The organism is Sphingopyxis sp. GW821-FHT02C12 (assembly GCF_059421785.1).
This window is the reverse complement of record NZ_JBWKVQ010000001.1, coordinates 2,091,777-2,316,265: the sequence shown is the minus strand read 5'-3', so window position 1 is coordinate 2,316,265 and position 224,489 is coordinate 2,091,777. Positions and strand designations below refer to the sequence as shown.

Below are 224,489 nucleotides of genomic sequence, written 5' to 3'. Positions count from 1 at the left end.
GTCGCGGCGCGGGATGATCTCATGGCCGTGGACCAGCGCCTCGGTCTCGCGGCGGCCGTGGGTCTCGACCACGCCGATCACGACATCGACCCCGGCCTCGCGCCGTTGCCGCCCGTCGGTGAGCATCTCCCACGTCTTGCCGACCCCGGGGGCTGCACCCAGAAAGACTTTCAAACGGCCGCGGCCTTCCTGCGCCGCCTGGCGCAGGAAGGCCTCTGGTGATGGTCGATCCTTCTCTGTCACGCGGCGGGTTTAGCGCCAAAAGCATCGAGTCGTCGATTGAGCTCGAACACATTCACGCGCGGCTCGCCGAGAATGCCGAGGAGAGGCTTGTCGACGCTCTGTTCGACCAGCCCGCGGACGGCATCCGGAGCGAGCCCGCGGGCGCTCGCCACCCGGTCGACCTGATAGAAAGCGGCCTCGGGCGTGATGTCCGGATCGAGGCCCGATCCCGATGCGGTCACCATGTCGGACGGAACGGCTTTGCCGGGTTCGGCGGCCTTCAGCTTCTCGACATCGCCTTTGACCCGGTCGATGAGCGCCTGCGACGTCGGCCCGAGGTTCGACCCCGACGATGCCAGGCCGTCATAGCCGTCACCCGCCGCGGAAGGCCGCGTGTTGAAATAGCGCTCCGATGTGAAGGCCTGGCCGACAACGGTCGAGCCGACCACGCGGCCCTTCTCTTCCACGAGGCTGCCATTCGCCTGATTGGGGAAGAGCGCCTGCCCGATGCCGGTGAGCGCCAGCGGGTAAGCGAGCCCGAGGAGCAGCGCGAACAGCAGCGTCATGACGAGCGCCGGACGCAGCGAGCTGATGAAATCCTTGTTCATTGTCATATCCTCAGACGAGACCCAGGCCGCCGACCGCGAGGTCGATCAGCTTGATGCCGACAAAAGGTGCCACGAGGCCGCCAAGGCCGTAGACGGCGAGGTTGCGGGCGAGCAGCGGGCCCGCCCCCATCGGCTTGTAGGTGACGCCTTTCAGCGCCAGCGGCACAAGCAGCGGGATGATCAGCGCGTTAAAAATGATCGCCGACAGGATCGCACTCTCAGGACTGCTCAGCCCCATCACATTGAGCACGCCCAATCCCGGATAGAGCACGATGAACATCGCCGGGATGATCGCGAAATATTTGGCGACATCGTTCGCGACCGAAAAGGTCGTCAGCGCGCCGCGCGTCATCAGCAATTGCTTGCCGAGGCCGACGACCTCGATCAGCTTGGTCGGATCGCTGTCGAGATCGACCATATTGCCCGCCTCGCGCGCCGCCTGCGTGCCGGTGTTCATCGCGACCCCGACGTCGGCTTGCGCAAGCGCCGGGGCGTCGTTGGTGCCATCGCCGCACATCGCGACGAGCCGCCCGCCGGCCTGTTCCTTGCGGATCAGCTCGAGCTTGTCCTCGGGGGTCGCCTGCGCGAGAAAATCGTCGACCCCGGCCTCGGCGGCGATCGCCGCGGCGGTGAGCGGATTGTCGCCGGTGATCATCACGGTGCGAATGCCCATCGCGCGCAGCTCGCCGAAGCGTTCGCGAATGCCCGCCTTGACGATGTCCTTCAGGAAGATCGCGCCGAGCAACTCGCCGTCCTTCGCCACGGCGAGCGGGGTGCCGCCGGCGCGCGCGATTTCGTCGGTGATGCGGCGCAGCTCGGTCGCAGCGGCGGTTGCCCCTGCACCGGGATTTGCCTTGAGGACCGAATCCACGGCGCCCTTCTGGATCACGCTATCGCCAAGCTTGATCCCCGAGATGCGCGTCTGCGCGGTGAACGGGATGATCTCCGCGCCTTCGGGCAGTTCGGTCACCGCCTGGCCGAATTTCTCGCGCGCGAGTGCGGCGATCGAGCGGCCTTCGGGGGTTTCGTCGGCGAGGCTGGCGAGCAGCGCCGCCTCCGAAAGGACAGCCATCGACTGGCCGCCGACCGGACGGAATTCGGTCGCCTGCCGGTCGCCGACGGTGATCGTGCCGGTCTTGTCGAGCAGCAGCACATCGATGTCGCCCGCCGCCTCGACGGCGCGGCCAGACTTGGCGAGCACGTTGAAGCGCACGAGGCGGTCCATGCCCGCGATGCCGATGGCCGAGAGAAGCGCCGCGATCGTCGTCGGGATAAGGGTGATCAACAGCGCCGCGAGGATTGCGACCGGAATGCTGCCGCCCGCATAGTTCGCAAATGCCGGGATCGTGCCGACCGCGATCAGGAAGATGATCGTGAGGCCGACGAGCAGCAGGGTCAGCGCAATTTCGTTCGGGGTCTTCTGCCGCTCGGCGCCTTCGACGAGCGCGATCATCCGGTCGAGGAAGCCCTGCCCCGGATTGACCGTGACCTGGACGCGGATCTCGTCGGAGATCACGCGGGTGCCGGCGGTGACCGCCGAGCGGTCGCCGCCCGCCTCGCGGATCACCGGCGCGCTTTCGCCGGTGATCGCCGCTTCATTGACCGACGCGACACCGCCGACGACTTCGCCGTCCGACGGGATCAGGTCGCCGGTCTCGACGAGCACGACGTCGCCGACCCGGAGCGCGCTGGCGGGAACGCTTTCATAGGCATTCCCGTCGCCCTTCAGCTTCTTGGCGATCAGGTCCGCCTTGGTGGCGCGGAGCGAGGCGGCCTGCGCCTTGCCGCGCCCTTCGGCGAGCGCTTCGGCAAAGGTGCCGAACAGCACGGTCAGCCAGAGCCAGATCACGAGCTGCAGCTTGAAGCCGGTGGCAAGGCCGTCCTGACCGACGGCGAGGAGAACCGTCAGCAAGGTCGCGACTACGGCCGTCGTGAACATCACCGGATTGCGGATCAGTTCCTTCGGATTGAGTTTGCGGAAGGCGTCGCCGATCGCGGGAACGATCAGGTCTGCCGTGAACAATGATTTTTGTACGGACCGAGCCATTTGCATGGATCCTTAAAAGAGCTGGCCGTTGATCATCGCGAGATGATCGGCGATGGGACCGAGCGCGAGGCTGGGCAGGAAGGTCAGGCCGCCGACGATCAGCACGATGCCGATCAGCAAGCCCGTCCACAGCGGCCCGGTGGTGGGGAAGCTGCCCGCCGATTCGGGCGTATATTTCTTCGCCGCCAGGCCTCCCGCGATAGCCAGCATGGGGATGATGATGAAGAAACGGCCGATCCACATCGCGACGCCCAGCATGCCATTATAGAAAGGCGTGTTGGCGGTGAGGCCCGCAAAGGCCGACCCGTTGTTCGCGACCGCGCTGGTGAAGGCGTAGAGGATCTCCGAGAAACCATGCGCCCCCTTGTTGAGCGGCCCGGCCAGCCCCGCCTCGGTGACCGACGCGATCGCGGTGAAGCCGAGGATGATCAGCGGCAAGACCGCGATCGCGAGCACGGCGAGCTTGACCTCGCGCGCCTCGATCTTCTTGCCGACATATTCGGGGGTACGCCCGACCATCAGACCCGCGACGAAGATCGCGAGGATCGCAAAGAGCAGGAAGCCATAGATGCCCGCGCCAACGCCGCCGATGACGACTTCGCCAAGTTGCATGTTGAACAGCGGGATCATCCCGCCGAGCGCGGTGAAGCTGTCGTGCATCGCATTGACCGCGCCGCACGACGCCGCGGTGGTGACGACCGAAAAGAGCGACGAGGCCGCGATGCCGAAGCGAACCTCCTTGCCTTCCATATTGCCGCCGGCGGCGCCAAGCTGGTGAAGGATCGGGTTGCCGGCGGCTTCCTGCCAATAGGTGATGGCGGTGCCAGCAACGAACAGCGTCATCATCGCGGCGAGGATGGCCCAGCCCTGACGCTGGTTGCCCACGGCGCGGCCGAAGGTCCAGGTCAGCCCGACCCCGATCGCGAAGATCGAGAGCATCTGGACGAGGTTGGTGAGTGCGGTCGGGTTCTCGAACGGATGCGCGCTGTTGGCGTTGAAGAAGCCGCCGCCGTTGGTGCCGAGCATCTTGATCGCTTCCTGGCTGGCGACCGGCCCCAGCGCGAGCGTCTGCTTCGCGCCCTCGAGCGTCGTCACGTCGACCGAACCCGCCAGTGTCTGCGGCACGCCGCTCGCGATGTAGAAGATCGCGATGGCAACGCAGAGCGGCAGCAGCAGGTAGAGCGTCACACGCGTCATATCGGCCCAGAAATTGCCGATCGTTTTCATCTCGCGCCTCGCGAAGCCGCGAAACAACGCGAAAGCGAGCGCAATCCCCGTCGCAGCCGAGAGGAAATTGTGAATGGTAAGGCCAAGTATCTGGCTGAGGTTCGACATCGTCGACTCGCCGCCATAGCTCTGCCAGTTGGTGTTTGCGGTGAAACTGATCGCCGTGTCGAACGCGAGATCCGCGCTCGTGCCGTCATGTCCGAGCGGATTGAGCGGCAGCACGCCCTGCAGGCGCAGGATCGCATAGGTGAAGAGCAGCAGCGTCGCATTGAAGATCAGCATATGGACCGCGTAGCGCCGCCACCCCTGCTCTTCGTTCGGGTCGATACCCGACAGGCGGTAAAAGCCGGTTTCGACCGGCCCGAATATGCGGTGCAGGGGCGTCCGTCGCCCCTCGTAGAGCGCGAAGAGCCATTGGCCCACGGGCTTGCAGAACAGGAGCAGGATCGCGACGAACGCGACGATGAGAAACCATCCCTGAAAGGTCATGGGTGCGCCTCCCTTAGAAGCGTTCGGGCCGTGCGAGCACGGCCACGAGATAGAAAAGAAGACCGAGCGCGGTGGCGCCCGCGAGCCAGAGGTCGAGTGTCATCGCCACCTGTCCTTCACGCGTCGTCGCACAGGCGGGCATAGCCAAGGCTTGCCGCGACCAGACAGAGGATGAGGCCGATCCAGAGAAGGTCCTGCATGGGTTTGCTCCAGCATGGCGCCGGCCACGGTGTGTGGCGCGAGTCGTCTGCGGACCGTCAAATAGGAGAGTCGCACGTTTTAATGCGAGAGACCGAAAGGCCGGCTCGCATAGTATTCTCGTATGATTTCTCCGTTTTTCGGGCTGCGACGCACGCGGGACTCGGTTCGCCGCGTCATCCCCCGTCTCCGGACCACGCGAGTGGCAAGAGCACCGGTTGAAAACCATCGCTTCTTTGTCGTCGATGCCGCGATGAACGATTGCGCACCGCGCGGGCGACCTCTTTTTGACTTCTCGATCCCCGCATTACGCCCTACCGCAACCGCACCGCGGGGCGGCAGGGAGGTTTGAATGGCAGACTGGACGGCATGGATCGGGCGCCGGATCGCGCAGCAGGATGTGCTGACGCCCTCGGCGCTCGCGCGGTTCCGCGCGACGATCGACAGCGACGAGATCGGCGACGTCGCTGCGCAGGCAATCCATTGGTGCCTGTGCCTGCCCGACGCGCCGACCGCGACGCTCGGCCCCGACGGCCATCCGCTGCGCGCGGACAATCCCGACAGCTTCATGCCGCCGATCCCGTTGCCGCGCCGGATGTGGGCGGCGAGCGACGTGCGCTTCCATGCCCCGATCGCGGCCGGCGCCGTGATCGCGCGGACCTCGACGCTCGCCGCGATCAAGGAGAAGAGCGGCGCGACCGGCCAACTCGTCTTTGCCGAGGTCGAGCATGAAACGCGCGCCGATGGCGTGCTCGCGGTAAGCGAGCGCCAGACGATCGTCTTCCGCGCGCCCGCACCGGTCGCGGCCCCCGCGCCAGCCCCAGTATCGACGGACGCGCCCGATCTGTCGGCCTGGACATGGCGGCGCGACCTGGTGCCCAGCGAGGCGATGCTGTTCCGCTATTCGGCGCTGACCTTCAACAGCCACCGCATTCACTACGACCTGCCCTATGCCCGCGAGGGGGAAGGCTATCGCGGCCTCGTCGTCCACGGACCGCTGACCGCGACCTTGCTGCTCGACCTCGCCCAGCGCGAACTGGGTGCCAACGCACTGGCGGCGTTCACGATGCGCGCGCAGGCACCGGCCTTTGTCGGTGAGCCGATGCACCTCGTCGGGCGCGCGAAGGATGGCGGCTGGGAAATGGCGGCGATCGGGTCCGATGGACGAACCATCATGGCGGCGGAGGCGAAGGTATGAACGAACTGGTCTTGCGCGAGGACGGGGACGGCGTCGCGACCCTGACGCTCAACCGCGCGACAAAGCGCAACGCGCTCAACCTTGCGCTGTGGGGCGAGCTCGACGCCCATGCCGACGCGATTGCCGCCGCGGGCGATGCAATCGGCGCGGTGGTGCTGCGCGCCGACGGCCCGGTGTTCTGCGCTGGCAACGACCTCAAGGAGCGCGGGATCGAAGCGCCGCGTCCGCATTATCAGGCATCGATCGTCACCAAGCTCGCCAACCTGCCGCAACCACTGATCGTCGCGGTGCAGGGCGGCTGCTTCACCGGCGGCCTCGAACTCGCGCTTGCCGGCGACATCATCGTCGCGGGCGAAAGCGCGCATTTCGCCGATACGCACGGCAAATTCGGGCTGGTACCGATCTGGGGCATGAGCCAACGCCTCCCCCGCCGCGTCGGCGCGTGGAAGGCACGCGAGATGAGCTTCACCGGCCTGCCGGTGAGTGGCGCCGAGGCGGCGCGCATCGGCCTCGCCAATCATTGCGCCGCCGACGTCGATCTGGAGGCAACGACGCGGACGCTGGCCGAGGCGATTGCCGGCCAATCGCGGCACAGCGTCTTTGCGTACAAGAAGCTCTATCGCGAACAGGCGGATTTGCCGTTGGCTGCCGGACTGGCGCATGAGGTGTTCAACAGCGCCGGGGTGGCGCCCGATTTCGCCGAACGGGTGGCGAAGCAGTTTTAGGATCCTCCCCGGAACGGGGAGGATCGGCATCACCCGATCGCCTTGCCCTCCTCGACGCTCGCCCATTGGCGCCCGTCGTGGCCGAACAGGATTTGCGTCCCCGCTACCCGCTGCTGCTGCAAAAACTCCATCGTCCGCAGCCCCGCCTCGCGGTCGACCACCGCTTTTTGCAGCACCATCAGGTCGAGGTTGCGTTCGGTGTAGCAACAGTCCGCCGCGAGCAGCACCTCGCGCCCACTCGGCAGTTTGACGATCACGCTCTGATGTCCCGGTGTGTGACCATAGGTCGGCACGATCCGCACGCTGCCGTCGCCGAACAAGTCGCACTCGCCGTCGATCGCCTTCACCGGCTGGCCGGTGGCATAATCGAGCGCCTCGTACAGCCCCGCCTCCTCGGTCGCCTGCGCGGCCGCGAGTTCGCGCGACTGCACGATCACCGTCGCATTGGGCAGGCTGGCATTGCCGCCGCAATGGTCGATGTGGAGGTGCGAGTTGATGACATAGTCGATGCTGCCGGGGTCGACGTCGATGCTTTTCAGCCGCGCCGCGATCTCCTGCCCCTCGAAAAATTGCAGCCCGAACTTGTTCGGCGGCAGCGCGGTTTCGAGCGTGCGGCGATAGCGCACCCCCATGCCGCTATCGAACAGCGCGCGGCCCTTCGGATGGTCGATCAGATAGGAGGGCACCGGCCCTTTCAGATAGTCGCCCTCCTCGCCTTCGATGAAATAGCCCGGGCGGCACTGGAACCAGCCAGTGTTGAAGGCATAAAGGGTGAGCGTGCCGGTCACTGTTCGCTATATTCCGGGGGGCGCTTGCCGAGGAAGGCGGCGAGCGCTTCCTTGTGATCCTCGGTCGCCGACAGGATCACCTGCTGCCGGTCCTCGATCGCCATCGCGGCGTCGAGGCTCTGCGCATCGATATTGAGATTGAGCGCCTGCTTCGACAGCCGCAGCCCCCAGGGTGCGGTCGCGAGCATTTCGTCAGCCAGCGCGAGCCCGCGGTCGAGCAGCGCCTCTTCTGCGACGATCTCGCTGATCAGCCCGGCGCGCAAAGCCCGCTCGGCGTCGATGAAGCGCCCGGTCAGGATCATCTCCGACGCCAGACTCGCCCCGACAAGGCGCGGCAGAAAATAGCTCGACGCCATGTCGCAGCCGCCAAGCCCGATACGGATATAGGCGGCGTTGCAACGAAAGCTCGGCGTCCCGTAGCGCACATCGGAGGCGAGCAGCAGCGACAGTCCGCCGCCCGCCGCGGCGCCATGGCCGAGCGCGATGATCGGCTGCGGACAGGCGCGCATCTTGCGATAGATGTTGCCGATGCTCGTCTGGGTGCGCAGCGTGCGCAGCACCGGCGTCTCGTCGGTCGAGCGGTCCTCCTGGATATCGAGCCCGGCGCAGAAACCGCGCCCCGCGCCGCGCAGGATGACGACGCGGATCTCCTTGCGATCGGCCAGCCCGCCGAAATAGGCGTTGAGTTCGTCGACCAGCCCTTCGCTGAGCGCATTGAGCCGATCGGGCCGGTTGAGCGTCGCAATCTCCACCTGCCCACGCGTCTCGATCAGCAGCTCGCTCACAGCGTCTGCCCGTCGTCGACGGTGATCACGCTGCCGGTAATGCCGAGCGCCGCGTCGGAGCAGAGCATGAGCAACGGCGTATGAAGGTCGGTCGCGGGACGCATGCGCTGGCGCGGAAAGCTCTTCACCATCTGCGCGCCGACATCGCTGTCGAACAGTTCGGCGGTCATTTCGGATTCGAAATAGCCCGGTTGGATGACATTGACGCTGATCCCGCGCCGCGCCCATTCGCGCGCCAGCGCCTTGCCGAGGTGGCGCACCGCCGCCTTGGTCGCGCCATAGACCGAGGTCGCAGGGAACACCTTCTCGGCGGTGATCGATCCGATCAGGACGATGCGGCCATGCTGCTTCTCGCGGGCCCCCGCCTTGTCGAGCCGCTTGGCACCCTCGGTCGCGGTCAGGAAAACGCCGCGGACATTGGCCGCGAGCAGGAAATCGACGTCGTCGACCGACAGCCCGAAGGCCATCTTCTCGGTAGCGACCCCGGCGTTGGCGACGATCGTGTCGACCGTGCCGAACGCCGCCTCGGCGGCGTCATAAGCCGCAATCGTGGAGGCCTCGTCGGTGACGTCCATCGACACCGCGATCGCCTGCCCGCCCGCAGCCTCGATCGCCGCGACTTGCTCGGCGAGCTTGTCGGCGCGGCGCGCGGCGAGCACGACCTTCGCGCCCGATGCGGCGAGCACCCTCGCGAAACCCGCACCCAGCCCCGACGAGGCCCCGGTGACGAGCGCGACGCGGCCCGTCAGGTCGAACTTGGGTTGCTCCGCCATCGTCTCTCCCTTTCGTTGAACGATCCGGCCTTGGCGCCAATTGACGTTTACGTCAACCAGTCGAACCAATGGCCGCCGTAACGACAAGGGGAGTTGACAGAGTCTGTTTGTTCCCCTAATGTTCCTCTTGTGCACACACAACCTTTCCCCCGTCGCGGCTGCCAAGCGCGGCGGACGGGGGATAAAGGTTCCTCTTTGCCCCCTTTCACGCCAGAGCATTGATCGCGGCGACAAACGGCGTCAGAAGCGGTGCCGTATCTGGCCAAAAAATGCGGGGGCTCGGCATGACATCTTCTTTCGGCATCGCCGGGCATCGGAGCTGAAACGATGCATGCCGTCGAAGCCTTCGAACTTGTCCTCGCTCTCCTGGCCCTCGTCATCGTACTGCACTGGCTGGCGCTCAAGCTCCGCTGGCCGCCGGCAACGGCGTTGCTTGTGGGCGGCGGTGCGCTGGCCTTCATTCCGGGCTTGCCACATATTTCGCTCGACCCCGAACTCGCGCTCGTGCTGTTCCTGCCGCCGCTGCTGATGGACGGCGCCTATTACACCGCGCTCGGGCGCTTCCGGCGCCATCTGCCCGGCATCCTGTCGCTCGCGGTGGGTGCGGTCGTCTTCACCACCCTCGTCGTCGGCGTGGTCGCGCACTGGATTCTACCCGAACTGCCGTGGGCCGCCTGTTTCGCGCTCGGCGCCATCGTTTCGCCGCCCGATGCCGTGTCGGCGCGCGCGGTGCTCAAGGGCGTCCACCTTCCCCGCCGGCTCGAAGCGCTGCTCGAGGGCGAAAGCCTGCTCAACGACGCGACCGGCCTGATCCTCTTCCGCTTCGCGGTCACGGCAACGCTCAGCGGGGTTTTCGACGCCGACGACGCCGTGCAGAGCTTCGCCTTCGTCGCACTCGGCGGCGTGGTCGTCGGTGCCGTGGTCGCCAAGGGCTGGATCATCCTCGCGAAGCGCTTCAGCGATCCGATGCTGATCATGCTGATCACGATCCTGCTCTGCTGGGCCGCCTATATCGCGGGCGAGACCGTCCATGTCTCGGGCGTGATCGCGACGGTCACCGCGGGGCTCGCCATGGGCTGGTACCAGCATGAGATCCTGCCCGCCGCGGTCCGCCTGCGCGCCAATTCGGGATGGCAGATCATGGTCTTCGTCCTCGAAGCGCTGGTGTTCATCCTGATCGGCTTTTCGCTGCGCGACGCGATCGAGCGGATCGGCGGGATCGGCGCGATCCCGGGCAGCTGGGTGACCATGATGGTCGGCGTCGTCCTGACCGTCACCGTCGCGCGCTTCATCTGGATCTTCGCGTCGGAGGCAGTGCTGGAAGCCGCGCGCCGGGTGGGCCTCGAACGCGCGCGACCGCTCGGCTGGCGGCAGGCGACGGTGCTGAGCTGGGCCGGGATGCGCGGCGTCGTGACGCTGGCGGTGCCGCTGACGCTGCCGATGGCGATGCCGGGCCGCGACCTGATGCTGATCTGCGCCTTCGCGGTGATCTTCGTGACGGTGGTCGTCCAGGGATCGAGCCTCGGGCTGCTGATTCGCCGCGTCAAACCAGTCGATGTCGATCCGCCCGCCAAGATGGCGTTGCCCGCCGCCGAAGCCGCGATGGCACGCGCGCGCTTCGCGGTGATCGAGAAACTCGCCTATGACGAGGACGGCACCCTCATCCATCCGATGATGCTCGAGGAGCATCGCAAACGGTTGAATTTCATGGAGCGCTACGAAGCCGATGCCAGCACGACGATGGACGGCTTGCGCGCGCATTTCGACGTGCTGCTTCAGGCCATCGCGGCGGGCCGCGCCGAGCTGATCCGCATCCACCGCGCCGGACTGATCGAGGACGAGGTCCTCCACGAACTGGAACGCGACCTCGACGTCGAGGAACTGGCGATGACGCTCCAGCGCGGCGACTAGAGTGGGTTAGAAGTCGAAACCGGCCTGGGTGTCGGTCTTGCCCGGCGCGGCCTTTCGGGGCGTTGGGGCCGCTTCGATCGAGCCCCCTTCGAGTGCGAGCATATGCGCTTTCGACGTCGATCCTCCAGGGGCTGAAAAACCCCCGATCTTGCCACCGGCGCCGGTCACACGGTGGCACGGCACGATCAGCGGAACCGGGTTGTTCGCCATCGCCTGGCCGACGTCTCGCGCAAATTCGGGACCTGCACCGAGCGCCTTCGCGACCGCGCCATAAGTCGTCGCCTCCCCCATCCGAGCTTGCGGACGAAGGCGTAGACCTGCTCGAAAAAGAGCGACTGTTCGCCCATGTCGACCGGGACCGCCGCGAAGTCGACCCTTTCGCCCGCAAAATAGCGCACCACGGCATCGACCACCGACCGCACCGCCGGCGGCGGTTCGGTCGGCAGCGCCATCGAAAACCGGCGCACCAGCGAACGCTCCGTCTCGTGCGCACTCGCCGCAGGCAGCCGCAGGCTGGAAATCCCTTTGTCGTTCCAGCCGATCGCGGCGAAGCCCGCCGCGGTCTCGAACAGATGATAGTGAACCCGCTTCGTCATGGCCCGGCCGTATATCACCGGACCGTTTCGCGAATGCAATGGCGGCTTCCCCATCGGAGCCGCACAGCCGGCCAGCGTGTGCCGGCCGGCTGTGCGGCAGGATTCCGCCCTACTTCTGGTCAGCGGCGATGGCCCGCTCGCCGAGCGCCGTGACGTCGGCATAGTCGCCCGCCACATGCGCCCGCGCCCGCCCACGAAGCAGCAAATGGCTGATCGCGGGCAAGACGAACAAGGTCAGCAGCGTCGAGGTAATCAAACCGCCGATCACGACGATCGCGAGCGGCTTCTGGACCTCGGCGCCGGTGCCGGTGGCCAGCGCCATCGGAACGAAGCCGATGGCCGGAACGATCCCGGTCATCAGCACGGCGCGAACCCGCTCCATGACGCCTTCATTGATCGCGACGTCGACGGCTTTGCCTTCATCGATGCGCTGGTTGATGCTCGTCATCACAACGAGGCCGTTCAGCACCGTCACGCCCGAAAGCACGATGAAGCCCACCGCGGCCGATACCGAGAAGGGTAACCCCGTGAGCAGGAGCGCAAACACCCCGCCTGCCAAGGCGAGCGGGATCGCCGAATAGACCGCGACCGCCTGCCGCACGCCGCCCAAGGCCATGAACAATATGCCGAAGATCGCGGCAAAGATGATCGGAATGACGATCGACAGGCGCGCCGACGCGGCTTGCAGATTCTCGAACTGCCCGCCCCATTCGATGAAGCTTCCGGTGGGAAGTTTCACCTGCGCGTTCACCTTGTCCTGCGCCTCCGCAACGAAGGATCCGAGGTCGTTGCCGCGGACGTTGGCCTGTACGACGACGCGCCGTTTGCCGTTTTCGCGGCTGACCTGGTTGAGCCCCTCGGAGAAGCTGAACTTGGCGAGTTCGCCGAGCGGCACCGATGCCCGCGGACCCCCCTCACCCGGCAGCAGCACGGGGAGCGCGCCGACTGCATCGAGATCGTCGCGCGTCGCCCGGTCGAGCCGGACGACGATATCGAAACGCCGGTCACCTTCGAACACGATCCCGGCTTCGCGCCCGCCGAGCGCCGCCGCGACCGTGTCGCTGACGTCCCGAAGTGTCAGACCGTAGCGGGCGATGGCATCGCGGTCGAACTGGACATCGAGCACGGGGAAGCCCGCGGTCTGTTCGACCTTCACGTCCGCGGCGCCCGGCACGGTGTTCAGGATCGCCGCCACCTGCTGCGCCGCGCGGCCCATCTCGTCGAGATCGTCGCCATAGAGCTTGATCGCGATATCGCCGCGCACCCCGGCGATCAGTTCGTTGAAACGCAGCTGGATCGGCTGGCTGATCTCGAAGGCGTTGCCGACCAAAGGTTCGAGCTTCTTCTCGACCCGCTCGATCACATCATCTTTCGTACGGACGCCGTCGGGCCAGTCGCCCCGCGGCTTCAGGATGATGAAGGTATCCGACGCGTTCGGCGGCATCGGATCGCTGGCAACCTCTGCCGTGCCCGTTTTCGAATAGATGAAGGCAACCTCGGGCAATGCCGACACTGCTTTTTCGACCTGAAGCTGCATGTCCTGCGACTTGTTCAAGGATGTCGATGGAATGCGGAGCGCCTGCATCGCAAGATTCCCCTCGCCGAGCACCGGAATGAACTCGCTTCCGAGCGTCCCGAACACAAGGATGGCCGCCGCGAACGTCCCGCCGCCCGCACCGATCCACGGCCAGGGGCGCGCGATGACGCGCCCCAGCACGGGCTCGTAACGCTCCTTGACCCAAGCGATCGCCCGGACTTCCTTCTCCGCGACCTTGCCGCGCAGGAGCAGCGCGACCATCGCCGGAACGAAGGTCAGCGATGCGATGAACGCGCCGCCCAAAGCCAGCAACACCGTGATCGCCATCGGCGAGAAGGTCTTGCCCTCGACCCCGGTAAAGGTGAGCAGCGGCACGAACACGAGGAAGATGATCGCCTGGCCGTAGATCGTCGGCTTCACCATTTCGCGTGAGGCTTCGAACACCTCATGCAACCGCTCGCTCAACGAGAGCAATCGTCCTTCATGATGTTGTCGCTCGGCCAATCGCCTGAGACAATTTTCGATGATGATGATCGAGCCGTCGACGATCAGCCCGAAATCGAGCGCGCCGAGGCTCATGAGATTGCCCGACGTGCCGGTGATGTTCATTCCTGTTCCCATGACCAGGAACGAGATCGGGATGACCAAGGTCGCGATGACCGCGGCGCGGAAGTTTCCGAGCAGCCAGAACAACACCGCCGCGACGAGCAACGCGCCTTCGGCAAGGTTCTTTTCGACCGTACCGATCGTCGCGTCGACGAGTTGCGAGCGGTCGAGCACCGGCTTGACGACGATCCCCGGAGGCATCGACCTGGCAACATCCTCGAGGCGTTCGGCCGCCGCCGAGGCCACGATCCGGCTGTTGCCGCCCGCGAGCATCAGGACGGTGCCGACGACCAGTTCCTTGCCGTTTTCGGATGCCGACCCGGTGCGCAGTTCGCCGCCGATCTGCACGGTCGCGACATCGCGAACCATGACGGGCACCCCGCCGCGGTTCGCGACGGTCGCCCGGGAGATTTCGTCGAGGGTTCGAATGCGGCCGTCGGCGCGGACGAGGAAGGCCTCGCCGCCACGTTCGACGAAGTTCGCGCCGACCGAGATATTGGCGCGTTCGAGGGCCTCAGCGAGTTCCGAGAAGGAAATGCCATAGCTCGCCAATTTGGTCGCATCGGGCTGGACGACGAACTGCTTTTCATAACCGCCGATCGAATCGATACCGGCGACCCCCGATACCGAGCGCAGCTGCGGGCGGATCACCCAGTCCTGGACGGTCCGCAGATACCCAAGCTTGGCGACGTCATCGACGAGGATTTCGCCGGTCGGGGTCCTGTAGGAGCCGTCCGGCTGGAAGCCCGGCTTTCCGGCAATCTTGGGATTTTTCGCATTGGCCGTCGGCGCAAAATCGACGGTGTACATCAGCACTTCGCCGAGACCCGTGGAGACCGGACCCATTTGCGGCTCGGCGCCGTCGGGCAAGGTACCCTTGGCCTGGCCCAGCCGCTCCGCAACCTGCTGGCGGGCGAAATAGAGATCGGTATCGTCCTCGAAGATCACCGTGACCTGGCTGAACCCGTTGCGCGAAATCGAGCGCGAGCTCTGCAGTCCCGGGATGCCCGCCATCGCGGTTTCAATGGGGAAGGTGACGAGGCGTTCGATGTCGAGTGGCCCCAGATTGGGTTCGACGGTGTTGATCTGAACCTGTTTGTTGGTGATGTCGGGGACGGCATCGATCGGCAGCTTGAGCAGCTGCGTCAGGCCGTAGGCCGAGATGATGAGGGTGAGGAGAACCACAGCCCAGCGAAAGCGTATCGACGCATCGAGTAGTTTTTCGATCATCTCAATGCTCCGCCTCGCCCTTGCCGATTTCGGCTTTGAGCAGGAAGGCGCCCCCGGTCGCGATGACCGCGCCCGGCTTCACCCCGTCGACGATTTCGATGCGTCCGCCGCCGCGCTTGCCGGTGACCACCGTCGTCGCCTGGAAGCCCTTGGCCGTTTTGACGAACACGACCTCGCGTCCCTCGACCGTCTGCACGGCTTCTTCGGGCAGCGCGATCAGCATGGCATCCGCTGTGCCTTGCGGCTTGATCCGCGCGCGAAGGCCTTGTCCGGGGGTCAGTCCGCCAATGCCTTCGGGAATGAGGACGATCGTCGCCGTCTTGCTCTCGGCGTCGAGGCTCGGGGTAGCCGAGCGCACCACGGCCTTGACGGTCTCACCGCCGAGCAGTTCGATGACCGCCGTATCGCCAGGCCTGATCCGGCGGGCGTCGGCCGCGAGCACCGAGGCGTTGATCTGGATATGGTTGGGATCGGAGACCCGGAACAACTCGGTTCCGGCGAGCACATAGGCACCGAGCTTGGCGTCCGATTTGGTAATCCGCCCCGAAATCAGGCTCGTCACCGCGAGGGTGCGGCCATCGCCCGACACCTTGGCGGCGGCGGCAGCCGATTGCGACCGCCGCGCCTCGGCTTCGGCTTCGGCCAGCGCTGCGGCGGCGGCCTCAAGGTCCTGCTTTGCGGTGATGCGGGCGTCGAACAGCTTCTTTTCGCGCGCATAGGTCGATCGCGCGAGCGCCAGGCGCGCCGTCGCCGAACTCCGCTCGGACGCGATGGCCGCCGCGTCGCGGCTTTCCATCACCGCCACCGATTCACCGGCGCGAACGACGTCGCCAAGGCGGCGATGGATGCGGGTGATCGCTCCGTCGGCGCGCGCCGTCAGCACCGCCTCGCCATCGGGGGTCGATGCGACGACGCCCTGTGCCAATATCTCGGAGGCCAGACCGCCGGCCTGGATCGTCTCGGTGACGATGCCGGCCCCCTTGGCGCGCGCCTCGTCCATCAGGACCAGCCCTTCGACATGGCCTTCCTCTTCCTCCTCGGCGGGAGTCGCCGCGGGTGCGACGGCCGAAGGTGCGGTCGTCGAGCGGCCGATCAAGATGCCGCCGCCACCCAGAACGAGCGCCCCGGCCGCGACGGCGGCCATCAGGCGATATTTGTTTTCGAAGATTTTCATGGTGTAGTCCCCTATTGCGCGTTCGCGCGGCCCAGCGCGGCAAGCGCGCGGGCGCGATCGAGTTCGGCTTCGATGAGTTTGAGATTCGCGCTGGTCAGCGCCTCCTGGGCATCGATCAGTTCGATGAGCGTGAACTTGCCCTGCTGGTATCCGATCTCGGCGACCCGCGCGGCTTCGCTCGCCTGAAACAGGCCGACCCCCGACAGCGCCGACACCCGTTCGTTGGCGGCCGAGAGCATCAGCTCGGCATCGCGCCGCGAGAAGCGGGTATCGAGGCGGGCCTGTGCGAGCTGGGCCTCCGCGGCCTCGCCTTCGGCGCGCGCCGCATCGATATTGCCACGATTGCGATTGAACACCGGCAGCGGGATCGAAACACCAACGATAAACGCCGTGTCCTTGCTTTCGCGAAAGTTCCGCACCCCGCCCGACGCCGTGATGTCGGGAACGCCCTCGGCCTGCGCCTGCCGGACCCGTGCGGAGGCGGCATCGCGCCCGGCGGCGGCAAGCCGCTCGTCGAGGCTCTGTGCATCGGCTGCCAGAGCGGGGGGCGAAAGGATGTCCTGCCGAACGGCCGACAGCTCGGGATCATCGCTGCCGATGAACAGCGCGAGTTTTTGGCGAGCCGACATCAGCTGCGCCATCGTCTTCAGGCTTTCGGCCTTCGCCTCGGCAAGCAGCGCATCGGCGCGCAGCTTGGTCAGCGGCGGATCGCGCCCGACATCGACGAGGGTTTCCGCGATCCGAGCCAGTTCGACCGCCCGCGCGAGAACGCTTTGCGACAGCACCGCCCGGTCTTCCGCCGCGCGGAGTTCGGCATGCGCCACGATGATGTCGTAGGACAGGTCCGCCTCGGCGCTGCGCAGTGAGATTCGGGCCAATTCGCGCTCGGCGGCGGCGACCGCTTTGCGGGCACGCCTTTTGCCGCCAAGCTCGAAGGGCTGCGAGACCGCAACCGTAGTTTCGGTCTGGCCAAAGGCCCGATAGGGTCCGGTGCCGCTGAAATTCTCGACTTCGGCGGATATGGTGGGGTTTGGACGCACGCCAGCCTGCGTCGCGCGGCCTTCGGCCGCCTTCAGCTCGGCCTTGGCTCTGGCAATCCGCGGTGAGGCCTCTTGTCCGCGCACCAAGGCGTCGGACAGCGAGACAGGTTCGGCCAATGCCGGTTGAACCGACATAGCCAGCATCCCTGCAAACAGCAGGATGCCCGATGATTTCGACATAAATACTCCCGATCAATGCGTGGAGCGCAGGCGAAATGCCCGCGCGAAGCAGTGATCAGGCGGCGGGAGGTTGGGTTGGTGGCGCGATGCTGCGCGATGCGAGCGCCACGGCGAGGCGCGGCAGATGCACCTCGCGTGCGTGCGGCCCCGACGCGGACGCCAGGCCTTCGTCCGCGACAAGGCCGGTCGGACAATGATGATGATGCACCACTTCGCCGCCGCTTTCGGTCGGCGAATTGTCGTCGCGAACCGCGTCATCCGACGGTTCCACAAAGTCATGGTGATGGCCGACGATGCCCGACGCCGCCACATTGTCATCCGCCATGGCACGCGTGTCCATGCCCGCCATCAGCGCCGCGATGAGCAACAGGAACTGGATCAGGGCCTTCCGCATCGCCCGCCAACTAACAGTCGAGTAAGAGACAGGCAAGCTGGCGATCATCGCGCCCCCGGTCGCACATAGGGCTGCAAATCGTCGGGCACCGTCATCGGCACGAACGCGCTGACAAGGGCGCGGCCGGTGTTGCCGACGGGCAGCCGGCCCGTGAGCGCGCCGAGCGGGACCAGCATGATGCGCAGCAACTGCCCGAATATCTCGCGCGTGTCGCCCCGCGAGACTGCGAAGCTCAGCATTTCGAAATGCGAGGAGATATGCAACCGAAACAGGGGCCGGGCGATGATATGGGCACGCTCGAGATACCGCCAGCAGGCGGCCCAATCGCGATCCCGGCGTGCGCGCCGAAAATGATCGATCTCGTGGCGATATGCGCCGTGCCGCTCCTCCGCGGTACGGGTCGCACGCGAGGCCCCTGAGCCTCCTGCGGAGCGATGGTCTGGCATCATATTGCACCGATGTTGTTCGAGTCGGCGCCTTCCCTACACCCTGTAGCTGCTACAGGGTCAAGCCGGATCGAACGACCAGCTTGGCGGCGGCGTGATGCAACGGATGCCGTCCCGGCCTATATTTTCCCCGAAACGGTCGCGACCCGCAGCGCGAGCCCGACGCGACACACTGGCGCTTCGACGTCGTGCTGCTCGGTTGAACAGATTTGGGGGTAAGCGACGATCCGTGGAACAGCGGCGCGCGCATCAGAACCAGGCCTTGATCCCCATCACGAAACTGACGCCGCTCGCATCCTCGCCTGCGGCGCGGGCGAAGCGGGCGCTGTCGCCGACCTTGCGCGCCCATTCGACGCCGACATAGGGGGCGAATTCCTTGACCACCTCATAGCGGAGCCGCAGGCCGAGTTCGACGTCGGAGAGCCCCGAACCGATCCCGCTTTCGGGCACGTCCTGCGCCGCGAAATTGACCTCGGCCATCGGCTGGAGGATCAGCTTCTGGGTCAGGCGCTGGTCGTAACTCGCTTCGAGGCGGGCGAGCAGGTCGCCCTTGTTCGACAGGAACAGCGCCCCCTCAACCTCGAACCAATAGGGCGCAAGCCCCTCGAAGCCGATCGTGGCATAGGTCCGGTCGGGGCCGTGGCCAAAGTCCTGGCGAACCCCCGCCTGCGCGTTGAAATAGGGGCCGATCGCGCGGCTGTAGAGCGCCTGGACCTCGCCGCTTTCGATGCCTTCGCCGAACACCGCCTCGCCTTCGCTCTTCACCGTCAGGCGGTGGATGTCGCCGCCGTACCAGCCCTCGCCCTCCCAGCGAAAGCCGTCGCGCCCCTTGCGCGCCTGATATTCGGCAAGGTTCAGGCTGACGAAGGCGATCGTCTGGTCGCCGCCCTCCTTCATCATCTCGTGGCGCGAATGCTCCATCGCGCCGCCCGGAAAGATGCGATCGGCGTACCAGTCGGTCGGTGGCGGGGGCGCCGGCGCGTCGCCGGGCGGCAGGTCGGTGCCGCTGGCACCGCCCGCCGCATCGGGCGCCGGCGCCTTCGGCGTGCAGTGCCCCATGCTCGCATGCTCGGGCGGGCAGTCGGGATCGGACGGCGCCGGCAAGCCATGATCCATCGCTTCCATGCCCGGCATTTCCGCATCGGGCGTGCAATGACCCATCGCGGCATGGTCGGGCGGGCAGGCTGGCGCCTTGGCGGCGGGTTTGGTCGCCGGTGCGGGCGCCGCCGACCCATGCATCGAATGATCCATCGACTGCGCCGCCGCCGGAACCGCGAAAACCAGCGGCGCGATGCCCGAAAGCAGCAGGGCGAGCCGGGTCATGCGGCCTCTCCCTTCGGGCGGACGCTGACGACGCGCATCATGCCGGCGTGCATATGGTAAAGGAGGTGGCAGTGGAACGCCCAGTCGCCGAGCGCGTCGGCGGTGAAATCGAAACTCGCCGTCCCGCCCGGCTGAACCAGCACCGTATGCTTGCGCGGCGAGCGATCGCCCTTCCCCGTCACCAGCTCGAAGAAATGGCCGTGCAGGTGGATCGGGTGGCTCATCATCGAATCGTTGATCAGGTTGATCCGCACCCGCTCGCCCTCGATGAAGGGGATCGGCTCATGATGGTCGGACATCTTCACCCCGTCGAACGACCACATGAAGCGTTCCATGTTGCCGGTCAGGTGGATGTCGAGCGAGCGCGAGGCCGCGCGAATGTCAGGGTTCCGCTCCAGCGCGATCAGGTCGTGATAGGTCAAAACCTGATGCCCGACATCCTCCAGCCCCTGCCCCGGCTCGCCCATGCGATCGACGGGCATCGGCGAGATCGACTGGACGCTCGGGTCGCGCCTGACCTGCGGCGCGACGTCGAAGTCGCGCATGCTGTGCTTCATGCCGCCGGCGCCATGTCCCATGGCGGCATGGTCCGGCGCCGCGCCGTCGGCGGGCGCGGGAGTACAATGGCCCATCGCGGCATGTTCGGGTGCGCACGCCGCATCGCGGCCGGTGGCGCCGCCCCCGCCCATGTCCATGCCCATGTCCTTCATCGTGGCAAGCGGACGGGCGCGCAGCGGCGGCACCTCGGCGACCATGCCCGCACGCGGCGCCAGGGTGGCGCGGCCCAGGCCCGACCGGTCGTTGGCCTCGGCCACCAGCGTATAGGCGCGGTCCTCGACCGGGGTGACGATCACATCATAGGTTTCGGCGACGGCAATCTGGAATTCGTCGATCTCGACCGGCACGATATTGAGGCCGTCGGCCTGGACGACGGTCATCCTGAGGCCCGGAATCCGGATATTGAAGATCGACATCGCCGAGGCGTTGATGATGCGCAGCCGCACGCGCTCGCCCGGGTTGAACAATGCGGTCCAGTTGTCGCGCGGCCCGTGGCCGTTGACGAGGAAGCTGTAGGTCGAGCCGTTGACGTCGGCAATGTCGGTCGGGTCCATTCGCATCGCGCCCCACGCGATCCGGTCCTTGAGCGGCTGGTCCTTGCCTTCCAGCAGCCCGCCCAGCGTCTGGCGCTGGTGGTTGAAGTGGCCGGGATTGACCTTGAGCTTGCGATAGATCGCCTCGGGCGACAGCGGACTGTGGTCCGACAGGACGATGACATGCTCGCGGTCGGATGCGATGGGGTCGGCGCCCGCCGGATCGATGACGATCGGTCCATAATGACCGATCTGTTCCTGAAGACCCGAATGGCTGTGATACCAATAGGTCCCCGACTGGACGACCGGGAATTCATAGACGAAGGTCGATTTGGGCTTGATGCCCGGAAAGCTGACCCCCGGCACACCGTCCATGTGAAAGGGCAGGATCAGCCCGTGCCAGTGGATCGAGCTGTCCTCATCGAGGTCGTTGACCACGGTCAGGCGCGCCTGCTGCCCCTCCTTCAGGCGGACGAGCGGCGCGGGAACGGTGCCGTTGATGCCGATCGCGCGGCTGACCTTGCCGTCGACCCGCATCGTCTGGCGCGCGATGCGCAGCGTGATATCGCTGCCCGACACGGTGGGCAGTGTCGACGCGATGCCGGGCGAGACCGGCTGCGCCCAGGCCGGAAACCACGATGCGAGCGCGGCCGCGGTTCCGCCACCCAATGCTCCGCTCACGAAACGACGCCTGTTAATCTGCATGATCTTCCTGATGGTTGCCGACTGTCTGCAATATCATACGCAGGGGATGCCGACGCCCCTTGTCGCTGCCGGCTTTTTGCGGACCGGCGGCGCGCTTGTCCACGCAAGCCTAGCCCTCGCCCCCTTCGAGCAACGCGCGGAGCCTGCCGCGCGCGCGGTAAAGCCGCGTTTCGACCGTCTTTTCGCTGACCGCCAGCAGCACCGCGGTCTCCGCCTGGCTGAGGTCCTCGACCCCGCGCAGCACCAGCACCTCGCGCAGATTGTGGGGCAGCGCCGCCATCGCGGCGCGGACGCGCGCGAGTTCGGCCCGGTTTTCCGCCTCGACATCGGGGGCGGGCGCGTCGATCGCCACGTCATGCGCGCTGTCGAGCGGCAGCGCGCGCGCGAAAAAGGCCCGCACCGCGCGCCGCCGCGCCCAGTCGCGGCACTTGTTGAGCGCGATCCGCGAAATCCACAGGCGAAAGGGCCGCTCGCGATCGTAACGCGACAGCGCGGCAAAGCCCGCGACGAAGCTTTCCTGGGTCAGGTCCATCGCCTCGTCGGCATCGCCGACATGGCCGCGGATCAGGCGAAAGACCGGCGCCTTGTAGCGGGCCAGAAATTCGCGATAGACATCCTGCCGCCCGGCGTCGGCGAGCGCGGCGAGTTCGCCATCGCTACATTGCGACAGGTCGAGCGTCACCGCGCATCGGCGGTCAGCGCCTTGGCCACGCGCTTGTCGAACATTGCCGCCTGCTCGCGGTCGAGCACCTGGCGCATCGCGAACAGGTGCTGGAGCGTTTCCTTTTGCAGGTCGCCCATCACCTCATGCGTCTCGTCGATCGCCTGGGTAACCTGCGGTCCATAGCCATGCTCGGCGTCGATCGCCTGCGCCAGCCGGATGTTGGCGGCGCGCATCTCAAGCTCGAGCGCATCGCGCCGCGCGGCGAACCGGGCCTCGATCAGGTGGATCTTCTTTTCCTGATCGGCGGACAGTTTCAGTTCGCGGTGCAGCAACGCGTGCAATTCGGTCTCGTTCGCGCGCGGCGCATCGACGAGTATCCGGCCGACGAACACACCCGCCATCGCCGCCAGAAAGGCGATCAGGCCAATGATGAGCAACCGGCGCGAAGCCATCGTCAACGCACGTCCAGCAAGGTCGACGGCGCCAGCGGACTCGCCGGAACCAGCGGCGTCAGCGGGCTGGCGGCAACCGCGGGCGGCACGAACAGGCTGCCCGCGGCGATGCCGCCGCCGAGCGAGACGAACGCCGCGAGCGCGATCGTCCGCCGCATCGCGGCGGTCTCGCGGCGGCGCGCGGCCAGCATCTGCAGCACGCGGTCGTCGAGCGCGTCCAGCGCGGCGGGCATCGCCGCCGCATTCAATATCCGAAGTTCGTCGTCCATCGGCTTTCCGCCAATCCTTTCAAAAGGACTATACGCGCGCCCGCGCCCTACCCCTCAACCGCCGCCCACCGCGAAAACTCTATTTTCCCGAGGGGGAACCCAACCGGGCTGCGTAATAGCCAAGACGAACATGCAATTGGAGTTTTTTATGACCAAGTGGTTCCCCCTTCACCTCGCCGCCGCGATCGCGCTGCTGTCGGCGCCCGGTGCCGCGCTGGCGCACACCAAGCTCGTCGGTTCGACGCCGAGCGCGAACAGCACCGTGTCGAAGGTGACTTCGGTCCAACTGAAGTTCAGCGAAAAACTGATCGCCTCGACCGTGAAGGCCGAACTGGTGATGACGGGCATGTCCGGCATGAAGGATCATCCGCCGATGAAAATCGCCTTCACCTCGGCGATCGGCAAGGACGGCAAGTCGATGACGCTGCAGCCGAAACGCGCGCTCGTTCCCGGCACCTATACGGTCAAATGGTCGGCGGCCGGTGCCGACACGCACCGCATGGGCAGCGAATTCAGCTTCACGGTGAAATAGGCGATGGGCGACCTCCTCGTGCCGGGTGTCAGGTTCGCGCTTTACGCCGACCTCATGCTCCTGACGGGGCTGGCCGCCTTCCCGCTCCATGCCTTCGACCGCGCGGAACGCCATATTCCCGCGCTACTCACGCTATTCCGGCGCCCGCAACCCTGGCTCTGCGTGTTCGGGCTGCTGGTCTCGGCAGCTGGCATGGTCATCCTGACCGCCGATATGCAGGGTGTTCAGCCGGACGCGGTCGATCCCGCGATGCTGCTGGGCATCATCGGGGAAACCGGCGTCGGCGCCGCATGGACCTGTCGCATGGTGGCGCTGCTCCTCGCGGCCGCCGCGCTCTGGCGCCTCGCCAGCCATCCGGTGATCGCGGCGTGGACCGTCGCAGTCACCGGCGCGATCGCGCTTGCGACGCTGGCATGGTCCGGCCACGCGGCGGCAAGCGAGGGTTTGGCGGGCACCATCCACCGCGCGAGCGACGCGCTGCACCTCGCCGCCGCCGCCATCTGGATCGGCGCGATCGCGGCCTTCCTGCTGTTGCTGCGTCCACGCCACGGCGCCGTACCGCCCGAATATGCAACGCTGGCGGCGCGCGGTCTCGACCGTTTCGCCCGGACCGGAACGATCTGCGTCCTCGTCATCGCGGCGACGGGGCTGATCAACGCGCAGGCGATCGTCGGGATCGCGAATGCCGGACAGGCGCTGGCATCGCCCTATGGGCAATGGATGCTGGCCAAGCTCCTGCTCTTCGCCGCGATGCTGGGACTTGCGGCCGCGAACCGCTGGCGGCTGACGCCCGCGCTCAGGACTGCGCTCGTCGAAGGCGAAGCCGCGCCCGCCATCGGTGCGATACGGCGGAGCCTTGCGGCCGAAATCCTCGCCGGCCTGGCGATCCTCGCCCTTGTCGGCTGGCTCGGGTTGCTCGATCCGTTGCCCTGACCGGCGCCTATTGGCGCGGCGGGGGCGGATCGGGCGGCGGTGTCTCGGGCGGGCGACCGCTGTCGATCGGCAGCCGCAGGTCGATGCGCGTACCGTTGATCTCGGTCGTCACCACGGCATTGCCGCCTTCGACCCCGATGCGTGTCGCCTCGCCGACCGGGATGGTGCCGATATCGGGAACGTCCTGCGGCTGGACCGGGCCGCGCGGATTGCTGGGCGCCGGCGCCGGCGCGGCCTTCCTGCCCGCCGCTTCGCCCATGAAGTCGCGCCAGATGCGGGCGGGCAAACCGCCGCCGTTGATCCCGGCCAGCGGGCTATTGTCGTCGTTACCGATCCACACCCCGACGACGAGGCCGTTCGCATAACCGACGAACAGCGCGTCGCGATTGTCCTGGCTGGTCCCGGTCTTGCCGAAATTCGCCGTGGGTAGCCGCGCCGCGCGGCCGGTACCGCGATTCACCGCGGCGCGCAGCAATTGCTCGATCGCGTCATGATCGCCCGACGAGAAGCTGTCGGGACCCGAAAACAGGCTTTCGAACCAGCCCGGCTTCTCGGTCTCGAAGGCGTGCGGAACGACCGGATAGCTGTTCGCCGCGACCCCGGCATAGGCGGCAGTGAGTTCGAGCAGGGTCATGCTCGACGTGCCGAGCGCGAGGCTGGGGTCGCCCTCCGCCATCGGCGAGGTGACGCCAAGGTCGCGCGCGAGCGCGATGACCTTTTCACTGCCCACCGCGTTGAACAGCCGCACCGCGGCGACATTGCTCGACGTCGCGAAGGCGTCTTCGAGGCTGATCGTGTCCGAATAGGCGCCGCCGGCATTTTTGGGGCGGTAGGATCCGGTCTCGATCGGCGTGTTGGCGATGGTGTCGTCGGGGTCCCAGCCGTCGCGCAGCGCGGCGAGATAGACGAACAGCTTGAAGGTCGAACCCGGCTGGCGGCGCGCCTGCGTCACCCGGTTGAAGGGGGAGTCGGCATAATCCTTGCCGCCGACCATCGCGACGACCTCGCCATTGGGGCGCATCGCGACCATCGCGACCTGCGCCTTGCCGACGCCCGCCCGGTTCACCGCGCGCCGCGCCGCCGCCTGCAATCGCGAATCGAGCGTCGTCGTGATCGTCTGGCGCGCATAGCCGACGTCGCTCAGCTTGCGCGCCTCGGGAAGCGCCCAGTCGGCGAAATAGGTGCCGGTGGGCAGCGTGTTGCGGGTGCGCACATCGATGCGCGGGGTGCGGATCGCCTTGGCCTCGGCCTCGGTCATATAGCCGGTGTCGGCCATCGCGCCGAGCACAAGGCGCATCCGCGCTTCGGCAAGCTCCGGGTTCTTCGTCGGCGCGAGGCGCGACGGCGCCTGTACCAGCCCGGCGAGCATCGCCGCCTGCGCCGGGGTCAGTTTTTCGGGCTGGCGATAGAAATAATGCATCGACGCGGCGCGCAAGCCATAAGTGTTATCGCCGAAATAGGCGTTCGACAGATAGCGTTCGAGGATCTCGTCCTTGCTCAGCCAGGCTTCGAGCCAGAAGGCGATCAGCGCCTCGCGCGCCTTGCGCCCCAGCGTCTTCTTGGGGGTCAGGAAGGTGAATTTCGCCAGCTGCTGGGTGATCGTGCTGCCACCCTGCGTCGAACCGCCGGTGACATTGCTCCACACCGCGCGTGCGACGCTGCGCGGGTCGACGCCCCAATGGCTGTAGAAACGCCGGTCCTCGATCGCGAGGAAGGCGCCGGTGACATGTTTGGGCAACGCGCTGGCCTTCACCGGTTCGTCGACGATAGCCCCCATGCGCGCGATCGGAGTACCGTCGGACGCCAGCAGGGTGAGTTGCGGCGGTGCAATCGGTTCGAGCGATTTCGACAAGGGCGCGGTGATCGCGAGCCAGCCGACGAGCAGGATGAAGATGATCGCGAAGATGGCGAAGCCGCGCGAAATACGGCGCAGCCATTTGCGGCGACGCGACAGCGGAACCGCAACGGGCGGAGTGCCGCCATCGGGCAACGGGGCACCACCGACGGGCGCGAGCTCGGCTGGAGGCGTGGCGGGGCGACGGAAAGCGAACATGCCTGACGGCCGTATTAGACGGGCAATACGGCCTTGGCAAATGGCTTGGCGAGGGTCGGCTCGGAGCGGTTTTGCGGCCACCGGCAACAAGTTAGTCGATCTTCCACCTTTCCGTTGTTAGAAGACGGAGAATTTTGGGGGATCGCATTTGGCTGGCTTCTTTGCATTTGTCGCGATTGTCATACTTTTCCTCCTGCTGATCGACACGCGCGGCCGGCTCAAGCGCGCCGAGGCGACGTTGCAGGAAGCCGCGAAGCGGATCGGTGCGCTGCAACGACACGCCGGCCTGCTGCCGCCTAAGCCGGGCGAAAGTCCCGAACAGGCACGCGCAGCCGCCACCGCCCCGCTTTCATCGCAACCGGTCGGTACGCCCAGCCCGGCACCGGCCGCGCCGCCGCCCTCTCGCTCGCCCTGGGCGCCGCCAACGCCGGAAACGCTCGACCGCTGGAAGCCCAAAATCGACGAACCGGTCCCCGCGCAACAAGAGGCGGCGCCGGAACCGGTCGCTCCGCCGCAGGATGAGGCGCCCGCACCCATACCCGTACCCGAGGAAGAGATCGTTCCGGCCGCCGCCCCGGTTGCCGCCGCGAGCGCGCCGCTTCCGGCGGTGTCGGAGCCGGTGCCCGACGAAGAACTGACGGAAGAGGAAGAAGCCAGGGAAACGGCCGCCCCGGCACCCGCCGACGCCGAGACCGAAGCGGATGTTCCGAAACCCGAAGCGGAGCCGGTCGCGGCACGCGCCGCCACGCCGCCGCCAAAACCGCCCGCACCACCCGCGCCTCCCGCCAGCATGGCGCAGCGTTTCGAAAATCTGTTCGGCAAGACGCTGCCGATCTGGGCCGGCGGGATCACGCTGGCGATCGCCGGGGTCCTCATCGTCCGTTATGCGATCGACGCGGGTTTCTTCGCGCGCGTCTTCACGCCGGGGGTACAGGTCATCGCGGGCGTTCTTTTCGGCCTCGGGCTGATCGGCGGCGCCGAATATGCCTGGCGCAACGAGGACAAGGTGCGCGACCTGCGCGTGCCACAGGCGCTGTCGGGCGCGGGCATCGCGACGCTTTATGCCGCCATATTGGTCGCGGCCAACGTCTATGGCCTGATCGGGCCACTCGCCGCCTTCGTCGGGCTGGCCGCGGTCACCGCCGCCGCGCTCGGCCTGTCCTTGCGTTTCGGGCCACCGAGCGCGCTGCTCGGGCTCGCGGGGGGTCTTGCCGCGCCGGCGCTGGTCGGCGCGATGCAGCCCAATGTGCCGCTGCTGGCGGTCTATCTCGGCCTCACCATCGCGGGCCTCACGGGCGTGTCGCGGATGAAGCGCTGGCCCTGGCTCGCGCTCGCCGCACTTGTCGGCGGCGTGGGGTGGAGCCTGTGGATGGTCCTCGCGACCAGCGCACTCGACACGCTCGGGTCGCTCTCGATCGGCGGCTTCGTGCTGCTGCTCGCGCTCGCGCTGCCGATGCTGGCGTTCGACGGCCCGCGCGCGGCGGTGCTCCGCGCCGGGTCGGCGATCGTCGGCGCGCTGCAACTCGCGCTGCTCGTCGGCTATGGCGGCTTCGCGCCGCTCCACTGGGGGCTGTTCGCGCTGCTCGCGGCGGCAGGCCAGTGGCTCGCCTGGCGTGAAAAGGACTTCGCGATCGTGCCGTCGATCAGCCTCGCGCTGTCGGTGATGCTGCTCGCCGTGTGGCCCGATCCGAGCGCCTACTGGTTCACGCTGATCGGGCTGGCGCTCGCGGCGATCCATGCGCTGCCGCTGCTCGCTCGGCTGTGGAGCGTGCCAAAGACGCTGCGCCGCACGCTCGAACTGTGCGGGCTGCTACTCGCGGCGGTGCCGCTCACCAAATATCATTTCTGGGATATCGCCGACGCGACGCTGGCACTCGTCGCGCTCGGCGGCGTGCTGCTCGCCGGCGCGGGCATTGCGCGCGGGTGGAAGGTCGAGGATCGCGCCGCGGACACCCGCTTCGCCTGGCTGACCGCGACCAGCGGTATCCTGCTCGCGCTCGCGATCCTGCTCGTCCTGCCGCACTGGATGGCGCCCTTCGCCATCGGCGGCGTCGCAGCGGCGCTGCTCTTTTTCGGCAAGGCGGCGAAGGATCGGCGGATCGAACCGATCGCCGCCGCCTTCGTCGGGGCCGCGCTGGTGTCGCTGGTCGCGACCCCGCTCGCGCTCGTCGAACTGCCGCGCCTCGTCATCGGCGCGGGTGACGGGTTCGCCACGCAGGCGCTGCTGCGCTGGGCTGGCCTCGCCGCCTTGCTCGCGTTGTTCGCGGGCAAGGCCGAGGATCGCTTTTTCCGCGCGGCGTCGCTCGCGATCGCGGGCGGGCTGGCCTACGGCATGCTCGCACAGATCGTCCCGGGCTGGAGCCTGACGCTGGCGATGGGTGCGGTGACGGTCGGGCTGTTCCTGCTCGCGCGGCGCGGGGCGTCGCTGCCGGTCGAACTCCTGTCGGCGGGCTTCGGTCTGCTCGCGCTGATGCTGCTCGCAGCGACCGGTCCCAATCTGGTCGCGCAGTGGAGCCGCCTGTTCGGCAGCGACGCCGTCGTCGGGGCCACCGATGTGATCCGCTGGGCGGGCATGACTGCGCTGCTGGCGCTGTTCACGGCGAAGGCCGGGAATCGCGCCCTGCGCTTCGCCGCACTGGCGGTGGCCGGCGCGCTCACTTACGGCACGCTCGCGCAAGTCGTTCCGGGGTGGAGCCTGCCGCTCGCGATGGGCGCAGTGGCGATGACGCTGTTCGCCATCGCGCGGCGGCGTGCATCGCACCCGATCGAATTGCTCTCGCTCATCTATGCCCAGCTCGCGGTGTTGCTGCTCGCCGGAACCGGGCCGCATCTGGTCGCGCAATGGACGCGTCTCTACGGCAGCGACGCAGCGGTCGGCGCGACCGAGGTCTTGCGCTGGGCCGGACTCGCCTTCGCCGGCCTCGCCTATGCCCGATGGTCGGACAGGCCGATCATCCGGCGCGCGGGTCAGGTCGCGGCGGCGCTGCTCGCTTATGGCGCCTTCGCGCAGGTCATCCCCGGCGCGTATCTGATGCTCGTGCCCGCAATCGGCGGCGCGGCGGTGTTGCTCGCAGCACGGCGCATCGCCTTGCCGCGCGTCGATGGAGCGGCGGCGAGCCTTGCCGCGCTCAGCCTCGTCTGGGCGGCGCTACCGGTCGCGGCGTGGGCGGTCGAGGCGCTGATGTCGATCGCCGGCCAGCCGATGTTGCTCGAAAGCCCCATGCTCGCGGTCGACCAGTTGCTGCTGCGCCTGCTGGTTCCCGCCGCGCTGTTCGCCGCGCCGCTATGGCTGATCCGCGCGCACTTGCCGCGCTGGCTGTTGCTCGCGGGACTGGCGACCGCCGGCGTCGTCGGCGGAATCGCGGTCCATTGTCTCTATCGTCTCGGTTTCGCAGCGGCGTTCGGGGGCGATTTCGTCGCCACCGGGGTCGGCCAGCGGCTCGTCTGGGAAGCGTTGCTGATCGGCGGCGGCTGGCTCGCGATGACGCGCGGCTGGACCGGTCTCGCCCGCCCGCTCGTCCTTGCCGGGACCGCGCATGCGGTCTGGTACGGGCTGATGCTCCACAATCCCTTGTGGGCCGAGCAGGCGGTCGGCGGCTGGCCGGTCGCCAATTGGCTGGTCCCGTTGTTCCTGCTGCCCTGGCTCGGGCTGACGCTCATCGGCCGGCTGTTCCCCGGAGCGCCAGCGATATACGGGCGTGTGGTCCAACTCGTCACGATGCTGTTCGTCGCGGGCTTCGCCTGGGCGACGTTGCGCCAGCTGTTCCACGGCACGCTGCTCGTCGAACCGGGGGTCACCGCGACCGAGAATATCCTGCGATCGATCCTGATCCTCGGACTCGCGATCGGTTTCCTGCTCTGGGGCATTCGCAAGGGTCGCCACGACTGGCGCATCGCGTCGCTGATCCTGATGCTCGGCGCGGTGGGCAAGGTGTTCCTGTTCGACGCCTCGGGGCTCGAAGGGTTGCTGCGTATCGGGTCGTTCGTCGTGCTGGGTTTCAGCCTGATCGGCATCGGCTGGCTGTACAGCCGCCAGCTTGCGCGCCCGGCGGCGGAGGATGACGGGAAGACGGCGTGACGACCCTCCTTTGGCTGGTCGCCGCGATCGGCCTGCTGCCCCTGGTCATCGGCATGGCGCGGCTCGACGGCGGCGGGCCGCGCATCGACGCCCGCGGTTTCGTCGCCTCGGTGCTGCTCTGTGCGTTGGCGTTCAGCCTGACCTTCCTCGTGCAGGAACTCGGACTCGTCCTGCCCAAGGCACTGGTGCCGGGACTCGACCCGATCCTCTATCACAACGACCATGACTGGTCCGGCGACGCGCCGGTTGCCGAACTGCTGCAGGGCGGCGGCGCGGTCGCGACCTTGCTCAGCGGATTGCTCTTCCTGTGGCTCGCGGGGCGAATTTCGCCCACGCGCCCGACGTGGCGGCTCTTCGCCTTCTGGATGGCGTTTCAGGGTCTATTCCAGTCGCTCAGCCAATGGGCCGTGGGCAGTTGGCTGCCCGGCAACGACGTCGGGCGCGCGCTGGCCTATCTTGGCGCCGGATCGCCCGAGAAAGGGCCGCTGTTCATGTCGGCGGTGAGTGCGATGTTCGCGGCGGGACTTCTGCTCGCGCGACGCTATCCCGCCGCCAAAGCAGGCCGGAACACGCTATGGCAACTGCTGGCGACACTGGCGCTGGCGACCATCCTGATCATCCCGTTCCGCGTGCCGCGCGAGCCGGTCGAAGTGGTGTTGATCCCGCTCGTCGTCCACATCATCGGCTTGGGCTGGCTGACGATCGGGCTGGGTTTTCGGCGCGAAGCCACGCCTTTGCTTGCCGCACCGACCATCGCCGGGCCACTGGCGGCGCTGGTCGCACTGCTCGCCATCTTCCAGCTCGTCCTGAGGCCCGGCATCGCGTTCTAATATGTAGGGAAAGGTGGGACGATTCTGTTGCCCGGCTCGTCCCCAGCCGCTGGTATCCGATTCTGTTGCCCGGTTCGGTCCGAACCGCGTTCTATTTGAATAACCTTAGGCCGTGAGGCTTATCGGTTACGCAGCCAGAGCGAGTGCTTCGTTATCGTTAGCACCTATTGGTTTTGAGCCTTGAACGGGTTACTCAGCCCGGGCAAAAACACCGTCTTTGAACACACGTCGATCCTAGTTCGGCCCCGTCAGAAACCCGATCTTCCTTGCGGATCGTCGGGTTTGTGGTGGAGCCGCCGGGTACTGCCCCCGGGTCCGCTGTGTCTATTACACGGTACCATTTATCACCATAGTCGGCCGAAACCGACAGCGTGCATATAGGAAGCCCGCCCGCGCTTGGAAAGGGCGCGGACGGGCGAAGCCTTGAAAAACGGTGGAAAATTATTTCTTGCGCAGCTCGTCACGAATTTCGGTGAGGATATCGACCTCGGTCGGCCCCGCCGGTGCATCGGGGCCGCGGCGCAACACCTTGTTCACCCATTTGACGAGCAGAAAGATGATGAACGCCAGGATCAGGAAATTGATCACCGCGGTGATGAAGGCGCCATAGCCGATCATCGCGACGCCGGCCTTTTTGAGCGCGGCATAGTCGGTCGCGGCGATGCCATCAGGAATGCTGCCAAGCAGGATGAACTTGCTCGAAAAATCGACCCCGCCGAATATCCAGCCGACCAGCGGCATGATGAGGTCCGCGGTCAGCGATCCGGTGATCGTGGCGAAGGCGCCGCCAATGATGACACCCACCGCAAGGTCCATGACATTGCCCTTGGCGATAAATTCCCTGAATTCTCCCAACATCTTGCTGCTCCCCGAGTGGTTGGTCCCGAGCGCCGAACCTGCCGCGCGGATTGCACAAAGGCAAGCGCCATCCTATGTACTGTATTGTTGCGGCAAAACGCCGCCGGAGGGAGCTTGTTACCATGTCCTATCGTTCTGCCCGTTGGTTGATCGTGCCGGTTGCGGCGATGTCGCTGTCCGCCTGCGGCATCAACAGCGTTCCGACCAAGGAAGAGGCCGCCAAGGCGAAGTGGGCGAATGTCGAAGCGGCCTATCAGCGCCGCGCCGACCTGATCCCCAATCTCGTCGAAACCGCCAAGGGTGCATCGAAAATCGAACAATCGACGCTCGAGGGCGTGATCCAGGCGCGTGCCTCGGCAACGCAGGTCAAGCTGTCGACCGACGACCTCAATGACCCCGCGAAGGTGCAGGCCTTCCAGCAGGCGCAGGGCAATGTGTCGAGCACGCTCGGCCGCCTGCTCGCGACCGTCGAAGCCTATCCCGACCTCAAGAGCCAGGCGCGCTTCGCCGACCTGATGACCCAGCTCGAGGGCACCGAGAACCGCATCAACGTCACGGTCCAGGATTACAACGCCGCGGTGCAGGACTATAATACGACGATCCGCACCTTCCCCGACATCATCGGCGCCAAGATCGTCCATGGCGCGCAGCCGATGACGCCGTACAAGGCGATCACCCCCAACGCGAACGTCGCGCCAAAGGTCGATTTCGGGCAATAATATGCGCCGCCCTCTCCTTGCCGGCCCGCTCGCGATCCTGTTGGTCGCGAGCGGCTGCAAGGAGGCGCCGCCACCCGAAGCCGCCACTTGCGACCAGGTTCCGCAGATGGCGTTGCAGGGACGGGTGAACGACGCGGCGACCGTTCTGAGCGACGAGGAGGAGGTCCGCTTGACCCAGCGTCTCGCCCGATACGAAGCGCGAACACGGCATCCGATGGTTGTCGCAACCGTCGCAAGCCTCAACGGCGCCACAGTCGAGGATTTCGCGACCTGCCTCGGCAATCGCTGGGGCATCGGCCGAAAGGGTGAGAATGACGGAATTCTTATTTTGGTCGCGCCCAACGAACGCCGTGTTCGCGTCGCGACGGGAACCGGAATCGAAAAGCTGCTCTCCGATGAAAAGGCGAAGGCCGTGATCGACCAGATGACCCCCGGCTTCAAAAGCGGCGATTATGCGGCCGGCCTGACGACAGGCATCGAGGCCATCGCCGCCCAGACGGGAGACGCATCGTGAAGTCCATCCTGCTCGGCTGGGCGCTGGGCCTCTCGCTGCTCGCCGCACCCGCGAGCGCGCAGACCTTCCCCAAGCTCACCGGCCGCGTCGTCGACCAGGCCGACATCATCCCGCCCGCCGAGGAAGCCGCGCTCAACACCCAGCTCGAAGCGCTGGAGACCAAGACCGGGCACCAGTTCGTCGTCGCGACGGTCAAGGACCTCGAAGGCAATGATATCGCCGATTACGGCTACAAGCTTGGCCGCGACTGGAAGATCGGCGACGAGGCGAAGGACGACGGGGTCGTCTTCCTGATCGCACCGAACGAGCGGCGGATGAACATTTCGGTCGGTTACGGCCTCGAACCCGTGTTGACCGACGCGATGTCGGGGCGGATCATCCGCGATACCGTGACCCCGCTGTTCAAGGCGGGCGACATGCCCGGCGGCATCCAGGCCGGCGTCAACGCGATCGCCGAGCAGATCCAGTTGACCCCCGAGGAAGCCGCGGCGCGCGCTGCCGCGGCCGACGCCGCCGAGCGCGACCGCGCCGACGACGGCGACATCGGCGGGCTGATCTTCGTCGGCTTCATCGTCTTTTTCTTCTTCATCCTGCCAATGCTGTCGAGCCTCGGTCGGCGCGGCAAGAAACGGCGGCGCAAGAACAGCCCGTGGGGCGCCCCGATCATCATCTGGGGCGACAATGACTGGGGCGGCGGCAGCGGCGGATCGTCGTGGGGCGGTGGCGGCGGTTCGAGCTGGGGCGGTGGCGGCGGCTTTTCGGGCGGCGGCGGCAGCTTCGGCGGCGGCGGCGCCTCGGGCGGCTGGTAGGAGCAGGGACAATGCCACGCAAAGTCAGCCATGTGAGCGAAGCCGACCACGACATCGTCACGACCGCGGTCGCCGCGGCGGAGGCGCATACCAGTGGCGAGATCGTCACCGTCATCGCGGCGCAGTCGAACGATTATGACGATGTCGCGCTCGTCTGGGCGAGCATCATCGCCTTCGTCGCGATGTCGGTGATCGCGCTGTTCCCCGATTTCTATCGCACCCTCTATGACCGGCTGACCGGCGGCTGGGGCTATGAGCTCACCGCCAATCAATGGCTTGGTACGGTGATCGCGATCGGCGTGCTCAAATGGATCGGTATGTGGCTGATTTTGCTGTGGCGCCCGCTGCGCCTGTGGCTGACCCCGCGCGCGATTCTGGCCGCGCGGGTGCGCGCGCGCGCGATCGACCTGTTCAAGGTCGGCACCGAGGCCAAGACATTGGGCCGCACCGGCATCCTGCTTTACGTCAGCCTGAAAGAACATCGCGCCGACATCGTCGCCGACGAGGCGATTGCGGCGAAGGTTTCGCCCGATGTCTGGGGCGATGCGATGGCGGCGCTGATCGAGCATGTTCGCGCCGGCCGCCCCGGTGAAGGCATGGCCGAGGCGGTGCGCCAGATGGGCGTGGTGCTCGCCGAGCATTTCCCGCGCGGCAGCGAGAACCCGAACGAACTGCCCGATCGACTGATCGAACTTTAAGAAGGACAGACAATGGCCCGCCCCGCCCCCGACACCCCCATCGAAACACAGTGGGAGGGCCGCTTCGTCACGGTCAAGCAGCAGGGGACATGGGAATATGTCTCGCGCTCGCGCGGCATCCACGCCGCGGTGATCCTCGCGATCGACGACGGCGCCGACGGACGGCACATCATCCTCGTCGAGCAATATCGGGTGCCGATGGGCAGGAATTGCATCGAACTGCCCGCGGGGCTCGTCGGCGACGATACCGCCGGCGAGGCCGCCGAACTGGCGGGCGAGCGCGAGCTGGAGGAAGAGACGGGTTATGCCGCCGCGCACTGGCGCAATGTCGGCGAATTCTACTCGTCGCCCGGCATGGTCAGCGAAAGCTTCACCCTGCTCGTCGCGAGCGGGCTCACCAAGGTCGGCGAAGGCGGCGGGGTCGACAGCGAGGACATCATTGTCCACCGCGTGCCCCTGGACGCAATCGAAGATTTCGTCGCGACGAAGCGTGCCGAAGGCTGCGGGATCGACGTGCGGGTGGCGATGCTGCTGGTCAGAGGACTACTTGCGGCGCTCTAGCGCCCCTTGAACCGCCACCGCAACAACGGCCGCGCCAGCAGCAGCCCGGCGATGAAACCGCCGACATGCGCCCAGATCGCGATATTGCCCAGCCCCGCGCCGCCAGCGAAACCGATGAGCAGTTGCAGCCCGATCCACGCCGCGGCGAGCCACAAAGCGCGCACCCAATGGCCGGGGATCGGCCCGATCGCCGCGGTGCGCGTGCGGCTGAAGATCAGCGCATAGACCGCGACCAGCGCCGAAATCGCCCCGCTCGCGCCGATCACGACAACGAGCGATCCGGGGTCGGCGATCCATTGCGCCAGCGCGCCGGCATAGGCCCCGGCGACGAGCAGGAACGCCGTCGCCGACGACCCGAGCGGCGCCTCGAGCTGGCGGCCGATGAAGATCAGCATGATCATGTTGAAGACGAGGTGCATCACCCCGCCGTGCAGGAACGCCGACGACAGCGGCGTCAGCGCAAAGGGCAGCATCGTCCCCGGCGGCGCGATCAGCTCGCTGCCGAACCGCCCGGGGATGAAGCCCGCGCCGATGAAAGCCTGATGCTCATAGCCGGTGATCGCGAGCAGGACGAAGACGATGACGCACGCCGCCGCATAGCCGGTGATCACGGGGGTGCGGGCGGCGTTCATCGACGCTGCGCCGGTCAGACGAATTCGATCTTGGTCACCACATAATATTTATCGCCGGCGGGAACCGTCACCTCGATTTCGTCCTCGACGCGGCGGCCGATCAGCGCGCGGCCGAGCGGCGAATTATAGCTGATCTTGCCATCCTTGGCGTCGGCTTCGGCCTGGCCGACGATCTGGTAACGCAGCGGCTTGTCGTCCTCGTCGGCGAGGGTGACGGTCGCACCGAACACGATCCGGTCGCCCGACAGCGTCGTCGGGTCGATCACCTGCGCGCGCGAAAGCTTGTCTTCGAGATCGCCGATCGTCGCTTCGACCTGGCCCTGACGCTCTTTCGCGGCGTGATATTCGGCATTTTCCGAAAGGTCGCCATGCGCGCGCGCTTCCTCGATCGCGTCGACGATCAGCGGTCGCTCGGCTTTGAGCGCAGTGAGCTGCGTGCTCAGCTTCTCATAGCCTTCTGCCAGCATCGGCACCTTTTCAACGCTTGCCATTATCCCATTGTCCTTCGTCAATAATCCGCCGCCAGCGAAACTTCGCCGGGCGGCTGCGCCGCTGTTTCCGTCAATGTCGGGGGGTGGAGCGGTCTCTCAATAATAGTCCTGAAGCGGCTTCACTTCAAGACTGTGCGCGCGCAATGCGCCGATCGCGTGGGTCGCGGCGTCGCTGCCCGCCGCCGTCGTGTAATAAGCGACGTCGGCCGCGAGCGCCGAGGCGCGGATCGACTGCGAGTCCTGCAGGCTCTGCCAGCCCTCGGTGGTGTTGAAGATCAGCTGCACATCGCCGTCCTTGATCCGGTCGACGATATGCGGGCGGCCTTCGGCGACCTTGTTGACGCGTTCGACGTCGATCCCCTGCCCCGCCAGATAGTCGGCGGTGCCCCCCGTCGCGATCACCTTCCAACCCCAGCCCGCCAGGCGGCGGACCGATTCCAGGATGCGCGGCTTGTCGCTGTCCTTGACCGACACGAACACCCGGCCGTCGGTGGGCAGGCGGTCGCCCGCGCCGAGCTGTGCCTTGGCAAAGGCGAGGTTGAAATCGCTGTCGATTCCCATGACTTCGCCGGTGGACTTCATTTCGGGCGACAGCACCGGGTCGGTCCCGGGGAAGCGTGCGAAGGGGAAGACCGCTTCCTTCACCGCGACATGCTTGATGTCGCGGTTGATCTTCGGCAGGTCGGCAAGCTTCTCGCCCGCCATCACCCGCGCGGCGATCTTGGCGATCGGCGACCCGACGGCTTTCGCAACGAAGGGCACGGTGCGGCTGGCGCGCGGGTTGACCTCGATCAGATAGACTTCGTCGCCCTTGACCGCGAACTGGATGTTCATCAGCCCCAGCACGCCGAGCGCGCGGGCGAGCGCCTCGGTCTGGCGCTCGATTTCGGCGACGGTCTCGGCGGGCAGGCTGTACGGCGGGATCGAGCAGGCGCTGTCGCCCGAATGGACCCCGGCTTCCTCGATATGCTGGAGCACGCCCGCGACGACCACGTCGGTGCCGTCGCAGAGCGCATCGACATCGACCTCGATCGCATCGCGCAGGTAACGGTCGATCAGCACTGGCGAGTCGCCCGACACCTGCACCGCGGTCTCGATGTAATTTTCGAGCTGCGCCTGGTCGTCGACGATTTCCATCGCGCGGCCGCCGAGCACGTAGGACGGCCGCGTCAGCACCGGGTAACCGATGCGGGTCGCGACCGCGATCGCTTCCTCGCGGCTGCGCGCGATACCGTTTTCGGGTTGCTTGAGACCCAGCTTGTTGACGAGCGCCGCAAAACGTTCGCGGTCCTCGGCCAGGTCGATCGCGTCGGGCGAGGTGCCGAGGATCGGGATGCCGGCATCCTCCAGCGCCTGCGCGAGCTTGAGCGGAGTCTGGCCGCCGAACTGAACGATGACGCCGACGAGCGTGCCCTTGGTCATTTCGACCGCGAGGATTTCAAGCACATCCTCGGCGGTCAGCGGTTCGAAATAGAGGCGGTCCGACGTGTCATAATCGGTGCTCACCGTCTCCGGGTTGCAGTTGATCATGATCGTCTCATAGCCGGCCTCTTCGAGCGCGAAGCAGGCGTGGCAACAGCAATAATCGAACTCGATCCCCTGCCCGATGCGGTTCGGACCGCCGCCGAGGATGACGATCTTCTTGGCGTCCGACGGATTGGCCTCGCACTCGGGTTCGCCGAAGGTCGGGGCTTCATAGGTCGAATAGAGATAGGGCGTCTTGGCCGCGAATTCGGCGGCGCAGGTGTCGATCGTCTTGAAGACAGGCCGCACGCCGAGCTTGTGCCGCAGCGCGCGCACTTCCATTTCGGTGACGCCACCGGTCATCGCCTTCACGGCTTCGTGGATCAGCCCGCTGCCGCGCGCGGTCGCGCGGGCGGCGCCGGGGCGCAGATGCGCCGACTTGAGCGCCAGATAGGCAAGGCGCTTGTCGGAGAAGCCCATGGCCTTGAGCGCGCGCAGCCCTTCGGCGTCGCGCGGCAGGCCGTTTTCCATCACCGCATTTTCGGCGGCGACGATTTCGGCGATGCGCTCGAGGAACCACATATCGTAACCCGCGACGCGGTTGATCTCGGCAAGCGGCAGCCCCTCGCGGATCGCCTGCGCGGCGTTGAGCAGCCGATCGGGGGTGCGCTGGGCGAGTTCGCTGCGCAACTGGTCGTGGCTCGCGCCGACGAGACGATCGACGAAGTTGAAGCCGCTGAGGCCGGTCTCCAGCCCGCGCAGCGCTTTCTGCATCGACTCATGGATCGTGCGGCCGATCGCCATCACCTCGCCGACCGACTTCATCGCGGTCGACAAAGTCGCCTCGGCGCCCTTGAATTTTTCGAAGGCAAAGCGCGGAATCTTGGTGACGACATAGTCGATCGTCGGTTCGAACGACGCCGGGGTCACCCCGGTGATGTCGTTCATGATCTCGTCGAGCGTGTAGCCGACCGCGAGCTTCGCCGCGACCTTGGCGATCGGGAAGCCCGTCGCCTTTGACGCGAGCGCCGACGAGCGCGACACGCGCGGGTTCATTTCGATCACGATCAGGCGGCCGTCCTTGGGATTCACCGCGAACTGGACGTTCGACCCGCCGGTCTCGACCCCGATCTCGCGCAGGCACGCGATGCTCGCGTTGCGCATGATCTGATATTCCTTGTCGGTCAGCGTCAGCGCCGGCGCGACGGTGATGCTGTCGCCGGTGTGCACGCCCATCGGATCGACATTCTCGATCGAACAGATGATGATGCAATTGTCCTTGCGGTCGCGCACCACCTCCATCTCATATTCTTTCCAGCCGAGGAGCGATTCCTCGATCAGGACCTCGGTGGTCGGCGAGGCGATCAGGCCGCCGCGCACGATATGCTCGAACTCCTCGCGGTTATACGCGATGCCGCCGCCGGTGCCGCCGAGGGTGAAGCTCGGGCGGATGATCGAGGGGAGACCGGTGCGTTCGAGCACCGCGAACGCCTCGTCGAGCGTGTGCGCGATGCCGCTGCGCGCGCTTTCGAGGCCGATCTTGGTCATCGCGTCGCGAAACTTGATCCGGTCCTCGGCCTTGTCGATCGCCTCGGCATCGGCGCCGATCATCTCGACGCCATATTTGGTCAGCGTGCCGTCATTGAACAGCGCCAGCGCGGTGTTGAGCGCGGTCTGCCCGCCCATCGTCGGCAGCACGGCGTCGGGACGCTCCTTGGCGACGATCTTCGCGACGATCTCGGGCGTGATCGGCTCCACGTAAGTCGCGTCGGCGAGGTCGGGATCGGTCATGATCGTCGCGGGGTTGGAGTTGACGAGGACGATGCGATAGCCCTCCTCCTTCAACGCCTTGATCGCCTGCGTCCCCGAATAGTCGAACTCGCACGCCTGACCGATAACGATCGGGCCCGCGCCGATGACGAGGATGGATTTTATGTCGGTTCTTTTGGGCATCAGAATTCTTTGTCCGATATGGTAACGGTGATGTTGGTTCCGCTTGCAGCCTTGATGGCGCAATCGATGGTCTTGAAATTCTTGGGTTCGATCGGGATAGCGACCCCAACGCTATGTGTAAGCGTGGTGACGAAATCGCGCCCGCCGCAGGCCCAAACGGCCTTCATCGCCGACGAGTCGGATTTCGGATCCAACTCGTCACCGTCCAGCCTGACATAGGCGACATTATCGGCGTCGGACGCCGACAGCATGGCAGGCAGCGTCGCCGCGACCAACCCAACCACGATACCGATCGCAAGCCAGACAAGGCGCGTTCGCCTCACTGCACATTCCGATCGACGCCGATCTGCGGGTCGGTCCCACCGACCTCGGCGATGAAATCGAGGACCGGCCGCGCCGTCGCCGCGACCCATGCCGCGTCGGGCACGACATCCTCATATTCGAAGATCAGATGATGCCGCCCGACCCCGCGCGCTTCGCCGAACCCGCGCGCCTCGGCAAGCTGCACGGCCTCGTACGGCAAACGCCGCGCGCAGGTGATGTTGAGCCGCACCCCCGCGCCCCAACGCTCGGGATGCATCGCAGCATCGGCGGCCAGCGCGTCGAGCTGGTCGGCAAAGCTCATTTGAGCCCGCCCACGAACTTCTCGAACAGGTAAAAGCTGTCCTGCGGCCCCGGGCTCGCCTCGGGGTGATATTGCACGCTGAACGCGTTCTTGCCGGTGATCGCGATGCCGCAGTTCGACCCGTCGAACAGGCTCTTGTGCGTCTCGACCACGCCGCCCGGCAGCGTCGATGCGTCGACCGCGAAGCCGTGGTTCATGCTGGTGATCTCGACCACGCCGTCGCCATCATCGCCGCCGACGCGCTGCACCGGATGGTTCGCGCCGCGATGCCCCTGGTGCATCTTCACCGTCTTCGCCCCCGCGGCAAGCGCGAGCAGCTGGTGACCGAGGCAGATGCCGAAGATCGGGACATTGCGCTCGAGCAGCCCCTTGATCACCGGCACCGCATAGTCGCCCGTCGCAGCGGGATCGCCCGGGCCGTTCGACAGGAATACACCGGCGGGGCGCAGCGCGACGATCTCGTCGAGGCTGGTCTTCGCGGGCACCACCGTTACCCGCGCTCCGGCCTTCACCAGGTTGCGGAAGATATTGTCCTTCGCGCCATAATCGACCGCGACGACATGCGGCGCGGCGTCGCCTGCCCGCTTGTGGTCCGAGACGTCATAGCCCGACCCCAGATGCCAAACGCCCGCATCCCACGCGCCCTGGCGTTCGCGGGTCACCGTCTTGGCGAGGTCCATCCCCTCCAACCCCGGCCAGCCCTGCGCGAGCAGCAGCAGCCGGTCGATGTCGAACTGGCCGTCGGGGCTGTGCGCGACGACGCCGGTCGGCGCGCCGCCATCGCGGATGCGGCGGGTCAGCGCGCGGGTGTCGATGCCGGCAAGGCCGATCAGCCCCTGCGCCTTCATCCAGTCGGGCAGCGTCTGGACGCTGCGAAAGCTGCTCGGCGCGGTCGGCAGTTCGCGGGTGATGCACCCGATCGCGGCGCGCTTGTCGCGCTCCATATCCTCGGGGTTCGCGCCGACATTGCCGATATGCGGAAAGGTGAAGGTAATGATCTGCCCCGCATAGCTCGGGTCGGTCAGGATTTCCTGATAGCCCGTCATCGCGGTGTTGAAACAAATCTCGCCCACACCCGCGCCCGCGGCGCCATATCCGATCCCCCACAGGATCGTCCCGTCGGCAAGGACGAGAACGCCGGTCGCGCCGGCAGGCTGGCTTTTGGGCGCGGCAGAGGGGTTGGCTGGTGCCATTCAACATGCTCCGGACGATGGGCTAAACGGCCGATCAACTAGGCAGCAAAAATGTGATTCACAAGCTATCGAATTTCAAAAATTGCCGTTAGAGAGGGCCTTTCCGAAATTTGCAGCGCATGGGAACACGTAATGATTCGTGACGACATCAAGGCTGCGCAGGTCGCCGCGATGAAAGCCGGCGACAAGGCGCGGCTCGGCACCATCCGGCTGATGCTGGCCAAGATCAAGGACAAGGACATCGAACTGCGCACCGGCACCGCGCCGGCCGACGACGATGTGCTGGTCACCGACGTGCTCCAGAAAATGGTCAAGCAGCGCCGCGAGTCGATCGCCATGTACGAACAGGGCGGCCGCCAGGAACTCGCCGACATCGAGGCCGCCGAGGTCGTGGTGATCGAGGATTTCCTGCCCGCACAGCTTTCGGACGACGAAGCGCAGGCGGCGATCAAGGCGATCGCGGCCGAACTGGGCGCGGCGAGCCTGAAAGACATGGGCCGCGTGATGGCGGCAGTGAAGGAACGGCACGGGTCCGAGCTCGACATGAGCAAGGCGAGTGGTTGGGTGAAGGCGGCTTTGAGCTGAATCTCGAACACGGCCTTTCCTTTCCGTTCGTCCCGAGCGAAGTCGAGGGACGTGCTGCGTTGCGCCAAACCAACGTGTCTCGACTTCGCTCGACACGAACGGGTATGGGGAAGAATGGCGTTCTGGACCTATATCCTGCTCTGTTCTGACGGCCGCTATTACACCGGACACACCGACGATTTGGAACGCCGTATTACCCAGCACCAACATGGCGGATTTTGCGACTTCACGTCGCGCCGAAGGCCGGTGACTTTGGTCTGGTCGCAAGATTTTGGGACCCGCGTCGAAGCGCTAGAGGCCGAGCGTCGGATCAAACCTTGGTCGCGCGCCAAAAAGGAAGCGTTGATACGCGGCGATTGGGCGATGGTAGGCCATTTCGCCAAGCCCCCGCACGAACGCCCTTCCCTCCCGTTCGTCCCGCAGGAAACCGCCCCCTCTCCGTTCGTCCCGAGCGAAGTCGAGGGACGCGAGGCCGGGCACCAACGTGTCTCGACTTCGCTCGACACAAACGGAGGTGGGCGCATGGCCGAGCGGGAGGGGAACCCATGACCCTCACCCCGCAATGGCTCGACGAACTCCGCTCGCGCGTCACCCTGTCGACCCTCATCGGCCGCACGGTGAAGGTCACCCGCGCCGGCCGCGAGTATAAGGCCTGCTGCCCCTTCCATAACGAAAAGACCCCTAGCTTCACGATCAACGACGAAAAGGGTTTCTACCACTGCTTCGGTTGCTCGGCGCACGGCGACGCGATCCGCTGGATGACCGACCAGCGCGGGCTGTCGTTCATGGACGCGGTCAAGGAACTCGCCGGCGAGGCCGGCATGGAGGTCCCCGCCGCCGATCCGCGCGCCGCGAAAAAGGCCGAGGAGGCGGCGAGCCTGCGCGACGTCGTGCAGGGCGCCGCCGACTGGTTCATCCAGCAACTCGGCAGCAGCAACGGCGCCCCGGCGCGCGAATATCTCAAGAAGCGTGGCATTTCGGACACAACGCGCCAGGCCTTCGGTTTCGGCCTCGCCCCCGACAGCCGCAGCGCGCTGAAAGAAGCGCTCAAGAAATTCCCGACCGCGATGCTCGTCGAATCGGGCATGCTGATTTCGGTCGACGACAAGGACCCCTACGATCGGTTCCGCGGGCGCCTGATGATCCCGATCCGCGACGCGCGCGGGCGGGTGATCGCGTTCGGCGGCCGCATATTGGGCGATGGCGAGCCCAAATATCTCAATTCGCCCGACACGCCTTTGTTCGACAAGGGCCGCACGCTCTACAATCTCGACAAGGCGTCGCCCGCCTCGCGGCAGACGAACCGGATCATCGTCGTCGAAGGCTATATGGACGTCATCGCGCTCGCCGAGGCGGGGATCGGCGACGCCGTCGCGCCGCTCGGCACCGCGCTGACCGAGGCGCAGCTCGGGCTGATCTGGCGGATGGTCCCCGTCCCCATTCTCTGCTTCGACGGCGACGCGGCCGGACAGAAAGCCGCGATGCGCGCCGCGATGCGCGCGTTGCCGCTGCTGCGCCCCGGCTTCAGCCTCGCCTTCGCGACCCTGCCCGCCGGGCAGGACCCCGACGACATCGTCCGCGCCCGCGGCGCCGAGGGCTTCGGCGCGCTGCTCGACGAGGCGCAGCCGCTCGTCGAGCGCCTCTGGGCGCATGAGGTCGCGGCGGGGCCGCTCGCGACCCCCGAGGAACGCGCCGCGCTCAAGACCCGCCTGCTCGCGCACGCCGACGGCATCGAGGACGCCGACGTCCGCCACCATTATCGCGAGGCGTTCCGCGAACGGCTCGACGGGCTGTTCGCGCGCAAGCAGCCCGAGCGCGGGCCGCGGGTTCCCTGGGCACCGCAGGCTCCACGCGGCGGCAACCGCCGCTTCGCCCCCGATCCGCGATTGCAGCCCCCGGGCGACGAAACGCGCAGCATCGGGCAGGCGGGTATCGCGGGCCACCTGCTCGCCGCGCTGCTCGGCGGATTGCTGCGCTATCCGGCGATGCTGCGCCGTCACGAGGAAGCGCTGAGCCGGCTCCCGGTGGCCGATCCCGGCGACGCCGAACTGCTCGGCGCAATGCTTGACACGGTAATGCGGCAAGAAGGGCTTGATACTGAGGGCTTGCTTGCCATATTGGAGCCAATGAAAGTGTATAATAGGGCGACGACATTGCTCAGAGCCGATGGAATGCACTTCTCGTTCAATCGCATGCTGGACAGCAAGGATGGGGCCGATACGGCACGGGAAACCGCGCTTCGCGACCTCGACGAATATATCGGCGTGCTCGTGACGCAGCCCGAAATCCGCGCCCGACTCGCCGAGGCGACCGCGGATTTCCAGCGCACGATGGACGACGAAGGCCTGGCGCGGCAGCAGAAACTGCGCGCGATGGACGAGGATTTGACCCGCCGCTTGGCCGCGCTGTCCGAAAACAGCCACCAAGTCTGAAATTTAGAGCCCTTTAGGCAGGAACCACGAATGGCCACCAAGAACACCGCCGCCGAGACCGAAGCCGATACCGACGGCCCGCTGATCGACCTCAACGAGGCCGATGTCAAAAAGCTGATCGCGCGTGGCAAGAAGCGCGGTTACCTGACCTATGACGAGCTGAACGCGGCGCTGCCGCAGGACGAAATGTCGTCCGAGCAGATCGAGGACATCATGTCGGCGATTTCCGACATGGGCATCAACATCGTCGAAAGCGACGAGGATGTGCAGGAAGAGGCCGACGCCGAACCCGACGACGAAGTCGATGTCAGCGCCGGTTCGGGTTCGGTATCGAACCCCGCGATCGAAAAGAAGAAGGAAGTCGTCGACCGCACCGACGACCCGGTTCGCATGTACCTGCGCGAAATGGGCGCGGTCGAACTGCTGAGCCGCGAGGGCGAAATCGCGATCGCCAAGCGTATCGAGGCCGGCCGCGACACGATGATCCTCGGCCTGTGCGAAAGCCCGCTGACCTTCAACGCGATCATCGAATGGTCGAACGCGCTGAACAACGGCGATATGCAGCTGCGCGAGATCGTCGATCTCGAAGCGATGCTGTCGAAGGACCCCGCGCCCGAGAATCTCGAGAACGCCGAAGAAGCCGACGACGGCGAGATCAGCGAGAAGACCGCCGGCGTCTCGTTCAAGGACGAAGACGAGGTCGAGGACGAGCCCGCCGCAGACGGCGACGACGAGGACGGCGAAGGCTCGTCGGGCAAGCGCGAGAACTTCGAAGAGGATGAGGAAGACAATACCCTCAGCCTCGCGGCGATGGAGGAATTGCTCAAGCCCGACGCGCTCGAGAAATTCGCCAACATCACCAAGAGCTTCAAGGCCTTCTCGAAGCTGCAGGAAACCCGGCTCGACGCCTTGTCGGGCATCGGCGAATTCCCCGCGGCGTCGGAAAAGAAATATCACAAGCTGCGCGAGGACCTCACCGCGCAGGTCGAAGGCGTGCAGTTCCACAACACCAAGATCGAATATCTCGTCGATCAGCTCTACAGCTACAACCGCCGACTGACCGCACTCGGCGGCCAGATGCTGCGCCTCGCCGAGCGCCACAAGGTGCCGCGCAAGGCGTTCCTCGACAATTATGTCGGGCGCGAGCTTGAGGAAACCTGGCTCGAAGCCGTGGGTTCGATCGACAAGAAATGGGCGGCGTTCGCCGAGAACGAAGCCGGCGCGGTCGACCGCATCCGCATCGAGATTTCGGAAATCGCGCAAGCCGCTGGCATGAGCCTGACCGAATTCCGCCGCGTCGTGAACATGGTCCAGAAGGGCGAACGCGAAGCCCGCATCGCCAAGAAGGAAATGGTCGAGGCGAACCTGCGCCTCGTGATCTCGATCGCCAAGAAATACACGAACCGCGGCCTGCAGTTCCTCGATCTCATCCAGGAGGGCAATATCGGCCTGATGAAGGCGGTGGACAAGTTCGAATATCGCCGCGGCTACAAGTTCTCGACCTATGCGACCTGGTGGATCCGTCAGGCGATCACCCGCTCGATCGCCGACCAGGCGCGCACGATCCGCATCCCGGTCCATATGATCGAGACGATCAACAAGCTGGTGCGCTGCAGCCGCCAGTTCCTCCACGAAAGCGGCCGCGAGCCGACCCCGGAGGAAATGGCCGAGCGTCTGTCGATGCCGCTCGAAAAGGTCCGCAAGGTGATGAAGATCGCCAAGGAGCCGATCTCCCTCGAAACGCCGATCGGCGACGAGGAAGACAGCCACCTCGGCGATTTCATCGAGGACAAGAACGCCGTCATCCCGGTCGATGCCGCGGTGCAGTCGAACCTCAAGGAAACGGTCACCCGCGTCCTGGCATCGCTGACCCCGCGTGAGGAGCGCGTGCTGCGCATGCGCTTCGGCATCGGCATGAACACCGACCATACGCTCGAGGAAGTCGGCCAGCAGTTCAGCGTGACCCGCGAACGTATCCGCCAGATCGAGGCGAAGGCGCTCCGCAAGCTGAAGCACCCGAGCCGCAGCCGCAAGATGCGCTCGTTCCTCGATCAATAAGCCGGCTTCGCTCTCGGGCGACGGGACACGAAGGTTAAAAAAAGGCGCGGGCGTGATGCCCGCGCCTTTTCTTTTGCGCGTTCGATACGGGGTGAGCGACGCCCACCCAGCGCGTCCTAAATGCCGTCCAGACCCTTGCTGACCAGGATATTCACCGCAACACGGCGGTTCTGGGCCTTGCCCTCGACCGTGGAATTGTCCGCCGCCGGGTCCGCTTCGGCCATCCCGGTCGGGGTCAGCATGCGATAGGGTTTCCAGCCGCAGGACTGCTGGAGATAGTTGACGACGCGCGCCGCGCGCTTTTCGCTAAGCTCCTGGTTGAACTCCTGGCTTCCGGTCGCATCGGTATAGCCGACGACCAGCAGCAGCGCGTTATCCATCCCCTCGGCTTGCGAGGCGGCGGCGCAGAGATCGGATTGTGCCTGCGCCGACAGCACCGCCTTGCCGGTGTCGAAGTTCACGTTCGTCGTGCTTTTGACATTATATTGGTCGATGTCGCCGACACGGCCGCGGAGCGCTTCGGTCGCCGCCGCCTGTTCGCCAAAGCGCTGGTCGGTGCCGGTATGGATCATCGACGCGGTCCTGAGGTCCTTGGTCTTGAGCGCGATCTGGTTCGCCACCAGGCCGCCGTCCCACTGCAAGGTCTCGACGGCGACCGGCAGGCCGTTGAGCAGCGAACCGGCCGCGAGCTTGCTGCGACCAAGACCCAGGAACCCGCCCTTGCCCTTGATCTTCGTATAGTCGGCGATCGCGATCGTCGTGTTGCTGCCGTCGGCGGTCGTGACCTGCATCCGGCCGTCGCTGCGCGCCGAAATGATGCCTTCGACCTTGGGTCCTTCGGTCATCTCCTCGGGCGAAGGCAGCGTGCCATAGACGGTGGTCATGACCTCGCCCTCGGACGGGTCCTGCGGCTGCGCCGCCACGCTGATCGTCGCTGTCCCGGCCAGCATCGCCGCCAACAGCAAAATTCTCGGACTTTTGGAAACGGCACTCATACGCTACTCCTGCAAAGCCGCCCCCGCGTGTCGCCTCGCCCTTTCCGGCACATCAATATTTCCGGCAAGACCGATGGGGATAATTGGAGCGCATCGTGCGGCGAACCGATGCAAACGGTCCCGTACCGGCGCCATTTCATGCGCGCGTCGATCGAAGCACCGCGACAAATACTTTGTGCCCCCGCCGATGATTTGCCATTGGCGTGACGATGCGCGACCCAACCACCTTCGCCGAAACCGCCGCCGAAGCCTGGGCGCCCGTCAGCGGCTGGCGCGCCAAAGCGCGCGGCGCGGCGCGCGCAGCGCGGATCCGTCTGGAGGCGCTGCGGCAAGGGCCGGCAACGACGCCCTTCGTGCGCTGCCTCTACGCCCATGCGGTGTTTTCCGACACGGTGCCGACCTTTCGTGCCTTCCTGCGCGCCGCGAAGCAGGAGGGCGAGTTCGTCGATACCGCAACGCTGCGCACGATCATCGCCGACGGCAGGCCATCCGACGGCCGCTTCTTCCACCTCAGCTTCGACGATGGCTTCGCCAGCGTCTATGAGGACGGCGGGCCGGTGATGGAGGACGAGCGCGTCCCCTATACCATGTTCGTCGCGACCGACCTGATCGACGCCGACCCCGACACGCTGAACCGCTATTTCGCGCATATGCCCGCCTATCGCGCGCGCGTCCGCACCCTCGACTGGCCGCAGGCGAAAGCCGCTGCCGAGGGGATCGGCGAGATCGGCTGCCACACCCGCACCCATGCACGGCTGTCGAAGATATCGGGCGACGGCGCCAGGCTCGCCGACGAAATCACCGGCGCCAGGGCGATCATCGAAGGCCATGTCGGCCAGCCGTGCGACAGCTTCGCCTGGCCATATGGCACCGCGACCGACATCGACGACGCCGGACGCAAAGCGATCGCAGACGCAGGATTCACCAGCAATTTCAGTGCGGTGCGCGGCGCGGTGCGGCCCGGCGCGACCGACGTCATGGACATCCCGCGCCACCAGCTCGAATTCCACTGGCCGCTCCACGAACTGATGGTCTGGGCGCGGGGGTTTCGCGAGGCATGACCCTGCGCGTCGCTTTGATGACCAGCGGCCCGATCGGCGGCTCGGGCGTCGTGCTCGACCGGCTCACCCGCGTGCCCGAGATCGAACTCGTCTGCCTGATCGTCTCCGAAACCGTCGTCGCCAAACGCAGCCGCAAGAAGATGCTGCAAAAGATGTGGAAGATCGGCCTGCTCGGCGCGCTCAACGGCATCCGAATCCGCAAATGGTTCGGCCATGACATGCGCACCGACGCGCGCGAGGTCGCGAAGGCGCATGGCATTCCCGTCGTCACCGTGCCGCGGGTCAATTGCGACGAAACGGTCGCGGCGCTGAAGCAATATGCCCCCGATGTCGGCCTGTCGGTCGGCAACAGCTACATCGCCTCGCGCGTCTTCACCGTGCCGCATCAGGGCTTCGTCAATTTCCACGGCGAACTGCTCCCCGAATATCCGGGCGCGCAGAGCGTGATCTGGCCGATCTATTTCGGGCGCACCCGGACCGGCTATACGATCCACCGCATCGACAAGGGCATCGACACCGGCGAGATCCTTTACAAACGCGCGGTCGACATCGACTTCCAGCCGAAACTCGCCGACACGATCCGCCGCACCAACGACAAGGTGCGTGAGCAATTGCCCGAGGCCTTTGCCGCGCTGCTCGCCGACTGGGACGCCCACGCCGCGGCGGCGACGGCGCAAAAGGCCGATCGGCACTTCACCACCCCGACCTTCGGCCAATATCTGCGTATCGAACGCAACAACAAGCGGCTGTGGCGCGAAAGCCGGCAAGGCTGACCACCAGATTTTGTGCGCTGCACAATTATTTTTCTTGCCGGTCTTATAATCTTCACCTTCGCCTCCCAAATAGCGGCCCGGCCGATGCGACGACGCGGCGCCGCGACAGCGATAGGAGCTGCCGCACGCACGCTCCGAACAAATGGCCGATATTCCCACTCGGTGGGAAATCACCCGGACCCAGGCGGTCATCGCCGCGCCAGCGCGACGAAAAAGCCTCGGAAATTCGGGAAAGAGTAAAATTGGCACGCCCGTTGCTTAGCTATGGGCATGAACGCGGGGCGGCCCCCGCGGCCCCAGGAAAGACGAAAAAATGGAAACCGAAACCAACCTCTTCCGCCGCCGCGACACGATGTTCGGGATCTGCGAGGCCCTCGGCCAGGATTTCGGGATCAACCCGACATGGTTCCGGGTCGCCTTCATCGCCCCGCTCTTCTTCTTCCCGGTTCAGACCTTCGCCGTCTATTTCGGCCTCGGCCTGATCGTCCTCGCCTCGCGCCTGATCTTCCCCGCGAAGAAGGCCGCTGCCGCCGCACAGCCGGCGCTCACCGCGGTCGCGACGCGCGAACGCGCCGAGGAACAAGGCAAGGAATTCGCCCTCGCGGCTTGACCGGCGCCCGGGTGGGCCCTCCCTCTCCCCCGCGCCCGCCCGCGCACCGATCCGCACCGCCCCATAACGGGCCGGTGCAGCACCAGGGACCGGCAAGCATCCCCCGCTTGCCGGTCTCTTGTGTCTCTGACTGACACAAGGATTCGTCGATTGGCGTGCCGCCTATAAACGTGGTGTTTACGACGTTGCTTTATGGCTGGTGGTTGAAGTTCGGCAGCCGATGCTGCCCGAAGCCAAGGATGAAGCGTTGAGCCAATCGCCCCAGTTCCAGCCGCAGACGCGCAGCGTCGCCGAAATGCTCGATACGCTGGTCGCCAGCGACGGCACCGGCGCGCACCGCCACGTCCGCAGCGGCGGACTGTCGAACGGCCCCGACGCGATGCGCAACCTCGCCGACGCCGTGCATTTCCTGTGCCTGCTCCATGGCCGCCATCCGGGCGTGATCGACAGCGCGGCGCGCAAGGCGGTCGACCCCGTTTCACGCGTATGGATGGACGAGGCCGCCGAAGCCTTTGTCGAGGAACGCGCCTTCCTGTCGAAAATCGCCGCCGCGGTCGGCCCGGTACCGAGCACCCAGGGGCAGGACCAGTGCGAAGCGGCCGTCGCGGCGCAGCGCAAGGCGCTCGACATGCTCGCCGAATCGGACCGCCACGGCTGCGCTGTCGGCGCAGCGATCGCATTGACGCTCGACTGGCGCACGATCCGCGTCCTGCTCGACATCAGCGCCCAGCGGCTCGACATGGCGCCGCCGCGCTGCACCCTGCCCGACCTGCGCGATACCGCGCGGCTCGCCGGCGCGGTCGCCGACACCCCTGCCGCCGAACGCGCCATGCTGTTCGGCGCGCAGCAACTGGTCGCGCAGCACAGCGGCCTGTGGGACCTGCTCGAAGCCCGCGCCGCGAGCCGCGCGATTAGCTGACGCTTCGTCAGGCGCGCTTGCGCGCTCCCGACACCCTCGCTATGCCCCTTGACGTTCACGTTAAGGGAAAGGCTCTCCGGCCATGCGTTTCGAAGGTACCAGCGCTTATATCGCCACCGACGACCTCAAGGTCGCGGTCAACGCCGCGACGCTGCTGCGCCGCCCGCTGCTCGTGAAGGGCGAACCCGGCACGGGCAAGACCGTGCTGGCCGAGGAAATCGCGAAAGCGTTCGACGCGCCGCTGATCACCTGGAACATCAAATCGACCACCAAGGCGCAGCAGGGCCTGTATGAATATGACGCGGTTGCACGGCTGCGCGACGGCCAGCTCGGCGAAGAGCGCGTCCACGACATCCGCAACTATATCCGCAAGGGCAAATTGTGGGAGGCGTTCACCGCCCCCAAGCTGCCCGTGCTGCTGATCGACGAAATCGACAAGGCCGACATCGAATTCCCGAACGACCTGCTTCAGGAACTCGATCGCATGGCGTTCCACGTCTATGAGACCGACGAGACGATCGTCGCGAAGGAACGCCCGATCGTCGTCATCACCTCGAACAATGAAAAGGAACTGCCCGACGCCTTCCTGCGCCGCTGTTTCTTCCATTATATCAAATTCCCCGACCGCGACACGATGGCATCGATCGTCGAGGTTCACTTCCCGGGCATCCAGAAGACGCTGGTCAGCCGCGCGATGGACATCTTCTACGAAGTCCGCGACGTCCCCGGCCTCAAGAAAAAGCCCTCGACCAGCGAACTGATCGATTGGCTGAAATTGCTCCTCAACGAGGATATGCCGATCGAAGTCCTCCAGAACCGTGACGTCGGCAAGGCGATCCCGCCGCTCCACGGCGCGCTGCTCAAGAACGAGCAGGACGTGATGCTGTTCGAAAAGCTCGCCTTCATGGCGCGCCGTCAGGGCAACTGAAGGCCTACACCACCCCTACTGCCGTTTGTGTCGAGCGAAGTCGAGACACGCGAACGCAGCGCCGGACGTATCTCGACTTCGCTCGATACGAACGGGCGTGGGGTATAGGCTACAAAGCTGGTTAGAGCTGGTACGCCACCTCAACGTCGCCCCAGCGGCGCCCGTTGATCACCACCGGCATGTAAACGTTGCGCACCGTGACATAATTGGTGCCGTCGCCTTCCTGGCGATAGACCGCCATGAAATAGGGCGCCTGGCTCTTTTTCGCCGCCTTGTCGGTGTCGTCGAACAGGATGCGGCCGTTGCGGCAGTGCGCGGTGTCATGGACGACGTCGCCGGTCGGCGCGCGCGAGCAGTCCGTGATGTGCGTCGGCAGGAATCCGTTCATGTCGCCCGCCGACGACATCTTCACCTCGGGATGGTTGCTCACGATATGGTCGAACAACGGCCGCCAGTTGGTGTCGGCCCAATCGCACAGGCTGGTGCGGAACCGCTCGGGGTTCGACCCCGGCACGCGGACATAATTCTGGTCGAACAATTGCTCCATCGACAGCTCGCCCTTGGCGACCGCCAGCTCGGCGATAGCGACGAACTGGTCGCGCACCCGCGCGGCGAGGTCGACCACGGCCGAATCGCGCGGGCTGACCCCGGCCGAAATCACCGCGTTGAACATGCGGTTCGACACATTTTCCATCTTGAGGATCGAATCGCGGGTACCGCCCAAAGTGGCACTATTGTCGCGCACCGAGGTGACGACGCGGTCGACCGCGTCGCGAACCTTCGCACCATTGGCATGAACCATCGCGCTCGACTGCGCGATGCGGTCGCTCTGGTCGTCGAGCAGCGCGACGAGATGCGTCGCATCGTGCAGCGCGTCGGTGATCGTCTCGAACTGCGCTTCGGCACGGCTCGACTGTTCGACCCCCGACTGGATTTCGGTGACCAGCCCGCCCGCTTCGGCGGCGAGACTGCCGATGCTGCGGCGGATTTCGTCGGTCGCGCTGCGCGTATTCTGCGCCAGCTTCTTCACCTCGGCGGCGACCACCGCGAAGGTCCGCCCGGCGTCGCCGGCGCGCTCGGCCTCGATCGCCGCGTTGAGCGCCAGCATGTTGGTGGTCTTGGCGATCTGTTCGATCGACTGGCTGACCTGCTGCACCTGCGCCATCACCGCGGCGAAATTGGTGACGTGGGTGCCGAGGCGCGCGACGAGGTCGATGACCGACCGGAATTCGGTGACCGCGGTGTTGACGCGCTCGGCGCCGGTATCGAGTTGTTCGCAGGCGCGCGCCGACAGCAATTTCGCCTCGTCGGTCGAATCGGCGATCTGGCGCTGGTCGGCCTCGAGGCTGACGACGAACTCCTCGAGCCGCCCGAGTTCGACGATCTGGCGATCCATCTGGTCGGTCGAGCGCTTGATCCGCCCCGCCGCCTCGCTGCACCCGACGGCAAGCTCGCCGCAGTCGCCCGCGACCGACTGGTCGAGGATCGGAGCCGCCGGATTTATGGACTCGAATTTCATTGCGCCACCCACCTTTGGATTAATCCGCAGGTGATGACCGATAATGGTTAACGCGGGGTCAATGGGGCGGAGAGCGTCAAAGGTCGGCTTTGGGGTGGAAAGCCGTCATCAAGATTATCTGGGTTTATGCCCTAAGAAGCGCCGAAAATTTCGTTCAAGGTGCGATCCAGCTTATTAGCTTCGTCGCTCCAGCATTGTAACTTTTCGGGAGCGGCCAACGTATAGGCTCCGCTGGTCAGGGCAAGAATGGGCGTGCCGCCATTGCTAACAATGATTGATTCAGGGATGAAATCGTCGATGCAGATATCCAACCCCGCAGACTGCGCGTTCAGATACGCTCGCCTAACTTCTTCAAGCCGTGCCGTATCTAGGCGCCCGCTCTTAGAAGACCTTTCTAAACCCGCATTTTGGCAGACCTCCCGCGGCGCTCTCGGGGTGAGCGCAAATTCGCCAGTGACCAAGTCTATTCGCACATTGCCAGCGGGGCACCACTCAGAATGCTCAATGGTCGAAAAGATAATGGCGGTCCTACCGGGCTCGAAAATATCATACCCCGGAGTTTGAGCGGTAACCGCCAAAGATAACAAGAACGAGAACACAACTTTCTTCTGCCACGACAGGGCAACGTCCACAATCGGTCGTTAGCTGCCATTTGCGCCAACCCGATCAAAAACCGCTTTCCTAATAAATCCCGCCATGATCTACCCTGTTGGATGACCCGGCCTCGCAACCCGACCCCCATTTCCCGGATCTCCCGGCACCCCCGCCTTAGCGCGACAAAGGAGACATTCCGGACGCGCACGACCGTATCCTTTGTCGCCTTAAGGCCACAAAGGCCTCACTTGGAGCGCGTTCATGCGGGGCTTTTGTGGCTTTATGCGAGCAGCCAATCCACGTCGCCACCGCAATTCGCGAATGAAGTTGCGCAGTTTTCCGCCATTTCCTCTTCCCGACGCGACGCCCTTTCCGTTTACGTAAAGCAGTTGCGCCCGCCCCCGCGACACGATAGGCCATAGCCATGCTGTTCGGCTTCCTCGAAGAACTCCGCACCGCGGGCATTCCCGTGAGCATGAAGGAGCATCTGCTCCTGCTGGAGGCGCTCGACCGCGAGGCGATCGACCGCAGCCCCGAGCAATTCTATTACCTCAGCCGCGCGATCTATGTGAAGGACGAGGGCCTCCTCGACCGCTTCGACCAGGTGTTCAACAAGGTCTTCAAGGGCCTGCTCACCGATTATGGCCAGAACCCCGTCGACGTCCCCGCCGACTGGCTGAAAGCCGTCGCCGAGAAGTTCCTGACGCCTGAGGAAATGGCCGCGATCGAGTCGCTCGGCGACTGGGACAAGATCATGGAGACGCTGAAGGAGCGGCTCGAGGAACAGCAAAAGCGCCACGAGGGCGGCAGCAAATGGATCGGCACCGGCGGCACCTCGCCCTTCGGCAATTCGGGCTATAACCCCGAGGGCGTGCGCATCGGCGGCGAAAGCAAGCACAAGCGCGCGCTGAAGGTCTGGGAAAAGCGCGAGTTCGCCAATCTCGACAACACCAAGGAACTCGGCACCCGCAACATCAAGATCGCGCTCCGCCGTCTGCGCAAATTCGCGCGCGAGGGCGCCGCCGACGAACTCGACATCCCGGGCACGATCGACGGCACAGCACGCCAGGGCTGGCTCGACATCCAGATGCGTCCCGAACGGCGCAATGCGGTCAAACTGCTGCTGTTCCTCGACGTCGGCGGGTCGATGGATCCGTTCATCAAGCTGTGCGAGGAATTGTTCAGCGCCGCGACGACCGAGTTCAAGAATCTCGAATTCTTCTACTTCCACAATTGCCCGTATGAAGGCGTGTGGAAGGACAACAAGCGCCGCTGGTCCGAACGCCACCAGATGTGGGACATTCTCCACAAATATGGTCATGATTACAAAGTGATATTCGTCGGCGACGCGTCGATGAGCGCTTATGAAATCACCCACCCGGGCGGCAGCGTCGAACATTTCAACGAGGAATCGGGCGCGGTCTGGCTCCAGCGGATCACCCATGTCTATCCCGCCGCGGTGTGGCTGAACCCGGTGCCCGAACAGCATTGGGGCTACACCCAGTCGGTCAAGCTGATCAAACAGCTGATGAACGACCGCATGTATGGGCTGACCCTCGAAGGCCTCGACAAGGCGACGCGCGAACTGACGCGAAAGCATTGACGGCGGCGGCCAAAATTGGCCGTGACGATTTCTTCCGAACCTCCTAATCCCGTTCGTGTCGAGCGAAGTCGAGACACCCCGATGCCGTGCGCTGTCGACGGGTGTCCCGACTTCGCTCGACACGAACGGTTTTTTCCTGCCCCGCTGCGCTAGGCCCCCATGTTCGACCTCCCCCTCCTGACCATCCTCTTGCTCACCGGCTTCATCAACCTGATCGGCGCGCTCGCCTATGCCGCGCGCATCGCCGGCGTCCGCACGCGGCGGATCGCGATGTCGTTCGCGTTGTTCAACATCCTCGTGCTCTTTTCGCGCACCTCGAACAGCTTCCTCGGCCCCTTCCTTGCCAAGCGGATCGAGACCCGCATCCACGACGGCAGCGGCGTCTCGCTCTTCATCGACATGCAATTCGTCCTCGCCGCGGCGAGTGTCGCGACGCTCGTCGGCATCCTGCTCGTGCCCACCGGCCAGCGCATGTTCGCCGCAGCGATCGGCTGGTACCAGAGCAACCGCTCGACCACGAAGCTCGCGCTGAAGGCCATGAGTCCGAGCGGGCTGCGCACCTTGCGCCAGTCGCTCACCCTCCCCAGCCTGTCGCACCTCAAGACGTGGAAGATGCCCAAGGGCATCGGCTGGGGTGTGCTGATCGCCAATTGCCTCGCGCAGTCGCTGCTCGCCGTCGGCGTCGTCGCCTCGCTCTACGCCGGCTATCTCGCCCCCGAATTCCGCGTCACCGCGTCGCAGCTGTCGGCACTGATCAACGGCTTCGCGACCATCCTGCTCTTCGCCTTCATCGACCCGCAATTGTCGGTGATGACCGACGACGCGGTCGAAGGCAAAGTCGACGAGGCCGATTTCCGCCGCGCGATCACCTTCATCTCGCTGAGCCGCCTCGCCGGCACGATCCTCGCTCAGGCCTTGCTGCTGCCCGCCGCCATGCTGATCGCCTACGTCGCGGTCCATGTCTGAACCGGGCTTGGATGGCGGCAGCCATAGCCGCTTCCACACCGTCCGTTCCCGGTTGGAGGCGATGGCGGTCGAACCGGGACCGCGCGGCTGGTTCCTCGAATTTCTCGTCTTCGGCTTCAAACAGGGTTGGGCGTGCCTGTTTGGCGCGCTGATGCTGGCGTTGTTGCTCGGCACCCATCTCTTCTGGCCCGAGAATGCCGCGATCCACCGCTACGACGCGATCACCATTGGCGCGATCCTGATCCAGTTCGCCATGCTCGCCTTCCGGCTCGAAACGCCAAAGGAAGCGCTCGTCATCCTGATCTTCCACATCGTCGGCACGGTGATGGAATTGTTCAAGACCGCGGCGGGCTCATGGCAATATCCCGAGGCGAGCCTGCTCCACATCGGCGCGGTGCCACTCTTCTCGGGCTTCATGTACGCCGCGGTCGGCAGCTTCATCGCCCGCGTCTGGCGCATCTTCGACTTCCGCTACACCGGCTATCCGCAAATCTGGGCGACCTATGTGCTGGCTGCGGCGATCTATATCAATTTCTTCGCACATCACTGGCTGCCCGACATCCGCTGGCTGCTGTTCGCGGCGACCGCCTTGCTTTTCTGGCGCTGTCAGGTGTGGTTCCGCCCGCTCCACATCCACCGCCGCATGCCGCTGCTCGTCGGCTGGGGCCTCGTCGCGCTGTTCATCTGGTTCGCCGAGAATATCGGGACCTTCGCCCGCGCTTGGACCTATCCAAGTCAGGACGATGGCTGGCATATGGTCGGCGTCGAAAAGCTCGGCAGCTGGTATCTGCTGATGATCATCTCGTTCGTGCTGGTCAGCTTGGTGCAACGACCGAAGGCGCCGGATACCGCTGGATAACCGTCGCCCCCGCGAAGGCGGGGGCCGTTGTCGGCCTTGCTCGGCATCGACGCGTAAACCGCTGGCGGCCCCCACCTTCACGGGGGCGACGGGTTAGTCGAACGGCCGGTCGATCGACGGCGGCGGTTCGCTGAACCATTTCGGTCCGCTCTCGGTCATGAAAAAGCAATCCTCGAGCCTGATCCCGAACTCGCCGGGAATGTAGATTCCCGGTTCGTTCGAGAAACACATGCCCGGCGCCAACGGCGTCGTTTCGCCATGCACCAGATTGACCGGCTCGTGCCCGTCGAGCCCGATGCCGTGGCCGGTGCGATGCGATGTTCCAGGGAGCTTGTATCCCGGCCCCCAGCCCAGCCCCTGATAATAAGCGCGCACCGCGTCATCGACCTGCCCCGCTGGCGTGCCCAGCTTCGCCGCGGCGAAGGCGACATCCTGCCCCTTGCGCATCTGGTCCCACACCTGCCGCTGGCGGGGGCTTGCCTTGCCATTGACGAAGGTCCGCGAGATGTCGGACTGATAGCCATGAACGGTCGCGCCGCAATCCATCAGCACGACCTCGCCGTCCTTCACCGCCTGCGGCTTGCCGGACCCATGCGGATAGGCGCTCGCCTCACCAAGCAGGATCAGCTCGAACTCGCTCTGCCCGCCCAGCGCCTGCGTCGCGGCCTTCATGAGTCCGCCGATATCGGCCGGGGTCATCCCCACCTCGACCCGCGGCGCGGTGTGGCGATAAGCAGCGAGCGTGATGTCAGCGGCGACCTGCATCAGCGCGATCTCAGCCGCCGATTTGTGCATCCGGCACCCGCGCACCACGGGGGCACCGTTGACCACCGTCGCATCCGGCATCGCCTTTTTGAGTCCATCGACCGCAAAATAGCGCACCGTTTCCTCGACCCCGATCCGTCCCTTGGCCAGCCCGCGCTTGCCAAGCCAGGCAGCAACCGCAGCGAGCGGGTTCTCATCCTCGTTCCACGTCAGCACTTCGGCCTCGATGCCCAGGCTCTCGCGCACCGACGGTTCCTCAAAGAACGGCGTGACGATGGCCACCTCGCCTTCGCGCGTCAGCACCGCGGCGGTCAGCCGCTCACTCCGCCACCATTGCACGCCGGTGAAATAGATGAGGCTCGACCCCGGCTCGATCAGCAGCGCGCCGATATCGTTCGCCGCCATCAGTTCCTTCGCCTTGGCGATCCGCGCCTGCCGCTCGGCCTTGCCGATCGGCACCGCCTTCGCCGCGAGGTTGGACAGACCCGCCGTGTCGACCGCGAGCACAGACGCCGGCAACGTCGTCGCCAGCCCGGTCAGCGCCGCAGTCCCCAGAAAGTGCCGCCGCTGCATCGTCATCCCCTCATACATAGATCAGCAGGTCGGCGATCTCTTCGCGCCATGCCGCCTCGTCGGGCCCGGCCAGCGCATCGAGATCGCCCGCCACCGCCCCGGCATCGTCGACCCACGTGCGCAAGCCGCTGCCGCCGTTGATCACGTCGATCGCCAGCACATCGTCGGTATATTCATATTTGAAGTCGGTGCCGCGCCAGATCGGATAGTCGGGGTACAGCGAGCGGATCGCCTTAAACCCCAGCGCCTGCACCCGCCAGGGCCGGAACGCGGCATGGTCGTACCACGCCCCCTCGGCATGGATGAACACTCCGCTGTTCAGCACCTTCATATGCTTGTGGAAGGTCGGCTCGAACCAGATGTCGCGCAGCTTGCATCCCGCGAGCCATTCGGGCGCCAGCCGCTGCATCTCGGCGATCACCGCCTTGGCGTCGATATCGGGCGCCCCGAACAGTTCGAGCGGGCGCGTCGTGCCCCTGCCCTCGCTAAGCGTCGCACCCTCGATCATCACCGTCCCCGCATAGGCGCGCGCCATGTTGAGGTTCGCGGCATTGGGGCTGGGGTTGATCCACACGCGGTCGGCCGGCCAGCCAAAGCCCGGTCCATCGGGCTGCCACCCCTCCATCCCGATCACGCGATAATCGACGTCGAGGTTGAAGTGCCGGATGAACCAGCGCCCCATCTCGCCCATCGTCAGCCCGTGGCGCATCGCCATCGGTCCCGCGCCGACGAAGCTCTCCCAGCCCGGCTGCAGCAACGTCCCCTCGACCGGACGCCCCGCCGGGTTCGGCCGGTCGAGCACCCACACGGCTTTGCCATGCTCCGCCGCGGCTTCGAGGATATAGAGCAAGGTCGTCACATAGGTGTAGATGCGGCACCCCAGATCCTGCAAGTCGACCAGCATCACGTCGAACGTGTGCATCGACTGCCCCGACGGGCGGCGTACTTCGCCATAGAGGCTGAACACCGGCATGCCGTAAGTCGGGTCGGTGAAGTCGGGCGACTCCATCATATTGTCCTGCAGGTCGCCGCGCACGCCATGCTGCGGCCCGAATACCGCGGTGACGTTGATCTCGGCTGCGACCAAGGCATCGAGGCTGTGCGTCAGGTCGGCGGTGACCGACGCCGGATGCGCGAGCAACGCGACGCGCTGGCCCTCGAGCGGTTTGCGAAGCGCGGGGTCGGCGAGCAGGCGGTCGATACCGAATTGGACAGTCATGCCGAATCGGGTGCCCCAAGCGTCAGCGCAAAGCAATCGGGATGATGGAAGTCGGGTTTGCCGGGGGCGTGAGCCAGCGCCCAATAGCTTTTGGTGCCGGTCTTCTCCTCGATCACCACCGACAGGCCGACCTGCCAGTCGGCATCGTCGAGGCCGGGCTGGCCCGAAAAGTCGAACAGCGCCTGAATTATGCCGCCGACGCGGTCGAAATCGGGGACCACATCGGCCTCGCGCATCCCGGCGCGATAATCGTCGAACCGATAGGACGCCCAGCCGGTCGAGGGCGACAGGTTGAATTCCAGATAGTCGCTGCGCCCCGCAGGCTTCACGAACGCCTCGCAGCAGGTCGTCTGCCACAGCCCGTCGGTGCGCCCGAGAGCGCGGCGCGGCGGCATGACGATCCTGTCCATCTCGCCGTCGATGATGAAGCGCAGGTAAAGCGATCCCGGCTGGTTGCGGACCGCATCGACCGAAAGGAACAGGTCGGCCGAGCAAGGCGTGTCGGGGTGGCAAGTCAACAGCATGCCCTATCCCTACGCCAATCGCACGAACGCGGGAATGACGGGTTTGAGGAATTTCGCGCGCATGCTAAGCGCCCGCCCGCTATGACCTACAAATCCGATCTTCTGCGCGTGCTCGACGAGCGCGGCTACATCCACCAGACCACCGATGCCGATGGTCTCGACGCCCTCGCCGCGCAGCAGATCATTCCCGCCTATATCGGCTTCGATGCGACCGCACCCTCGTTGCATGTCGGCAGCCTAGTGCAGATCATGATGCTGCGCCGGCTGCAGCAGACGGGGCACAAGCCGATCGTGCTGATGGGCGGCGGGACGACGCGGATCGGCGATCCGACCGGGCGCGACGAGAGCCGCAAGATGCTGTCGGATGAGACGATCGCCGCGAACATCGCGTCGATCTTCAGCATCTTCCAGCAATATCTGACCTTCGGCGACGGCCCGACCGACGCGGTGATGGTCGACAACCAGGACTGGCTCGGCCAGCTCGGCTATATCGAACTGCTGCAGGAAGTCGGCACCCACTTCACGATCAACCGCATGATGACCTTCGATTCGGTCAAGCTGCGGCTCGAGCGCGAACAGCCGATGACCTTCCTCGAATTCAACTACATGATCCTGCAAGGCTATGACTTCCGCCACCTGTCGAAGCAAATGGGCGTGCGGTTGCAGATGGGCGGCTCCGACCAGTGGGGCAATATCGTCAACGGCATGGAACTCGGCCGCCGCATGGACGGCGCCGACCTGTTCGGGCTAACGACTCCGCTGCTGACCACCGCCGCAGGTACCAAGATGGGCAAAACCGCCGCCGGCGCGGTGTGGCTCAATCCCGCGCAACTGTCCCATTTTGACTATTGGCAGTTCTGGCGCAACACCGACGACCGCGACGTCGGCAAGTTCCTGCGCCTGTTCACCGACCTGCCGATCGACGAGATCTCGCGCCTCGAAACGCTCGAGGGCGCCGCGATCAACGACGCGAAGAAAATCCTCGCCGATGCCGCGACCGCGCTGTGCCGCGGCGAAGAAGCCGCGCGGACCGCATCGGAAACCGCCGCGCAAACCTTTGAAAAGGGCCAGATCGGCGGCGACTTGCCACAGGTCGCGGCGCCCGCCGAGGGGATTCGCATCCTCGACGCGCTGCGCGAACTCGGCTTTGCGGCATCGAACAAGGAAGCGCGGCGCAAGCTCGACGAGGGCGCGGTGAAGGTGGGCGGTGTCGTGCTCCGCGACGCGAATCATGTCATCCTGCCCGCCGCCGAGCCGGTCCCGGTGAGCCTCGGCGCCAAGAAGCACGGCCTCGTCACCGGCTAACACCTTGCCGCAGCGTTTACCTATTCTTAGCGAAATCTGTCCGATGCTCCCGGCCTGACCAGCAAAGGCATCGTCATGCGTAAGATCGACACCAACAAGGCCCATTATGTCGGCCTCGACCAGCGCCTCGCGGCGCGTAGCGACGTCTATTGCCGCCTGCCCTTCATCCTGCCCGACGGCGGCCAGGAAATGTGCACTTGCGTCAATATCAGCGCCGACGGCCTGTTGATGCGTTACGAGCGCGGTCTGGAGATCGGCGACATGATCGTGTTCCGCATGCCGATCATCGGCCGCATCGCGGCCAGCGTGATCTGGTCGCTCGGCGGCAAGACAGGGGTGCAGTTCGAAAAGATGATCGCGGTCGAGGATTACCTGCCGATGATCCGCGCGATGGGCGCCCGCGGCGACGCCTAACCGCTTCGCAGCAACGGCACCGCCGCGTCGCGTTCGAACAGATAGAGACAGAGCCGCACCGCCTCGCCGCGGGCGCCTTCGATGCCGCCGTCACGCTCGACGAACAGGCGCGCGTCGTCATGGGCAATCGGCAACAAGCGCACCAGTTGCTCTGGGCTAGCAACGCGATAATCGGCATCGCCCGACTGCTTGAGGCCGAGCAGTTCGCCGCCGCCGCGCAGTTCCAGATCCTTCTCGGCGATCACGAACCCGTCATTGGTGTCGCGCATCAGCGCCAGCCGCTCGCGCGCGGTTTCCGACGGGGCCTGCGAGCGCAACAACAGGCACACCGATTTCGCGGTACCGCGCCCCACGCGGCCGCGCAGCTGATGCAGCTGGGCGAGGCCGAAATTCTCTGCATGCTCGATCACCATCAGGCTCGCCGCCGGCACGTCGACCCCGACCTCGATCACCGTGGTCGCGACCAGCACGCCGATCTCGCCTGCCTGGAAGCGCGCCATCACCGCATCCTTGTCGGGTCCCTTCATCCGGCCATGCACCAGCCCGACCCGATCGGCGCCGAGCCGCAGGCGCAGCAGCGCGGCGCGCTCCTCGGCCGCCGCCAATTCGCTGGCCTCGCTTTCGGCGACGAGCGGGCACACCCAATAAGCCTGCGCGCCGCCCGCCAGATGCCGTTCCAGCCCGCTGACCACTTCGTCGAGTCGATCGATCGAGACGACGCGCGTGTCGACCGGGGTGCGGCCCGGCGGCATTTCGTCGATCCGCGACACGTCCATCTCGCCATGGTTGGCGAGCAGCAGTGTGCGCGGGATCGGGGTCGCGGTCATCACCAACAGGTGCGGGGGACGCGCCGCCTTGCCGGTGAGCATCAGCCGCTGCGCGACGCCGAAACGATGCTGTTCGTCGACCACGACGAGCGCGAGGTCGCGATAGGTCACCGCCTCCTGGAAAATCGCGTGGGTGCCGACAAGGATGTCGATGCTGCCGTCGGCGAGGCCCATCAGCGTCGATTCGCGCACCCGCCCCTTGTCGCGCCCGGTCAGGATCGCGATGGTGACCGGCAGCCCCGCGAGCATCGCCTGCAAGGTCGCGAAATGCTGGCGCGCCAAGATCTCGGTCGGCGCAAGCAGCGCCGCCTGCGTTCCCGCCTCGACCGCCGCCAGCATCGCGCGCAGCGCGACGAGCGTCTTGCCCGACCCGACATCGCCCTGCAGCATCCGCAGCATCGGCGTATCGCGCGCCATGTCGGCCGCGATCTCGCGCCCCACCCGCTCCTGCGCGCCGGTGAGGCCGAACGGCAGTCGCAGCGCGCCGGTCAATCGCCCGTCGCCGACAATCGCGCGCCCCTTGCGGTTGCGCAGCCCCTGCCGGATCAGCATCAGCGCAACCTGGCTCGCGAAAATCTCGTCATAGGCAAGCCGGTCGTGCGCCGCCGCGTCGTGCGGGCTGGCATGCGCGCGGGTCAGCGCCTCGTTCCACGCCGGCCATTCACGCAGCGCCAGCAGCGGCCCGTCGATCCATTCGGCGAGGTCCGGCCGCCGTTCGAGCGCGATCTCGACCAGTTGCCTGAGCCGGGCATTGGTCAGCCCCTCGCTCAGCGGATAGACCGCTTCGCTCGTCGCGATCACCTCGGCACTGTCGGGCTCGGCGACATGGTCGGGATGGACGATCTGGCGCATGTCGCCATAGGCATCGAGCCGCCCCGACACCTGCCGCGCCTCCCCCAGCGGGAAGAGTTTTTTGGCGAGCCCCCCGGTGCGCCCGAAATAGACGAGCCGGACATGGTCGCCCGCACTGTCGAACGCCTCGACCCCGAACGGCGCGCGCGGGCTGCGGCCCGAGCGATAATCCTGCGCGGTCAGCGTGACGATGATCTGCCGCCCGACCTGCGCATCGTCGAGCCGATCGATCGGATAGCGTTGCACCAGTCCGGTCGGCAGGTGGAACAGCACGTCGACGACGCGTTCCAGCCCCAGCCGCGTCAGCGGCTTGGCAAGCTGCGGTCCGACGCCCTTGAGGTCGGTCAGCGCGGCAAAGAGCGGATTGAGTATCTCGGGTCGCATGGCTACTGCGTCCCATCTATCGCTTGCTTGCCCCGTGCGCCACTCCCGGCGACATGGGCTATCGGGATTCGCGCCATGTCCGCCACCGACCGCCTCAAACGCCTGAAATTCCGTGCCTGGCACCGCGGCACGCGCGAGGCCGACTATATGATCGGCGGCTTTTTCGACCGCTATTCGGCCAAATGGAGCGAAGACGAGATCGCCTGGTACGAAATCGTCGTCGAGGAGGACGATGTCGACATCATGAGCTGGGCGCTCGGGACCGGCGAACCGCCCGCGCATCTCGACCGCCCCGAGATGATCGCCGCGATGCGTCGGCTGGACTATATCCCGCTGCCATGACGCGAAGCGCCGCCGACATATTTGCCGCCATCGCGTCGGCCCCCGCACCGCTGACACTGGCGCGCGCCGCCGACGGGTTCCTGCCGCTGCTGCTCGCCGACCTCGCGCGCGCCAGCGACAAAAGGCTGGTCTATGTCGCGACCGACGATACCGCGATGCAGGCGATCGCCGATGCTGCGCCCTTCTTTGCGCCCGACCTCGCCGTCCATCGCTTCCCGGCGTGGGATTGCCTGCCCTATGATCGCGCCGGACCGTCGATGCGGGTCAGCGCCGACCGGCTGGCGACGCTGTCCGCGCTGCAACAGCCCGCCAAACGCGGCGAACTGATCCTGACCACCGTCGCCGCGATCACCCAGCGCACGCTGACCCCGTTCCGCATCCGCCAGCTCGCGACGACGCTGGCGGCAGGTCAGCGGATCGACCGCGACGCGCTGGCCGAGCTGCTCGTCGCCAACGGCTTCAGCCGCGCCGACACCGTCGCCGACCAGGGCGAGTTCGCGGTGCGCGGCGGTATCCTCGACCTGTTCCCCGCCGGCGAGGAAAACGGGCTGCGGGTCGATTTCTTCGGCGACGAGATCGAAAGCATCCGCCGCTTCGATCCCGCCGACCAGCGCAGCCTCGGCCCCGCCAAGGCGCTGCAATTGCTGCCCGCGTCCGAAACCCTGCTCGACGAGGCGACGATCAAGCGCTTCCGCTCGGCCTATCGCGACCTGTTTGGCGGGCAGTCGACTGGCGATCCGCTGTATCAGGCGGTCAGCGAGGGCCGGCGACAGGCGGGCATGGACCATTGGTTGCCGCTGTTCGAGGAACGGCTCGCCACCCTGTTCGACCATATCGACCCCGCGACCCCCGTGCTGCGTGGGCACCGCACCGAGGCGACCGCCGAGACGCGCTTCGCCGCGATCGCCGACTATCACGCCAACCGCGTCGCCGCCGAACGCGAATCGCCGGGCAGCTACCGCCCGCTGACGCCCGAAACGCTCTACCTGACCGAGACGGATTGGGCTGCGGCCGCCGCCAGCCGCCCGATCCACATTGTCACGCCCTTCGATGTTCCGCCCGCGGCGACGATCATCGACCTCGAAACCTTCGCCGCGCGCGATTTCACCCCCGAACGCGCCGCCGACCTCAACGTCTATCACAAGGTCGCCGATCATCTGTCGGACGAACGCCGCAAGGGGCGCCGGACGATCATCGCCAGCTATTCGGTCGGCGCGCGCGATCGCCTGTCGGGGCTGCTGCGCGATCATGGCGTGACCTCGCTCGCCCCCGCCGACGGCTGGCAGGACGCGCTCGGCACCGCCTCGGCCGAAACCGGCGGCGCCACCGCGATGGTCGTGCTGCCGCTCGACCATGGCTTCGCGTCCGACGCGATCAGCCTGCTCACCGAGCAGGACATCCTCGGCGAGCGCCTTGTCCGGCGGCAAAAGCGCCGCAAGAGCGCCGATGCCTTCCTTGCCGAACTTGCGACGCTCAGCGTCGGCGACCTCGTCGTCCATCTCGACCATGGCATCGGGCGCTATGAGGGGCTGACCTCGATCCCGGTGGGCAACAGCCCGCATGATTGCGTCGCTCTCACTTATTCGGGCGGCGACAAGCTCTATGTCCCGGTCGAAAACCTCGACGTCCTGTCGCGCTACGGCGGCGAGAGCGACGGCGTCGGTCTCGACAAGCTGGGCGGCGAAGCCTGGCAGCGCCGCAAGGCGCGGATGAAGGAGCGTATTCGCGAGATCGCGGGCGAACTGCTTGCGACCGCGGCGCAGCGCGCGTTGCGCTCGGGCGAATTGCTCACCGCCGACGCCGCCTACCCCGCCTTCGCCGACCGCTTCCCCTATCAGGAAACCGACGATCAGGACCGCGCGATCGGCGACGTGCTCGCCGACATGGCGTCGGGGCGCCCGATGGACCGGCTGGTGTGCGGCGACGTCGGTTTCGGCAAGACCGAAGTCGCGCTGCGCGCCGCCTTCGTCGCGGCGATGGCGGGGGTGCAGGTCGCACTCGTCTGTCCGACCACGCTTCTGGCGCGCCAGCATTTCACCAACTTCGTCGAGCGCTTCAAAGGCTTTCCGATCAACGTCGGCCGCCTGTCGCGCCTTGTCCCGGGCGCCGAGGCGCAGAAGACGCGCGACGGCCTGGCGAGCGGGCAGATCGACATCGTCATCGGCACTCATGCGGTGATCGCGAAATCGGTCGAGTTCAAGAACCTCGGCCTAGTCATCGTCGACGAGGAACAACGGTTCGGCGTCGTCCACAAGGAGCGGTTGAAGCAGCTCAAGACCGACGTCCACGTCCTGACGCTCACCGCAACCCCGATCCCCCGCACCTTGCAGATGGCCATGTCCGGCCTGCGCGAACTCAGCGTGATCCAGACGCCGCCGGTCGATCGCCTGGCGGTCCGTACTTACGTGGCGCCGTGGGATGCGGTCGTGCTGCGCGAAGCGTTGCTGCGCGAGCATGATCGTGGCGGGCAGAGCTTCTTCGTCGTGCCGCGGATCAAGGACCTGCCCGATATCGAGGAATTCCTGCGCAACCGCGTTCCCGAAATCAAATATGTCGTCGCGCACGGCCAGATGACCCCGACCGAGGTCGAGGACCGGATGAGCGCCTTCTACGACCGCAAATATGACGTGCTGTTGTCGACCACCATCGTCGAGAGCGGTCTCGACATTCCGAGTGCCAATACCCTGATCATCCACCGCGCCGACCGTTTCGGCCTCGCCCAGCTGTATCAGCTGCGCGGCCGCGTCGGGCGCGCGAAAACGCGTGCTTACGCCTATCTCACCACCCCCGAACATGGCGCGATTACCGACACCGCCGAAAAGCGGCTGAAATTGCTCGGCGACCTCGACACATTGGGCGCGGGTTTCCAGCTCGCGAGCCACGACCTCGACATTCGCGGTGCGGGCAACCTCGTCGGTGACGAGCAGTCGGGGCATATCCGCGAGGTCGGTTTCGAACTTTACCAGTCGATGCTCGAAGAAGCGATTTTGGTTGCCAAGGCCGAGGGCGCCGGAAAGCTACCACCGCGCGAAGCCTTGTCGCCGACGATCACCGTCGACGCGCCGATCCTGATTCCAGAGGATTATGTCCCCGACCTGCCGCTGCGCATGGCGCTGTATCGCCGCCTCAACGACGCGCAGGATCGTCCCGCGCTCGACGCCTTCGCGGCCGAGATGATCGACCGTTTCGGCCCGTTGCCGCCCGAAACGGCGAACCTCGTCCAGCTGATGGAGATCAAGGCCAATGCCAAGGCCGCCGGCATCGCCAAGCTCGACGTCGGCACGAAGGGCGCCCTCGTCAGCTTCCACGGCGACCAGTTCGCCAACGTTCCCGGTCTGATTGCCTATGTCGAAAGGCTGAAGGGCCGCGCGCGCATTCGCCCCGACAACAAGCTGTCGATCAGCGGCGATTGGGTGAGCACGGGGGCGCGGCTGAACGGCGCGCTGCAGTTGTCGAAGGGGTTGGGGAAACTGGCGAAGCAGGCGGGCTAGCGTCGCCCCCGCGAAGGCGGGGCCGCCAGCCACCTTGCGGGCCCCCGCCTTCGCGGGGGCGACGAGGGTTATTCCATCAGCGCCAGCAACTGATCCCACGGCACCGGCCCCGATTTCAAAAACCCCTGCCAGGTGGCAACCCCCAGTTCGCCCAGCCGGACGAGCTGGGCCTCATTCTCGATCCCCTCGGCCACCACCAGCAGCCCCAGCGCGCGCGCAAGGTCGACGATCGCCCGCACGACGATGCGGTCGCGGTCGCTGCCGTCGATGGTGCGGGTGAAGCCGCTGTCGATCTTGAGATAATCGATCGGCAGCCGCGCGAGCAGCGACAGGCTGGAATAGCCGGTGCCGAAATCGTCGATCGCGATCGCGCTACCCAGCGCGCGGATCTGCGCGAGTTGTTCGGCGGCGCTCGCGGGATCGCTGAGCATCGCCTGTTCGGTGAGTTCGAGGGTCAGCCGGTCGGGATCGACCCGCGCGCTTTTTGCCATCGCGGCGAACCGATCGGCGAAATCGGGATCGCCAAGGTCGGCGGCGGTGATGTTGAGCGACACGCGCAGCTTCGACAGCGGCTTGGGCCATTTCGCCATCTCGGCCATCGCGACCCTGTGCGCCTGTTCGGTCAGTTCGCATTCCATCCGCGCCGCGCGCGCCGCGGTGACCAGCGCCCCGGCACCGAGCAGCCCGAGTTCGGGATGCTGCCAGCGCAGCAGCGCCTCGACCCCGGTCATTTCGCCGGTCGCGACGTCATATTGCGGTTGGTAGAAGATGACGACCTCGTCGCGCTCGAGCGCCGCCTTGACCATCGCGCCGTCGCGCGCCGACGCGGGGCGGGCAAGCTGGTCGCTCGCGGTGCGCAACTGTTCGGCCACCGATTCCTCGCGGACGATCTGCGCGGCTGCGATGCGAATCGCCAGCCGGCCGTTGGGATCGCCGACCATAGGTTCGGCGAGCGCGACATGCAGCGCACGCTCCTGCGCCCTCAGCGCGCCGAGCGACAGCGCGGCGGCGGGGACGATCAGGAAGCGCGGGCCGTCGAGCCGGTCGACATGCGATCCCCGTCCGAACTCGTCACCGGCGAAATTTTCAAGCCGCCGTCCGATCTCTTCGAGCACCGCATCGCCCGCCGCGGTGCCGGCACTGTTGTTGATCCGCGCCAGCTGGTCGACCTGGACCAGGATGACGCCGACATCGGCATCGTGCCGCAAATGAAGCGATTCAAGGTGGCCGACGGCGGCGGAGAAGGTGTCAACTGCGCGATTCATCGGCGCTCCCATAGCAGGCATTGCTTGCCAATCCCCTGCATTTTGCAGCAAGGTTTACAAAGATGGCTCCGTTGTCACCCTCGTCCCCGGTTCCCCTTACCGACGGCCATGGCCGCCGGATCGATTATCTGCGCCTGTCGGTGACCGACCGCTGCGACCTCCGCTGTCGTTACTGCATGGCGGAGGACATGATTTTTCTGCCGAAATCGGCAGTTCTCAGCATCGAGGAAATGGCCGAGCTCGCCGAGCGCTTCGTCGCGCGCGGTATCCGCCGTATCCGCCTGACCGGTGGCGAACCGCTGGTCCGGCGCGGCATCGACACGCTCGCGGAGCGACTCGGCGCGCTGATCGGCGAGGGACTCGACGAACTGACACTGACCACCAACGCTATGCGGCTCGCCGAATATGCGCCGATACTCGCCGCCGCGGGCGTGCGCCGAATCAACGTCAGCCTCGACACGCTCGACCCGGCCGCCTTCCGCCACATCACGCGCGTCGGCGACCTCGACGTCGCGCTGAAGGGCGTCGCCGCGGCGCGGCATGCGGGCCTTGCCGTCAAGATCAACATGGTCGCGCTCGCGGGACTCAACGAGGATCAGTTGCTGCCGATGCTGGCCTGGTGCGCCGCCAACGGCTGCGACCTGACGCTGATCGAAACCATGCCGCTCGGCGACATCGCCGACGACCGCAGCGACCATTATATCCCGCTCCACGCGTTCGTCGCGCCGCTGCGGGCCGAACGCGCGATCTTCCCGATCGACAAAAAGACCGGCGGCCCGGCGCGCTATTTCGCGGTCGAGGACAGTCCGGTGACCCTCGGCCTGATCACCCCGCTCAGCGACAATTTCTGCACGACCTGCAACCGCATCCGCCTGACCGTCGAGGGGCGCATCTATATGTGCCTCGGCCAGGAGGATCATGTCGACCTGCGCGCCGCGTTGCGCGACGGCGGGGCGCATGCAGTCGATGGCTTGATTGACGGCGCATTGGCTGGCAAACCCCGCGCCCATGACTTTCATATAGACCGAAAGTCCAAACCGGCGGTCGCGCGTCATATGAGTGCAACGGGCGGCTGACACCCCGCCCCAGTTTAAAGGCACGGGGACCTGACCAATATGCAACGCAAGATCGCGCTCGTCGCGTCGAATTCGCCCGTCGCGATGGAGGCCGAGGCCGAATTGCGCCCGCTATACGATTTCGTCGAGCTCAACGACGCCGATCTGTTGATCGTGCTCGGCGGCGACGGTTTCCTGCTCCACATGCTGCACCAGCTGCTCGACCAGCGGCGCAGCTTGCCGGTGTTCGGGATGAACCGCGGCACCATCGGCTTCCTGATGAACGAATTCCGCGTCGAAGGGCTGCTCGACCGGCTCGCGGCGGCCCGGCCCTTCCTCATCCATCCGCTGTCGGGCGACATCACCACGATCAGCGGCGAGCGCCATATATTGCCCGCGATCAACGAAATCTCGCTGCTCCGCGAAACGCGCCAGGCGGCGAAGCTCGAGGTGATGATCAACGAAAAGACGATGCTCGAGGAACTGGCATGCGACGGCGTGCTGGTATCGACCCCGGCGGGATCGACCGCGTACAACCTCAGCGCCAATGGGCCGATCCTGCCGCTCGAATCGCAAATGCTGGCGCTGACCCCGATCAGCCCCTTTCGCCCGCGACGCTGGCGCGGCGCGCTCGTCCCCGAATCGACAAGCATCCGCTTCAACGTCCGCGAGGCCGCCAAACGCCCGGTCAGCGCGGTCGCCGACCAGCGCGAAATCCGCGATGTGAAGACGGTTTTGGTGACCACCGACCGCAGTCGCCCGCTGACTTTGCTGTTCGATCCCGACCAGGGGCTCGACGAACGCATCGCGATGGAACAATTTATCGTTTGAGGTCTTGCAAAATGCCGCGCGCGGCGGCAAAGGGGCCGCCTTGTCCGGCTCGCCGGCATGTTCCTCGGTAGCTCAGCGGTAGAGCTCTCGACTGTTAATCGAGCGGCCGTAGGTTCGAATCCTACCCGGGGAGCCATTTCTTTCCTACAGCGCGAAACTCCACGCCTCAGTACGACTGGCTTCGCGTAGCACCCCTATTTTGGGTCCGCGCTACTTCGCGTGGGCGAAGAAGAAGCGCTGAGTTTTGCTCTCCGAAGTAAGAAATCGTAGTCAGCCGATAGCTCGACACCTATCACGCGGTGCAGATTAGCGTGGAAATGCGATTAGGAGCGCGAACGAGCATACCGGCGGAAAATTCTGAAACGGCGAGGTTGGTCGCCTTATTGGCCGTAAAGAGCAGCTAACCCGCTCGCGAGATCGGCGGCATTTTTTTTAAATTTGCCAAGGCAAGCAATGGCCGCTTGGCGACAATCCGCTTCTGAGCGCAAATCGTGAGAACCGGACCATCGGTCGCCCGACCTTTCAAGGCCGCAAACGAGAGAGACCCCGAAGGTGACCATGCGCCATGGCATTCGTCACCCAACGGCAATTGCAACGACGCCATTTCAATACGACCTTCTCTCAGAGCTCGCCGAATGTCGCATAATCCTTGTGAAAGTCGTTCGGACCCTGGAAATTTGTCAGCGTCAGGCTGGCAGACACATCGAGGGCCTCGACATGATGCCACCAGCCGATCGGCAGGAAAATGAGCTCACCGGGGGCTAGGTCGCAGTGCAAAAGATGCGGCCGCGCCCCGTCGTCGGCTACCCGGCAGGTGGCATCCTGGCCGAACTCGCTGTAGCAATGGTAATGATTGCGCATCAGCGGCGTCTGCGCGGGGGAAGCTAACGTCAGACGCTTGTGACCCATGATCTGAACGAGGAGATTGTTCGTCAGATCATGGTGCCAGGGCGTGATCGTTCCGGATGGCCCAAGCCACAGAAAACCCTGCTCCCGCGAATGCCCCGACAGGATGCCGTCGATGGGTCCGAAATCTTCCCATAGGGGGGCCAGCACGTCTCGATTTGCCGCACCATTGTTGGCGGTCAGGTAGAAGTCATTGCTTCGTTTGCCGTCGCGAAGCGCGGCCACAAAGGATTGCCAGGGCACGTTGCGCTTATGTTGGGCGGAATTCTGCTCATAGAGACGATCGGCGCCTCGTCCTGCCTGAAGTTCCACAACGACAGGACCGACCGCCGCCTCGATATAATCGAGCGACCAAGCCGAAAAGGCGCGCCACGACCCAACAGCCCGGGTCAGGATCAGTGGCCGGTTGCGCGCGTAGAATTCCTCGAAAAATGTACCGAAATCGATGCTTTCGCGCCGCTCGATCGTCCTCGATCCGAATTGTTCGAGCCGTCCGAGCGCCGATGTGATCCAGCGATGCTTGTCCAGCCGCGCCTGAAGGCGCCGCGCCGCGATCAGATAGGGATGATGCTCCGCGAGACGCAGTTCCCGCTCGATCAGGCTGCGATCGAAACCGGCCCGCCGCATCGCATCGATCAACTGCCTTTTGTCGGTATGGAGAAGCAGGTTCTCGGCGATCCAGCGGCGCCAATCCCCATCCAGTTCGGCTTCGCCGGGTTGCGTTGTTTCCTGCGTATTCGAATGCATTGTCTGCCTCGTTTCGGGAAATCGAAGACTCCCGGCCCTGGGGGTGGGGCCGGGAGTCTTCCTTCTACCAGCGGAAGGTCAGTCCGCCGGAGACACTGTGGGCTTCCATGCGCTCGCGCAACTCGAGGCCGTAGCCGATCCGGAACTGCGCGGTGCCCAGATTCCCGGTAATGCCGACGCTTGCGATGCCGGCGGTCCGGCCCGGTCGCACCCCGGTGATCCGGAACGCGCTTCCTCCGCCGATCAGCCGGTTGGTCACGGCCCAGCCTTCGCGGTCGAAATCATGCGCGATCACAACGTCGGCGAACGGATGGATGCGACCGTCGGACCCGAGATTGCCCTGGAGCTCGAACCCGAGGCTCCCGGTCAGGGCCTCGAACCGGGACTTGCCGACCTGGAGCCCCGCGTCCCCCGCATCGCGCTCGGTGAGCGCATGCTGTTGGACCCGGGCATAGCCGAGGCTCGCGAACGGTCGGAAGTCCAGGTCCTTCGTCCCGGCATTCGCGCCAAGCTTGAGCGACCCGCGAACTTCATTTGCCGACGCGTCGCCGTTCGCGGTGCGGCTCGACATGCCCGTGACCAGCGTTCGGGTCACGTCCAGATCGTGGTGCGCGTAGCTCGCCTGCGCATCGAGGAAAGCCGTTCCGAAGTCGACCGTCGCATAGGCGCCCACATGGTAGCTGTCGCCCTCGGCCCGCGAACGGGTTCGATGCTGCTTGGCCTCGCTCGTCGACCAGCCCGCAGCAATGCCCACCCGGGACTGAGCGTTGGGCGTCGCGTCGATGCCCATCGCCAGCCCGCTGACCTGATGGTCATAGCCGGCTGCGGCGGCCGTGTTCTCGACATCGCCGAAGCTGCCGATCGCCTGTGCCCAGACATTCATGCCGTGCCAGCGCTCGCCCGACTCCAGGCGATCCGAGCGGGCGTCGGTCATGCGATTGCCGACGAGCCGCGCAAACTCGCTTCCGGCGCGGGCCGCGATGGCGGGTGTGTCGGCATAGATTTCGCCCGAGAAGGTCCCAAGCGCAGCACCTGCCTGCGAGGGGGCGATCCAGTTGAGCTCCGCCCGCACTTCCGCAAGATCCCGGGTGAACACGCCGCTCGACCCAAAGGCGTCGAAGACGGCCTGCTGGTTGGGGGTGAGGTCCAATTCCAGGGGCGGTGTCGGTGTCGGCGTGGGAGTGGGAGTGGGAGTGGGAGTGGGAGTGGGAGTGGGCGTCGGCGTCGGCGTCGGCGTCGGCGTTGGTGTCGGCGTAGGCGTAGGCGTAGGCGTAGGCGTAGGCGTTGTTTGCGTCCGCGTGACGTTCACCGAGACCTGATTGGCCGCGCTATAGTCGACGGCGTAGGTGAAGAAGATGCCCTGCTGCGCCAGCTGCTCGTCCGGATTGATCCTGGCGAACTGGCCGGTCACCCCGCCCGTCGCCTTCAGGAAGGTATAGGCGCCCAGAACACCCGCATCGAGCGGCACGAACTGGACCGCGCCGTCGAGCGCGGCGGCGCCGCGCACGTCCAGAAGATCGCTGGTGCCGGGAACGCCAAGCTCGATCTGGAGTTCGCCGGCGGCGCTCTGCCGATAGTCGCCGAACACGGTCAGCGTTCCAAACTCGCTCCCCGCGAGCAGGCCGCCCGGCGCGACGATGCCGGCATTCACGAGGTTGGCCTTGCGGCCGCCCGCAAGGTCCGCCGCCGTCCCGATCGAACCGCTACCGCCGACGATGCCGCCCGCCTCGGTGATGGTGACACCGTTCCGCACTACGCCGTTCACAAGGAAGGTCCCGCGCGCCGCCACCTCGACAGCGGTCGACAATTCCGCGCCGGCGGCAAGCTCGAGGATGCCCGAATCCACGACGCTGGTCGCGCCCTGACCGAGCATCCAGTTGCCGGTAATCACCGAAGTCCCACCGCCCTGTTTGCCGAGCGCTTCGATGTCCGAAAAGCGCGACGCATCCCAGGTGCCCGTGTTGCCGGCGAATATGATCGTATCGAGGCCGGAGCCGCCGTCGATCCCCGCACTCGCCGCGAGTTCGGCTGCGCCAAAAATGCCAAGCGCGTCATCGCCCGCGCCGAGCGCGATGCTCCCGCCGATCGAGCCGCCGAACTCGACGAGGTCATCGCCTTCGCCCGTATCGAGCGCGCCGTCGAGGCGGCCAGCTTCCTGCGAATAGACGTCCTCGCCATCGCCAAGGCGGATATCGCCGCCGATGACCCCGCCCGGATAGTTCATGACGATGTCATCGCCCGCGCCGGTTTCGATGCTGCCGGTGATCGTTCCGTTGTTGCGCATCTCGTCGTTTCCGGCGCCGGTCCTGACGCTGCCATCGATCAGGCGCTGGCCCGACGTCTGTGTCGCGCTGTCGATCACGAAACCGTTGTCGATCAGCGCCCTTGCCGCGTGGATGAGATCGAGGTCGCCATAGATGGAACCGTCATTCTCGATCGCGATGTCGCCCGGCGCGCCGCCGATGAGGGCGTCGGCATAGATCGCCGTGACGGGTGCTCCGGGGCCTGCATGACCGATCCGCGCTCCGTCGGCGTTGCGGAGATAGGCGCGCGTGCCTTCGTCGGGCGCCAGCACGACCACTGCCGCGGGATCGGGGCCGCCGACGGCGTCGATAATGCCCTGATTGAGGAGCTGGAGGTTCGCTCCGCTCAGATCGATCGCTCCGCTATTCTCGCGGCTGTTCACGATGCCCGCACCGGCCAGTATCTTGACAGTTGCGTTGTCGCCCCGCGTGCCGATCAGCGTGCCGTCGGTTGCGGCTTCGAGCAGACCTTCGACGCTGACGGTAAGGTCGTCGGCCGCGAAGACATAGCGGCCGTTGATCGGCGGCTTGCAGATCACCGTCGTTCCCGGCGCCGGATCGGCCGGCGAGCAACCTGTCGGGGTCGGGGTCGGCGTGGGCGTCGATTTGACGACGTTCACGACCGCCCGGTCGCCGAGATAGTCTACGGCATAGCTGAAGAAGAGGCCGCTGCCACCGACCCGGTCGAACTGACCAGCGCGCGACCCGTAGGTCAGGAAGGTATAGGTGCCGGTGTCCGCAAGATCGAGCGGGATGAAATTGACTCCGCCCGCGAGATTGGCGGCTCCACGAACCTCGAGCAGGTCGGATATACCGGGCGCGCCAAGCTCGATGTCGAGCCGACCGGCGGCCGTTTGGGTATAGTCGCTCATGACGGTAAGCGTTCCGATGCTTCCCGCGCCCTGGCCCGGCGCGACGATCCCCGCGTTGGTCAGCACCTGCTCGGCGAAGCGGCCGTCACCGACGCGGCCCGTTCCGAGCAGGGTTCCGCCAGCAGCGATATCGATCGCGCCGAGATGCGTTCCGTCGAGGCGGTAGACGCCGCTGCTGCCAATCGACGCATTGCCGACGATCTCGTCGGCGGCGCGGTCGGTTCCGAACACGAGGGTTCCGTCGGCGATGGTGACGCCGCCCAGGAAAGTCGCACCTTCGGATCCAAGGATGGTGGTGCCCCCGCCGTCTTTGATTAGCTTCTCGGCGTTGATGCGCCAGGCGTCGACCGCGCCGGTTTCGCCACGATAGATCACCGTGTCGCCGCCGCCGCCTGCGACGTTGATGCTGTTCTCGCCCGTGATCGTGAGCGGGCCGTTGACGATCACGGTGTCGTCGTTGCCGCCGAGCACAATCGAACCGTTGAGCACGCCCGAAACCTCAAGGGTCGTGGTGCCCTGGAAGCTGCCATCGCCGTTCAGCGTCCCGGCGAGAACGATATGATTGGCGGCGTCCCCGATGTCCGAAATGTTCCCGTTGATGGTCCCGCTGTTGTAGAGTTCGTTGACGCCTTCGCCGAAATAAATGTCGCCGACGATCGTACCGCGGTTGCGGACGCGAACCGTGTCGTCGCTGCCATTGAAGTAGAGGTCGCCCTCGATACGACTGGGCCCGTCGACAGCGTTGCCTGCCAGATCATAGCCGTTGAGCACGGTCCTCGGCGCGCCTCCTCCGTTCAGAGAAATATCCGCATGGATCAGCCCGGCGTTGGCGATAGATAGCGCGCCGCCGGACCCGAGGATGGCGTCGTCGCCCGAATCCTGACCCGGATGGCCGATAACGCCGGTCGCCGTGTTGACGAGCGTGCTCGACTTGTCCGTGCTTGCACGCAGAATGACGACAGTGGCCGCGCTGCCGAACGACGTGCCCGTCGTGTCGATGCGGCCCGCGTTGAGAATCGTGTTCGATCCGGACTGAAGCGCCACGGCCGCCCCAATGCCGGTCCCGATCAGCTGGCCGCCCTCGCGGTTGATGACCGTGCCATCCGAAGCGATGGCGATGGCGTTCGAACTGCCGGTGATGGTTCCGCTGTTATCGACCCGCGATCCGTTGCCGAGAAGCGCGCCGTTGGCGCCCGAGATGGTTCCGGCGTTGACGAGCCTGGTCCGGTCGGACGTGCGGATTCCGGCGAAGCCGCCGCGGATTTCGCCGCCCGCGAGGTTCGCGATATCGCCGCCTCCTTCGATCGCCAGTCCGATGGAATTGCCGCTTCCGGGCAAGGTAACGATCGAGCCGCTGTTGCGGACGGTCGCGATGCCGCCGATCGCGATCGCCGCCGCGCCATTGCTTCCGGTCGAAATGGTTCCGCTGTTGGAAAGGACGGCCCCCTCGCGAAATCCGTCGATCCTGACCGAAAATATCTGATTGGAGGTCGACGTGATGGTGCCGCTATTCGTGAAATCGCCGGTGTTCGTACCGGCTGTAACCGCGAGGCCGAGCGATACCGCAATATTGCCGTCGTTGTTGAAGCGGTCGACATCGGCGCCGATCGTTACCGTCGATGCCGTATCGCCGGTACAGGCGACGGTTTTCTGCCCGTCGGTGGATGTCGTGCAGGCCGCCTGGGCTGGCTGCACGAGAATAAGGCTTCCGCAAAGCGCCGAGGCGCACAAAAGGGTACGTTTCATGAGTCAAAATCTCCCTGCCCGGCAAAAGCCGGTTCATTGAACCTGGTGGTGAGGATGGTTGTGCGCCCGCCGCTTTCAGCGCGGGCGAATAAGGCTGTAAGAGCCGCGGTTATCGATCAGGTGAGGTCAGCGGTTTCGGCCTCCCTGAACTGTTCCAGCATCTCGTCGGCAGCCGCGATCGCGTGCGCCAGTCTTGCCGCTCGCCTGCGTTGCCAGATCCAGAGCGCGGCTGCGGTCGCGGTACAGACGGCAGCCCTCGGCGCGTCGAGCGTTCATGCCGGCGCACTCCTTCCGCAAGGTCGGTCGCCGGAGAACCGAGCGATTGCCGGCCGGCGGGCGGTTCGTCGAGGTCGAAGCTTTTCATGGGCCAATTCTGTTCTCTGCATAGACTTTGCGTGGTTGAGGCGAACACCGACATTGGCGACGCTGATTTCGTGTCGGCCCGTTGGCGGATGGTGATGCCGGTCGGCAACGGGGAAAGTCGTGAACGGCTTCCGCAATTTCGTGATCGGCAGACCGATGCAGTTGGCGATGCGTGAATGGCAGATAGAGACGAAGCGACGCGACCTTGCGCCGGGTCGACAGCAAGGACGATGCCATGATCGCCTTTGGAGTGACGGAGTGGATCGCGATGATCGTCAATCGCGTGGCGCATATGATACCGCCCATCGCGGCAACGATTTTCGTCGTGTGCGGGCTTTGTTGGCTGATCGCGTGGGCGATTGCGCCGCTGTGCGCAAAACGGCTGCGACGCGCGGAACAGCTTTCAATATAAAGCGCTCTGGAGCAGCCGGACCGTTCGCCCCGGCAAATCCCGCCGGATCGCTCGGGCTAGTCCTTCAAAACCGTTCGCGCCGCCGGCAAATATGTCCTGCTGATGGGGACTGCTGTGTCATCCAGAAGCCGCGCAATCGCTCGTCCGGGGGTTCTTTCCAGTTGCCGGACACCGTCTTTGGCCACCCACCAGCTGCGGTGCACGCGAAGGCCTAGCCGCGGATCGATGATCGCCGCCGCATCCGCCAGCCGCATCAAGATCAGTGCCGAGCCATGAAGCGTGTGGACGCGCACATAGTGATCCTCGGCTTCCAGTGCGAGTATGTCGCTGCGCAGGGCGGCCGGAAGCTTCGACAGGAATTCGGGCGGATATTCTGGAGCCGCGGCGGGCTGTCCCGCGGGTGCAACCATCGCAACCGGGTCGTCCGGAGCCATGATGCGGGCGATCAGCAGCTGGACCAGCGCCACATAAGGAAACAAGCCGAGCAGTTGGACGGGACCGAATGTCCTTCCTGGTCTGACCACCCCCATAGCCCATGCCACAAAGAAGGTCATGGGTACCGCCGATACTGCTGCCACCGCGAAGTACCGTGCGAACGTCCGCTTGCGCGGCGAAATGGACGGAAGGATCCGCTCCGCGGCCGCAGCGGTCCCAAAGCCGGCGACGGCGATGATCATCCAGAAAGGATATCGAACCGCTGGCCCGAGCACAGATTGCGATCCGAATGGCCCCGTTACGCCAAGCATCGCGCCGAACGCGACAGCACTCAGCGGCACCCGCCACTTCCTCAACATCCGCCATTCACGCATCGCCAACCGCATCCGCCCACCCGTCACGAAACGGCGGACGCTATTCACGATTTTGCCCCTTGTCGACAGGGATCATGACCCGCCAACCGGTCGGCACGAAATGTCGAAATGGAGAAAGCAATGAAGCGATTTATCACTGGCGCAGCATTGGCATTTGCAGTCGTTCCAGCAGCGGCAAGCGAGCCCGTAAACATGCGCTTTGAGTGCGACGCCGGAGCCGCTACGGCGGGCGGCGAGGCCCCGAACCTCCACGGCAACTGGGATTTCCTGATGGATGCCGGGGGAGAGCCCAGTTTCGGGCTGATGTCGATCGGCTTCGTCGGCGACACCTATGGCGGATCGCTAACCCCGGTCAGGACCGCGCCCGTCGTTGTGCGCACAATCACCTTGACCGGCTACAGCATCCACATAGTTGTCGCGTCCCGCGAAGGCGATGTCCTGTTCGACGGCACGCTCTCGGCCAACGGCAACAGGATGTGCGGAACCATTACATATCATGGCGGCCGCACCCTCGCGATGGTAGCTCAGAAGCGGCCTTCAACCTATCAGTCGCAGTCTCAGGCTCAGCGGGCGCGGTAATCGGCCGAACGGGCGAGTGGCAGCAAGCGAGGCCGATCGACATATTTACGGCTTCGGCGAAGCGCCAGATCACTGAAACTGGCCCGCAACACCCAACCCTCTGCACGCTGCTCGATGGTTCGATGCAAAGTTGTGCAGACGCCTCAAAATTCCGTGGCGTCCACAATCGCTACCGCCGCTCGACCATCGAGATCCTTCTTCTTCACTGATTTCGGCGTCCAGGGAAAGTCGCCAAGTTGATGGCCGCGCGAGCCGTGAGCGGCGCCATCCTCCACATGATGCTCCAGCACATCAGGGCCCATCCGCCGCCAAAAGCCCAACCGGCGAGGACGTCGCTCGGCCAATGAACGCCGAGATACACGCGCGAGATGCCGATCAACATCACGAGCAACCCCGCGGCCCCGGCGACATAGATGCGGCTCGACCGGCTCGGCGCCAATCCGGCGACGAGAATGGCGATGGACAAGTAGACGATGGCGGAATTCGCTGCGTGGCCGCTCGGGAAGCTCGCACTCCCATAAGAGGCCCAATGCTCGACGACCGTCGGCCGTGCCCTTCCAAACCACACCTTCAGCAAGCTCATCACAAGCGCTCCCGATACGCATTGGGCGACGAGGAACAATGCGAATTGTCCCCGCTTGAGCGTCATGAGCAAGCCCGCGGAAAAAACGACGACCAGCGTCAAGGTGGTGACGTCGCCCAATGCGGTCAGATCGAGCATCGCCGCGCGCATGCCACTGCTCTCGCCGAATATGGCCCGCACCCAATGCAGCCCGGGGGTATCATAGGCATTGAGTTCACCCTCGGCGATTTCGGACGCCAGCTTGAAGATACCGAGCGCGACGAGCGCCGTGAGCGCCATCGCCGCCGTAAGGAGAATATCCGGCCGACGCGCCAGCAATCGCTCCGAGTTCAGCAGTTTCAGGATCTTCTTCAATTTCGTATCTCTCGCGGCATGGGTCGTTCAAACATCGGCCTGTCCTTTGACACGGGGTGCGCACGTCAGAAGCCGGCTCGAATGCCCAATCGGATCGTGAGCGGTCGCAGCGGCGTGATCTGCTTGCCGTCGGCGACAGTAAAAGGGTTGCCGTAGGAGAAGGTGTTACCGCTGGCGTTGAGCAGGTTCGTGGCGTCGAGCGAGATGGCCCAGCCTTGCGATGCGACGAGCGATGCGGACAGGTCGACCTGGGTCGTTTCGCCATGCTCGAGGATGAGCGGTGCCGTCGTGCCCAGGCTCGACGCGCCGATCAGGCGGACCGTACCGTCGAGCTTGAACGTCAGGCTGGAGGACAATGGCCTCTCCCAGGCCGCCGTAAAACGCGCCCCGGTCCGCGCAATATTCGGCAGCGGCCGTTCGTCGGCTTCTTCGAGTCCTTCGGCGGGATTGGTCAGCGCGCTGCGATTGACGAACAGCGCTCCGTCGAAGAACAGGTGATCGCTAGCGCGCCAGCGCGCATTGATCTCAGCGCCATAAATCCTCCCGCGTCCGATATTTTCGGTGAAGGGCAGTCCGTCGGATCCGATGAGGTCTGCCTGAATGTCGGTCCAGATCGAATAGAAGGTTGTGACGCCCCCAGAGAAGCGGGGGCTGGCGGTATCGCTTTCGCTGCCAAGCCTGATCCCGAGTTCGACGGTGTGGATTGAATCCGAATCGAAGCGCTGTGCAGCATTGGTTTGGCCAGCGGTGATGGCGATCCCCCCACTCCGGAATCCGCTCTGATAGCGAAGGAAGGTCAGAAGATCCGAATTGGGTTTCCAGGACAGCGCTGCGGTTGGCAGGAAACGGACCTGCCGCCGCTTCGGTTCGAAATCCTCGCCCGATCCGCCCATCAGTTCGCCGATCGTCTCGGCAAAGACGACACGTGCGCCGAGCGTTCCCGACAGGCGCGAGGCAATGCGCTGTGTCGCCTCACCGAAGACAGCGATCTCGGTCTTCTGGTTGCGCAGCCGTGCAAGCGCTGCAGGTGCGTCAAGCGGCCCGAGGCGGCGATCGATGCGATCGATGTTGCGGACGAGACCGAAACCCGCGACCCAGCTGTTACCTGACGGTCCGCGGTGCGAGAGGCGCGTCTCGTGGGTCAGCAGGCGGATGGCCTCATGGCCCTCGAAGATCTGGATCTCGGAATTGCCGCCATAGCCTGTCGCATCGAAGACTTCCGACAGATCATGGTCGACGATGCCCGTCGACGAGATGAGTTTGAGGTCGCCCCAGTCCTTCGCCACTTCGACTCCCGCCGCCTTGAAGTCATTGTCGTGCGGCTGGGCGATGTTGGCGGCATGCGTGCGACGCGGCTGATCGGTTTCGGCATATTGGCCGTCGCGCGTGTCGATATTCTGGAGCAACGCATTGACGTCGATGGTCCAGTTGTCGCCCGGCTCGATCCGCAGGTTCGCGCGTGCGCCGTCGAGACGCGTCCGGTTGGTGTTCTCGGTACCAAGGGTGCTGTTGTCGATATAGCCCCCTTCGACCTGCTTGTAGCCGACAACGCGGATCGCCACTCGATCGGTCAGGATCGGGATATTGACCATCCCTCCAAGATCATAGCCCGGTGCAGCACCGCGCGTTGCGGATCGACCTGCGGTCGCCGAAGCGTGAAAGGCGCCCGCGTCGGCCATTTTCGGAACGATCCGGATAATCCCGCCGAGCGCCCCGGCGCCATAGAGCGTCCCCTGCGGCCCCTCGATCACTTCGATGCGATCGATGTCATAGAGGCGTAGATCAGGCTCGGGCGCATTATAGGTGAGCCGAAGGTCGCCGAGATAGATGCCGACGGTCGACTGGGTCGGTCCGGAGAAGCTGCTGTCGGCGATCCCGCGCACGAACAATTTGTTGCGGCCCGGCCCCAGATTGGTCGAGGTCAAGGTCGGGATGCGCGCGACGAACGCGGCGGTGCCTTGGCTCTCTCCGAGACCGGGGCTCCCTATCGATTCGATATGCGCGGTGCCTGGATAGCTGTCGAGCGGCTGGCCTTGCTTCGTCGCGGTGACGACGATTTCGACGGGAGGCGGTATCGGCGCTTCGATACGCGGCGCGGCTGGCGGCGGCCTGGGCGTCGGGGCGGGCTTCAGCCGTGCGCGGGGTTTCAGCACCGGAACGATGCGAACCGTCTCGGCATCGACGATCTGATAGGTGAAGCCGGTGCCCCGGAGCATCGTCGTGAGCGCCTGTGCGATCGTCATGCGGCCGCGAACCGGCTTGCTGCGCGCGCCCGCCAGACGCTGGTCGATGCCGCCGATCGAAATCTGCGTCTCGTTGCCAAGCGCGATCAAAGCATTGTCGAGGCGCTGGGCCGGAATATTGAAGTTGCGGCTTTCCGCGGCCGCCGCCGGGCTAGCGGCAACGATCGCGATTACCGCGGCAGCGAGAAACTGGTTCGAGGTCACCGGATCAGCGCGTCAATTGCCATCCTTTCGCACTATGGCGCGCATGGACGCCAAGCAAGGACTCCAGTTGCCGGAAGAGCTTCGCTTCGTCGCGATCGACGCGGATGACGCCCGAAAAGCGCCGGCTTGCGAGGTCCGGCGACACGGTCACCGGTGTGCCGAGCGAACGCGAGAGATCGAGCGCGATCGTAGCGAGCGACGCATCGCGATAGCTCAGCCTTCCCTGCCGCCACCCCCCGACCGAGGCCGGGTCGATGGTCGTCACGACCGCCCTGGACTTGCCGCGCTGGACGCGGAGCTGCTTGCCTGCCGTTACCGTGACCGCCGCGGCGCCCGGATCATATTGGACGCTGCCCTCGGACACGCCGACCTCGAGGCCGCTTGCCGATTGGCGCACGTTGAAGATCGTGCCGAGGTCGCGGAGCGTTCCGTCTCCCGTCTCGACGACGAACGGCCGCGCGCTGTCATGCTTGATCGTGAAGATCGCCTCGCCGCTGTCGAGGCGCGCGAAGCGTTCGGCCTTGCGATCGAGGTGAATGGTGGTGCCGCCGTTGAGGGCGATCGTCGATCCATCGCCAAGGGCGATTTCGCGCGTTTCGCCCGGTTGGGTCGTGATCGCCTCCGTCCCCGGCGACCGCAGCAGCATCGGCGACAGGAAGAGCGCAAGGATGAGACTGGCTGCGATCGAGAGAAATGCGGTGCGGCGATACCAGGGGCGGACACCGGGCTCATTATCATTGGTCGCGAGCGGCGCATCCTTCTCGGGAGCCTTGGTCTCGGCCAGTTCGTCCGAAAGACGGTCATCGGCGAGAGCGACGGCATCATAAGCATCGGCGTGCGCCGGATCGGCTTCCATCCATGCCGTGAACTCGGCCCACAGAACGCCGTCGGCTGCCGGGCCCTGCAACCGCACATGCCATGCGATGGCCTCGTCCATGATGCTACCGGTCCCCATCATCAATTCCTTCGGCCACCTGACGTTGCGGCGCGTCGATATCCACATCCAGCTGTTGCTTGAGCTCCAGAACCGCGCGGTATCCCCGTTGCAAATGCTTCTCGACCGCGCTCACGCTGATCCCCATTTGGGCGGCGAGCTGCTTCTGCGGCATGCCGTCGATCCGCACCGCCCGGAAGGCGAAGGCGGTACGCTCGGGCAAGGCGTCGAGCACCGCATCGACCCGCCTGAGCTGGTCACGCGCCACGAGCGTGCGTTCGGCCGATGGCTGGGCATCGCGCGGCGCGGCCATGCTGCCGTCGATATGCCCCTTCGTCCATTCCTGCTCGCGCGCGGCACGACGCTGCGCCGAACGGCGCCGGTCGAGGACCAGATTTTCGGCGGTTCGATAGAGATAGGCCAGCGGCTCGGCGATCAAGCTCGCGTCGATATCGGCGAGCTTCAGCCACAGTTCCTGCAGGATGTCCTCGCCGTCGCCATCGCCGCGGAGACGAACGCGTAGATAGCGCGACAAAGCCAGCCGATTGGCCATGAAAATCGCTTCGAGCCCGCCGACTTTGGTCATCAAACGCTGCGCTCTTCCGTCTTCGCCCTTGCGGCAAGGCATAGTGTCTGCCTCATATGGCCCGAATATGAAAGGCGTGAGGCGGCGCGAAGCGGCCAGGGCGAGCGGCGCGCTCATTGCGGACGATCCGTAACCCGCCATAGAGCGAAGCCGAGCAGGCCGGCGGCGACCACCGCCTGCAGCAAGGCGTGATAGCCGGCGCCCACGAGCCCGGCGAAGCGGGTAAACAGAGGCAGCAGCGGCATGAGGCCAAGCCCGGCGATCATATTGGCCGTCACCGACAGGCCGGGTCGCCCGATGGCGATCAGCGCTGCACTTGTCGGTGGTCCCGTCATCGCGACCACGCGGGCAAGCGTCAGCCAGAGCATGACCGAGGCAGCGCCGGCGAAGGCTTGCCCGCCGATCAGCACCGCTATCTCGCGCGAGAAGAAAGCCAGGATGACGAGAAGGGGCAGCGCCGTGGCGAGCGCGATGCCGAGACAGCGACCAAGCGCTTGCCGGATGGCCCGCCCGGCTCCGCCACCGGCTGCAAGGCGCGCGAGCTCGGCATAGGCGGCTTGCCCCAGCATTTGCGCCGGCTGCGAAATGACGATCGTCGCGCGGTGGGCGATCGAATAAAGGCCCGCCGCCGCCGGACCGAGCATCGCCCCGACAATGAGCGGCGTCAGCCGGCCGGTGAGATCGCCGAGCATGATATCGGCGTTGGCGGTGAGCATGAAGCGGCCGAGGCCCTCATGCTCGCGCCGCGCGTCCGCGACAGCGCCCAGCAACGGCTCATCGAGCATATGCCGTCGGGCGAGATAGGCGGCAGCGATCCACAGCGACGCCCCCTCGACGAGCGCGGCAACGAGCCAGGCGACGAGAAAGGCGGTGAGCCCCAGATCGAAGAATATGATGATCAGGGTGCCGAGCAGCCGCATCACCGGGGTGACCAGATTGTGAAGCGCGAGGAGGTCGAAGCGCCGCAATATCTGCAAATACCCGCCCGGCGTCGCGCGCACTGTCGCGAGAACGGCAAAGCAATAGGGGACCGCGAGCGCCTGCGCGTCCGCCGACCATCCGAGCAGCGGACCGACGAGCGGCACAGCCAGTGCCGCGACAACGACGGCAGCGCCCCCCGCCGCCAGCTCGATAACGCCGGCAAAGCGAAGCAGACGGATGAGCTTGGCATGATCGGTCTCGGCGGGCTGGACCCCGTAGCGAACGATCGCGTGCCAGCCCGGAAAGGCGATCAGGCCGCCGACCAGCATCGCGAAATAATTGACGAGCACCAGCACGCCATATTGTTCGGGGCCAAGGATACGCGCGGCGGCGACGACATAGACGAGACTGATCAGGCCGGCGGCGGCCTTGCCGCCAAGCAGGAGCCCGAGATTTTCGTAGATGCGGCGAACGGGCCCCGACGGCGCCTTTGCGGCCTCAGTGAGCAAGGCGGCCATCGGCGGACCTGCCGTCGGGTAAATCGCCGCGGGCAAGGCAAGCGATCGCGCGAGCGGCGCGCGCCGACGATGGCTCGGCGGTGAGGTCGAATGTATGATCGAAGAGCCGGCGCTGCACCGATCGATAGCGGCCCGGATGATCCGCCACGGCCTCCTCCAGACCGCGATCGAGATCGCCTGCTTCCGCGATCACCGGCCCCGACTGCCAGTGCGCAAAATTGGGATCCCGGTCGGGATCGATGCCTTGGCTGTTGAGGAAAAGGCAGGGCCGCGGCGATTTCAGAAACTCGTAGATCTGGCTGCTCACGTCGCCGAGGTAGATGTCCGCGCCATTGGTGTAGCTCATGTCGGTAAGCGCCGCGCTGCCGAGATCGATATGGATATTCGGCGCCGACGCGTAGCGGGCGTGCAGCTTTCCCGGCAGCCCGAAACGGAGCTTGTCGATCGTCACCGCCATCCGCCTTTCGAACATCATGATGTGCGGTGCGAAGATCAGATTGTAGCGGTCGGACCCGAGAAAATAGTCGAGCACCGCCCGGCCTTGTGTGTACCAGGATGAGAGATGGGGCGAGACGTGGGGATTGTAGAGCACGATCGGCCGATTGCTGCCACGAAACTTGATCGGTCGCCCCTGCCCCGCCGCGATATCGAACTTGGGATAGCCGGTGATCGTCAGGCGATCCGGACACACCCCCGCCTCCCGGGTCAGCCGGTCGCGGATCTTCGGACCCGCCGCCAATATATGGTCGAACAGCGCCGCGGACTTGCCGAAACCGATGGCCCGGTCACCGGCGCCATGATCGGTCAGCACCATGCGGAGCGATGAGAGGCCATAGCGCGTCTTGAGGATGAGCGACGTCCGCTCGGTCACGACAAGCAAATCGAGCGACCGGAAGAAATCGAGATTGTCGCGGTAGACCAGCAATTTGGCGGCCGGGAGAATCGATCCGAGCACCGCGTTGAGGCCCCGCGACGCGGGCGAGCGCAACCCTAGCGCAATAAGGCGGATGCCAGCCGGCACGGCACCGCCCATCAACCGGATCGCCTCGTGCGCCAGCAGGTCGTTGGTGGTTGCGACGATGATCTCGGCGCCTGTGTCCGCACGCGCGAGCGCCATCGCAACCGGCAAGCTGTGCGCCATCTGGTGAATCTGGTCGTGATTGAAGAGAAAGCCGATCCGCATGGGGGGAACGACGCCGCGGCGGCGCGATATCCGCAGCAAGTGCGGAAAATAATTCCGGCGGCGTCCTACCTTGCGGAGGAAATCGCCCATGACATCATCGCGTCCGCTCTCGATCTTCGATCTCGACCGCACTTTGACCATCCACGGCACCTGGTCACCGTTCCTGCTTTTCGCGGCGCGGAGGCGTGCGCCATGGAGGCTTGTCTTCGCGCCGCTCGTCGTCGCCTTGATGGCAGCGTACAAGGCACGCTTGCTTTCGCGCAAACAGCTCAAACAGGCGATGCAGCGCCTGATGCTCGGAAGCGCCGTCGATCGCGACGCCGTGACCGACCTTGCGCGGGCTTATGCAGAGCAAAGCCTCGCGCACAATATTCACTCCGACGCTATCGCGAGTATCGCAGCCGAGCGGGCGGCCGGACGGCGCGTCGTCATCGCCTCGGCCGCTCATTTTTTCTATCTCGAGGCCATCGCCGAACGGCTCGGCGTCACCGATGTGGTGGGTACCGCATCGATCTGGCGCGGGCGCGACCTCACCACGCGGATCGCCGGCGCGAATTGCTATGGCGCGGACAAACGCCGGATGCTCGAACATTGGCTTGCGGGACAGGATATCGATCGCGCGGACGTCCATATCCGCTTCTTTTCGGACGATCTCTCGGACCTTCCTAGCTTCGAATGGGCCGATGAAGCGGTGGCGGTCAATCCGTCGCGGCGGTTGCTCCATCTGGCACTGCGGCGTGGATGGACGGTCTATGATTGGCGCCAGCCAAAGACAGCGCCCGCAAGACGCCTACGCGAGCGGCGTGCGATAAGCGGCTGACGAACGGCCGTCAGTTCCGGCAGTTGCGTGTCGCGAAGCGCAGCAGGTTCCACCAGGCGGGCGCATGTGGCAGCCAATGGAAGGCGTTCACATCGCATGAGCCGCCATCAAGCCGCGCGGACGAACATGGCAGAGGACGGCGCTGCGGGTCCGCCCCCGTCATCGGCCTGTCGACAATAGCGGCCTCCGGTCGGTAGGGAGCCGCATCATCAAGCGGTCCAGCCGGAACCAGTGCGTCAGATGGCGCGCGGGTAGGCTCGCCGACACCAGCATCGCCTCGATGGCCCCGGGCCCGCGATTGGTCTGGGCGCGCAGCATCGCGAGGGCGAGACAGGCAAAGCCGAGGAGGACCGCGACTTGATAAAGGGGAGCGAGCGCGTGAGCGCCATCCTCGATCGCGACGATCGTCTGGACGAAGCCGACGATCAGCAGGATGCCGAGGCCCAGCCCAAGCGCCGACGTCGATCGCTTGGGCGGAACGCCGAGGGCAAAACCGAAGAGCGGGACAAGAGCGATAAAGGCGGCGGTCACAAAGCGATTGCCGAGCGCCGCGCGTGCCGCCGCGCGTTCGGAGCCCGTCCGGGCGTCAAATGCGGCGCGCCACAGATCACCGGACATGAGCCGGTCGTTCCGATGGCGCGGCGTCACATGGACGGGCTTGGCGGCCATCAACGCTATGGGCATCGCCATCGCTTGAAAAGACGTGGCTTCGAGACGGCCGCTAGGACGCGTCGCGACCACATGGCCATCGAACAGGCGCAGCAAGACGCCCTCGTGTCCGCCGTTGATCACCCGCCCTTCGCGCGCGGCAACCGTCAGGCTGCGGCTCTGCACAAGAAGCCCGCGAAAAACGCCCGTGGCCCGGTCGACGGCATCGACATGAAACATCGTCCCAGGCCTAGGACCCAGAAACTCGCCCGGGGCGATGGAAAGGCCGAGATTGCCGAGCGCGATCGACGTGCCAAGCGCATCGAGCCGCTGCTCGCCGGCCGGTTCTATATAAGCGCGAAGGCCGGCATGAAGCAGCGCTACCGCCAGCCCGAACATCAATGGCACGCGCAGCAAGCGGCCGGGAGAGAGACCGATCGACGCAAATATGTCGAGCTCGCCCTGAAGAGCGAAGCCGCGAAAAACGACCGCGACCGATACGAACACGGCAATCAGCAGGCCGATCCCGAGATATTCGGGGATGAGGTAGAGCATCAACTTGATCAGCACGGCCACGGGTTGCTCGACATTGCCGAGCAGGGTCATCAGCCGGCGGCTGTTCTCGAGTGTCAGCAGCAGGACGATGATCACGCTGACCGCGAGAAAGGGTCGTGCGAGCCGCCGCGCGATATAGCGATCGATTGCGGACATCAGGCGGCCCGGCGGAGCGACGCCAACGAACGGTAACGGCCGAACAGCGCGCCGAAATGATCGTCGATGAGGGGGATGTCCGCGGCGCGCCGGGCGGCGGCCGCCGCAAGCGCCGCCGGATCGCGCGCAAGGAGCCGGCCAATCGCACGCGCCGCCGCGCCCGCATCGCCCGCTTCGTAGAGTTCGCCATTGTCGCCGCGGACAAAGTCCGAAGCGCCGCCTTCGTCGGGGACGATCAACGGCAGACCCGATGCCGCGGCCTCCGCCGCGACAAGGCCGAAGGTTTCGGCTTCGCAGCCGTGGATCATCGCGTCGGCGCTGGCCATTACGCGCGCCAGCAACGCACGATCGGCGACCGGCGCCAGGAGATGGACGTGCGGATTGTCCCCGATCTGGCGGACAAGCCGCGCACGATCGCGACCGTCGCCGACGAGAACCAGTCCGATCGGACGATGCTGCGACGCCGCGAGGCAGGCATCGATCACCAGCGGCCAGCGCTTTTCGCCGCTGTGGCGGCCGACCCCGATCAACAGGGTCGCGCTTTCGGGCAGCGCGCAGCGCGCGAGCAGATCGCGCCTGAGGCCGGGATCGCGGTGTATCGGCGAGAAGATATCCGGATCGACCCCCATCGGAATCGTCTCCACGCCGGCCACGCCCCCAGCCTGCAATCGCGCCGAAAGATGACGGTTGGCACTGACGACGCAGTCGAACCGTGCGCCGAGCCGCCGCAAATGGCGCCAGAAGAGGTCGAAGCCCTTGTCGATCGTCTCGCGGCTGCCGAAACGACCGAACCAGCGATAGGCATAGGCCGCCAGCGGATCGGCATGCATGATCAGGGCTCTGGGCGCGTCGCCCTGCCAGTCGGCGACGATATTGGCGGTCCGCCAGGGCGATGACGCCTCGACCATATCGGGGCGCTCGGCATCGAGCCGGGCATGGACGGCGCCCGCGTCTTCGAAATAGCGATAGCGCCGGTCGACGAGCAGCTGCGGGCTCGCAACATAGACGATTGTACCGCCGCCTGCCCGCCGCTCGACATGGTCGTGCGAGCCGGGCGCGATGACCACGATCTCATGCCCCATCGCCGCGCCGATCGCGAGCTTGCGGTCGATATAGGTTTTTACCCCGCCGCCGTGCAGCGTGTAAAAGGCGCAGACGTCGACGATCTTCATTTGCGCTCCAGTGGCTTATATTTCAGCCCGCTCAGATAATTCATGACGACCTCGGTACGTGTCGGCCCCGCGCCCACCGCGACCGACGCGGCCAATGCCTTGGGTTTCGACCAGCCGAGCTTCGGATTGCCGCCGAACCCGAGCCCGTCGGACAATTTGTCCCATTTGAGATTGCGGTTGCGGTCGTGGAGGACCGACAGGCTGTAGCGCCCCGGCCCCGGGACGCGGAGGCAGAGCGTGACCGGACCCGATGCCGGCAGGTTCTGATCGACCCGGCGAAAGGTCTTTTGCGCGTTGATCAGGACCGCGTCGTCGGCGAGGAAATCGCTGTCGTTAGCCGGATAGAGTTCGGCGCGTATGAGGCCCTTGCGATCCTTGAGCCCGGTCACCGAAACGAGCACCGCGGGCGCTGTTTCATGTGTCCGGCAAGCGGCCTCGGCCTTGCCGAGCGATGGGTCGGGTTTGACGGGCGCCGCAGCGACGAGCAGCAGCGCCACGGGTGCAATCGCCGCCTTCACGACCGATGCGCCGTCGCAAGCTCGGCCAAGGTCAGAATCGCACCGAGAACAATATGCACGAGCAGGATCAACCCGGCGATCATCGCTATCAGCGGCCCGATCGCACCATCATGGCCGATCAGGAAGAGCGCAACGCTGGCGAAGACAAGATCCTTGTTCGGCACGAATGGCAGGCGCGTCACGAGCAGTTGCAGTGTGGCGAGGATGACGAGCCAGCCCATGGACACGGCAGGCAGCGCGCTGTGCCACATCACACCCGACAGCAAGGTGGTCAGCATCAGCCGTCCTATGTGCACGCCGAAGATCATGTGCAGTTCCGGGCGCGACAGCGAGAAGATGCGGTGCCTGAAAGCGAGCAGCGCCAGTGAGAGACCGATGATGACCGCTGCGGACAGCGCCACGGTTCGGCCGTGGAACTCGGGAGCGACCTGTCCAACAACCGGCCAGGCAAGCGCAAGCATCACGAGCGTCACGAGATTGCCTGCGACCGCCGACAGGATGCTGACATCCTTGATCGCGCCGAAAGGCGCCGCCGCCATCTTTCCATGGCGCCGCGCCCAGCCGTAGAAATAGGCCTCGCCGCTATAGCCGAACAATATCTCGTTGCTGACAAGCTTGCGCAGCAGCGCCGCGAAACCGGCGCGCGGAATGTTCCACAGGCGCCTGAATATCAGCCATTCGGAGGCCGGAAGCGCGAGATAGTAAGCGGCAAAGGCTATCCAGAAGACCGGCGACGCGGGGACACCCCGCACAAGTCCGGCCAAGCCGATACTCGAAAGCTTCGAACCGAGCGCCGTAAGGAGCGCGAGCGACAGGCCGAGAGAAAGATATTTTTGCCAGGGATGTTGCTCTTGGAGGAGAGGGCGAAGCCGCTCTGCCCATCTATTTGGCGTTGCACCCAATGCTTGAGAAGCCATCGATCACCTTTTGGCAGGGGTAACTGAGGGACTGACGTCAAGCGCCCGGCAAATCCGCACCAGCGATTCAGGAATATCGGCCGGACGCCAGATCGGCGTAGGCGGCCGGCTGGTGCGAACGCGCAAAAGCACCGAGCGCGCGCGCAATTTCGCGCATCAACCGGGGCGAATCGACGTCGTGCGGATGGACGGCGAGACGCACCGTCGCTGTCCGCGCGAGCAGCGTCGTCGCGAGGCGCGACCACAGGATCGAGCTCGCGACGCGCATGCGTGACCGGCTGGCGTAGGTCACGACCGGCCCGCGCGCAAAAACGGTCGAATTTTGAGGATTCCAGACGCGAAAATGATCTTCGATCAAGCGGATATTCTGCGCCGCGAGCGCAGCCAGACTATCCTCGCCGTAAAGCCACGCGGGCGCGACAAAGCCGGCGATCGGCCGGCCGATCAGTTGTTCGATCATGTCGCGGCCTTCCACTATTCGCGTCTCGGCCTCGTGCGTCGAGAGGCCGAGAAATTCACCCTCCCCCGCCGTCATGCGCGAAGCTTTCCACCGCGCCGCGACACCTGCGTGGCGACTCTCGTCGACATGGGTGAAGCCATGCAGGAATATTTCGCAGCCCGCGTCGGCCCAGCCGCGCAGGCGGCGGGCGAACTTCGGATCGCCTGTCAGCAGCCCCTGCCGATGAAAATCGGGAACGACGAGGAGAGCGTAGCGTCCCGGACCCACGATCGCTTCGACGATGGGAACGAGTCGATCGAGCCGCTCGGCGTGAACCGGGGTGACATCATGGATCGAAGCAAGAAGGCGGCGCGCGGTCACAGGACCAACCGGTCGAAGAGCGCGAGATAGTCGGCCGCCGAAGCACCGAGCTTGTGGCGATCGGTGACCTTGCGCGCGGCATTTGGTGAGGGCGGCGATCGGCGAAGCTGCGCGACGATAGCTGCCGCGATGGCTTCGGGCTGACGCTGGCGGACGATGGCCCCCAGTTCGGGCGACGGGAAGATTTCGGGCAAGGCGAGCGAACAATCGGTCGTCACGATCGGGACCCCCGCTGCGATCGCTTCGACGAGGACTGCGGGATAGCCTTCATAATGCGAACTCATCAGATAGAGGTCGGCGCGCGCAAGATAGGGCGCGATATCGGGAACATGGCCCGGCATCTCGACCCGCGCCGCGACGCCCAGTCTTTCGGCTTCGCGTTCGAGCCGGCCGCGCAGCGGCCCTTCGCCAAGGATCAGCAACCGTGCCTTCAGCGCCGGAGGGAGTTCGGCGAAGGCACGGATGGCGGTGATCAGGTCCTTCTGCGGGGCGAGGCGCGCCGCGCAGAGAATGAGCGGTGCCGGCTCGAGGCCGGCGCGGCTATGCGCCGCGGCGATATCATCCTCGAGGATGGGTTCGGCGATTTCGGTAACGGCGTGGCCCGGGAACACCGACCGGGCTTCCGCGAACAGCGACGGCGACATCGCGACCAGCATATCGGTCGGCGCGGCGGCGAGCCGGATCGCCGCATCGGCGAGTCCGCGCATGAGGCGCCGAAGCCCGCCACGGCGGATCGGGTTGCTGAGCTTGCTCACGAAGATCGGCCGTTTGGCGAAGCGCTGGCGCGCCAGGAAGGCGAGAATGATGAGGTGGAAATTGCCCGGCGAAAAGACGATATCGGGTGCCTCAGCCCGCACGATCCGCGCCATGCGCCACCCGAGCTGTACGCGCGACCAGGGGCTGCGCCATGTTTCGGGCGAGCAGGTCTTGACCGCGACGCCGGGGCCGACGAGCGCGCGTGCCGCGCCCATCTGCGTTCCGCAAATGATCGTCACCCGCCGGCCCCGTTCCGCCCAGCGATTGGCGAGGCGAATGGCGATCCGTTCGCTGCCTCCGGTCGAGAAATCATGGAGGATGATCGCGATATGCCCGGCATGGGTCATGGTCAGAATTTCTTCCTCAGGAATATCTGGACGCGCGCGTCCCGGTGCCCGATGTCGCGGTCCTGCTGGTCGCGAAAATCGATGCCGACCGACAAGCGGTCGGGTTCGCCCGTGGGGTAAAGGCTGGCCGTCAGTCCCCAGCCGCGAACCGCGCGCGGCGCGCCGCCGGCAAGATCGGCGAAGCGCTCGGCTGCCGTCCGCGGTTTCGCAGGGCCGGTGTCGAACAGGGTACCAGCCAGATCGAGGCGATCATCGCGGGTCCAGTGAAGGACGGCGGCGCGCTCGTCGGTACGATAATAGCGGTGCGGGCCGACGATGAACGCCGGGCGCCGCCGCTCGGCAGCATAGGTGCCGGCAAGCGTCAGCGTGTCGCGATCGGAGATATCCTGGGACACGTCGGCACCGATCGCCATCATCGCGAAGCGCTGATAATCGAAACTTTGCGCTGCCGTTCTCGCGGACTCCGACCGTCCTCGCATGGCGGCGAGATGGAAGGCACCGCCTTCCCATTCGCGGCCGACCGCGTGACTTTTGACGATCCCGAGGGCGGCCACGCCGCCGCTCGTCGTCATGGCCTCGGACGTGCTTGTTGCCAAATGTTCAGTCGGCAGGATCGCAAGCGGCACCCGCGCCCCCGAGCGCGCGGGATTGGGAAGCGCCACATGGGTGACGGCAATATTTGGCGCTGCCTCCCGCGCCATCAAGGAGCCGGTAAACAGCAGGGCGCTCATCGCAGCGGCACCAGTCGCCAAAACCCTCATGACATATCCCCCGGGTTCGCAGGGCGCCTGCCAGCCAGGCGCTCGAGGGATCAGACGCCATCGACCTCGCTTTTCCACACCTCCCCCGACGAAGTGCGGATCGGGGAGCCCCGCGGCGTCAATCAGCCGATCTCGAACCGACAGGAGCAGTGCGAGTGAGCAAGAAGATGGCCGGTACGGGCGTGCTGATGGCGATGATGCCGATGCTATTGGGCAGCGTCGCGCTGCCGGCCGTTTCCAAGCCGGAACCGCAGGCGCCGATGAAGGCGCCGCCGGCCGGCCTCTCGATTATGGCCTATAATGTCAAAGGCCTGCCCTGGCCGCTGGCCGCCGACCGAAGCGCCGACTTCGCGCGTATCGAAGCCCGGCTTCTCGCCATGCGAGCGCAGGACGCGCAGCCGCACGTCATCATCCTGCAGGAAGCGTTCACCGAGCCCGCCAAAGCGATCGCGCGGCATAGCGGCTATCGCTTTGTTGTCGAGGGACCTTCTCGCGATCTCACAAGCCCGGTCAAGCCGCAGGAGAGCGACAGAGATTTCATCGAAGGCGCGAGCTTTTTCAAGGGCGAGCGGTCGGGCAAGCAGGTCTCGTCAGGACTGGTCCTCGCGTCGGACTATCCGATCCTCTCGGTGCGCCGCGAGGCCTTTCCCGCCTTTGCCTGCGCGGGTTATGACTGCCTCGCCAACAAGGGCATATTGATGGTCACGATCGCCGTTCCCGGAAGTACGACCCCGGTGACAGTGGTCACCACCCATATGAACAGCAAAAAGGCGTCCGGCGTCAGTCAGGCACGCTCGCTTTATGCCTATCGGCGGCAGGTCGAGGTGATCGACCATTTTCTGGCGCGATACCGCGACCCCGATCTGCCGGTCATCCTGGCGGGTGATTTCAACGCGAGTTCGGCGGAACGACGAACTTACCTCACCGCCCACAGCGCGGCGAACTGGACCACGAAACGCCGGCTTCCGATCGACAATGCGCTCCAGCATTGCCTCAAATCGGATGCACCTTGCGGGCGAACGATCCCAACCATCGCGGCGACGGTGTTTCAGAAGGGTCGTGACTGGCAGTTCTTTTCGCCGGGCTATGACTCCTCGATCCAGGCGATCGCGATGGCGGTGCCGTTCGGCCGCGAGCGCGACGGCACGATGCTGTCCGATCATGTCGGCTATGGCGTGACCTATCGCCTGACTAAGGCGCTCATCCCCCATGCACCGCGGCGTCGCTCGATCGCCTGATCGGGCGAACGGCCGGCCTCAGGCCGCGGGCGCCGGTTCGCGCCGCGTGAGCGCGAGCAGCATCGCGGGCAAGAAGAAGAGAACCAGCGGCACCGCGGCAATCAGGCCGAAGATGATCGCGGTCGCCAGCGGCTGCTGAAGGCCGGCGCCCCGGCTGAGGCCGAGCGCGAGCGGCGCGAGGGTCAGCACCGCGATCAGCGCGGACATCAGAATGGGGCGCAGCCTCTTCCGGCCCGCCTCTGACAGCACCGCCGACGTCATCGGCTTGTCGCGGTCGATTTCGGCGAGAAAGAAGATGACGAGTTCGGCGACCATGCCGACGACCATGGTGAGCCCCATCAGCGCCGAGATATTGAGCTCGATCCCCATGATCCACAGCCCGATCATCACCGCCGCCGCGGTCAGCAGCACCGTCGCGATCGCGGCCACCGTCCAGCCGGCGCGCTCGAACAACAGGGTGATGAGCAACGCGCTGAGCAGCAAAGCAGCCCCGAAGACCAGCGAGAGATCGGCGAAGCTCTTCTGCTGCTCCGCATAAAGCCCGCCATAGTCGACGCGGACCGAGGCGGGCAGCTTGAGCTGGCCGACCGCGCCCTTGATCTCCGCCATCGCCGAGCCGAGATCGCGGGCATCGAGCCGCGCCGTCACGGCGATATAAGGCGCGAGATTCTCGCGCGTTAGCTGCTTTTGTCCGCTCTGCACCGACACGGTCGCGACCGCGGCAAGCCGGATGCTGCTCCCGTCGGGTGCGATAAGCGGCAGGTTTTCGATCCGCGCGACATCGCTGCGCAAATCCTGCGGCGCGCGCACGCGCACGTCGATGAGCTGGGCGCCGATGCGGACCTGTGTCGCCGGGGTGCCGCCGACCGCGGTCTCGAGCTGCGAGGCGATGCTGTCGGGGTCGAGGCCATATTGGGCCGCGGCGCCGGGATCGACCGATATGCTGATCGCATCGCCAGCGACGCGCAGGCCATCGACGACCTCGACGACGCCCGATATCTTGCCGATGCGCTCGCCGATCGCCTTCGCCGCCGCTTCGAGCGCCGCTGTGTCGTCGCCGAACAATTTGACCTCGATCGGTTGCGGGACGGCGGTCAGGTCGCCGATCAGATCCTCCATGAGCTGGATCAGCTCGACCTCGAGCCCCGGCACGTCGGCGGCGATCTTCTCGCGCATGTCGGTCATCACCGCTTCGATATCGCGCCGCGAGCCGGCCTTGAGGCGAATGAAATAATCGCCCTCGTCGGCCTCGGTGAGACCGCCGCCAAGCTGAAGCCCGGTCCGCCGCGAATAGCTGGCAACCTCGGGCGTCGCGCGAATGATCGTCTCGACTCGTTGCAGCAGCGCGTCGGTGTCTTCGAGCGAAGCGCCCGACTGCGCCTTATAATCGAGCACGAACCCGCCCTCGTCCATCTTGGGCATGAACCCCGACGGCACGCTCCGCCAGGCCATATAGCCGCTGACCGCAAGCAGCGCCGCGACGAGCGCCGCGAACAGGACCGGCCGTCCAAAGGCACGCGTGCTCGCGCGCCCATAACGGTCGAGCAGCGGATCGAGGACCTTGTTGGCACGATCGGCGGACTCGGCATCCTTCTCGCGGAGCCAATGGGCCGCCACGAGCGGGATGACGAAGCGGGCGAAAAGCAAGGATATGATGAGCGCTGCCACCATTGTGATCGCCAGCGCCTTGAAAAATCCGCCGGTCACGCCGCTGATAAAGGCAAGTGGCAGGAAGACGACGATCGTCGCCGTGGTCGAGCCGAGCAGCGGCATGCCCATTTCGGCAGCCGCAGCGAGGAGCGGCCCGGGTTCGGTCAACCGCTGCTCCTGCATGCGCCGCATCATATGCTCGAGCATCACGACCGCATCGTCGACCACGAGCCCGACCGCAGCCGCCATGCCGCCAAGCGTCATCATGTTGAAGCTCATGCCGAAGGCGAAAAGCAGCAGGCAGGTGGCGGCGAGCACCGCGGGCAGCATCAGGCCGGTGATGACCATCAATCGCCCCGACCGCAGGAAGACGAAGAGCACGATCCCCGCCAGCAACGCGCCCATCAGGATCGCATCACGCACGGCGTTCGCCGCGCCGACGACGAGCTCGGACTGGTCGTAGAAGGTGGTGACCTTGACCGACGGCGGCAGATGCAGCTCGGCGAGCCGCGCGTCGACCGCTTTTACGATCGCCACGGTGTCGCCCTTCAGCGCCTGGCGAACGTTGACGAGAACCGCCTGCTTGCCGTCGGACGTCACGCGACTGAACGCCGGAGCGGTCGAAGGCGAGATCGCCGCGATCTGGCCGAGCGTTACCACCCCTGCCCCGCCCGCCGCCGCCTTGATCGGGACCGCGCCCAGATCGTCCGCATTGGCGACGCGGTTCTCGATCAGCACCAGATAGAGACGGTGCCGGTCCTCGATCTTGCCGAGACCGCGGACCATATTGGCCTTGCCGAGCGCAGTGACGACATCGGTGAGGCTGATGCCGAGCGATTGCAGCCGCGCCGGATCGACATCGACCGCGAACTCACGGGGGCTGCTCCCCAATATGTCGACGCCGGCGACACCCTCGACCGAGGTCAATGCGGGCAATATCTTGAGATCTGCGATCGTACGAAGCGCCTCGGGGCTGAGGCTGTCCGAGGTCAAGGCAAAGCCGGTGACGGGAAAGATCGTCGGATCGGAGCGCCGCACGTTGAAGCTCGTGCCGGCCGGCAAGGTCGGAAGCAGGGTCGCGAGCGCGCCCTGCGTCGACTGGGCGGCGGCGACCATATCGTCGCCCCACTGGAAATTGAGCGCGACCTCGGCGCTGCCGCGGCTCGTGACCGAACGGACATTGGTCACCCCCGGCACCGCGCGCAGCCCGATCTCGATCGGGCGCGTGATTTCGGCTTCCATCTGCGCGGCGTCGCGGTCGCCGGCATCGACCGACACGACGACCCGCGGATAATCGATGTTGGGAAACAGTCCGACCGGCACGCGCGTCGCCGATACCACGCCCGCGAGCGCAAGCAGGATCACCGCGAGCCAGATCGACCGCGCATGTTTGCTGATGATGTCGGTCACTTTTTCGCGCCCTGAATGCGGGTCTTCATCCCGTCCTCAAGCGCGGTTACGCCAACCGTGGCGACGCGTTCGCCGGCCTTCAGCCCCGACGTGACGCTGATCCGGTCGCCGGTGCGCGGCCCGACGACGATATCGCGCCGCTTGGCGATCGTGTTCGCGATGACGAAGACGAAAGGCTGGCCGCCGTCGTCGAGCAGCGCGGCATAAGGAATGGTGATGCCGCCGGCGATATTGGCAAGCAGCACCCGCCCGGTCAGGCTTTCGCCCGCGCCGACCCCGCGCTCATTCGGTATCTGGACGTAGACCGACGCCAGCTTCGTCACCGGATCGACGACGCTGTCTACCGACAGTACGGGGACGTTGAAGGCCAGCTTGCTGCCGGCCGCGGTAACCTCGACATAGCTCCCCTTGGGAATGCGCCGCGCGATCGCGGGATCGACCCCGAAGCGCGCGCGCAAATCCCCTTCCTTGACCAGCGACACGATCGTCGCCCCGGCGGCGACGAGTTCGCCCGCACTTGCCCCGATCACCTCGACCGTGCCGCTTGCCGGCGCTCGGAGCACCAAAGCCCCGTTGCGGGTCGCGAGGCTCGCGCGCGATGCGTCGGCCGCCTGTTTCGCGGCGCGCGCCGTTTCGACCTCGGCATCGCTCACCAGCCCGTCGGCGCGAAGTCGCCGCGCCCGCGCGTGCGCGAGATCGGCGGCGTTGGCATTCGCCGAGGCGGTGGCGAGATCGAGGCGCGCCGTTGGACTGGGCCTCAGCCGCACCAATATCTGGCCGCGCGCCACGCGGCTACCGACCGGCGTGTCGACCGCCTGGACGATCGCTTCCATCGGGGCGGACAGCGTATATTTGCCCGCACCATTGGCCTCTGTCGCGCCGTAGAGCGTGATCTTCTCATCGATATCGCCGGTGGTGACGGCCGCGACGTCGATCGTCGCGACCGGATCGGCGGTCGCGGCAGAGTCGGTCGAGGCTTGGCAACCGCCCAGCAGACAGGCGAAGGCGAGCGGCAGAACGAGGGATGTCCGGCTGATCATAGGGTCCAGGATTCCTGCGGGGCGCCGACGAGCAGTTCGAGCGCAATGGTTTGTTCGGCGATCGCCTGTTCGGACTGGAGAAGCAGCAATTGCCGGTCACGAAGGCTCTGCTCGGCAACTTCCGCGGTCGCCAGCGCGAGGTCGCCGCGCTGCGCGGCGCGGCGGCTCGCTTTCGCAAAGTTTTCGATAGCGGGCATGCCAGCGCGCAGGATCTCATATTGCTGGCGCGCGATCGCGAGGCCCGACACCGCGGCGGCGATATCGGCGCGGGTCTGGAACAGGCGCGCATCATATTCCTGATGGAGCGCTTCGCGCGTGGCCTCGGCGACCGCGATACCGCCGCGATTGCGGTTCCATAGCGGAAGCGTGAAGCCGATAGACGGACCGAGCAGTTTGTTTCCGCCGGTATCGCGCGCACCGCTGATCGTGAGATCAAGGCTCGGAAACTGTTCAAGGATCGCGCGGCGCACGGCAGCTTCCTGCGCATCATAGCCAGCACGCAGCGCCTCAAGGTCGCTGCGACCGGTAAGCGCCATCGCGAGGAGGCGATTCGCGTCAGGCACTGCCGCCGGTATCGGCGCCGGGGCCAGCCGCAGCGCATAGTCCGGCGGCAAGCCAAGCAGACGGTGAAGCTCGGAGCGTGCGGCCTGAAGATTGGTCTGGGCACTGCGAAAATTGCTCTGGGCGTCAAGCGCGGCGATGCGCGAGGACTGGACCTGGTCGGGCGAAATGTCGCCGCGGCCCGCCGCCTTCAGATAGCGGCCGAGAAGCGCTTCGCTTGCGTCGGCGCTGGTCGCCGCATTGGCAAGCGCCTGCTCGAGCGCGAGAACGCGCACCGCCTGCAGCCGTGCATTGCACGCGGTCTGCCACTCGGCCCAGGCGAGATCGAGCCGCACCTGCCGCGCCTCGGCGACCGCCTGCGCGCGCTGGACCTTTTGCGCACGCAGCGCATTCAGGCTGAACCCCAGCGTGCCCGCGATATTGTCGAGCGGGTCCGGTCCCGAAAGAATATGGTCGACGCCGAAGCTGAAGGTCGGGTCGGGCAGCAGTCCCGCGGCAAAGACCTGCGCATCGCCAACACCGGCGCGCGCGCGCTGCGCCTTGAGATCGGGATTGGCGATCACAGCGAGGATCGCGATGCCATTGGGATCGAGCGGCGCCGAAAGGTCGAGCGCGACGGGCTTCAGATAGGGCCGGTCGATCGTCGCAGCGTCGCGCGACAGGATATCGTTCAGCGGGGCCTGAAGCGACGGCGCGGCACCGGCATCGACGAGAAGCGGCTTTGGCTCGTAGTGAGCGCATGCTGCCAGCGGGAAGAGCAGCAACGCTGTAGAGAAGGTGCAGAACCGCGTGGTCATTCTCGAACGATAGCCCTTTCGCGTCCGGACGCACGCCATTAACACCTCGACATCATTCACAATATTGGAATCGCGCGGAATCGACATTGGGCTGTTGACGCCGCTGCGGGACAGAATCCGCACCGCAGGACGAAAAATCGGTCGACGCTCCGGCGCAGCCACGCTCAAGCCGGCCGGAATGCGAGCGGCAAGGTCGCGGGCGACTGGAAGCCGCCGGTCACAAGCAATGGCGCGGCGATGAAGATCGCGATCACGAGCGTGCGGATGAACGTGGCATAATGGGGGTCGATCTTCTCGACCCCGAGTTTGGCAAAAACGGCCATGAGCGCGGCGAAGCAAGCCGAAAGCAGGGCCCAGGGAAGCCAGTTGTTCAGCATGGCATCGCCATTGCGCGACAATGAGCGCGGTGAACCCGCCGTGCAAGCTTTCAGGCAGTCGCAAATTTCGTCATGCGTCACCCGCAGCGACCTTGGCCGGCGCGCTCACTCGGCCATGGCCGAACATGTTCGGCGATGCGCACCGGGCAGCGGTGATGGGGGAGTGAGACGCGGGCGCTTACCGGCCTTCGTCGGCCATCCTCCGGCAGGTTGTCGGCACGTTACTTTCCGACACTCTGCCACACGCCGCCCCAATCGGCGGCCGGTGGGGCCGTGCGAAAGGCTCTGACCCGATCCGCGAAAACCTGCGCCGGCCCGTCGCCGGGTGCGATTTCCAGACACCGGGCAAAGGCGCTCCCGGCTCGGTCCCAGTCACCCGCCCGGTAGTCGGCGAGACCATTTTCGAACGTCTCGCGCAAATCGAGCATCGCATCGCCGACCTCGCCGACCTCGCCCAGCAACTCATAGACCCGCACCGCCTCGCTTTTGCCCACTGCCGCCAACAGGTCGATCTCGCGCGTTTCGATCCGGTGCGAAACCTGCCGCACCGTCGCTTCGTCGGCGAGGATCATCGTGCCATAGGCCTTGTTCGCTCCTTCCAGCCGCGACGCGATGTTCACCGTGTCGCCCATGATGGTGAAGTTGCGCGATGCCGTCGATCCGATCGACCCGACGACGACATCGCCCGACGCGAGCCCGATCCGGACCGCGATCCGCGGAGCGCCGCGGCGCAGCCCCATCAACTCAGGCAGTTCCAGTTCGAGCCGATCGATTTGCGCACGCTGTTCCAGCGCGGCCCGAACGGCCGAAAGCGCGGGGTCGTCGGGGGTGAACGGAGGCCCCCAATAGGCCATGATCGCATCGCCGATATATTTGTCGATCACCCCGCGATGAAGCTGGATCGGCTCGGCCGCCAACGACAGATACCGGTTGATCAGCTTGACCAAAGCCGTCGGAGTCAGGGTTTCCGAAATCGCGCTAAAACCCTGAAGGTCGGAGAAGAATACCGTCATCTCTCGCTTTTCGCCCGCTTCCAGTTCGGCGCGGCGCTCACCCAGCAGGCGGTCGACGACGCGCGGATCGAGGTAGCTGGAAAATGTATCCTTCATCGCGGCCTTGGTCCTCAGCTCGCCGACCATCGACGAAAAGGCATGGGCCAACTGGCCGATCTCGTCGCGCGACTGGGATTTCAGCGAGACGTCGAGATTGCCGCGACCGACTTCTTCGGCGCCATCGATCAGGCTTTGCACCGGGACCATCATCCGGCGGGTGATCATCAGCGACAGGATAATGCCGATCAGGAACGCGAGAATCGCGAGCAACAGGCTTTCGACCGATATGATGAAACTGCGATGTTCCATCGCCGCCAGACGCTCCTCATGCGCCCGGGCCAGCGCGTCGGACTCGGTTCCCATGCGTTCGAGCGACGCAAGCACGCGCTTTTCATCGCCGGTCGCGGCGGCCTCGCGTTCGATATTGCCGTTCAGCATCGCGGGCGCGGCCGGGTCGATATAGGCGCCGACGCTGCGCCGATAGGCGGCATGGTCGCGCTGTACCGACTCGCTTTCCAACTGCAGCCGGCCGAGGATGATTGCCACCTCGACGGGAATTTCGGTGCCCTGGTATCGCCGGATCGCCTTTTGCAGCATGGTCAGTCGGCGATCGACATCGTCATTGAGCTCTTCAAACCGCGCCAGTTCCGCGGCGTGGCGCGCCGGATCGCGCAGTTGCGGGCCGCCGTAACGCAGCGCCCTTTCGGTCGCGAGTTCCTCATTCGCGGTTTCCTGTTCGATCGCCGCGATTTCCTGGCGGAGCGGTTCAAGGACCTGTTCGAGCAATATCGTCTCGCGATTGACGCGCGCCGCCTGCGTGAACGACCACAGCGCCGCGACCAACATGATCGACAACAATACCACGGACAAGCCGACGAACTTGCGTCCGATCGTCCAGCGACCAAGCCTCATGGGCGCATCGTCGGCCGGACCGACTCGTTCCTCGGCTGTCATGTCCATCGCGTTCCCCTCGCGCGGCGGGACTATAGCAGGCGGGTTAATCTTTTGAGGCCGAATGTCCGCGTCGGTGCCGATCGTCGGCGTTTGGATGGTCCTGTTTCGGGTGCTAACGCCCCCTCATCGGGTCGCTTATGCTTGAACGTCCTTCGTCTTGCCAAAGCCGATCAAGATGCGATTTGGACCATTGCATCTGTCCATCGCTTACTGGGTGCGCCGATTGTGGTCGTCGGGCGTTCGGACGATCTACGCACCACTGGAATCCCCCTTCGCCTTGGTAACGAAGATGCTGGCTCCATCGGGCAATGCGGCGCTCGGCTGACGAATGCTCACGATGACTTCGAAAGTCCCACCATTCCAATATTTGCGTATATTCGAGGCTGCCCGGCCCCTCGGCCGGCCACCGAGGACGATGGAGAAGCACCGTCTCGATGGAACCGGCCCGCGGTACGAAAACTCAAGACCAGCCTGTATCTCAAGCGCGCAGCTAAGGGAGATAACGGCCCGGCATGCCGATCGCTGCAAACTCCTTCATTCGGACTGCCAATTTTGATTCGGCACGTTCGGGATGGCGGCTGACGGGTCCGCGTTGCTGCGACGTCATCGACCAAATCGTCTTTGACCAGGGTGTCGGTACCGCGATCCGCGGTTCGTTCCGGACATGCCGAACCGACCAGTTCCGGAGGATTTCGGGAACTGGTCGGACAGCGGGCCGGCTCAAGCTGGCGAGTGCCGGGGTTCAGCCCTTGCAGGCCTGCTTGTTCTTGTTGCCCGCGAGGCGGCAGTCATAGGTGACCTTCTTGCCGTTGCTCAGCGTCGCCTTGGCGAGATGGGTAGTCTGCCGGGTCGACGCGACCCGCTTGGGCGCCGCAACCTTGGTGGCCTTGGCGGCCTTGGGCGCCACGGTCTGTTTCGCCAGGGTGTGCGTCGCTGCCGGTTTGGCGGTGGTCGTCGAAGCGGACGGTGCCGATGCGAAGACCGGAGCGGCGATCATCATCGTCGACGCAAGGCCGAAGCCGATGAGGGTACGAAAGCGTGCCATATTCTTCTCTCCATAGAAATCCGCATGGGTGCGGACGGGACGATCCGGGGTGTCCAGGCGGGACCGGGGCCAGAGGGAGTCAGGGGGGGGGGATGGTCCCGCCTTGGACACCCTCTTTCTAGGCCGGCCGATCCAACCGGGGCATGGCCGCGACATGACAATATCGTAATCCTCGCGCCAGCTTCCGGACGAACCCGCGCGCCTATTGTCGCCCCATCAACCGACGGGAGCCAAGCGCGATGACCATTCCGATTGCGAAGGACCTCCCATGAAAAAATGGCTTTTTGCTTTGTTCCTCACCTTCGCCATCGCGTCGGCGGCCTATCTCCATGCCGGCTATTATAACGGTCCGCTGTTCCACGACATGCCGGCCGCCGATGCCGGCCCCGCCAAACCCGCGATCGTCATGCTCTCGGGCGACATGGGCAACCGGGTCGGGATGACGCCCAGGGTTGCGGCGCGGCTGGGCGCGCGCGGCTATGCGATCGTCACCGTCAACTCGCTGACCTATTTCTCGCCGCGCCGGACGCCCGAGGAAACCGCCGAACTGATCAAGACGGCGATGGTCCGGGCGATGAAGCTGGGAAAGACCGATCATGTCGTGCTGATCGGCCAGTCCTTTGGCGCCGATATGCTGCACGCCGGCCTCGCGCAATTCTCCGCCGTGGCGCGCCAGCCGATCCGGGCGGTGGTGCTGATCGTGCCCGGCGAGGACATCATCTTCCGCGCCTCGCCGATCGAGCTCGCCGGCCTCGAAACCCCCGACCAGCGCGCCTATCCGACCGCATCGCGGCTCCGCTGGGTGCCCGTGACCTGCATCCACGGTGCCGACGAAGCGGGCAGCCTGTGCCCCGAACTTCAGTTGCCGAACGTCCGTCGCATCACCCTGCCCGGCGGGCACAAGCTTAATTCGGACGCCCGCGCGCTCGAAGCGGCGATCCTGCCCGCGATCCGGGGTGCACAGTCAGCAAGGAGCATATGACATGAGAGTTTTGGCCATGGCGCTGCTTCTGGCGCTATCTGGCGGCGCCCACGCCGCAACCACCGCGACACCGTTCGGCCTGTGGCAGAATCCCAAGGGGACGCTGCTGGTGCGGACGCACAGCTGCGGCCCGCTGCTCTGCGGCAATATCGTCTGGGCCGGTCCAAAGGCGATCGCCGACGCGCGCGAGGCCGGGGTGACGTCGCTGGTCGGCACCGAATTGCTCAGCGACTATCGCGCAAACGGTCGCGGCCGCTGGACCGGACAGGTCTACGTCCCCGATCAGGGACGTCGCTTTTATTCGACGATCGAATTAGAAAGCGCAAACAGCTTGCGGATATCCGGCTGTATTCTCGGCGGACTGATCTGCAAGCATCAGGAGTGGACGCGGCGGTGACCGCATTCGACAATGGCATGGTGTGGGTCCGGCACAACAAGCGGATCCTGTCGATCGGTGCCGCGCTGCTCGTCGCGGCGCTCGGCCTCGCCGCGCTGTTCCGGCTGCTCCATTCGGTCCGGCCGCACGAGGTCCGCCATGCCTTCGATGCCTTGTCGGCGGGTCAGATCGGTGCAGCATTGCTGCTGACGGTCGCGAGCTATCTGATGCTGACGCTCTACGACCGGTTCGCGCTGCGGGTCATCGATCGGACATTGCCCTGGCGAACCTATGCGCTCGCGTCGTTCACCAGCTATACGCTCAGCCACAATCTGGGGCTGGCGCTGCTCACCGGCGGGTCGGCGCGCTACCGCGTCTATCGCGCGGCGGGGCTGAGCGGGGGCGAGATCGGCAGCGTGATCGCGCTGGCCAGCCTCAGCTTCTGGAACGGTGTGATCCTGCTGGCCGGGCTCGCCGCCGTGACAAGCACGCATATCCTGCCCTTCTTCGATTGGGGGCTGTCGCTCCACTGGCTGCATCTCGCCGGGCTGGTCGTGCTGACCCTCTGCCTCATCCCGTTGCTGCTGCGCCATTTCGGGTTGAAGGTCGTCGACATCGGCGGCTGGCGCACCCCGCTGCCGAACCTGACGCGCAGCGCGGGGATGACCGCGGTCGCCGCGCTCGACCTCGCCGCCGCCAGTGCGGCGCTCTATGTCCTGCTCCCTGCCCCCGACCCCGCCGCCTATCCCGCCTTTTTCCTGGGCTATGCGCTCGCGATCATCGCCGCGCTGATCAGCCATGTGCCCGGCGGGCTGGGGGTGTTCGAGGCGGTGGTGATCGCGACGGTACCCGGCGACAAGGCGCAGTTGCTCGCCGCCCTGCTCGCCTACCGTGTCCTCTATTACCTGCTGCCCTTGCTGGTCGCGGCGCTGCTGCTCGCCTGGCACGAAAGCAAGGCCTGGCGGCCGCCGGCGAGGGAGATTGCGCAAGCGGGCCAGTCGCTGCTCCGCGAGCTCGCGCCGCCGCTGCTGGCCGCGCTCGTGTTCGCGGGCGGGCTGATCCTGCTGCTGTCGGGTGCAACCCCTGCCGAGGTCAGCCGCATGCACGACCTCAAGCCTATCCTGCCGCTGCCCTTTGTCGAGGCGTCGCATATCGCCGCCAGCCTGTCGGGGACGCTGCTGCTCTTCCTCGCCCCCGGATTGCTCCGCCGCCTCGACGGCGCCTTTGTCGCGACCCGTGCGCTGCTGCTCGCCGCCATCGTCTTTTCGCTCGCCAAGGGCTTCGACTATGAAGAAGCGCTGATTCTGTCGGCGATCTGCGCCGCGCTCCAATGGAGCCGGCCCGCCTTCTACCGCACGACATCGTTGCTCGATGCACCGCTGTCGAGCGGCTGGATCGTTGCCGCGATGACCGCCGTCATGGCGTCGGCCTTCGCGGGCTTTTTTGCCTATAAACATGTCGCCTACACCAGCAGCCTGTGGTGGCAGTTCAGCCTGAACGGCGATGCACCACGCTTTTTGCGCACGCTGTTCGGTGTCGCGGTGCTGGTCTCCGGTCTCGCGCTGTGGAGGCTGCTCGCGCCATCGTCGCGGGCGATGGGCGACACGACGATCGGCTTCGATCGGCTCCAACCCGCGCTGGCCGTCGCCGACCATAGCGACGCCTTCCTTGCCTTCACCGGCGACAAAAATTTCCTGCTCGCCGAAGAGGGCGACGCCTTCCTGATGTACCGGGTGCAGGACGCAAACTGGATCGTGATGGGCGACCCCGTCGGGCGCGAGGAGCGCTGGGCCGACCTGCTGTGGAAATTGCGCGAACGCGCCGACGCCGCGCAGGGCCGCATCCTGCTCTATCAGATCAGCGCCGCGTGCCTGCCGCCCGCGATCGATCTGGGTCTGTCGATCGTCAAATATGGCGAGGAGGCGCGGGTCGACCTCGCCGCCTTTTCGCTGGCCGGTCCGCAGGCCAAATCGCTGCGCCATTCGGAACGTCGCGCGATCCAGGAAGGCGCCACCTTCGCCATCATCCCGGCGGCCGAAGTTCCACAACATCTGACCGAACTCAAGGCCGTGTCGGACGATTGGCTCGATGCGAAAAAACAGCGCGAAAAGGCGTTCAGCCTCGGCAGCTTCGACCCCGCCTATCTGACGCACTTCCCCTGCGCCGTCGTGCGCGTCGGCGGGCGCATCGTCGCTTTTGCCAACATCCTTGCGACCCCGAACCGAGCGGAAATGTCGGTCGACCTGATGCGCCATGCGCGCGATGTTCCTTATGGCGCGATGGATTATCTTTTCGTTCGCCTGATCCAATATGCGCAGGCGGAGGGCTATCGATGGTTCACGCTGGGAATCGCGCCATTGTCGGGAATCGACGGGCGCAAACTGGCGCCGGCGTGGGCGCGCGGCGCCGCTTTCCTGTTCCGGCACGGCGAGATGCTTTATGGCTTCGAGGGGCTGCGAAGCTACAAGGCCAAGTTCGCGACGCATTGGGAACCACGCTATATCGCCGGGTCGCGCGGCATGGCGTTCGCCCGCGGCATGACCGCGGTGCATCACATCGTCTCGCGCCCCGCCCGCACGAAGGAGGAGCGCGCGGCCGCCAGGCCAGCGGCGCGCGACCCCGCCCCTGTGGCTTCATCTTCGCCATGACGATGCAAGCGCGTATAGACGCCTGTCGGACACACCGCTCCGGGTTGGAAAGTTTCGCGATGTCGCAAAAGATATTGGTGATCGAGGACGATAGGACGACGGCGGATTTCATCTGCAAAAGCCTGATCGAACAAGGCTTTCTGGTCGACCATGCCAGCGACGGGCGCGACGGCCTGTTCCATGCGACCGACGGCAGTTACGACGCGATCGTCCTCGACCGCATGCTGCCCGGCATGGACGGCATGGCGGTGCTGGCCGCGATGCGCGCCGCGCACATCGCCACCCCCGTCATCATTCTCTCGTCGCTCGGCGCGGTCGATGCGCGGGTCGAAGGGCTGACGTCGGGCGCAAGTGACTATCTCACCAAGCCGTTCGCCTTTTCGGAACTGCTCGCCCGGTTGCAACTGCTGATGGCCAGGCCATCGGGCGCGACGACCGCCGAAACAATTCTCGCGTGCCAGGATCTGGAGATGAACCTGCTCAATCGCCGCGTCACCCGTGCCGGCAAGCGCGTCGACCTGCAACCGCGCGAGTTCCGCTTGCTCGAATATCTGCTGCGACACAAGGATCGGGTCGTGACCCGGACGATGATGCTCGAGGGCGTCTGGGAATATCATTTCGACCCCGGCACCAACGTCGTCGACGTCCATGTCAGCCGGCTGCGCCGCAAGGTCGACGATGGGTTCGACAAGCCGCTCGTCCACACCATTCGCGGCGCCGGCTATATGCTCGGCGATCCGGACTAGGCCGTATGCGTTGGGGCAACAGCACGATCGTCCGCCTGACGTTGATGCTCGTGCTCGCGCAGGTCGCGGCGCTGGCGCTGGGGCTGACCGTCATCCACCGATTCACCTCGGCGACGATCCTGTCCGACGCGCGCATCGCCGCCGAAGTCGCGCGCGACGACCTGATCGACGATTATCGCCAGCTCGGCCTGCCCGGCCTGATCGAGGCGATCGATTACCGGTTGAAGGCGCGCGACGATCGCAATTTCATCGTCCTGCTGAAAGCGCCGGACGGAAAGCGCCTGGCGGGCAATCTGCGCGAATGGCCGGCGACCGTCGCCGACACCGCGCACTGGCGACAAAGGTCGCTCACCCGCGAAGGCGCCACCGCCGCCGAACCGATGGGCGTGGTCACCGCGCGCCTGCCCGGCGGCTATGCCCTGCTGACCGGCGAGACATTGGAAGCGCAGCGCCAACTGGCCGAGGCCAGCGAGACGGCCTTTTTCTACGCGCTCGCCGTCGGGCTTTTGATCGCTGCGCTGATGGCCGCGCTCGTGGCGTGGATATTGGCGCGCCGGATCGATGTCTTCTCGCGCGCGGCCAACGCGTTTGTCGGCGGCAAGCTCGACACCCGCGTCGAACGCGACGAAACCGGCGATGCCTTCGACCGGCTGGCGCTCTCGATCAACGCGATGTTCGGCCGCATCGCAGGGCTGGTGCGCGAATTGCGCATGGTGACCGATTCGATGGCGCATGATCTGCGTTCGCCGGTATCGCGGATGAAGGCGCGCCTCGAACAGGCGCTCGGGCGGACAAAGGATGCGGAGGCGCAGGCCGCGATTGCCGGCGCGATCGAGGAAGCCGACAGCCTGCACCGCCTGCTCGACACCGCGCTCGAGATCAGCCGGGCCGAGGCCGGTATCGGCCGCGACCAGTTCGCACGCTTTGCCCTGCGTCCGATGCTCGATGACATGGCGGAGGTCTATGGCCCGCTGGCCGAGGATCGCGGCTTTGCGATGGTCGTCGATGCGCCCGCCCAACTCGAGATATTCGCCCACCGCGAATTGCTGGTGCGCGCGCTGTCGAACCTTGTCGACAATGCGCTCAAATATGCGGCGGGTGGATCGGCGATCCGGATCGGCGCGCACCCGATGGACGGCAACAGCATCGACCTGACGGTGGACGACGACGGTCCGGGCCTGACCAGCGAGCAGATGGCCGAAGCGGCGCAGCGCTTTGTCCGCCTCGACCCGGCGCGCGGCGGCACCGGCGCGGGGCTTGGCCTGTCGCTCGTCGAAACCATCGCGCACCTGCACGGCGGCACGATGCGACTCGAATCCCATTCTCCGCACGGGCTGCTGGTGCGGCTGGCCTTGCCGATCGCCGCCGAGCGTCACCTATCCTAGATATGCACGGCATAGGTGATGACGAAGCAGGCGACCGTCATCAACAGCATGGCGGCGATGAAGCTGGCATCCGCGAGTTGCTCGAGCCGGTGCAGCCGCCGCGACGAATTCAGCCGCAGGGCGAAATAGGATGACAGCATCGCGGTGAGGAACAGCAGCGCGTCGATCGCCAGCAGGTCGTCGGCAGCCGTCGTGCGCCGGGCGACGCTGATGCTGACCTGCAAGATCCCGATCCCGGTCAGGCACACCCCGACCATCGCCGCCGCGATCGGGCAGATCAGCCGACAGGTGCGCTCGTCGAGCTCGGCGCTGGAAACGGGCAAGGCCATGTCATCCTCCGCAGGACACGCAACCGAGGGAGCCGCGGATATCCTTCCCGCGCAGGCCCGCCATAGCGGCGTCGCCGCTGCCGGTGCATGGCCAATAAATTACGCGGCGGTAATGTCGTTGCTCGGTGCGCTCGCCCGGCCCGTCGCCCTGTTTCGGATTTGTCGGCGCCCTCACACCCAGGCGCCGCTCGCTTTCGATCGGTAACCAAGCGCGCGATAGGCGGCGTCGATGAGCAGTTGCGCCCGATCGCCGACCATCACGCCCGCGCCCATCCGGTTCATCGTGTAGCCGAACCCCATGCGCGCCGCGGGATCCGCGAAGCCGACCGAACCGCCAAAACCGACATGGCCGAACGCGTCCTCGGAGAGGAGGAGCGTACAATCGACCAGATGCGAAGCCGACCGATTGTCGGTCGTCTTCATGAAACCCAGCCCGAACCGCATCGGCATCAGCAGCGTCGCATCAAGATGGCTCGCGCTGGCTGTCCGCCCCATGCGGGCGACCGTATCGGTGGTGAGTAGATCGCCATTGGCGAGTGCCGAATAGAGGGTGGCCAGCCCCCGCGCATTGGTCATGCCGTTGAGCGATCCGATCTCGACCGGCCAATAGGCCGGGTCGTTGCAGTCATAGGCGCCGTCGTTGGTCATCATCAGCGTGAAGGGCGCGCCGGGTTCATTCTCGATCGCATGGTTGGCGCGCGACCGGCCACCGAACAGCGGATCGGTCGGATAGACCATCGGCGCCACCCGCCGATGTTCGCTGGCCGGCAGGCCGAGCCAGAAATCGACGCCCAGAGGCACCGCCAGCTCGCTGCGGATATAATCGCCGAGCGGCACGCCGACGGCGCGGCGAAAAAGCCCACCGAGCGTCCAGGCGTATGTGTGACCGTGATAGCCGTGGCGCGTTCCCGGAACCCAGAACGGACGTTCGGCGGCGACCCGGTCGCACATATAGTCGAAATCCGCGAAGCCCCTCGGTTTCACCGGATCGCGCAGCGCGGGAACCCCGACCGAATGATCGAGGATCATCGCGACGGTGGCATCTTCCTTCCCCTCGCGGGCGAATTCGGGCCAATAGCGGGCGATCGGCGCGTCGAGGTCGATATGGCCCCTCTCGACCGCGTGATGCGCGGCGATCGCCGCGATGCCCTTGGTGCTCGACCACACGATCGAGATCGTGTCTTCGTCCCACGCGTCGCCGCCCACGGCCTTGCGACCGCCCCACAAATCAACCGCAAGCCGCCCTTCGTGAAAGAGCGAGAGGCTCGCGCCGATCTCGCCCCGTGCCTCGAAGTTCGCGGTGAAGATATCCGCCAGTTCGGCGAAAGCCGAATCCACATGCCCGTATACGGTGCCGGCAATCGTCGAACGCTCGATCCGGTCGAATGTCATCAGCCTCTCCTGTCGATTTCCAGATAGCGCCGCGCGATCACCGGAGCGTCGCGCCGGCAAAGCCCTGATGCTCGCGCCAGTCGGTGACCATCTCGACCCAGGCGAAAAGACCGCCGGGGTAAACGGCGTCGGTGAGCCCCTTGCCGCGCTTCACTGGCATGCCCTCATTGTTGAAATAGCCCGGCGTGCAGGCCGAGTGAAAGGCGACATCGGCCTCGCGGGCTTCCACGATCGCTTCGACATAATCATCCTCGGCCTGCGCGCTCGCTTCGATCTCGTCGAAGCCGCGTTCGCGCACCAGCTCGATCGTCCGGGCAAGATGGCGCCCCTGGCGCAGCATCATCTCGGTATAATTGATCGTGAGCCCGACATGCACCGTTCCCATCAGGAACAGGTTGGGAAAGCCGTGGATCAGCGACCCGTGGAGCGACCGCGCGCCGTCGCGCCAATGCTCGCGCAGGGTCACCCCGCCGCGCCCGGCGATCTCATAACCCTTGCGGGAGGACAGGTCGCTGGCAAAGCCCGAGGCGAAGATGATCGCATCGACGGGATATTCGGTCCCGTCGACGACGAACCCCGCCTCGGTGAGCCGTTCCAGGCCGGCGGCTCCGCTCACGTCGACAAGCTCGACATTGTCCCGGTTGAAGGTGGGCAGATAGAGGTCGTTGAAAGTGGGTCGCTTGCAGAAATAGCGGTACCATGGTTTCAGCAGCGCGGCGGCCGCGTCCTTGTGGACCACGCGGTCGATACGGCCGCGAAGTTTCGCCATATAACGAAGGTCGGCGCGCTCGGCGGCTTCCGCGGCCGCCTCGGCCGAAACATCGCTTTCCTTCCGGTCGCCGCCATAGACGCTCGCAAGCTCCGCGGTCGCGTGCGTCCAGCCATCGTCGACCAGATCCTCGTCCTGCTGGCCGCCGAGCACGAGCGTCGAATAGTTGAGCATCCGGCGATCCTGCCAGCCCGGCTCGAGCGTCGCCGCCCAGGCGGGATCGGTCGGTCTGTTCAGTCGCTCGCCCACAACGACCGGGGTGCGCTGAAGGACGTAAAGATGCGCAGCCGACGGCGCGATATAGGGGACGACCTGCACCGCCGAAGCACCGGTCCCGACGACCGCCACCCGCTTGCCCTCCAGCCCGGTACAATTGCCCGACGCGTCGCCGCCGGTATAATCATAGTCCCATCGGCAACTGTGGAAGATGCGGCCGCGAAAGGCGTCGAGGCCCGGAAGATCGGGAAGCCGCGGCTGGTCCTGGCCGCCGCCCGCCATGACGACGAAATTGGACCGGATCGTGTCGCCGCGGTCGGTGCGCACCGTCCAGCGCTCCGCGTCGGACCAGCGCACATCGGTCACGCCGGTATGAAACAGCGCATCCTTATAAAGGTCGAAATGCTGCCCCAACCGCCGGGCATGCGCGAGGATTTCGGGCTGGTGCGAATATTTCTCCCTGGGAATATAGTCGGTTTCCTCAAGGTACGGCAGATAGATGTAGGATTCGACGTCGCACTGGGCGCCAGGGTAGCGGTTCCAGTACCACACTCCGCCAAAGTCCCCCGCCGTATCGAGAATGCGGATCGGTCCGATGCCGCATCGGTGCATCTCGATCGCCGCGATCAGCCCGGCAAAGCCCGCGCCGATGACAAGCGCCCCGACCTGCTCGTCGCGTACTTCGCGCTCGATACGCGGGATATAGGTGTCGGCAAGGTCGATCGCCATCCCGGTATCGAGCGTGCGATACGCGGTCCGACCGTGGCGTCCCGCACGTTTGTCGCGTTCGGCACCATATTTGGCGCGTGCCCATTCGAGATCGTCCTCGGCGGCGGGCATCACATCGTCAAGCATCGGGGAGGCCTTTCTGCGGGGGACGGCGGACAGCGGGCGCCATGATCAGGCGTCCCCGCCAAAGTGGCGCGAGAGGAAGCCGCAGGCGCGCGCAAGCGCTTCGGCGCCCTCGGGGATCGCGGGAAAGAACCAGGGCCAGACATGGACCATGTCCGCGCGCAGTTCGACATCGACGTCGACGTCGGCATCCCCCAGCGACTTCGCGAGGTTGAGCGCGTCGTCCATCAGCACCTCGGCGGTCCCCGCCTGGATGAAGACCGGGGGGCAACCGCGAAAATCGGCGAAGGCGGGAGAAACACGCGGATCGCTGACCGCGATGTCGCCAGCGTAAAAGCCGGCCATCCGCGCGAGCAGGTCGGCGTTGGCGAGCGGATCGACGTCGCGCTTCAAGGTTCGCGATGTCGCGGTGTCCGAAAGGTCGGCCCAGGGCGACATGCAATAGATGCTTGCCGGCAGCGGGCGCTGTTCGCGCAGCAGTTCGGCCACCAGGGCCATTACCAGCCCCGCGCCGGCGCTGTCGCCGACAAGGGCGATCTTCTCGCCGTCCGCCCCTGCCAGCAGGTCGGAATAGGCGCGCTTCAGATCCTCGAGCCCGGCGGGATAGGCGTGTTCGGGCGCGAGGCGATAATCGATCACCGCCACCCGGCTGCCCGTCTGCCGCGCGATCTCGCCGCCGAGGTGGCGGTGCGAGTCCAGCCCGCCGATGCAATAGCCGCCGCCGTGGACGAGCAGGATCGCGTGGCTGGGCGCGTTCGCCACGCTAAGCCATTCGGCAGGCCGGCCGCCGAGCGTCGCCCTTTCGACCAGGACATCGGGCGGGAGCGGGAAGGCGTCGCCCATGGCGCGGTACGCCTCGCGCATTTCCATAATGTCGGTCGGCATGGGCGAAGCGAACAATTGTTCGACGAGGGATTGGAAGGCGTCGCTGGGCATGGTCCTCTCCTTTGCGGGCGTTCAGGCGGCCGAACGCGCGGGCGCCATGTCGAAGCCGCGATAATCTTGCTCGACCGTCTCGCGGCAGACCTGCAGGAAAAATTGCTGCCCCAGCGTGTAGAGGAGCATCTTCCGTTCGTTTCGCCCGGCGATGTTGTGATTGATCCCGGTGAACCAGCTGTTGGTCTTGCCGGCGAGCAGGAGGTCGGCCTGGTCGAGAACCTGTTTTGTCCAGTCCTGCTCGGCCGCCACCGTCGCCTCGCATCGTGCCAGGCCGCGGCGCTCCATATGCCCGACAAGGTCGGCGATGAATTCGACATTCTGCTCGGCGCAGCGCGGTACGTTGCAGAAGGTCGCGCCGCTGTGCGGGCCGACGATCATGAAGAAGTTCGGAAAGCCGTGGCTCTGCAGCCCGAGGAAGGTGACGGGACCGTCGTCCCACTTCTCCCGCAGCGTGAGGCCGCCCTGCCCCACGATCTCGATGCGGTCGAACGCTCCGCGTACCGCGTCGAAGCCGGTTGCATAGATGATGACATCGAGCGGCACGAACCCGCTGTCGAATGTCATGCCGCCCGGCGTGATCGCGCGCAGCGGGTCGGCGTTGACGTCGACGAGGTCGACATTGGGCTGGTTGAACACCTCGTAATAGCCGGTCTCCATCGGCACCCGCCGGGTGCCGAAGAGATGGTCGGTGGGAATCAGTTTCTCGGCCGTTTTGGGGTCCGTCACGCGCTCGCGGATCTTGCGCGCCAGAAAGTCGCTCGCGAGCCGCGCGGCCTTTTCATCGACCGACAGGTCGGCGAAATTGCTCAGCCAGAAGGCGAAGCCGCGCTCGCCATATTTTTGTTCGTAGAACGCCTCGCGTTCCGCATCGCTGACGTCCGACGTCGAACGCGGGTCCCAATTGTGGAGAAAGCCCGCGTCGCTGCTCCGGCAGGACTCGAAAATATCGGCATAGCGCGCCTTGATGTCCGCCATTTCATCGGGCGTGATCGGCGCGTTGCAGAGCGGCTTGCTCCAATTGGGTTCCTTTTGCACCACGGTAAGGTGGCCCGCGATCTTGGCCACCTCCTGGATGACCTGGATCCCGGTCGCGCCGGTACCGACCACGGCGACCCGCTTTCCGGCCAGATCGATGCCGCCGCGCGGCCAGTCGGACGTGTGGAAAGACGCTCCTGCGAAACTGCCGCGTCCCGGAAAATCGGGAATGACCGGGATCGACAATATTCCGATGGCGGTCACCAGATATTTGGCGCGCACCGCATAGCCGTCGTCGCATCGTACCACCCAGCGACCGTCCGCCTCGTCCCAGTGCGCCGACACCACTCGCGTCGCGAAGCGGATATCCTTTCGCAGGTCGAGCTTGTCGGCGACGCGCCGAAGATAGGCGAACGTCTCGGGCTGCGGCGCGAAATGCTCGCTCCAGTCCCACTCCTGCAGCATCTCCTCGTCGAACGAGAAGCAATAGCTGTAGCTTTCGGAATCGAAGCGGCAGCCGGGATAGCGGTTCCAGTACCAGGTACCGCCCACTTCGCTGCCCGCCTCCAGCGCCTGGACGGTGAGTCCCAGGCCGCGCAGAAGATGAAGCTGGTACATGCCCGACATGCCGGCACCGATGACGATCGCATCGAGTTCGATCATGGATTTCACTCCGGGGGAAAGACGTCCCGGCCAGGCGCTGGCCGGGACAGGGGGGAGGAGTCAGAAGCGGAAGCTGACGTCGACGCCATAGGTGCGCGGTTCGCCCGGCACGGCGAGATTGTATCCGCCCGCAGTGCCGAGCCCGATGCCACCCACGAAATATTCCTTGTCGAAGATGTTCTTGGCAAAAAGGGCTGCCGAGACCCCCGACCCGCCGATATTGTCGAGCCCGATCCGCGCGTTCACCAACTCATAGGAAGGAAGCAGCGTCCCCGGCGCGCCGCTCTTGCCATAGTTCGAGAAATAGAGGCTCGACTGGGCATAGACATCGAGGCGCGCGCGCAGTTCGCCCGTGTTCCCCCCGAGCGGCGCGGTCACGTCGATGTAGCCGCTGCCCGAATATCTGGTCACATCGGCGAAGGTCGTGAAATCGATGAAGGTGCCGAACAGCGTCTGCTGCGTGTCGCCGCGATATTTGGGATCGGTGTGGTTGAACGAACCGCCGATCACCACGCCGGGTGCCAGCGTGACCTCGGCATCGAACTCGACCCCCTGGAATATGGCACCGTCGGCGTTGACGGTCGCACCGCCAGGCCCGACATCGGGGAAGGTCAGATAGGCGATGCGCTGGATGCCATCGACCCAGCTTTTGTAGACAGCGAGATTGGCGCGCGTGCGCACCGTGCCGAGATGGCCGTTGAACTTCGCGCCGAATTCGACATCCTCGATCTTCTCGGGGTTGAAGGTGTTGCCGCCGAGTTCGGCGATCGCGTTGACCGGCGGTGCGTTGTAGTTGAAGCCGCCGCCGCGCCAGCTGCCGCGATAGGTGCCGTAGAAGAAGAGCGAGGGCGTCGCCTGATATTCGAGGCCAAGCGTCCAGCTCGGTTCGCTGTCCTTGCGTTTTTCAACGATCCCCGCCGGATAGAAGGGCGCGAAACCCGACACCTCGGTGAACTTGTTTCGCTCCTGCGTGTAGCGGATGCCGCCCGTCGCGCTCAACTCGTCGGTCAGCTTGAACGACAGCTGCGCGAACGCGCCGATGCTCGAGATGTCAAAATCACCCTCGAGACGATTGCCGAGCGGCAGGCTGCCGCCGAAGACCGGGCCGAGGATCGGATTGGCGACGGGGCCGAGATCGAAATAGTTGAAGTCCTGCCCGCTCGTCCGTTTCTCGTTCGAATAATAGATGCCGACGATATAGTTCAGCCGGTTGTCGATCGCCTCGCCCGACAGCTGCAATTCCTCGGACAGCGATTCGACGCGATTGAGCGTCTGCACGCGCCCGTAAAAGGGAAGCGGGCTGCCGTCCTGGTCGAACAGCGAGACGTTGCGGTTGTACGAATAGCCGGCGATATTCTTGATCTCGGCGCTGTCCGAGATCGCGATCGTGGTCGTGTTGATGATGAAGGCGCTTTTGGCATCAAGCCCCGTCTCGGCGTCGAGATAGGTCGCGCGATTGCCCAGCGCGCGCTGGATCGAGACATATTCGCCGTAACCGCCCGCCGGGCTTCCCGGATAGGCGGCCCGCAGCGCCGCATAGGCGCCCGGTCCGGCCAGCGTGTCGAGTATCGGACTGTAGAAAGTGGTCAGCGTCGCGGGAAGCACCTGCCCATTCGGCCCGACCGACCCGGGTTCGTTCGCGGAGAAGGCCAGAAGCGGATCGCCATTGCCCTTCGTGCGCCCATATTGCGCGACGAACTTCGACTCGATCTTATCGCCGATCTCGAAACTGAGCGAGGCGCGCACCGACCAGCGATCGATATCGTTGAGACGTTCGCCATTGACGAGATTGCGCACGAAGCCGTCGCGCTGGTCGATCATGCCCGCCACGCGGAGGCCGGCGCTGTCGCCGAGCGGGACGTTCAGCATCCCCTCGGCCTGCCAAGCTCCCAGATTGCCGACACGGCCGCGCGCAAAGCCGCGGACCGCATCGAATTCGGGGTCCGCCGTCGAAAAGAGCACCGCACCGCCGGTCGTGTTGCGTCCGAACAGGGTCCCCTGCGGCCCCTTGAGCACCTGTACCGAGGCGAGGTCGTACAGCGATCCCGCGCTCAGCGCGTTGGTCTGGAACTCGTTCACATAGGTCAACACGCCGGGCTGGGACACGCTGAACGCATCGATCGACTGGCCGCGGATCGCATAGCTGAACTGGCTGCTACCCTGCGTCGAGCGAACGATCAGGCCGGGAGTCGCGGTCTGCAGGTCGGCTTCCGAATTGATGCTGCGCGACTGCAACGCATCGCTGGTCAGCACCGAAACCGCGACCGGCGTGCGGCTCAACCCTTCCTCGCGCCGGCGCGCGGTGACGACGATGTCGCCGTCGGTGGCGTCGGTCGACGTGTCGGCCGCTTCCGCGGGTGTCGCAGCATCCTGCGCCTCGGCGGCCAGCGGATATGCCAGGGCCAGCGGCAGCAGGCTCCTCGCCAGCAAAAAGCGGACTTGGTGCACGGATTTCGGATTCATGGCTTTCCCTCTCCCATCGACCGCCGCGCTACGGCGGCTGTGTCAGCCGCTCCCATCGCGGCCACTGCTCATTGTCGAGCTTTTGTCGAGGCTCATGTTCTTCGATGTATGCGAACCTGTCAAATGGTTTTTGGAACGCATTATTCGTACATTTGGTACCATATGCGATAATCGCAGAATTTTCTTGAGTTACGGGCAGCTTGGTATCATGCCCGCCTCAGGCGATCCGGCTCGCGGTGACGTCGAGGGAGGCATATGGGTTCGAACAAACGTCTGGATTCGGTCGACCGGCAAATCATCGCGATTCTCGCGCACGCGCCCCAGACGTCCAACCGTGACCTGGCGGTAAAACTCGGCGTGGCCGAGAGTACCATATCGGTCCGCATCGACACGTTGATCCGCGAGAAGGTGATCAAGCTTTCGGTTCAGCAAAATATCGTCAAGGCCGGCTATGGCGTATTGGGCTGGATCGATGTGAGCTGCGCGTTCGGGGATGCCGAAAGGATTGCGGCAGACGTCGGCAAGATCGAGAATGTCTTTTCGATCTCGCTCTTTTTCGAGAATCCCTTCCTTCAGGTGATGGTGTTCGTGCAGAGCGCCGCCGACCTTCGCGACCTGATCGAGAACAGGATCGGCACCATAGCCGGGGTCAGTGGAATCGCCGCGGACGTTTCGATCGGCGAAGCGTGCATCAAGCAGGGCATCGCATCACTGTGAGCGGATCGTTCATCCCCGACGCGATCGACCGGCGCATCATGGCCTTGCTTCATGACGATGGGCGAACGAGCAATCGCGCGATCGGCCGGCAGCTCGAGCTGTCGGAAGCCGCCATTCGCAAGCGGCTGAAACGCCTCACCGACTCCGGGCTGATTACATATGGGCTGCTGATCGACGTCGCCGCCACGAACATGCGGATATTCGGCTGGATGTATATCGAGGTGCATCCCCTGCATCTGAGCGCGGCGTACAAGGCAATCGCCGGCATGGATCGCTGCTCGGGCTGCGCGATGAAGACCGGGGCGTATAATCTGCTCGCGCATATGTATGCCAAGGATCAGCGCGCGATGACCGCCACGATCGAAAACATCTATCGTATCGAAGGCGTGACACGCGTCACTTTTCGGCAGGTCAACAAATATCCGACGCACCGGCACGAGTTCATCGTCGACACACGCGAGCATGAGTTCCGCAGTTGGCACGGCAACGTGGTTCATGCCGACCCGCCCCAATAGACTGTTGAGCGAGACAATGCCGAAGCGCCGATATTCGATTGTTGGTCGAAAATAGCCACTCTCGGGAGCCGCCTTACACGGGCGCAAACAGCGCAGATGGAGCGCAAGGCACGCCTGTGAAAAGCCGCGTGGCCTGGTCACACCGGCTGGCTGGGGCGGCAGGATTCGAACCTGCGAATGGCGGCATCAAAAGCCGCTGCCTTACCACTTGGCGACGCCCCAACGGGCCGGTGCGAGGGCGCTCTATAGCGCCGGGTGCATGAATGGCAAGGCGGGCTTAGAGCCGCGTCACCCAGCCATGCGGGTCGGCCGAACGGCCGCGCTGGATGTCGACGAGCTTGTCCTTGAGCATCGCGGTCACCTGTCCGGGGCCGCCCGCACCGATCGTGAAGCTGCTCTCGCCGCGCGTCACCTTGCCCACCGGGGTCACCACCGCGGCGGTACCGCAGGCGAAGCTTTCGGTCAGCTTGCCGCTTTCCGCATCGGCCTGCCACTGGTCGATCGCATAGGGTTCCTCGCGCACCGTCAGCCCGGCGTCGCGCGCCAGCGTGATGATCGCGTCGCGCGTGATCCCCGGCAGGATCGTGCCGGTCAGCGGCGGGGTGACGATGCTGCCGTCGTCGAACACGAAGAACATGTTCATGCCGCCCAGTTCCTCGATCCAGCGATGCTCGGCGGCGTCGAGGAAGACGACCTGATCGTGACCCTTGGCGATCGCCTCGCGCTGCGCGACAAGGCTCGATGCATAATTGCCGCCGCATTTGGCGGCACCCGTGCCGCCGGGCGCGGCGCGGGTGTAATCCTCCGACACCCAGAGCGAGATCGCCGGGGCGCCCGAGCGGAAATAATTGCCGACCGGCGAAATGATGACGAGGAACTGATATTCGGCGGCCGGCTTGACGCCGAGGAACACCTCGCTCGCGAACATGAAGGGGCGCAGGTACAGCGCGCCGCCGTCGACCGGCGGAAACCAGCGGGCGTCGGCGGCCACGGCTTCCTTGACCGCGGCGATGAACAGTTCCTCGGGCAGTTCGGCCATCGCCATGCGCCGCGCACTGGCATTGAAGCGCGCGGCATTGGCCTCGACGCGGAACAGCGCCATCGACCCGTCGTCGAGCCGATAGGCTTTCAGCCCCTCGAAGATTTCCTGCGCATAATGGAGCACCGCGGTCGCGGGGTCGAGCGTCAGCGGGCCGCGCGGCATCACCTGCGCGTCGTGCCAGCCCTGCCCCTCGGTATAACGAATCGACACCATATGATCGGTGAAGACACGCCCGAACACCGGATCGGCGATCGCCGCCGCGCGGTCGTCGTCCGCGACGGGATTGGGGTGCGGCAGACGGGCGAAGGCGGGAGCGGACATGGATCAACCTTGAAGCTAGGGGGTCAATGGAGCGCGCCTCTTGCCAAAGCGCGGCCCTTCGCGCAACGCTAGTGACTATGCCCGACGACAATTTTCTTTCACAAGTACCCAGCGCTTCGGCTCTTTTCTTGCGCGAGGAAGAGGTTCGCCGCGGCATCGAGTTTCTGTTTTTCGCCCATGCGTCGCTGTGGCGCACGATCGACGCGCGGCTGGCCGAGCAGGAATTGGGCCGCGCCCATTACCGCGCGCTCTATTTTATCGCGCGCCAGCCCGGCCTCGCGATTTCGGACCTGCTCGCCCTGCTCGGCATCACCAAACAGTCGCTGGGACGTGTGGTGAAGGACCTCGAGGCGCGCGAACTGCTGACGACGCGTCCCGGCGGCCGCGACCGGCGGCAAAAGGAGCTGCGGCTGACCGACGAAGGCCGCGCGATCGAGGCGGCGATCTTCGCGCTGCTGCGCGACGCGATGAGCCGCGCCTATACCCATGCGGGACAACAGGCGGTGACGGGCTTCTGGCAGGTCAGCGAGGCGTTGCTTCCGGCCCGCGAGCGCGAACGGGTCGGCAAATTGGGGAGCGAAAACTGAGCGTCGTCCCCGCGTAGGCGGGGGCCGCTAGAAGTTCGACACGGCGAGGCTGAGATATGCCGACAACGGCCCCGCCTTCGCGGAGGGCGTCGTCAGCCTTCCCCGCGCGCCAGATCCGCGAGTTCGCGGCCACGATCGCGCGCGGCGCGCAGCACATTGGTCATCAGCGCGACGAGCTGGCCACCCTCGTCGAGGATGTCGAGCCCCGCCTGCGTCGTGCCGCCCTTGCTCGCGACCTGTGCGACGAGCACCCCCGGCTTTTCCCCGCTGTCGGCGAGCAGCGCGGTCGAGCCGCCGAAGGTCGCCAGCGCCAGCGCCAGCGCGTCCTCGCTCGACAGGCCAAGCCGTTCGCCGGCCGCAGCATAGGCTTCGATCAGGCGAAAGACGAAAGCCGGGCCGCTGCCGGTGAAGGCGGTGACCAGATCCATCGTCGAATCGTCGGCGAGCGGCACGACCTGGCCGAGGGGTTTCAGCAGCGCGGTGACCGCCTTATCGTCGGTCCGGCCAAGGCTGGCGACCGCCGACACCCCGGCGCCGATCCGCGCTGCGAGGTTCGGCAGGATGCGCACCTGTGCGCGGGCATTTGGAAAACGCGCGACAAGATCGGTCAACGACACCCCGGCGAGGATCGAGAGCAGATGGACGTCGTCGGTCACCTGCGGCGCGAGTTCGCCCGCGACTTCGCCGAGTTGCTGCGGCTTCATGCCGAGCATGATCCAGTCGGCATCGCCGCCCGCCGCCTGCCATTCGGCGAGTGCGGCATATTGGACGATGCCTTCGCGCGGGGCCGCCGCCGGATCGACGATCGCGACCTGCGCGGGATCGAGCCCCGCGGCCAGCCAGCGGTCGAGCATCGCACCAGCCATGTTGCCGCAGCCGACCAGCAACAGCTGGCCGGAAAAAGTCCGCAATGTCTTGGTCATGGTCTTTTCTTTTCGTTGTTACCGACAGCTGCTGTCCGGACCCGAAAGCAGGTCGAGGCAGCGGCCGTCGATCTTGGTGGCGTCCACCGGCAGGTCGATCAGCCCGGCCAGCGTGGGGAGAATATCGACCGTCATCACCGCATTGGGCTGTTCAAAACCGGCCAGCCCCTTGCGCCAGAACAGCATCGGTACGCGCCGGTCATAATCCCACACCGATCCGTGCGTCGCGACATAGCCAAGGCCGGATTCGGGGATCGGGGTCACGCGCGGTTTGAGCACGACGATGAAATCGCCCGAACGCTGCGGATTGTAGGACGCCCGCAGCTTGTCCATCATCGACCAGACGTCGGGCGCGCGTTTCGAGATCGGATATTTCGCCAGCTCCTCGCCGGTCACCACCGCCTCGACCTGCGGATGCGCGCGCCAGCGGGCGAGCAGTTCGGCCGACGCCGCCTTGCGCTGCGCCGGGGTCAGCGCCTTCGACAGATACATGTCGCCGAACGGGCCGTCGCTATAGAGCAAAGGTTGCGGCAGGCCGAGCTTTTCGGCGACCGCCTTGCCCAGCTGGTCGGCGTCGAGTCCGCGGTCGACGCGCTCGGCGGCGGGCCAGGCATTCTGGCGGTTGCGCTCGGGCAGGTCGTGGCCGCCATGGTCGGCGGTCAGCGCGACCGCATAGTCGATGCCGCTTGCATCGAGCCGCGCGAAGAAATCGCCGAGTTCGCGGTCGAGACCCGCCATCTGCAGGCACATTTCACTGCCCTCGGTGCCATAAGTGTGGCCGACATAGTCGGTCGCCGACAGCCCGACGATGAGCAGGTCGGTGGTGTCGCCCTCGCCCATCTTGCGCGTCTGTCGCAGCGCGGCGGCGGTCGCGAGGACCGCGCCATCGGCTTCGGGCGAGGCCATGAAGCCGCGGAAATTATTGGCGTCTCGCGCCAGACGGCCGGTGCCGACGGTGCCACCCTTGTCGATGGGGATCGCGATGTCCTTGGCGGCGCAATCGGCAGGCAGCGTGAGGCCGGGACGCGGCTGCGCCATCGCGGCGGCGATCGCTGCGCCGGCCTGCGTCGCGACCGGCGACAGCGCGGTGCCGCGATAGCTGGTGAGGCCGGTGGGAACGAGCCACATCAGTTCGTCGGCCTGGTGCCCGCCCATCATGATCGCGGCGCGGTCCTTGCCCGCAACCGACACGACCTGTGTCCGGGGATCGCGCGCCTTCATCAGGTCGCCGAGCGTCGGGACGAGCAGATGCTTGACCGAGGCGGCATATTTGCCGCTGCCCGACGTCGTCCCCGCGACGCTCTCATCCTCGGCGCAATAGACGCGCTTGTCGTCGCGCGGCGTCGACAGGTCGAAATAATTGTTCGCGATGATCCCGGTGTGCGCGGGGTGGTTGCCGGTCAGGATCGTCGAATGGCCCGGGCAGGTTTCGGTCGCGCCATGCGACTGATAGCCGGCGGGGAAGACGACGCCCGAGGCAAGCCGCGCGAGGCCCCAAGTGAATTTACCACGATATTCGGCGAAGATGTCGGCCGAAAACTGATCGACCGCGACCATGACGATCAGCTTGGGCGGCGGCGTCTGCGCGGTGACCTTCTGTACAGGCGCGGCCGCATCCTGCGCGAAGCTGGCACCGGTTCCGGCGACACAAAGCGCGGCGGCGAGGGCGGTGTTGAGATATTTCATCTTCACGGGCGGCTTCTCCGATACAGGGGGTGTCAGCGCGGGCTGTCCTCTCGACGAAAGCCGCCTATATGGCAAGCCTCGAACGATGGATGGACATAGGACGGGCATGGATCGCAGCAGGGACGCTTTTGTGACAGGGGCTTGGCGCACGCTGCTCGCCATGCTGGCGCTGGCGATGCTCGCCCTCGCCCCCGCCCGCGCGCAGCCGGTGAACATCACGCCCGAACTGATCGCCGAGTCGCCGGCGCCCGCGCCGGGCACGACATCGACGCTGGCGCTGAGCATGACGCCCGCCAAGGGCTGGCACGGCTATTGGCTCAACGGCGGCGATGCCGGGTTCGGCATGTCGGTCGACTGGAACCTGCCCGACGGCGTGACCGTCGCCCCCTTCCGCTACCCGGTGCCCGAGGCGCTGATGCTGTTCGGCATGATGAACCATGTCTATGAGCATCCCTATGCGCTGCTCGCCGACGTCCGCATCGACAAGAGCGTCGCGCCGGGCACCGACCTGACCCTGTCGGGCATCGCCAACTGGCTTGCCTGCACCGACAAGGTGTGCGTCCCCGAAAAGGCAGTGATTTCGGTCAAGCTGACCGCGGGCGACGGGACAATCCCGGCCGTATCGCGCACGCGCTTCGACGCCTGGCGCGCGCGGCTGCCGCAGCCGCTCGACCGCCCGGGGACGTGGGAGCGCCGCGGCCAGACCTTGCGCTTCGGCATCCCGCTGCCCGAGGGCACGGCAATCGACGCGCCGCACCTGTTCCTCGAGACGCAGAATCTGATCGACTATCCCGCCCCGCAAAATTTCAGCCGCAACGGCGACTGGATCATCGTCGAAACCCGCGCCAATGGCGACGCCACCGGGCAGGTGCAGGGGCTGGTCAAGCTCGCCGACGGGCGCGGGCTGACGGTGGTGTTCGAACCGGCAGCCGTGCGTGCAGTCGGCGAACCGATCGCGGTCGCCAAGCCGGGTATCGACATGGGGCTGTTTTGGGCCGCGCTCGGCGGTGCGATCCTTGGCGGACTGATCCTCAACCTGATGCCGTGCGTCTTCCCGATCCTCAGCCTCAAGGCGCTCAGCCTCGCGCGCTCGGGCGGCGACGCGCGCGAAGCGAAGGTCGAGGCGCTCGCCTACACCGCGGGCGCGGTGCTGGTCAGCCTCGCGCTCGGCGGCCTACTGCTCGCGCTGCGCGCGGCAGGCGAGCAGGTCGGCTGGGCGTTCCAATTGCAGCATCCGCTGAGCGTGTTCATCCTGCTGCTGCTCGCGATCGCGATCACGCTCAACCTGCTCGGCACCTACGAACTGCCGTCCTTCGGCGGCGGGCAAAAGCTCGCGGACCGGGGCGGCGCGGCGGGCGGCTTCTGGACCGGCGCGCTCGCGGCTTTCGTTGCGACCCCGTGCAGCGGGCCGCTGCTCGGTGCCGCGCTTGGCGCGACGCTGGTGCTTCCGGCCTGGGCCGCGCTGCCGATCTTCGGCGGGCTCGGGCTCGGGCTGGCCCTCCCCTTCCTCGCTATCGGTTTCCTTCCCGCGCTACGCCGCCGCCTGCCCAAGCCGGGACCGTGGATGGCGACCTTCCGCAAATGGATGGCGCTGCCGATGGGGCTGACGGCACTGGCGCTCGCGTGGCTGCTGTGGCGACAGGCCGGTAACGCAGGATGGCAGTCGGCGCTCGCCGCCATCATCTGGTCCATCGTGTTCTTTAACGCGCTCGGACGGCAACAGCGCGGACAGGCGGGTCGGCGGGCTGTTCTCTTTTTCCTCTTCGTCGCGGTCGCCATCACGGCGATCAGCGGAAGAGGGCTGGTCCATGCCGCTCGGAACGATGCCGAATCGACCATCGCTGGCGACCGTTTTTCCCCCGAAGCCCTCACCACTGCCCGCGCCTCGGGCAAGCCCGTCTTCGTCTATTTCACCGCTGACTGGTGCCTGTCGTGCAAGGCGAACGAGGCGGGCGCGATCAACCGCGAGGCGGTGCAGGAGGCTTTCAAGGCGAAGGGCGTCGTCACCCTCGTCGGCGACTGGACCAATGGCGACCCCGTCATCACCCGCACATTGGCCGAGCATGGCCGCAACAGCGTGCCGCTCTATCTCTGGTACGCCCCCGGCGCCGACAAGCCCGAGATCCTGCCGCAAATCCTGACGCCCGGCACGCTTACCGGTCTGGCCGAGCGCTGATGGCCAAGGTTCGCGCCGACCAGTTGCTTGTCGACTTAGGCCTCGCCGAAAGCCGGACGCGGGCGCAGGCGCTGATCCTCGCCGGCCTCGCCTTTATCGGCGATCGCAAGGTCGACAAGGCGGGGCAGCAGGTCGCCGCCGATGCCGACGTCAGCGTCAAGGGCCGCGACCATCCCTGGGTGTCGCGCGGCGGGGTCAAGCTCGACCATGCGCTGGCGCATCTCGGCTGGGACGTGGCGGGCGCGGTCGCGATCGATGTCGGATCCTCGACCGGCGGCTTCACCGACGTGCTGCTCGGCCGCGGCGCCGCCCGCGTCTATGCCGTCGATTCGGGGACCAACCAGCTCGCCTGGAAGCTGCGGCAGGACGACCGTGTCATCGTCCATGAACAGACGAGCGCGCGCATCCTGACGGCGACGCATATCCCCGAGACGATCGACCTGATCGTCTGCGACGCGAGCTTCATCGCCTTGGCAAAGGTGCTGCCGGTGCCGATGTCCTTCGCGAAGGACGGCGCGCGCTTGGTCGCGCTGATCAAGCCGCAGTTCGAGGCCGAACGCGGCGAGATCGGCAAGAAGGGCGTCGTCCGCGATGCCGCGGTGCATGCGCGCGTGTGCACCGAGGTGCGGAGCTGGCTGGAGGGCGAAGGCTGGGCGGTCGTCGATCTGGTCGAAAGCCCGATCACCGGACCCGAGGGCAATGTCGAATTCCTGATCGCCGCCGTCAAAGGTCCCGCTTGACGCTGCGCCGCGCAATCGCGACACCGCTGCAACGGAATCGCAAGCGAGGGGTATTGCGGGGATGACGGAAATCGCCACGCCGGGTCAGCTACGCATGTCCTATCTGCGCTGGGCGCTGGTGACGGTTCCGGCAGTCGTCCTGCTCGGCAGCCTGTCGGGCCTGCTGTCCAACAGCGGCTATGCCAATCGCTGGTTCGCCGCGCTCGACCTCCCCGCGATCACACCGCCGGGCTGGGTGTTCGCCACGGTGTGGCCCGCGCTCTACATCTGCCTCGGCCTCTCGCTCGCGATGGTGCTCCACGCGCGCGGCGCCAGGGGGCGCGGGCTCGCGCTGCTGCTTTTCTTCGTTCAACTGATCGCCAATTTCGCCTGGTCGCCGCTGTTCTTCGGCGCGCACGAGGTGACCAAGGCCTTTTACCTGATCGTCTTCATCCTGCTGATGACGATCGCCACCGCCTTCGCCTTCGCCCCGATCCGCAAGGCGGCGGCGTGGCTGCTCGTCCCCTATATGATCTGGCTGAGCTTTGCCGCGATCCTCAATTTCCAGATCGATCAGCGCAATCCCGACGCCGAAGCCCTTGTTCCGCACGCGGCAAGCACCCAGATATAGTCCGGCAAGGGGTCTCTCCCCCGACGAAGGAAGTAAGACATGCAGAGCGAAAACCGCTTTTTCGACGATCTGGCCAAGATGGTGAATGGCGTTGCCGGAACCGTCGCCGGCGCCGGCCGCGAGGCCGAATCCGCGATGCGCGAGCGCGCCAAGGAATGGATCGGCCGCATGGATTTCGTCAGCCGCGAGGAATTCGAGGCGGTGAAACAGATGGCCGCCACCGCGCGCGCCGAGGCCGAGGCGCTGAAGGCACGGCTCGACAAGCTGGAAGGCGTGAGCAAGGCCGATACCGTCAGGACGCCCCCGGGCAAACCGGCGGCCAAGCCCGCCGCGGCGCGCAAGCCCAAGGCCTGACGCAGCGACTCGCCACCTTGCGCGTTTGTCGCTAAAGGCGCGCGCATGAGTGACGATATCTACGACGAAGACGACGGCCATGACGCGGCGCCGATGGAAATGCTGGCGTCCTATTTCGCCGCGCACGACTGGCCGCACGAAATGGTCGGCGAGGACGAGATCGTCGCGACCGCGCAGGGCAGCTGGACGACCTATGAACTGCGCGCCGTTTGGCGCGCCGACGACGGCGTCATCCAGCTGCTCGCCTTTCCCGACATCCGCGTCGTCGAGGACAAGCGGGCCGTCGCGCACGAAGCGCTGGCGCTGATCAACGAACAACTCTGGCTCGGCCATTTCGAACTGTGGTCGAACAGCGGCACGATCCTGTTCCGCCACGGCCTGTTGCTCGGCAGCGAGGCCTCGCTGCCGCTCGACCTGACCGAGACGCTGATCGAAAGCGCGATCGACGAATGCGAGCGCTTTTACCCGGTATTCCAGTTCGTGCTGTGGGGCGGCAAAAGCCCGGCGGAAGCGCTGGCGGCATCGCTGATCGAAACGCGCGGCGAGGCCTGACGCCCACCCCTATTCCGTTTGTGTCGAGCGAAGTCGAGACAGGTGAAGGCGCGCACGATATCGGCGTGTCTCGACTTCGCTCGACACAAACGGGTTGAGAGCTTCGTTCAGCGCTTCTCGAACCGCGTCAGCCCCGCACCCAGCTCATTCTGCCCGATCGCCAGCGCCTCGCCGCTCCAGTCGGCGACGAACACCGATTTGCGGTCCATGCCCGCGGGCAGGGTCGCACGATTGCCTTCGATCACCAGCCCGCGCGACGGGTTCTTACGCTCCTCGGCGGCAATCGCGATCAGCGCCGAATAATTTTCCTTGTCGCGGCCCTGGATCAGCATGTTGTTCGCGATCCGGCCGACCGATCCCGACGGCAGGTCGATCATATAGTTGGTCGCTGTGCCCTGCGTGTCGTCGAAGCTGTTGTCGCGCACATCGACCTGGATGCCGCGCGACTTGAAATAATGGCCGCCGCTGCCCTTTTCGAAACGCGTGCGGGTGACGACGACACGGCCGTAAATGCCGGTGTAGACGCTGTGCGCGCAGCTCAGCCCGCGGTCGCAGCGGCCGAGGCGAGAAAAGGTCGACCGGTCGATGGTCAGCGTCGCCTCGGGATCGTCAGCGGTAAGGATGCCTTCCTCGCTGTTGCGGAACAGGCTGTTGGCGATTTCGAGGTCGCTTTTCTCCAGCCGGATGCCCGCGCCATTGCCGTCGGGCACGCGCATGTTCTGGAACACGATCCCGTCGACCTTCGCGCCCGCGCCGCGCAGTACCAGCGCCGCCTTGCCCTCGCAGGTCACACCGTCGAAGATCGCACGGCCCGGTTCGGCGGCGACGAAGGCGATGCGCCCTGCGGTCTGGATCGCGCAGTCGCGATGATAGCCCGGCGCGATGGTAATCGTCCCCTGTCCCTCGCCGATCGCGTCGACCGCATCCTGCAGGCGCGAGAAGCCCCGGCCGTCGATGCTGTAGGGGGCACCGCCACCGGTTTGCGCGGGCGCGGGGGCGGCAATAACCGCAGCGGCGATGAGCAGCGCGGTGACGAGGCTGGGACGAATGCGGATCATCGCGCACCTATAGGCGACGGGGACGGGGCAGTCGTTTGCAAGGCTGGTTAATATCGGCGCCGTCCCGAAAGCGGACGGTTGACGTAACACGGGTTAAGGGCAGGTTTGGGGTGGGAAGCGGACCTAACCGCTTCTGGTTTTGGACGTCTGGGGGTCCGTCCTTAGCCTGATTCAGCGACGCCATGGTGCCGAAGCATCTCAATCACTTCGGTGTCTCCTTGGCGATATTTACTGCCACTACGTGGAACGATTACCACCGAATCGAAAAGCGACCCGGTTTCGAACCAGCTAATGGCGATGTCGATTGCGCTCTGGCTGTAGTCCAATTCCCTCCAGTCTGTTGCGCCAAGAGCTTCGCGCCGGATATGGGATTCGACTTTCTCGCGGCTAAGCGGCATCCTTATATGCAGGGGGAAAACATGCAGCCGACTATCACGGATTGGATCCAGGCGAGCGCAGCGGTCGTTACCATGCTTGCGGCGGCACTAGCAGTATACATCGCTGCGAAGGCGCCTCGATGGGCGGCTGAATTTGCAGACAGGTATCGCCGGGATAGTGAAAGCGCCGAAGAAAGAGAGCGAATCCGAAGGCACGTGATGATGATGCTCGTAAAGGGCCGTTCGCAGATAATTCACCCTGACACGGTCTCAGCAATAAACACGGTTGATGTCGCTTTTTTTGACGTGCCCGCCGTTCGGAGCGCGCATCGCGTTTTTTTCAATACTTCGCTGGCCAACGATCCAGAGGCCACAGTCAGGGCCTATCACGATCTGGTGAATGCCGTTGTGGCTGCGAATGGTATGGGAGATCACATCACACCCGCCGACATGCAAATGGGCTACTATCCCGCCGGTTGGGGAAAATTGGATGAGGCCGCCTTAGCCGACGCAGAAACCAAAATTGCGAAAAGAGCGCGGAGCACCTCAGAGAAGCAAGCGAGATAATCTCTGCAAAGTACGACCCTTTGGGAGGTTGGAGCGAAGTATCATGTTCCCAAACGAGAATCATAAACTGGACTTCCGCTTCGTCCTGACCGTCCTGATAGCCTTTCTCGGCGTCACTCTTTACTGGGCAATGTTTTATGATGCCGGGTACGGTTCAGGATTCAACGACAGAAAGGCAAAAGTAGAGGCCGCACATTACGCGAGCGATACACCAGAACAGATTGAACGAGAATGCGGCGCTAAAACTGGTCAAGCGGCCCGTGAATGCATCGCAACGATTATAGAAACCGAACGCGAGAGCGAACGCAACGAAAGCGATCTTGCCGCGCAATGGAAAGCTGCGGATTGGGTTATGATCGCGGGAGCCATTGCCGGGGCGCAATTGCTCGCTACTATCGTCGGTCTTTACTACATCAAAGGAACGTTGGACCAGACGGTCAAAGCTGTCGAGGAAACGACCAAGGCCACCCGCGTAATGGCGCGGCAGAATGATATCGCCGTCGCACAAGCGCGTCCATATTTGGTTATCACGAACGAGTACATTAACTGGTCGTATGACTATCTCCCCCAATATCGCCTCGCATTTAACCTAAATATTGAAAATGTCGGCGCAACGGTGGCAATGGAATTTCAACTTAGTGGCGACCTGTCGATAGAGCTGGATAATACCCCAATTCATTGTGCCGAACTTCGTTCGCACCGCTTACCCGGCACATTTGAGCCGCGTAAGCCCATTCCAGTCGAGCTGGCGGCGTATATCGACCTTCCCAAAGAGGTTTTGGAAAGGGTCCGCGGCAACAGTGTTCAGGTGGAAATAAAAGGTGTGTACTCATTTACGGGGGTCGTCATCGATCGAGAGGTATACGCGTTCAAGTGCAAGGGGGGTGGTAGGCCCATTGGACAAGATCTCATGTCCACAGGTGGAGGACTGAGCGCCGCGAGTTTCGAATCGTGGCGAGTCCCCAAGCAGCAGGCTGTAGGCTAGCAAATAGAACAAACCCGATATCTTCTGAAGAAGGTAATGGCGCTCAGAATGTCCATCACCGGTCGTTAGCGGTCAGCCAATGTCCGCAACCGCCCAAAATCACCCTCTTCACCGCCAGGGTCGGATCGTCATATTGGGCGAATAATAGGTCAGATATTGCGCCAGCCGCGGCTTGTCCGAGCGGTTCGGGCTTGCCGCATGGGGCAGGTCCTGGCGCCAGATGATCAGGTCGCCCGCCTTGCCCGCGATATGCTTCACGTCAGCCGAGAGGTCGGCCTCGCGCGGGTTGGCGCCGTCGAGGCCCGCCAGCCAGCCATCGATGCGCTTGTGAAAACCGGGCACGCAGCGGAATGCGCCCTGATCCTCGGCAGTGTCGCTGAGATAGAGGACCGCCTGCGTTCCGAACGGGATCGGCTGGACCAGGCTGGCATCCCAATGCACGTCCGATCCCGCGAACGGCCGGTCGGCGCGCTCGGGCGGGTTGAAACCCATGCGGTCGATCGTCACCCACAGATTTTCGCTGCCCCATAATTGGGCGAAGGCCTTATGGACGCGCGGGCTGCGCCGCGCGGCCTCAAGCGCGGGATGCTGGAAATGCGGCACCATGATGCCGTTGGTCTTCGCCGTGAACCAGCTTTCGACATCGTCGGGCGACGCGTCGATCACTCCCCAGAGCAGCGCCTTGACCGCCGCAATCTCGTCCGCACCGATCGCGTCGGACAGGATCACATAGCCATGCGCGTCCCAATGGGCGAGCGCGGCGGCGTCGAGCACGTCGGGCATCGCAGCGATCGCATCGAGTTGCGCTTGCGCGTCCCCGCCCGGCGGCATTTCATAGAGCCAGGCGTGATAGCGATCGACGAGGCGCGGGTCGGGCGGACCGGCGGTTTCGAGGATCCACGCCTGGAAACCCGCATAGTCGGGTTTCACCTGATAAAGCTGTTCGAACACCTGCTGGTTGCCGAGGCCCAGCGTGTCGAGCAGCAGCTTGCCCACCATCTCGTCAAGCGGCGGTCCCTTGCCGCTGTGCGACGCCCAAAATTCCTCGAGACAGGCGATTTCAAGCACTTCGGACATGGACAGCCTTCGTCAGTCGAGGTTGGGGCGCAGCCAGCGCGTCGCGGTCTCGATATCGACCCCGCGCCGCTCTGCATAGTCCGCAAGCTGATCGCTGCCGATCCGCGCCACCCCGAAATACTGGCTCTCGGGATGGCCGAAATAGAAACCGCTGACCGCAGCGGTGGGCAGCATCGCATAGCTTTCGGTGAGCACCAGCCCGGCCGTGTCACCCGCCTGCAACAGGTCGAACAGGATCGGTTTCAGGCTGTGGTCGGGGCACGCCGGATAGCCGGGCGCCGGACGGATGCCGCGATATTCCTCCTTGATCAGCGCCTCGTTGGTCAGTTGCTCACCGGGCGCATAACCCCACAAGGTCGTGCGAACATGCTGGTGCAGCCGCTCGGCAAAGGCCTCGGCGAAGCGGTCGGCGAGCGCCTTCAGCAAGATGTCCGAATAATCGTCCTTGTCGGCGCGAAAGCGCTCCGAATGCGGCTCGATGCCGTGGATGCCGACCGCGAAACCGCCCATCCAGTCGCCCGCCGGGTCGATGAAGTCGGCAAGGCACATATTGGCGCGGTCGCGGCTCTTCTTGATCTGCTGGCGCAGGAAGGGGAGCGTCACATGGCGCTCTTCTTCGGCGAGGTGGATAGTGACGCTGTCGCCGTCGCGCGCGCAGGGCCAGAAGGCGCAGACGCCGCGTGCGGTCAGCCATTTCTCCGCGATCAACTGGTCGAGCATCGCATCGGCGTCGGCCTTGAGCGCCCGCGCGGTTTCGCCGACGATCTCGTCGTTCATGATCGACGGCCAGGTGCCGTGCAATTCCCACGCCCGGAAGAAGGGCGTCCAGTCGATGCAATCGCGCAGATCCTCGAGCGACCAGTCGTCGAAGCGGTGCAGCCCGGGCTGGAGCGGCGGCGGCGGTTTGTCGCTGAGATAGGCGTCGTAATAATTGGCGCGCGCCTCTTCGAGCGTATGCAGCACGCTCTGTCCCTTGCCCGCGCGCACGTCGCGAACATGGGCATAGTCGTCCTTGAAGCCCTGCACATAAGCGTCGCGCCCGGTGTCGCTGACCAGCGCGGTCGCAACGCCGACCGCGCGGCTCGCGTCGAGCACATGGAGCACCGGCCCCTTGTACGCGACGTCGATGCGCAGCGCGGTGTGGACCTTCGACGTCGTCGCGCCGCCGATCAGCAGCGGCATCGTCATGCCGGCGCGCTGCATCTCCTCGGCCACCGTCACCATTTCGTCGAGCGAGGGGGTGATCAGCCCCGACAGGCCGATGATGTCGGCGTCATTCTCGTTCGCCGCCTCGAGGATCTTCGACCAGGGTACCATAACGCCGAGATCGACGATCTCGAAGCCGTTGCACTGGAGCACGACGCCGACGATATTCTTGCCGATGTCGTGGACGTCGCCCTTGACGGTCGCCATCACGACCTTGCCCTTGCCCTTCGCGCCCGGTTCCTTCGAGGCCTCGATGAAGGGCAGCAGGTGCGCGACCGCCTTCTTCATCACGCGCGCCGATTTCACCACCTGCGGCAGGAACATCTTGCCCGATCCGAACAGGTCGCCGACGACGTTCATGCCGTCCATCAGCGGCCCCTCGATCACCTCGATCGGCCGCGGCAGCAGCAGGCGCATTTCCTCGGTATCGTCGACGACATGGGCGTCGATGCCCTTGACCAGCGCATGTTCGAGCCGCTTGGCGACCGGCCAGCCGCGCCATTCCTCGGCCGCCTTTTCCTGCGCCGGATTGCTGCCCTTGTAACGTTCGGCGAGCGCGATCAGCCGCTCGGTCGGCGATTCCACCTCTCCTTCAACCTTGCGGTTGAGCACAACATCCTCGCACGCCTGGCGCAGTTCGGGGTCGATCGTGTCATAGACGTCGAGCTGCCCCGCGTTGACGATCGCCATGTCGAGCCCGGCGGGGATCGCATAATAAAGAAAGACGCTGTGCATCGCGCGGCGCACGGTCTCGTTGCCGCGGAAGCCGAACGACAGGTTGGAAAGCCCGCCCGAAAAATGGACGTGCGGGCAACGGACGCGGATCACCTTGACCGCCTCGATGAAATCGACGGCATAATTGTCATGTTCTTCCAATCCCGTCGCAACCGCGAAGACATTGGGATCGAAGATGATATCCTCGGGCGGGAAACCGATTGTCATCAGCAGCTTGTAGGCGCGCTCGCAGATTTCGATCTTGCGCTCCATCGTGTCGGCCTGCCCGACCTCGTCGAACGCCATGACGACGACCGCGGCGCCATAGGCCATGCATTTGCGCGCATGTTCCAGGAAGGGTTCTTCGCCCTCCTTCATGCTGATCGAATTGACGATCGGCTTGCCGGGGACGCATTTCAGCCCCGCCTCGATCACGCTCCATTTCGAGCTGTCGATCATCACCGGGACCCGCGCGATATCGGGTTCGGCGGCGATGAGCTTGAGGAAGGTCGTCATCGCATATTCGGCGTCGAGCAGCCCTTCGTCCATGTTGACGTCGATGATCTGCGCGCCATTTTCGACCTGCTGCCGCGCGACCTCGACCGCCGCGGTATAGTCGTCCGCGAGGATCAGCTTCTTGAACGCCGCCGAGCCGGTGACGTTGGTGCGCTCGCCGATATTGACGAAATTGGTGGCGGAGGAGGAAGCGGTTTCGGTCATCTGATCCATCTTCTCCCCTCCCGCTTGCGGGAGGGGTCGGGGGAGGGCTTGTTCAATCATCGTCGGTCGGTGCGGGGTGAGACAGGCCCTCCCCTAACCCCCTCCCGCAAGCGGGAGGGGGACTATGCCGCCATCGTGAAGGGTTCGAGGCCGGCGAGGCGCGTGCGCACCGGCACCTGTGGCAATGCGCGCGGTGTGAGGCCGGTCACCGCCTTTGCCATCGCCGCGATATGCGCCGGGGTCGAACCGCAGCAGCCGCCGAGAATATTGACCTGGCCGTGCTCGGCCCATTCGCCGACAAGGCCCGCGGTGGTGTCGGGCATCTCGTCATATTCGCCGAGTTCGTTGGGCAGGCCGGCGTTCGGATAGACCATCACCAGCGCGTCGGCGATTTCCGACAACACCTTCACATGCGGCCGCAGCTGCGCCGCGCCGAACGAGCAGTTGAGCCCGATCGTCAACGGCTTGGCGTGGCGCACCGCGTACCAGAAGGCCTCGACCGTATGCCCCGACAGGTTGCGCCCCGAGAGGTCGGTGAGCGTCATCGAGATCATCAGCGGCAGCTCGCGTCCGACCTGCGCCTCGGCCTCGATCACCGCGGCGATGCCCGCCTTGGCGTTGAGCGTGTCGAAGATCGTCTCGATCAGGATGAAGTCGGCGCCGCCCTCGGCCAGAGCGATCGTTTGCTCAAGATAGACGGTCTTGAGATGGTCGAAGTCGATCTCGCGAAAACCGGGATCGTTGACGTCAGGCGACAGCGACAAGGTCTTGTTGGTCGGCCCGATCGCTCCGGCGACAAAGCGCGGGCGCCCGTCCCTCGCGGCATATTCGTCGGCGAGCCGCCGCGCGATCTTCGCACTCTCGACGTTGATCGCGCGGACAAGATGCTCGGCCCCGTAATCCGCCTGGCTGATCATATTGGCCGAGAAGGTGTTGGTCGAGACAATGTCCGATCCGGCGTCGAGATAGGCGCGCGTGATCGTCTCCGGCACCTCGGGCCTGGTGATCGCGAGGATGTCGTTGTTGCCCTTCTGGTCGTGGCTCAGCCCGAGCGACCCGGCATAATCCGCCTCGGCCAGCTTCCAATTCTGAATCTCGGTCCCGAACGCACCATCGGTGAGCAGGATGCGTTCCTTGGCGGCAGCGATCAGGGCTTCGCGGGCGGTGGTCGTCATGCGGCTTTCTCCGTCGCGGGCGCCGCCGGACGAACCCCCAGCATATGGCAGATCGCATAGCTGAGTTCGGCGCGATTGAGCGTGTAGAAATGGAAATCGCGAACCCCGCCCGCATAAAGCCGGCGGCACAGTTCGGCGGCGGTCGTCGCGGCGACGAGCTGGCGCGCCGCGGGGAGGTCGTCGAGTCCCTCGAACAACGAAGCCAGCCAGCGCGGCACGTCGGTGCCGCACATCGCCGACATGCGCTGGATCGCGGCGAAATTGCTGACCGGCATGATGCCGGGCAGGATCGGCGCGGTGATCCCCGCCGCCGCCGCAGCATCGCGGAAGCGGAAGAAAGTGTCGGGTTCGAAGAAGAATTGCGTCATCGCGCGGGTCGCCCCGGCGTCGAGCTTGCGCTTGAGATTGTCGAGATCGGCCTGCGGACTCAGCGCCTCGGGGTGCATCTCGGGATTGGCGGCGACCGAGATTTCGAACGGCGCAATCTCAAGCAGGCCCGATACCAGATCGGCGGCGCAGCCATAACCATCGGGGTGGGCGCGGAAGCTCTCGCCCTTCACCGGCGGGTCGCCGCGCAGCGCGACGATGTGGCGGATGCCGGCATCCCAATAGGCCTGCGCGACCTCGGCGATCTCGTCGCGGCTGGCATCGACGCAGGTCAGGTGCGCGGCGGCGGGGATGCCCGTTTCCTGAACGATGCGCGCGACGGTCGCATGGGTGCGCTCGCGCGTCGAGCCGCCGGCACCATAGGTCACCGACACAAAGCGCGGACCGAGCGGTTCGAGCGTGCGGATCGAGTCCCACAAAGTCTCGCCCATCTTCTCGGTCTTGGGCGGGAAAAATTCGAAGCTGATGCCGATGTCGCCGGCGAGTCCGGCAAACAGGGGCGACGCGGCGGCGCGATGCGCCTCCGCCAGCGAGTTGAGATTGGTCGTCATGCCGCAAGCCTTTTGCGCTGCCCGTCCTCGCGAACGGGGGATTGATCTTCGTCCGAGCGGCGGCGGCCGAGCCAGAGCTTGACCGCCAGATCGCCGCCTTCGAGCGTTTGCGAATTTTCGAGCACCATGCCCGCCGAGGCGAACCAGCCGCGCATCTGCGCGTCCGAAAAGCCGAGGCGCGCGTGCGCGGCGACGTTGCGCATTTCCTCATCCTCGTGCGGCGCGAAATCGACGATCAACAGATGCCCGCCGCCCCGCAGCACCCGGCTGGCCTCGGCGATCACGCGGTCGGGTTCGTGCGCGAAGTGCAGCGCCTGATGGATCACGATGCTGTCGATCGTCGCGTCGTCGAGCGGCAGGTTCAGGAAATCGCCCTGCACCAAGTCGATCGGCACCGGCTGATCGGCGAGCTTGGCGCGTGCGATGCGCAGCATTTCGGGGCTGCGGTCGAGCGCGGTGATACGGCGCACGCTCGGCGCAAAAATCTCCGCCATCCGGCCCGTCCCGGTGCCGATATCGAGCAGATGGCCGAGCCGGCGGCCCGCCACCAGCGCGAGCATCGCCGCCTCGACTTCGCTTTCGGGAATATGGCGCGAACGGATCGCGTCCCATTCGGCGGCATGATCGGCAAAATAGCGTTCGGCAACCGCGGCGCGTTCGGTGCGCACCGCAGCAAGCCGCTGCGCGTCATAGCCGATGATCAGCGCCTCGCGCGGCGAGAAGGGCCAGAGTTCGGCGCGCGCCAGGATTTCGCCGACCGGCCCACCCTCTGCGATGCGCAGGAACACCCAGCTCCCCTCGCGGCGGCGCTCGATGATCCCGGCGTCGGCAAGGATACGGACGTGGCGCGACACACGCGGCTGGCTTTGCTCAAGGACGACCGCAAGCTCGCCGATCGCCAGTTCCATCTCGCGCAGCAAGGCGACGACTCGCAGGCGGGTCGGGTCGGCCAAGGCACGGAAAATGTCGATAAGCTCGGTCACATACGCACATATAAAGATTTCTTTATATCCAGTCAACCGAGCGCGGCGCCGCATTTCCGGCGCCTTTCCCAAAGATGAACGACCGCCTCGTCTCATTTGCGCCAGACCACGCAAAAAGCCCGTTGCACCGGATTCTGCGAAATTGTAGCGGTAAGGGCGGTTGGCAACTCGCCGGGTTCGGAATGGACCGTCTCCGGAATGCTACCGATCAGTTCAATCGAGAGGGGTATTCCCATATGAAAAAGTCGATCACTCTGTCGCTCGTCCTCGCCGCCTCGCTGGGCCTCGCCGCTTGCGGCGAAAAGAAGGCTGACGAAGCCGCAACCCCCGAAGCGACGACCGAAGCCACCACCGAAGGTGCTGCCGACGGTGCGATGGACGCCGCTGCCGGTGCCGCCGACGCGACCGCCGCTGCCGCTGGCGAAGCTGCCGACGCCGCGACCGGCGCCGCCGACAAGGCTGGTGAAGCTGCCGACAAGGCCGGCGAAGCTGCCAAGGCCGCTACCGAAGCGACCGACGCTGCCAAGGCTGCTGTCGACGCTGCCAAGAAGTAAGCGTTCCGCCAGCCTTTCGGCTGAAGGAATAAGGGGTCGCCGGTGCAAGCCGGCGGCCCTTTTCCGTTTTGGAACAAGGTCCAGCGCCCCGCACCGCTGCTCTACGGTTGCCAAGCGCGCGGCGGGGGGTTAGTCCTTGCCGTCAGGGACCGGATGCCGGTCACCTTGGCATTCGAAAGGAATTACCATGCGTAAACTCATCATCGCGTCGATCGCCGCTGCGGCTTTCAGCCTGACCGCCTGCTCGGAAAAGGCGAAGGAAGAAACCTCGGAAGCCGGCGCCGCCGTCGCCGATGACGCCGCCGCTGCCGGCGATGCCGTTGCCGCCGGTGCAGCCGATGCCGCCGACGCGACCGCCGCTGCCGCCGACAAGGCCGGCAACGCCGTCGAAGGCACCGTGAACGCCGCCGGCGACGCCGCTGCCGCCGCTGGCGACAAGATCAAGGACGAAACCGCCAAGGCCGAAGCCAACGACAAGAAGTAAGTCGTTGGCGCGCTGACGCGTGCATAAAAAAGGGGCTCCATTCCAAAGCGGATGGAGCCCTTTTTTGCGGGAGAGAGACGATGCCGAACCGCAGGACCGCCACGCTGGCCCCCGTTGCCGCGGCGCTGATGCTGATGACCGGGTGCGGCGGCACCGACAATGAACCCGGCCCGGGCGGCGTGACCGTCGGCGAAGCCAAGGCGCTCGACGATGCCGCCGAGATGCTCGAAAGCCGCGATGGCACGGCTCCCCCCGACGCGACCGCCGCCGATCGGGATCAGGCGAAGAAATAACCGCCTTCCGTCCGCGCCGGCGCGGCGCTAGAATGGAGGCGTCCCGCGACTGGCGCTGAAGATGGAGTCCCATCGGGAAGCGGGACGGACCGATTGGTCCTGCGAGCCGCGCGCCTGGGTGATCCATCGCCAGCGCAAGGACACGCCCATGACCGATATCCGGCCGACCACCATCGTCTTCCTGCTGTTCCCCGGCATCACCCAACTCGATTTCACCGCGCCCGCTCAGGCCTTGAGCCGCATGCCCGGGGCCACACTCGTCGGTGCGGCGGCGAACCTCGATCCGATCGTCACCGACAGTGGCTTTTCAATCCTGCCGACGCATGATTTCGCCTCGGCGCCGCAAGCCGACATTCTCTGCGTTCCCGGCGGCCACGGCGTGGTCGACGCTTTGGGCGATCAGGCAACGATCGCTTTCATCGCGCGGCAGGCGGCGGGCGCCGCATGGGTGACGAGCGTGTGCACCGGTGCCTTCCTGCTCGGCCGCGCCGGATTGCTCGCGGGCAAGCGCGCGACGACGCATTGGGGCTACACCCATCTTTTGCCGCGCGTCGGCGCCGAACCGGTGAAGACACGCGTCGTCGAACATGGCAATATCGTCACCTGCGGCGGCGTGACCTCGGGCCTCGATTTCGCGCTCACCCTGATTGCGCGGCTCAAGGGCGAGGCGGTCGCACAAGCGATCCAGCTTGCGATCGAATATGACCCCGCGCCGCCCTTCGCCGGCGGCCATCCCGACCGGACGCCCGCCGCGATTACCGCCGACCTGAAGACGCGGGTCTATGACGCGGCGGCGGCGCGGATGGAGGCGGCGCTGACGCCCCCCTAGCGGCAGTCGGTCAGCGCGATCTCGAACAGCTTCGACCAATATTTTCCGGTGACGAACAAGCGCTTCTTGTTCGCGTCCCACGCGATGCCGTTGAGCACCGCGTCGGGATCGCCAACGCCTGCGGTCGCGCTCAATCCCGTCAGGTCGACATATGATTTGACGGTTCCCGTTGCGGGGTCGATGCGCACGATCGCGTCGGTCATCCAGACATTGGCCCAGATTTCGCCCTTGATCGTTTCGAGCTCGTTGAGCATCGCCAGCGGCCGGCCGGCGAAGCGCACCGTAACCTTGCCCTTTTCGGTCATTGTCGCGGGATCGAAAAAGCGCAGGTCGGGCGTGCCATCGCTGAGAACGAGATCGTCGCCGACCATCGTGACCCCCCAGCCCTCGCCCTTGTAGCGGAAATCGCCGATCGGCTTCAGGTCCTGGAGCCGCCAGCGATGGCCAACGCCGCCCTGCCAGGTGACGCCGATGATCTGGTCGCGCCAGCGCGTGATGCCCTCACCGAACTCGTCGACGGGCAGCTTCGTTTCGGCGAGCGCCTTGGCCGTCGCAAGGTCGAGCCGCGCGAGGCGCGAGCGGCCATATTGGCCGGTACCTTCGTAAAGATAGCCATCGTGCCAGAAGAGCCCCTGGGTGAAGCTGTCCTTGTCGTGCGGATAGGTCTCGACGATGCGATAGCCGCAGCGCGGCACCGTCGGCAGTGCCGGCTCGGCCACGGCGGGCGCGGGGGCCGGCGCGGGCGGGGTGGCGACGGCGGGCAGCGCGAGCGCCGCCGCAGCGATCAGGAGCACGCGCGACGCGATCATGCCACCGGCTCCGACGGCGTCTTGGCCGCGAGCCGCTGTTCCTCGAGCCGCGCATAGGTCGCGAGCAGCGGCGCTGCGGCGGCGCGCAGCGCGGGCGATGCCTCGCGCTGCTTGGCCTCGGAATCGCCGGTGAAGGCCTGACCTGGCGCCTTCGAATAGCGCCCGCCCGCCGCGACGATCTTGTCGATCGAGGCCGCATCGGGGGCGACCCCGAAATGCGGCAGGAGCGCGTCGATCAATGCGGCGGGAAGCTGGTCATAGTTGAGCAGCAGGCAATCGCCGTCGACCGCATCCGCCGCGGCCGAGCAGATGCGCCCAAGAATCCACGCGGGATAATCCTCCGCCGCCGCGCCTTCCGCCGGATCGACACCATAGGCCTCGAGCGGCAGCACGCCGGGCCGGCAATGCATGCCGGGACGGCGCTGCTGCGATACCAGCACCTCGACGGGATCGCGGTAGAGAAAGGTCCAGGGCGTGTCGGGCCATATGCCGCGGAGCAGCGGCAGCACGAGAGAGTGCCAGGCGTCCAGCTTGATGAAGCGATGCCGGGCATCGCCGCCGCGGTCGCGGGTCAGCGCGCCGGCCATCGCGCGGATCGCGGCGGGCGACACCTGCCCCAATCCGACAAGCTGGATCACCGTGTCGAGGACCGGCGGTTCGGCGACGACGATATGGTCGGGCGCCGCGCCGAGCATCTGGCCGACGAGCGTCGAACCGCAGCGCGACATATGGAAGACGAGCCCGTCAGGCGGCGGCGCCTCGACGAAAGGCTCGATCACCGACAGCGGCGTCGCGGTGCGCATCAGCCGGTTGAACGGCAGCAGCCGGACCTTGCGCCATGTTTCCTCGAAAAAGGGATCGGTCAGCGGCAGGCCGGCGAAATGCAGCCATTCGATGACGATCGCACCCTGATAGGGTTTGAGTTCGACCGGCAACCAGTGGCGCGGCGGCGCCTCGGCCAGCCGCAGCGCGGGCAGTTCCTGCTCCATCTGCGGCGTCGCGGCGCGGGCAAGGCCGGCGGCAAAGGCATCGCGTGTGATCGGCAGGCCGAGCTCGGCAGCATAAGCCGTGATCGCGTCGAGAAAGGTCGCCGTATCGGCAAGCGGAGCAAGCCGGAGCTGCGCCGCCTCATCGGCCAGCAGCGCGGCGCGGAGGCGGTCGATGGGCGTGGCGGGAGTCATGCCGCCTCCATGCCCTTCCCTCGCTTGTCCCGCAAGCGCGAGGGACAAAAGGAAAGGGCCGGAGAGTTTCCTCCCCGGCCCTTCCTGTCAGCTTGCGCCGAGCGATGGGTGCAACAAGGACTTTAGAAGTCCATGCCGCCCATGCCGCCCATGCCGCCGCCGCCCATGGGCATGGCGGGCTTGTCGTCGGGCGTTTCGGCGATGCCGGCTTCGGTGGTGATCAGCAGACCGGCAACCGAGGCGGCATCCTGAAGCGCGATGCGGACGACCTTGGTCGGGTCGATGACACCGGCCTTGACCAGGTCTTCATAGACGTCGGTCGAGGCGTTGAAGCCGAAGCTCGTGTCCTTCTGGTCGAACAGCTTGCCCGCGACGACACCGCCGTCGAAGCCCGCGTTTTCGGCGATCTGGCGAACCGGAGCCTGCAACGCGCGACGGATGATGTCGATGCCGCGGGTCTGGTCTTCGTTGATGCCCGACAGGCCTTCGAGGGCCTTGGTCGCGTACAGCAGCGCCGTACCGCCGCCGGGGACGATGCCTTCTTCGACCGCAGCGCGGGTCGCATGCAGCGCGTCGTCGACGCGATCCTTGCGTTCCTTCACTTCGACTTCCGAAGCGCCGCCGACCTTGATCACCGCAACACCGCCGGCGAGCTTCGCCAGACGTTCCTGCAGCTTTTCCTTGTCGTAGTCGCTGGTCGTCGTTTCGATCTGCGCGCGAATCTGTTCGACGCGGCCCTTGATCGTCGCGGCTTCACCGGCACCGTCGACGATGGTGGTGTTGTCCTTGTCGATGGTGACGCGCTTGGCCTGGCCGAGCATGGCGAGCGTGACGGTTTCGAGCTTGATGCCCAGGTCTTCGCTGATCATTTCACCGGCGGTGAGGATCGCGATGTCCTGCAGCATCGCCTTGCGGCGATCGCCGAAGCCCGGTGCCTTGACGGCCGCGACCTTCAGGCCGCCGCGCAGGCGGTTGACCACCAGCGTCGCGAGCGCTTCGCCTTCGATGTCTTCGGCGATGATCAGCAGCGGGCGACCCGACTGAACCACGGCTTCGAGGATCGGCAGCATCGCCTGCAGGTTCGAAAGCTTCTTTTCGAAGATCAGGATGTACGGATCGGCCAGCTCGACGAGCATCTTTTCCGGGTTGGTGATGAAGTAGGGCGACAGGTAACCGCGGTCGAACTGCATGCCTTCGACGACGTCGAGTTCGAAATCGAGGCCCTTGGCTTCCTCGACGGTGATCACGCCTTCCTTGCCGACCTTTTCCATCGCTTCGGCGATCTTCTCGCCGACTTCGGTGTCGCCATTGGCCGAGATGATGCCGACCTGGGCGATTTCAGCGGTGCCCGAAACGGGCTTCGACTGTGCCTTGATCGTTTCGACAACCTTGGTGACCGCGAGGTCGATGCCGCGCTTCAGGTCCATCGGGTTCATGCCGGCGGCAACCGACTTCATGCCTTCGCGCACGATCGCCTGGGCGAGAACGGTCGCGGTGGTGGTGCCGTCGCCGGCCTTGTCGTTCGCCTTCGATGCGACTTCGCGCAGCATCTGGGCGCCCATGTTTTCGAACTTGTCCTTGAGTTCGATTTCCTTGGCGACGGTGACGCCGTCCTTGGTGATGCGGGGCGCGCCGAAGCTCTTGTCGATCACGACGTTGCGGCCCTTGGGACCGAGGGTGACCTTCACCGCGTCGGCGAGGGTGTCGACACCGCGCAGGATGCGTTCGCGCGCGTCGCGCGAGAATTTGACGTCTTTAGCAGCCATGGGCTTGTTCCTTTGAAATGCACAGAAAACCGCGCAACTTTACACTGAAATCGCATCCGCAAGGGACGCGGGGACGGTTCAGGCGATGACGCCCAGAATGTCCGATTCCTTCATGATCAGCAGCTCTTCGCCGTCGACCTTGACTTCGGTGCCCGACCATTTGCCGAACAGGATGCGGTCGCCCGCCTTGACGTCGAGCGGGGTCACCTTGCCATCATCGGCGCGGGTGCCGGTGCCGACCGAGACGACTTCGCCTTCCTGCGGCTTTTCCTTGGCGGTGTCGGGGATGATGATGCCGCCGGCCGTCTTTTCTTCGGCTTCGATACGGCGGACAAGCACGCGGTCGTGCAGCGGACGAAATTGAGCCATGGGACTCCCTCCAAATGATACGAACTATAGTCCTTTAGCACTCGCCACGGGGGAGTGCTAACAGGCGGGCATATGGGTGGGAGTCAGATAGGCGTCAAGGCGACTCCCACAAGATTCTTGCGAAGTTTTTGCGTCAGGCCGGTAACAGGCCGAGCCGGGCGCGCATCCGCCACCGCAGCAGCAGCAGCCCGGCAACGAGCACCAGCCCGACCGCCAACCCGATCCACACCCCGACTCCGGCCCATGGCGTCCAGAAGCCGAGGTAGATCGCGGTGCCATAACCGCCGATCCAGTAACCGCAGATCGCGATGATCATCGGGGTGCGCGTGTCCTGCAGCCCGCGCAGCGCTCCCGCCGCGACCGCCTGCGCACCGTCGAACAGCTGGAAGGCGGCGGCGACCACCAGGAACTGCATCGCGAAGCCGACGAGCGCGGCGTTCTTCGCGGCGTCGACGTCGACATAGATCGAGAGGACGAGCGACGGGAACAGCCACATCGTCAGCGCGGTGACGCCCATGAAGCCGATGCCGAGTATCATCGCAGCGGTCCCGGCATAGGAAATGCCGCGATGGTCGCCCGCGCCATAAGCCAGGCCGACACGGATCGTCGCCGCCTGCGCGACGCCGAAGGGGATCTGGAAAGCCAGCGCCGCGACCTGCAGCGCGATCGTGTGGCCGGCAAGCTGCGCCTCGCCGATGCGGCCCATCAGGAAAGCGGCGCCGGTGAACAGCCCCGCCTCCGCCAAAATGGTCAGTGCGATCGGCGCGCCGATGCGCAACATTTCGAAAAAGCGCGTCCATTCGCTGCGCCACCAATTGCCGAACAGGTGATAGCGCCGCAGCCGCCGGTCGGACTGGATGATGACGACATAAGCGAGCAGCATCAGCGTGCTGGTGATCACACTGGAGATCGCCGAGCCATGAAGGCCGAGCGCGGGCATGCCGAGATTGCCGAACACCAGCATCCAGTTGCCGAGCGCGTTGACCCCGAGCGCACCAAAGGTGATCGCGGTCGCGATCGTCGGCCGGCCGAGCGCCGACACGAAGATCCGAAGCACGCTCGCCGCGATCATCGGGAACATGCCCCACATCAAGATGAGCAGGAACCCGGCGGCGCGCGTCGACATGTCGGCGCCCTGCCCTGTCGCGATCATGATCGGCCCGCCCGCGGCACAGATACCCATGAAGACCGTGGCAACGAGCGCGCTGAGCCACAGCGCCATGCGCACCGTGCGCCGCACCTCGCGCACCGCATGTTTGCGGCGGCCGAGTTCGGCGGCGATCAGCGGCGCCGACGCCCCGACCAGCCCCGAGCCGGTCCACAACAGCAGACCGAAGATCGAAACGCCGAGCGACGAGGCGGCCAGCGCCGCATCGCCGAGCCGCGCCACGAAGATCACGTCGATCGCATGGACGAGCATCTGCAACAGGTTCGCGGCCGCCAGCGGCCAGGCGAGCGCCAGCGTCGCCCGAAATTCGGTGCGAAGACCCGACGGAACATCCGCGGTCAGGGGGGTGGCGGTCTGCAACACAGCCGGCCCGAATAGGCGCGGCCGCAGGGGGTTTCAATCGAGCGTTGGTGCCGGGCCCAAGATTGTCGGCGATGGTGGCATATTGGCCACATTCAGCGATCAGCGCAGGCCGGGGTGATAGGGCTCCGTCAGATAGATTTCGACGCGCCGGTTCGCCGCATCGCCTGGGTCGCGGCCTGGCAGCGGTGTCTCCGCGCCTTTGCCGGTCCAGGTCAATGTTCCTTCCGGAATCCCCTTCAGCGCGAGTTGTTCCGCCATTTTAATGGCCATGTTCGATGCGTCGCGGCTGTTACCGCCCTTTTCCACATGACCCTCGACAACGACCAGACCCGGACAATTCCGCCATGCGAGCCAGGCGCTGTCGGCCGCCTGCTTCCATTGCGGTTGCAGATCGGTACGCCCGGGCAAGGCGGCGATGCGAAAGGGATTGGTTCCGGGGCACCGCGCGGGTTTGTCCTTTCCCGCCACCCCGGTCGCGGTCGGGGCGGCGGCGGGATTGTTCGGCACAGGCACGCCTTGCGACGGACGTTCGGACAGCGCGCCGTCGATTGCCGCATTCTGTGCCTTGTCGCTGGTCGTGAAACGATCGAAAAGCGCGATCGTACCGAACAACAGCAGCACGACGATTGCGACGGTCCAGCCGTGACGACCTATCCATGATAGCGGGGATACGGCGGCGGATTCGGCTGGTGCCGGTGTCGGGATGGAGGTCGCCGGCGGCGCGATATCGGCTGCGGGCGCCGTGGCTTGCGCCAGGGATAGGGCGGACTCGGGCCGGATCAGCAGCGCCAGCCGCTGCTTCGCCTTGTCGACCAGCGGGTCATCGGGGTTGGCGGCGATCCAGCCGCGCCAGCGATCGGCGTCGGCATCCTGTTCGCAGCGAACATAGTCACCAAGTCCCGACCGCCCGGCAAGCCGTCCGATCCGCGTCACGATCTGCCGCCAGCCCTCACCCGACTGGAAGTCGGGCGCGTCGAACAGGTCGATCGCCTGCACCGACGCGAATTCGAGCGGCGGCAGGCAATCGTCGAGCCGGATCGCGACCAATCGGTTCGTCTGCCGCCCGGTCCGCGCCTCGGCGCGGATCCAGTCGCTGTCGGCGGCGCGTTCGGACCAGAGCACAAGCACCGCGCTGGCGCCGCGCACCTCGCGCTCGATCTCGCGGTCAAAATCGGTGCCGGGTTCGATATGCGCGTCGAACCACACCGATAGTTTCAGGTCGATAAGTGCGTTGTAGATCGCAACGCAGCGCGCCCGCTCCTCGCGCTTGTAGCTGATGAAGACGTCGGTCATTGATCGCCTAATGCATCACGCCGTCATTTGCTCCACAGCATCGCCATTTCGACCGCAAAGGCGATGAAGGTCGCGGTCAGCCCGACAACGAACAGCCGGTATGCATAGGCCAGATAGCGATATTTGCGCCGCGCGAGCACGATGCCGTTCTGATAGGTGTCGCGCAGCATCGTTTCGTAAATATCTTCCTCGGTGCGCAGCCGCGTCTTCACCGCGTCGATAAACTCATCCTCCTCCATCTGCGAAAAGCGCCCGAAGAACAGGATATTGCTGTGGTCCTTGCCGTCCTTGTAGACGATCGGCGGCGCCCTGCCGACGCGCGGCAGGACGGCGGAGATCGCGAGCAGCGCCGACAGGAAGGAAAAGGTCGCGAGGATCGCCAGCGGTATGGCGAGCGCCCCCGCCCCGGCGCGCGCCTGGCCGATCGCGAGGGTGAAGACGACGAAGGTCGCCCCCATCAGGATCGACGCCTTTTGATCGGCCATCTGGGACAGCGTCAGCGTGATCTGCTGGTTGGTGCGCACCAGATGGACCGCGTTCGGCGGAAAGCTGATCACGGGCGGCGGCGCTGCCGCCCCGGTCGGGTTCCTGGTCTCGCTGGCCTTGTCGTCCATCGGCTTGCCCCTGCCATGCCTGTGCGGTGCGACCCGCAGCAGCGATGGCACGTCCGTCCGGCGCGGGCAAGATGCTGCCCGAATCCCGCCGCATTCGCTTGCCAAGCAGGGGACAGCGCGGCATGCCCGCGCGCAACATTCTTTCTTTACGGGACGCACCCCTATGAGCACCGCCCTCACCGACCAGATTCACGGCCTGATCGCACCGTTCAACAAGAAAGGCGTCGAGCTGACCGACGCCACCACCTTTGCCGGCGATCTCGAATGGGACAGCCTGACGGTGATGGACTTCGTCGCCGAGGTCGAGGACACCTTCGACATCATCATCAGCATGAACATGCAGGCCGAGATCGAAACCGTCGGCCAGCTGATCGCCGCGGTCGAAAAGCTGCAGGGCTGACTGCCGTATGTTCCCCGGCGCAAGCCGGGACCCATGCGATATCGCGCCACTCATCTGGACCCCGGCTTTCGCCGGGGAACACGGAAGACCAAAAATGACCGACCTTTTTTCGAAATTCGATCCGCTGATCCAGCAGCGCGAGGATCTGCTCGCGACCGGCGTCACCGATCCGTATAATCTGGTGATGGAGAAAGTCGTCTCGCCGACCGTCGCGATCTGCAACGGGCGCGAGACGATCCTGCTCGGCACCTATAATTATATGGGCATGACCTTCGACGAGGACGTCATCGCCGCGGGCAAGGATGCGCTCGACAAGTTCGGCAGCGGCACCACCGGCAGCCGCGTCCTCAACGGCACCTATCAGGGCCACAAGGAGTGCGAAGAGGCGCTCAAGGAATTTTACGCCATGGATCATGCCATGGTGTTCTCGACCGGGTACCAGGCGAATCTCGGCATCATTTCGACGATCGCGGGCAAGGGCGACTATGTCATCCTCGACATCGACAGCCATGCGTCGATCTATGACGGGTGCGCGATGGGCAATGCCGAAATCGTCGCGTTCCGCCACAACGACGTCGAAGCGCTTGAAAAGCGCCTGAAGCGCCTGCCTCCCGAGGCAGGCAAGCTTGTCGTGCTCGAGGGCGTCTATTCGATGCTCGGCGACATCGCGCCGCTGAAGGAAATGATCCGCGTCTCGAAGGAGGCCGGCGCGATGGTGCTCGTCGACGAGGCGCATTCGATGGGCTTCATCGGCGAACATGGCCGCGGCGTCGCCGAGGCGCAGGGCGTGCTCGACGACGTCGACTTCGTCATCGGCACGTTCAGCAAGAGCGTCGGCACCGTCGGCGGCTTCTGCGTTTCGAACCACCCGAAGTTCGAAATCCTGCGGCTCGTCTGCCGTCCTTATGTGTTCACCGCCTCGCTGCCGCCGAGCGTCGTCGCGACGGCAGCGACGAGCATCCGCAAGCTGATGCACGGGTCGAACAAGCGCGCCCATCTGTGGGAAAATTCGAAGCTGCTGCATAAGGGTCTGCGCGATCTCGGCTTCACGCTCGGCACCGAAGAGCCGCAGTCGGCGATTATCGCGGTCATCATGCCCGACCTCGAACAGGGCGCGATGATGTGGGAAGCGCTGCTCGAAGAGGGGCTCTACGTCAATCTCGCGCGTCCGCCCGCGACCCCCGCCGGGATGACCCTGCTGCGCTGTTCGCTATGTGCCGAGCATAGCAGCGAACAAGTCGGCGAGATTCTGGGCCGCTTCGAACGCGCCGGCAAACGCGTCGGCATTATCGGCCAGTGACTTATAAGTTTAGCCCGCTTGGCCCCTACGCTCTGCCACTAGAACGGGGCCAGCGTGCTTTGGATTTCGATTTGATAGAGGATGTTTTGTCAGCGGCCACGCTTGACGCCGAACGGCTACTGGGAATCGATTTGGAGGACGCGATTGGACTTTATGTCTTTTCGATCAGGACGTCTGGCGGGGGCCATTACCCATATTATGTAGGCCAAACGTGCAACCAGTCGCTTCCTCAACGGTCCATACGCAACAAGGACAAAAAGGGATTTTACGACACAATTCTGCAGAAATGCGGTTTTGTCAGAGGGACGCCATGCATCACCTTCCTCCCCTTGCTTACGCCCTCGGGACGCACGGCAGGCATAGGCACCAATGATGGGATAATATCTGATGCCGAAGTAATGCTAATAGGTGCCTGCAAATCTGCAAACAACGATCTCTGGAACCTTCAGCACAATAGTGAACCCAAGTTCGAGGTTCATGGCTTTACTAAAATCGACCGGAGGATACCCACCGAAAAGGCGTTTGCCGAATTACTGCATGCATCCCCCGCCAACGCGTGATCCGACCAGCCGACTCATTTTCGGGGCGAATTGACGGAGCCAAGGCCCGGCGACCCGTTCGCGGCTTTTCCACGCGGCGCTTGTCCGGTACAAGCGCCGGGTGTTCGAGCGGGAATATGACAGCGAAAGCGACAGCCGGCAGGAGCGTCTCCGCTTCTGGCTGACGATCGGCGTCGGCGCGATACTCGTCGGGGTCGTCGTCGCGCTCGTCCTGCTCGTGACCCGCGCCAACGACAATTACGACCGCTCGCTCGGCTGGCAGGCGCACAGCCTCGAAGTCATATCGCAAACGCGCAGCCTCGACGCCGCGCTCGCGCGGTCGGAGGCGGCGCTCGGGCGTTTCGCGGTTGGGCTACAAAAAGAGGATGGCCGCGTCTATCAGCAGCAATGGGGCCTCGCGCGCCAATATCTGACCATGCTGCGACGCAACGTCCGCGACAGTCCCAAGGCGGCGGAGTTGGTCAGGCAGCTGACGACCGAACTCGACCGCCGCGGCGCGCAGCTCGGCGACGCGGCGCTCAGCGCCAATTACCGGCAGACGATCGCGGCGATCTCCAAATATAATGCCGCGGGCCACGACGTCGCACTGGTCCGCATCGACCGCCTGCTGACCCAGTTGATCCAGAACGAACGCACCCTGCTCGCCGAGCGCAACCGCGTCGCGGCCGCCGACCGCGACAGCCTCTACCAGGCGATCCTGCTCTTTTCGCTGCTCGGTGCCGCCGCCGCGATCATCGCCATCGCCGCGACCTTCTCGCTGATCCGCGCCGAAGGCGACCGGCGACTGGCGCGGCGCGAACAGCTTGAGGAGGCCGACCGCGCGACCCAGCTCGAAACCGCGGTCGCCGACCGCACCGCCGAACTGGCACAGGCGAACCGCGCACTGCGCAACGAGATGGCCGAGCGCGCGGTGGCCGAGGACCAGCTGCGCCAAGCCCAGAAGATGGAGGCGGTCGGCCAGCTGACCGGCGGTATCGCGCACGACTTCAACAATATGCTCGCAGTCGTCGTGGGCGGACTCGAACTCGCGCAGCGCTGGCTCGCCGATGCGCCCGACAAGGCGCAGCGGCACATCCACAACGCGCTCGACGGCGCCAACCGCGCCGCCGACCTGACCCGCCGCCTGCTCGCCTTCGCGCGATCGGAACCGGCGCGACCCGAAATGATGGTGGTCGACGACAGCATCGCCGCCTTTGCCGAGCTGATCGGGCGCACGATCGGCGACCGCATCGCGCTGACGCTCGACCTGCAGGCGCCGGGGCTTGCGGCGTGGCTCGACCGCCAGCAGTTCGAAAACGCCCTGCTCAACCTCGCGGTCAATGCGCGCGACGCGATGGAGGGCCATGGGGCGCTGACGATCCGGACGCTGGGCGACGGCGAGGACGAGCCCGCAGCGCTCGCGGTGCAGGTGATCGACACCGGCTGCGGCATGTCACCCGACGTGCTCGAACGCGTCTTCGACCCCTTCTACACCACCAAGCCCGCGGGACAGGGCACCGGCCTCGGCATGAGCCAGGTCTTCGCTTTCTGCCGCCAGTCCGACGGCGAGGTGCAGATCCAGTCGACCGAGGGCGAAGGCACCAGCGTCGCGATGCTGCTGCCGGTGATCAAGCGGCCCGAGGCCATGCCGACCGAAATCGCAGCATCGCCGGTGGCAGCGACCGAGGCCGCAAGCGAAGCGCTGCATATATTGGTCGTCGAGGACGATCCGCGCGTGCTCACCGCGACGGTCGAGGCCGTCGAGGAACTGGGGCACCGCGCGGTCGCGTGCAACGACCCACGCGCGGCCGAGGCGTTGGTCGAGGCGCACGGCTTCGACCTGATCCTGTCCGACGTGCTGATGCCCGACCTCACCGGCCCCGAGCTGGTCGCCGAGCTGAAACAGCGCTGGCCCGACCTCGCGGTGCTGTTCGTGACCGGCTTCGCCGGCGACGCGAGCGAGGTCGCCGCGTTCGGCGACCATGACGTGCTGCGCAAGCCCTTCACCCTGACCCAGCTCGATCAGGCGATCCGGCGGAGCGGTGAACCGCGTCCAACGGAAAAGATCGCGGCATTCGGCTGAGGTTGGGTCGCTGGTCGGCGGTGGGAAGCGGACCTTGGCCGATCCTCCCTGTCGCGGAGCGATGGGGAGGTGGCAGCCCGTAGGGCTGACGGAGGGGCCGACGCCGTCAGGCGTCGGTGCGGCGCCGCGGCCCCTCCACCACCGCTCCGCGGCGGTCCCCCTCCCCACGGCTTCGCCGCAGGGAGGATCTACGCCCGCTAGCGGCCGTTACCGTATCGCCCCGCTCCGCATCAATCGCGGCACCAGCGTCAGCGCCGCGACCAGCGGCCATCGCCGCTGCCAGGGCTTGATCTCGATCTTGGTCCCCGCGTGGCGGTTGATCTTCCACGCCAGATAATCGATCCCGCCGGCATAGGTCAGGCTCGCCTTGGCGAGGCGGACGATGCTGAGCGCCTTGCCTTCGGCGCGGCGGCGCATCCAGCCGCCGGCGCGCGCATTCGCCGGGATCGCGGCCATCGCCGCGACGCTGAAGCGCGCATAGCGTTCGGGGGTCGCGTCGACCACCGACTGCGCCCGGCTGGTGCGTTCGGCGCGCAGCTCGGCCGAGTAAGTGAGCGCGAAGGCGCGGCGCCACCAGTCGAGCGGTTGCTCGCCATCGACCGCGCCGGCGGCGGCAAGCAACGTCGGCGCGGCGCGCGACACTGCGGCGATCGCGCGGTCGCGCGCGGTGTCGTCGACCGCCCACACCAGCCGAGACGGCTGGGCGAAGCGCGCCCAGACCGACACGTTGCGCGTCTCGGACCCGTTCAGGCGGTGGAAGTCGGCTTCGCTCAGCACCGCATATTTGGCGATCAGCCCGTCGTGCTGGAACGGAAAGACGTTCGGCGGGATCAGCCGGTTCGCCGCCGCCATCCAGCGCCGGCCATAGGCGTCGCCATAGTCGGACACGATCAGGTAGAAATCGAGCATCAGCCCGTCGAGCTGGGTTTCGCGCAGGCAGCTGCCGTAAAACAGCACCGCGCGCGCCGAGCCGGGATATTGCGCCGCGATCGCCGCGGCCATCATGCGCGCGCGCGGATCGACGGGGGTGGCGAGTTCGGCGCGGACCAGATCGGTCAGGCTGTCGTGCATGACGAGGCTCAGGCGGCGAGCCGCAGGAAGGGAACCGGCTGGGTCGAGGTCAGGACGATCGGGCGCCCCGACTTGGCGATGAAAATCTCGCCGTCGAGGATGACGTTCGACCGCTCGCCCTCGATCCGGATTTCGTCGCCCTGCTGGAAATGCACGCCTTCGAGCGGATTTTGCCCGAGCGTTCCGCGCAAGGTCGCGCCGAGCATGCGGAACAGCGCGCCGGCGCCGCGCTCGACCGCGAGCAGCTTCATCTGGCCGCGCGGGCCGGGACTGTCGTTGGTGCGGATGCTGAGCAGCAGCTTTTCGAGCGTGGTGACGATCAACAGCGAGAATTTGCCGTGCAGTTCGCCCTGGCGGATCAACGACACGATCATCGGCTGCGGCTTGGGCGGCAGCCGCCCGCCGCCGATCCCCAGCAGCATGGCGAACAGCCCGAGGACCGCCGCCAGCACGTGCGACAGCCCGTTGGGCAGGCCGAGCGGATAGATGCGGTTGCGGCAATAGAGCATCACATCGGCGAGATAGGCGCCGCCGAGGAACATGCCGAGCACCGGCCGCGCTTCGCCGCCGCTGTCGAGCGAGATCAGCTGGCGCTGGATCACATGATCCTCGATCCGGCCGGTCTCGACCAGTTCGATCACGCGTTCGAGCGCCTTCAGCGGATCGCCCTCGGCGCCCAGGTCGAGCGCGATCAAATTGGTCTTGCCGTTGGGCAGCACCGCGACCGGCGGCGGCGAACCGCCGAAATAATCGCCCGAATAGAGTTCGGTCAGCGCCGCCTGGACGGTGCCGTCGCCGCCGTTGACGACGATGATGCGCGGGGACACCATCGCGATGGTGCGGATCGCCTCGCCGATCTGGTCGACGTCCTCGACCTCATAATGGAATATGTCGGGATGCGCCGCGCAGATTTCCCGCACCCGCGGCAACAGAGCACGGTTGCCGGTCGAGCGTGGATTGGAAAGGAGCGCGACGCTGGCCATAGTTCCTTACATATATTTCATGGTGATCGAGATCGTCTTTGGCGCATCGCCCACCGCGAACGCCGTCTTCTTGTAGCTCGGCTTGCCGAGGTTGAAGATGTTGATGCTCGGGTTGTTCGACATGCCGCCGCCATCCGATGACAGGTCGGTCTTGCCGTTGCCATTGACGTCGTGGCGCACCGCGATGCCATAGCTGCCGGCGGCCGGCAGCGGCACGCACACGGTCATCGACGCGGCGCGCACGGGCACCTCGATCCGGTTGATCCAGCGGCCCTTGGCCAGCCAGTCGGCCGATGTGGCGCGATAGGCCTGAACGCGCACCCGGCCCGTTCCGGCCTTGAGGCCGCTGATCTGGACAAGGGTGGACGGACCGCTCCGGCATTTCGACAGGTCGTTCGACAGGACCTGCCCCTCTGCATGTGCCGGTCCCGTGACCGCCAGCAGAATGATGCAGAGTGACGTCGATACAAATTTCGACATGACGCATTAGCTCCCAGTGGCTATAGCCATGCCAGCCAAAGCCGGCACGGGTCCCTGTCGCCCTTGAATCGGCATATCGGAATCATTTGCGGCCAAATCATGGTGATGGGGCGACGAAAGCTTGAATAGATTGCCCGCCATCGACCGCTACATCGCGCGGCTCATCTTCTTCCCCATGCTCGGCACGCTGGTTTTGTCCGCGATGCTGCTCGTGCTGGAAAAGATGCTGCGGCTGTTCGACTTCGTCGCCAACGAAGGCGGCCCGGTCAGCGTCGTCTGGCGCATGCTCGCCAATCTGATCCCCGAATATCTGTCGCTCGGCATCCCGATCGGGCTGATGCTCGGCATTTTGCTGGCTTTTCGCCGCCTCGCGACGTCGAGCGAACTCGATGTGCTGAAGGGCGTCGGCATGAGTTTCGGGCGGCTGATGCGCGTGCCCTATGCCTTCGCGCTGGCGCTGGCGCTGCTCAATCTCGCGATCGTCGGCTTCATCCAGCCGCTCGCCCGCTACGCCTATGAAGGACTGCAGTTCGAACTGCGTTCGGGGGCACTCGGCGCGTCGATCAAGGTCGGCGAGTTCAATAAGCTGGGCGAACGCATGACGCTGCGGATCGAGGAAAGCTCGAACGAAGGCCGCAGCTTGCGCGGCATCTTCGTGCGCGGCGAGCAGAAAGACGGGCAAAGCGTGTCGGCAACCGCGGCGCAGGGCCAGTTCCTCGCCACTGACGATCCCGACACAATCATCCTGCGGCTGACCCGGGGCGTACTGATCCATGAATCGCCCAAATTCGCGGTGCCGCGCGTCCTGACCTTCGACAATCATGACCTGCCGATCCCGCTGCCCAAGATCGACGCCTTTCGCACCCGCGGCGGCGCCGACCGCGAAAAGACGATCCCCGAACTGTTCGTCGCCGGCAAGGATCAGCGCGAACCGTTGAAGACCCGCCTCGAATCGCGCGCGAATTTCCATTTTCGCATCGTCGAGGTGGTGTCGATGTTCCTGATTCCGCTGATCGCGATCGCGCTCGCCATCCCGCCGAAACGATCGACGTCGTCGCTCGGAATCTTCCTGTCGATCGTGCTGCTGGTGACCCAGCACAAGATCAACGAATATGCAGAGGATATGGGCGCGCGCGGCACCGTCGATCCGCTGATCGCGCTATGGGTGCCCTTCCTGCTCTTCGCGGGCCTCGCGATCTGGATGTATTATACCGTCGCGCATGTGCCTGGCGGCCAGCCGATCGGCGCGCTCGAACGCGTCGCCGCCAAGGCCGGCCAGCGCATCCGCGGGCTGATCACGCTGTTCCAGCGCAAGCCGCGCGCGGTTCAGGCGGCCGACTGATGCACCAGCTCTCCTTCTTCCCCTCGCGCACCATGGCGCTTTACGTCGGGCGCCTGTTCCTCGTCCGCACCTTCGCGATCCTGTTCGCGCTCGTGCTGATCCTGCAGACGCTCGACCTGCTCGGCGAAAGCGGCAAGATCCTGGCGGTCGCGGGCAATGGCGATGCCGAGGTCTGGCGCTATGTCGGCATGCGTATTCCGCAGATCATCGAGACCTTCCTGCCCTTTTCGGTGCTGCTCGGCACGATCCTGACCCTCGCGACGCTGAACCAAAACAGCGAGGTCATCGCGATGAAGGGTGCCGGCATGTCGGCGCATCAGGTTCTCGCGCCGCTGTTCCTCGCCGCCTTCCTCGTCGCCGGGATCAGCTTCGCCTTCAACGAACGCATCGTCGCACGCTCGACCGGGGCGCTCGCCGCCTGGCAAAAGGTTCAATATGCAAAGGTGCCGATCGACAATGGCGTGCGCAGCAACATCTGGGTGCGCGCCGGCAACGACCTGATCAACGCGGGCACGGTGCAGACCGGCGGTCCGGTGGTCATATTGAACAAGGTCACCATCTATGAACGCACCGGCGGGGTGCTGTCGTCGATCCTGTCGGCGGACAGCGCGCGCGCGGTCGATGGCGGCTGGGAACTCACCAATGCCAAGCGCTTCGTGCGCCGCTCGGGAACGATCCAGCCGCTCGGCACGATCGTCGCGGCCAAGGGTGTCGCCCCCGACCAGTTCACGCTGGCGCAGGTCAAGGGCGACCAGATGCCCTTCCTCCAGCTCAAGAGCGCGATCGCCGACCTTGAGGCCGCGGGCCGCCCGGTCGATGCGCTGAAGGGCGTGCTGTGGCACAAGATTTCGGGGCCGCTGTCGGCGATCCTGATGCCGCTGCTCGGCGCCGTCGCGGCGTTCGGCCTCGCGCGCTCGGGCAAGCTTTTCGTGCGCGCCATCCTCGGCATGGCATTGGGCTTCGCCTATTTCGTCGCCGACAATTTCGCCCTCGCGATGGGCGACCTCGGCGCCTACACGCCCTTTCTGGCCGCGTGGGGACCGTTCATATTGTTCGCCCTGATCGGCGAGATGATCCTGATACGCACCGAAGAATAGCATGGACGACGATTTCCGCTGCGACGACTGCGGGTCGTCGAAGTTCGAGACGATCGTTCATTACGGCAGCTATATTAGCGCCTGCGCGACTTGCCGGCAGGGGCCGACAACAAGTTTCATGGCCGTCGCACCGGCGCTCACCGGAATCTATCGCGCCACATTGATCGACGACGACTGGCGCCATCTCGAACAAATATATGAAGGCCAAGGCGTCGGCTTCGTCGAAGCGGTTCGTATCGCGGCGCAGTCCGGAAGTCGCGTGCTAATACGCCCGATTGCGGACGGCGACCGCCGCCACGATTAGCCGCAGGGATTCAGACCGCAGCCCCGCCCCGCGCCGACCCCTGCACCAGCCGCGCCACCAACCCCGGCAGGCCGTCGTAATTGGCGCCATGATATTGCGAATCCGCGGGCAGCGCGTCCTTCAGGCGGCGGTGCGCCTCGGCCAGCGCATGATAGGGCACGCCCGGCAGCAGATGGTGCAGCGCGTGATAGCGCAGCCCGACCGGCGCCCAGAGTTCGGGCAGCAGCCCCGGCGGCGGCACATTGACGCTGTCGAGGAACTGCGCGGTGACGGTCAGCTCGCCGCCGTCATTTTCCCACAGATGCGCGACGAGCGTGCGGATCTGGTTGAACACCAGGGTCGTCGAGGCGATCGCGCCGAAGATGAGCAGCGCACGCAGCGGGATCCAGCCGAGCACACCCGCGGCGATCAGCAAGGTCGACCAGGCCCAGGCGCCGCCCTCCTGCCACGCCCATTGGCGGCGGAACTCGCCCTCGGGCGGACGGCGACGGAACAGCGGGTTGATGATGAGGCCCGAATAGCGTTCCATCACCGGCTTGCGCAGCGGCGGGATCAGGAAGGACAGCGGGGTCAGCACCGCGAAACGGAACAGCAGCGCGAGCGGCGCGAACGCCGCGACGACCACGAACAAGGGCACCGTCCACGGCTTCATCAGCGCGAGCGGCAGATATTCGGGATCCTCGACCGTGCCATATTTGGTGCGGTTGTGATGCAGGCTGTGGATGCCTTCATACAGGAAGGAGGGGATCAGCATCGGCACGCCGACAAGCGCATTCCATGCGAGGCGAAAGCCCGGCAGCGCCTGTTTGCGGATATGGGTGAGTTCGTGAATGAAACTGCCCGCGCGATAGAGCGCCAGCACCGCGACCAGCGCGGCGGCGAGCATCCAGCCCGTCGACGGCGCGAGGATCGCCGCAGCGACGCCGCCATAGCCGAGCAGGGTCGAGACGAGGAAGTCGGTCCAATAGATGCGCGCGCTGGGATTCAGCAGGTCGCGCGTCAGTTCGGACGCCGCGCGCAGCATCGCCTTGTCGTCGGCAATCGCCGACTTCCGATTCTTGTCGGCGTCCGCCGACGTGGGCGTCTTGGCCGCACCGGACACGAAGGGAGTCGCGAGCCGATCGGCGGGGGGATTGATCGTCGTCATAAGCGTTCACAAACCAGAATTTCGTGGCAGCAAAATGGCCGAATGCGGGTCGCCAGCGCCACAGCTATGCCCTAATGCCTCGCCACAGATATAGGACACATCGTTCAGGAAACCAGCCATGGCCGCACATCATCAGGGCCCCGTCACCATCCACCCCGTCAAGACCAAGGCCGACACGCGCGAATTCGTCGAACTCGCCTATCGCCTCAATCGCGGCGATCCGGCGTGGGTGCCGCCGCTGAAGGGCGAAGTTTTCGACCTGCTGACCCCGGGCAAAAACCCCTGGTACGAACATGGCAAGGCGCAATTCTTCACCGCGCGCCGCGACGGCCGGACGGTCGGGCGCATCTCCGCCCATATAGACACGCTCGCGCTCGAACAACCGACCGAACAGGGCATGGGTCCGGGCACCGGCAATTGGGGCCTGCTCGAGGCCGAGGATGAAGAGGTGGCGCGCGCGCTGCTCGTCACCGCCGAGGACTGGCTGCGCGGCCAGGGCATGACACGATCGCTGGGCCCGCTGTCGATTTCGATCTGGGACGAACCCGGGCTGCTGATCGAGGGTTTCGACGATGTGCCGACGATCATGATGGGCCACAACAGCCCGCTCTATCGCGGCTGGATCGAGGGCGCGGGCTACAACCCGGTCAAGCAATTGCTCAACTATGGCGTGCGCGTCGACGACGGCTTCCCGCCGCTGGTCAACCGCATCGTCGCGGCGGGCGAAAAGAACGAACGCATCCGCATCCGCAAGGTGAACAAGAAAAGGTTCGACGCCGAGGCGAAGCTCATCATGGGGCTGCTCAACGACGCCTGGTCGGACAATTGGGGCTTCGTCCCGCTCACCGACAGCGAGATCGCCTTCATCGGCAAGAAATTGAAGGACATCGTCTTCGAGGATCTGATCCGCGTCGCCGAACTCGACGGCGAACCCGTCGCCTTCATGATCGTGCTGCCCAATATCAACGAGCTGCTGATCGACATGGAGGGTTCGCTATGGCCCTTCAACTGGGCGCGGCTGCTCTGGTGGCTGCGCAAGCCCAAGAGCCGGACGCTGCGCGTGCCGCTGATGGGCGTCGCCACGAAATTGCAGAACAGCCGCATGGCGAGCACGCTCGCCTTCATGATGATCGAATTCATCCGCCGCGACGCGGTGCGCGACTATGGCACGCAGTTCGGCGACATCGGCTGGGTGCTCGACGACAATCAGGGCATGAATGCGGTCGCCGGGGCGATCGAGGCCAAGGTCAACCGCGTGTACCAGATCTACGACAAGCCCCTGGCCTGAGACGAACCGTGTCGCACGCCGCTCGGCCGGTACAGCTTTGCGACATCTTGCCGCGATTATAGGCGGTGGCGAGAGGGGCTGGAAAGGTGCCGCATGGCGATCGACTATCTTGCCGCCAACCGCTTCGGGCTCGGCCACCGTCCCGATGACGCGGCGTCGACCTCGGCGCGCGCGGCACAGGCGGCGCTGGAGCGGCAGCTGGGCGCCTTCGAGCCGTCGCCGCAAGCCATCGCGGCACTCCCCGGCCCCCGCGAGATCGCCGAGACCTACATCCTCTTTCGCGAGCAGGGCGACGCGATGGCCGGCAAGACCGGCGCGGCGACCACCGCCGACGAGCGCGGCAGGGAGCCCGCCGCCCGGCGCGAGGCGCGCGAGGCGATCCGCCTCTTCTACATCGACGCCGCAGCCGCCCGCTTCGCCGCCGCGGTCGCCTCACCGACCCCCTTCGCCGAACGCCTCGTCCATTTCTGGGCCAATCATTTCGCCGTCTCGACCGAAAAGCAGTTCGTGTCAGGCCTGGCGGGTAATTATGAGTTCAGCGCGATCCGCCCGCACATCATGGGCCGCTTTTCGGACCTGCTGATCGCCGCGATCCGCCATCCCGCGATGCAGCTCTACCTGGACCAGGTGCTCAGCGTCGGGCCCGACAGCCCCTTCGCCGTCCGCCAGAGCCGTCCGCGCGGCCGGCCGGGGCTCAACGAAAATCTCGCACGCGAAATCCTCGAACTCCACACGCTCGGCGTGCGCAGCGGCTATACGCAGGCCGACGTCACCGCTTTCGCCCGCGCGCTCACCGGCCTGTCGGTCGCCGGCCTCGGTCGCGGTGCGCTGCGCCAGCTGGTCCCCGACGGCTCGCAGCCCGGCGACAGCATCTATATCGCCGAGCGGCACCAGCCCGGCGACCAGATGATCCTCGGCAAGCGCTACCCCGACACCGGCCCGCAACAGGCCGAAGCGGTGCTGCGCGACCTCGCGGCGCATCCCGCGACCGCGCGCCACATCGCGACCAGGCTCGCGCGCCATTTCACCGCCGACGACCCGCCACCGCCTTTGGTCGACCGCCTCGCCGCCGACTTCCTGCGCAGCGGCGGCGATCTCCCGTCGCTCTACCGCACCCTCATCGCTTCGCCCGAACCCTGGCAGGGCGGCCCTGCGATGTTCAAGTCGCCGTGGGACTGGGCGGTGTCGATGGCTCGCGGACTGCCCGTGCCGATGTTCGGCGAACGCCAGAATGTCCCGGACCTCCTCGGCCAGCTCGGCCAGCAGATATGGCGGCCCGAATCGCCCGCCGGCTTTGGCGATACCGTCGCGACATGGGCCGGATCGGGCGGGCTGATGCAGCGCGTCGACCTCGCCAGCCGCATCACGGCCCGGATCGGCGATCGAGTCGACGCGCGCACGCTCGCGCCGCAAATCCTCGGCGACGCGCTCACCGCCGATCTGGCCGGGGCGATCGCAGGCGCCGACAGCCCGGCACAGGGTCTCGCGATGCTCTTCGCCAGCCCTGCCTTCTTGCGGAGATAGACGATGATCCTGACCCGCCGCACCGTCATCGCCGCCGGCATCGGCGCCGCCGTCTTCCCGGCAATGGCGTTCGCCGCCGCGCCCACCGACCGGCGGCTGATCTTCGTCATCCAGCGCGGCGCCGCCGACGGGCTGGCGATCGCGGCGCCGACCGGCGACCCGGCCTTCGCCGGGGTCCGCGCCGCGCTGGTCGAGGAAGCCGCGACCGGCGCGCGACTCGACGGCCTGTTCACGCTGCATCCCGCGCTCGAAAGCGCCGCCGCACTGTTCGCGGCGCGCGAAGCGCATGTCGCGCATGCGGTCGCGACCGTCTATCGCGACCGGTCGCATTTCGACGGACAGAATATGCTCGAAAGCGGCGGCACGCGCCCCTATGGCCGCGCGGACGGCTGGATGAACCGGATGCTGTCGCTGCTGCCGGCGGACGGGCGCAGCGCGCTCGCGGTGGCCCCGTCGGTCCCGCTCGCCCTGCGCGGCGCCCTGCCCGTCGCCACCTACGTCCCCAGCCGCCTGCCGCAGGCCAATGCCGACCTGATCGCGCGGCTGTCGGCGCTCTACGAAAAGGACGCGCTGCTGCACCCCTTGTGGGAAAGCGCGATCCGCACGCAGGAGCTGGCGGGCGAGATCGGCGGCAACAACGGCCGCAACGGCGCCGACCTCGGCCGGCTCGCCGCCTCGCTGATGCTGCCCGCCGACGGCGCGCGAGTGATGATGGTCGAAACCGGCGCCTGGGACACGCACAGCGCCCAGCGCAGCCGCATCACGGCGCAGTTGCGCGGGCTCGATCAGCTGGTCGGCGCGCTGAAGGCGGGGCTGGGGCCGGCGTGGAAGGACACGCTGGTCATTGTCGCGACCGAATTCGGCCGCACCGTCGCGATCAACGGCAGCGGCGGCACCGACCATGGCACCGGATCGGCAGCCTTGCTCTTCGGCGGCCGGCTGGCGAAGGGCGGCACGGTCGCGGCCGACTGGCCCGGGCTGGGCACGGCGGCGCTGCTCGACGGGCGCGACCTCAAACCGACGCGCGGCCTCGAAAGCATGATCGCCGACGCCGTCGCGCATCATTATGCGCTCGACCCGGTCGAGGTGAAACGGACGCTCTATCCGGGGGTGCTGGCCTGAACGAGGCCCTCTCGCCAGGTCCTCTGCCCTCGTGTAGCATCCCTCCCGGTGGGGCAAGGGGATAGCCGATGTGCCGCGCGATGATGTATCTGGGCGAGCGGGTCACGCTCGACGACCTGCTGTTCAAGCCCGATAGCAGCCTCGTCAATCAGGCCTATATGCCCAAGATGCTGCACATGCTGAACCTCGCGGGGTTCGGGATGATGGCGTGGGACGCGGCGTCGCACGCCCCGCACGAGCCGCACCGCTACCGCTCGCCGTCGCTGCCGGTGTTCGACGGCAACCTCAAATCGCTGGCGATCAAGACGCGCGCCGAATGCGTGATCGCGCATGTCCGCGGCGTCGCTTACTCGACGACGGTCAAGGTCAGCGAGCAGAACACCCACCCCTTCCACTTCCCCGGCGCCGCGGTCGCGATGGCGCATAATGGCGACATCTATCGCATCGGCGAGATGAAGGGGGTACTGATGTCCGACATCGCCCCCGAACTGCTCGCGCAGATATCGGGATCGACCGACAGCGAATGGGTTTATGCGCTCTTGCTCTCGCAGCTTCCCGACTGGCGCGTCGAGCCCGAGGGCGACACGCTGATCGCCGCGGTTCAGGCGACCGTCGATATCCTCGAACGCGCGCGGCGCCACCATGGCATCGCCATCTCGTCAAGCTGCAACCTGTTCCTGACCACCGGGCGCCAGATCCTCGGGCTGCGCCATTGCTTCGACTTCGGCCATTATCGCACCGGGTCGCCCGACCAGGTGCACGAGGCGAACATGAATTTCCTGTCGATGTGGTTCACCACCGGCCGCGACTACGGCCTCCACGACGGCGAGTGGCAGATGGTCGGCGGCGAAGAGGAGCCGCGCGCAATCATCGTCGCGTCCGAGCCGCTGTCGTCGAACAGCGCGACATGGATGCCGGTGCCCGAATATGCGATGGTTTACGCCGAAATGCACGGCGACCGGCCGAAGTTCCGCGTGGTGCCGCTGGCACGGTAGGGCGAATATGACCGACAGCGTCGGAAGCGATTTCGCGTAAAGCGGAGCATCGCACGTCGCAGCGATTAGCGAACGTTTTCATCCCAGCATTGTTGAAACACCAAGTCTGAGATGGCCTCCGGATCGAACTCGGGGTTTGCGGCAATTTCATCGAGCAACGGAATTGCATCCTTTCCTAACCTCGTTCCCCCAATTTCCAGATTTTCCAACGCATACCCAACACGTCCGTCCGCCCAGATCTCGATTTTCCTTATCTCTTCGCGCCGTTCGTTGAGTTCGCTCCACAATTCCGCTGGATAGTCGGGAGAAGAATGAAGCCACCGCACGCGGATGAAGCGAGGTCCGCCGTCCATGAAAAAGCTCTGCGGCCTTGGGGTGCCATCGGGGCCGCGCCAGCCCCATTTTATCTCCTTCGCTACGAAATCGATGGAGATATTCGAGCTGGGGTCGCCACCCGCCTCGGCTTCGATCAGCCCGATGCAACCCCAACAATCGCCTCCGCAGTCGCCAGACAGCGGGTCGATTTCGATCAACAGAGCCCGGCCACAGATGTGACAACGCAATGGGTGTTGGGCTTGCTCGTCTGAAGCTGAGATTGAGCGCATCACAAATGAATGTCGTTACCAGTGGCTGTAAGCAGGCACCTTTGCACGGCCTACGCTGATCTCCTAAAAATGAAAATCCGGCAATTCCGCCAGCGCGATCCCCAATGCCTCGGCCCAGCCGTCGGCGACGCTCTGGAAATAGGCGTCGTTGCGCTCGAAGCGGCGCTCGTGGACCCCGACATAATCGTCGCGTTCGTGGATCTTGAGGTCGATCGGCAGGTCGACCCCGGCGTTGGCGCGGATCGTGGAATCGAACGAGACGCACAGCAGCTTCACCGCATCCTCGAACGACATCGCGGGGTCATAGGAGCGCACGATGATCGGGCGGCCATATTTCGTCTCGCCGATCTGGAAGAAGGGATTGTCCTCGCCCGCCTCGATGAAATTGCCCTCGGGATAGATCAGGAACAGCCGCGGTTCGGCCCCCTTGATCTGGCCGCCGACGATGAGCGAGGCGCGGAACAGCGATTCGGCGGCGGGCCCGGCGGGATTGTGGCGGGTGACGATCTGGCGCAGCGTTTCGCCGACGATCGTCGCGACCGCGAACATCGACGGCGCGGCGAGGATCGACGGATGCCGTTCCTCGGGCGCCTTGGTGCGTTCGTCGAGCAGGCTGACCACCGCCTGCGTCGTCGCGAGATTCCCCGCCGACATCAAGGTGATGACGCGCTCGCCGGGCAGGTGCCAGCTGCGCATCTTGCGGACCTGCGCGATGTCGTCGACGCCCGCGTTCGTGCGGGTGTCCGACATGAACACCAGCCCCTTGTTCAAACGCATGCCGACGCAATAGGTCATATAATTTTCGGTCCCCCAATCCTGCTCAGGCTATCGCTTATTGCTGCACCTGCAATTGGACAACCATATTTTCTTGCGCTGCACCATAGCGCATGCCGCGAACCGGGGCGGCGTCGTGATAATCGAGCCCCGTCGCGACGCGGATATAGCGCTGATCGGGCGAATGACCGTTCGACACGTCGAAGCCGACCCAGCCGATCGCGTCGAAATGCGCCTCGGCCCATCCGTGGGTCGCATCCTGGTGCGTGCGGTCGTTCATCATCAGATAGCCCGACACATAACGCGCCGGATGCCCAAGGTGGCGCATCGCCGCGATGAAGATATGGGCATGGTCCTGGCACACCCCGCCGGCCCCGCCGAGCGCCTGTTCGGCGGTGGTGTCGGCGCCGGTGACCCCGATGCTGTACGGCAATTTTTCCAGGATCAGCGCCGACAAGGCGTGCGCGCGCTCGATGTCCGATCCGAAATCCCGCCGCAGTTCGGCCGTCAGCGCGCGGACATGGCGTCCGGCGCGGGTCAGCGGGGTCGGGCGCAGGAAGGTCCACAGCGGCATCGCACCGCGATGGACCCCGATCACCCCGTCCCAGGTGATCAGCTCGACCTCGCCGACGCAGTGGATGACAAGCTCGCGCGCGCCGGCATCGACCGCGACCAGATCGACGCCGTTGCCGTGATGGTCGGTGTAGTGAAGCTGGTTGGTGCCGCCCGCGATCTCGATCGCCCAATGGTGGATCAACTGCTGCCCCGGCCGCTCCTTCGGCGTCAGTTTCAGCTGCTGCAAGGCATAGCTGACGGGGCCATCATATTCATAACGGGTGGTGTGTTCGACGCGCAGGCGCATAAAAAACCCTAAACCACAAAGCGATAGTCGCGCTCGATCTGCTGCGCGAGCGCGGCATTGGCGCGGAGGAAGTCGGTGATATATTCGTGCAGGCCGCCGTCGAAGATCGCCTGGATCGGACCCGCGAGTTTTTTGTGGAGCAGCGCGTCGGCCATCCGTCCCGCCTCGGTCTCCTCGCCATAGCCGCGTTGCAACCAGCCGATATTGTCCTGCATCTTCTGCGCACAGAAGGCGAGGCTGCGCGGCATCTGTTTATAGAGGATCAGGAATTCGGCGATCTTGAGCGCGCTGATCTCCGCCCCATAGAGCCAGTGATAGGCGCGGTGCGCCGACACCGAGCGCAGGATCGTTTCCCACTGCACATTGTCGATCGAGCTGCCGATGTGCGCGACCGACGGCAGCAGGAGGTAATATTTGACGTCGAGGATGCGCGCGGTGTTGTCGGCGCGTTCGAGGAAGGTGCCGAGGCGCGCGAAATTATAGCCGTCGTTGCGCAGCATCGTGCCAGTCCAGGCGCCGCGCACCTGCGCGCTCTGCTGGCGGATCGCCGAGAGGACATCGGGCAGATCATCGTCGCGCACCTGCCGCTTGAGCAGCGCGCCCAGCGTCATCCAGCTGGTGTTGACCGCCTCCCACACCTCGCGGGTGAGATAGGTACGCGCGGTACGCGCATTGTCGCGCGCCTGCTTGACGACCGAAATGATGCTCGACGGATTGTGCGGATCGCGGAGCATGAAGTCGACGACCTTCGCCGAGCTATATTCATGCCCCGTCGCGGCATAGGCCTGGTTCGACCCCGCAGTGATCAGGATCGATTTCCACTCGGCCTTGGCGGTGCTCGACCGGGTCAGCGCGATGCGGAACCCCGCGTCGATCAGCCGCGCATTATTCTCGCTGCGTTCGAGATAGCGTGCCATCCAGAAGAGGCTGCCTGCGGTTTTTCCCAGCATCAGTCTTCCAGCACCCAGGTGTCCTTGGTCCCGCCGCCCTGGCTCGAATTCACCACCAGCGATCCCTTGGTCATCGCGACGCGGGTCAGCCCGCCGGGGGTGATGGTGATGCCTTGAGGCGACATCAGGACGAAGGGGCGCAGGTCGACGTGGCGCGGCGCGAGCCCGCTCTTGGTGAAGATCGGGACCGTCGACAGCGACAGCGTCGGCTGCGCGATATAGTTGCGCGGGTTCGCCTCCAGCTTGGCACGAAAGGCGGCGATCTCTTTCTTGCTCGCGGCGGGGCCGACGAGCATGCCGTAACCGCCCGATCCATGGACTTCCTTGACCACCAGCTCGGGCAATTTGTCGAGCACCTCGCGCAGATGCTCGGGCTCGCTGCAGCGCCAGGTCGGCACATTGGGCAGCAGCGCGCGCTCGCCGGTGTAGAATTCGATGATGTCGGGCATGTAGCTGTACAGCGCCTTATCGTCGGCGATGCCGGTGCCCGGCGCATTGGCGATGGTGATGCCGCCGGCGCGATAGACGTCCCAGATCCCCGGCACCCCGAGCACCGAGTCGGGCCGGAAATTCAGCGGGTCGAGGAAGTCATCGTCGACGCGGCGATAGAGGACGTCGATCGCCTTATAGCCCTGCGTCGTCCGCATCGCGACGCGGCCGCCGACGACGCGCAGATCATGCCCCTCGACCAGCTCGGCGCCCATCTGGTCGGCGAGGAAGCTGTGTTCGAAATAGGCGCTGTTGTGGATGCCTGGGGTCAAGACCGCGACCGTCGGCGTCCCCCCGCACATCGGCGGCGCGCAGGCGGCAAGCGAGCGCAAGAGGTTGATCGGATAGTCGCTGACCTCGCGCACCGGCACCTTCGCGAACAGCTCGGGAAACATCTGGAGCATCGTCTCGCGATTCTCGAGCATATAGGACACACCCGACGGGGTGCGCGCATTGTCCTCGAGCACATAGAATTCGTTCGCCCCGGTGCGCACGATGTCGGTGCCGCTGATATGGGTATAGACGCCGCCCGGCGGGTCCATGCCCATCATCATCGGCAGGAACGCCTCATTGCGCGAGATCAGCTCGATCGGGACGCGGCCGGCCCGCAGAATCTCCTGCCGGTGATAGATGTCGTGAAGGAAGGCGTTGAGCGCGCGCACGCGCTGTTCGATGCCGCGCGACAGCCGGCGCCATTCGCTCGCCGAAATGATCCGCGGCACGACGTCGAAGGGGATGAGACGCTCGTCGGCGTCGTCCTGGCCATAGACGTTGAAGGTGATTCCGGTGGTTCGGAAAAAAGCCTCGGCCTGCTGCGCCTTGCGGTGGATGCGCGCGGGTTCCTCGGCATCGAACCACTCGCAAAATTCGCTGTAGGGCGTCCGGACGTCGCCCCCCTGGCCCTGCATCTCGTCAAAGAAATTAATGGAGCCGGCCCTTTCCACGCAACACGCCTTCGCTCACCGCAACGGGTGCGGCGCCCTCGAGTTCCAGCTGCTGCGCGCCTGTCGGCTACATGGCCGCCAAGCTTGTAGGCGCAATGCTAGCACTCCGGCGCGGGAAGGCAAGATGGGTAAAAGGCGTCAGAAACCAAAGAGCAGGCGGACCGCCACAAACCCGACCAGCAGCGCGGTCAAGCGCCGGATCAGCACCGCGGGTCCGGTCTTCACCGCGATCTGGGTGCCGATCGCGCCGCCGATAAGCACCGCTACCAGCAACGGCCAATGATCGGCCACGGCATGCAGCATCTCGCCGCCCTTGCCCTTTATCAGCTGGCCGGTCAGCCCGAACAGGCTGTTGACGAGGATGAACAGGCTCGCGGTCGCCGCGACCTGCCGCGCCTCGGCCCAGCGCACGAGGTGCAGGATCGGCGCGAGGAAGATACCGCCGCCGATGCCGACGACGCCCGCGAGATAGCCGAGCCCCGCCGCGATCGGCAGCAGCAGTTTCGGCGAGAGCTTGACCGGCTTTGCCGTCTGCGGCTGGACGAGCAGCGCGATCGCCGAGGCCAGCAACGAGACGCCGAGCAGGATCACCAGCACGCCCTGCTTGACCGGGGTCAGCCCGCCGAGGAACGCCAGCGGCGCCGCCACGGCGATGAGGGGAAGCGCCTTGGCCCAAGGCATCGCCCCCGAGCGCGCGAAGCGGATCGTGCCGCCGGTGACGACGATGACATTACACGCGAGGCTGATCGCGGGGACGAGCCCCACCGCGACCCCGCCGAGCAGGAGCAGTGCGGTATAGGTCGACCCGCCGCCAAACCCGACCGCGGCATAGAGCAGCGCGGTCACCCCGAATGCAAATGCCAGCCAGCCCATGAAATCCCCTTTGCCTGTAGCGCTAAGCCATATACATCGAAATATAGATTTGCCAGACCGAAGGACCCCGCCCTCATGTACCGCGCCGCGCTTCTCGCCCTGTTGCTATCCACCGCCGCGCCCGCGCTCGCAGCGGACCCCGCGTCCTGCGCCGCCCCCGCCGACCTCGGCGAGACGCCCTACGCCGCCTGGGCGACTGCCGACGGCGATGCGGCGGCGCTCGCGATCGGGACGCCGGTGACCCTGCCGCTCGCCGATGGCGCCGCGTCGCGGCCGCTGACGATCGCGACCGCCGGCCGCTACGGCCTCGCGGCGGGCAGCAAGGTTTGGATCGACCTCGTCGCGGGCGGCACCACGCAGACATCGGTCGAGCATGGCCACGGCCCCGCCTGTTCGGGCATCCGCAAGGTGGTGTGGTTCGACCTCAAGCCCGGGACCTATGAGCTGGCGCTGTCGAAGGGCGAAGCCGCCAGCGTGCGCGTGCTGGTGGTGCGGGCGCCGTAGCGGCTTTGCAGGCCCGGGCCGGTTGACCGGTCGGGGGTGGAAACGAGACCGCCCTCTCTTTCGGTTCGTGTCGAGCGAAGTCGAGACACCCATCGGAAGCACTTGCCTTCGGGGTGTCTCGACTTCGCTCGACACGAACGGGAGATGGTGCGATTTTTTCGCCTCCTACCCCCAATCCCGTCGTCACTCCGGCTTGAGCAACTCGCCGACCGCCGCCAGCTCGCGCTCAGCCGCCTCGACCGCCGCCGCCTCGGCCCGCCGATATGCAGCCAGCACAGCCCGTGCGCCCTCGCTCACCTGCGCGCCCGCGCCCGGCCGCGTTTCGACCAATGGCGCCGCGAAGCAGGCGTTCATTTCCTCGACGAGCAGCCAGGCGCGACGATAGCTCATGCCGATCGCGCGCGCCGCGGCCGAGATCGATCCGTGCGCGTCGATCGCGCCCAGCAGGTCGGCCTTGCCCGGCCCCATCGCGATGGCGTCGCCGAGCCGGATGCGCAGCCGAAGCTCGATCCGGCCGGCGTCCGCCATCACAGTGCGCCGTGGCAGTGCTTGTACTTGCGGCCCGATCCGCAAGGACATGGCGAATTGCGGCTGATTTCCAGTTCCGCATAGGGGTTTTCCCCCTGCGGCAGGTCGGGGCGCGGGATCTGCATCGGCGGCAGCGTATTGGCGATCGCCCCGAACGACCCGCCGTCGATATCGGCGCTGTTGTCGTCGCCGGTGAACGGGTCGATGTGCGTCGTCAGGAAATCGGGCAGGTCGGGCAGCGGCATCGGTTCGGGTTCTTCGAAGCGCAGGTCGATCCGCGCGATCGTGCGCGTCACATCCTCGCGGATCGTCGACAGCATGCGTTCGAACAATGCGAACGCCTCCTGCTTATATTCGTTGATCGGCTGTTTCTGCGCATAGGCGCGCAGGAAGACGACCTGGCGCAGCGCGTCGAGGGTCGCCAGATGCTCTTTCCATTGATGGTCGAGGGTCTGCAGCAGCACCGATTTCTCGATGCTCTTCCAGGTGTCGGCATCGACCAGCGCCGCCTTTTCGGCCGCGGTGGCGTCGGCGCGTTCCTGGATGCGTTCCTCGAACACCTCGGGGTCGACCGCATCTTCCTCCATCCACGCCTCGATCGGCAGGTCGAGGTCGAGCACGTTCAGCGCGCGCTCCTTCATCCCCTCGACATTCCACTGTTCGGGATAGCTGCCCGGCGGGCACGCGTCGGCGACGATCGCGTTCACCGTCTCTGCGCGCATCGCGTACATCACTTCGTCGACGGTCTCGCTGTCGATGATCTCGCCGCGCTGCTCGTAGATGACCTTGCGCTGGTCGTTCATGACGTTGTCATATTCGACGACCTGTTTGCGAATGTCGTAGTTGCGCGCCTCGACCTTCTTCTGCGCGGTCTCGATCGCCTTCGACAGCCATTTCGACCCGATCGCTTCGCCATCCTCGAGATTCTTGTTCATCATCTTCGAAAAGAGCGTGTCGGGACCGAAGATGCGCAGCAGATCGTCGTCGAGGCAGAGATAGAATTTCGACAGGCCCGGGTCGCCCTGGCGCCCCGAACGGCCGCGCAGCTGGTTATCGATGCGGCGGCTTTCGTGGCGTTCGGTCGCGAGCACGAACAGCCCGCCCGCGGCCTTCACCGCCTCGCGTTCGGCGGCGACCTCGGCCTGGATGCGCGCGATGCCGGCCTCGCGCTCGGGACCCTCGGGCAGATCCTTGAGCTCGTCGTCGATGCGGAATTCTTCGTTACCGCCCAGTTTGATGTCGGTGCCGCGGCCCGCCATGTTGGTCGCGATGGTCACCGCGCCGGTGCGGCCCGCCTGCGCGACGATATGCGCCTCGCTCTCATGGAAACGCGCGTTGAGCACGCTGTGCGGCACGCCTTCCTTTTCGAGATAGGAGGACAGCAGCTCGGACTTTTCGATCGACACAGTGCCGACCAGCACCGGCTGGCCGCGCTCGTTCGCTTCGCGGATCGTCTTGGCGATGGCGCCGAACTTGTCGGTGATATTCTTGTAGAACTCGTCCTCGTCGTCCTGCCGCGCGATCGGGCGATTGGTCGGGATGGTGACGCAGTTCATCTTGTAGATGTCGAAGAATTCGGCGGCTTCGGTCGATGCGGTGCCGGTCATGCCGCTGAGCTTCGGATACATGCGGAAATAATTCTGGAAGGTGATCGACGCGAGCGTCTGGTTCTCGGGCTCGATCTGCACCCCTTCCTTCGCCTCGACCGCCTGGTGCAGGCCGTCGGACCAGCGGCGTCCGTCCATCATGCGGCCGGTGAATTCGTCGATGATCACGACCTTGCCGTCCTTGACGATATAGTCGGTGTCGATGCGGAACATGATGATCGCCTTCAGCGCCTGATTGACGTGATGGACGACCTGGGTGTTTTCGATGTCGTAGAGGTTGCTGCCCTGCAGCAGGCCCGCGGCCTCGAGCAGGCGCTCGACATGCTCGGTGCCGTCCTCGGTCAGGCTGATCGACTTGGACTTTTCGTCCTTTTCATAGTCGTCCTCGACGAGCTGGTGGACCACCTCGTTGACGCGGATATAGAGTTCGGACTTGTCGTCGGTCGGGCCCGAGATGATCAGCGGCGTGCGCGCCTCGTCGATCAGGATCGAATCGACCTCGTCGACGATGCCGAAGTTGAAGGTGCGGTGGACCATCTGCTGACGGTCGAACTTCATATTGTCGCGCAGATAATCGAAACCGAGTTCGTTGTTCGTCGCATAGGTGATGTCGCTGTTATAGGCGTCGCGGCGCTGCATCTCGTTGAGGTTGGGGACGATGATCCCGGTGGTCAGGCCGAGGAAGCTGTAGACGGTGCCCATCCATTCGGCATCGCGCGTCGCCAGATAGTCGTTGACGGTCACGACGTGGACGCCCTTGCCCTCGAGCGCGTTGAGATAGCAGGGCAGCGTCGCCATCAGCGTCTTGCCTTCGCCGGTCGCCATTTCGGCGATCTCGCCGCGGTGGAGGACGACGCCGCCGACCAACTGGACGTCGAAGTGGCGCATGCCGAGCGTGCGGACCGCCGCCTCGCGCACCGTGGCGAAAGCTTCGGGCAGGATGTCGTCGAGCGTCTCGCCGGCTTCGAGCCGGTCGCGGAATTTCTGGGTCTGTGCCTGCAGCGTGGCATCGTCGAACGACTGCATCGTCGGTTCGAAGGCATTGACCTTGTCGACGATCTTGCGGATCGAATTGACATAACGGTCGTTGGACGAGCCGAACAGGCTCTTGGCAATGCTGCCGAACATAGCGGATTTCCTTGGGATATGATGAAGGGGCGGACCGCAGTTGCGGTCGTCCGGCCGCGCGTCAAACGCTCGGCCGCAATAGGCGTCGGGCGCCGAAGCGCCCGGAGGTCAGACGCTATTCGAGCGCGCGGTCGCTGCCGATGAGCAGGCCGGGAAGGTGCGGCGGCGCGGTCTTGCGCGGCTTGCGTCCCGAGGTGACGGTCCGCCGGGGCGGCGTCGTGGTGACGGGGCGGCGGTCATTGTCGGTCGTTTCGCTCTGTTGCCCGCTTTCGGCAAGCAACAGCATCGACCCCATCGCAGCCGGCGTCGCGGGCGCCGCCATGGCGCGATCGGCGCCGGCGAGTCCGGTAAGCAAAGCCAACAGGGTCAGCAACAAACGCAAAGAAATAAGCCCCTTTTTCGTCCAGTGCGCGGTTTATAGCACGCTGGATGCTGAACATAGGGTGAAAGGCCCGCGACGTCTAGGGGTTAGCCGGTGTCACTTCGTCGTCGCCTCGACCGTCGGCACGTCGCCGATACTAAGGTCGGTGGTCAGGACGATGCGCCGCGCGACCGGCTTGCCCGCAGCGTCGAGGAACGGCGCATAGCGATTCTTGCCGCCCAGCAGGTCGCAAAGATTGGCGCCCTGCGGCATCGCCGCATTGGCGCCCTTCACCGCAAAATCGCAGGCGCCGACGCTGCCGTCGGCGTTGATCACGATCGAGAATGAGCCCGTGGCGGGTTCGCTCATCGGGAATTGCGGGACCCGCTTCCTGGGCAGTTCACCCAGCGCGTCGGCCAGTTCGGCCTCGTCCGGCGTCGCGACGACAGGCAGCTTCCACTGGTAATCCATGACGAAGCGGCCGGCCGTCGGCTTTCCATTGCCGTCCAGCGCCGGCACGAACTTCGCCTCGCGCCGCATCAGCGCGCAGGCCGCATTGTCGAGATCGTCCGACCCGCTGCCGCCGGTGACCATGCAATCGGTGACCGCCCCGCCCGCATCGACCGACAGCATCATGCGCACCTCGCCCTCTTCACCCGCGGCGAGCGCGGCTGCCGGATAATGGTCGGCGGGCCTGATCGTCGTCGTCTCGGGCGTCGGCAACGCCGGTCGCGGCCAGCCCTCGAGCATCGCGTTCAGCCCGACCCCGCCGCCGTCGGGAAAATGGCGATGCCCGGCGGGAATCTGCCAGCGGATGCGGTTGCTATAGGTACCGCCCACCGGCTTGCCGCGCGCGTCGGCACCCGGCTTGAAGCGCGCCCGTTCGAGGACGAGCCGGCACGTCGCCGCATCGAGGTCGGCATGACCGCTCGGGCTGACGATCTCGCAGGCCGTCGGCTTGCCGCTGCTGTCGATCGTCAGGCGGAACCCGCTCGTCCCTTCGCGCCCCTCCAGCATCGCGCCGGTCGGATAATCGTCGTTGGTGGCCCAGCTTCCGGGGTTGCCCGCAGGAGCCAGCGGCTCCGACAGGTCGGTGATCCGCGCGAGCGGCGGCGCATCGCCCGGTGCCGCGATCGCGGCGGCACCGCCGGCCAACATGGTCAAAACCCCCAGGAAAATTCGCACGCCATACCCCCATTTGCCCTAGGCACCGGATTGCCAGTCCCGCCCCGCCTTGCCAAGCCCGCGATTGCCGCTTGACCTCGCCGCCGGCATCGCATCATCTGTCGCTGACAAGAATGTAAGGAGAGGGCGCGGATGAGCAGGAAGGCGATTTTCATCACCGGCGGCGGATCGGGCATCGGCCGCGCGACCGCGCGCCATTTCGCCGCGCAGGGCTGGTTCGTCGGGATCGCCGACGTCAATGCGCAAGGGATCGACGAGACCGCCGCGCTGCTCCCCGTAGGCGCGTCGTCGCGCCATATCATGGACGTGCGCGACCGCGACCAGTGGGCGGCGGCGCTCGCCGACTTCGCCAGGGCCAGCGGCGATCGCCTCGACGTGCTGTTCAACAATGCCGGCATCGGCACCGGCGGCCAGTTCGTCGACATGCCGCCGGCCGAGGCCGACCGGCTGATCGCGATCAACTTCGGCGGCGTCGTCAACGGCATCTACAGCGCCTTGCCGCTGCTCCGCGCGACGCCGGGATCGACGATCCTCAACACCGGATCGGCCTCGGGCTTCTATGGCGTCGCGGGCCTCGCCATCTATTCGGCGACCAAATTCGCGGTGCGCGGATTGACCGAAGCGCTCGAGATCGAGTTCGCCAAATATGGCATCAAGGTGCGTTCGCTGATGCCCGGCTTCATCGACACACCCCTGCTCGACCAGGTCAGCGCCGACAGCAACGAACCCGCACGCGACCGCCTGTCGTCGAGCGGGTTCGAGATCGTCCCCGTCGAACGCGTCGGCGAAGCGGCGTGGGAAGCGGTGCATGGCGACAAGGTCCATGTCACCGTCGGCAAGATGGCCAAGCGCCTGTCGCGCCTCGCGCGCTGGTTCCCCGGGCTGATCGCGAAGCAGTCGAAGAAGATCGACGGGCTGGGGACGGCGGGGCAATAGCGTCTCTCCTCCCGCAAGCGGGAGGGGAACCGTTTATTTCTTGACCCCGCACCGCACCGTCCCGGTCCCGGCATTGCGCACGGTGCAAACCGGCTTGCCGAGGACCACCGTGCTGCCGACCCCGCGCGTCGTGATCGCGGCGCTCTTCACGGCGCTGAAGACATGGTCGCCGGTGCCTTCGCTGTCGGTGATCAGTTCGTCGACCGTCAGCGCGCCCGCGTCGACCACACCCGCCCCCGACAGCGACATCTGCGCCGTTTTGGCAGCGCCGCCCAGCGTCATCGTGCCGTTGCCGACCATCGCGACCGCCAGCCGGTCGCTGGTCACCGCGCCGACGATGAGCCGCCCCGGCCCGCGCAGCCCGATCGTCACCCTTGTACCTTTGAGCTTGTCGATCTGCAGCGACCCCGCGCCAACGAGCGTCGCCGACCGCAGGTTGGCGGCGTTGATGCGCAGCGTCAGCGGGCCGAGCGGCTGGCGCCGATTCTCGTCGCCGGCATAGATTTTCTGCCCGACCACCAGCCTGCCGTCGCGCGCCTCGACGGTCAGCCGGTCGAGCGCGTCGGGCGATCCGCTCGCCACCGCGCCCACCGGCGCGCGCGTCACCACCTCGACGACGACGTCGGCATTGACCTCGATCGCCTCGAAGCTGGTCAGGCCGAAACGCTTCTCCGCCGCCGATGCGGAGGCGACGGCGAGCAGGGCGGAAGCCGCGAGCGCGGCGCATCGGATCATCGAAGCCATGGCGCCGTCCTACCCCGTCCGGGCGGGCGGCGCCAGCGGCCGATCATTTGCAGGTCGCGGTGCCCGATCCCATGGTCTTGGTCGAACAGGTCGCGCCGCCCGTCAGGTCGACGTCGCCCGAACCGAGGATGCGGATATCGGCCTTGCCGGTCGCCTGCGCGCCGACGTTACCCGAACCGGTGACCGAAATGTCGAGAGTCTGCGCGACCAGCCCGCCCGCGTCGACGTCGCCCGATCCGGTGACGCCGATCTCACCCGAGGCGATGGCGCCGCCCGCGATCCCGATGTCGCCCGACCCCGATACGGTCAGGTCGGCGCTCTTTCCGGTGAGCTTCGCGATCTTGAGGTCACCCGATCCGGTCAGCGCCGCCTCGACCTTGTCGCCGTCCACGGCATCGGCATCGACCGAACCCGATCCGGTCAGCCGCACCTTGTTCAGCCGGGGCATGGTGATCGCGATCTGGACCCCGTCATGGTCGCCGCGGCGGAAACTGAACCCCTCGCGCTTGCGCCCGACCGACAGCGTCGGGCCGTCGAGCTTGATCTCGAGCTCCTCGACCTCGGCCTTCGGCCCCTTGGCGGTGATCGAAAAGGCGTCGCCCTGGCGGATGGTGACATCATCGGGACCGGTCACCTCGACCTCGGTGAAACCGGTGAGCGCATAGCTTTGCGTCGTCGGCGGACCGGCGTCGCCCGAACGCTTCTCGACCTTGTCGCTGTTCTCGGTCGTCACCGTGCCGCTGCACGCCGTCACTGTCATCGACAGGGTCAGGGCCAAAGCCAGCGCCGTCATCGTCGAGTTCCGCATCGTCCAATCTCCTTTGTGTATTGCATGAATAACACACAAGTTCGGACCTGTCCAGATGCTACCAGCGCAGCAGCGGCGCCAGCAGGATGCGCCCGGCGACCCCCGACAGCGCGACCGCAAGCCCGTGCCAGAGCGCGATATGCATCATGTCGTTCGACGCGCAGTGGAGCGCGACGATCGTCGCGCCGGCGGCCCCGGCGGCGATGCCGATCGCCCAGCCCGCACGCGTCGGTGAGGTCGGCGCGGCGCGCTTCAGCCAGGCGAACAGCGCCACGCCGACGCCCAACCCCGACACCACGCCCTCGATCATGCAGCGCATGCCGTTTTCGGGCCGCGCCGCCTCCATCGCGGCGTGATGGTCGCCGAAACCGATAACGATCGCGGTGACCGGCAGCGCCAGCGCGGCGAGCCCGGCCCAGTGCCAGCCGCTGTAATCGCGGCCGACCCCGGGCAACCCCATGCGCAGCGCACTCCACGCCGCCGCGACACCGAGCGCGACGATCGTCCAAAAGGCGAGCAGCGACAACGCGGGCATCATCGTGCCCGCCGCAAGGTCGTGGCGCATCCCGGTCAGCCACAACAAGGCGGCGGCCCCGACCAGCCAGCCCGCGGCAACCCAGAGCGAGCCGCGCACGATCCGGCGCGGTTTCACCGGCCGCAGGTCGCCGGCCAGGCCGTCGATCAGCTCGTCGATCGATGCGTCGGTCATCTCATTCACTTTCAATCAGGAGCGCCAGCTTCTTGAGCCCGCGATGGATATTCACTTTGACCAGCGATTCGCTCTGGCCGCAAATCTGCGCGGCCTCGGCGATCGAGGCGCCTTCGATCTTGACCAAAGTGATCGCCTGCGCCTGCCCCGCGGGCAGCTGCGTCAGCATGCGGTCGAGGCTGAGCCGCGCGTGGACCGCCTCGTCCTCGGCGTCGACAAAGGCGTCGTCGTCGTGGAGTTCGGCGGCATCGCGCTGGCGGCGCAGCGCATCGATCCAGCGATAGCGCGCGATCGCCGCGAGCCAGGGCAGGAAGGCGCGGCGGCTGTCCCAAGTATCGAGCTTGCGGTGCATCGACACCAAGGTTTCCTGCACCAGATCGTCGATCTGATGCGGCGCGATGCGGCGCGCGAAATAGCGCGACAGCCAGCGCCGGCAATCGGTCAGCAGCGCGCGATAGGCGGCGCGGTCGCCGCGCTGCGACGCCGCCATCAACCGCGCCAGCGACGGTTCGTCGATACTCACCGGCCGCGCAGCTTCAGCGCCAGCGCGTCGAGCGACAACAGCCCGCCGCCGCGCACGATCAATACCGCCGCCATCGCCGCCCACAGGCTGTGCACCGGCCACCAGGCATCGGGAAAGACGAAAATCTGGATCACCAGCGTCATCACCAACAGCGCGCCCGCGGATAAGCGCGTCGCCAGCCCTAACAGCAACAGCATCGGAAAGACATGTTCGGCAAAGCCGGTCAACGGCACCGCGATCGACGGGTCGAGCGGCAGGCCGGAAAATTCGGTGCGGAAAAGGTCATAGGTGTCGGGGTTGATCCGAAACCAGCTGCCCTCGACCACCTTGGTCCGGCCCGAACGCCAGAACACCCCGGCCAGCGCGACGCGCAACAGCAACAGCGCCAGGCCCTCCGGGACGCGCGCGCCCGCGATGCTCACCGCGCGGTCGTACAGCGTCATCATTTTCGCCATCGTCGGACCCTCTCCAATGCACCCGCCGCGATCAGCGGCACGACGGCAGCGCCGTCTCCGTCCTGATGTTCGGTGAGGCGTTCGATCAGGTTACCGAGAGGTGTGATCTTTTGTGCAACCGCAAGCGTGGCGAGGGTCGCGAGCGTCGTGGGCAACAGCCGCACCTCTGCCTCTGGCCGGGTGATCAGCAGCGCGGCGGTGCTGCCGGGCAGGTCGGGATCGAGGATCGGTGCGGCGTCGCTCGCCAGTGTCACGGTCATGGCAGCGGGATGAAGCCGCACCGGCAGCGCCAGCAGGCTCGCCTCGTCCTGCCCGGCGAGGTCGGCGAGCGTCAGCGCTGGGGCGTCGGCGGCGTGATAGGCGGTAAGCCAAGCCCATTCGACGCGCGCCAGATCCGCCGCGAGCGCGCCGCTTTCGCGCGTCAGGAAATCGGGAAAGCCCGCCCCGATCTGCGCAGGCGCCCATCCCTTCGCTCCGCCACGCTCGACGAAATCGCGCGACAGCCGGTTGAATTCGGGCTCGCCCAGCCAGGCGCGGGTACGCGGGAATGTGTCTTCGAGCGCGACGAGTCGCGCGTGCGAAATCGTGTTGGCGTGCACCGTCATCGCGCGCAGCACATGCGCCCATTCGCCCGCGAACAGGTCGGGCGGCAAATGTGCGGGTCCTGCAACCAACGCCGCCGCAATCGCCGCCTGGTCGCGTTCAAGCACCGACACGCATTTCGGTCAGCAACGTGTCGGCGGTCGCGACTTCGGCCATCAGCGTCGCGAAATCGGGGACGTTGCTGTCCCATTCGACGAGCACCGGTTTCGGCCCGGCGCGGCGCAGGAAGCTGGCGAGCCGGTCCCGGCAGCTGGCGCGTACCGCCGAGCCATGATCGTCGATCGCGATAAGGCCGCCCCAGCCGTCGTCCTTCACCGCATGGCCCGCGACATGGATTTCGCCGACCAGTGCGGGATCGACGACGGCGAGCCATGCGTCGGGATCGAGCCCGAGATTGTGCGCCGACACCTCGACATTGTTGATGTCGAGGATCAGCCCGCAACCGCTGCGGCGGCAGAGTTCGTGAAGGAAATCGACCTCCGACCAGTCGTCAGCCGTATAGGCGACATAGCGCGAGGGATTTTCGATCAGCATCGGCCGGCGCAGCCGCTGTTGCACACGGCCCACCTGCACGGCGAAATGGTCCAGCGCGGCGTGGCTGTAAGGAACTGGCAAAAGGTCGGGGAATTTGTCATCGCCGCCGTTGCTCCAGCTCAGATGGTCCGACACCATCGCCGGTTGATAGCGGTCGCACAGCAACGCAAGCGCTTCGAGTTCGTCCGCATCGACCCCGGCCGCCGAGCCGAGCGACAGCCCGACCGAATGGAAACTCAGCGGCAGATGCGCGGCAATCGCGGTCAGCCAGCGATGCGGAGGCCCACCTGTGCCGAAATAATTTTGGGGGTGGATTTCGGCCCAGGCGGGCAGGGTCGACCGCTCCGCCGCCGCCAGCACGTCGGCATAATGCTCGGGCTTGAGCCCGAAGCCGGCGCGTCGCGGCAAGTCACGGAACGAGCGGGGGGGTGTCATGATCGGACCGGTCAGCCCTTGCTGGCGACCGGTTTGGCGTTGCCCTTGTGCGCGGTCAGCGTGCCGCCCATCTTCACGCAACTGCCCTTGGGGACATTTTTCCAGGCATTGCCCTGATAATCGACGGTCGAGGTGCCGGCGCAGCTCGTGCCCGGGCCGGCAGCGCAGTCGTTCTTGCCCTTCAGCGCGACGCCATAGCATTTTTCCTTGGCGCCATCGGCGGCGAAGGCGGGGCCGGAAAGCGTGGCACCGGCGGCCATGGCAAGGACCGCCGAGGCAGCGAGCGAGAGTTTGAGGCTGTTCGACATGCGGGATACTCCGTTTGAACCCTTGATGCGGGGGATGGCATCATGCTGCTGTTCGCAAGACCACCGCGCCCGGTTACGCCCGCGCCAGAATTTCGCGCCATCTTGTCGCCACCTTCGTGGGGCAAAGGCGCCCTTCCCCCTGGACCAGAGAGACTGACGATGAGCGTCGCATTCCGTCGCGAAAGCGATGACGAGCATATGGAACCCGCGTTCGAATGGCCGATCCCGGTCGGCCCGAACCTGGTCACGCCGCGCGGCTTGCGGCTGCTCGGCGAGGAAGCGGCGCGGCTCGCGGATGCGATCGCGGGCGCGACCGAAGAGGAAGCGCGCAAGAAATTGCTGCGTCGGCAACGCTATGTCCACACCCGCCAGTCGACCGCCGAGGTGCAGCCCGCGCCCGCCGCCGATGTCGTAGGCATCGGCAGCAGGGTGATTTTCGCGCTGAACGGCAACGAACGCACGCTGACCATCGTCGGCCATGACGAGGCCGATCCGGCGCAGGGCACCATCGCCTTTTCAGCGCCCCTCGCGCGCGCGCTGATGGGCGCCGAAGTTGGCGAAACGCTCGAATATCAGGGCCGCGAGGACGCATTGACGATCATCGCCGCCGCGACCGATCCGGAGACATGGGCATGAAAGACAAGTTCGAACGCCACAAACAGCCGTGGACCGCAGCCGAGATCGACAAGCTGCACACGCTGGCAAAGAAGGGCATAGCGCTCAAAGCCATCGCCAAGGCGCTGACCCGCAGCGAGGAATCGGTGAAGACCCGCGCCAAGGCCGACGGCCTGCCGATCGCCAAGCTGCACTGATCCGCCATGTCCGCCGCCAACTATGATGCCGTCGTGCTGGGCGCCGGCGCGGCCGGGCTGATGTGCGCCGCGGTCGCGGGGCAGCGCGGCAAGCGCGTGCTGCTGCTCGACCATGCCGATGCGGTCGGCAAGAAAATCCTCATTTCGGGCGGCGGGCGGTGTAACTTCACCAACATCCACACCAGCGCCGACCGCTATATCTCGGCGAACCCGCATTTCGCCAAATCGGCGCTCGCGCGCTACACCCCCGCCGATTTCATCGCGCTGGTCGATGCCTATGGCATTGCTTATCATGAAAAAACCCTCGGCCAGCTGTTCTGCGACGGCTCGGCGAAACAGATCGTCGCGATGCTGCTGGCGGAGTGCGCCAAGGGCGGCGTCGACATCCGCTGCGGCGAACCTGTAAGACGGGTCGAGCATAGCGACGGCATTTTCCGCGGCACTTTCGGCAACTTCCACTTCTCCGCGCCCGCCCTCGTCATCGCCACCGGCGGCCCCTCGATCCCCAAGATGGGCGCCACCGGCTTCGCCTACGACCTCGCGCGCCAGTTCGGCCTGAAAGTCGTCGAGCCGCGTCCCGCGCTCGTCCCGCTGACGCTCGGCGGCGGCGATGTGCTGTTCCGCACCCTCTCGGGCATCGCCGCCCCGGTCGAGGCGCGCGCGGGCAAAGCGGCGTTCCGCGAGGCGGCGCTGTTCACCCACAAGGGCCTCTCCGGCCCCGCAATCCTGCAGGTCAGCAGCTATTGGCGGCACGGCGAGCCGGTGACGATCGACTTCCTGCCGGGCGCCCCGCAAGGCTGGCTCACCGACGCCAAACGCAGCCGCCCGCGCGCCACCTTACGCGCAGCGCTCGGCGCCCACCTTCCTGACCGTCTCGCCGAAACCCTCGCCGACCGGCTGGCGCTGCCCGGCGAACTCGGCGCCTTGACCGATCGCAAACTGGCCGACGCCGAGACGCGTCTGGCAAGCTGGGCATTCCGCCCCAACGGCACCGAAGGTTTCGCCAAAGCGGAGGTCACGATCGGCGGAATCGCAACCGCCGGGCTGTCGTCGCAAACAATGATGGCCAAAAGCACCCAAAACCTCTATGCGATCGGCGAAGCCGTTGACGTCACCGGGTGGCTGGGCGGCTATAATTTTCAATGGGCCTGGGCCAGCGGACACGCTGCCGGACAGGCGCTTTAGGAAAAAACCAAGAATATTCCTCGGGATGCTGGCTGGGCGATGGCCCGGCCGCTTTGCATCAATTGCCTGATGGCGGCGAGGATACCCAAGAAAACGGCATATCGCCGCACAGGATAAGAAGAACAATAATGCCTTTCGAAACGATGTCTCCCGTCCTTGCGGACGCTCTGACCGCGCGCGGTTACGAAAATCTCACCCCCGTCCAGACCCACGTCGTCGAACCCGAAGCGGTTGGCCGCGACCTGCTGGTCTCGGCGCAGACCGGCTCCGGCAAGACCGTCGCCTTCGGCCTCGCGATGGCCGACCAGCTGATCGAGGACGGTCGCCTGCCCTTCGCGACCTCGCCGCTTGCGCTGATCATCGCCCCGACCCGCGAACTCGCGATGCAGGTCAGCCGTGAACTCAGCTGGCTCTATGCCAAGGCCGGCGCGCGCATCGCGACCTGCGTCGGCGGCATGGACGCCAGCAAGGAACGCCGCACACTGAACCAGGGTGTGCAGATCGTCGTCGGGACCCCCGGCCGCCTGCGCGACCATCTCGAACGCGGCGCGCTCGACCTCACCGCGCTGCGCGTCGCGGTGCTCGATGAGGCCGACGAAATGCTCGATATGGGCTTTCGCGAAGACCTGGAAGAAATCCTCGACGCGACCCCCGAGACGCGCCGCACCCTGATGTTCTCGGCGACCATCCCCAAGCCGATCGCGAACATGGCGAAGCGTTACCAACGCGACGCGCTGCGCATCTCGACCGTCGGCGAAGATCGCGGTCACGGCGACATCAGCTATCAGGCGGTGACCGTCGCCCCCGCCGATATCGAGGGCGCGGTGATCAACCTGCTGCGCCTCCACGACGCCGAAACCGCGATGCTGTTCTGCGCCACGCGCGACAATGTCCGCCGCCTCCACGCCAGCCTGACCGATCGCGGTTTCGCCGCCGTCGCGCTGTCGGGCGAGCATAGCCAGAACGAACGCAACGCCGCGCTGCAGGCGCTGCGCGATCGCCGCGCCAAGGTCTGCGTCGCGACCGACGTCGCCGCACGCGGGATCGACTTGCCCAGCCTGTCGCTGGTGATCCACGTCGAAATCCCGCGCGACGCCGAAACCCTCCAGCACCGCTCCGGCCGCACCGGCCGCGCGGGCAAAAAGGGCACCGCGGTCATCATCGTTCCCTATCCGCGTCGTCGCCGCGTCGACGGCATGCTGCGCGGCGCGCGGATCAACGCCGAGTGGATGGAAGCGCCGACCGCCGCCGATGTCCGCCTGAAGGATCAGGAACGGCTGATCGAGAAATTGCTCGCCCCGGTCGAGCATGAGCCCGAGGATATCGAACTCGCGCAGCGCCTGATGGCCGAACGCTCGCCCGAGGACATCGCCGCGTCGCTCGTCCGCGCCCACCGCGCGCTGATGCCGGCGCCCGAGGATCTGATCGACAACAGCGCGCGCGGCCGCGACAGCGCCGGCCGCCCCGAACGCGGCGAGCGGTTCGAGCGTCCCGATCGCGGCGAAGGAGGCGGCGACCGCCGCGAAGGGTTCGAGGATAGCGTCTGGTTCCGCCTCAACATCGGCCGCCACCAGAACGCCGACCCGCGCTGGATCCTGCCGTTGCTATGCCGCCGCGGTCATGTGACCAAGGGCGAGATCGGCGCGATCCGTATCGGGCCGAAGGAAACGATGTTCAACATCCCCCGCGCGATCGCCGACCGCTTCGCCGAAGCGGTGGTGCGCAGCGCCAACGAGGATGGCGAGGACGACAGCGGCGTCGCGATCACCCCCGCACCCGACGGCCCGACCTACCCGCCACGCCGCGACAAGGGATCGGGCGACCGGGCACCGCGCGCGACGCTTGGTCGTGCCCCCGGCGGTGATCGATCGGGTCCCCGCGGACCGCGTGGTCCGGGCGGCCCCGGCGGCAACACCGAACGCTACAAGCCCAAGCCCTTCGGCCAGCGCAGCCCGCGCCGCCCGTCGAAGTAAGCGGCAGGCTATGATCTAGAACATCGTCCTTTCGAGCGTAGCGAAGCAATCCAGGGGCGGCCCTGTACCGCTCTGGATTGCCGCGTCGCCTTCGGCTCCTCGCAATGACGATGGCAATGAACGACTGCCCTTGCACTCCCCAGCCCGCCCCACCAGATGGGCGGGACAGCAGGAGCGCGATCATGCAAGCAGTCCAGGCCTTCATCGAAACGCAGGGCGGCCCCGAAGTCATCGACTGGCGCGAGGTGACGCTCGGCGCACCCGGGCCTGGCCAGGTGCTGCTGCGCCAGACCGCGGTCGGGCTCAACTATCTCGACACCTATCACCGCGACGGCACCTATCCGATCGCGCTACCCAGCGGTCTCGGCGTCGAATCGGCGGGTGAAATCATCGCCGTCGGCGAAGGCGTGCTCGGCCTCCAGCCCGGCGACCGCGTCGCGACCTTCGGCCCCGATCGCAATGCTTATTCCAGCGCCCGCCTCCTCCCCGCTGCGTCGTTGTTCAAGCTGCCGCCGGGCATCGACGACGAAACCGCCGCAGCGGGCCTGCTCAAGGCCTGCACCGTCGAGATGCTGATCGAACGCTGCGCCAAGGTCGAGGCGGGCTGGCCGGTGCTCGTCCACGCCGCTGCGGGCGGGGTCGGGCTGATCCTCGTCCAATGGCTGAAGGCGGTCGGCGCGACGGTGATCGGTACCGTCAGCACCGAGGCCAAGGCGCAGGCGGCACGCGAGGCGGGCGCCGACCATGTCCTGCTGTACAAATCCGACGATGTCGCGGCGCATGTCCGCGAACTGACCGACGGCCAGGGCGTACCGGTGACCTTCGACGGCATCGGCATGGCGACGTGGGAGGTATCGCTCAAGGCCACCGCGCGGCGCGGACTGATCGTCAGCTATGGCAATGCCGGCGGTCCGGTGACCGGCGTCAACCTCGGCATCCTTGCGCAGCATGGCTCGCAATTCGTGACCCGACCGACCCTGTTCGACTATTACCTCCACCCCGGCGAACGCGCCGCGGGTGCCGCTCGGGTGTTCGAGATGATCGAAAGCGGTGCGGTGAAGATCAGCATCGGCCAGCGCTACGGGTTGCAGGACGCGGCGCGCGCGCATGCGGACTTGCAGGCCGGGCGGACGACGGGGTCGACGGTGCTGATTCCGTGACGTCGCCCCCGCGAAGGCGGGGGCCGCTGGCGGCCTTGCCCAGCGCGGCTGCGTAAATGGCTAGCGGCCCCCGCCTTCGCAGGGGCGACGGTTACCCCTTCAACCGCTCCGCATGCCAGGCGACATGCTCGGCCAGAAAGGTCGAGATGAAATAATAGCTGTGGTCATACCCCGGCTGCATCCGGATCTCGGCCTTTTGCCCGTTGCGCTCGCAGGCATCGACCAGCAATTCGGTCTTGAGCTGTTCGACGAGAAAATTGTCGGCATCGCCCTGATCCACCAGCAGGTCGGGGACGCGCAGCCCCTGATCGAGCAGCGCACAGGCGTCATAGGCGTGCCAGTCCTCGCGCGCGTCGCCGAGATAGTTCGACAGCGCCTTTTCGCCCCACGGGCATTGCAGCGGCGCGACGATCGGCGAGAAGGCCGAGACCGAGCGGAACCGGTCCTGATTGCGCAGCCCGATGGTCAGCGCGCCATGCCCGCCCATCGAATGGCCGGTGATCGCCTGCCGCGTCAGGTCGGCGGCCGGAAAATTGCGCAGCACCAGCGAAGGCAGTTCGTCCTCGATGTACGAGCGCATCCGATAGTGTTGCGCCCAGGGCTCCTCGGTCGCATCGACATAGAAGCCCGCACCGAGCCCGAAGTCCCACGCTCCCTCGGGATCGTCGGGCACGACGTTTCCGTTCGAATCGGGCCCGCGCGGGCTGGTATCGGGGGCGATGAAGATCACGCCATGTTCGGCGCAGGCGGCGCGATATTCGCCCTTTTCCATCACATTGGCGTGGGTGCAGGTCAGCCCGGACAGATACCAGAGCACCGGCAGCTTCGCGCCCTCGGCATGATCGGGAATGAAGACCGCGAAGGCCATGTCGGTGCCCGTCGTGGTGCTGGCATGTTTGTACACACCCTGCGTGCCGCCATGGCTGCGGACAGAGGAGAGGGTTTCGATGGTCATATCTTTGTCCTGCTTGTCTTTTCGCGAGCCTAGTTCATGCTGGCCCGAAATCAAAAGGGGGAGAGCGCCGAGTGTTCGATAATAGCATTCACGGAACGTGTCAGGACCGCTTTGCTGCCGTCCGCCTCGCCATGGCCGCCAGCCTTGCGGCGGGAAGCGACGTCGGCCTGTCCTTTTGCGCGACGATCGAGGGCGAAACGGTGGTCGATCTGTGGGGCGGCCACGCCGACGCGGCGAAGACGCGGCCGTGGCAAGCCGACACGATCGTCAACGTCTATTCGACCACCAAGACGATGACCGCGCTGACCGCTCTGCTGCTTGCCGATCGCGGCGACCTCGATTTCGCGGCGCCGGTCGCGCGCTACTGGCCCGAATTCGCCGCCAACGGCAAGGACGGCGTCACCGTCGCGCATCTGATGAGCCACAGTGCCGGCCTGTCGGGCTGGGAAACCCCCATCACGACCGAGGATTTCTACGACTGGGACAAGGTTACCTCGCTGCTCGCGGCGCAAGCACCGTGGTGGCAGCCCGGCGGCGCGCCCGGCTATCATGCGATCACCCAAGGCTATCTGGTCGGCGAAGTCGTTCGCCGCATCACCGGCAAGTCGCTCGGAACCGTCTTCCGCGAGGAGATCGCCGAGCCGCTTGGCGCCGACTTCCACATCGGCCTGCCCGTGTCGGAGGATCACCGCGTCGCCGACCTGATCCCGCCGCCCGAAATGACCATCGATTTCACCGGCGACGTCCATCGCAAGACTCTCGTCAATCCCGGCATCGACGTGTCGGCAACCCGCACCCGCGCCTGGCGCGGCGCCGAAATTCCGGCGGCGGGCGGCACAGGCAACGCGCGCAGCGTCGCCGAAATCCACGCGCTGCTTGCCAACGGCGGCGTCGCCAAGGGCAAGCGTCTGCTGTCCGAAGCGGGGTGCCGCAAGGCGCTCGAGCTCCAGATCGCGGGCACCGACATGATCCTCGGCGTCCCGATCCGCTATGGCATGGGTTTCGGCCTGCCGAGCGAACTGGTGCCGCTGCCCAATCCGAACACGATCTTCTGGGGCGGTTATGGCGGCTCGCTGATCATCATCGACATGGATGCCCGCGCGACCTTCAGTTACGTGATGAACAGGATGGAGGTGGGACTGACCGGCGACCCGCGCTCCTTCGCGCTGATCGGTGCGATGTGGATGGCGATGGCGGCGGGCTGAAATCCGCGGACCACCGGCCGAACCGTTGCGGGACGGCTCGGCTCGCCCCGCGTTCGAGTGCGTTCGTCCTGCGAACGGACATTTTGCGGCGAAGCGAGCAACTTTCGAATGATGCCAAGGCTTTGCCCTATGCCACAGTCTGCGGGAAACGGCGGGCATGGTCATTGCGGGCCGGTCGTTCGGCCCCTTCCATCATTCCACGATAGGGGAATTTATGCGTAAGATTTCGATTGTGACCGCTGCGGCGGCAAGCCTGTTCATCGCGCCGCTGGCGAGTGCCCAGGAACCCGACGCGCCGGCACCGAAGGAAGAACCGGCACCGGCACCGGCCCCCGCACCCAGCGAAGAGCCGACCGCCGACCCGGCCCCGGCCCCGACCGACGAACCCGCGCCGGGCGACGAACCGGCCCCCAGCGAAGAGCCGGCGCCCGAACCCCAGGCTTAACAACGCCGCCGGGACTTCCCGGATGAAAAAGCCGTCGAAGCCCAAGCGCTTCGGCGGCTTTTCACTGTCCGTCTTGCATGGGAATCCCGGCAACCAATGGCTGGTGCCCCCAATGGCGCAGCAAATCCAGGATCGCGGCGCCCGACAGCCCCAACGTGCCGGTGTTGCGCAGGGGATGGACGTTGACCGTCTCCGCATCCGCCAACCCGGCGTCGATCACGACGGTTATGCTGCCCGGCGACGCGTTGATCGCCGCGAGCGGCGTGACCGACCCCGGCGCGATGCCGAGCAGCCGTCCCATATCCTCGGCTTTGCCGAAGCTGACGCGCTTGCTGCCGATCGCGTCGGGCAGCGCCTTCAGATCGACGCGCGCCTCCCCCGGCACGGTGACGAGCCAATATGCCCCGCCATTGTCCTTCAGGAATAGATTCTTGGTGTGCGCCCCCGGTATCGCGGCGTTGACCTCGTCGCTCTCGGCGACGGTGAACACCGCAACATGCTCGAACGAGGCGAAGGGAATGGCAAGCGCATCCAGATCCGCCAGCAATCCCGCTTCGCCCCGCATGACTCCTTCTCAGACGACGCGATGCAGCGCGCAGAGCTTGTTGCCCGACGGATCGCGCAGATAAGCGAGATAGAGCTGGCCGAAGCCGCCTTCGCGAACGCCCGGCGGGTCTTCGATCGAGGTGCCGCCGTTGGCGACGCCGGCATCGTGCCACGCCTTTGCCTGTTCGGGGCCTTCCATCGCGAAACCGATGGTGCAGCCGTTGCCGACCGTCGCCGCTTCGCCGTCGATCGGCGCCCCGACGAGGAACAGCCCGCCATTGTGCATATAGATCAGGCGGCCCTTGTCGTCCTGGATCGCCGGCTTGCCGCCGATCGCCTGAAAGGTCGCGTCATAGAATTTCCGGGCGGCCTCAAGGTCGTTCGACCCGACCATGTTGTGACTGTACATGTCTCTCTCCTCTTCGTTGATTTTGTGGGGCGCTACGGCGTGCTACAGCCGCCGGCGCGCACCGGGTCCCACACGCGGATGCCGCCGCTCCAGCCGAGATCGGCGCTCTCGCGGTTCGCCATCGAGTGGGTGACTCCGATGATCTTGAAATACCATTCGCCGGGTTTCAGATAATGCGCCTTGTTCGCGCCCCATTCGATCAGCTGGCCGGGGCGCACCTCGTCCATCCGCATGTCGAGCATGAAGCACACCGGCTTTTTGCTCAGGTTGCGCGCGTGATAGAGCAGGCCCGGCAGTTGCGCCGGCGTCACGCACTCGGGGCAGATCAGCGTGGCGATATTGTCCTGCTGCACCGCGACGCGCCCGTCCTTCGATTCGAAGCGGGCGGCGCTGTGCTTGGTCGTCACATAGCTGGTGTCGGGTGCCGGGCCCGCGTCGAGCTTTTCGGCGGCGAACGCCGGCCCGGCGAGCAACAGCGCGAGGGCGGTGCCCAGCAATCTCTCGGTCATCGCGTGAAGTCCCGTTATGCGTTGCGAATCCAGACGGACATGCTGCCCGCTTTGTCAGCGAAATACCACCGTCTTGCGGCCGTCGATCAGCACCCGCTGCTCGGCGACCCAGCGTACCGCGCGTGCCAGCACCTGTGCCTCAACGTCGCGGCCGATGCGGATCAGGTCGTCGATCCCGTCGCGATGGTCGACGCGCTCGACCGCCTGTTCGATGATCGGCCCCTCGTCGAGGTCGCCGGTGACAAAATGCGCGGTCGCGCCGATCAGCTTGACCCCGCGCTCGTGCGCGCGGTGATAGGGTTTGGCGCCCTTGAAGCCCGGCAGAAAGCTGTGGTGGATGTTGATGCAGCGCCCCGCGAGCTTTGCCGACAAGTCGCCCGACAGGACCTGCATATAGCGCGCGAGCACCAGATATTCGGCGCCCGCATCGGCCATCACCTGCAGGATCGCGGCTTCCTGGCTTGCGCGATTGGCGTCGCTCACCGGCAGATGATGGAACGGCACACCGTGCCATTCGGTCAGCCGTCGCTGATGCTCGTGGTTCGACACCACCGCCGCGATATCGATCGCCAGATTGCCGGTCGACCAGCGGTGGAGCAGGTCGTTGAGGCAATGGCTGCCCTGCGACACCGCGATGACGAAGCGCGGCTTGACCGCGCTGTCGCTGATCCGCGCATCCATCGCGAAGCGCTCGACCACCGGGGCGAACGCCGCCTGCACCTCGGCAAGCCCATCGGGAAAGCGCGGTCCAGCACCGCGAAAGGCGACGCGCATGAAAAAGCGCCCGGTGTCGAGGTCGGCATATTGCTGGCTGTCGAGGATGAAGCCGTCACGCTCCGCGAGCAGCCCCGTCACCGCCGCGACGATGCCGACCGCGTCGCCGCAGCTGAAGGTCAGGACATAGGGTCCGGTCATGCCCGGATCAGAACACCACGACGCTGCGGATGCTCTCACCCGCGTGCATCAGGTCGAACCCCTTGTTGATGTCTTCGAGGCCCATGACGTGGGTGATCATCGGGTCGATCTCGATCTTGCCGGTCATATACATGTCGACGATCTTGGGCACGTCGGTGCGGCCTTTGGCGCCGCCGAACGCGGTGCCGCGCCAGTTGCGCCCGGTGACCAACTGAAAGGGCCGCGTCGCGATTTCCTTGCCCGCCTCGGCGACACCGATGATGATCGAGGTGCCCCAACCGCGATGGCAGGCTTCGAGCGCGGTGCGCATCACGTCGGTGTTGCCGGTGGCGTCGAAGGTATAGTCGGCGCCGCCGTCGGTCAGCTGGACGATCGCCGCGACCGTGTCTTCGCGGCTCATGCCCTTGGTGTTGAGGAAGTCGGTCATGCCGAACTTGCGGCCCCATGCCTCGCGGTCGGGGTTGATGTCGACGCCGATGATCTTGTCGGCCCCCGCGAGGCGCGCGCCCTGGATCACGTTGAGGCCGATGCCGCCAAGCCCGAAGACGACGACATTGTCGCCGACCTGGACCTTGGCGGTGTTGATCACCGCGCCGACCCCGGTGGTGACGCCGCAGCCGATGTAGCAGCTCGACTGGAACGGCGCGTCCTCGCGGATCTTCGCGACCGCGATCTCGGGCAGCACGGTGAAGTTCGAGAAGGTCGAGCAGCCCATATAATGGAAGATCGGCTGGCCCTTGTAGCTGAACCGCGTCGTGCCGTCGGGCATCAGCCCCTTGCCCTGCGTCGCGCGGATCGCGGTGCAGAGATTGGTCTTGCCCGACAGGCAGCTTTTGCACTGGCGGCATTCGGGGGTGTAGAGCGGGATCACATGGTCGCCGGGCTTCACGCTGGTGACGCCCGCGCCGACCTCGCGCACGACGCCCGCGCCCTCATGGCCCAGCACGCTCGGGAAGATGCCCTCGCTGTCGAAGCCGTCGAGCGTATAGGCGTCGGTGTGGCAGATGCCCGTCGCCATGATCTCGACCAGCACCTCGCCCGCCTTCGGGCCTTCGAGGTCGAGTTCGACGATTTCGAGCGGCTTCTTCGCTTCGAACGCAACGGCGGCGCGGGTCTTCATGGGCGGGTCTCCTTCTCGGCGGCTCCAATCAGGCAAATGCGGCGGCAATGCAAGATGCGAGGAAGCTTAGGTGGCGGAGATTACCCGAAGTGAGCGGGGGGCACTCCCATATCCGTCACCCGGACTGGAGGCCCGATCGCTGATCGACAAGCTGTGCGAGCAATTGCCGGGGGCATTGCGGCGGAGCGAGGTAGTGTAACACGAAGAAAATATCGGTCGAACGATCCTCAATATCCGCTTTGCCAGCGCTCTTTCTCAAGGTCGTCGAGATTTCCGGAAGCCAGATTCTCCATCAAGCTAATCAGTTTCTCGCGAGATAAGCCCTTCATGTGTCGGGGTTCATCGTCGCTTTCGACGTTCTCGAAGGCGACATATCCCCCGTGGGAGATACTAAGGCCCCACTCACTTGCGTGCACTACAGAGACGGCGCCATGCTCTTCATCGTCAAGCCGCTCTTCCAACTCATCAAGCAATTCGGGGAAAATGGACGGAGACGGATCGCGCTGCGATGCCCCGTAACGATGATAGACGAAGAAGCTCATTCGACGAGGCTAGTGCGTTTCAGCACCAGTTCAACCGAGGCTCTCACTGACAATAAAGGGAACGTACTGCTCAACACTCCACAACACTAACCGCCAGCCCGCCCTTCGAGGTCTCCTTATATTTATCCCGCATGTCGCGCCCCGTTTGCAGCATCGTCGCGATCACCGTGTCCAAACTCACCACATGCGTGCCGTCGCCAATCATCGCGATGCGGCTGGCGTCGATCGCCTTGATCGACCCCATCGCGTTGCGTTCGATGCACGGGATCTGCACCAGACCGCCGATCGGATCACAAGTGAGGCCGAGATTATGTTCCATGCCGATCTCGGCGGCATTTTCGACCTGCGCGTTCGTCCCGCCGAGCGCCGCGGTCAGCCCCGCCGCCGCCATCGAGCAGGCGACGCCGACCTCGCCCTGGCAGCCGACCTCGGCGCCCGAGATGCTGGCGTTGCGCTTATAGAGCGCGCCGACCGCGCCCGCGGCGAGCAGGAAGGTCCGCACCCCCGCATCATCGCCGCGATAACCGCGTCGATAGAAGCGGATCACCGCGGGAATGATCCCCGCCGCGCCGTTGGTCGGCGCGGTGACGACCTTGCCGCCCGCGGCATTTTCCTCATTCACCGCCATCGCCCACAGGTTGATCCAGTCCATCATCGCGAGCGGATCGGTCAGATTCTGTTCGTGGCGGTTGCGGATGTCGGCGGCGATCTGCGGCGCGCGGCGCTTGACCTTGAGCCCGCCGGGCAGGATTCCGGTGCTGCAGCAGCCCGCGTCGATCGAGGCGTCCATCGCGCCGGCGATCGCGTCGAGCCCGGCGTTCACCTCGTCGAGGCTGCGGTGCACCAGCTCATTCTCGAGCATCATTTCGGCGAAGCTCTTGCCCGCCGCGGCGCCCATGCTCAGCAAATCGGCGCCCGAGGTGAAAGCGAAGGGCAGGCTCACCTCGTCCTCGGCGCCGCGGCTGTTGCGCCCCGCTTCGTCCTCGTCGACGACGAAACCGCCGCCGATCGAGAAATACATGCGCTTCGCCAAAATCTCTCCGCCCGCGTCGCGCGCGGTGAAGCTCAGCGCATTGCTGTGGAACGGCTGGCGCTGGCGCATCTGGAAATGCAGGTCGCGCGCCGGCTGGAACCGCACGCGCTGGCGGCCGAGCAGATAGAGGAAACCCTCGCCCTCGGCGCGGTCCCAATGCGCCTTGATCGCGGCGAGGCTGGTCGAGGCCGGGATTTCGCCCGCCAATCCCGCGACGATCGCGGTGTCGGCGGCATGCCCCTTTCCGGTCAGCGCGAGCGAGCCATAAAGGTCGGCTTCGACATGCGCGGTCTTCGTCAGCAGCCCCTGCTCGTCGAGCCACACGGTAAAGCGCCGCGCCGCGACCATCGGGCCGACGGTATGCGAACTCGACGGGCCGACGCCGATCTTGAACAATTCGAACAGGCTGATGGTCATGGTTTTGCCGGGGCAATCGCTTCGAGGGGGAATTTCGCGACGATCTCGCGCGAGGCCTGCAGCGTATAATGGCCGTAGTCGAAATGGAAAGGCGAACCGTCCGACGCGAACAGCGGGCAGACGGTTTTCGGACATTCCAGATCCTGCAAGGACACGTAGGTCGCACCCGCCGCCCCGACGCGCCGCGCCATCTCGCGATCGAGCGCCATCCGTTCGGGGTCGCGGCCGCTGCGGACCAGCGCGAAATCGTCGCGGGCGATCGCGCGCGCGAGCAGGCGCGGCATCGGCTCGTCATATTCGACCGTCGGACCGATGACGGTGACCGGCACGCCCTTGGCGCGAACATGCGCGATGGCGCGAAGCAGGCCGTCCATCTCATCGGCGCGCCAGCGGCCCGAGAGGATCACCCGGTCGAGCCGGCCCGTACCCGGAAGCGTGCCGAAGCCGATCTCCATCACTTCGGTGCAGCGCTTGTCGCCCGCCGTCGGCCAGACCGGGCGGCACCCCGAAGCGGTCACCTGCATCACATTCATATCCGCGAGGCGCTCGCCCAGCGCGCGCGCCAGATGCCCGGCGTGACTGTCGCCGAGGATCATGATGTTCGGCCGGTCGGGACGCAGCGTCGCACACCGCGCAACGTCGAAATGCGGCGTGTCGCTGTTCGCCATGCAGATGCCGTTGCGGAACTGCAAAATTCCTTCGGGCGCATAGTCATAGTCGAGATAGGTCAGCACGCGCGCGATGCGCGGATCGGCGATCCGCTCCTTCGCCGCCTGCACCGCGAGCAGTGCCGCGGCGCCCGCGACGAGCAGCATCGCGGCGAGCGCGGCCCACAACACGCGCGGCGTCGCCCACGCCCTGCCGCGCCGAAGGAAGGGCTGTTCGATCAGGCGATAGCTGAGGATGGCGAGCGCAAAGGAAATCGCGATCGTCGCGGCCATTTCGCCCGCGTCGAGCGTCAGCCCGCGCTCGAAGCGCCAGAAGGCCATCACCGGCCAGTGCCACAGGTAAAGCGAATAGCTGATATCGCCGACGAAGCGCATCGGCGCGAGCGACAGCAGCTTCGCGGTGCCGCCGGTCTCGCCATAGGCGATGAGCAGCGCAGTGCCGATGCACGGCAGCAACGCCCAGGGCACCGGGAACGCCATCTCTTCCTCGATCACGAACAGCGCCGCGACGACCATCGCAAGGCCCGTCCAGGTCGCGACGGCGCGCAGCCGCGGGCCAAGCGTGGGGAAGCCGCCGGTGGCGACCAGCCCGCCGAGCGCCAGTTCCCAGGCGCGCGACGGCAGGAGATAGAAACTCGCCTGCGCCTTGTTGATGTGGATCAGCCCATAGCCGATCGCCAGCGACACCGCGGCGATTACCCATAGTGCCGCGACGATATGACGCGGCAGCCAGCGGCGCAGCGCGATCAGCAGCAGCGGGTAGAAGATATAGAATTGCTCCTCGACCCCCAGCGACCAGGTGTGGAGCAAGGGGGTGAGTTCGGCGTCCCCGAAATAATTGACCGTGCGCCAGAACCAGATGTTCGACCCCGACAGCGCGGTGGCCGCGGCGCTCCACGACAGGTCGCGCATATCCTGCGGGAACAGGCGCCACCAGCCGACCGCGAGCACGACCGCCAGCATGACGAGCAGCGCGGGCAGGATGCGCAGCGCACGGCGGCGATAGAAACCGGTCAGGGTGAAGCGATCGGCGTCCATCTCCTTCAGGATGATGCGGCTGATCAGATAGCCCGAGATGACGAAAAAGATGTCGACGCCGACGAACCCGCCGGGGATCGCGGTGAGCCCGGCGTGGACGAGCAGGATCGGCAGGACGGCCAGGGCGCGCAGTCCGGCGATGTCGTTGCGATACTGCATGATCCCCCAAATAGGCTGGCCGGCGCGCGCGCCGCGCGGCGGCCCGGACCTAGCCGCTTGGCGTCATTTGGGAAAGGGGGGATGGGCGGACGGCATGCGCCGCCCGCCCGATCGGATCAGGGATAGGTCCAAGTGCCTTCGCGTGCGAAATTCTCCGCCGCGAAATCCCAGTTCAGCAGATTGTCGACGGTCGCATTGACATAGTCGGGGCGGACATTCTTGCGATCGATATAATAGGCATGTTCCCATACATCGACGACGAGCAGCGGCTTGATGCCCGCGGTCAGTTCGGTGCCCGCGTCGTGGGTGTCGGTGACCGACAGCGTGCCGTCGCGCGAGACGAGCCACGCCCAGCCCGACGCGAAATGGTTGATCGCGGTTTCCTTGAGCTTCTTCTTCAGATCGTCGAGCGACCCGAAATCGCGGTCGATCGCGGCGGCGAGGTCGCCCTCGGGCGCGGTCGCATTCGGGGTCAGGCTGTTCCAGTAGAAACCGTGGTTCCACGACTGGGCGGCGTTGTTGAACATGCCCTTGTTGCCCGACCCTTCGGCATGGTGGATGATTTCCTCGAGGCTCTTGTCGGCGAGTTCGGTGCCCTCGATCGCGGCGTTGAGCTTGTCGACATAGGTCTTGTGATGCTTGCCATGGTGCGTCTGCAGCGTTTCGGCTGAAATATGCGGCGCGAGCGCGTCCTCGGCATAGGGCAGGACGGTGAGAGCGATCGTCATGGCAGTCTTCCTTTTTTATCGGGGAGTATGGGCCCCTTAACTCGGGATAGCGCGCCGCGGTTGCAAGGTTTGAGGGGCAAATTTTCAGAACCTTGGCGCCCAAAACCTCGTCATTGCGAGCGAAGCGAAGCAATCCAGAGCGGGTTTACGCACGCTCTGGATTGCCGCGTCGCCTCCGGCTCCTCGCAATGACGATGTGAATCAGGTCGCCATCGCCAGCAATGTCGCCACCCGGTCCGCCTCCTCCGCCGGCTTGTCGCGCCGGATCCGCGATATCCGCGGGAAACGCATCGCCAGCCCCGACTTGTGGCGCTTCGACACGTGGATCGAATCGAACGCCACCTCGAGCACCAGCGACTTTTCGACCTCGCGCACCGGGCCGAAGCGGTTCAGCGTGTGATCGCGCACGAACTTGTCGAGCCATTTCAGCTCCTCGTCGGTGAAGCCCGAATAGGCCTTGCCGACCGGCAGCAATTCGCCCGCGTCGGACCAGCAGCCGAAGGTGTAATCCGAATAGAAGCTCGCGCGGCGGCCGTTGCCGCGCTGCGCGTACATCATCACGCAATCGGCGGTGAGCGGGTCGCGTTTCCATTTGTACCACAGCCCGGCGCGGCGCCCCGCGACATAGGGCGCGTCGCGGCGCTTGAGCATCACCCCCTCGATCGCCGCATCGCGCGCGCCGGCGCGGCGCTCGGCAAGGTCGTCGAAGTCGGCGGCGTCAATGACCTGCGACAGGTCGAAATGGCTGTCGGCGAGTCGCGGCACAAAGGCCTCGAGTTGCCGCCGCCGCTCGGTCCACGGCAGGGCGCGCAAATCGGTGCCATCGACCGCGAGCAGGTCGTAGACGCGCACGAAGGCCGGATAATCGGCGAGCATCTTTTTCGACACCGTCTTGCGTCCGAGCCGTTGCTGCAACGCATTGAAGCTTGCCGCCTCACCCCCCTGCGCATCACCCCGCACGAGCAATTCGCCGTCGATCACCGCATCCTGGTCGAACGCCGCGACCAGTTCGGGAAAGGCGGCGCTGATCTCCTCGCCGCCGCGGCTGTAGATGCGCGTCTCGCCGCCGCCATGGACGATCTGGACGCGAATGCCGTCCCATTTCCACTCGGCGGCATAGTCGGCGAGATCGACACTTTCTTCCTCTAGCGGATGCGCGAGCATGAAGGGGCGGAAAAAGGCGACGTCGGCGAGATCGGGCCGCTCGGCGCGGCCTTCGCCCCAGGCGAAGAGCGGTGCATAGGGTGGCGGGATCGCGTGCCACAGTTCCTCGACGTCATCGACCGGCACATCGAACGCCAAAGCGAACGCCTGTTTCGCGAGCCGCGCCGACACCCCGACGCGCATGCCGCCGAGCGCCAGCTTGAGCAGCGCATAGCGTCCGTCAGCGTCGAGCCGGTCGAGCAGCGATGCGACGACGGCGGGCGCATCGCTGCGGCTGGCGCCCGCGAGCGCATCGACCACTTGCGACACGCTGAGATCACCCTCCACCCCCGGCGCATCGGGCCACAGCAACGCCGCCGTCTCCGCGGTATCGCCGACGAAATGCCGCGACAACCGGAACAATTCCTCGTCGACCCGCGTCGCCAGCAATGTCCGCACCATCGCCGACTTCACCGCCGGAAAATCAAGGCTCTCGGTCAGCGCGGCGATTGCCCAGCCGCGATCGGGGTCGGCGGTGTGTTTCAGATAATCGGCGATCAGCGCCAGCTTGCTGTTGCGCGAGCGGGTGTAGATCAACCGGTCGATCAGCGCCGCGAAGCGCTTCACCCCTCCTCCTCCAGATCACGGCCCACCAGATGCAGCGCGCGCGCTTTCCGCTGATGCAGCTCGCACCAGCGCAGCAGCCCGTCCTCGCTGCCATGGGTGATCCACGTCTCGCGGGGGTTTACCTCCGCGATCGTCGTCGTCAGTTCGTCCCAGTCGGCATGGTCCGAAATCACCAGCGGCAGTTCGACCATCCGCTGCCGCGCGCGCTGGCGCACCCGCATCCAGCCCGACGCCATCGCGGTGACCGGATCGGGCAATCGCCGCGACCAGCGGTCGTTGAGCGCCGACGGCGGCGCGACGATGATCTGTCCCGCCATTTCGGTCTTGTCGGTTTCGCTGACCAGCCGCAGTTCCCCAAGATCGACACCGTGCATCGCATAAAGCTGGCACATCTTTTCGAGCGCGCCGTGGATATAGATCGGCGCGTCCCAGCCCGCGCCGCGCAGTTCGGCAATCACCCGCTGCGCCTTGCCGAGGGCATAAGCACCGACGAGTACCGAGCGATCAGGCTCGGCACGCACCGCGCCGATCAGCTTGGCGATCTCGTCGGTCGTCGGCGGATGGCGGAACACCGGCAGGCCGAAGGTCGCCTCGGTGACGAAGATGTCGCACGGCACCACCTCGAACGGCGCGCAAGTTGGATCGGCGCGGCGCTTGTAGTCACCGGTGACGACGATGCGCTCGCCGGCATATTCCATCAGGATTTGCGCACTGCCCAGCACATGCCCCGCCGGATGAAAGCTGAAGCGCACCCCGCCGCGCTCGAATCCGTCGCCGTAGGGAAAAGCCGCATTGTGGCTCGCCTCGACATCGACGCCATAGCGCAGCGCCATGATCGCCAGCGTCTCGGGGGTCGCATAGACCGAAGCGTGGCCGCTGCGCGCATGGTCGGCGTGGCCGTGGGTGACCGCGGCGCGTTCGACCGGACGCGACGGGTCGATCCACACATCGGCGGGCTTGACGTAGATGCCGCTCGGGTGCGGCTCGATCCAGGTCCTGGCCTTCGCCATCAGGCAGCGAGCTTTCGCGCCCGGGCCAGATCGGCCACGAACGCCGTCCGCTCCTCGGCCGCGCGATCGTGGTCGGGCAGGCGCAGCAAGAAGGAGGGGTGGATCGTCGCGATCAATTTCGTGCCCCCTGCCAGTTCGTGCACCGTGCCGCGCATCGATGTGATGCTCGCACTCTTCCCCGTCACCCCGCGCAGCGCGCTGCCACCCAAGGTGACGATCAGGTCGGGCTGCACCAGCGCGCGCTCCTTGTCGAGCCACCAGCGGCAGATGTCGATCTCGCCCGTCGTCGGATTCTGGTGCAGCCGGCGTTTGCCGCGCGGTTCGAACTTGAAATGCTTGACCGCGTTGGTGAGGAAAACCGACGTGCGGTCGAGCCCCGCCTCTTCAAGTACCTCGTTCAGCAATTGCCCCGCCGGGCCGACGAAAGGCCGCCCTTCGAGGTCCTCGCGATCGCCCGGCTGTTCGCCGACGAGCATGATCCGCGCCGCGCCGGGACCCTCGCCCGTCACCGCCTGCGTCGCGTTGCAATGAAGCGGGCAGCGTGTGCAGCCGCCGATGGCGCGCGCGAGGTCGGCGAGCGTATCGATATCGTCGGTCAGGGCCAAGTCGTCGATCACGCGGGTTCGCCATTTGTCGGTTTGCGGGTTTGCTAGCGAAACGGCGGTCTCACGCATCCGTTCCACCCGCGCCCCGGCCCCGGCAAGCAAGGACGCGATATCCTGCGCCTCGGGCAGATTGTGCCAATATTTCTTCGGCATCTCGGCGCGCATCGCGGCGATCTTGACGCGCGCCGGGTTGAAGATCGCGCCATAATAAGTGCGCCACTGATCCTCGACGACGTCGCTGCCCGGCACCTCGTCCTTCGTCCCGCCATCGCCATAGCGCAGTATCTCAGCCTGCCAGATCGCGCGCGCGTCGGGGGTAACGATCGCCCAATCCATCCCGGTGAAGCGGCGCTGAAAGAAGGGTGCGGTCAGCCGCAGGATGCGATGATCGGGCTCGAACCATGCGGCGAAGCTTTCGCGACCGCCTTCCTCGCCGAGCCGCCGGAAACGTACAAAGGCGTGCATCTTGTGAATGTCGCGGCGGATCGCCTTGTCGGTCTTGCGGAGCCAATCAACATCGGCGTCGGTCGTCCGCGCCAGCAATTGTCGCTCGCGCGCCGTGCGCCAGACGAGGCGATACAGCCGCGCCGGGACTTGCGGGTCGCGGTGACAGATCACCCGGTCGGCCATTTCGAGCAGTTCGCGCGGCAGCGACACCGTACCCGCCGATGCGTGCACCTCGTCACCACCGAACAGCGAAGCCCCCTCCTTCGCGCCGCGCCAGTTCACATCCTCAGGCGCGATGCCGCCCGCCAGCAACCCGCGGGCCACCGCGCGCCATTCGGCGAAATCGCCGGGGGTCCGCAGCACCGCCTCCCTCACAGCGCTAGCGCCAGCTGCTCCGCGGGCGGCGCGAAACGCGCGCGCAAATCGGCGCTGTCGGTGAGCTTCCCCGGCCGCCAGTCGAGCGTGACGATGAAAGGCAAGAGCTTCTTCACCGACGACGTCAGCTTCGCCAGATCGCCGAGCCGCAGCGCGCCGGTACGCCGCACGGCGACGATGCGCTCGACCGCGCGCGTCCCCAGCCCCGGCACGCGCAGCAGCAATTCGCGCGGCGCGCGGTTGATATCGACGGGGAAAATCTCACGCCGCATCAGCGCCCAGGCAAGCTTCGGATCGATGCTCAGGTCGAGCATGCCCTCGCTCGCCCCCTCCATGATCTCGCTGCGCGCAAAACCATAGAATCGCAGCAGCCAGTCGGCCTGATACAGCCGATGCTCGCGCATCAAGGGCGGGCGCACCGGCGGCAGCGCGCTGCTCGCGTCGGGGATCGGGCTGTACGCCGAATAATAGACGCGGCGCAGGTGATAGCCCGAATAGAGATTGTCCGCCGCCGCGAGGATATCGTCGTCGCGCGCCGCGTCGGCGCCGACGATCATCTGCGTCGATTGCCCCGCCGGCGCGAAGCGCGGCGGCTTCGCCTTGCCAATCAACCGGCCCTTCGCTGCCTCCATCGCATCGTCGGCACCGACGCGCACCGACGCCATCGTCTTGCGGATCGTCGCGGGCTTCTTCTCGGGCGCGAAGCTTTCCAGCCCCGCCTCGGTCGGCAGCTCGACATTGGTCGAGAGGCGGTCGGCGTAAAGCCCGGCGAGCGCCACCAGCGCAGGATCGGCACCCGCGATCGTCTTCAAATGGATATAGCCCTGAAAGCGATGCTCCTCGCGCAATATGCGCGCCACCTCGACCAGTTGCTCCATCGTATAATCTTCGGAACGGATAATGCCCGAGGAGAGGAACAGCCCCTCGATATAATTGCGCTTGTAGAAATCGAGGGTCAGCGTGACGACCTCTTGCGGCGAAAACCGCGCGCGCTCGACATTGCTCGACGCGCGGTTGATGCAGAAGCGGCAGTCGTAAACGCAGAAATTGGTGAGCAGGATTTTCAGCAGCGAGATGCAGCGCCCGTCGGGGGCATAGCTGTGACAGATGCCCATGCCCTCGGTCGACCCGATGCCTTTGGTAGCCGTCGAGTCGCGCTTCACCGTCCCCGACGACGCGCAGGACGCGTCATATTTGGCGGCGTCCGCGAGTAGCGCGAGCTTCTGGAGAATCGTCTTGCGGCTCATGCGGACCGGCATAGCATATGGAACAAAGAAGGAACAAACTTGGGTTAAGGATGATCGGCAGGCCGTGCTTGTCGGTTTGCCCCGCCTGCGGCATGATGCCCGCAACGACAATTTTTCGGGCGGAGCAGGGGCTTTGGCGTCGAAGGTGAGACGATATATTCTGGTCCCGTTGCTGCTGATGGGGTTCATGGCGTTCTGGAGCCTGATCACCGGACGAACCCCGGATCTATCGCTGGTGCTGTTCGTGTTGATCGTCAGCTGGACATCGACCTATTTCGGCAATCGCGATCCAATCGATGGCGATATCGATTTCGATGCACCGCCGACACGCAACGAAATGATCCGGGCTGTCGCCTGCGCGCCGTTGGGTCTCCTAGGGCTTGGCGTCTTCATCTATGAGCTGGTCACAGGGTTAGATCGAGGGATTATCGAGATCTCATCGGCGCGCGATTGGACGGTGTCGTGGGCCGACTATCCCTTCGGCTTTGTCTTCACCATCGCCATGTATCTGGTCTTCACCGCGCTGATGCTCGCAATGCTCTATTATTCCTGGTTCACGATCCGCGAGTGGATCGACGAGCGCCGCGTCGCGACGGATCGCCGCTAAGCACCGGTCACCCCCGCCCCAGCCGCATCCGGAACGCGTCGAGGTGAAAATAGCTCGGGTCGAAATCGCACATCGCCGCCAGCGCATCGGGATCGAGGAAGCGGATCCACTGCCGGCTCATCTCGATATAGCCCTCGCGTACCAGCCGCCGCAGCACGCGGTTGGTGTGGATCGGGGTCAGCCCCAACGTGTCGGCGATCTGCGTCTGGGTCATCGGCAGGCGCAGCGTATCGTCGCCCGCCAGCTTGACGATCTGCGCGCGGCGATGGAGTTCGAGCAGCAGATGGCCGATCCGCTCCTGCGCGCTCTGGCGCCCGTTGCGGACGATCTGTTCGCGCAGGAACGCTTCCTCTTGCACCTGCGTCCACCAGAAGGCCATGGTCAGAGCACCCGACCCCGACATCAGGTCGCGCACCGCTTGCGGCGCGATCGCATAGGCCGATCCCTGGGTGATCGCGAGCACGCTGTGGTCGGCCTCGGCCGCTACCAGCACCTGCAGGTCGAAGATGTCGCCGGGGAGCAGGATGTTGAGGATCTGGCGCCGACCGTCCTCGAGCTCCTTGTAGCGCGCTGCCCAGCCTTCGCGCATCACCAGCACCGCGTCCATCGGCTGGCCGGCGGTCACGATCTCGCTGTTCGCGGCAAAGCTGCGCACCTTGCCGCCGAGCGCGAGCATCTGCTCGCGCTCGTGCGCGCCGAGGTCACTGTAAAACTGCAAGCGCGCCACCAGCGCTTCCAACGTCATAAAGCCCCCGCCTCGATCGTTAAGCTTCGCGCCACCGCGCGGGCAATGTGATGGTACAGACCAGGCCGCCGGGTTCCCAGCGTCGCTCGATCGTCCCACCAAGGTTATTACGCACACTGCGCTCCATCAACAAGGTGCCAAAGCTGGTCCGCTGCGGCGGACCGGCGATCGGCGTGCCGCCGCTCTCGGTCCAGATCAGGCGGAACTGCCGGTCGGCGTCGCCCTCGGCATCCTGCGACCAGGCGACGTCGACACTCCCGGTCTCGCTGGCGAGCGCGCCGTGCTTGACCGCATTGGTCGCCAGTTCGTTGAACAACAGCGCCATCGCGACCACCGCATTTTCGGGCAGCTCGAGGTCGGGGCCCGACCAGGTAATGCGCGGAAAGGCCGCCTCGACCTCGCGCAGCAGCGCGTGCATCGACCCGGTCAGGAAATTGGCGCCGAGCAGGACATTCTGTGCGCGGTTGAGCGCATCGAGCCGGCTGCTGATCCGCTCGACATAATCGTCGACATCGACGGCGGCATGGCGGGTCAGCGAAATGATCGCGCCGACGGTCGCGAACAGATTGCGCATCCGGTGGTGCAACTCGCGCATCAAGATCGTGTCGTTGTCGCGCCGGTTGCGCTGTTCGGTGATATCGATGCTGACCCCCGTCAGCATCGCGTCGTTCGACCGCACGTCCCAGTCGCCGCGGATCGACAGCCAGCGAATGCCGTGTTCGGGGTGCAGGATGCGATGCTCGACCGAATAGGGGGTGCCGTTCGCGATCGAATCGTCGAGCACCGCGTGCACCAGCGCATGATCTTCGGGGTGGATGCGCTCGAAGGCCAGCGCGGCGGTGGCGAGCGCCGTGTCATGATCGGCGCCCCACAATTCCGCGACCGCACCGTGCCATTGCAAAACATCGGTGCGCGGGTCGAGCTGCCAGGTCGCGACCCCCGAAAAATCGAGCGCGCGCTCGAGCATGTGGCGCGCGGCGTCGCGCTCCATGCCGATCCGCCGCAGATCGGCCTCGGCCATGATGATCGAGGCGAAATCCGCGAGCCGTTCGAGCTCCTTGGGCGTCAGCGCCGAGCGCGGCTTGCGGTCGATGATGCACAGCGTTCCGAGTATGGCCCCGTTATAGGCGTAGAGCGGCACCCCGGCATAGAATCGGATGTCAGGCGCCCCGGTGACCAGCGGATTGTCGCGAAAGCGCGGATCGGTCGAGGCGTCGGTGACCACCACCGGCCGGCCCTCGGCGACGACGAACTGACAGAAGCTGATGTCGCGCGGCGTTTCAGGCACGTCGAGGCCGAAGGCCGATTTGAACCATTGGCGGCAGTCGTCGATCAGCGACACGAGCACGATCGGCGCGTCGAACAGGTCGGCGACGAGTTTGGTCACCCGGTCGAATGCCGGTTCGGGCGCCGTGTCCAGGATGCGATATTCGCGCAGCGTCCGCAGCCGCCGACTTTCATCGTGCGCGAGGTCCCTGTCCTCACCGTCCGCCAAATTTGCCCCCCTGTCGTCCCCTGGCGTCATCGCGCCGTGCCCTGGGGTCGCTGTGCCATGAAACCGGTCCTCAAAAAAGCATGGTGGCCACCCGGATCGAAGAAAGGCGGAAATCCGCCCCTTCGCGCCGCAGCCTGATAGCGTCCCGCGGTGTCTTACGCATTGCGCGCCAACAAGTTGCGCAGATTTAGCACAGCAATCGGAACCCGATCGCGCGGCGCGGCGTATGACGTCATTGAGTGGGAGGTCTTTGCATGAGCCTGGGTGATGAAATTCGCGGCCATCTGCCGTTTCTGCGCCGCTACGCGCGCGCGCTGACCGGTACCCAGCAGCATGGCGACAATTTCGTCCATACGATGCTCGAAGTCATCGTCGCCGCTCCCGACGAGTTCCGGTCCGAAAACGGCATCCGCATCGACCTCTACCGCACCTTTCACCGCATTTGGGAAAGCGCCTTCATCGACGATGGCGAGGGGAGCGACGATGCGGAAGACCCCATCGTCCGCGCCGCCAACCGCCGCCTCGCGCGCATCACCCCGCTCGGCCGCCAGATATTGCTGCTCACCGCGCTCGAAGGCTTTTCGACCGAGGAAGCGGCGATCATCACCGGCACCGACGGACCGACCGTCGAAAGCCTGCTCGCCGAAGCGGTCGGCGACCTCGACCGCGAATCGCGCACCTCGGTGCTGATCATCGAGGACGAACCGCTGATCGCGATGGAGCTCGAAGCGATCGTCCGTGCCCTCGGTCACGAGGTCGCCGGCATCGCGACCACCCACGACGACGCCGTCGCGGCGTTCGAGGCGACCGACGCCGGGCTTGTGCTCGCCGATATCCAGCTCGCCGACGGATCGTCGGGGATCGACGCAGTGCAGGACATATTGGCTCTGGCGCCGGTGCCGGTGATCTTCATCACCGCCTTCCCCGAACGGCTGCTCACCGGCAACCGCGTCGAGCCGACCTTCCTGATCTCGAAGCCGTTTCGCGAGAATACGGTGCGCGCCGCGATCAGCCAGAGCCTGTTGTTCACCCCGCAACTGGCGATTTAAGCACGGACGCCGCTTCTCCTCTCCCGCGAGGGGGGAAATCCTTACCCCGCGCTCGGTCCCTCGCTGGTCAATTTGTCGACGCCGTCCATAATATCGCGAAAGGCGTCGCTCGCCGCCGTGGTGTCGGCGCTGCGCAGCGGCATCTGCCCACCCTCCAATATCTCCTGCAGCGCGGTGCGGGCGCGCGACACGCGGCTCTTCATCGTCCCCACCGCGCACTCGCAGATCGCTGCCGCTTCCTCATAGGATAATTGTCCCGCGCCGATCAGCACCAGCGCCTCGCGCTGGTCGACCGGCAGCATCAGCAACCCGCGCTGGACGTCGGCGAGATGCAGGCTGTCGTCCTGGTCGTCGGGCGCGACGAGCAGCCGCTCGGCGGCGAGTTCGTCATAGTCGGCGGTGAATTTCTTGCGCCGCATCTGCGACAGGAAACAGTTGCGCAGGATGACGAAGGCCCAGCTCTTCATGCTCGACGGCCCGGGAATATATTGCGCGCGCGCCTTCCATGCCTTCAGCATCGTTTCCTGCACCAGGTCGTCGGCGAGGTCGGCGTTGCCGCACAGGCTGCGGCCGAAGGCGCGAAGATGCGGGAGCATCGCGGCGAGTTCACGCTTGAAGGTCGCGTCGTCGAGCGGCTGGGCGGTGTCGCTGATCATCCGGCGCGTCGTTCCCGACGCTTGGGCATTGCCTTGAAGAATAACATCATCTTGTCCCGGCTTACCCCGTTCGGTGACCGATGCAAACCCATATGGCGCACGGGCGGCGCGGGCGGCGCATCCCGACCGGGTGCGATCACCCCGCCCCGCTGCGCCGGCCGAGCGCAAGGAAGTTCGCCATCAGCCGCTCATCCTGCGGGTCGAGCACGCCGCGCGCCGCCAGCCGAGCCAGATCCTGGTCGTGGTTGCGGAACAAGGGACTGTACAGCATCGAAAAGTCGGCGAACTCGCGCTCCTCGATCCGGCGGCGGCGGATCTCGATCATGCCATTGTGGCGCAGGTCGGCGCGAATCCGCGCGAGGCAGGCCTCGACCTTCGGTACCGGTCCTTCGAGCAGCTGCATGAAGTTCTGGCCGTTGTATATCAACGCGCCGGTCAGCGCGTCGCGGGCATTGTTCGCCTGCGCCCCGCCCACCATCGCGGTGATATCGCCGGGCGCCAGGCCGGGGTCAGCCACGCTGACGTAAATCACAGAAAGCAAGAAACGACCCTCCCACGTGCCGGGGCGATGCCCCGCTGCATCGCCGACCCCTACACGCCCGCCGGTTGGCTTATGCTAACTTGCGTTAATGGCGCGAATCTTTTGTCGCTGCTGCGATCCGTCGCAAAAAACGACCTTACCCGGGAACTTGGGGCCTTCTTCTTCGTTCCTCGGGCATGGCAACGCACGGCGAACATAGGACAAAAGGCGACGGCGCCCCGCAGCGTGTTCCGATGGAGCGCCGGTCGGGTCCGGGCAGTTTTCCCGGAACCGGCAGCGAACAATGGTATCGCGCGCTCACCGGGCGGCAGGCGCCCGAACCGGTCAGCAATAAATTGCGCATCATCTACGGCAATATCGTCGCCGAACCACTGCCCGACGGCATGCTCGACCTTCTCTCGCAGATCGATCAGAAAGCGCCCGATCAGGAATGACCCAGGCCAGTGCCGTTTCATCGCGGGAGGGGGGAAGCCTGTCCGACCGCGAGTTCAAGACTCTGCTCGCCGGGGTCATCCCCCATTTGCGCGCCTATGGCCGCAGCCTGTCGGGCAATCCCGACCTCGCCGACGACCTGACGCAGGACACGATGGTCAAGGCCTGGGCGTCGCGCGAACGGTTCGAGGCGGGAACCTCGATCAAGGCCTGGACCTTCGTCATCCTGCGCAACACTTTCCTGTCGCAGATGCGCCGCAACAAATTCGTCGGCGACTATGACGAGACCGCTGTCGAACGCACGCTGTCGACCCCCGCCAGCCAGGAAGAATCGGGCGAAATGGCCGATCTCCAGCGCGGGCTGATGGAATTGCCGCAGGACCAGCGCGAGGCGCTGATCCTCGTCGGCGCCGGCGGCATGTCGTACGAGGAGGCGGCGAGCATCTGCGGCTGCGCGCTCGGCACGATGAAGAGCCGCGTGTCGCGCGCGCGCCACGCGCTCGAGGAAATCATGAACAGCGGCCATTTCTCGCAAAAGCGCGCCGAAGCGGCCCCCGCGAGCGAGGCAATCGACGCGATCATGGACAGCGTCGAAACGATCGCCGCGCGCCACGAAGCGCTGGGCCGCTGACCCCTCGACTTTGCGGGCCGGGCGCGCCAGATTGTCCGCCCCTCCCCCCAGCCAAGCGAGCTCAGCCATGAAAACCGCCTCTCATTTCGTCCTTGCCGCCGCAATGCTGGTCGGTGCTTGCACCTCGGGCGCAACGCCTAGCGACGCCGCCGCTGCGACCGACACGGCCACGATCGACGCCAATGGCACGCAGCCCGCGACCCCGCTCGCCGATGCCCCCTTCACGGTGCAGGAGGTCGCGAGCTTCAACGAACCCTGGGCGATGACCTTCCTGCCCGGCACCCCCTTCGCGCTCGTCACCGAAAAGTCAGGCAAGCTGAAATTATGGAGCGAGCGCGGCGCGCCCATCGACGTCGCGGGCGTACCGACCGTGGCCTATGGCGGCCAGGGCGGCTTCGGCGATGTGATCGCCGCGCCCGATTTCGCGACCAGCGGCACCATCTATCTCAGTTGGGTCGAGGAAGGCAGCGGCGGCACCTATGGCGCAGTCGTCGGCAAGGCCCGGTTCGACCAGAGCGGCGCCCCTGCCCTGAAGGACCTGCAGATCATCTGGAAACAGGATCCGAAGGTCAGCGGCCGCGGCCATTTCTCGCACCGCCTCGCCTTTTCGCCCGACGGCAAATATCTGTTCATCGGGTCGGGCGAGCGGCAGAAATTCGACCCCGCGCAAGACATGAAGGCCAATCTCGGCAAAATCCTGCGCCTCAATCCCGACGGCAGCGTCCCCGCCGACAATCCCTTCGCGTCCGAAGGTGGCGTCACCGCACAAATCTGGTCGCTCGGCCACCGCAACGTCCTCGGCCTCGCCTTCGACGGGTCGGGCAAACTCTGGAACCAGGAAATGGGGCCAAAGGGCGGCGACGAGGTCAATCTGGTCGCGGCGAAGTCCAATTACGGCTATCCGATCGTCTCGAACGGCGACCATTATGACGGCAAGGATATCCCCGATCACCCGACGCGTCCCGAATTCGCGGCGCCGAAACTGTGGTGGAACCCCTCGGTCTCGCCCGCCGGACTCGTCTGGTACGACGGCGACCTCTATCCGGGCTGGAAGAACAGCCTGCTGATGGGCGCGCTGTCGGGCGAAGGGTTGATTCGCATGGGCGTAGACGGCGACAAACTGCACAAATCCGACCGCTGGGACTTCGGCAAGCGCATTCGCGAGGTCGAGGTGCGTGGCGACGGATCGGTCTGGCTGCTCACCGACGGCAGCGACGGCAAGCTGGTGAAGCTCGTCCCCAAGGGTTGAATGTTCCCCGGCGAACGCCGGGGCCCAGGAAAGTTTGCGCAATCCTGCTGGACCGCGTCCGGAGTCCCGTGCCTCCGGACGCCTTTCGCCGGGTAACAGTAATGACTATATCGCCCGCATGCTCCGCGACCTCCTCGCCCGGCGCGCCGAATGGCCGGCGCGCATCGCCGATCCCGACGCGCCGCCGTCGCTCGGGCTGCTGTGGCGCGAGGCGACGTCGCTGCTGCGCGCGCTGTGGGGCCGCATCCGCGCGATGCCGCCCGAACCCAATCCCGACAGCGAGCATCCGCCGGTGATGGTGCTGCCGGGTTTCCTGTCGGGCGACTGGGCGACCAAGGCGCTGCGCGGCGACCTCCGCCGCTCGGGGTTTCGCTGTTACGGCTGGGGTCTGGGCTTCAACCGCGGCGCGACGGCGGACATCATCGAGCGCATCGACACGCGGGTGCAATGGATCATCGATCGCACCGGCCATGCGCCCGCGCTGGTGGGGTGGAGCCTTGGCGGCATTTACGCGCGCGAATATGCCAAACATCATCCCGGCAAGGTCGCGCGCGTCGTCACCCTCGGCTCGCCCTTTTCGGGTAGCCGCCGCGCCAACCGCGCCTGGCGGCTCTATCATCTGATCGCGCGCCACCCGGTCGACAATCCGCCGATCGACTTCCATCCCGCGCCGCGCCCCGAAATGCCGACCTTCGCCCTGTGGTCGGCGCACGACGGCGTCGTCGCGGTCAACAGCGCGCGCGGCGCCCCGCACGAAAGCGACCGCCAGGTCGAGGTCGACTGCGGCCATATGGGCTTCGCTTACGCCCCGACCTCGGTCGCGGCGATCGTCAAGGCGCTGAAGGAAGAGGTAGCATGAGGCGGCCGCTTCGCGCTTGTCTATGTGCATTGATCCTTTCGGCGCCGCTGGCCACGCAGCCCGCCGCCGCGACAGAAACCATGTGTTCCGATCCGGCGAGAGCCGGGCCAAAGGCATCGGGTATCCTTACTCTCGACCCGGAGGCCTTTGCGAAACTCCAGAGCGTGTTCGAGCGCGCCGAGCCTGATCTCGGGATGAGCACGGCCAGCGTCGTTGGCGACACAATCGAAATCTACATCCTGCAAAGTGCGCGGGTCAGCGTGATGATCCAGACGATCCGCAAACCTGGGTCCGACAGCGCTTTTGTCAGCGTCGAACGGACCTGTATCACGGACGCACTGGAGGATTGGCAGCCCTATTGGGATCGCTTCCTCTCGGCGCTTTCCGCGCGAGGCTTGCGACTGGAAGCAGATCCCCAGCCACGCTCGGGGGACGACATTCTTGAGACATCGCTGGACTGAGACGCCAATTCGCTAGTCGAAGTCGTATCGTCCTTCACCTGATCAGCACACGTCGATCCCCGATCCCGGGCGCCATTTCATCAGCACCCGGCCCGGCCGCCGTCCGATCTGCCCCGTCGCGAGGAAACCGACGCGCCGCAGCAGCGCGCGCGACCGTTCATTGTCCGGATGGCATTCGGCGACGATCGCCGCCCCCGGGCGCGAGCCGGCGATTTCGCGCACCACCGCATTGACCGCCTCGGTTGCCAAACCCCGACCGCGCGCCGCGGCCGCGAACCAGTAACCGACCTCGACCTCGCGCGCGTCGCGGCGGTGGACGCCGATCACGCCCTGCAGCCGTCCCTCGCCGCGGTCGCGCACCGCATGGAACACATCGCCGCCGCCCGACCCGGCGATCAGCGCGCGGGCATCGGCCTCGGTGAAGGGCGTTGGCAGGAAATGTACCTGCGCCGTCACCGACGCATCGGTGATCGCGGCGAGCGCGGCGGCATCGTCGGCGTGGAGCGGTGCGATACGGCACCGGTCGGTCGAGAGGGCAAGCAATGTATCGGTCATGTCGCGTCTTCCAGAATGCGCGCACCGTGACCGGATGGGGGAAAAGATGGATAACCATTCGCCTGTCCGAACACGGCGGCGATGGTCAAAGGTGATGCCATGCCGCTCCTATGTAAAGGAGCGCCAATATGCCTTGAATCGGGGTTGCAGGGCGTCGGTCATCGCGGGCGTGGCTAACCGCTTTGCCCGCCCCGGTCAATCGCCAAGCAAGTCCGCGATCACCGGCGCCGCATCGGGCATCCCTGCGCGCAGCGTTTCGATCCGCGCGATCTGTTCGGACGACACCCCGAATTTGCGCGCGGCGGTCAGCCACTCCTGTGCGGTCAGCTTGCCGTCCTTGTCGGTGGCGATCAGGGTGCGCACGAAATCGGCGAAGCCCTTGCCGCGCGGCCGTCCCGCCGCCTCGACCGCCGCCGCGAACAGCGAACCGCACGCATAATAGGCGCGCTGGTCGCTCCGCCGCCGGGCATCGGCGAGCGGCCCCTTGGCCAACGCGGCCGCACAGTCGCTGCGCGCCTTGGCCAGGAAGTCGACCGCATCGAACCCGGCATCGGCGCGCAACGCGGCGCCCATCGCCAGATAATCGGCACCGCCCTCGGTGATCCAAGCCTCATCCGGGGTCGCGTAGCCGACCGTCTGCCCCAGCCAGAAATGCGCCGCCTCATGCGCGATGAACCAGCGCATCCGGTGAAGCGCGCCCGGCGTCTCCTTCAAGAGCTGCGTGCCTTCGAGCCGCATCGTGATCAGCCCGGGCGACACGCTGCCACCGGTGCTGGCCCCGCGAAACTCCGAGCCCGCCCAGCTCGCGATCACCATCGGCCGGCTGCTCTTGTGCGCGCCCATCATCGCCTCGAAATCGCGGAACACCGACGGGGTAAAATCGCGCAGCTGTCCCGAAATCCAGCCCGGCAGGCCCGGATCGAGGATCGTCGCGACCGGGTCGCCCGGCGCCAGCGCGACGTCGCCGACATAGACATAACGATCGCCCACCGCCTCGGCGCGCGTCACCCGCTGGCCGTCGAACAGCAAGGGCGCGCCCGCCGCGGTCAGCGCAATCTGCGTCGGATATTCCTTCGGCTCGCGCAGCGCCGCGACCGCCTCGCGGCTGTCCATCGGAAAAGCGTTGAAATGCCCGCCGTAGATAGCGAGCGAACCGTCCGACAGGACGATCGCCGGATCATAATCGGCGATGATATCCTCGGCGAGCGGGCGGAAGCGGATCACCGCCTCGCGCGGGACGGTCCCCGTGTCGGCGACCAGCGCGTCGAAGTCGCCGATCCGGACCAGCGACACCCCCGGAGTCGCCACCTCCCAGCTTTTCGGGCGCCAGGGCGTCTCTTCGCGGCGCAGCAGCGCCGACCGCTCGAAGGCCCAGAGCGGGGCATCTTCGGCGAAACGAAAACGCGCCTGCCACCCCGCATCGTCGCGCGTGATCTCGACTTCGGTGCCAGCGGGCGCCGCGACCGAAACAGAAGCCGGAACGGCGGGATTTGCGGCGCAAGCCGACAGCGCGGCGAGCATCGTCAATATCGCAGGAATCTTCATCGCATCATCGCCCCAATGAAAATCCCCGGGCGGGAGCATCTATGCGATTCAGCCCGTGCCGGTCAACAACTGTATTATTCTAACAACTCAGCTTGGTTGACATTGCTCAATCATGCACTATTTAAAGTTACATGAAACGAGACAGCCGCCTCTCGGGCGTCCTGCACGTCCTGCTCCACATGGCGGAGCATCAGACGCCGATGACGTCGGAACAGCTCGCCAGAGCGATGCAGACCAACCCGGTCGTCATCCGCCGCATCCTCGGCGGGCTGCGCGACGCGGGGTTCGTGCATAGCGAAAAAGGCCATGGCGGCGGCTGGACGATCGCGCGCGACCTGTCAGCCATCACGATGCGCGACGTCTATGATGCGATCGGCCGCCCCGGGCTGATGGCAATGGGCAATCGCAGCGAGGCGCCCGGCTGCCTCGTCGAACAAGCGGTCAACGCCGCGCTCGACAGCGGCTTCCGCGAGGCAGAGGCGCTGCTGCTCGATCGTTTCGCCGACGTCACGCTCGCGCAGCTCAGCACCGATTTCCACGCGCGCATGGCGGAGCGATCCCACCTTGCACAGGAGCATAGTCATGGCTGAAGGCGCGCAACATTTCCTCGACAGCTTCAAGGATCCGGCCGCGGTCGCGCACTACACCGAAGGGCCGCGGCGCTTCGTCCCCGGCCTCGACGCGCTGCACCGCATGACCGGCCTGCTGCTCGCCGAGCGCGTGCCCGCTGATGCGCATATTCTCGTGCTCGGCGCGGGCGGCGGACTTGAGCTGAAGGCGCTGGCCGACGCCTATCCCGGCTGGACCTTCACCGGCGTCGATCCCGCCGGCGCGATGCTGCACCTGGCCGCGCAGACGCTTGGCGCGAACGCCGATCGCGCAGAGCTGGTCGAGGGCGTGATCGACGACGCCCCCGCCGGCCCCTTCGACGGCGCGGTGTGCCTGCTCACGCTCCACTTCCTCGCAACCGATGAACGCATCCGCACCGTGTCGGAAATCCGCCGCCGCCTGAAACCCGGCGCGCCGTTTGTCGCCGCGCATGGCAGCTTCCCGCAAGGCGCGGGCGAGCGCGACCGCTGGCTCGACCGCTATGCCGCCTTCGCCGTCGCGTCGGGCGGCGATCCCGATCAGGTTGCCAAGGGCCGCGAGGCGGTCGCCACCCATGTCGCGATGCTCAGCCCCGAGGCCGACGAGGCGGTGCTGCGCGCGGCGGGCTTCACCGGCGTCGAGCAATTCTACGCCGCCTTCACCTGGCGCGGCTGGGTGGGATATGCGTGATGCCGGACTGAACCCGACGATCAATCGACGGGTTGGCGCGGCGGCGGGCTCAGTTCATGCGGCGTGATGCCGTCGGGAAGGGTTAGCCAGCGATGCTTGTCGCGTGTCCAGACCGATTGTTCGGGTGCCGGAAAGTCGGGGTCGGCGAAGGCCCCGGCGGCGACACCGACCAACGCCGGCATGCGCTCCGGCTCCCAGAACATATTCGATCCGCAGCGCGGGCAGAAATGGAATTTCACCGATTTTCCGCTCGCCGATGGCCGCTCGAAACTCGCCGCTTCGCCGCGTTCGACGCGAACCATGTCGCGCGCGTAAAATACCGCGATGCTGAACGCGCTCCCCGTTCGGCGCTGGCATTCGAGGCAATGGCACATCGAAACCTTGCGCGGCTCGCCGCTGCAAACCAGTTGAAGCCGCCCGCAATGGCAGGTCGCGGTGCGTGACGTCATGGCAATGCTCCGCCCTGGAGCCGTTTGCCCAGGCTCACCCGTTCTTCGATGGCATAGCCCAGCCGTTCGTAGAAGCGGACGACCGCGGCATTCGTCGCCCGGACCTGCAGATTGACCTTCGCGCATCCCAGCGCTTGCAAGGCCTGCTCGGCGTGCCGCACCAGCGCCGTTCCCACGCCGCCGCGCCGGACGCCCTGCCCCACCGCAACCGAATAAAGCCAGCCGCGATGGCCGTCATACCCGGCCATGACCGACCCGACCACCCCGCCGTCCTCGACCGCCACGAACAGCAGATCGGGTTGGAAAGCGAGCTTTTCCGGGATCGCGATTTCGGCGTGATTCCATGGCGGATCGTTCGGGAACGCCTCGTCCCACAGCGCTGACACCCCGTCGAAATCGGACGTTTCATAGGGTCGAATGTCCACCGCACGATCGCCTTTTGCTGCCAGGGCCATTCGGCATAGTGCCGCCGAAAGCGGCCCACGGCAAATATCCATCGGCAGCTCTTGTCGGGCGACGGCAGCCGGCAAAGCTCCACCCGGACAGCCGACCTCCACCGACGGCGCACAACGCCGCTGTCGATCGCCCCCGCCCTTGCTGCCGCTTACCGCCCTTCAAACCCCTTGCCTGATGCTATTATACAATATATTGCGCAATATATTGTACGAATCACATCGCAGGTGAAGAACGAGATGAAAAAGAAGCGCTGGACGATCCTTTTGGCCGCCACGACCGCATGGCTCGTCACGCCGGCCATGGCCGACGAAGCCCCGCTGACCGCCGCCGACAAACGCACGATCGTCGAACAGCTCGGCCAGACGCTGGAGGCGAATTATGTCTTTCCCGACAAGGCGAAGACGATCGCCGCGACGCTGCGTCGCAATCTCGACGCCGGCGCCTATGATGCGGCGGCCGACCGGCGCAAGCTGGCGAGCGAGCTCACCGACGACCTGATCGCCGCCAGCAACGACCTGCATTTTTCGGTCGGGGTCGATCCCGAATGGGTCGCCGACTATGCCGCAAAGCAGGACCCGGCGCGCGCCGCCGCGCTGCGCGAACAGGACCGCCGCGACGAGGCGCGAACCAATTTCGGCTTCACCGGACTGCGCTACCTCGACGGCAATATCGCCTATGTCGACCTGTTGCATTTCGCCGACCCCGAACTCGGCTACGACGCCGCCGCGGCGGCAATGCGTTTCGTCGAGAATGGCGACGCGGTGATCTATGACCTGCGCTACAACAATGGCGGTTATCTGGAGATGGCGCAGTTGCTCGCGAGCCAGCTGTTCCCCGGCGACAAGGACCAGGAGCTGTTCGATTATGATTACAACCTCGACGGTCGCCGCGTCGCGCGCGGCCAATGGGTGCTCCCCGCGCTGCCCGCCAAGCGGCTGACCGGCAAACCCGTCTATGTCCTCACCGGTTCGACCAGCTTCTCCGCCGCCGAATGGTTCGCCTATACGCTCAAGAAGCTCGGCCGCGCGACGCTGGTGGGCGAGCGCACCGCGGGCGGCGCGCATCCGGTCGACCGCAAGCCCGTCGGCACCGACTTCTTCCTGCAGGTCCCGATCGGCCAGATCCGCGACCCCGTCGATCGCGGCGATTTCGAAGGGCAGGGCGTGACCCCCGACCATCTTGTCCCCTCCGCCGACGCGCTCGCCGTCGCGCACCGCCTCGCGCTCGCCGACCTCGCCAAAGCCGATCCGGCGAAACAGGCCGACGCCGACTGGCTCGCGCCGATGCTCGCCCCGCGCCCCGCGCCGACCGCCGCAGCGCTGAAAGCGATCGCCGGCCGTTATGAAGGCCGGCGCATCGACCTGGTCGATGGTAAATTGCTCTATACCTGGCGCGAACGGCTCCGCCTCACGCTCGAACCGCTGGGCGGCGACCTGCTGGCGATCGAGGGGGTGCGCGACTTCCGCTTTCGCATCGCGCGCAAAGGCGGCAAGATCGTCGCGCTCACCCGCATCGACCGCGACGGAACGACGACCGACTATGCCCGCCTCCCCTGATACCGCGTCCGATCTCGACGACATCTCGTTCCTCGGCCGCCTCAGCGAAGCGCTGAGCACGCGCATCGAGGAACAGACGCGTCCGCTGTTCGACGCCGCCGGCATCACCGTCCCGGTGCGCTCCTGCTCGCTGCTCACCGCGCTCGGCGAGGCGGGCGAGGCGTCTGCAGCTGAACTCGCACGCACGCTTGGGCAGTCGCACCAGCTGGTGATGCAGAAATGCCCGGCGCTGCTACGCCTCGGGCTGATCACCCAGCACCCCGACCCCGGCGACGCGCGGCGCAAGATGTTTCGGCTCACCGACGCGGGCCGCGACCAGCTTGCGCGCATCGACGCCTATAGCGAGCGGATCGGCGACGTGTATCGCACGCTCTTCGAAGAGGTTGGCGATGTTCATGGCGCGATATTGAGAGCGCTGAACGCGCTCGAGGCAAGGCCGCTCAGCGAACGCGCCAAGGAATAATCACAGCGCCCGAAACATCACCAGCGCATCGACAAAGCCCAGCGCCGGATGGTCGAACGCCCCCGGCAACCGCCCGACGATGTCGAACCCCAAAGATTGCCACAGCCCGACCGCGCGGGTGTTGCTCGCGACGACGAAGTTGAACTGCATCGCACCAAAGCGCCGCGCCTTTGCCTGCTCGAACGAATGCAACGCCATCGCCCGCGCCACCCCGCGCCCGGTCGCGGCCGCGCCGGTCATATAGCCGCAATTGCAGACATGCGCCCCGCCGCCGGCCTGGTTGGCGCGGAGATAATAGGTGCCGAGGATGACGCCGTCCGCCTCGGCGACGAACACCGCCTTGTCCGCCGCGAACCAGTAAGCGAGCGCTTCGGCCTCAGGCATGTCGCGGTCGAGCGTATAGGTCTCGCCCGCGCGGATCACCGGTTCGATAATCGCCCAGATCGCCGCGGCATCGTCGGACGTGGCGGGGCGGATCGAAAGCGTCACGCTTCCGGACCGAGGAACGGCGCCACCACCTCCGCCGTCACGCGCAACGGCCGGCCGCTCGCCTTGTCGAGCAGCGCCCACACGGTGCGCGCGCGGACATGCACTTTGCCGTCGGCGCCGGTGAACTCCATATAGCGGTCGAACTTCGCGCCCTGCGGCTTGTCGGCGACCCAGGTCCGCGCGGTCACCGTCTCGCCGGGGCCGAGCGCGCGGAGGTAATCGATCTCGTGGCGCACCACGACCCAGATATAGGCGTCCTTGTGCGATTGCGGTGCCGCGGCGTCCCAATGACCCGTCGCGACCTGCTGGATCCACTGGACCCAGACGGCATTGTTGACATGGCCGAGCTCGTCGATGCTGTCGGGGGTGGCGGTGAGGGAGAGGGTGAAGGATTTCATTGGACGTGCTTAGCCTCGGCGCCTGGCGACAAAAAGCCTCGTCATTGCGAGGAGCGAAGCGACGCGGCAATCCAGAGCCTGCGTAAATCGCTCTGGATTGCTTCCCCCGGCTTTCGCCGGGGTCGCAATGACGATGGGACTGGCGGTTAAGCCAGCTCGACCGTCGTCACCATATAACCCGCATCGCGGAGCGCGGTCACCAGGCTGTCGAGATGCTCGCGGTCGCGTGCTTCGCATTCGATGTCGGTGATCAGGCCCTTCGCTGGCAAGGTGGTAAAGATGCGCTGGTGATAGATTTCGATGATGTTGACCTGCTTCTCGTCGAACAGCTTCATCACCTTGAACAGCGCGCCCGGACGGTCCTGCAAGCGAATGCGCAGCCGCGCGATCCGCCCCGAGCGCGCGAGATCGCGCAGCAGCACATTGGCGAGCAGCCGCGTGTCGATATTGCCGCCGGTCAGCACGAGGCCAACCTTGCGGCCCTTGAACTCCTCGGGATGCGCGAGCATCGCCGCGAGCCCCGCCGCGCCCGCGCCCTCGACCACCGTCTTCTCGATCTGCAGCAGCAAGCTCACCGCGCGCTCCAGATGGCGTTCCGCCACCAGCACGATATCGTCGTTGAGTTCGGCGACGAGCTTGCGCGTGTACGACCCCGGCTCCTTCACCGCGATACCCTCGGCCAGCGTGTCGCCCTCGCACGCCATGTCGACGCCGTTCAACTCGGCGTACATCGACGGATAAAGCTCCGCCTGCACGCCCACCAGGCGCATGTCGTTCTTGATCCCGCGCGCCGCGGTGCCCATGCCCGCAAGCAGCCCGCCGCCGCCGATCGGCACGATCAGCGTGTCGAGCTCGGGCACATCCTCGAGCATTTCGAGCGCGACCGTCCCCTGCCCGGCCGCGACATGCGGATGGTCGAAGGGATGGACGAAGGTCAGCCCGCGTTCCTTTTCGAGCACGCGCGCATGGGCATAAGCATCGTCGAACTTTTCGCCGTGGAGGACGATCGTCGCGCCATGGCTCGCGGTCTGCGACACCTTCACCTGCGGCGTCGTGCTCGGCATCACGATCGTCACCGGCACGCCGAGACGCTTGCCATGATAGGCTAGGCCCTGCGCATGATTGCCCGCCGACGCCGCGATCACGCCGCGCGCGCGCGCCTCGTCGTCGAGCAGCAGCAGCGCGTTGAGCGCGCCGCGCTCCTTGTAGGCCGCGGTGAATTGCAGATTTTCGAACTTCAGCCACACCTCGGCGCCGACCATTTCGGACAGCGTCTGCGAATGAAGCGTCGGCGTGCGCACGACCGCGCCGTTAATTCGCTCCGCCGCCGCGCGCACATCGTCCAATGTGATCGCCGGATAATCGGCGGCGGAGGTCAGGGTGAGTTGCTCTGTCATAACGCGGCTGGCCCTAGCCTATCTGGCGCGCCGCGCAAACCGCCGTTATGACCCCTCGCCATGAGCGAAGAAACATTGCGCATCAGCTTCATCGGGACCGGCGTCATGGGCGGACCGATGGCGGGCCATCTGGCGAAAGCCGGCCACGCCCTCACCGTCTACAACCGCACCCGCGCCAAGGCCGACGCCTGGGTCGCGCTATATGGCGGAGCGGCGGCGGCGACCCCCGCCGAAGCCGCCGAAGGCGCCGACGTCGTGCTGACCTGCGTCGGCAACGACGACGATCTGGCGCAGGTGACGCTCGGCCGCGACGGCGCCTTCCGCGCGATGCGGCGCGGGGCGCTGTTCATCGACCACACCACCGTCTCCGCCCGCATAGCGCGGCAATTGTCGGTCGAGGCCGAGGAACCCGGTCTGCTCGTCGTCGACGCGCCGGTCTCGGGCGGTGAAGCCGGCGCGCAAAACGGCACGCTGTCGATCATGTGCGGCGGCAGGAAGGCGGCGTTCGAGGCCGCGGCGCCGATCATGCAGGCTTATGCCGCGCGCATGGTCCATATCGGCGGCCCCGGCGCGGGGCAGACGACCAAGATGGTCAACCAGATCGCGATCGCCGGCGCGCTGCAGGGCGTGTCCGAAGCCTTGCGTTTCGCGCAAGCCTCGAAGCTCGACACCGACAAGGTGTTCGAGGCGGTGTCGGGCGGCGCCGCGGCGAGCTGGCAGATGCTCAACCGCTGGGGCACGATGGCGAAGGACGAATTCGACTTCGGCTTCGCCGTCGACTGGATGCGCAAGGATCTGGGGCTGGCGCTTGAGGAAGCACGCTCGAACGGCGCGACGATCCCGGTCGCAGCGATCGTCGACCAATTTTACGCCGATGTCCAAAAGGCGGGCAATGGCCGCCGCGATACCAGTTCGCTCGTGACGAGGCTGCCGAAATGAAGCGCTTCCTCCTCGCATCGCTCGCCCTCCTCCTCGCCGCCCCGGCCCACGCCGATACACTGGTCGACAATGTCAACGGCATCACGCTCGACAAGGACGGCAAGCTCGTCCGGTTCACCGGGCTCGTCATCGACAGCCAAGGCAAGGTCAAGCAGCTGCTCGACCGCAAGGACAAGCGCCCCGAACGCCCCGATTTCAAGGAAGACGGCAAGGGCAAAACGCTCATCCCCGGGCTGATCGACGCGCACGGCCATGTCATCGGCATGGGGTTCCAGCTGATGCTGCTGGACCTCAGCGAGACGAAATCGCTCGCCGAGGCGCAGACGGCGATCCGCAAATATGCCGCCGACAATCCCGAAATGCCGTGGATCATCGGATCGGGGTGGAATCAGGAGAAATGGGGCCTCGGCCGCTTCCCGACCGCCGCCGACCTCGACGCCGCGGTGCCCGACCGCGCGGTCTGGCTTTCGCGTGTCGACGGCCATGCCGGTTGGGCCAACACCGCCGCGATGAATGCGGCGAAGATCACTGCGACCAGCAAATCGCCCGCGGGCGGGCGGATCGAGATGGAGGGCGGCAAGCCCAGCGGGGTCTTCGTCGACGCCGCGATGGCGCTGGTCGACAATGCCAAGCCGAAACCGCTGGCCCGCGACGTCGACCGCGCACTCTATCTCGCGCAGCAGAAACTGCTCGAACAGGGGATCACCGCGATCGCCGACATGGGCACGACGATTGAGGAATGGCAGGCCTATCGCCGTGCCGGCGACAAGAAACAGCTCGCGGTGCGGATCATGAGCTATGGCGGCGACATCGACAATATGACGCTGATCGCGGGCGGCGAACCGACGCCCTGGCTCTATGACGACCGGCTGCGCATGGTCGGAGTGAAGCTCTATCTCGACGGTGCGCTCGGCTCGCGCGGTGCCTGGCTCAAGGCGCCCTATAGCGACGCCCCGGGGCAGAAGGGCCTGCCCCTGCTCACCCCGGCGCAGCTGCGCAACAAGATGGTGCGTGCCTCGATGGACAAGTTCCAGGTCGCGATCCACGCGATCGGCGATGCCGCCAATGCCGAAGCGCTCGACGCGATCGCCGACCTCAACGCCGATCTGCCCGGCGAGCGGCGCTGGCGCATCGAACATGCGCAGATCATCGACCCGGTCGACATTCCGCGCTTCGCGCAATTGAAGGTCATCGCCTCGATGCAGCCGGTCCACCAGACCAGCGACCGCCTGATGGCCGAGGCGCGTCTGGGTCCCGACCGGCTGAAGGGCGCCTATGCCTGGCGCAGCCTGCAGACCGCGGGCGCCCGCCTCGCCTTCGGGTCGGACGTCCCTGTCGAAAGCGCCAACCCCTTCCCCGGCATCGCCGCCGCGATCTCGCGCACCGACGCGAGCGGCCAGCCCTTCGGCGGCTGGCGCCCCGAGGAGGCGGTCAACCGCGAAACCGCGCTCGACGGCTTCACCCGCACCGCCGCTTATGCGGGCTTTGCCGAGGACCGCATCGGCACGCTGATGCCCGGCATGCGCGCCGACTTCCTGATCGTCGACAGCGACCCGATGCTCGCCAGCCCCGACGAGATCCGCCGCATGACGCCGCTCGAAACCTGGATCGGCGGCTATCGTTATTACAAGAAGGGCAACTGACGGCGTGCCAGCGACCCGCCTGATCCCGCGCCGCGTCGCCAAGCCATGGGGCCGCGACGACATCGGCCCGCTGTTCGATGCAGGCGGCGAGCGGATCGGCGAAATCTGGTTCGAACTGCCCGCGGGCTCGCCCGAACCCGCGCTGCTCGTCAAATATCTCTTCACCTCCGAAGCGCTGTCGGTGCAGGTCCACCCCGACGACGCGCAAGCGCGCGCCGCCGGCGCGCCGCAGGGCAAGGAGGAGGCATGGGTGATCCTGGACGCCGAGGATAACGCGGTGATCGGGCTCGGCCTCGAACAGCGTGTGTCACCCGATCGGCTCCGCGCTGCCGCGCTCGACGGCAGCATCGAAGACCTCATCGACTGGAAAGCCATCGCGCCGGGCGATCATTTCCACGTCACCCCCGGCACGATCCACGCGATCGGCGGCGGGCTGACGCTGATCGAGGTCCAGCAATATGCCGACATCACCTATCGCCTCTACGACTATGGCCGCCCGCGCGATCTGCATCTCGACGAAGCGATGACCTGTGCCAACGCCGGTCCCTATCTCGCCGCGAACCTGCGCACGCCGATCGCGGTCGGCATCGACCGCCTTGTCGACGGCCCGAAGTTCGTGCTGATCGATGCGCATAGCGAGGATTTCGGCGCGCTGCCCCAACTCGGCGCCCATGGCCCTATCTGGTTCATCCCCATCGACGGCGGCGGCACGGTCGGCGCCGGTCCATGGCAGCCCGGCGAATGCTGGTTGCTCGACGACATCGCCGATCTGGCGACGCTCGGCGGCGCCGGCCGCGCGCTGATCGCCTGGGCGACGCGATGACGACGCGCCGCGCCCTCCTCACCGGCCTCGCCGCGCTGCCCGTGGCGACCGCCGCGGCGGCGGCCGAGCGCAAGGAGCGCCGTTCGAAAAAGCGGAAGGACGCCAAACCGACCGTCCAGCATGTCGATGTCGCGGTGATCGGGGCCGGGGTGTTCGGCGCCTGGACCGCCTGGCACCTGCTGCGCGCGGGCAAGTCGGTGCGGCTGTTCGACGCCTATGGCGCCGCCAATGCGCGCGCCTCGTCGGCGGGCG

At 65.8% G+C, this 224,489-nt stretch carries 215 protein-coding genes, 2 tRNA genes, 1 other RNA gene and 1 riboswitch (2 of these 219 cut by a window edge); of the genes, 89 read left to right on the top strand and 129 right to left on the bottom strand.

Translation table 11 applies throughout. From position 1 onward, the window contains the following. The 5 genes in view from AC07U1_RS11130 to AC07U1_RS11110 are tightly spaced (at most 13 nt apart) and all read right to left on the bottom strand, a layout consistent with a single transcriptional unit that may run on beyond the window. A protein-coding gene (locus AC07U1_RS11130; RefSeq protein WP_495176477.1) for a DUF4118 domain-containing protein crosses the window boundary here: on the bottom strand, positions 1-243 show its 5' end (the start). Its footprint begins 2,430 nt before the window's first position; 243 of the gene's 2,673 nt are visible here — the first part of the coding sequence; it begins with the start codon at positions 241-243; its stop codon lies beyond the left edge, outside the window. After that, positions 240-830 carry a potassium-transporting ATPase subunit KdpC gene (kdpC, locus tag AC07U1_RS11125; RefSeq protein WP_495176478.1) on the bottom strand — a complete coding sequence of 197 codons (591 nt, stop codon included), beginning with the start codon at positions 828-830 and terminating at the stop codon, positions 240-242. Before kdpC ends, AC07U1_RS11130 begins: the two co-directional genes overlap by 4 nt. Before the next feature lie 10 nt (positions 831-840). After that, complete coding sequence (gene kdpB, locus AC07U1_RS11120) at positions 841-2,877, bottom strand: potassium-transporting ATPase subunit KdpB (RefSeq protein WP_495176479.1); 2,037 nt, start codon at positions 2,875-2,877, stop codon at positions 841-843. 12 nt (positions 2,878-2,889) lie between these two features. Continuing rightward, positions 2,890-4,593, bottom strand: coding sequence for a potassium-transporting ATPase subunit KdpA (kdpA, locus tag AC07U1_RS11115; protein WP_495176480.1), 1,704 nt, complete (start codon positions 4,591-4,593; stop codon positions 2,890-2,892). A gap of 13 nt (positions 4,594-4,606) precedes the next feature. Then, on the bottom strand, positions 4,607-4,696 hold the full coding sequence (locus AC07U1_RS11110) for a potassium-transporting ATPase subunit F (RefSeq protein WP_056347272.1): 90 nt from the start codon (positions 4,694-4,696) through the stop codon (positions 4,607-4,609). A gap of 447 nt (positions 4,697-5,143) precedes the next feature. On the opposite strand from AC07U1_RS11110, the gene AC07U1_RS11105 reads away from it, so the two are divergent. Further along, a complete protein-coding gene (locus tag AC07U1_RS11105) occupies positions 5,144-5,989 on the top strand; it encodes an HTD2 family dehydratase (RefSeq protein ID WP_495176481.1) in 846 nt (281 codons plus the stop codon). Next, on the top strand, positions 5,986-6,714 hold the full coding sequence (locus AC07U1_RS11100; RefSeq protein ID WP_495176482.1) for an enoyl-CoA hydratase/isomerase family protein: 729 nt from the start codon (positions 5,986-5,988) through the stop codon (positions 6,712-6,714). Before AC07U1_RS11105 ends, AC07U1_RS11100 begins: the two co-directional genes overlap by 4 nt. Positions 6,715-6,743: 29 nt before the next feature. Here the strand turns inward: AC07U1_RS11100 and AC07U1_RS11095 are convergent, their stop codons facing one another. Genes AC07U1_RS11095 through AC07U1_RS11085 form a run of 3 tightly spaced genes read right to left on the bottom strand, consistent with a single transcriptional unit; the run spans position 6,744 to position 9,060 of the window. Further along, on the bottom strand, positions 6,744-7,502 hold the full coding sequence (locus AC07U1_RS11095; protein ID WP_495176483.1) for an N-acyl homoserine lactonase family protein: 759 nt from the start codon (positions 7,500-7,502) through the stop codon (positions 6,744-6,746). Next, positions 7,499-8,287, bottom strand: a complete 789-nt coding sequence (locus tag AC07U1_RS11090; protein WP_495176484.1) for an enoyl-CoA hydratase/isomerase family protein — start codon at positions 8,285-8,287, stop codon at positions 7,499-7,501. The genes AC07U1_RS11095 and AC07U1_RS11090 overlap by 4 nt, the downstream gene beginning before the upstream one ends. Further along, the gene (locus tag AC07U1_RS11085; RefSeq protein ID WP_056346555.1) at positions 8,284-9,060 is read right to left on the bottom strand and encodes an SDR family NAD(P)-dependent oxidoreductase; all 777 of its coding nucleotides are present in this window, start codon (positions 9,058-9,060) and stop codon (positions 8,284-8,286) included. The genes AC07U1_RS11090 and AC07U1_RS11085 overlap by 4 nt, the downstream gene beginning before the upstream one ends. A gap of 327 nt (positions 9,061-9,387) precedes the next feature. Between AC07U1_RS11085 and AC07U1_RS11080 the strand changes: the two genes are divergently transcribed. Beyond that, the gene (locus AC07U1_RS11080; protein WP_495176485.1) at positions 9,388-10,971 is read left to right on the top strand and encodes a Na+/H+ antiporter; all 1,584 of its coding nucleotides are present in this window, start codon (positions 9,388-9,390) and stop codon (positions 10,969-10,971) included. A 6-nt stretch (positions 10,972-10,977) separates the two neighbouring features. Here the strand turns inward: AC07U1_RS11080 and AC07U1_RS11075 are convergent, their stop codons facing one another. From AC07U1_RS11075 to AC07U1_RS11020, 12 genes are all read right to left on the bottom strand, one after another. After that, positions 10,978-11,262: a methylated-DNA--[protein]-cysteine S-methyltransferase gene (locus AC07U1_RS11075; protein WP_495176486.1), complete on the bottom strand. Its 285-nt coding sequence runs from the start codon at positions 11,260-11,262 to the stop codon at positions 10,978-10,980. Further along, on the bottom strand, positions 11,157-11,567 hold the full coding sequence (locus AC07U1_RS11070; RefSeq protein WP_495177488.1) for a hypothetical protein: 411 nt from the start codon (positions 11,565-11,567) through the stop codon (positions 11,157-11,159). Before AC07U1_RS11070 ends, AC07U1_RS11075 begins: the two co-directional genes overlap by 106 nt. A 109-nt stretch (positions 11,568-11,676) precedes the next feature. Further along, a complete protein-coding gene (locus tag AC07U1_RS11065; protein WP_495176487.1) occupies positions 11,677-14,940 on the bottom strand; it encodes an efflux RND transporter permease subunit in 3,264 nt (1,087 codons plus the stop codon). 1 nt (position 14,941) lies between these two features. After that, a complete protein-coding gene (locus AC07U1_RS11060; protein ID WP_492740406.1) occupies positions 14,942-16,114 on the bottom strand; it encodes an efflux RND transporter periplasmic adaptor subunit in 1,173 nt (390 codons plus the stop codon). An 11-nt stretch (positions 16,115-16,125) separates the two neighbouring features. Further along, entirely contained in the window at positions 16,126-17,289 is a 1,164-nt protein-coding gene (locus AC07U1_RS11055; RefSeq protein WP_495176488.1) for a TolC family protein, read from the bottom strand. A 100-nt stretch (positions 17,290-17,389) separates the two neighbouring features. Next, positions 17,390-17,728, bottom strand: a complete 339-nt coding sequence (locus AC07U1_RS11050) for a hypothetical protein (protein WP_495176489.1) — start codon at positions 17,726-17,728, stop codon at positions 17,390-17,392. Between the two features lie 44 nt (positions 17,729-17,772). Continuing rightward, positions 17,773-18,174: a DUF3703 domain-containing protein gene (locus AC07U1_RS11045; RefSeq protein ID WP_495197734.1), complete on the bottom strand. Its 402-nt coding sequence runs from the start codon at positions 18,172-18,174 to the stop codon at positions 17,773-17,775. A gap of 249 nt (positions 18,175-18,423) precedes the next feature. Further along, entirely contained in the window at positions 18,424-19,497 is a 1,074-nt protein-coding gene (locus tag AC07U1_RS11040) for a copper resistance protein B (protein WP_495176491.1), read from the bottom strand. Beyond that, the gene (locus tag AC07U1_RS11035) at positions 19,494-21,293 is read right to left on the bottom strand and encodes a copper resistance system multicopper oxidase (RefSeq protein ID WP_495176492.1); all 1,800 of its coding nucleotides are present in this window, start codon (positions 21,291-21,293) and stop codon (positions 19,494-19,496) included. The genes AC07U1_RS11040 and AC07U1_RS11035 overlap by 4 nt, the downstream gene beginning before the upstream one ends. A 109-nt stretch (positions 21,294-21,402) precedes the next feature. Further along, entirely contained in the window at positions 21,403-21,975 is a 573-nt protein-coding gene (locus AC07U1_RS11030) for an RNA polymerase sigma factor (protein WP_495176493.1), read from the bottom strand. Beyond that, entirely contained in the window at positions 21,972-22,409 is a 438-nt protein-coding gene (locus AC07U1_RS11025; RefSeq protein WP_495177460.1) for a periplasmic heavy metal sensor, read from the bottom strand. Before AC07U1_RS11025 ends, AC07U1_RS11030 begins: the two co-directional genes overlap by 4 nt. A gap of 2 nt (positions 22,410-22,411) precedes the next feature. After that, positions 22,412-22,678 carry a hypothetical protein gene (locus AC07U1_RS11020; protein ID WP_495176494.1) on the bottom strand — a complete coding sequence of 89 codons (267 nt, stop codon included), beginning with the start codon at positions 22,676-22,678 and terminating at the stop codon, positions 22,412-22,414. A gap of 148 nt (positions 22,679-22,826) precedes the next feature. Between AC07U1_RS11020 and copC the strand changes: the two genes are divergently transcribed. Both copC and copD read left to right on the top strand, forming a co-directional pair. Continuing rightward, positions 22,827-23,210 carry a copper homeostasis periplasmic binding protein CopC gene (gene copC / locus AC07U1_RS11015; protein ID WP_495176495.1) on the top strand — a complete coding sequence of 128 codons (384 nt, stop codon included), beginning with the start codon at positions 22,827-22,829 and terminating at the stop codon, positions 23,208-23,210. Between the two features lie 3 nt (positions 23,211-23,213). Beyond that, a complete protein-coding gene (copD, locus tag AC07U1_RS11010; protein ID WP_495176496.1) occupies positions 23,214-24,143 on the top strand; it encodes a copper homeostasis membrane protein CopD in 930 nt (309 codons plus the stop codon). A 7-nt stretch (positions 24,144-24,150) separates the two neighbouring features. Here copD and AC07U1_RS11005 read toward each other — a convergent pair whose 3' ends face one another. Beyond that, positions 24,151-26,196 (bottom strand): transglycosylase domain-containing protein, encoded by a 2,046-nt coding sequence (locus AC07U1_RS11005; RefSeq protein ID WP_495176497.1) that lies wholly within the window; start codon positions 26,194-26,196, stop codon positions 24,151-24,153. Positions 26,197-26,344: 148 nt separating this feature from the next. On the opposite strand from AC07U1_RS11005, the gene AC07U1_RS11000 reads away from it, so the two are divergent. Both AC07U1_RS11000 and AC07U1_RS10995 read left to right on the top strand, forming a co-directional pair. Next, the gene (locus tag AC07U1_RS11000) at positions 26,345-30,274 is read left to right on the top strand and encodes a DUF2339 domain-containing protein (protein WP_495176498.1); all 3,930 of its coding nucleotides are present in this window, start codon (positions 26,345-26,347) and stop codon (positions 30,272-30,274) included. Then, the gene (locus AC07U1_RS10995) at positions 30,271-31,104 is read left to right on the top strand and encodes a hypothetical protein (RefSeq protein WP_495176499.1); all 834 of its coding nucleotides are present in this window, start codon (positions 30,271-30,273) and stop codon (positions 31,102-31,104) included. Before AC07U1_RS11000 ends, AC07U1_RS10995 begins: the two co-directional genes overlap by 4 nt. Positions 31,105-31,155: 51 nt before the next feature. On the opposite strand, the gene ssrA is transcribed toward AC07U1_RS10995, so the two are convergent. Continuing rightward, positions 31,156-31,511, bottom strand: a transfer-messenger RNA (tmRNA) gene (gene ssrA, locus AC07U1_RS10990). Positions 31,512-31,545: 34 nt separating this feature from the next. Continuing rightward, positions 31,546-31,962: a large conductance mechanosensitive channel protein MscL gene (gene mscL / locus AC07U1_RS10985; RefSeq protein WP_056346527.1), complete on the bottom strand. Its 417-nt coding sequence runs from the start codon at positions 31,960-31,962 to the stop codon at positions 31,546-31,548. Between the two features lie 122 nt (positions 31,963-32,084). On the opposite strand from mscL, the gene AC07U1_RS10980 reads away from it, so the two are divergent. The 5 genes from AC07U1_RS10980 to AC07U1_RS10960 are packed head-to-tail and all read left to right on the top strand — an operon-like array spanning position 32,085 to position 35,263. Continuing rightward, complete coding sequence (locus AC07U1_RS10980) at positions 32,085-32,681, top strand: LemA family protein (RefSeq protein ID WP_156377643.1); 597 nt, start codon at positions 32,085-32,087, stop codon at positions 32,679-32,681. 1 nt (position 32,682) lies between these two features. Continuing rightward, positions 32,683-33,195 (top strand): TPM domain-containing protein, encoded by a 513-nt coding sequence (locus AC07U1_RS10975; RefSeq protein ID WP_495176500.1) that lies wholly within the window; start codon positions 32,683-32,685, stop codon positions 33,193-33,195. Further along, positions 33,189-34,004, top strand: a complete 816-nt coding sequence (locus AC07U1_RS10970; RefSeq protein WP_495177461.1) for a TPM domain-containing protein — start codon at positions 33,189-33,191, stop codon at positions 34,002-34,004. The genes AC07U1_RS10975 and AC07U1_RS10970 overlap by 7 nt, the downstream gene beginning before the upstream one ends. An 11-nt stretch (positions 34,005-34,015) precedes the next feature. Further along, complete coding sequence (locus AC07U1_RS10965; RefSeq protein WP_495176501.1) at positions 34,016-34,702, top strand: TPM domain-containing protein; 687 nt, start codon at positions 34,016-34,018, stop codon at positions 34,700-34,702. 12 nt (positions 34,703-34,714) lie between these two features. Beyond that, positions 34,715-35,263: an NUDIX hydrolase gene (locus AC07U1_RS10960; RefSeq protein WP_495176502.1), complete on the top strand. Its 549-nt coding sequence runs from the start codon at positions 34,715-34,717 to the stop codon at positions 35,261-35,263. On the opposite strand, the gene AC07U1_RS10955 is transcribed toward AC07U1_RS10960, so the two are convergent. The 6 genes from AC07U1_RS10955 to carA all read right to left on the bottom strand — a co-directional run bounded on the left by AC07U1_RS10955 (position 35,260) and on the right by carA (position 41,621). Further along, positions 35,260-35,895, bottom strand: a complete 636-nt coding sequence (locus AC07U1_RS10955) for a rhomboid family intramembrane serine protease (RefSeq protein WP_492740424.1) — start codon at positions 35,893-35,895, stop codon at positions 35,260-35,262. The genes AC07U1_RS10960 and AC07U1_RS10955 overlap by 4 nt on opposite strands. 14 nt (positions 35,896-35,909) lie before the next feature. Then, complete coding sequence (gene greA / locus AC07U1_RS10950; RefSeq protein ID WP_056346516.1) at positions 35,910-36,386, bottom strand: transcription elongation factor GreA; 477 nt, start codon at positions 36,384-36,386, stop codon at positions 35,910-35,912. Between the two features lie 96 nt (positions 36,387-36,482). Next, complete coding sequence (gene carB / locus AC07U1_RS10945) at positions 36,483-39,803, bottom strand: carbamoyl-phosphate synthase large subunit (protein ID WP_495176503.1); 3,321 nt, start codon at positions 39,801-39,803, stop codon at positions 36,483-36,485. Then, a complete protein-coding gene (locus AC07U1_RS10940) occupies positions 39,803-40,087 on the bottom strand; it encodes a hypothetical protein (RefSeq protein ID WP_495197698.1) in 285 nt (94 codons plus the stop codon). Before AC07U1_RS10940 ends, carB begins: the two co-directional genes overlap by 1 nt. Before the next feature lie 35 nt (positions 40,088-40,122). Then, the gene (locus AC07U1_RS10935; RefSeq protein ID WP_495176505.1) at positions 40,123-40,428 is read right to left on the bottom strand and encodes a hypothetical protein; all 306 of its coding nucleotides are present in this window, start codon (positions 40,426-40,428) and stop codon (positions 40,123-40,125) included. Beyond that, entirely contained in the window at positions 40,425-41,621 is a 1,197-nt protein-coding gene (gene carA / locus AC07U1_RS10930) for a glutamine-hydrolyzing carbamoyl-phosphate synthase small subunit (RefSeq protein ID WP_495176506.1), read from the bottom strand. The genes AC07U1_RS10935 and carA overlap by 4 nt, the downstream gene beginning before the upstream one ends. A gap of 132 nt (positions 41,622-41,753) precedes the next feature. On the opposite strand from carA, the gene AC07U1_RS10925 reads away from it, so the two are divergent. From AC07U1_RS10925 to rpoD, 4 genes are all read left to right on the top strand, one after another. Continuing rightward, complete coding sequence (locus AC07U1_RS10925; RefSeq protein WP_187141813.1) at positions 41,754-42,206, top strand: GatB/YqeY domain-containing protein; 453 nt, start codon at positions 41,754-41,756, stop codon at positions 42,204-42,206. Between the two features lie 114 nt (positions 42,207-42,320). Then, on the top strand, positions 42,321-42,755 hold the full coding sequence (locus AC07U1_RS10920; RefSeq protein ID WP_495176507.1) for a GIY-YIG nuclease family protein: 435 nt from the start codon (positions 42,321-42,323) through the stop codon (positions 42,753-42,755). After that, positions 42,752-44,638, top strand: a complete 1,887-nt coding sequence (dnaG, locus tag AC07U1_RS10915; RefSeq protein ID WP_495176508.1) for a DNA primase — start codon at positions 42,752-42,754, stop codon at positions 44,636-44,638. Before AC07U1_RS10920 ends, dnaG begins: the two co-directional genes overlap by 4 nt. 30 nt (positions 44,639-44,668) lie before the next feature. Beyond that, on the top strand, positions 44,669-46,696 hold the full coding sequence (gene rpoD, locus AC07U1_RS10910) for an RNA polymerase sigma factor RpoD (RefSeq protein ID WP_056346500.1): 2,028 nt from the start codon (positions 44,669-44,671) through the stop codon (positions 46,694-46,696). 116 nt (positions 46,697-46,812) lie between these two features. Here the strand turns inward: rpoD and AC07U1_RS10905 are convergent, their stop codons facing one another. Further along, entirely contained in the window at positions 46,813-47,691 is an 879-nt protein-coding gene (locus tag AC07U1_RS10905; RefSeq protein WP_495176509.1) for an OmpA family protein, read from the bottom strand. Positions 47,692-47,900: 209 nt separating this feature from the next. Between AC07U1_RS10905 and AC07U1_RS10900 the strand changes: the two genes are divergently transcribed. The 5 genes from AC07U1_RS10900 (at position 47,901) to AC07U1_RS10880 (ending at position 51,982) form a co-directional block, all read left to right on the top strand. Beyond that, a complete protein-coding gene (locus AC07U1_RS10900; RefSeq protein ID WP_495176510.1) occupies positions 47,901-48,752 on the top strand; it encodes a polysaccharide deacetylase family protein in 852 nt (283 codons plus the stop codon). After that, positions 48,749-49,525 (top strand): formyl transferase, encoded by a 777-nt coding sequence (locus AC07U1_RS10895; protein WP_495176511.1) that lies wholly within the window; start codon positions 48,749-48,751, stop codon positions 49,523-49,525. Before AC07U1_RS10900 ends, AC07U1_RS10895 begins: the two co-directional genes overlap by 4 nt. Before the next feature lie 313 nt (positions 49,526-49,838). After that, a complete protein-coding gene (locus AC07U1_RS10890) occupies positions 49,839-50,135 on the top strand; it encodes a PspC domain-containing protein (RefSeq protein ID WP_495176512.1) in 297 nt (98 codons plus the stop codon). A 247-nt stretch (positions 50,136-50,382) separates the two neighbouring features. Then, entirely contained in the window at positions 50,383-51,054 is a 672-nt protein-coding gene (locus tag AC07U1_RS10885) for a DUF6975 family protein (RefSeq protein ID WP_082545007.1), read from the top strand. Positions 51,055-51,136: 82 nt separating this feature from the next. Next, positions 51,137-51,982 carry an AAA family ATPase gene (locus AC07U1_RS10880; protein WP_495176513.1) on the top strand — a complete coding sequence of 282 codons (846 nt, stop codon included), beginning with the start codon at positions 51,137-51,139 and terminating at the stop codon, positions 51,980-51,982. A gap of 121 nt (positions 51,983-52,103) precedes the next feature. Here the strand turns inward: AC07U1_RS10880 and AC07U1_RS10875 are convergent, their stop codons facing one another. Next, on the bottom strand, positions 52,104-53,501 hold the full coding sequence (locus tag AC07U1_RS10875; RefSeq protein WP_187141805.1) for a methyl-accepting chemotaxis protein: 1,398 nt from the start codon (positions 53,499-53,501) through the stop codon (positions 52,104-52,106). Positions 53,502-53,632: 131 nt separating this feature from the next. Further along, entirely contained in the window at positions 53,633-54,133 is a 501-nt protein-coding gene (locus AC07U1_RS10870; RefSeq protein ID WP_492739609.1) for a hypothetical protein, read from the bottom strand. A gap of 386 nt (positions 54,134-54,519) precedes the next feature. Here AC07U1_RS10870 and AC07U1_RS10865 point away from each other — a divergent pair, with 386 nt between their 5' ends. The 3 genes from AC07U1_RS10865 to AC07U1_RS10855 all read left to right on the top strand — a co-directional run bounded on the left by AC07U1_RS10865 (position 54,520) and on the right by AC07U1_RS10855 (position 57,523). Next, on the top strand, positions 54,520-55,698 hold the full coding sequence (locus AC07U1_RS10865; RefSeq protein WP_056346489.1) for a vWA domain-containing protein: 1,179 nt from the start codon (positions 54,520-54,522) through the stop codon (positions 55,696-55,698). 159 nt (positions 55,699-55,857) lie between these two features. Further along, positions 55,858-56,664: a lipid II flippase Amj family protein gene (locus tag AC07U1_RS10860; protein ID WP_495176514.1), complete on the top strand. Its 807-nt coding sequence runs from the start codon at positions 55,858-55,860 to the stop codon at positions 56,662-56,664. Next, a complete protein-coding gene (locus AC07U1_RS10855; protein ID WP_495176515.1) occupies positions 56,657-57,523 on the top strand; it encodes a DUF817 domain-containing protein in 867 nt (288 codons plus the stop codon). Before AC07U1_RS10860 ends, AC07U1_RS10855 begins: the two co-directional genes overlap by 8 nt. Positions 57,524-57,616: 93 nt before the next feature. On the opposite strand, the gene AC07U1_RS10850 is transcribed toward AC07U1_RS10855, so the two are convergent. From AC07U1_RS10850 to AC07U1_RS10840, 3 genes are read right to left on the bottom strand one after another with little or no spacing between them, the layout of a single operon-like run. Beyond that, on the bottom strand, positions 57,617-58,861 hold the full coding sequence (locus AC07U1_RS10850) for a M24 family metallopeptidase (protein ID WP_495176516.1): 1,245 nt from the start codon (positions 58,859-58,861) through the stop codon (positions 57,617-57,619). Positions 58,862-58,871: 10 nt separating this feature from the next. After that, entirely contained in the window at positions 58,872-60,080 is a 1,209-nt protein-coding gene (locus AC07U1_RS10845; protein WP_495176517.1) for an exo-beta-N-acetylmuramidase NamZ family protein, read from the bottom strand. Beyond that, the gene (locus AC07U1_RS10840) at positions 60,077-60,604 is read right to left on the bottom strand and encodes a DOMON-like domain-containing protein (RefSeq protein ID WP_495176518.1); all 528 of its coding nucleotides are present in this window, start codon (positions 60,602-60,604) and stop codon (positions 60,077-60,079) included. The genes AC07U1_RS10845 and AC07U1_RS10840 overlap by 4 nt, the downstream gene beginning before the upstream one ends. Positions 60,605-60,685: 81 nt before the next feature. Between AC07U1_RS10840 and tyrS the strand changes: the two genes are divergently transcribed. Both tyrS and AC07U1_RS10830 read left to right on the top strand, forming a co-directional pair. After that, the gene (gene tyrS / locus AC07U1_RS10835; protein WP_495176519.1) at positions 60,686-61,909 is read left to right on the top strand and encodes a tyrosine--tRNA ligase; all 1,224 of its coding nucleotides are present in this window, start codon (positions 60,686-60,688) and stop codon (positions 61,907-61,909) included. A 75-nt stretch (positions 61,910-61,984) separates the two neighbouring features. Then, entirely contained in the window at positions 61,985-62,323 is a 339-nt protein-coding gene (locus AC07U1_RS10830) for a PilZ domain-containing protein (RefSeq protein WP_187141798.1), read from the top strand. Here AC07U1_RS10830 and recG read toward each other — a convergent pair. Beyond that, on the bottom strand, positions 62,320-64,386 hold the full coding sequence (gene recG / locus AC07U1_RS10825; RefSeq protein WP_495176520.1) for an ATP-dependent DNA helicase RecG: 2,067 nt from the start codon (positions 64,384-64,386) through the stop codon (positions 62,320-62,322). The two genes, AC07U1_RS10830 and recG, sit on opposite strands and share 4 nt — an antisense overlap. A 75-nt stretch (positions 64,387-64,461) precedes the next feature. On the opposite strand from recG, the gene AC07U1_RS10820 reads away from it, so the two are divergent. Both AC07U1_RS10820 and mfd read left to right on the top strand, forming a co-directional pair. Next, complete coding sequence (locus AC07U1_RS10820; RefSeq protein WP_187141796.1) at positions 64,462-64,728, top strand: FAD assembly factor SdhE; 267 nt, start codon at positions 64,462-64,464, stop codon at positions 64,726-64,728. Continuing rightward, positions 64,725-68,219 (top strand): transcription-repair coupling factor, encoded by a 3,495-nt coding sequence (gene mfd / locus AC07U1_RS10815; protein ID WP_495176521.1) that lies wholly within the window; start codon positions 64,725-64,727, stop codon positions 68,217-68,219. The genes AC07U1_RS10820 and mfd overlap by 4 nt, the downstream gene beginning before the upstream one ends. A 68-nt stretch (positions 68,220-68,287) precedes the next feature. Here the strand turns inward: mfd and AC07U1_RS10810 are convergent, their stop codons facing one another. Continuing rightward, positions 68,288-69,484, bottom strand: coding sequence for a GGDEF domain-containing phosphodiesterase (locus AC07U1_RS10810; RefSeq protein ID WP_187141794.1), 1,197 nt, complete (start codon positions 69,482-69,484; stop codon positions 68,288-68,290). A 62-nt stretch (positions 69,485-69,546) separates the two neighbouring features. Between AC07U1_RS10810 and moaA the strand changes: the two genes are divergently transcribed. The 3 genes from moaA to AC07U1_RS10795 all read left to right on the top strand — a co-directional run bounded on the left by moaA (position 69,547) and on the right by AC07U1_RS10795 (position 71,506). Beyond that, positions 69,547-70,560 (top strand): GTP 3',8-cyclase MoaA, encoded by a 1,014-nt coding sequence (gene moaA / locus AC07U1_RS10805; protein WP_056346471.1) that lies wholly within the window; start codon positions 69,547-69,549, stop codon positions 70,558-70,560. Between the two features lie 39 nt (positions 70,561-70,599). After that, positions 70,600-71,370 (top strand): NAD kinase, encoded by a 771-nt coding sequence (locus AC07U1_RS10800; protein ID WP_200938004.1) that lies wholly within the window; start codon positions 70,600-70,602, stop codon positions 71,368-71,370. Positions 71,371-71,431: 61 nt separating this feature from the next. Beyond that, positions 71,432-71,506 (top strand) — tRNA-Asn (locus tag AC07U1_RS10795). A 485-nt stretch (positions 71,507-71,991) separates the two neighbouring features. On the opposite strand, the gene AC07U1_RS10790 is transcribed toward AC07U1_RS10795, so the two are convergent. Both AC07U1_RS10790 and AC07U1_RS10785 read right to left on the bottom strand, forming a co-directional pair. Beyond that, positions 71,992-73,023, bottom strand: coding sequence for a cupin-like domain-containing protein (locus AC07U1_RS10790; protein ID WP_495176522.1), 1,032 nt, complete (start codon positions 73,021-73,023; stop codon positions 71,992-71,994). Between the two features lie 64 nt (positions 73,024-73,087). Continuing rightward, a complete protein-coding gene (locus tag AC07U1_RS10785; RefSeq protein ID WP_495197697.1) occupies positions 73,088-77,893 on the bottom strand; it encodes an autotransporter domain-containing protein in 4,806 nt (1,601 codons plus the stop codon). 619 nt (positions 77,894-78,512) lie between these two features. On the opposite strand from AC07U1_RS10785, the gene AC07U1_RS10780 reads away from it, so the two are divergent. Further along, positions 78,513-78,719: a hypothetical protein gene (locus AC07U1_RS10780; RefSeq protein WP_495176524.1), complete on the top strand. Its 207-nt coding sequence runs from the start codon at positions 78,513-78,515 to the stop codon at positions 78,717-78,719. 56 nt (positions 78,720-78,775) lie between these two features. Here AC07U1_RS10780 and AC07U1_RS10775 read toward each other — a convergent pair whose 3' ends face one another. Further along, positions 78,776-79,576, bottom strand: a complete 801-nt coding sequence (locus AC07U1_RS10775) for a LytTR family DNA-binding domain-containing protein (protein ID WP_495176525.1) — start codon at positions 79,574-79,576, stop codon at positions 78,776-78,778. Positions 79,577-79,648: 72 nt separating this feature from the next. Here AC07U1_RS10775 and AC07U1_RS10770 point away from each other — a divergent pair, with 72 nt between their 5' ends. Next, positions 79,649-80,107, top strand: coding sequence for a hypothetical protein (locus AC07U1_RS10770; protein ID WP_495176526.1), 459 nt, complete (start codon positions 79,649-79,651; stop codon positions 80,105-80,107). Positions 80,108-80,309: 202 nt separating this feature from the next. Here the strand turns inward: AC07U1_RS10770 and AC07U1_RS10765 are convergent, their stop codons facing one another. From AC07U1_RS10765 to AC07U1_RS10740, 6 genes are all read right to left on the bottom strand, one after another. After that, entirely contained in the window at positions 80,310-81,044 is a 735-nt protein-coding gene (locus AC07U1_RS10765; RefSeq protein ID WP_495176527.1) for a phosphatase PAP2 family protein, read from the bottom strand. Between the two features lie 65 nt (positions 81,045-81,109). Further along, positions 81,110-83,491 carry a TonB-dependent receptor gene (locus AC07U1_RS10760; RefSeq protein WP_495176528.1) on the bottom strand — a complete coding sequence of 794 codons (2,382 nt, stop codon included), beginning with the start codon at positions 83,489-83,491 and terminating at the stop codon, positions 81,110-81,112. Between the two features lie 4 nt (positions 83,492-83,495). Next, complete coding sequence (locus AC07U1_RS10755; protein ID WP_495197696.1) at positions 83,496-84,446, bottom strand: FecR family protein; 951 nt, start codon at positions 84,444-84,446, stop codon at positions 83,496-83,498. Further along, complete coding sequence (locus AC07U1_RS10750; protein ID WP_495197695.1) at positions 84,433-85,011, bottom strand: RNA polymerase sigma factor; 579 nt, start codon at positions 85,009-85,011, stop codon at positions 84,433-84,435. The genes AC07U1_RS10755 and AC07U1_RS10750 overlap by 14 nt, the downstream gene beginning before the upstream one ends. 113 nt (positions 85,012-85,124) lie before the next feature. Next, a complete protein-coding gene (locus AC07U1_RS10745) occupies positions 85,125-86,450 on the bottom strand; it encodes a lipopolysaccharide biosynthesis protein (protein ID WP_495176531.1) in 1,326 nt (441 codons plus the stop codon). Beyond that, positions 86,431-87,633 (bottom strand): CDP-glycerol glycerophosphotransferase family protein, encoded by a 1,203-nt coding sequence (locus AC07U1_RS10740; RefSeq protein WP_495176532.1) that lies wholly within the window; start codon positions 87,631-87,633, stop codon positions 86,431-86,433. The genes AC07U1_RS10745 and AC07U1_RS10740 overlap by 20 nt, the downstream gene beginning before the upstream one ends. A gap of 88 nt (positions 87,634-87,721) precedes the next feature. Between AC07U1_RS10740 and AC07U1_RS10735 the strand changes: the two genes are divergently transcribed. Continuing rightward, complete coding sequence (locus AC07U1_RS10735) at positions 87,722-88,453, top strand: HAD family hydrolase (protein ID WP_495176533.1); 732 nt, start codon at positions 87,722-87,724, stop codon at positions 88,451-88,453. A 159-nt stretch (positions 88,454-88,612) separates the two neighbouring features. On the opposite strand, the gene AC07U1_RS10730 is transcribed toward AC07U1_RS10735, so the two are convergent. The 7 genes from AC07U1_RS10730 to AC07U1_RS10700 form a co-directional block, all read right to left on the bottom strand. Then, positions 88,613-89,812 carry an LptF/LptG family permease gene (locus AC07U1_RS10730; protein WP_495176534.1) on the bottom strand — a complete coding sequence of 400 codons (1,200 nt, stop codon included), beginning with the start codon at positions 89,810-89,812 and terminating at the stop codon, positions 88,613-88,615. Next, positions 89,812-90,984, bottom strand: a complete 1,173-nt coding sequence (locus AC07U1_RS10725; RefSeq protein ID WP_187141780.1) for a glycosyltransferase — start codon at positions 90,982-90,984, stop codon at positions 89,812-89,814. Before AC07U1_RS10725 ends, AC07U1_RS10730 begins: the two co-directional genes overlap by 1 nt. Then, entirely contained in the window at positions 90,981-91,502 is a 522-nt protein-coding gene (locus tag AC07U1_RS10720) for a DUF2141 domain-containing protein (RefSeq protein WP_262407957.1), read from the bottom strand. The genes AC07U1_RS10725 and AC07U1_RS10720 overlap by 4 nt, the downstream gene beginning before the upstream one ends. Then, positions 91,499-92,419, bottom strand: coding sequence for a hypothetical protein (locus AC07U1_RS10715; RefSeq protein WP_495176535.1), 921 nt, complete (start codon positions 92,417-92,419; stop codon positions 91,499-91,501). Before AC07U1_RS10715 ends, AC07U1_RS10720 begins: the two co-directional genes overlap by 4 nt. Positions 92,420-92,486: 67 nt before the next feature. After that, complete coding sequence (locus AC07U1_RS10710; RefSeq protein ID WP_495176536.1) at positions 92,487-93,239, bottom strand: DUF2334 domain-containing protein; 753 nt, start codon at positions 93,237-93,239, stop codon at positions 92,487-92,489. Next, positions 93,236-94,342, bottom strand: a complete 1,107-nt coding sequence (locus AC07U1_RS10705) for a glycosyltransferase (protein WP_187141778.1) — start codon at positions 94,340-94,342, stop codon at positions 93,236-93,238. The genes AC07U1_RS10710 and AC07U1_RS10705 overlap by 4 nt, the downstream gene beginning before the upstream one ends. Before the next feature lie 2 nt (positions 94,343-94,344). Beyond that, complete coding sequence (locus AC07U1_RS10700; protein WP_495176537.1) at positions 94,345-95,181, bottom strand: hypothetical protein; 837 nt, start codon at positions 95,179-95,181, stop codon at positions 94,345-94,347. 77 nt (positions 95,182-95,258) lie between these two features. Here AC07U1_RS10700 and AC07U1_RS10695 point away from each other — a divergent pair, with 77 nt between their 5' ends. Further along, the gene (locus AC07U1_RS10695) at positions 95,259-96,341 is read left to right on the top strand and encodes an endonuclease/exonuclease/phosphatase family protein (protein ID WP_495176538.1); all 1,083 of its coding nucleotides are present in this window, start codon (positions 95,259-95,261) and stop codon (positions 96,339-96,341) included. A gap of 18 nt (positions 96,342-96,359) precedes the next feature. Here the strand turns inward: AC07U1_RS10695 and AC07U1_RS10690 are convergent, their stop codons facing one another. From AC07U1_RS10690 to AC07U1_RS10665, 6 genes are all read right to left on the bottom strand, one after another. Beyond that, positions 96,360-99,401, bottom strand: a complete 3,042-nt coding sequence (locus AC07U1_RS10690) for an efflux RND transporter permease subunit (RefSeq protein ID WP_495176539.1) — start codon at positions 99,399-99,401, stop codon at positions 96,360-96,362. Beyond that, positions 99,398-100,441 (bottom strand): efflux RND transporter periplasmic adaptor subunit, encoded by a 1,044-nt coding sequence (locus AC07U1_RS10685; RefSeq protein WP_495176540.1) that lies wholly within the window; start codon positions 100,439-100,441, stop codon positions 99,398-99,400. The genes AC07U1_RS10690 and AC07U1_RS10685 overlap by 4 nt, the downstream gene beginning before the upstream one ends. Then, positions 100,438-101,799, bottom strand: coding sequence for a TolC family protein (locus tag AC07U1_RS10680; RefSeq protein ID WP_495176541.1), 1,362 nt, complete (start codon positions 101,797-101,799; stop codon positions 100,438-100,440). The genes AC07U1_RS10685 and AC07U1_RS10680 overlap by 4 nt, the downstream gene beginning before the upstream one ends. 164 nt (positions 101,800-101,963) lie before the next feature. Then, positions 101,964-102,257, bottom strand: coding sequence for an EamA family transporter (locus AC07U1_RS10675; RefSeq protein ID WP_495176542.1), 294 nt, complete (start codon positions 102,255-102,257; stop codon positions 101,964-101,966). Positions 102,258-102,397: 140 nt separating this feature from the next. After that, positions 102,398-104,188, bottom strand: a complete 1,791-nt coding sequence (locus AC07U1_RS10670; RefSeq protein WP_495176543.1) for an adenylate/guanylate cyclase domain-containing protein — start codon at positions 104,186-104,188, stop codon at positions 102,398-102,400. A gap of 736 nt (positions 104,189-104,924) precedes the next feature. Next, positions 104,925-105,227, bottom strand: a complete 303-nt coding sequence (locus tag AC07U1_RS10665; RefSeq protein ID WP_495176544.1) for a hypothetical protein — start codon at positions 105,225-105,227, stop codon at positions 104,925-104,927. Positions 105,228-105,495: 268 nt separating this feature from the next. On the opposite strand from AC07U1_RS10665, the gene AC07U1_RS10660 reads away from it, so the two are divergent. Genes AC07U1_RS10660 through AC07U1_RS10640 form a run of 5 tightly spaced genes read left to right on the top strand, consistent with a single transcriptional unit; the run spans position 105,496 to position 111,364 of the window. Continuing rightward, positions 105,496-106,209, top strand: a complete 714-nt coding sequence (locus AC07U1_RS10660) for an AcvB/VirJ family lysyl-phosphatidylglycerol hydrolase (RefSeq protein ID WP_495176545.1) — start codon at positions 105,496-105,498, stop codon at positions 106,207-106,209. A 1-nt stretch (position 106,210) separates the two neighbouring features. Continuing rightward, entirely contained in the window at positions 106,211-106,606 is a 396-nt protein-coding gene (locus AC07U1_RS10655; RefSeq protein ID WP_187140860.1) for a DUF2147 domain-containing protein, read from the top strand. Then, positions 106,603-109,233, top strand: a complete 2,631-nt coding sequence (gene mprF / locus AC07U1_RS10650) for a bifunctional lysylphosphatidylglycerol flippase/synthetase MprF (RefSeq protein ID WP_495176546.1) — start codon at positions 106,603-106,605, stop codon at positions 109,231-109,233. Before AC07U1_RS10655 ends, mprF begins: the two co-directional genes overlap by 4 nt. Positions 109,234-109,292: 59 nt before the next feature. Next, a complete protein-coding gene (locus AC07U1_RS10645; RefSeq protein ID WP_495176547.1) occupies positions 109,293-109,979 on the top strand; it encodes a winged helix-turn-helix domain-containing protein in 687 nt (228 codons plus the stop codon). A 5-nt stretch (positions 109,980-109,984) separates the two neighbouring features. Beyond that, complete coding sequence (locus AC07U1_RS10640) at positions 109,985-111,364, top strand: sensor histidine kinase (protein ID WP_495176548.1); 1,380 nt, start codon at positions 109,985-109,987, stop codon at positions 111,362-111,364. Here the strand turns inward: AC07U1_RS10640 and AC07U1_RS10635 are convergent. The 6 genes from AC07U1_RS10635 to AC07U1_RS10610 all read right to left on the bottom strand — a co-directional run bounded on the left by AC07U1_RS10635 (position 111,361) and on the right by AC07U1_RS10610 (position 119,962). Further along, a complete protein-coding gene (locus AC07U1_RS10635) occupies positions 111,361-111,693 on the bottom strand; it encodes a hypothetical protein (protein ID WP_262407955.1) in 333 nt (110 codons plus the stop codon). The two genes, AC07U1_RS10640 and AC07U1_RS10635, sit on opposite strands and share 4 nt — an antisense overlap. 171 nt (positions 111,694-111,864) lie before the next feature. Next, on the bottom strand, positions 111,865-113,085 hold the full coding sequence (locus AC07U1_RS10630; protein ID WP_495176549.1) for a serine hydrolase domain-containing protein: 1,221 nt from the start codon (positions 113,083-113,085) through the stop codon (positions 111,865-111,867). 37 nt (positions 113,086-113,122) lie between these two features. Beyond that, positions 113,123-114,925, bottom strand: coding sequence for a flavin-containing monooxygenase (locus tag AC07U1_RS10625; protein WP_495176550.1), 1,803 nt, complete (start codon positions 114,923-114,925; stop codon positions 113,123-113,125). A gap of 45 nt (positions 114,926-114,970) precedes the next feature. Next, complete coding sequence (locus tag AC07U1_RS10620; protein WP_495176551.1) at positions 114,971-115,858, bottom strand: alpha/beta hydrolase; 888 nt, start codon at positions 115,856-115,858, stop codon at positions 114,971-114,973. Positions 115,859-115,879: 21 nt separating this feature from the next. After that, the gene (locus AC07U1_RS10615) at positions 115,880-117,499 is read right to left on the bottom strand and encodes a flavin-containing monooxygenase (protein WP_495176552.1); all 1,620 of its coding nucleotides are present in this window, start codon (positions 117,497-117,499) and stop codon (positions 115,880-115,882) included. A gap of 60 nt (positions 117,500-117,559) precedes the next feature. Further along, the gene (locus tag AC07U1_RS10610; protein ID WP_495176553.1) at positions 117,560-119,962 is read right to left on the bottom strand and encodes a TonB-dependent receptor; all 2,403 of its coding nucleotides are present in this window, start codon (positions 119,960-119,962) and stop codon (positions 117,560-117,562) included. 255 nt (positions 119,963-120,217) lie between these two features. Here AC07U1_RS10610 and AC07U1_RS10605 point away from each other — a divergent pair, with 255 nt between their 5' ends. Further along, positions 120,218-120,679, top strand: a complete 462-nt coding sequence (locus tag AC07U1_RS10605; protein ID WP_495176554.1) for an Lrp/AsnC family transcriptional regulator — start codon at positions 120,218-120,220, stop codon at positions 120,677-120,679. Continuing rightward, complete coding sequence (locus AC07U1_RS10600) at positions 120,676-121,194, top strand: Lrp/AsnC family transcriptional regulator (protein WP_187140869.1); 519 nt, start codon at positions 120,676-120,678, stop codon at positions 121,192-121,194. The genes AC07U1_RS10605 and AC07U1_RS10600 overlap by 4 nt, the downstream gene beginning before the upstream one ends. Positions 121,195-121,341: 147 nt before the next feature. Here AC07U1_RS10600 and AC07U1_RS10595 read toward each other — a convergent pair. Together AC07U1_RS10595 and AC07U1_RS10590 are read right to left on the bottom strand one after the other, a co-directional pair. Then, positions 121,342-121,416: transfer RNA gene (locus AC07U1_RS10595), tRNA-Gln, on the bottom strand. Between the two features lie 55 nt (positions 121,417-121,471). Continuing rightward, positions 121,472-122,557, bottom strand: coding sequence for a branched-chain amino acid aminotransferase (locus AC07U1_RS10590; RefSeq protein ID WP_495176555.1), 1,086 nt, complete (start codon positions 122,555-122,557; stop codon positions 121,472-121,474). Between the two features lie 77 nt (positions 122,558-122,634). Here AC07U1_RS10590 and AC07U1_RS10585 point away from each other — a divergent pair, with 77 nt between their 5' ends. Continuing rightward, positions 122,635-123,144, top strand: a complete 510-nt coding sequence (locus AC07U1_RS10585; RefSeq protein ID WP_187140871.1) for a MarR family winged helix-turn-helix transcriptional regulator — start codon at positions 122,635-122,637, stop codon at positions 123,142-123,144. A 92-nt stretch (positions 123,145-123,236) separates the two neighbouring features. Here AC07U1_RS10585 and proC read toward each other — a convergent pair whose 3' ends face one another. Both proC and AC07U1_RS10575 read right to left on the bottom strand, forming a co-directional pair. After that, the gene (gene proC, locus AC07U1_RS10580; protein WP_492736663.1) at positions 123,237-124,067 is read right to left on the bottom strand and encodes a pyrroline-5-carboxylate reductase; all 831 of its coding nucleotides are present in this window, start codon (positions 124,065-124,067) and stop codon (positions 123,237-123,239) included. A gap of 18 nt (positions 124,068-124,085) precedes the next feature. After that, positions 124,086-125,753 carry an alkaline phosphatase family protein gene (locus AC07U1_RS10575; RefSeq protein ID WP_495177462.1) on the bottom strand — a complete coding sequence of 556 codons (1,668 nt, stop codon included), beginning with the start codon at positions 125,751-125,753 and terminating at the stop codon, positions 124,086-124,088. Positions 125,754-125,859: 106 nt separating this feature from the next. Here AC07U1_RS10575 and AC07U1_RS10570 point away from each other — a divergent pair, with 106 nt between their 5' ends. The 5 genes from AC07U1_RS10570 (at position 125,860) to AC07U1_RS10550 (ending at position 130,185) form a co-directional block, all read left to right on the top strand. After that, positions 125,860-127,929, top strand: a complete 2,070-nt coding sequence (locus tag AC07U1_RS10570) for a protein-disulfide reductase DsbD family protein (RefSeq protein WP_495176556.1) — start codon at positions 125,860-125,862, stop codon at positions 127,927-127,929. After that, positions 127,929-128,669: a TlyA family RNA methyltransferase gene (locus tag AC07U1_RS10565; protein WP_495176557.1), complete on the top strand. Its 741-nt coding sequence runs from the start codon at positions 127,929-127,931 to the stop codon at positions 128,667-128,669. The genes AC07U1_RS10570 and AC07U1_RS10565 overlap by 1 nt, the downstream gene beginning before the upstream one ends. Positions 128,670-128,730: 61 nt before the next feature. Next, on the top strand, positions 128,731-129,279 hold the full coding sequence (locus AC07U1_RS10560; RefSeq protein WP_495176558.1) for a TspO/MBR family protein: 549 nt from the start codon (positions 128,731-128,733) through the stop codon (positions 129,277-129,279). A gap of 39 nt (positions 129,280-129,318) precedes the next feature. Then, the gene (locus tag AC07U1_RS10555) at positions 129,319-129,633 is read left to right on the top strand and encodes an accessory factor UbiK family protein (protein WP_187140876.1); all 315 of its coding nucleotides are present in this window, start codon (positions 129,319-129,321) and stop codon (positions 129,631-129,633) included. Between the two features lie 45 nt (positions 129,634-129,678). Then, the gene (locus tag AC07U1_RS10550; RefSeq protein WP_056346382.1) at positions 129,679-130,185 is read left to right on the top strand and encodes a type III secretion system chaperone family protein; all 507 of its coding nucleotides are present in this window, start codon (positions 129,679-129,681) and stop codon (positions 130,183-130,185) included. A gap of 107 nt (positions 130,186-130,292) precedes the next feature. On the opposite strand, the gene AC07U1_RS10545 is transcribed toward AC07U1_RS10550, so the two are convergent. Beyond that, the gene (locus AC07U1_RS10545) at positions 130,293-131,243 is read right to left on the bottom strand and encodes a right-handed parallel beta-helix repeat-containing protein (protein WP_187140877.1); all 951 of its coding nucleotides are present in this window, start codon (positions 131,241-131,243) and stop codon (positions 130,293-130,295) included. A gap of 182 nt (positions 131,244-131,425) precedes the next feature. Between AC07U1_RS10545 and AC07U1_RS10540 the strand changes: the two genes are divergently transcribed. Continuing rightward, positions 131,426-132,187, top strand: a complete 762-nt coding sequence (locus AC07U1_RS10540) for a DUF6680 family protein (protein WP_495176559.1) — start codon at positions 131,426-131,428, stop codon at positions 132,185-132,187. 43 nt (positions 132,188-132,230) lie between these two features. Beyond that, positions 132,231-133,172 carry a hypothetical protein gene (locus AC07U1_RS10535; protein WP_495176560.1) on the top strand — a complete coding sequence of 314 codons (942 nt, stop codon included), beginning with the start codon at positions 132,231-132,233 and terminating at the stop codon, positions 133,170-133,172. 108 nt (positions 133,173-133,280) lie between these two features. Here AC07U1_RS10535 and AC07U1_RS10530 read toward each other — a convergent pair whose 3' ends face one another. The 5 genes from AC07U1_RS10530 to AC07U1_RS10510 all read right to left on the bottom strand — a co-directional run bounded on the left by AC07U1_RS10530 (position 133,281) and on the right by AC07U1_RS10510 (position 139,985). After that, positions 133,281-134,249: a phytanoyl-CoA dioxygenase family protein gene (locus AC07U1_RS10530; protein ID WP_495176561.1), complete on the bottom strand. Its 969-nt coding sequence runs from the start codon at positions 134,247-134,249 to the stop codon at positions 133,281-133,283. A gap of 12 nt (positions 134,250-134,261) precedes the next feature. Further along, positions 134,262-136,889: a methionine synthase gene (gene metH / locus AC07U1_RS10525; protein ID WP_495177463.1), complete on the bottom strand. Its 2,628-nt coding sequence runs from the start codon at positions 136,887-136,889 to the stop codon at positions 134,262-134,264. A gap of 122 nt (positions 136,890-137,011) precedes the next feature. Then, on the bottom strand, positions 137,012-138,064 hold the full coding sequence (locus tag AC07U1_RS10520; protein ID WP_495176562.1) for a homocysteine S-methyltransferase family protein: 1,053 nt from the start codon (positions 138,062-138,064) through the stop codon (positions 137,012-137,014). Beyond that, entirely contained in the window at positions 138,061-139,002 is a 942-nt protein-coding gene (metF, locus tag AC07U1_RS10515; RefSeq protein ID WP_495176563.1) for a methylenetetrahydrofolate reductase [NAD(P)H], read from the bottom strand. The genes AC07U1_RS10520 and metF overlap by 4 nt, the downstream gene beginning before the upstream one ends. Next, positions 138,999-139,985 carry an ArsR/SmtB family transcription factor gene (locus AC07U1_RS10510; RefSeq protein ID WP_056347243.1) on the bottom strand — a complete coding sequence of 329 codons (987 nt, stop codon included), beginning with the start codon at positions 139,983-139,985 and terminating at the stop codon, positions 138,999-139,001. Before AC07U1_RS10510 ends, metF begins: the two co-directional genes overlap by 4 nt. Before the next feature lie 236 nt (positions 139,986-140,221). Here AC07U1_RS10510 and AC07U1_RS10505 point away from each other — a divergent pair, with 236 nt between their 5' ends. The 4 genes from AC07U1_RS10505 to AC07U1_RS10490 all read left to right on the top strand — a co-directional run bounded on the left by AC07U1_RS10505 (position 140,222) and on the right by AC07U1_RS10490 (position 142,145). Then, entirely contained in the window at positions 140,222-140,539 is a 318-nt protein-coding gene (locus tag AC07U1_RS10505; RefSeq protein ID WP_056346370.1) for a hypothetical protein, read from the top strand. A gap of 187 nt (positions 140,540-140,726) precedes the next feature. Then, complete coding sequence (locus AC07U1_RS10500) at positions 140,727-141,023, top strand: hypothetical protein (protein WP_056346368.1); 297 nt, start codon at positions 140,727-140,729, stop codon at positions 141,021-141,023. A gap of 80 nt (positions 141,024-141,103) precedes the next feature. Beyond that, a complete protein-coding gene (locus AC07U1_RS10495; RefSeq protein WP_495176564.1) occupies positions 141,104-141,316 on the top strand; it encodes a hypothetical protein in 213 nt (70 codons plus the stop codon). 35 nt (positions 141,317-141,351) lie between these two features. Continuing rightward, a riboswitch (ZMP/ZTP riboswitch) is annotated at positions 141,352-141,443 on the top strand. 21 nt (positions 141,444-141,464) lie between these two features. Then, positions 141,465-142,145 carry a DJ-1/PfpI family protein gene (locus AC07U1_RS10490; RefSeq protein WP_495176565.1) on the top strand — a complete coding sequence of 227 codons (681 nt, stop codon included), beginning with the start codon at positions 141,465-141,467 and terminating at the stop codon, positions 142,143-142,145. Here the strand turns inward: AC07U1_RS10490 and AC07U1_RS10485 are convergent. From AC07U1_RS10485 to AC07U1_RS10455, 7 genes are all read right to left on the bottom strand, one after another. Beyond that, positions 142,142-142,954 carry a glutaminyl-peptide cyclotransferase gene (locus AC07U1_RS10485; protein ID WP_495176566.1) on the bottom strand — a complete coding sequence of 271 codons (813 nt, stop codon included), beginning with the start codon at positions 142,952-142,954 and terminating at the stop codon, positions 142,142-142,144. The genes AC07U1_RS10490 and AC07U1_RS10485 overlap by 4 nt on opposite strands. Next, positions 142,951-144,135, bottom strand: coding sequence for a sulfotransferase family protein (locus AC07U1_RS10480; protein ID WP_495176567.1), 1,185 nt, complete (start codon positions 144,133-144,135; stop codon positions 142,951-142,953). Before AC07U1_RS10480 ends, AC07U1_RS10485 begins: the two co-directional genes overlap by 4 nt. Before the next feature lie 122 nt (positions 144,136-144,257). Next, positions 144,258-145,901 (bottom strand): chaperonin GroEL, encoded by a 1,644-nt coding sequence (gene groL, locus AC07U1_RS10475; RefSeq protein WP_056346359.1) that lies wholly within the window; start codon positions 145,899-145,901, stop codon positions 144,258-144,260. A gap of 78 nt (positions 145,902-145,979) precedes the next feature. Next, the gene (gene groES, locus AC07U1_RS10470) at positions 145,980-146,270 is read right to left on the bottom strand and encodes a co-chaperone GroES (protein ID WP_056346358.1); all 291 of its coding nucleotides are present in this window, start codon (positions 146,268-146,270) and stop codon (positions 145,980-145,982) included. A gap of 133 nt (positions 146,271-146,403) precedes the next feature. Beyond that, positions 146,404-147,801 carry an MATE family efflux transporter gene (locus AC07U1_RS10465; protein WP_200938002.1) on the bottom strand — a complete coding sequence of 466 codons (1,398 nt, stop codon included), beginning with the start codon at positions 147,799-147,801 and terminating at the stop codon, positions 146,404-146,406. A gap of 99 nt (positions 147,802-147,900) precedes the next feature. After that, positions 147,901-149,094, bottom strand: coding sequence for a TIR domain-containing protein (locus tag AC07U1_RS10460; protein WP_495176568.1), 1,194 nt, complete (start codon positions 149,092-149,094; stop codon positions 147,901-147,903). A 23-nt stretch (positions 149,095-149,117) separates the two neighbouring features. Then, a complete protein-coding gene (locus AC07U1_RS10455; protein ID WP_495176569.1) occupies positions 149,118-149,708 on the bottom strand; it encodes a Pycsar system effector family protein in 591 nt (196 codons plus the stop codon). Positions 149,709-149,871: 163 nt separating this feature from the next. Here AC07U1_RS10455 and AC07U1_RS10450 point away from each other — a divergent pair, with 163 nt between their 5' ends. From AC07U1_RS10450 to AC07U1_RS10435, 4 genes are all read left to right on the top strand, one after another. Then, on the top strand, positions 149,872-150,108 hold the full coding sequence (locus AC07U1_RS10450) for an acyl carrier protein (protein ID WP_495176570.1): 237 nt from the start codon (positions 149,872-149,874) through the stop codon (positions 150,106-150,108). A 94-nt stretch (positions 150,109-150,202) separates the two neighbouring features. Then, positions 150,203-151,408 (top strand): serine palmitoyltransferase, encoded by a 1,206-nt coding sequence (spt, locus tag AC07U1_RS10445; protein WP_495176571.1) that lies wholly within the window; start codon positions 150,203-150,205, stop codon positions 151,406-151,408. 59 nt (positions 151,409-151,467) lie between these two features. Beyond that, complete coding sequence (locus AC07U1_RS10440) at positions 151,468-151,968, top strand: hypothetical protein (protein ID WP_495176572.1); 501 nt, start codon at positions 151,468-151,470, stop codon at positions 151,966-151,968. A 100-nt stretch (positions 151,969-152,068) separates the two neighbouring features. Next, on the top strand, positions 152,069-154,030 hold the full coding sequence (locus AC07U1_RS10435) for a response regulator (RefSeq protein WP_495176573.1): 1,962 nt from the start codon (positions 152,069-152,071) through the stop codon (positions 154,028-154,030). Positions 154,031-154,237: 207 nt separating this feature from the next. Here the strand turns inward: AC07U1_RS10435 and AC07U1_RS10430 are convergent, their stop codons facing one another. Genes AC07U1_RS10430 through AC07U1_RS10420 form a run of 3 tightly spaced genes read right to left on the bottom strand, consistent with a single transcriptional unit; the run spans position 154,238 to position 156,564 of the window. Next, positions 154,238-155,101 (bottom strand): hypothetical protein, encoded by an 864-nt coding sequence (locus tag AC07U1_RS10430; protein ID WP_495176574.1) that lies wholly within the window; start codon positions 155,099-155,101, stop codon positions 154,238-154,240. 8 nt (positions 155,102-155,109) lie between these two features. Then, positions 155,110-156,084 carry a diacylglycerol/lipid kinase family protein gene (locus tag AC07U1_RS10425; RefSeq protein WP_056346343.1) on the bottom strand — a complete coding sequence of 325 codons (975 nt, stop codon included), beginning with the start codon at positions 156,082-156,084 and terminating at the stop codon, positions 155,110-155,112. 6 nt (positions 156,085-156,090) lie between these two features. After that, entirely contained in the window at positions 156,091-156,564 is a 474-nt protein-coding gene (locus AC07U1_RS10420) for a DUF2141 domain-containing protein (protein WP_056346341.1), read from the bottom strand. Between the two features lie 121 nt (positions 156,565-156,685). Between AC07U1_RS10420 and lptF the strand changes: the two genes are divergently transcribed. The 3 genes from lptF to AC07U1_RS10405 are packed head-to-tail and all read left to right on the top strand — an operon-like array spanning position 156,686 to position 159,307. Then, on the top strand, positions 156,686-157,906 hold the full coding sequence (lptF, locus tag AC07U1_RS10415; RefSeq protein WP_082544936.1) for an LPS export ABC transporter permease LptF: 1,221 nt from the start codon (positions 156,686-156,688) through the stop codon (positions 157,904-157,906). Continuing rightward, on the top strand, positions 157,906-159,003 hold the full coding sequence (lptG, locus tag AC07U1_RS10410) for an LPS export ABC transporter permease LptG (RefSeq protein ID WP_056346338.1): 1,098 nt from the start codon (positions 157,906-157,908) through the stop codon (positions 159,001-159,003). The genes lptF and lptG overlap by 1 nt, the downstream gene beginning before the upstream one ends. Position 159,004: 1 nt before the next feature. After that, positions 159,005-159,307 carry a hypothetical protein gene (locus AC07U1_RS10405; RefSeq protein ID WP_492736697.1) on the top strand — a complete coding sequence of 101 codons (303 nt, stop codon included), beginning with the start codon at positions 159,005-159,007 and terminating at the stop codon, positions 159,305-159,307. Between the two features lie 10 nt (positions 159,308-159,317). Here AC07U1_RS10405 and AC07U1_RS10400 read toward each other — a convergent pair whose 3' ends face one another. Then, a complete protein-coding gene (locus tag AC07U1_RS10400) occupies positions 159,318-160,454 on the bottom strand; it encodes a fatty acid desaturase family protein (protein WP_495176575.1) in 1,137 nt (378 codons plus the stop codon). A 118-nt stretch (positions 160,455-160,572) separates the two neighbouring features. Between AC07U1_RS10400 and AC07U1_RS10395 the strand changes: the two genes are divergently transcribed. The 4 genes from AC07U1_RS10395 (at position 160,573) to AC07U1_RS10380 (ending at position 165,383) form a co-directional block, all read left to right on the top strand. Continuing rightward, positions 160,573-161,742 carry an N-acetyltransferase gene (locus AC07U1_RS10395; RefSeq protein ID WP_495176576.1) on the top strand — a complete coding sequence of 390 codons (1,170 nt, stop codon included), beginning with the start codon at positions 160,573-160,575 and terminating at the stop codon, positions 161,740-161,742. Positions 161,743-161,835: 93 nt separating this feature from the next. Then, complete coding sequence (locus tag AC07U1_RS10390) at positions 161,836-163,266, top strand: DUF1800 domain-containing protein (RefSeq protein ID WP_495176577.1); 1,431 nt, start codon at positions 161,836-161,838, stop codon at positions 163,264-163,266. Positions 163,267-163,269: 3 nt separating this feature from the next. Then, complete coding sequence (locus tag AC07U1_RS10385; protein ID WP_056346328.1) at positions 163,270-164,388, top strand: DUF1501 domain-containing protein; 1,119 nt, start codon at positions 163,270-163,272, stop codon at positions 164,386-164,388. Between the two features lie 68 nt (positions 164,389-164,456). Then, entirely contained in the window at positions 164,457-165,383 is a 927-nt protein-coding gene (locus AC07U1_RS10380; protein ID WP_495176578.1) for a class II glutamine amidotransferase, read from the top strand. Between the two features lie 65 nt (positions 165,384-165,448). Here AC07U1_RS10380 and AC07U1_RS10375 read toward each other — a convergent pair whose 3' ends face one another. The 6 genes from AC07U1_RS10375 to AC07U1_RS10350 all read right to left on the bottom strand — a co-directional run bounded on the left by AC07U1_RS10375 (position 165,449) and on the right by AC07U1_RS10350 (position 170,880). After that, on the bottom strand, positions 165,449-165,916 hold the full coding sequence (locus tag AC07U1_RS10375; protein ID WP_495176579.1) for a DUF6881 domain-containing protein: 468 nt from the start codon (positions 165,914-165,916) through the stop codon (positions 165,449-165,451). Positions 165,917-166,051: 135 nt separating this feature from the next. Next, complete coding sequence (locus AC07U1_RS10370) at positions 166,052-166,783, bottom strand: proteasome-type protease (protein ID WP_495176580.1); 732 nt, start codon at positions 166,781-166,783, stop codon at positions 166,052-166,054. 37 nt (positions 166,784-166,820) lie between these two features. Then, entirely contained in the window at positions 166,821-167,624 is an 804-nt protein-coding gene (locus AC07U1_RS10365; RefSeq protein WP_056346324.1) for a transglutaminase family protein, read from the bottom strand. An 8-nt stretch (positions 167,625-167,632) separates the two neighbouring features. After that, complete coding sequence (locus AC07U1_RS10360) at positions 167,633-168,574, bottom strand: alpha-E domain-containing protein (protein WP_492736713.1); 942 nt, start codon at positions 168,572-168,574, stop codon at positions 167,633-167,635. Continuing rightward, positions 168,574-169,971: a circularly permuted type 2 ATP-grasp protein gene (locus AC07U1_RS10355; RefSeq protein WP_187140957.1), complete on the bottom strand. Its 1,398-nt coding sequence runs from the start codon at positions 169,969-169,971 to the stop codon at positions 168,574-168,576. Before AC07U1_RS10355 ends, AC07U1_RS10360 begins: the two co-directional genes overlap by 1 nt. Positions 169,972-170,145: 174 nt before the next feature. Beyond that, complete coding sequence (locus tag AC07U1_RS10350) at positions 170,146-170,880, bottom strand: sulfite exporter TauE/SafE family protein (protein ID WP_495176581.1); 735 nt, start codon at positions 170,878-170,880, stop codon at positions 170,146-170,148. A 75-nt stretch (positions 170,881-170,955) separates the two neighbouring features. Between AC07U1_RS10350 and AC07U1_RS10345 the strand changes: the two genes are divergently transcribed. Then, positions 170,956-171,384, top strand: a complete 429-nt coding sequence (locus AC07U1_RS10345) for a hypothetical protein (RefSeq protein ID WP_495176582.1) — start codon at positions 170,956-170,958, stop codon at positions 171,382-171,384. A gap of 183 nt (positions 171,385-171,567) precedes the next feature. Here AC07U1_RS10345 and AC07U1_RS10340 read toward each other — a convergent pair whose 3' ends face one another. The 4 genes from AC07U1_RS10340 to AC07U1_RS10325 form a co-directional block, all read right to left on the bottom strand. Next, a complete protein-coding gene (locus tag AC07U1_RS10340) occupies positions 171,568-171,912 on the bottom strand; it encodes a winged helix-turn-helix domain-containing protein (RefSeq protein WP_492736720.1) in 345 nt (114 codons plus the stop codon). Further along, positions 171,912-174,647 (bottom strand): preprotein translocase subunit SecA, encoded by a 2,736-nt coding sequence (secA, locus tag AC07U1_RS10335; protein WP_495176583.1) that lies wholly within the window; start codon positions 174,645-174,647, stop codon positions 171,912-171,914. Before secA ends, AC07U1_RS10340 begins: the two co-directional genes overlap by 1 nt. Positions 174,648-174,762: 115 nt before the next feature. After that, positions 174,763-175,008 (bottom strand): hypothetical protein, encoded by a 246-nt coding sequence (locus tag AC07U1_RS10330; protein ID WP_235535621.1) that lies wholly within the window; start codon positions 175,006-175,008, stop codon positions 174,763-174,765. 117 nt (positions 175,009-175,125) lie between these two features. Then, on the bottom strand, positions 175,126-176,193 hold the full coding sequence (locus tag AC07U1_RS10325) for a TonB family protein (protein ID WP_495197694.1): 1,068 nt from the start codon (positions 176,191-176,193) through the stop codon (positions 175,126-175,128). Between the two features lie 132 nt (positions 176,194-176,325). On the opposite strand from AC07U1_RS10325, the gene AC07U1_RS10320 reads away from it, so the two are divergent. Next, the gene (locus tag AC07U1_RS10320; protein ID WP_495176584.1) at positions 176,326-177,129 is read left to right on the top strand and encodes an SDR family oxidoreductase; all 804 of its coding nucleotides are present in this window, start codon (positions 176,326-176,328) and stop codon (positions 177,127-177,129) included. 33 nt (positions 177,130-177,162) lie between these two features. On the opposite strand, the gene AC07U1_RS10315 is transcribed toward AC07U1_RS10320, so the two are convergent. From AC07U1_RS10315 to AC07U1_RS10280, 8 genes are read right to left on the bottom strand one after another with little or no spacing between them, the layout of a single operon-like run. Beyond that, positions 177,163-177,873, bottom strand: a complete 711-nt coding sequence (locus tag AC07U1_RS10315) for a head GIN domain-containing protein (RefSeq protein WP_495176585.1) — start codon at positions 177,871-177,873, stop codon at positions 177,163-177,165. Positions 177,874-177,916: 43 nt separating this feature from the next. Continuing rightward, entirely contained in the window at positions 177,917-178,681 is a 765-nt protein-coding gene (locus tag AC07U1_RS10310; RefSeq protein ID WP_495176586.1) for a head GIN domain-containing protein, read from the bottom strand. A 58-nt stretch (positions 178,682-178,739) separates the two neighbouring features. Further along, complete coding sequence (locus AC07U1_RS10305) at positions 178,740-179,390, bottom strand: NrsF family protein (protein ID WP_495176587.1); 651 nt, start codon at positions 179,388-179,390, stop codon at positions 178,740-178,742. 1 nt (position 179,391) lies between these two features. Continuing rightward, a complete protein-coding gene (locus tag AC07U1_RS10300) occupies positions 179,392-179,913 on the bottom strand; it encodes a sigma-70 family RNA polymerase sigma factor (RefSeq protein ID WP_495176588.1) in 522 nt (173 codons plus the stop codon). Then, positions 179,910-180,368 (bottom strand): DoxX family protein, encoded by a 459-nt coding sequence (locus AC07U1_RS10295; protein ID WP_495176589.1) that lies wholly within the window; start codon positions 180,366-180,368, stop codon positions 179,910-179,912. Before AC07U1_RS10295 ends, AC07U1_RS10300 begins: the two co-directional genes overlap by 4 nt. Beyond that, the gene (locus AC07U1_RS10290; protein ID WP_495197693.1) at positions 180,356-181,084 is read right to left on the bottom strand and encodes an HvfC/BufC family peptide modification chaperone; all 729 of its coding nucleotides are present in this window, start codon (positions 181,082-181,084) and stop codon (positions 180,356-180,358) included. Before AC07U1_RS10290 ends, AC07U1_RS10295 begins: the two co-directional genes overlap by 13 nt. Continuing rightward, a complete protein-coding gene (bufB, locus tag AC07U1_RS10285) occupies positions 181,071-181,940 on the bottom strand; it encodes an MNIO family bufferin maturase (RefSeq protein WP_495176591.1) in 870 nt (289 codons plus the stop codon). Before bufB ends, AC07U1_RS10290 begins: the two co-directional genes overlap by 14 nt. Positions 181,941-181,951: 11 nt before the next feature. Beyond that, positions 181,952-182,248: a BufA1 family periplasmic bufferin-type metallophore gene (locus AC07U1_RS10280; RefSeq protein ID WP_495176592.1), complete on the bottom strand. Its 297-nt coding sequence runs from the start codon at positions 182,246-182,248 to the stop codon at positions 181,952-181,954. 159 nt (positions 182,249-182,407) lie between these two features. Here AC07U1_RS10280 and AC07U1_RS10275 point away from each other — a divergent pair, with 159 nt between their 5' ends. From AC07U1_RS10275 to AC07U1_RS10255, 5 genes are all read left to right on the top strand, one after another. Beyond that, a complete protein-coding gene (locus tag AC07U1_RS10275) occupies positions 182,408-182,884 on the top strand; it encodes a GreA/GreB family elongation factor (RefSeq protein WP_495176593.1) in 477 nt (158 codons plus the stop codon). Beyond that, on the top strand, positions 182,881-183,060 hold the full coding sequence (locus AC07U1_RS10270) for a hypothetical protein (protein WP_082545001.1): 180 nt from the start codon (positions 182,881-182,883) through the stop codon (positions 183,058-183,060). Before AC07U1_RS10275 ends, AC07U1_RS10270 begins: the two co-directional genes overlap by 4 nt. 6 nt (positions 183,061-183,066) lie before the next feature. After that, on the top strand, positions 183,067-184,245 hold the full coding sequence (locus tag AC07U1_RS10265; protein ID WP_495176594.1) for a BaiN/RdsA family NAD(P)/FAD-dependent oxidoreductase: 1,179 nt from the start codon (positions 183,067-183,069) through the stop codon (positions 184,243-184,245). Positions 184,246-184,373: 128 nt separating this feature from the next. Then, entirely contained in the window at positions 184,374-186,218 is a 1,845-nt protein-coding gene (locus AC07U1_RS10260) for a DEAD/DEAH box helicase (RefSeq protein WP_495176595.1), read from the top strand. Between the two features lie 182 nt (positions 186,219-186,400). Further along, complete coding sequence (locus AC07U1_RS10255) at positions 186,401-187,378, top strand: quinone oxidoreductase family protein (RefSeq protein WP_495176596.1); 978 nt, start codon at positions 186,401-186,403, stop codon at positions 187,376-187,378. 91 nt (positions 187,379-187,469) lie between these two features. Here the strand turns inward: AC07U1_RS10255 and fghA are convergent, their stop codons facing one another. Next, positions 187,470-188,333, bottom strand: a complete 864-nt coding sequence (fghA, locus tag AC07U1_RS10250) for an S-formylglutathione hydrolase (protein ID WP_495176597.1) — start codon at positions 188,331-188,333, stop codon at positions 187,470-187,472. A 131-nt stretch (positions 188,334-188,464) separates the two neighbouring features. On the opposite strand from fghA, the gene AC07U1_RS10245 reads away from it, so the two are divergent. Together AC07U1_RS10245 and AC07U1_RS10240 are read left to right on the top strand one after the other, a co-directional pair. Next, positions 188,465-189,538: a serine hydrolase domain-containing protein gene (locus AC07U1_RS10245; protein WP_495197692.1), complete on the top strand. Its 1,074-nt coding sequence runs from the start codon at positions 188,465-188,467 to the stop codon at positions 189,536-189,538. A 214-nt stretch (positions 189,539-189,752) separates the two neighbouring features. Beyond that, on the top strand, positions 189,753-189,983 hold the full coding sequence (locus AC07U1_RS10240; protein WP_495176599.1) for a hypothetical protein: 231 nt from the start codon (positions 189,753-189,755) through the stop codon (positions 189,981-189,983). Positions 189,984-190,044: 61 nt separating this feature from the next. Here the strand turns inward: AC07U1_RS10240 and AC07U1_RS10235 are convergent, their stop codons facing one another. The 13 genes from AC07U1_RS10235 to AC07U1_RS10175 all read right to left on the bottom strand — a co-directional run bounded on the left by AC07U1_RS10235 (position 190,045) and on the right by AC07U1_RS10175 (position 203,521). Beyond that, the gene (locus AC07U1_RS10235; RefSeq protein WP_495176600.1) at positions 190,045-190,548 is read right to left on the bottom strand and encodes a prolyl-tRNA synthetase associated domain-containing protein; all 504 of its coding nucleotides are present in this window, start codon (positions 190,546-190,548) and stop codon (positions 190,045-190,047) included. A 9-nt stretch (positions 190,549-190,557) separates the two neighbouring features. Beyond that, positions 190,558-190,938 carry a VOC family protein gene (locus AC07U1_RS10230; RefSeq protein ID WP_056346275.1) on the bottom strand — a complete coding sequence of 127 codons (381 nt, stop codon included), beginning with the start codon at positions 190,936-190,938 and terminating at the stop codon, positions 190,558-190,560. 32 nt (positions 190,939-190,970) lie between these two features. Then, the gene (locus AC07U1_RS10225) at positions 190,971-191,447 is read right to left on the bottom strand and encodes a hypothetical protein (protein WP_187140921.1); all 477 of its coding nucleotides are present in this window, start codon (positions 191,445-191,447) and stop codon (positions 190,971-190,973) included. Positions 191,448-191,501: 54 nt separating this feature from the next. Beyond that, positions 191,502-192,362 (bottom strand): formyltetrahydrofolate deformylase, encoded by an 861-nt coding sequence (gene purU / locus AC07U1_RS10220; protein WP_492736755.1) that lies wholly within the window; start codon positions 192,360-192,362, stop codon positions 191,502-191,504. Between the two features lie 7 nt (positions 192,363-192,369). After that, entirely contained in the window at positions 192,370-193,482 is a 1,113-nt protein-coding gene (locus tag AC07U1_RS10215; protein WP_495176601.1) for an S-(hydroxymethyl)glutathione dehydrogenase/class III alcohol dehydrogenase, read from the bottom strand. A 227-nt stretch (positions 193,483-193,709) separates the two neighbouring features. Further along, a complete protein-coding gene (locus AC07U1_RS10210) occupies positions 193,710-194,024 on the bottom strand; it encodes a hypothetical protein (RefSeq protein WP_495176602.1) in 315 nt (104 codons plus the stop codon). A gap of 70 nt (positions 194,025-194,094) precedes the next feature. Then, positions 194,095-195,474, bottom strand: coding sequence for an L-serine ammonia-lyase (locus AC07U1_RS10205; protein WP_056346267.1), 1,380 nt, complete (start codon positions 195,472-195,474; stop codon positions 194,095-194,097). After that, a complete protein-coding gene (locus tag AC07U1_RS10200; RefSeq protein ID WP_056346265.1) occupies positions 195,471-197,339 on the bottom strand; it encodes an acyltransferase family protein in 1,869 nt (622 codons plus the stop codon). Before AC07U1_RS10200 ends, AC07U1_RS10205 begins: the two co-directional genes overlap by 4 nt. 116 nt (positions 197,340-197,455) lie before the next feature. Continuing rightward, positions 197,456-198,067, bottom strand: a complete 612-nt coding sequence (locus AC07U1_RS10195) for a superoxide dismutase (RefSeq protein WP_056346262.1) — start codon at positions 198,065-198,067, stop codon at positions 197,456-197,458. 201 nt (positions 198,068-198,268) lie between these two features. Then, complete coding sequence (locus tag AC07U1_RS10190) at positions 198,269-199,837, bottom strand: cisplatin damage response ATP-dependent DNA ligase (protein ID WP_056346260.1); 1,569 nt, start codon at positions 199,835-199,837, stop codon at positions 198,269-198,271. After that, positions 199,834-200,847 carry a ligase-associated DNA damage response exonuclease gene (locus tag AC07U1_RS10185; protein ID WP_187140927.1) on the bottom strand — a complete coding sequence of 338 codons (1,014 nt, stop codon included), beginning with the start codon at positions 200,845-200,847 and terminating at the stop codon, positions 199,834-199,836. The genes AC07U1_RS10190 and AC07U1_RS10185 overlap by 4 nt, the downstream gene beginning before the upstream one ends. After that, a complete protein-coding gene (locus AC07U1_RS10180; RefSeq protein ID WP_495176603.1) occupies positions 200,847-202,262 on the bottom strand; it encodes a UdgX family uracil-DNA binding protein in 1,416 nt (471 codons plus the stop codon). The genes AC07U1_RS10185 and AC07U1_RS10180 overlap by 1 nt, the downstream gene beginning before the upstream one ends. 8 nt (positions 202,263-202,270) lie before the next feature. Beyond that, on the bottom strand, positions 202,271-203,521 hold the full coding sequence (locus AC07U1_RS10175) for a putative DNA modification/repair radical SAM protein (RefSeq protein ID WP_495176604.1): 1,251 nt from the start codon (positions 203,519-203,521) through the stop codon (positions 202,271-202,273). On the opposite strand from AC07U1_RS10175, the gene AC07U1_RS10170 reads away from it, so the two are divergent. Next, positions 203,520-204,128 carry a hypothetical protein gene (locus tag AC07U1_RS10170; protein ID WP_495197691.1) on the top strand — a complete coding sequence of 203 codons (609 nt, stop codon included), beginning with the start codon at positions 203,520-203,522 and terminating at the stop codon, positions 204,126-204,128. The genes AC07U1_RS10175 and AC07U1_RS10170 overlap by 2 nt on opposite strands. 7 nt (positions 204,129-204,135) lie before the next feature. Here the strand turns inward: AC07U1_RS10170 and AC07U1_RS10165 are convergent, their stop codons facing one another. Then, positions 204,136-204,873, bottom strand: a complete 738-nt coding sequence (locus AC07U1_RS10165; protein WP_187140931.1) for a Crp/Fnr family transcriptional regulator — start codon at positions 204,871-204,873, stop codon at positions 204,136-204,138. 19 nt (positions 204,874-204,892) lie between these two features. Beyond that, entirely contained in the window at positions 204,893-206,368 is a 1,476-nt protein-coding gene (locus AC07U1_RS10160; protein ID WP_262407950.1) for a GAF domain-containing protein, read from the bottom strand. 254 nt (positions 206,369-206,622) lie between these two features. On the opposite strand from AC07U1_RS10160, the gene AC07U1_RS10155 reads away from it, so the two are divergent. Next, positions 206,623-207,417, top strand: coding sequence for a response regulator (locus AC07U1_RS10155; RefSeq protein ID WP_056346249.1), 795 nt, complete (start codon positions 206,623-206,625; stop codon positions 207,415-207,417). A 41-nt stretch (positions 207,418-207,458) separates the two neighbouring features. Here the strand turns inward: AC07U1_RS10155 and AC07U1_RS10150 are convergent, their stop codons facing one another. Together AC07U1_RS10150 and AC07U1_RS10145 are read right to left on the bottom strand one after the other, a co-directional pair. Further along, positions 207,459-208,073 (bottom strand): sigma-70 family RNA polymerase sigma factor, encoded by a 615-nt coding sequence (locus AC07U1_RS10150; protein WP_495176606.1) that lies wholly within the window; start codon positions 208,071-208,073, stop codon positions 207,459-207,461. Between the two features lie 136 nt (positions 208,074-208,209). Continuing rightward, positions 208,210-208,605: a BLUF domain-containing protein gene (locus tag AC07U1_RS10145; protein ID WP_262408246.1), complete on the bottom strand. Its 396-nt coding sequence runs from the start codon at positions 208,603-208,605 to the stop codon at positions 208,210-208,212. 242 nt (positions 208,606-208,847) lie between these two features. Here AC07U1_RS10145 and AC07U1_RS10140 point away from each other — a divergent pair, with 242 nt between their 5' ends. From AC07U1_RS10140 to AC07U1_RS10120, 5 genes are all read left to right on the top strand, one after another. After that, entirely contained in the window at positions 208,848-209,048 is a 201-nt protein-coding gene (locus AC07U1_RS10140; protein ID WP_056346243.1) for a NepR family anti-sigma factor, read from the top strand. Next, positions 209,045-209,677, top strand: coding sequence for a sigma-70 family RNA polymerase sigma factor (locus AC07U1_RS10135; protein WP_056346241.1), 633 nt, complete (start codon positions 209,045-209,047; stop codon positions 209,675-209,677). Before AC07U1_RS10140 ends, AC07U1_RS10135 begins: the two co-directional genes overlap by 4 nt. Positions 209,678-209,744: 67 nt before the next feature. Further along, positions 209,745-210,926: a PQQ-dependent sugar dehydrogenase gene (locus tag AC07U1_RS10130; protein WP_495176607.1), complete on the top strand. Its 1,182-nt coding sequence runs from the start codon at positions 209,745-209,747 to the stop codon at positions 210,924-210,926. A 118-nt stretch (positions 210,927-211,044) separates the two neighbouring features. Continuing rightward, entirely contained in the window at positions 211,045-211,785 is a 741-nt protein-coding gene (locus AC07U1_RS10125; RefSeq protein WP_187140936.1) for an esterase/lipase family protein, read from the top strand. Beyond that, complete coding sequence (locus tag AC07U1_RS10120) at positions 211,782-212,246, top strand: hypothetical protein (RefSeq protein WP_495176608.1); 465 nt, start codon at positions 211,782-211,784, stop codon at positions 212,244-212,246. The genes AC07U1_RS10125 and AC07U1_RS10120 overlap by 4 nt, the downstream gene beginning before the upstream one ends. Positions 212,247-212,288: 42 nt before the next feature. Here AC07U1_RS10120 and AC07U1_RS10115 read toward each other — a convergent pair whose 3' ends face one another. Together AC07U1_RS10115 and AC07U1_RS10110 are read right to left on the bottom strand one after the other, a co-directional pair. Next, positions 212,289-212,801 (bottom strand): GNAT family N-acetyltransferase, encoded by a 513-nt coding sequence (locus tag AC07U1_RS10115; protein WP_187140938.1) that lies wholly within the window; start codon positions 212,799-212,801, stop codon positions 212,289-212,291. A gap of 195 nt (positions 212,802-212,996) precedes the next feature. Continuing rightward, the gene (locus AC07U1_RS10110; protein ID WP_495176609.1) at positions 212,997-214,346 is read right to left on the bottom strand and encodes a M1 family aminopeptidase; all 1,350 of its coding nucleotides are present in this window, start codon (positions 214,344-214,346) and stop codon (positions 212,997-212,999) included. A 131-nt stretch (positions 214,347-214,477) separates the two neighbouring features. Here AC07U1_RS10110 and AC07U1_RS10105 point away from each other — a divergent pair, with 131 nt between their 5' ends. Both AC07U1_RS10105 and AC07U1_RS10100 read left to right on the top strand, forming a co-directional pair. Then, complete coding sequence (locus tag AC07U1_RS10105) at positions 214,478-214,936, top strand: RrF2 family transcriptional regulator (protein ID WP_495176610.1); 459 nt, start codon at positions 214,478-214,480, stop codon at positions 214,934-214,936. After that, positions 214,929-215,624, top strand: coding sequence for a class I SAM-dependent methyltransferase (locus AC07U1_RS10100; RefSeq protein ID WP_495176611.1), 696 nt, complete (start codon positions 214,929-214,931; stop codon positions 215,622-215,624). Before AC07U1_RS10105 ends, AC07U1_RS10100 begins: the two co-directional genes overlap by 8 nt. Positions 215,625-215,644: 20 nt before the next feature. Here AC07U1_RS10100 and AC07U1_RS10095 read toward each other — a convergent pair whose 3' ends face one another. Together AC07U1_RS10095 and AC07U1_RS10090 are read right to left on the bottom strand one after the other, a co-directional pair. Continuing rightward, complete coding sequence (locus AC07U1_RS10095; RefSeq protein ID WP_495176612.1) at positions 215,645-216,073, bottom strand: GFA family protein; 429 nt, start codon at positions 216,071-216,073, stop codon at positions 215,645-215,647. Next, on the bottom strand, positions 216,070-216,528 hold the full coding sequence (locus AC07U1_RS10090) for a GNAT family acetyltransferase (RefSeq protein ID WP_492736796.1): 459 nt from the start codon (positions 216,526-216,528) through the stop codon (positions 216,070-216,072). The genes AC07U1_RS10095 and AC07U1_RS10090 overlap by 4 nt, the downstream gene beginning before the upstream one ends. Positions 216,529-216,753: 225 nt before the next feature. Here AC07U1_RS10090 and AC07U1_RS10085 point away from each other — a divergent pair, with 225 nt between their 5' ends. Together AC07U1_RS10085 and AC07U1_RS10080 are read left to right on the top strand one after the other, a co-directional pair. Then, positions 216,754-218,085: a S41 family peptidase gene (locus tag AC07U1_RS10085; RefSeq protein WP_495197690.1), complete on the top strand. Its 1,332-nt coding sequence runs from the start codon at positions 216,754-216,756 to the stop codon at positions 218,083-218,085. Beyond that, entirely contained in the window at positions 218,069-218,548 is a 480-nt protein-coding gene (locus tag AC07U1_RS10080) for a MarR family winged helix-turn-helix transcriptional regulator (RefSeq protein ID WP_495176614.1), read from the top strand. The genes AC07U1_RS10085 and AC07U1_RS10080 overlap by 17 nt, the downstream gene beginning before the upstream one ends. Here AC07U1_RS10080 and AC07U1_RS10075 read toward each other — a convergent pair whose 3' ends face one another. From AC07U1_RS10075 to AC07U1_RS10065, 3 genes are all read right to left on the bottom strand, one after another. After that, the gene (locus AC07U1_RS10075; protein ID WP_495176615.1) at positions 218,549-219,037 is read right to left on the bottom strand and encodes a GNAT family N-acetyltransferase; all 489 of its coding nucleotides are present in this window, start codon (positions 219,035-219,037) and stop codon (positions 218,549-218,551) included. Then, a complete protein-coding gene (locus tag AC07U1_RS10070) occupies positions 219,034-219,435 on the bottom strand; it encodes an acyl-CoA thioesterase (protein ID WP_495176616.1) in 402 nt (133 codons plus the stop codon). The genes AC07U1_RS10075 and AC07U1_RS10070 overlap by 4 nt, the downstream gene beginning before the upstream one ends. Positions 219,436-219,581: 146 nt before the next feature. Next, a complete protein-coding gene (locus AC07U1_RS10065) occupies positions 219,582-220,832 on the bottom strand; it encodes a threonine ammonia-lyase (RefSeq protein ID WP_492736805.1) in 1,251 nt (416 codons plus the stop codon). Positions 220,833-220,892: 60 nt separating this feature from the next. On the opposite strand from AC07U1_RS10065, the gene AC07U1_RS10060 reads away from it, so the two are divergent. The 4 genes in view from AC07U1_RS10060 to AC07U1_RS10045 are tightly spaced (at most 4 nt apart) and all read left to right on the top strand, a layout consistent with a single transcriptional unit that may run on beyond the window. After that, positions 220,893-221,771 carry an NAD(P)-dependent oxidoreductase gene (locus tag AC07U1_RS10060; protein ID WP_495176617.1) on the top strand — a complete coding sequence of 293 codons (879 nt, stop codon included), beginning with the start codon at positions 220,893-220,895 and terminating at the stop codon, positions 221,769-221,771. Then, positions 221,768-223,414, top strand: a complete 1,647-nt coding sequence (locus AC07U1_RS10055; RefSeq protein WP_495176618.1) for an amidohydrolase — start codon at positions 221,768-221,770, stop codon at positions 223,412-223,414. Before AC07U1_RS10060 ends, AC07U1_RS10055 begins: the two co-directional genes overlap by 4 nt. Before the next feature lie 4 nt (positions 223,415-223,418). Further along, positions 223,419-224,237 carry a class I mannose-6-phosphate isomerase gene (locus AC07U1_RS10050; RefSeq protein WP_495176619.1) on the top strand — a complete coding sequence of 273 codons (819 nt, stop codon included), beginning with the start codon at positions 223,419-223,421 and terminating at the stop codon, positions 224,235-224,237. Then, on the top strand, positions 224,234-224,489 hold the 5' portion of the coding sequence (locus AC07U1_RS10045; RefSeq protein WP_495176620.1) for an FAD-dependent oxidoreductase. Its footprint extends 1,001 nt past the window's final position; the window shows 256 of its 1,257 coding nt (coding positions 1-256); it begins with the start codon at positions 224,234-224,236; its stop codon lies beyond the right edge, outside the window. The genes AC07U1_RS10050 and AC07U1_RS10045 overlap by 4 nt, the downstream gene beginning before the upstream one ends.

Excerpts from the sequence above, each read along its gene's own strand:
- kdpC (WP_495176478.1), bottom strand. The coding sequence starts at position 830 with ATGAACAAGGATTTCATCAGCTCGCTGCGTCCGGCGCTCGTCATGACG.
- kdpB (WP_495176479.1), bottom strand. The coding sequence starts at position 2,877 with ATGGCTCGGTCCGTACAAAAATCATTGTTCACGGCAGACCTGATCGTT.
- kdpA (WP_495176480.1), bottom strand. The coding sequence starts at position 4,593 with ATGACCTTTCAGGGATGGTTTCTCATCGTCGCGTTCGTCGCGATCCTG.
- AC07U1_RS11110 (WP_056347272.1), bottom strand. The coding sequence starts at position 4,696 with ATGACACTCGACCTCTGGCTCGCGGGCGCCACCGCGCTCGGTCTTCTT.
- AC07U1_RS11105 (WP_495176481.1), top strand. The coding sequence starts at position 5,144 with ATGGCAGACTGGACGGCATGGATCGGGCGCCGGATCGCGCAGCAGGAT.
- AC07U1_RS11100 (WP_495176482.1), top strand. The coding sequence starts at position 5,986 with ATGAACGAACTGGTCTTGCGCGAGGACGGGGACGGCGTCGCGACCCTG.
- AC07U1_RS11085 (WP_056346555.1), bottom strand. The coding sequence starts at position 9,060 with ATGGCGGAGCAACCCAAGTTCGACCTGACGGGCCGCGTCGCGCTCGTC.
- AC07U1_RS11080 (WP_495176485.1), top strand. The coding sequence starts at position 9,388 with ATGCATGCCGTCGAAGCCTTCGAACTTGTCCTCGCTCTCCTGGCCCTC.
- AC07U1_RS11075 (WP_495176486.1), bottom strand. The coding sequence starts at position 11,262 with ATGGGGGAGGCGACGACTTATGGCGCGGTCGCGAAGGCGCTCGGTGCA.
- AC07U1_RS11070 (WP_495177488.1), bottom strand. The coding sequence starts at position 11,567 with ATGACGAAGCGGGTTCACTATCATCTGTTCGAGACCGCGGCGGGCTTC.
- AC07U1_RS11065 (WP_495176487.1), bottom strand. The coding sequence starts at position 14,940 with ATGATCGAAAAACTACTCGATGCGTCGATACGCTTTCGCTGGGCTGTG.
- AC07U1_RS11060 (WP_492740406.1), bottom strand. The coding sequence starts at position 16,114 with ATGAAAATCTTCGAAAACAAATATCGCCTGATGGCCGCCGTCGCGGCC.
- AC07U1_RS11055 (WP_495176488.1), bottom strand. The coding sequence starts at position 17,289 with ATGTCGGTTCAACCGGCATTGGCCGAACCTGTCTCGCTGTCCGACGCC.
- AC07U1_RS11050 (WP_495176489.1), bottom strand. The coding sequence starts at position 17,728 with ATGCGGAAGGCCCTGATCCAGTTCCTGTTGCTCATCGCGGCGCTGATG.
- AC07U1_RS11045 (WP_495197734.1), bottom strand. The coding sequence starts at position 18,174 with ATGCCAGACCATCGCTCCGCAGGAGGCTCAGGGGCCTCGCGTGCGACC.
- AC07U1_RS11040 (WP_495176491.1), bottom strand. The coding sequence starts at position 19,497 with ATGACCCGGCTCGCCCTGCTGCTTTCGGGCATCGCGCCGCTGGTTTTC.
- AC07U1_RS11035 (WP_495176492.1), bottom strand. The coding sequence starts at position 21,293 with ATGCAGATTAACAGGCGTCGTTTCGTGAGCGGAGCATTGGGTGGCGGA.
- AC07U1_RS11025 (WP_495177460.1), bottom strand. The coding sequence starts at position 22,409 with ATGGCTTCGCGCCGGTTGCTCATCATTGGCCTGATCGCCTTTCTGGCG.
- AC07U1_RS11020 (WP_495176494.1), bottom strand. The coding sequence starts at position 22,678 with ATGGACGACGAACTTCGGATATTGAATGCGGCGGCGATGCCCGCCGCG.
- copC (WP_495176495.1), top strand. The coding sequence starts at position 22,827 with ATGACCAAGTGGTTCCCCCTTCACCTCGCCGCCGCGATCGCGCTGCTG.
- copD (WP_495176496.1), top strand. The coding sequence starts at position 23,214 with ATGGGCGACCTCCTCGTGCCGGGTGTCAGGTTCGCGCTTTACGCCGAC.
- AC07U1_RS11005 (WP_495176497.1), bottom strand. The coding sequence starts at position 26,196 with ATGTTCGCTTTCCGTCGCCCCGCCACGCCTCCAGCCGAGCTCGCGCCC.
- mscL (WP_056346527.1), bottom strand. The coding sequence starts at position 31,962 with ATGTTGGGAGAATTCAGGGAATTTATCGCCAAGGGCAATGTCATGGAC.
- AC07U1_RS10980 (WP_156377643.1), top strand. The coding sequence starts at position 32,085 with ATGTCCTATCGTTCTGCCCGTTGGTTGATCGTGCCGGTTGCGGCGATG.
- AC07U1_RS10975 (WP_495176500.1), top strand. The coding sequence starts at position 32,683 with ATGCGCCGCCCTCTCCTTGCCGGCCCGCTCGCGATCCTGTTGGTCGCG.
- AC07U1_RS10965 (WP_495176501.1), top strand. The coding sequence starts at position 34,016 with ATGCCACGCAAAGTCAGCCATGTGAGCGAAGCCGACCACGACATCGTC.
- AC07U1_RS10960 (WP_495176502.1), top strand. The coding sequence starts at position 34,715 with ATGGCCCGCCCCGCCCCCGACACCCCCATCGAAACACAGTGGGAGGGC.
- AC07U1_RS10955 (WP_492740424.1), bottom strand. The coding sequence starts at position 35,895 with ATGAACGCCGCCCGCACCCCCGTGATCACCGGCTATGCGGCGGCGTGC.
- greA (WP_056346516.1), bottom strand. The coding sequence starts at position 36,386 with ATGGCAAGCGTTGAAAAGGTGCCGATGCTGGCAGAAGGCTATGAGAAG.
- carB (WP_495176503.1), bottom strand. The coding sequence starts at position 39,803 with ATGCCCAAAAGAACCGACATAAAATCCATCCTCGTCATCGGCGCGGGC.
- AC07U1_RS10935 (WP_495176505.1), bottom strand. The coding sequence starts at position 40,428 with ATGAGCTTTGCCGACCAGCTCGACGCGCTGGCCGCCGATGCTGCGATG.
- carA (WP_495176506.1), bottom strand. The coding sequence starts at position 41,621 with ATGGCACCAGCCAACCCCTCTGCCGCGCCCAAAAGCCAGCCTGCCGGC.
- AC07U1_RS10925 (WP_187141813.1), top strand. The coding sequence starts at position 41,754 with ATGATTCGTGACGACATCAAGGCTGCGCAGGTCGCCGCGATGAAAGCC.
- AC07U1_RS10920 (WP_495176507.1), top strand. The coding sequence starts at position 42,321 with ATGGCGTTCTGGACCTATATCCTGCTCTGTTCTGACGGCCGCTATTAC.
- dnaG (WP_495176508.1), top strand. The coding sequence starts at position 42,752 with ATGACCCTCACCCCGCAATGGCTCGACGAACTCCGCTCGCGCGTCACC.
- rpoD (WP_056346500.1), top strand. The coding sequence starts at position 44,669 with ATGGCCACCAAGAACACCGCCGCCGAGACCGAAGCCGATACCGACGGC.
- AC07U1_RS10905 (WP_495176509.1), bottom strand. The coding sequence starts at position 47,691 with ATGAGTGCCGTTTCCAAAAGTCCGAGAATTTTGCTGTTGGCGGCGATG.
- AC07U1_RS10900 (WP_495176510.1), top strand. The coding sequence starts at position 47,901 with ATGCGCGACCCAACCACCTTCGCCGAAACCGCCGCCGAAGCCTGGGCG.
- AC07U1_RS10895 (WP_495176511.1), top strand. The coding sequence starts at position 48,749 with ATGACCCTGCGCGTCGCTTTGATGACCAGCGGCCCGATCGGCGGCTCG.
- AC07U1_RS10890 (WP_495176512.1), top strand. The coding sequence starts at position 49,839 with ATGGAAACCGAAACCAACCTCTTCCGCCGCCGCGACACGATGTTCGGG.
- AC07U1_RS10880 (WP_495176513.1), top strand. The coding sequence starts at position 51,137 with ATGCGTTTCGAAGGTACCAGCGCTTATATCGCCACCGACGACCTCAAG.
- AC07U1_RS10875 (WP_187141805.1), bottom strand. The coding sequence starts at position 53,501 with ATGAAATTCGAGTCCATAAATCCGGCGGCTCCGATCCTCGACCAGTCG.
- AC07U1_RS10865 (WP_056346489.1), top strand. The coding sequence starts at position 54,520 with ATGCTGTTCGGCTTCCTCGAAGAACTCCGCACCGCGGGCATTCCCGTG.
- AC07U1_RS10860 (WP_495176514.1), top strand. The coding sequence starts at position 55,858 with ATGTTCGACCTCCCCCTCCTGACCATCCTCTTGCTCACCGGCTTCATC.
- AC07U1_RS10855 (WP_495176515.1), top strand. The coding sequence starts at position 56,657 with ATGTCTGAACCGGGCTTGGATGGCGGCAGCCATAGCCGCTTCCACACC.
- AC07U1_RS10850 (WP_495176516.1), bottom strand. The coding sequence starts at position 58,861 with ATGCAGCGGCGGCACTTTCTGGGGACTGCGGCGCTGACCGGGCTGGCG.
- AC07U1_RS10845 (WP_495176517.1), bottom strand. The coding sequence starts at position 60,080 with ATGACTGTCCAATTCGGTATCGACCGCCTGCTCGCCGACCCCGCGCTT.
- AC07U1_RS10840 (WP_495176518.1), bottom strand. The coding sequence starts at position 60,604 with ATGCTGTTGACTTGCCACCCCGACACGCCTTGCTCGGCCGACCTGTTC.
- tyrS (WP_495176519.1), top strand. The coding sequence starts at position 60,686 with ATGACCTACAAATCCGATCTTCTGCGCGTGCTCGACGAGCGCGGCTAC.
- AC07U1_RS10830 (WP_187141798.1), top strand. The coding sequence starts at position 61,985 with ATGCGTAAGATCGACACCAACAAGGCCCATTATGTCGGCCTCGACCAG.
- recG (WP_495176520.1), bottom strand. The coding sequence starts at position 64,386 with ATGCGACCCGAGATACTCAATCCGCTCTTTGCCGCGCTGACCGACCTC.
- AC07U1_RS10820 (WP_187141796.1), top strand. The coding sequence starts at position 64,462 with ATGTCCGCCACCGACCGCCTCAAACGCCTGAAATTCCGTGCCTGGCAC.
- mfd (WP_495176521.1), top strand. The coding sequence starts at position 64,725 with ATGACGCGAAGCGCCGCCGACATATTTGCCGCCATCGCGTCGGCCCCC.
- AC07U1_RS10810 (WP_187141794.1), bottom strand. The coding sequence starts at position 69,484 with ATGAATCGCGCAGTTGACACCTTCTCCGCCGCCGTCGGCCACCTTGAA.
- moaA (WP_056346471.1), top strand. The coding sequence starts at position 69,547 with ATGGCTCCGTTGTCACCCTCGTCCCCGGTTCCCCTTACCGACGGCCAT.
- AC07U1_RS10800 (WP_200938004.1), top strand. The coding sequence starts at position 70,600 with ATGCAACGCAAGATCGCGCTCGTCGCGTCGAATTCGCCCGTCGCGATG.
- AC07U1_RS10790 (WP_495176522.1), bottom strand. The coding sequence starts at position 73,023 with ATGCATTCGAATACGCAGGAAACAACGCAACCCGGCGAAGCCGAACTG.
- AC07U1_RS10770 (WP_495176526.1), top strand. The coding sequence starts at position 79,649 with ATGAAGCGATTTATCACTGGCGCAGCATTGGCATTTGCAGTCGTTCCA.
- AC07U1_RS10755 (WP_495197696.1), bottom strand. The coding sequence starts at position 84,446 with ATGGGGACCGGTAGCATCATGGACGAGGCCATCGCATGGCATGTGCGG.
- AC07U1_RS10750 (WP_495197695.1), bottom strand. The coding sequence starts at position 85,011 with ATGACCAAAGTCGGCGGGCTCGAAGCGATTTTCATGGCCAATCGGCTG.
- AC07U1_RS10745 (WP_495176531.1), bottom strand. The coding sequence starts at position 86,450 with ATGGCCGCCTTGCTCACTGAGGCCGCAAAGGCGCCGTCGGGGCCCGTT.
- AC07U1_RS10740 (WP_495176532.1), bottom strand. The coding sequence starts at position 87,633 with ATGCGGATCGGCTTTCTCTTCAATCACGACCAGATTCACCAGATGGCG.
- AC07U1_RS10735 (WP_495176533.1), top strand. The coding sequence starts at position 87,722 with ATGACATCATCGCGTCCGCTCTCGATCTTCGATCTCGACCGCACTTTG.
- AC07U1_RS10730 (WP_495176534.1), bottom strand. The coding sequence starts at position 89,812 with ATGTCCGCAATCGATCGCTATATCGCGCGGCGGCTCGCACGACCCTTT.
- AC07U1_RS10725 (WP_187141780.1), bottom strand. The coding sequence starts at position 90,984 with ATGAAGATCGTCGACGTCTGCGCCTTTTACACGCTGCACGGCGGCGGG.
- AC07U1_RS10715 (WP_495176535.1), bottom strand. The coding sequence starts at position 92,419 with ATGGCTTCTCAAGCATTGGGTGCAACGCCAAATAGATGGGCAGAGCGG.
- AC07U1_RS10705 (WP_187141778.1), bottom strand. The coding sequence starts at position 94,342 with ATGACCCATGCCGGGCATATCGCGATCATCCTCCATGATTTCTCGACC.
- AC07U1_RS10685 (WP_495176540.1), bottom strand. The coding sequence starts at position 100,441 with ATGATCAGCCGGACATCCCTCGTTCTGCCGCTCGCCTTCGCCTGTCTG.
- AC07U1_RS10680 (WP_495176541.1), bottom strand. The coding sequence starts at position 101,799 with ATGACCACGCGGTTCTGCACCTTCTCTACAGCGTTGCTGCTCTTCCCG.
- AC07U1_RS10670 (WP_495176543.1), bottom strand. The coding sequence starts at position 104,188 with ATGGACATGACAGCCGAGGAACGAGTCGGTCCGGCCGACGATGCGCCC.
- AC07U1_RS10665 (WP_495176544.1), bottom strand. The coding sequence starts at position 105,227 with ATGGCACGCTTTCGTACCCTCATCGGCTTCGGCCTTGCGTCGACGATG.
- AC07U1_RS10660 (WP_495176545.1), top strand. The coding sequence starts at position 105,496 with ATGAAAAAATGGCTTTTTGCTTTGTTCCTCACCTTCGCCATCGCGTCG.
- AC07U1_RS10655 (WP_187140860.1), top strand. The coding sequence starts at position 106,211 with ATGAGAGTTTTGGCCATGGCGCTGCTTCTGGCGCTATCTGGCGGCGCC.
- AC07U1_RS10645 (WP_495176547.1), top strand. The coding sequence starts at position 109,293 with ATGTCGCAAAAGATATTGGTGATCGAGGACGATAGGACGACGGCGGAT.
- AC07U1_RS10640 (WP_495176548.1), top strand. The coding sequence starts at position 109,985 with ATGCGTTGGGGCAACAGCACGATCGTCCGCCTGACGTTGATGCTCGTG.
- AC07U1_RS10635 (WP_262407955.1), bottom strand. The coding sequence starts at position 111,693 with ATGGCCTTGCCCGTTTCCAGCGCCGAGCTCGACGAGCGCACCTGTCGG.
- AC07U1_RS10630 (WP_495176549.1), bottom strand. The coding sequence starts at position 113,085 with ATGACATTCGACCGGATCGAGCGTTCGACGATTGCCGGCACCGTATAC.
- AC07U1_RS10625 (WP_495176550.1), bottom strand. The coding sequence starts at position 114,925 with ATGCTTGACGATGTGATGCCCGCCGCCGAGGACGATCTCGAATGGGCA.
- AC07U1_RS10620 (WP_495176551.1), bottom strand. The coding sequence starts at position 115,858 with ATGCCCAGCGACGCCTTCCAATCCCTCGTCGAACAATTGTTCGCTTCG.
- AC07U1_RS10615 (WP_495176552.1), bottom strand. The coding sequence starts at position 117,499 with ATGATCGAACTCGATGCGATCGTCATCGGTGCCGGCATGTCGGGCATG.
- AC07U1_RS10610 (WP_495176553.1), bottom strand. The coding sequence starts at position 119,962 with ATGAATCCGAAATCCGTGCACCAAGTCCGCTTTTTGCTGGCGAGGAGC.
- AC07U1_RS10605 (WP_495176554.1), top strand. The coding sequence starts at position 120,218 with ATGGGTTCGAACAAACGTCTGGATTCGGTCGACCGGCAAATCATCGCG.
- AC07U1_RS10590 (WP_495176555.1), bottom strand. The coding sequence starts at position 122,557 with ATGTCCGCTCCCGCCTTCGCCCGTCTGCCGCACCCCAATCCCGTCGCG.
- AC07U1_RS10585 (WP_187140871.1), top strand. The coding sequence starts at position 122,635 with ATGCCCGACGACAATTTTCTTTCACAAGTACCCAGCGCTTCGGCTCTT.
- proC (WP_492736663.1), bottom strand. The coding sequence starts at position 124,067 with ATGACCAAGACATTGCGGACTTTTTCCGGCCAGCTGTTGCTGGTCGGC.
- AC07U1_RS10575 (WP_495177462.1), bottom strand. The coding sequence starts at position 125,753 with ATGAAATATCTCAACACCGCCCTCGCCGCCGCGCTTTGTGTCGCCGGA.
- AC07U1_RS10570 (WP_495176556.1), top strand. The coding sequence starts at position 125,860 with ATGGATCGCAGCAGGGACGCTTTTGTGACAGGGGCTTGGCGCACGCTG.
- AC07U1_RS10565 (WP_495176557.1), top strand. The coding sequence starts at position 127,929 with ATGGCCAAGGTTCGCGCCGACCAGTTGCTTGTCGACTTAGGCCTCGCC.
- AC07U1_RS10560 (WP_495176558.1), top strand. The coding sequence starts at position 128,731 with ATGACGGAAATCGCCACGCCGGGTCAGCTACGCATGTCCTATCTGCGC.
- AC07U1_RS10555 (WP_187140876.1), top strand. The coding sequence starts at position 129,319 with ATGCAGAGCGAAAACCGCTTTTTCGACGATCTGGCCAAGATGGTGAAT.
- AC07U1_RS10550 (WP_056346382.1), top strand. The coding sequence starts at position 129,679 with ATGAGTGACGATATCTACGACGAAGACGACGGCCATGACGCGGCGCCG.
- AC07U1_RS10545 (WP_187140877.1), bottom strand. The coding sequence starts at position 131,243 with ATGATCCGCATTCGTCCCAGCCTCGTCACCGCGCTGCTCATCGCCGCT.
- AC07U1_RS10540 (WP_495176559.1), top strand. The coding sequence starts at position 131,426 with ATGGTGCCGAAGCATCTCAATCACTTCGGTGTCTCCTTGGCGATATTT.
- AC07U1_RS10535 (WP_495176560.1), top strand. The coding sequence starts at position 132,231 with ATGTTCCCAAACGAGAATCATAAACTGGACTTCCGCTTCGTCCTGACC.
- AC07U1_RS10530 (WP_495176561.1), bottom strand. The coding sequence starts at position 134,249 with ATGTCCGAAGTGCTTGAAATCGCCTGTCTCGAGGAATTTTGGGCGTCG.
- metH (WP_495177463.1), bottom strand. The coding sequence starts at position 136,889 with ATGACCGAAACCGCTTCCTCCTCCGCCACCAATTTCGTCAATATCGGC.
- AC07U1_RS10520 (WP_495176562.1), bottom strand. The coding sequence starts at position 138,064 with ATGACGACCACCGCCCGCGAAGCCCTGATCGCTGCCGCCAAGGAACGC.
- metF (WP_495176563.1), bottom strand. The coding sequence starts at position 139,002 with ATGACGACCAATCTCAACTCGCTGGCGGAGGCGCATCGCGCCGCCGCG.
- AC07U1_RS10505 (WP_056346370.1), top strand. The coding sequence starts at position 140,222 with ATGAAAAAGTCGATCACTCTGTCGCTCGTCCTCGCCGCCTCGCTGGGC.
- AC07U1_RS10500 (WP_056346368.1), top strand. The coding sequence starts at position 140,727 with ATGCGTAAACTCATCATCGCGTCGATCGCCGCTGCGGCTTTCAGCCTG.
- AC07U1_RS10495 (WP_495176564.1), top strand. The coding sequence starts at position 141,104 with ATGCCGAACCGCAGGACCGCCACGCTGGCCCCCGTTGCCGCGGCGCTG.
- AC07U1_RS10490 (WP_495176565.1), top strand. The coding sequence starts at position 141,465 with ATGACCGATATCCGGCCGACCACCATCGTCTTCCTGCTGTTCCCCGGC.
- AC07U1_RS10485 (WP_495176566.1), bottom strand. The coding sequence starts at position 142,954 with ATGATCGCGTCGCGCGTGCTCCTGATCGCTGCGGCGGCGCTCGCGCTG.
- AC07U1_RS10480 (WP_495176567.1), bottom strand. The coding sequence starts at position 144,135 with ATGACTCCCGCCACGCCCATCGACCGCCTCCGCGCCGCGCTGCTGGCC.
- groL (WP_056346359.1), bottom strand. The coding sequence starts at position 145,901 with ATGGCTGCTAAAGACGTCAAATTCTCGCGCGACGCGCGCGAACGCATC.
- groES (WP_056346358.1), bottom strand. The coding sequence starts at position 146,270 with ATGGCTCAATTTCGTCCGCTGCACGACCGCGTGCTTGTCCGCCGTATC.
- AC07U1_RS10460 (WP_495176568.1), bottom strand. The coding sequence starts at position 149,094 with ATGACCGACGTCTTCATCAGCTACAAGCGCGAGGAGCGGGCGCGCTGC.
- AC07U1_RS10455 (WP_495176569.1), bottom strand. The coding sequence starts at position 149,708 with ATGGACGACAAGGCCAGCGAGACCAGGAACCCGACCGGGGCGGCAGCG.
- AC07U1_RS10450 (WP_495176570.1), top strand. The coding sequence starts at position 149,872 with ATGAGCACCGCCCTCACCGACCAGATTCACGGCCTGATCGCACCGTTC.
- spt (WP_495176571.1), top strand. The coding sequence starts at position 150,203 with ATGACCGACCTTTTTTCGAAATTCGATCCGCTGATCCAGCAGCGCGAG.
- AC07U1_RS10430 (WP_495176574.1), bottom strand. The coding sequence starts at position 155,101 with ATGCACGACAGCCTGACCGATCTGGTCCGCGCCGAACTCGCCACCCCC.
- AC07U1_RS10425 (WP_056346343.1), bottom strand. The coding sequence starts at position 156,084 with ATGGCCAGCGTCGCGCTCCTTTCCAATCCACGCTCGACCGGCAACCGT.
- AC07U1_RS10420 (WP_056346341.1), bottom strand. The coding sequence starts at position 156,564 with ATGTCGAAATTTGTATCGACGTCACTCTGCATCATTCTGCTGGCGGTC.
- lptG (WP_056346338.1), top strand. The coding sequence starts at position 157,906 with ATGCACCAGCTCTCCTTCTTCCCCTCGCGCACCATGGCGCTTTACGTC.
- AC07U1_RS10405 (WP_492736697.1), top strand. The coding sequence starts at position 159,005 with ATGGACGACGATTTCCGCTGCGACGACTGCGGGTCGTCGAAGTTCGAG.
- AC07U1_RS10400 (WP_495176575.1), bottom strand. The coding sequence starts at position 160,454 with ATGACGACGATCAATCCCCCCGCCGATCGGCTCGCGACTCCCTTCGTG.
- AC07U1_RS10395 (WP_495176576.1), top strand. The coding sequence starts at position 160,573 with ATGGCCGCACATCATCAGGGCCCCGTCACCATCCACCCCGTCAAGACC.
- AC07U1_RS10390 (WP_495176577.1), top strand. The coding sequence starts at position 161,836 with ATGGCGATCGACTATCTTGCCGCCAACCGCTTCGGGCTCGGCCACCGT.
- AC07U1_RS10385 (WP_056346328.1), top strand. The coding sequence starts at position 163,270 with ATGATCCTGACCCGCCGCACCGTCATCGCCGCCGGCATCGGCGCCGCC.
- AC07U1_RS10380 (WP_495176578.1), top strand. The coding sequence starts at position 164,457 with ATGTGCCGCGCGATGATGTATCTGGGCGAGCGGGTCACGCTCGACGAC.
- AC07U1_RS10370 (WP_495176580.1), bottom strand. The coding sequence starts at position 166,783 with ATGACCTATTGCGTCGGCATGCGTTTGAACAAGGGGCTGGTGTTCATG.
- AC07U1_RS10365 (WP_056346324.1), bottom strand. The coding sequence starts at position 167,624 with ATGCGCCTGCGCGTCGAACACACCACCCGTTATGAATATGATGGCCCC.
- AC07U1_RS10360 (WP_492736713.1), bottom strand. The coding sequence starts at position 168,574 with ATGCTGGGAAAAACCGCAGGCAGCCTCTTCTGGATGGCACGCTATCTC.
- AC07U1_RS10355 (WP_187140957.1), bottom strand. The coding sequence starts at position 169,971 with ATGCAGGGCCAGGGGGGCGACGTCCGGACGCCCTACAGCGAATTTTGC.
- AC07U1_RS10350 (WP_495176581.1), bottom strand. The coding sequence starts at position 170,880 with ATGGGCTGGCTGGCATTTGCATTCGGGGTGACCGCGCTGCTCTATGCC.
- AC07U1_RS10345 (WP_495176582.1), top strand. The coding sequence starts at position 170,956 with ATGTACCGCGCCGCGCTTCTCGCCCTGTTGCTATCCACCGCCGCGCCC.
- AC07U1_RS10340 (WP_492736720.1), bottom strand. The coding sequence starts at position 171,912 with ATGGCGGACGCCGGCCGGATCGAGCTTCGGCTGCGCATCCGGCTCGGC.
- secA (WP_495176583.1), bottom strand. The coding sequence starts at position 174,647 with ATGTTCGGCAGCATTGCCAAGAGCCTGTTCGGCTCGTCCAACGACCGT.
- AC07U1_RS10320 (WP_495176584.1), top strand. The coding sequence starts at position 176,326 with ATGAGCAGGAAGGCGATTTTCATCACCGGCGGCGGATCGGGCATCGGC.
- AC07U1_RS10315 (WP_495176585.1), bottom strand. The coding sequence starts at position 177,873 with ATGGCTTCGATGATCCGATGCGCCGCGCTCGCGGCTTCCGCCCTGCTC.
- AC07U1_RS10310 (WP_495176586.1), bottom strand. The coding sequence starts at position 178,681 with ATGCGGAACTCGACGATGACGGCGCTGGCTTTGGCCCTGACCCTGTCG.
- AC07U1_RS10305 (WP_495176587.1), bottom strand. The coding sequence starts at position 179,390 with ATGACCGACGCATCGATCGACGAGCTGATCGACGGCCTGGCCGGCGAC.
- AC07U1_RS10295 (WP_495176589.1), bottom strand. The coding sequence starts at position 180,368 with ATGGCGAAAATGATGACGCTGTACGACCGCGCGGTGAGCATCGCGGGC.
- bufB (WP_495176591.1), bottom strand. The coding sequence starts at position 181,940 with ATGACACCCCCCCGCTCGTTCCGTGACTTGCCGCGACGCGCCGGCTTC.
- AC07U1_RS10280 (WP_495176592.1), bottom strand. The coding sequence starts at position 182,248 with ATGTCGAACAGCCTCAAACTCTCGCTCGCTGCCTCGGCGGTCCTTGCC.
- AC07U1_RS10275 (WP_495176593.1), top strand. The coding sequence starts at position 182,408 with ATGAGCGTCGCATTCCGTCGCGAAAGCGATGACGAGCATATGGAACCC.
- AC07U1_RS10270 (WP_082545001.1), top strand. The coding sequence starts at position 182,881 with ATGAAAGACAAGTTCGAACGCCACAAACAGCCGTGGACCGCAGCCGAG.
- AC07U1_RS10265 (WP_495176594.1), top strand. The coding sequence starts at position 183,067 with ATGTCCGCCGCCAACTATGATGCCGTCGTGCTGGGCGCCGGCGCGGCC.
- AC07U1_RS10260 (WP_495176595.1), top strand. The coding sequence starts at position 184,374 with ATGCCTTTCGAAACGATGTCTCCCGTCCTTGCGGACGCTCTGACCGCG.
- AC07U1_RS10255 (WP_495176596.1), top strand. The coding sequence starts at position 186,401 with ATGCAAGCAGTCCAGGCCTTCATCGAAACGCAGGGCGGCCCCGAAGTC.
- fghA (WP_495176597.1), bottom strand. The coding sequence starts at position 188,333 with ATGACCATCGAAACCCTCTCCTCTGTCCGCAGCCATGGCGGCACGCAG.
- AC07U1_RS10245 (WP_495197692.1), top strand. The coding sequence starts at position 188,465 with ATGGCCGCCAGCCTTGCGGCGGGAAGCGACGTCGGCCTGTCCTTTTGC.
- AC07U1_RS10240 (WP_495176599.1), top strand. The coding sequence starts at position 189,753 with ATGCGTAAGATTTCGATTGTGACCGCTGCGGCGGCAAGCCTGTTCATC.
- AC07U1_RS10235 (WP_495176600.1), bottom strand. The coding sequence starts at position 190,548 with ATGCGGGGCGAAGCGGGATTGCTGGCGGATCTGGATGCGCTTGCCATT.
- AC07U1_RS10230 (WP_056346275.1), bottom strand. The coding sequence starts at position 190,938 with ATGTACAGTCACAACATGGTCGGGTCGAACGACCTTGAGGCCGCCCGG.
- AC07U1_RS10225 (WP_187140921.1), bottom strand. The coding sequence starts at position 191,447 with ATGACCGAGAGATTGCTGGGCACCGCCCTCGCGCTGTTGCTCGCCGGG.
- purU (WP_492736755.1), bottom strand. The coding sequence starts at position 192,362 with ATGACCGGACCCTATGTCCTGACCTTCAGCTGCGGCGACGCGGTCGGC.
- AC07U1_RS10215 (WP_495176601.1), bottom strand. The coding sequence starts at position 193,482 with ATGAAGACCCGCGCCGCCGTTGCGTTCGAAGCGAAGAAGCCGCTCGAA.
- AC07U1_RS10210 (WP_495176602.1), bottom strand. The coding sequence starts at position 194,024 with ATGAGCTTCTTCGTCTATCATCGTTACGGGGCATCGCAGCGCGATCCG.
- AC07U1_RS10205 (WP_056346267.1), bottom strand. The coding sequence starts at position 195,474 with ATGACCATCAGCCTGTTCGAATTGTTCAAGATCGGCGTCGGCCCGTCG.
- AC07U1_RS10200 (WP_056346265.1), bottom strand. The coding sequence starts at position 197,339 with ATGCAGTATCGCAACGACATCGCCGGACTGCGCGCCCTGGCCGTCCTG.
- AC07U1_RS10195 (WP_056346262.1), bottom strand. The coding sequence starts at position 198,067 with ATGACGATCGCTCTCACCGTCCTGCCCTATGCCGAGGACGCGCTCGCG.
- AC07U1_RS10185 (WP_187140927.1), bottom strand. The coding sequence starts at position 200,847 with ATGGCGAAGGCCAGGACCTGGATCGAGCCGCACCCGAGCGGCATCTAC.
- AC07U1_RS10170 (WP_495197691.1), top strand. The coding sequence starts at position 203,520 with ATGCGGACCGGCATAGCATATGGAACAAAGAAGGAACAAACTTGGGTT.
- AC07U1_RS10175 (WP_495176604.1), bottom strand. The coding sequence starts at position 203,521 with ATGAGCCGCAAGACGATTCTCCAGAAGCTCGCGCTACTCGCGGACGCC.
- AC07U1_RS10165 (WP_187140931.1), bottom strand. The coding sequence starts at position 204,873 with ATGACGTTGGAAGCGCTGGTGGCGCGCTTGCAGTTTTACAGTGACCTC.
- AC07U1_RS10155 (WP_056346249.1), top strand. The coding sequence starts at position 206,623 with ATGAGCCTGGGTGATGAAATTCGCGGCCATCTGCCGTTTCTGCGCCGC.
- AC07U1_RS10150 (WP_495176606.1), bottom strand. The coding sequence starts at position 208,073 with ATGATCAGCGACACCGCCCAGCCGCTCGACGACGCGACCTTCAAGCGT.
- AC07U1_RS10140 (WP_056346243.1), top strand. The coding sequence starts at position 208,848 with ATGGAGCGCCGGTCGGGTCCGGGCAGTTTTCCCGGAACCGGCAGCGAA.
- AC07U1_RS10135 (WP_056346241.1), top strand. The coding sequence starts at position 209,045 with ATGACCCAGGCCAGTGCCGTTTCATCGCGGGAGGGGGGAAGCCTGTCC.
- AC07U1_RS10130 (WP_495176607.1), top strand. The coding sequence starts at position 209,745 with ATGAAAACCGCCTCTCATTTCGTCCTTGCCGCCGCAATGCTGGTCGGT.
- AC07U1_RS10125 (WP_187140936.1), top strand. The coding sequence starts at position 211,045 with ATGCTCCGCGACCTCCTCGCCCGGCGCGCCGAATGGCCGGCGCGCATC.
- AC07U1_RS10120 (WP_495176608.1), top strand. The coding sequence starts at position 211,782 with ATGAGGCGGCCGCTTCGCGCTTGTCTATGTGCATTGATCCTTTCGGCG.
- AC07U1_RS10115 (WP_187140938.1), bottom strand. The coding sequence starts at position 212,801 with ATGACCGATACATTGCTTGCCCTCTCGACCGACCGGTGCCGTATCGCA.
- AC07U1_RS10110 (WP_495176609.1), bottom strand. The coding sequence starts at position 214,346 with ATGAAGATTCCTGCGATATTGACGATGCTCGCCGCGCTGTCGGCTTGC.
- AC07U1_RS10105 (WP_495176610.1), top strand. The coding sequence starts at position 214,478 with ATGAAACGAGACAGCCGCCTCTCGGGCGTCCTGCACGTCCTGCTCCAC.
- AC07U1_RS10100 (WP_495176611.1), top strand. The coding sequence starts at position 214,929 with ATGGCTGAAGGCGCGCAACATTTCCTCGACAGCTTCAAGGATCCGGCC.
- AC07U1_RS10095 (WP_495176612.1), bottom strand. The coding sequence starts at position 216,073 with ATGACGTCACGCACCGCGACCTGCCATTGCGGGCGGCTTCAACTGGTT.
- AC07U1_RS10090 (WP_492736796.1), bottom strand. The coding sequence starts at position 216,528 with ATGGCCCTGGCAGCAAAAGGCGATCGTGCGGTGGACATTCGACCCTAT.
- AC07U1_RS10080 (WP_495176614.1), top strand. The coding sequence starts at position 218,069 with ATGCCCGCCTCCCCTGATACCGCGTCCGATCTCGACGACATCTCGTTC.
- AC07U1_RS10070 (WP_495176616.1), bottom strand. The coding sequence starts at position 219,435 with ATGAAATCCTTCACCCTCTCCCTCACCGCCACCCCCGACAGCATCGAC.
- AC07U1_RS10065 (WP_492736805.1), bottom strand. The coding sequence starts at position 220,832 with ATGACAGAGCAACTCACCCTGACCTCCGCCGCCGATTATCCGGCGATC.
- AC07U1_RS10060 (WP_495176617.1), top strand. The coding sequence starts at position 220,893 with ATGAGCGAAGAAACATTGCGCATCAGCTTCATCGGGACCGGCGTCATG.
- AC07U1_RS10055 (WP_495176618.1), top strand. The coding sequence starts at position 221,768 with ATGAAGCGCTTCCTCCTCGCATCGCTCGCCCTCCTCCTCGCCGCCCCG.